This window comes from Xanthomonas sp. WHRI 7064 (genome assembly GCF_040202355.2).
GTDB lineage: Bacteria > Pseudomonadota > Gammaproteobacteria > Xanthomonadales > Xanthomonadaceae > Xanthomonas > Xanthomonas arboricola.
On the sequence record NZ_CP167821.1, the window covers coordinates 2,744,569 to 2,975,254 of the forward strand.

Annotated in this window: 178 protein-coding genes, 4 tRNA genes and 3 pseudogenes (2 of these 185 running past the window's edge); 57 read left to right on the forward strand and 128 right to left on the reverse strand. The window is 64.8% G+C overall.

The genetic code is table 11. From position 1 onward, the window contains the following. Together ABQY74_RS11855 and ABQY74_RS11860 are read right to left on the reverse strand one after the other, a co-directional pair. A protein-coding gene (locus ABQY74_RS11855; RefSeq protein WP_102584746.1) for a lytic transglycosylase domain-containing protein crosses the window boundary here: on the reverse strand, nt 1-480 show its start. The gene continues 507 nt to the left of window position 1, outside the view; only the first 480 of its 987 coding nucleotides appear in the window; it begins with the start codon at nt 478-480; the stop codon falls past the left edge of the window. Nucleotides 481-529: 49 nt separating this feature from the next. After that, nucleotides 530-1,498 (reverse strand): WYL domain-containing protein, encoded by a 969-nt coding sequence (locus ABQY74_RS11860; RefSeq protein ID WP_349791543.1) that lies wholly within the window; start codon nt 1,496-1,498, stop codon nt 530-532. Between the two features lie 156 nt (nt 1,499-1,654). Here ABQY74_RS11860 and ABQY74_RS11865 point away from each other — a divergent pair. The 9 genes and pseudogenes from ABQY74_RS11865 to ABQY74_RS11905 all read left to right on the forward strand — a co-directional run bounded on the left by ABQY74_RS11865 (nt 1,655) and on the right by ABQY74_RS11905 (nt 10,322). After that, nucleotides 1,655-2,243 (forward strand): annotated as a pseudogene (locus ABQY74_RS11865) (glutathione S-transferase family protein). Between the two features lie 38 nt (nt 2,244-2,281). Beyond that, nucleotides 2,282-3,736: a tRNA (N6-isopentenyl adenosine(37)-C2)-methylthiotransferase MiaB gene (gene miaB, locus ABQY74_RS11870; RefSeq protein WP_349791545.1), complete on the forward strand. Its 1,455-nt coding sequence runs from the start codon at nt 2,282-2,284 to the stop codon at nt 3,734-3,736. Nucleotides 3,737-4,492: 756 nt separating this feature from the next. Next, the gene (locus ABQY74_RS11875; RefSeq protein WP_039529871.1) at nt 4,493-5,482 is read left to right on the forward strand and encodes a PhoH family protein; all 990 of its coding nucleotides are present in this window, start codon (nt 4,493-4,495) and stop codon (nt 5,480-5,482) included. Beyond that, nucleotides 5,479-6,033: a hypothetical protein gene (locus ABQY74_RS11880; protein ID WP_104622792.1), complete on the forward strand. Its 555-nt coding sequence runs from the start codon at nt 5,479-5,481 to the stop codon at nt 6,031-6,033. Before ABQY74_RS11875 ends, ABQY74_RS11880 begins: the two co-directional genes overlap by 4 nt. A gap of 24 nt (nt 6,034-6,057) precedes the next feature. After that, nucleotides 6,058-6,543 (forward strand): rRNA maturation RNase YbeY, encoded by a 486-nt coding sequence (gene ybeY, locus ABQY74_RS11885; protein ID WP_039512024.1) that lies wholly within the window; start codon nt 6,058-6,060, stop codon nt 6,541-6,543. Then, nucleotides 6,543-7,061: a hypothetical protein gene (locus ABQY74_RS11890; protein ID WP_104622793.1), complete on the forward strand. Its 519-nt coding sequence runs from the start codon at nt 6,543-6,545 to the stop codon at nt 7,059-7,061. Before ybeY ends, ABQY74_RS11890 begins: the two co-directional genes overlap by 1 nt. Nucleotides 7,062-7,159: 98 nt before the next feature. Then, the gene (locus tag ABQY74_RS11895; RefSeq protein WP_016901625.1) at nt 7,160-8,038 is read left to right on the forward strand and encodes an HlyC/CorC family transporter; all 879 of its coding nucleotides are present in this window, start codon (nt 7,160-7,162) and stop codon (nt 8,036-8,038) included. Next, on the forward strand, nt 8,035-9,306 hold the full coding sequence (locus ABQY74_RS11900; RefSeq protein ID WP_349791549.1) for a DUF4105 domain-containing protein: 1,272 nt from the start codon (nt 8,035-8,037) through the stop codon (nt 9,304-9,306). Before ABQY74_RS11895 ends, ABQY74_RS11900 begins: the two co-directional genes overlap by 4 nt. A gap of 14 nt (nt 9,307-9,320) precedes the next feature. Further along, complete coding sequence (locus tag ABQY74_RS11905) at nt 9,321-10,322, forward strand: magnesium and cobalt transport protein CorA (protein ID WP_016901627.1); 1,002 nt, start codon at nt 9,321-9,323, stop codon at nt 10,320-10,322. 177 nt (nt 10,323-10,499) lie between these two features. On the opposite strand, the gene ABQY74_RS11910 is transcribed toward ABQY74_RS11905, so the two are convergent. Then, complete coding sequence (locus ABQY74_RS11910; protein WP_349791551.1) at nt 10,500-11,864, reverse strand: NAD-dependent succinate-semialdehyde dehydrogenase; 1,365 nt, start codon at nt 11,862-11,864, stop codon at nt 10,500-10,502. Between the two features lie 270 nt (nt 11,865-12,134). On the opposite strand from ABQY74_RS11910, the gene ABQY74_RS11915 reads away from it, so the two are divergent. Further along, nucleotides 12,135-12,557: a hypothetical protein gene (locus tag ABQY74_RS11915; protein WP_349791553.1), complete on the forward strand. Its 423-nt coding sequence runs from the start codon at nt 12,135-12,137 to the stop codon at nt 12,555-12,557. Nucleotides 12,558-12,710: 153 nt separating this feature from the next. Here the strand turns inward: ABQY74_RS11915 and ABQY74_RS11920 are convergent, their stop codons facing one another. The 10 genes from ABQY74_RS11920 to ABQY74_RS11965 form a co-directional block, all read right to left on the reverse strand. After that, nucleotides 12,711-13,559 (reverse strand): ABC transporter permease subunit, encoded by an 849-nt coding sequence (locus tag ABQY74_RS11920; protein ID WP_349791555.1) that lies wholly within the window; start codon nt 13,557-13,559, stop codon nt 12,711-12,713. Then, nucleotides 13,556-14,464 carry an ABC transporter permease subunit gene (locus ABQY74_RS11925; protein ID WP_349791557.1) on the reverse strand — a complete coding sequence of 303 codons (909 nt, stop codon included), beginning with the start codon at nt 14,462-14,464 and terminating at the stop codon, nt 13,556-13,558. Before ABQY74_RS11925 ends, ABQY74_RS11920 begins: the two co-directional genes overlap by 4 nt. Next, complete coding sequence (locus ABQY74_RS11930) at nt 14,461-15,591, reverse strand: ABC transporter ATP-binding protein (RefSeq protein WP_184229362.1); 1,131 nt, start codon at nt 15,589-15,591, stop codon at nt 14,461-14,463. Before ABQY74_RS11930 ends, ABQY74_RS11925 begins: the two co-directional genes overlap by 4 nt. Before the next feature lie 242 nt (nt 15,592-15,833). Continuing rightward, complete coding sequence (locus ABQY74_RS11935) at nt 15,834-17,324, reverse strand: efflux transporter outer membrane subunit (protein WP_349791559.1); 1,491 nt, start codon at nt 17,322-17,324, stop codon at nt 15,834-15,836. A gap of 4 nt (nt 17,325-17,328) precedes the next feature. Then, nucleotides 17,329-18,915, reverse strand: a complete 1,587-nt coding sequence (locus tag ABQY74_RS11940; RefSeq protein WP_016901633.1) for an MDR family MFS transporter — start codon at nt 18,913-18,915, stop codon at nt 17,329-17,331. Continuing rightward, the gene (locus tag ABQY74_RS11945) at nt 18,912-20,114 is read right to left on the reverse strand and encodes an HlyD family secretion protein (protein ID WP_349791561.1); all 1,203 of its coding nucleotides are present in this window, start codon (nt 20,112-20,114) and stop codon (nt 18,912-18,914) included. The genes ABQY74_RS11940 and ABQY74_RS11945 overlap by 4 nt, the downstream gene beginning before the upstream one ends. Before the next feature lie 195 nt (nt 20,115-20,309). After that, nucleotides 20,310-21,425: a polyamine ABC transporter substrate-binding protein gene (locus tag ABQY74_RS11950; RefSeq protein ID WP_104645878.1), complete on the reverse strand. Its 1,116-nt coding sequence runs from the start codon at nt 21,423-21,425 to the stop codon at nt 20,310-20,312. A gap of 209 nt (nt 21,426-21,634) precedes the next feature. Next, complete coding sequence (locus ABQY74_RS11955; protein WP_104573776.1) at nt 21,635-23,011, reverse strand: aspartate aminotransferase family protein; 1,377 nt, start codon at nt 23,009-23,011, stop codon at nt 21,635-21,637. Nucleotides 23,012-23,212: 201 nt separating this feature from the next. Further along, the gene (locus tag ABQY74_RS11960) at nt 23,213-24,598 is read right to left on the reverse strand and encodes a glutamine synthetase family protein (RefSeq protein ID WP_065031616.1); all 1,386 of its coding nucleotides are present in this window, start codon (nt 24,596-24,598) and stop codon (nt 23,213-23,215) included. A 6-nt stretch (nt 24,599-24,604) separates the two neighbouring features. Continuing rightward, on the reverse strand, nt 24,605-25,360 hold the full coding sequence (locus ABQY74_RS11965; protein ID WP_349791564.1) for a gamma-glutamyl-gamma-aminobutyrate hydrolase family protein: 756 nt from the start codon (nt 25,358-25,360) through the stop codon (nt 24,605-24,607). A gap of 288 nt (nt 25,361-25,648) precedes the next feature. Between ABQY74_RS11965 and ABQY74_RS11970 the strand changes: the two genes are divergently transcribed. The 4 genes from ABQY74_RS11970 to ABQY74_RS11985 all read left to right on the forward strand — a co-directional run bounded on the left by ABQY74_RS11970 (nt 25,649) and on the right by ABQY74_RS11985 (nt 30,381). After that, nucleotides 25,649-27,028: a glutamine synthetase family protein gene (locus ABQY74_RS11970; RefSeq protein WP_349791566.1), complete on the forward strand. Its 1,380-nt coding sequence runs from the start codon at nt 25,649-25,651 to the stop codon at nt 27,026-27,028. Further along, nucleotides 27,028-28,344 carry an FAD-binding oxidoreductase gene (locus ABQY74_RS11975; RefSeq protein ID WP_349791568.1) on the forward strand — a complete coding sequence of 439 codons (1,317 nt, stop codon included), beginning with the start codon at nt 27,028-27,030 and terminating at the stop codon, nt 28,342-28,344. The genes ABQY74_RS11970 and ABQY74_RS11975 overlap by 1 nt, the downstream gene beginning before the upstream one ends. A gap of 95 nt (nt 28,345-28,439) precedes the next feature. Beyond that, nucleotides 28,440-29,738 carry a diguanylate cyclase gene (locus tag ABQY74_RS11980; RefSeq protein ID WP_039512053.1) on the forward strand — a complete coding sequence of 433 codons (1,299 nt, stop codon included), beginning with the start codon at nt 28,440-28,442 and terminating at the stop codon, nt 29,736-29,738. A gap of 181 nt (nt 29,739-29,919) precedes the next feature. Beyond that, a complete protein-coding gene (locus tag ABQY74_RS11985) occupies nt 29,920-30,381 on the forward strand; it encodes a bacteriohemerythrin (RefSeq protein WP_102584758.1) in 462 nt (153 codons plus the stop codon). 58 nt (nt 30,382-30,439) lie between these two features. On the opposite strand, the gene ABQY74_RS11990 is transcribed toward ABQY74_RS11985, so the two are convergent. From ABQY74_RS11990 to ABQY74_RS12010, 5 genes are all read right to left on the reverse strand, one after another. Next, nucleotides 30,440-31,732: an MFS transporter gene (locus ABQY74_RS11990; protein WP_349791570.1), complete on the reverse strand. Its 1,293-nt coding sequence runs from the start codon at nt 31,730-31,732 to the stop codon at nt 30,440-30,442. A 1,005-nt stretch (nt 31,733-32,737) separates the two neighbouring features. Then, entirely contained in the window at nt 32,738-33,016 is a 279-nt protein-coding gene (locus ABQY74_RS11995; protein WP_349791572.1) for a hypothetical protein, read from the reverse strand. Further along, on the reverse strand, nt 33,006-35,354 hold the full coding sequence (locus ABQY74_RS12000) for an FdhF/YdeP family oxidoreductase (protein ID WP_349791574.1): 2,349 nt from the start codon (nt 35,352-35,354) through the stop codon (nt 33,006-33,008). The genes ABQY74_RS11995 and ABQY74_RS12000 overlap by 11 nt, the downstream gene beginning before the upstream one ends. Continuing rightward, nucleotides 35,351-36,196: a formate dehydrogenase accessory sulfurtransferase FdhD gene (gene fdhD / locus ABQY74_RS12005; protein WP_104554174.1), complete on the reverse strand. Its 846-nt coding sequence runs from the start codon at nt 36,194-36,196 to the stop codon at nt 35,351-35,353. Before fdhD ends, ABQY74_RS12000 begins: the two co-directional genes overlap by 4 nt. A gap of 6 nt (nt 36,197-36,202) precedes the next feature. Beyond that, a complete protein-coding gene (locus tag ABQY74_RS12010; protein WP_047128862.1) occupies nt 36,203-37,882 on the reverse strand; it encodes an OFA family MFS transporter in 1,680 nt (559 codons plus the stop codon). A 409-nt stretch (nt 37,883-38,291) separates the two neighbouring features. Between ABQY74_RS12010 and ABQY74_RS12015 the strand changes: the two genes are divergently transcribed. The 6 genes from ABQY74_RS12015 (at nt 38,292) to ABQY74_RS12040 (ending at nt 49,160) form a co-directional block, all read left to right on the forward strand. Further along, complete coding sequence (locus ABQY74_RS12015; protein ID WP_039512077.1) at nt 38,292-39,644, forward strand: aspartate aminotransferase family protein; 1,353 nt, start codon at nt 38,292-38,294, stop codon at nt 39,642-39,644. 111 nt (nt 39,645-39,755) lie between these two features. Next, on the forward strand, nt 39,756-40,613 hold the full coding sequence (locus ABQY74_RS12020) for a plasmid replication/partition related protein (protein ID WP_104569912.1): 858 nt from the start codon (nt 39,756-39,758) through the stop codon (nt 40,611-40,613). Nucleotides 40,614-40,863: 250 nt separating this feature from the next. Then, nucleotides 40,864-42,168, forward strand: a complete 1,305-nt coding sequence (locus ABQY74_RS12025) for a DUF445 domain-containing protein (RefSeq protein ID WP_047128865.1) — start codon at nt 40,864-40,866, stop codon at nt 42,166-42,168. A 152-nt stretch (nt 42,169-42,320) separates the two neighbouring features. Then, on the forward strand, nt 42,321-46,415 hold the full coding sequence (locus ABQY74_RS12030) for a response regulator (protein WP_349791578.1): 4,095 nt from the start codon (nt 42,321-42,323) through the stop codon (nt 46,413-46,415). Nucleotides 46,416-46,446: 31 nt separating this feature from the next. Then, entirely contained in the window at nt 46,447-47,439 is a 993-nt protein-coding gene (locus ABQY74_RS12035) for an HD domain-containing phosphohydrolase (protein ID WP_349791580.1), read from the forward strand. Between the two features lie 284 nt (nt 47,440-47,723). After that, the gene (locus ABQY74_RS12040) at nt 47,724-49,160 is read left to right on the forward strand and encodes a DHA2 family efflux MFS transporter permease subunit (protein ID WP_349791582.1); all 1,437 of its coding nucleotides are present in this window, start codon (nt 47,724-47,726) and stop codon (nt 49,158-49,160) included. Nucleotides 49,161-49,343: 183 nt separating this feature from the next. Here ABQY74_RS12040 and ABQY74_RS12045 read toward each other — a convergent pair whose 3' ends face one another. From ABQY74_RS12045 to ABQY74_RS12060, 4 genes are all read right to left on the reverse strand, one after another. Next, nucleotides 49,344-49,766: a hypothetical protein gene (locus tag ABQY74_RS12045; protein WP_024940193.1), complete on the reverse strand. Its 423-nt coding sequence runs from the start codon at nt 49,764-49,766 to the stop codon at nt 49,344-49,346. Next, nucleotides 49,763-50,113 (reverse strand): alcohol dehydrogenase catalytic domain-containing protein, encoded by a 351-nt coding sequence (locus ABQY74_RS12050; protein WP_349779313.1) that lies wholly within the window; start codon nt 50,111-50,113, stop codon nt 49,763-49,765. Before ABQY74_RS12050 ends, ABQY74_RS12045 begins: the two co-directional genes overlap by 4 nt. 180 nt (nt 50,114-50,293) lie before the next feature. Further along, nucleotides 50,294-51,148: an oxidoreductase gene (locus ABQY74_RS12055; RefSeq protein WP_047125183.1), complete on the reverse strand. Its 855-nt coding sequence runs from the start codon at nt 51,146-51,148 to the stop codon at nt 50,294-50,296. Nucleotides 51,149-51,288: 140 nt separating this feature from the next. Then, complete coding sequence (locus ABQY74_RS12060) at nt 51,289-51,864, reverse strand: TetR/AcrR family transcriptional regulator (RefSeq protein WP_016904436.1); 576 nt, start codon at nt 51,862-51,864, stop codon at nt 51,289-51,291. Nucleotides 51,865-51,995: 131 nt separating this feature from the next. On the opposite strand from ABQY74_RS12060, the gene ABQY74_RS12065 reads away from it, so the two are divergent. The 3 genes from ABQY74_RS12065 to ABQY74_RS12075 all read left to right on the forward strand — a co-directional run bounded on the left by ABQY74_RS12065 (nt 51,996) and on the right by ABQY74_RS12075 (nt 55,141). Next, a complete protein-coding gene (locus tag ABQY74_RS12065; RefSeq protein WP_349791585.1) occupies nt 51,996-53,078 on the forward strand; it encodes an alkene reductase in 1,083 nt (360 codons plus the stop codon). Nucleotides 53,079-53,126: 48 nt separating this feature from the next. Then, nucleotides 53,127-53,915, forward strand: a complete 789-nt coding sequence (locus ABQY74_RS12070) for an SDR family oxidoreductase (RefSeq protein WP_039522015.1) — start codon at nt 53,127-53,129, stop codon at nt 53,913-53,915. An 86-nt stretch (nt 53,916-54,001) separates the two neighbouring features. Continuing rightward, nucleotides 54,002-55,141 (forward strand): NADP-dependent oxidoreductase, encoded by a 1,140-nt coding sequence (locus ABQY74_RS12075; protein WP_349791587.1) that lies wholly within the window; start codon nt 54,002-54,004, stop codon nt 55,139-55,141. A 583-nt stretch (nt 55,142-55,724) separates the two neighbouring features. Here the strand turns inward: ABQY74_RS12075 and ABQY74_RS12080 are convergent. After that, the gene (locus ABQY74_RS12080) at nt 55,725-60,734 is read right to left on the reverse strand and encodes an NAD-glutamate dehydrogenase domain-containing protein (RefSeq protein ID WP_349791588.1); all 5,010 of its coding nucleotides are present in this window, start codon (nt 60,732-60,734) and stop codon (nt 55,725-55,727) included. 289 nt (nt 60,735-61,023) lie between these two features. On the opposite strand from ABQY74_RS12080, the gene ABQY74_RS12085 reads away from it, so the two are divergent. The 3 genes from ABQY74_RS12085 to ABQY74_RS12095 are packed head-to-tail and all read left to right on the forward strand — an operon-like array spanning nt 61,024 to nt 66,188. Continuing rightward, a complete protein-coding gene (locus tag ABQY74_RS12085) occupies nt 61,024-61,683 on the forward strand; it encodes a TetR/AcrR family transcriptional regulator (RefSeq protein WP_184229402.1) in 660 nt (219 codons plus the stop codon). A 14-nt stretch (nt 61,684-61,697) separates the two neighbouring features. Beyond that, nucleotides 61,698-63,005: an efflux RND transporter periplasmic adaptor subunit gene (locus ABQY74_RS12090; protein ID WP_039522021.1), complete on the forward strand. Its 1,308-nt coding sequence runs from the start codon at nt 61,698-61,700 to the stop codon at nt 63,003-63,005. Between the two features lie 12 nt (nt 63,006-63,017). After that, a complete protein-coding gene (locus tag ABQY74_RS12095) occupies nt 63,018-66,188 on the forward strand; it encodes a multidrug efflux RND transporter permease subunit (protein ID WP_016904419.1) in 3,171 nt (1,056 codons plus the stop codon). Nucleotides 66,189-66,627: 439 nt separating this feature from the next. Here ABQY74_RS12095 and ABQY74_RS12100 read toward each other — a convergent pair whose 3' ends face one another. Further along, nucleotides 66,628-67,617 (reverse strand): LacI family DNA-binding transcriptional regulator, encoded by a 990-nt coding sequence (locus tag ABQY74_RS12100; RefSeq protein WP_184518744.1) that lies wholly within the window; start codon nt 67,615-67,617, stop codon nt 66,628-66,630. Nucleotides 67,618-67,778: 161 nt separating this feature from the next. Between ABQY74_RS12100 and ptsP the strand changes: the two genes are divergently transcribed. From ptsP to ABQY74_RS12120, 4 genes are all read left to right on the forward strand, one after another. Further along, complete coding sequence (gene ptsP, locus ABQY74_RS12105) at nt 67,779-70,298, forward strand: phosphoenolpyruvate--protein phosphotransferase (protein ID WP_349791591.1); 2,520 nt, start codon at nt 67,779-67,781, stop codon at nt 70,296-70,298. After that, nucleotides 70,295-71,251, forward strand: coding sequence for a 1-phosphofructokinase (gene pfkB, locus ABQY74_RS12110; protein ID WP_039526757.1), 957 nt, complete (start codon nt 70,295-70,297; stop codon nt 71,249-71,251). The genes ptsP and pfkB overlap by 4 nt, the downstream gene beginning before the upstream one ends. Nucleotides 71,252-71,359: 108 nt before the next feature. Further along, nucleotides 71,360-73,090 (forward strand): fructose-specific PTS transporter subunit EIIC, encoded by a 1,731-nt coding sequence (locus ABQY74_RS12115; RefSeq protein ID WP_349791593.1) that lies wholly within the window; start codon nt 71,360-71,362, stop codon nt 73,088-73,090. Between the two features lie 185 nt (nt 73,091-73,275). Continuing rightward, a complete protein-coding gene (locus tag ABQY74_RS12120) occupies nt 73,276-74,553 on the forward strand; it encodes a carbohydrate porin (protein WP_164736947.1) in 1,278 nt (425 codons plus the stop codon). Between the two features lie 476 nt (nt 74,554-75,029). Here ABQY74_RS12120 and secF read toward each other — a convergent pair whose 3' ends face one another. The 6 genes from secF to ABQY74_RS12150 all read right to left on the reverse strand — a co-directional run bounded on the left by secF (nt 75,030) and on the right by ABQY74_RS12150 (nt 81,546). Next, on the reverse strand, nt 75,030-75,998 hold the full coding sequence (secF, locus tag ABQY74_RS12125) for a protein translocase subunit SecF (RefSeq protein WP_016903296.1): 969 nt from the start codon (nt 75,996-75,998) through the stop codon (nt 75,030-75,032). A gap of 112 nt (nt 75,999-76,110) precedes the next feature. Further along, a complete protein-coding gene (gene secD / locus ABQY74_RS12130) occupies nt 76,111-77,955 on the reverse strand; it encodes a protein translocase subunit SecD (protein WP_039526749.1) in 1,845 nt (614 codons plus the stop codon). A gap of 168 nt (nt 77,956-78,123) precedes the next feature. Continuing rightward, nucleotides 78,124-78,477: a preprotein translocase subunit YajC gene (gene yajC / locus ABQY74_RS12135; protein ID WP_016903294.1), complete on the reverse strand. Its 354-nt coding sequence runs from the start codon at nt 78,475-78,477 to the stop codon at nt 78,124-78,126. 131 nt (nt 78,478-78,608) lie between these two features. Beyond that, the gene (tgt, locus tag ABQY74_RS12140) at nt 78,609-79,754 is read right to left on the reverse strand and encodes a tRNA guanosine(34) transglycosylase Tgt (protein ID WP_102254349.1); all 1,146 of its coding nucleotides are present in this window, start codon (nt 79,752-79,754) and stop codon (nt 78,609-78,611) included. Nucleotides 79,755-79,835: 81 nt separating this feature from the next. Continuing rightward, the gene (queA, locus tag ABQY74_RS12145; protein WP_349791596.1) at nt 79,836-80,906 is read right to left on the reverse strand and encodes a tRNA preQ1(34) S-adenosylmethionine ribosyltransferase-isomerase QueA; all 1,071 of its coding nucleotides are present in this window, start codon (nt 80,904-80,906) and stop codon (nt 79,836-79,838) included. Between the two features lie 208 nt (nt 80,907-81,114). Beyond that, nucleotides 81,115-81,546: an Lrp/AsnC family transcriptional regulator gene (locus ABQY74_RS12150; RefSeq protein ID WP_016903291.1), complete on the reverse strand. Its 432-nt coding sequence runs from the start codon at nt 81,544-81,546 to the stop codon at nt 81,115-81,117. Between the two features lie 121 nt (nt 81,547-81,667). Between ABQY74_RS12150 and ABQY74_RS12155 the strand changes: the two genes are divergently transcribed. Then, a complete protein-coding gene (locus tag ABQY74_RS12155; protein WP_039526740.1) occupies nt 81,668-83,164 on the forward strand; it encodes an aminotransferase class III-fold pyridoxal phosphate-dependent enzyme in 1,497 nt (498 codons plus the stop codon). Between the two features lie 239 nt (nt 83,165-83,403). On the opposite strand, the gene ABQY74_RS12160 is transcribed toward ABQY74_RS12155, so the two are convergent. The 4 genes from ABQY74_RS12160 to ABQY74_RS12175 all read right to left on the reverse strand — a co-directional run bounded on the left by ABQY74_RS12160 (nt 83,404) and on the right by ABQY74_RS12175 (nt 89,423). Continuing rightward, the gene (locus ABQY74_RS12160; RefSeq protein ID WP_039522043.1) at nt 83,404-84,111 is read right to left on the reverse strand and encodes a glycosyltransferase family 32 protein; all 708 of its coding nucleotides are present in this window, start codon (nt 84,109-84,111) and stop codon (nt 83,404-83,406) included. Between the two features lie 235 nt (nt 84,112-84,346). Then, the gene (locus tag ABQY74_RS12165; RefSeq protein WP_349791599.1) at nt 84,347-85,732 is read right to left on the reverse strand and encodes a metallophosphoesterase family protein; all 1,386 of its coding nucleotides are present in this window, start codon (nt 85,730-85,732) and stop codon (nt 84,347-84,349) included. Further along, nucleotides 85,729-86,865, reverse strand: coding sequence for a phytase (locus tag ABQY74_RS12170; protein WP_349791601.1), 1,137 nt, complete (start codon nt 86,863-86,865; stop codon nt 85,729-85,731). Before ABQY74_RS12170 ends, ABQY74_RS12165 begins: the two co-directional genes overlap by 4 nt. Beyond that, on the reverse strand, nt 86,862-89,423 hold the full coding sequence (locus tag ABQY74_RS12175; protein ID WP_349791603.1) for a TonB-dependent receptor: 2,562 nt from the start codon (nt 89,421-89,423) through the stop codon (nt 86,862-86,864). The genes ABQY74_RS12170 and ABQY74_RS12175 overlap by 4 nt, the downstream gene beginning before the upstream one ends. Before the next feature lie 151 nt (nt 89,424-89,574). Here ABQY74_RS12175 and upp point away from each other — a divergent pair, with 151 nt between their 5' ends. Next, complete coding sequence (gene upp, locus ABQY74_RS12180; RefSeq protein WP_024940024.1) at nt 89,575-90,207, forward strand: uracil phosphoribosyltransferase; 633 nt, start codon at nt 89,575-89,577, stop codon at nt 90,205-90,207. A gap of 305 nt (nt 90,208-90,512) precedes the next feature. Here upp and ABQY74_RS12185 read toward each other — a convergent pair whose 3' ends face one another. The 7 genes from ABQY74_RS12185 to rsmD form a co-directional block, all read right to left on the reverse strand. Further along, nucleotides 90,513-92,270 (reverse strand): glycoside hydrolase family 9 protein, encoded by a 1,758-nt coding sequence (locus ABQY74_RS12185; RefSeq protein ID WP_349791604.1) that lies wholly within the window; start codon nt 92,268-92,270, stop codon nt 90,513-90,515. A 235-nt stretch (nt 92,271-92,505) separates the two neighbouring features. Continuing rightward, nucleotides 92,506-94,284 (reverse strand): gamma-glutamyltransferase, encoded by a 1,779-nt coding sequence (ggt, locus tag ABQY74_RS12190; protein ID WP_349791606.1) that lies wholly within the window; start codon nt 94,282-94,284, stop codon nt 92,506-92,508. Continuing rightward, nucleotides 94,281-94,565: a YfhL family 4Fe-4S dicluster ferredoxin gene (locus ABQY74_RS12195; protein ID WP_003489796.1), complete on the reverse strand. Its 285-nt coding sequence runs from the start codon at nt 94,563-94,565 to the stop codon at nt 94,281-94,283. Before ABQY74_RS12195 ends, ggt begins: the two co-directional genes overlap by 4 nt. Then, nucleotides 94,556-94,738: a hypothetical protein gene (locus tag ABQY74_RS12200; RefSeq protein ID WP_053052131.1), complete on the reverse strand. Its 183-nt coding sequence runs from the start codon at nt 94,736-94,738 to the stop codon at nt 94,556-94,558. The genes ABQY74_RS12195 and ABQY74_RS12200 overlap by 10 nt, the downstream gene beginning before the upstream one ends. A gap of 58 nt (nt 94,739-94,796) precedes the next feature. Next, complete coding sequence (locus ABQY74_RS12205; RefSeq protein ID WP_039516474.1) at nt 94,797-95,294, reverse strand: hypothetical protein; 498 nt, start codon at nt 95,292-95,294, stop codon at nt 94,797-94,799. Between the two features lie 47 nt (nt 95,295-95,341). Next, entirely contained in the window at nt 95,342-95,848 is a 507-nt protein-coding gene (gene coaD, locus ABQY74_RS12210; protein WP_016903280.1) for a pantetheine-phosphate adenylyltransferase, read from the reverse strand. Beyond that, nucleotides 95,845-96,534 carry a 16S rRNA (guanine(966)-N(2))-methyltransferase RsmD gene (rsmD, locus tag ABQY74_RS12215; RefSeq protein ID WP_208415162.1) on the reverse strand — a complete coding sequence of 230 codons (690 nt, stop codon included), beginning with the start codon at nt 96,532-96,534 and terminating at the stop codon, nt 95,845-95,847. Before rsmD ends, coaD begins: the two co-directional genes overlap by 4 nt. A 171-nt stretch (nt 96,535-96,705) precedes the next feature. On the opposite strand from rsmD, the gene htpG reads away from it, so the two are divergent. Next, the gene (htpG, locus tag ABQY74_RS12220) at nt 96,706-98,610 is read left to right on the forward strand and encodes a molecular chaperone HtpG (protein WP_349791608.1); all 1,905 of its coding nucleotides are present in this window, start codon (nt 96,706-96,708) and stop codon (nt 98,608-98,610) included. Nucleotides 98,611-98,705: 95 nt separating this feature from the next. Here htpG and ABQY74_RS12225 read toward each other — a convergent pair whose 3' ends face one another. From ABQY74_RS12225 to ABQY74_RS12250, 6 genes and pseudogenes are all read right to left on the reverse strand, one after another. Further along, nucleotides 98,706-100,034, reverse strand: a complete 1,329-nt coding sequence (locus ABQY74_RS12225; protein ID WP_349791609.1) for a hypothetical protein — start codon at nt 100,032-100,034, stop codon at nt 98,706-98,708. 291 nt (nt 100,035-100,325) lie between these two features. Beyond that, a pseudogene (locus tag ABQY74_RS12230) lies at nt 100,326-100,624 on the reverse strand (integrase core domain-containing protein); the annotation flags it as partial. A 263-nt stretch (nt 100,625-100,887) separates the two neighbouring features. Further along, nucleotides 100,888-103,263, reverse strand: a complete 2,376-nt coding sequence (locus tag ABQY74_RS12235; RefSeq protein WP_349791611.1) for a beta-L-arabinofuranosidase domain-containing protein — start codon at nt 103,261-103,263, stop codon at nt 100,888-100,890. Between the two features lie 147 nt (nt 103,264-103,410). Next, nucleotides 103,411-106,308 carry a TonB-dependent receptor domain-containing protein gene (locus ABQY74_RS12240; protein WP_102584887.1) on the reverse strand — a complete coding sequence of 966 codons (2,898 nt, stop codon included), beginning with the start codon at nt 106,306-106,308 and terminating at the stop codon, nt 103,411-103,413. A gap of 585 nt (nt 106,309-106,893) precedes the next feature. Continuing rightward, the gene (locus tag ABQY74_RS12245) at nt 106,894-109,263 is read right to left on the reverse strand and encodes a DPP IV N-terminal domain-containing protein (RefSeq protein ID WP_349791614.1); all 2,370 of its coding nucleotides are present in this window, start codon (nt 109,261-109,263) and stop codon (nt 106,894-106,896) included. 59 nt (nt 109,264-109,322) lie between these two features. Then, nucleotides 109,323-111,680, reverse strand: coding sequence for a Tat pathway signal protein (locus ABQY74_RS12250; RefSeq protein WP_349791616.1), 2,358 nt, complete (start codon nt 111,678-111,680; stop codon nt 109,323-109,325). Between the two features lie 279 nt (nt 111,681-111,959). Between ABQY74_RS12250 and ABQY74_RS12255 the strand changes: the two genes are divergently transcribed. Next, entirely contained in the window at nt 111,960-113,123 is a 1,164-nt protein-coding gene (locus ABQY74_RS12255) for a DUF5694 domain-containing protein (RefSeq protein WP_258077074.1), read from the forward strand. A 93-nt stretch (nt 113,124-113,216) separates the two neighbouring features. Then, nucleotides 113,217-113,477 (forward strand): hypothetical protein, encoded by a 261-nt coding sequence (locus ABQY74_RS12260; protein WP_349791618.1) that lies wholly within the window; start codon nt 113,217-113,219, stop codon nt 113,475-113,477. 293 nt (nt 113,478-113,770) lie between these two features. On the opposite strand, the gene ABQY74_RS12265 is transcribed toward ABQY74_RS12260, so the two are convergent. The 13 genes from ABQY74_RS12265 to ABQY74_RS12325 all read right to left on the reverse strand — a co-directional run bounded on the left by ABQY74_RS12265 (nt 113,771) and on the right by ABQY74_RS12325 (nt 131,305). Next, nucleotides 113,771-114,067, reverse strand: a complete 297-nt coding sequence (locus ABQY74_RS12265; protein ID WP_349791620.1) for a hypothetical protein — start codon at nt 114,065-114,067, stop codon at nt 113,771-113,773. A 229-nt stretch (nt 114,068-114,296) separates the two neighbouring features. Then, the gene (locus tag ABQY74_RS12270; protein ID WP_349791622.1) at nt 114,297-115,937 is read right to left on the reverse strand and encodes a DUF5597 domain-containing protein; all 1,641 of its coding nucleotides are present in this window, start codon (nt 115,935-115,937) and stop codon (nt 114,297-114,299) included. Next, nucleotides 115,934-118,282 (reverse strand): DPP IV N-terminal domain-containing protein, encoded by a 2,349-nt coding sequence (locus tag ABQY74_RS12275; protein ID WP_349791624.1) that lies wholly within the window; start codon nt 118,280-118,282, stop codon nt 115,934-115,936. Before ABQY74_RS12275 ends, ABQY74_RS12270 begins: the two co-directional genes overlap by 4 nt. Beyond that, nucleotides 118,272-119,858, reverse strand: coding sequence for an APC family permease (locus tag ABQY74_RS12280; RefSeq protein WP_047128891.1), 1,587 nt, complete (start codon nt 119,856-119,858; stop codon nt 118,272-118,274). The genes ABQY74_RS12275 and ABQY74_RS12280 overlap by 11 nt, the downstream gene beginning before the upstream one ends. A gap of 65 nt (nt 119,859-119,923) precedes the next feature. Beyond that, complete coding sequence (locus tag ABQY74_RS12285) at nt 119,924-121,795, reverse strand: DUF885 family protein (protein WP_349791626.1); 1,872 nt, start codon at nt 121,793-121,795, stop codon at nt 119,924-119,926. Beyond that, a complete protein-coding gene (locus tag ABQY74_RS12290) occupies nt 121,792-123,609 on the reverse strand; it encodes a DUF885 family protein (protein ID WP_104594286.1) in 1,818 nt (605 codons plus the stop codon). The genes ABQY74_RS12285 and ABQY74_RS12290 overlap by 4 nt, the downstream gene beginning before the upstream one ends. 115 nt (nt 123,610-123,724) lie before the next feature. Beyond that, nucleotides 123,725-124,924, reverse strand: coding sequence for a Xaa-Pro peptidase family protein (locus ABQY74_RS12295; RefSeq protein ID WP_102584882.1), 1,200 nt, complete (start codon nt 124,922-124,924; stop codon nt 123,725-123,727). Further along, nucleotides 124,921-126,537 (reverse strand): aldehyde dehydrogenase family protein, encoded by a 1,617-nt coding sequence (locus ABQY74_RS12300; RefSeq protein ID WP_349791627.1) that lies wholly within the window; start codon nt 126,535-126,537, stop codon nt 124,921-124,923. The genes ABQY74_RS12295 and ABQY74_RS12300 overlap by 4 nt, the downstream gene beginning before the upstream one ends. 186 nt (nt 126,538-126,723) lie before the next feature. After that, nucleotides 126,724-127,632, reverse strand: coding sequence for a dihydrodipicolinate synthase family protein (locus tag ABQY74_RS12305; protein ID WP_349791629.1), 909 nt, complete (start codon nt 127,630-127,632; stop codon nt 126,724-126,726). After that, a complete protein-coding gene (locus ABQY74_RS12310) occupies nt 127,629-128,942 on the reverse strand; it encodes an FAD/NAD(P)-binding oxidoreductase (RefSeq protein ID WP_184229438.1) in 1,314 nt (437 codons plus the stop codon). The genes ABQY74_RS12305 and ABQY74_RS12310 overlap by 4 nt, the downstream gene beginning before the upstream one ends. Next, nucleotides 128,935-129,180: a 2Fe-2S iron-sulfur cluster-binding protein gene (locus tag ABQY74_RS12315; protein WP_054592583.1), complete on the reverse strand. Its 246-nt coding sequence runs from the start codon at nt 129,178-129,180 to the stop codon at nt 128,935-128,937. Before ABQY74_RS12315 ends, ABQY74_RS12310 begins: the two co-directional genes overlap by 8 nt. Then, nucleotides 129,177-130,367 (reverse strand): FAD-binding oxidoreductase, encoded by a 1,191-nt coding sequence (locus tag ABQY74_RS12320; protein ID WP_260400592.1) that lies wholly within the window; start codon nt 130,365-130,367, stop codon nt 129,177-129,179. Before ABQY74_RS12320 ends, ABQY74_RS12315 begins: the two co-directional genes overlap by 4 nt. After that, on the reverse strand, nt 130,367-131,305 hold the full coding sequence (locus tag ABQY74_RS12325; protein WP_126966012.1) for a proline racemase family protein: 939 nt from the start codon (nt 131,303-131,305) through the stop codon (nt 130,367-130,369). Before ABQY74_RS12325 ends, ABQY74_RS12320 begins: the two co-directional genes overlap by 1 nt. A gap of 160 nt (nt 131,306-131,465) precedes the next feature. On the opposite strand from ABQY74_RS12325, the gene ABQY74_RS12330 reads away from it, so the two are divergent. The 5 genes from ABQY74_RS12330 (at nt 131,466) to ABQY74_RS12350 (ending at nt 135,753) form a co-directional block, all read left to right on the forward strand. Continuing rightward, nucleotides 131,466-132,182, forward strand: coding sequence for an AraC family transcriptional regulator (locus ABQY74_RS12330; RefSeq protein WP_349792239.1), 717 nt, complete (start codon nt 131,466-131,468; stop codon nt 132,180-132,182). Nucleotides 132,183-132,387: 205 nt separating this feature from the next. Further along, nucleotides 132,388-134,040: a signal recognition particle-docking protein FtsY gene (gene ftsY, locus ABQY74_RS12335; RefSeq protein WP_349791633.1), complete on the forward strand. Its 1,653-nt coding sequence runs from the start codon at nt 132,388-132,390 to the stop codon at nt 134,038-134,040. A 72-nt stretch (nt 134,041-134,112) separates the two neighbouring features. After that, on the forward strand, nt 134,113-134,304 hold the full coding sequence (locus tag ABQY74_RS12340; RefSeq protein WP_372469861.1) for a hypothetical protein: 192 nt from the start codon (nt 134,113-134,115) through the stop codon (nt 134,302-134,304). A gap of 74 nt (nt 134,305-134,378) precedes the next feature. Beyond that, the gene (gene mutY, locus ABQY74_RS12345) at nt 134,379-135,452 is read left to right on the forward strand and encodes an A/G-specific adenine glycosylase (RefSeq protein ID WP_349791637.1); all 1,074 of its coding nucleotides are present in this window, start codon (nt 134,379-134,381) and stop codon (nt 135,450-135,452) included. Nucleotides 135,453-135,474: 22 nt separating this feature from the next. Next, complete coding sequence (locus ABQY74_RS12350) at nt 135,475-135,753, forward strand: oxidative damage protection protein (RefSeq protein ID WP_104622843.1); 279 nt, start codon at nt 135,475-135,477, stop codon at nt 135,751-135,753. Nucleotides 135,754-136,031: 278 nt separating this feature from the next. On the opposite strand, the gene ABQY74_RS12355 is transcribed toward ABQY74_RS12350, so the two are convergent. Continuing rightward, on the reverse strand, nt 136,032-137,657 hold the full coding sequence (locus tag ABQY74_RS12355) for a hybrid sensor histidine kinase/response regulator (protein ID WP_039512109.1): 1,626 nt from the start codon (nt 137,655-137,657) through the stop codon (nt 136,032-136,034). Between the two features lie 133 nt (nt 137,658-137,790). Further along, nucleotides 137,791-138,123, reverse strand: coding sequence for an SMR family transporter (locus ABQY74_RS12360; RefSeq protein ID WP_349792240.1), 333 nt, complete (start codon nt 138,121-138,123; stop codon nt 137,791-137,793). A 269-nt stretch (nt 138,124-138,392) separates the two neighbouring features. On the opposite strand from ABQY74_RS12360, the gene ABQY74_RS12365 reads away from it, so the two are divergent. After that, nucleotides 138,393-139,067 (forward strand): methyltransferase, encoded by a 675-nt coding sequence (locus ABQY74_RS12365; protein WP_016902011.1) that lies wholly within the window; start codon nt 138,393-138,395, stop codon nt 139,065-139,067. A gap of 13 nt (nt 139,068-139,080) precedes the next feature. On the opposite strand, the gene ABQY74_RS12370 is transcribed toward ABQY74_RS12365, so the two are convergent. The 4 genes from ABQY74_RS12370 to ABQY74_RS12385 all read right to left on the reverse strand — a co-directional run bounded on the left by ABQY74_RS12370 (nt 139,081) and on the right by ABQY74_RS12385 (nt 140,839). Further along, entirely contained in the window at nt 139,081-139,653 is a 573-nt protein-coding gene (locus tag ABQY74_RS12370) for a hypothetical protein (protein WP_349792242.1), read from the reverse strand. A gap of 155 nt (nt 139,654-139,808) precedes the next feature. Continuing rightward, nucleotides 139,809-140,024 carry a hypothetical protein gene (locus ABQY74_RS12375; RefSeq protein ID WP_146092507.1) on the reverse strand — a complete coding sequence of 72 codons (216 nt, stop codon included), beginning with the start codon at nt 140,022-140,024 and terminating at the stop codon, nt 139,809-139,811. Between the two features lie 80 nt (nt 140,025-140,104). Beyond that, nucleotides 140,105-140,362: a hypothetical protein gene (locus ABQY74_RS12380; protein ID WP_024937906.1), complete on the reverse strand. Its 258-nt coding sequence runs from the start codon at nt 140,360-140,362 to the stop codon at nt 140,105-140,107. Nucleotides 140,363-140,763: 401 nt separating this feature from the next. Next, nucleotides 140,764-140,839, reverse strand: a tRNA-Phe gene (locus ABQY74_RS12385). A gap of 180 nt (nt 140,840-141,019) precedes the next feature. Between ABQY74_RS12385 and ABQY74_RS12390 the strand changes: the two genes are divergently transcribed. The 5 genes from ABQY74_RS12390 (at nt 141,020) to dxs (ending at nt 147,503) form a co-directional block, all read left to right on the forward strand. Further along, nucleotides 141,020-141,556 (forward strand): lipocalin family protein, encoded by a 537-nt coding sequence (locus ABQY74_RS12390; protein ID WP_349791640.1) that lies wholly within the window; start codon nt 141,020-141,022, stop codon nt 141,554-141,556. A gap of 137 nt (nt 141,557-141,693) precedes the next feature. Continuing rightward, a complete protein-coding gene (locus ABQY74_RS12395; protein WP_039522095.1) occupies nt 141,694-142,170 on the forward strand; it encodes an LEA type 2 family protein in 477 nt (158 codons plus the stop codon). Between the two features lie 37 nt (nt 142,171-142,207). Next, nucleotides 142,208-144,001 carry an acyl-CoA dehydrogenase C-terminal domain-containing protein gene (locus ABQY74_RS12400; RefSeq protein ID WP_349791642.1) on the forward strand — a complete coding sequence of 598 codons (1,794 nt, stop codon included), beginning with the start codon at nt 142,208-142,210 and terminating at the stop codon, nt 143,999-144,001. Nucleotides 144,002-144,553: 552 nt separating this feature from the next. Beyond that, on the forward strand, nt 144,554-145,210 hold the full coding sequence (locus ABQY74_RS12405) for an HNH endonuclease (protein WP_039522097.1): 657 nt from the start codon (nt 144,554-144,556) through the stop codon (nt 145,208-145,210). A gap of 376 nt (nt 145,211-145,586) precedes the next feature. Then, nucleotides 145,587-147,503, forward strand: a complete 1,917-nt coding sequence (gene dxs / locus ABQY74_RS12410) for a 1-deoxy-D-xylulose-5-phosphate synthase (RefSeq protein WP_054592600.1) — start codon at nt 145,587-145,589, stop codon at nt 147,501-147,503. Nucleotides 147,504-147,639: 136 nt separating this feature from the next. Here dxs and ABQY74_RS12415 read toward each other — a convergent pair whose 3' ends face one another. The 29 genes from ABQY74_RS12415 to thrS form a co-directional block, all read right to left on the reverse strand. Further along, nucleotides 147,640-148,896 (reverse strand): glycosyltransferase, encoded by a 1,257-nt coding sequence (locus tag ABQY74_RS12415; RefSeq protein WP_349791644.1) that lies wholly within the window; start codon nt 148,894-148,896, stop codon nt 147,640-147,642. Beyond that, nucleotides 148,886-149,497 carry a hypothetical protein gene (locus tag ABQY74_RS12420; RefSeq protein ID WP_349791646.1) on the reverse strand — a complete coding sequence of 204 codons (612 nt, stop codon included), beginning with the start codon at nt 149,495-149,497 and terminating at the stop codon, nt 148,886-148,888. Before ABQY74_RS12420 ends, ABQY74_RS12415 begins: the two co-directional genes overlap by 11 nt. Next, on the reverse strand, nt 149,475-150,629 hold the full coding sequence (locus ABQY74_RS12425) for a glycosyltransferase (RefSeq protein ID WP_349791648.1): 1,155 nt from the start codon (nt 150,627-150,629) through the stop codon (nt 149,475-149,477). The genes ABQY74_RS12420 and ABQY74_RS12425 overlap by 23 nt, the downstream gene beginning before the upstream one ends. Beyond that, nucleotides 150,620-151,579 (reverse strand): NAD(P)-dependent oxidoreductase, encoded by a 960-nt coding sequence (locus ABQY74_RS12430; protein ID WP_349791650.1) that lies wholly within the window; start codon nt 151,577-151,579, stop codon nt 150,620-150,622. Before ABQY74_RS12430 ends, ABQY74_RS12425 begins: the two co-directional genes overlap by 10 nt. After that, nucleotides 151,576-152,424, reverse strand: a complete 849-nt coding sequence (locus ABQY74_RS12435; protein ID WP_349792244.1) for an MBL fold metallo-hydrolase — start codon at nt 152,422-152,424, stop codon at nt 151,576-151,578. The genes ABQY74_RS12430 and ABQY74_RS12435 overlap by 4 nt, the downstream gene beginning before the upstream one ends. Nucleotides 152,425-152,459: 35 nt before the next feature. Next, nucleotides 152,460-153,491 (reverse strand): 3-oxoacyl-[acyl-carrier-protein] synthase III C-terminal domain-containing protein, encoded by a 1,032-nt coding sequence (locus ABQY74_RS12440; protein ID WP_047125131.1) that lies wholly within the window; start codon nt 153,489-153,491, stop codon nt 152,460-152,462. Nucleotides 153,492-153,626: 135 nt separating this feature from the next. Then, complete coding sequence (locus tag ABQY74_RS12445; protein ID WP_047125130.1) at nt 153,627-154,646, reverse strand: TraB/GumN family protein; 1,020 nt, start codon at nt 154,644-154,646, stop codon at nt 153,627-153,629. An 89-nt stretch (nt 154,647-154,735) separates the two neighbouring features. Beyond that, complete coding sequence (locus ABQY74_RS12450; protein ID WP_349791653.1) at nt 154,736-155,197, reverse strand: cupin domain-containing protein; 462 nt, start codon at nt 155,195-155,197, stop codon at nt 154,736-154,738. Between the two features lie 35 nt (nt 155,198-155,232). Then, on the reverse strand, nt 155,233-156,027 hold the full coding sequence (locus ABQY74_RS12455) for a WecB/TagA/CpsF family glycosyltransferase (protein ID WP_016903299.1): 795 nt from the start codon (nt 156,025-156,027) through the stop codon (nt 155,233-155,235). A gap of 4 nt (nt 156,028-156,031) precedes the next feature. Then, a complete protein-coding gene (locus tag ABQY74_RS12460; RefSeq protein ID WP_039522111.1) occupies nt 156,032-156,826 on the reverse strand; it encodes a polysaccharide pyruvyl transferase family protein in 795 nt (264 codons plus the stop codon). Nucleotides 156,827-156,862: 36 nt separating this feature from the next. Then, a complete protein-coding gene (locus ABQY74_RS12465) occupies nt 156,863-158,062 on the reverse strand; it encodes a glycosyltransferase (protein WP_039522113.1) in 1,200 nt (399 codons plus the stop codon). Nucleotides 158,063-158,126: 64 nt separating this feature from the next. After that, nucleotides 158,127-159,611, reverse strand: a complete 1,485-nt coding sequence (locus tag ABQY74_RS12470) for a lipopolysaccharide biosynthesis protein (RefSeq protein ID WP_047128908.1) — start codon at nt 159,609-159,611, stop codon at nt 158,127-158,129. A gap of 17 nt (nt 159,612-159,628) precedes the next feature. After that, nucleotides 159,629-160,678 carry a glycosyltransferase gene (locus ABQY74_RS12475; protein ID WP_053054116.1) on the reverse strand — a complete coding sequence of 350 codons (1,050 nt, stop codon included), beginning with the start codon at nt 160,676-160,678 and terminating at the stop codon, nt 159,629-159,631. Continuing rightward, on the reverse strand, nt 160,675-161,817 hold the full coding sequence (locus ABQY74_RS12480) for a glycosyltransferase family 4 protein (protein ID WP_053054117.1): 1,143 nt from the start codon (nt 161,815-161,817) through the stop codon (nt 160,675-160,677). The genes ABQY74_RS12475 and ABQY74_RS12480 overlap by 4 nt, the downstream gene beginning before the upstream one ends. Nucleotides 161,818-161,884: 67 nt before the next feature. After that, complete coding sequence (locus ABQY74_RS12485; protein WP_104594348.1) at nt 161,885-162,973, reverse strand: acyltransferase family protein; 1,089 nt, start codon at nt 162,971-162,973, stop codon at nt 161,885-161,887. A gap of 13 nt (nt 162,974-162,986) precedes the next feature. After that, on the reverse strand, nt 162,987-164,078 hold the full coding sequence (locus ABQY74_RS12490) for an acyltransferase family protein (RefSeq protein WP_349791656.1): 1,092 nt from the start codon (nt 164,076-164,078) through the stop codon (nt 162,987-162,989). After that, entirely contained in the window at nt 164,075-165,361 is a 1,287-nt protein-coding gene (locus ABQY74_RS12495; protein WP_166768806.1) for a polysaccharide biosynthesis protein GumE, read from the reverse strand. Before ABQY74_RS12495 ends, ABQY74_RS12490 begins: the two co-directional genes overlap by 4 nt. Before the next feature lie 94 nt (nt 165,362-165,455). Continuing rightward, the gene (locus tag ABQY74_RS12500; RefSeq protein WP_039522126.1) at nt 165,456-166,910 is read right to left on the reverse strand and encodes an undecaprenyl-phosphate glucose phosphotransferase; all 1,455 of its coding nucleotides are present in this window, start codon (nt 166,908-166,910) and stop codon (nt 165,456-165,458) included. Between the two features lie 243 nt (nt 166,911-167,153). Next, entirely contained in the window at nt 167,154-168,593 is a 1,440-nt protein-coding gene (locus tag ABQY74_RS12505; protein ID WP_026064516.1) for a GumC family protein, read from the reverse strand. Further along, the gene (locus tag ABQY74_RS12510) at nt 168,575-169,273 is read right to left on the reverse strand and encodes a polysaccharide biosynthesis/export family protein (protein ID WP_016903310.1); all 699 of its coding nucleotides are present in this window, start codon (nt 169,271-169,273) and stop codon (nt 168,575-168,577) included. Before ABQY74_RS12510 ends, ABQY74_RS12505 begins: the two co-directional genes overlap by 19 nt. Before the next feature lie 472 nt (nt 169,274-169,745). Further along, a tRNA-Pro gene (locus tag ABQY74_RS12515) sits at nt 169,746-169,822 on the reverse strand. 60 nt (nt 169,823-169,882) lie between these two features. Further along, on the reverse strand, nt 169,883-170,239 hold the full coding sequence (locus ABQY74_RS12520) for a MerR family transcriptional regulator (protein ID WP_005995911.1): 357 nt from the start codon (nt 170,237-170,239) through the stop codon (nt 169,883-169,885). Continuing rightward, nucleotides 170,220-170,519, reverse strand: a complete 300-nt coding sequence (locus ABQY74_RS12525) for an integration host factor subunit alpha (RefSeq protein WP_002811076.1) — start codon at nt 170,517-170,519, stop codon at nt 170,220-170,222. Before ABQY74_RS12525 ends, ABQY74_RS12520 begins: the two co-directional genes overlap by 20 nt. 21 nt (nt 170,520-170,540) lie before the next feature. Beyond that, a complete protein-coding gene (pheT, locus tag ABQY74_RS12530; protein WP_349791658.1) occupies nt 170,541-172,919 on the reverse strand; it encodes a phenylalanine--tRNA ligase subunit beta in 2,379 nt (792 codons plus the stop codon). A 115-nt stretch (nt 172,920-173,034) separates the two neighbouring features. Then, the gene (gene pheS / locus ABQY74_RS12535; protein WP_349791660.1) at nt 173,035-174,030 is read right to left on the reverse strand and encodes a phenylalanine--tRNA ligase subunit alpha; all 996 of its coding nucleotides are present in this window, start codon (nt 174,028-174,030) and stop codon (nt 173,035-173,037) included. 262 nt (nt 174,031-174,292) lie between these two features. Continuing rightward, nucleotides 174,293-174,652 (reverse strand): 50S ribosomal protein L20, encoded by a 360-nt coding sequence (gene rplT / locus ABQY74_RS12540; RefSeq protein ID WP_016903313.1) that lies wholly within the window; start codon nt 174,650-174,652, stop codon nt 174,293-174,295. A gap of 10 nt (nt 174,653-174,662) precedes the next feature. After that, on the reverse strand, nt 174,663-174,860 hold the full coding sequence (rpmI, locus tag ABQY74_RS12545) for a 50S ribosomal protein L35 (protein ID WP_002811096.1): 198 nt from the start codon (nt 174,858-174,860) through the stop codon (nt 174,663-174,665). Between the two features lie 240 nt (nt 174,861-175,100). Next, nucleotides 175,101-175,643, reverse strand: a complete 543-nt coding sequence (infC, locus tag ABQY74_RS12550; protein WP_080639730.1) for a translation initiation factor IF-3 — start codon at nt 175,641-175,643, stop codon at nt 175,101-175,103. A gap of 48 nt (nt 175,644-175,691) precedes the next feature. Then, on the reverse strand, nt 175,692-177,596 hold the full coding sequence (gene thrS, locus ABQY74_RS12555; RefSeq protein ID WP_039815152.1) for a threonine--tRNA ligase: 1,905 nt from the start codon (nt 177,594-177,596) through the stop codon (nt 175,692-175,694). A 325-nt stretch (nt 177,597-177,921) separates the two neighbouring features. Between thrS and ABQY74_RS12560 the strand changes: the two genes are divergently transcribed. Further along, nucleotides 177,922-179,043: a LacI family DNA-binding transcriptional regulator gene (locus ABQY74_RS12560; RefSeq protein ID WP_349791662.1), complete on the forward strand. Its 1,122-nt coding sequence runs from the start codon at nt 177,922-177,924 to the stop codon at nt 179,041-179,043. A 407-nt stretch (nt 179,044-179,450) separates the two neighbouring features. On the opposite strand, the gene ABQY74_RS12565 is transcribed toward ABQY74_RS12560, so the two are convergent. Genes ABQY74_RS12565 through ABQY74_RS12575 form a run of 3 tightly spaced genes read right to left on the reverse strand, consistent with a single transcriptional unit; the run spans nt 179,451 to nt 184,785 of the window. Then, the gene (locus tag ABQY74_RS12565; protein WP_372469866.1) at nt 179,451-181,127 is read right to left on the reverse strand and encodes an alpha-amylase family glycosyl hydrolase; all 1,677 of its coding nucleotides are present in this window, start codon (nt 181,125-181,127) and stop codon (nt 179,451-179,453) included. Then, nucleotides 181,124-182,602 (reverse strand): MFS transporter, encoded by a 1,479-nt coding sequence (locus tag ABQY74_RS12570; protein ID WP_104554115.1) that lies wholly within the window; start codon nt 182,600-182,602, stop codon nt 181,124-181,126. Before ABQY74_RS12570 ends, ABQY74_RS12565 begins: the two co-directional genes overlap by 4 nt. Further along, a complete protein-coding gene (locus ABQY74_RS12575; RefSeq protein WP_349791664.1) occupies nt 182,599-184,785 on the reverse strand; it encodes a Six-hairpin glycosidase-like protein in 2,187 nt (728 codons plus the stop codon). The genes ABQY74_RS12570 and ABQY74_RS12575 overlap by 4 nt, the downstream gene beginning before the upstream one ends. A 242-nt stretch (nt 184,786-185,027) precedes the next feature. On the opposite strand from ABQY74_RS12575, the gene ABQY74_RS12580 reads away from it, so the two are divergent. Both ABQY74_RS12580 and ABQY74_RS12585 read left to right on the forward strand, forming a co-directional pair. Continuing rightward, on the forward strand, nt 185,028-187,106 hold the full coding sequence (locus tag ABQY74_RS12580) for a glycoside hydrolase family 97 protein (protein ID WP_349791666.1): 2,079 nt from the start codon (nt 185,028-185,030) through the stop codon (nt 187,104-187,106). 311 nt (nt 187,107-187,417) lie between these two features. Then, complete coding sequence (locus ABQY74_RS12585) at nt 187,418-190,177, forward strand: TonB-dependent receptor (protein ID WP_349791668.1); 2,760 nt, start codon at nt 187,418-187,420, stop codon at nt 190,175-190,177. An 877-nt stretch (nt 190,178-191,054) separates the two neighbouring features. Here ABQY74_RS12585 and ABQY74_RS12590 read toward each other — a convergent pair. From ABQY74_RS12590 to ABQY74_RS12645, 12 genes and pseudogenes are all read right to left on the reverse strand, one after another. Then, the gene (locus tag ABQY74_RS12590; RefSeq protein WP_349791670.1) at nt 191,055-192,671 is read right to left on the reverse strand and encodes an alpha-glucosidase; all 1,617 of its coding nucleotides are present in this window, start codon (nt 192,669-192,671) and stop codon (nt 191,055-191,057) included. A gap of 370 nt (nt 192,672-193,041) precedes the next feature. After that, a complete protein-coding gene (locus ABQY74_RS12595) occupies nt 193,042-195,498 on the reverse strand; it encodes a VirB4 family type IV secretion/conjugal transfer ATPase (RefSeq protein ID WP_104554110.1) in 2,457 nt (818 codons plus the stop codon). Nucleotides 195,499-195,601: 103 nt separating this feature from the next. After that, nucleotides 195,602-195,913 (reverse strand): type IV secretion system protein VirB3, encoded by a 312-nt coding sequence (locus tag ABQY74_RS12600; RefSeq protein WP_104554109.1) that lies wholly within the window; start codon nt 195,911-195,913, stop codon nt 195,602-195,604. Next, nucleotides 195,906-196,310 (reverse strand): TrbC/VirB2 family protein, encoded by a 405-nt coding sequence (locus ABQY74_RS12605; RefSeq protein WP_104554108.1) that lies wholly within the window; start codon nt 196,308-196,310, stop codon nt 195,906-195,908. Before ABQY74_RS12605 ends, ABQY74_RS12600 begins: the two co-directional genes overlap by 8 nt. Before the next feature lie 322 nt (nt 196,311-196,632). Next, a pseudogene (locus ABQY74_RS12610) lies at nt 196,633-197,194 on the reverse strand (lytic transglycosylase domain-containing protein); the annotation flags it as partial. 56 nt (nt 197,195-197,250) lie between these two features. Continuing rightward, nucleotides 197,251-198,291, reverse strand: coding sequence for a P-type DNA transfer ATPase VirB11 (gene virB11, locus ABQY74_RS12615; protein WP_024937943.1), 1,041 nt, complete (start codon nt 198,289-198,291; stop codon nt 197,251-197,253). A 14-nt stretch (nt 198,292-198,305) separates the two neighbouring features. Then, nucleotides 198,306-199,478, reverse strand: coding sequence for a TrbI/VirB10 family protein (locus tag ABQY74_RS12620; protein ID WP_104573539.1), 1,173 nt, complete (start codon nt 199,476-199,478; stop codon nt 198,306-198,308). Continuing rightward, nucleotides 199,475-200,242: a TrbG/VirB9 family P-type conjugative transfer protein gene (locus ABQY74_RS12625; protein WP_349791674.1), complete on the reverse strand. Its 768-nt coding sequence runs from the start codon at nt 200,240-200,242 to the stop codon at nt 199,475-199,477. The genes ABQY74_RS12620 and ABQY74_RS12625 overlap by 4 nt, the downstream gene beginning before the upstream one ends. Continuing rightward, on the reverse strand, nt 200,239-201,249 hold the full coding sequence (locus ABQY74_RS12630) for a virB8 family protein (RefSeq protein ID WP_181098264.1): 1,011 nt from the start codon (nt 201,247-201,249) through the stop codon (nt 200,239-200,241). The genes ABQY74_RS12625 and ABQY74_RS12630 overlap by 4 nt, the downstream gene beginning before the upstream one ends. Nucleotides 201,250-201,375: 126 nt before the next feature. Further along, entirely contained in the window at nt 201,376-201,786 is a 411-nt protein-coding gene (locus tag ABQY74_RS12635) for a TcpQ domain-containing protein (protein WP_349791676.1), read from the reverse strand. A 349-nt stretch (nt 201,787-202,135) separates the two neighbouring features. Further along, nucleotides 202,136-203,809 carry a type IV secretory system conjugative DNA transfer family protein gene (locus ABQY74_RS12640; RefSeq protein WP_349791678.1) on the reverse strand — a complete coding sequence of 558 codons (1,674 nt, stop codon included), beginning with the start codon at nt 203,807-203,809 and terminating at the stop codon, nt 202,136-202,138. Between the two features lie 35 nt (nt 203,810-203,844). Further along, nucleotides 203,845-204,087, reverse strand: coding sequence for a hypothetical protein (locus ABQY74_RS12645; RefSeq protein ID WP_349791680.1), 243 nt, complete (start codon nt 204,085-204,087; stop codon nt 203,845-203,847). Nucleotides 204,088-204,344: 257 nt separating this feature from the next. Here ABQY74_RS12645 and ABQY74_RS12650 point away from each other — a divergent pair, with 257 nt between their 5' ends. After that, nucleotides 204,345-204,644 carry a hypothetical protein gene (locus tag ABQY74_RS12650; RefSeq protein ID WP_349791682.1) on the forward strand — a complete coding sequence of 100 codons (300 nt, stop codon included), beginning with the start codon at nt 204,345-204,347 and terminating at the stop codon, nt 204,642-204,644. Here ABQY74_RS12650 and ABQY74_RS12655 read toward each other — a convergent pair. Beyond that, nucleotides 204,615-204,689, reverse strand: a tRNA-Val gene (locus ABQY74_RS12655). The genes ABQY74_RS12650 and ABQY74_RS12655 overlap by 30 nt on opposite strands. A gap of 104 nt (nt 204,690-204,793) precedes the next feature. After that, the gene (gene uvrB, locus ABQY74_RS12660; RefSeq protein ID WP_039526529.1) at nt 204,794-206,815 is read right to left on the reverse strand and encodes an excinuclease ABC subunit UvrB; all 2,022 of its coding nucleotides are present in this window, start codon (nt 206,813-206,815) and stop codon (nt 204,794-204,796) included. Between the two features lie 192 nt (nt 206,816-207,007). Between uvrB and ABQY74_RS12665 the strand changes: the two genes are divergently transcribed. Next, nucleotides 207,008-207,493 (forward strand): GspH/FimT family pseudopilin, encoded by a 486-nt coding sequence (locus tag ABQY74_RS12665; protein ID WP_241239631.1) that lies wholly within the window; start codon nt 207,008-207,010, stop codon nt 207,491-207,493. A 68-nt stretch (nt 207,494-207,561) separates the two neighbouring features. Continuing rightward, nucleotides 207,562-207,638, forward strand: a tRNA-Asn gene (locus ABQY74_RS12670). A gap of 274 nt (nt 207,639-207,912) precedes the next feature. Here the strand turns inward: ABQY74_RS12670 and ABQY74_RS12675 are convergent. The 6 genes from ABQY74_RS12675 to ABQY74_RS12700 form a co-directional block, all read right to left on the reverse strand. Beyond that, a complete protein-coding gene (locus ABQY74_RS12675) occupies nt 207,913-208,344 on the reverse strand; it encodes a type IV pilin protein (RefSeq protein WP_102584842.1) in 432 nt (143 codons plus the stop codon). 2 nt (nt 208,345-208,346) lie between these two features. After that, entirely contained in the window at nt 208,347-211,586 is a 3,240-nt protein-coding gene (locus ABQY74_RS12680) for a PilC/PilY family type IV pilus protein (RefSeq protein WP_349791685.1), read from the reverse strand. Between the two features lie 126 nt (nt 211,587-211,712). Beyond that, complete coding sequence (locus ABQY74_RS12685) at nt 211,713-212,267, reverse strand: PilX N-terminal domain-containing pilus assembly protein (protein ID WP_102581436.1); 555 nt, start codon at nt 212,265-212,267, stop codon at nt 211,713-211,715. After that, nucleotides 212,264-213,289, reverse strand: coding sequence for a PilW family protein (locus tag ABQY74_RS12690; protein WP_104573542.1), 1,026 nt, complete (start codon nt 213,287-213,289; stop codon nt 212,264-212,266). Before ABQY74_RS12690 ends, ABQY74_RS12685 begins: the two co-directional genes overlap by 4 nt. Continuing rightward, nucleotides 213,286-213,753, reverse strand: a complete 468-nt coding sequence (pilV, locus tag ABQY74_RS12695) for a type IV pilus modification protein PilV (RefSeq protein ID WP_102584839.1) — start codon at nt 213,751-213,753, stop codon at nt 213,286-213,288. Before pilV ends, ABQY74_RS12690 begins: the two co-directional genes overlap by 4 nt. An 11-nt stretch (nt 213,754-213,764) precedes the next feature. Beyond that, nucleotides 213,765-214,337, reverse strand: coding sequence for a GspH/FimT family pseudopilin (locus ABQY74_RS12700; protein WP_104554099.1), 573 nt, complete (start codon nt 214,335-214,337; stop codon nt 213,765-213,767). Nucleotides 214,338-214,505: 168 nt separating this feature from the next. Here ABQY74_RS12700 and ABQY74_RS12705 point away from each other — a divergent pair, with 168 nt between their 5' ends. Beyond that, the gene (locus ABQY74_RS12705) at nt 214,506-215,534 is read left to right on the forward strand and encodes a sensor histidine kinase (RefSeq protein WP_102584837.1); all 1,029 of its coding nucleotides are present in this window, start codon (nt 214,506-214,508) and stop codon (nt 215,532-215,534) included. 1 nt (nt 215,535) lies between these two features. Here the strand turns inward: ABQY74_RS12705 and ppnN are convergent, their stop codons facing one another. The 5 genes from ppnN to grxD all read right to left on the reverse strand — a co-directional run bounded on the left by ppnN (nt 215,536) and on the right by grxD (nt 222,356). Continuing rightward, a complete protein-coding gene (gene ppnN, locus ABQY74_RS12710; RefSeq protein ID WP_024937957.1) occupies nt 215,536-216,921 on the reverse strand; it encodes a nucleotide 5'-monophosphate nucleosidase PpnN in 1,386 nt (461 codons plus the stop codon). A gap of 105 nt (nt 216,922-217,026) precedes the next feature. Further along, on the reverse strand, nt 217,027-220,242 hold the full coding sequence (locus tag ABQY74_RS12715; RefSeq protein WP_102584836.1) for a TonB-dependent receptor: 3,216 nt from the start codon (nt 220,240-220,242) through the stop codon (nt 217,027-217,029). 457 nt (nt 220,243-220,699) lie between these two features. Further along, nucleotides 220,700-221,299 (reverse strand): YhgN family NAAT transporter, encoded by a 600-nt coding sequence (locus ABQY74_RS12720; protein ID WP_104573545.1) that lies wholly within the window; start codon nt 221,297-221,299, stop codon nt 220,700-220,702. After that, entirely contained in the window at nt 221,296-222,039 is a 744-nt protein-coding gene (locus ABQY74_RS12725; protein ID WP_104573546.1) for an SDR family NAD(P)-dependent oxidoreductase, read from the reverse strand. The genes ABQY74_RS12720 and ABQY74_RS12725 overlap by 4 nt, the downstream gene beginning before the upstream one ends. Beyond that, on the reverse strand, nt 222,036-222,356 hold the full coding sequence (gene grxD, locus ABQY74_RS12730) for a Grx4 family monothiol glutaredoxin (RefSeq protein WP_006450539.1): 321 nt from the start codon (nt 222,354-222,356) through the stop codon (nt 222,036-222,038). Before grxD ends, ABQY74_RS12725 begins: the two co-directional genes overlap by 4 nt. Nucleotides 222,357-222,477: 121 nt before the next feature. Between grxD and ABQY74_RS12735 the strand changes: the two genes are divergently transcribed. Then, the gene (locus ABQY74_RS12735; protein ID WP_349791691.1) at nt 222,478-223,056 is read left to right on the forward strand and encodes a Fe-Mn family superoxide dismutase; all 579 of its coding nucleotides are present in this window, start codon (nt 222,478-222,480) and stop codon (nt 223,054-223,056) included. Between the two features lie 139 nt (nt 223,057-223,195). Here the strand turns inward: ABQY74_RS12735 and ABQY74_RS12740 are convergent, their stop codons facing one another. Beyond that, nucleotides 223,196-224,341, reverse strand: coding sequence for a 5-(carboxyamino)imidazole ribonucleotide synthase (locus ABQY74_RS12740; protein ID WP_349791693.1), 1,146 nt, complete (start codon nt 224,339-224,341; stop codon nt 223,196-223,198). Next, nucleotides 224,338-224,841, reverse strand: a complete 504-nt coding sequence (gene purE, locus ABQY74_RS12745) for a 5-(carboxyamino)imidazole ribonucleotide mutase (RefSeq protein WP_039510673.1) — start codon at nt 224,839-224,841, stop codon at nt 224,338-224,340. Before purE ends, ABQY74_RS12740 begins: the two co-directional genes overlap by 4 nt. A 58-nt stretch (nt 224,842-224,899) precedes the next feature. Here purE and ABQY74_RS12750 point away from each other — a divergent pair, with 58 nt between their 5' ends. From ABQY74_RS12750 to ABQY74_RS12760, 3 genes are all read left to right on the forward strand, one after another. Then, nucleotides 224,900-225,169: a Trm112 family protein gene (locus tag ABQY74_RS12750; RefSeq protein WP_024937963.1), complete on the forward strand. Its 270-nt coding sequence runs from the start codon at nt 224,900-224,902 to the stop codon at nt 225,167-225,169. Then, nucleotides 225,166-226,050, forward strand: coding sequence for a carboxylating nicotinate-nucleotide diphosphorylase (gene nadC / locus ABQY74_RS12755; protein ID WP_349791695.1), 885 nt, complete (start codon nt 225,166-225,168; stop codon nt 226,048-226,050). The genes ABQY74_RS12750 and nadC overlap by 4 nt, the downstream gene beginning before the upstream one ends. A gap of 62 nt (nt 226,051-226,112) precedes the next feature. Further along, a complete protein-coding gene (locus ABQY74_RS12760) occupies nt 226,113-227,159 on the forward strand; it encodes a DUF2272 domain-containing protein (RefSeq protein ID WP_104569831.1) in 1,047 nt (348 codons plus the stop codon). 224 nt (nt 227,160-227,383) lie between these two features. On the opposite strand, the gene pnp is transcribed toward ABQY74_RS12760, so the two are convergent. The 3 genes from pnp to truB form a co-directional block, all read right to left on the reverse strand. Further along, nucleotides 227,384-229,498, reverse strand: a complete 2,115-nt coding sequence (pnp, locus tag ABQY74_RS12765; protein ID WP_046343325.1) for a polyribonucleotide nucleotidyltransferase — start codon at nt 229,496-229,498, stop codon at nt 227,384-227,386. A 169-nt stretch (nt 229,499-229,667) separates the two neighbouring features. Continuing rightward, nucleotides 229,668-229,928 carry a 30S ribosomal protein S15 gene (rpsO, locus tag ABQY74_RS12770; protein WP_003485583.1) on the reverse strand — a complete coding sequence of 87 codons (261 nt, stop codon included), beginning with the start codon at nt 229,926-229,928 and terminating at the stop codon, nt 229,668-229,670. A 157-nt stretch (nt 229,929-230,085) separates the two neighbouring features. Continuing rightward, a protein-coding gene (gene truB, locus ABQY74_RS12775; RefSeq protein WP_184352367.1) for a tRNA pseudouridine(55) synthase TruB crosses the window boundary here: on the reverse strand, nt 230,086-230,686 show its 3' portion. 326 nt of this gene lie beyond the right edge of the window; only the last 601 of its 927 coding nucleotides appear in the window; the start codon falls outside the window, past its right edge; the stop codon is at nt 230,086-230,088.

Here is a 230,686-nt window from a genome sequence, read left to right on the forward strand (position 1 = left end):
GACCTGACGCGGGCGCGCACTGGTGTAGTGACGCACGCCGTCCTTCATATACGAATAGACCTGCCCGCTGACCACCCGGCGCGGATTGACCGCGGCGGCGGGTGCCTGCACGACCGAGGTCTCCGCCACCGGCAGCGCGCGCGGCATCACCGCCGAGGCGACCTCGGCAGCGCGGCGTGGCGCCTGGCCAACCGGCTGACTGATGATGGTGGCCGGCGCGCCACTGTCGATCGAGGTACTGGCGCGCGCAGGGCCGGCGGCCATGCCCTGCGCCGGGCGAGCCATGGCAGGCGGCGCGCGGCGCGCGGATCGCTCCGGGGTATAGCTGCTGATGACGCTGCAGGTCGCGCCGCTCTGGCGCTTGCTCAGGTAGCTGGTGATTCCGTCGCCGCTGACGCACTTGTACAAGGTGCCAGCGCAGACCGGCGCTGCCGGCAACGTGACGAGTAACAGCCCCAGCAATCTTGACATCCCCTTCATGCGGCGGAGTGTCCCAGCTTGGCCCGGGCTTGCCAAGTGGCCCAAACGGTTATCCGGGCAGTGGCTCCAGCCGCGCCCGCAACGCGTTCAGCGCCTCGGCCAGCGGCACGCGCACGGCGTCCGGGCAGATCGCATCGAACGGCAGGTCGAGCAGCAGCAGGTTGGCCGCCAGCGCCGGCATGCTCGGCGCGCCCAGGCCCAGCCAGCAATGCGCCGGCCCGTCGGCTTCCAGCGCGCCCAGCCAGGGCGGGATGCGCGCGGCGAGTGCCTCCAACGTGCCGTACAGGCGTACCCGGGCCCGGCACGGGAACGGCGACTCGCCGATCGCCTTGCGCAGGAGTTGCAGTGGTTCTTCCGGCAGTGCGCGAGCGGCGAATTGCGCGCCGGTCGTCTCGGCCCGGTCGATGCGGTCGGCGCGCAAGGTGCGCCAGTCCTGGCGCTCGCAGTCCCAGGCCAGCAGATACCAGCGCCGCCCGTAATTCACCAATAAGGCCGGCTCGACACAGCGCGTGATCGGTAAACCGGAGTGGCGGCGATAGTCCAGCCGCAGCGTGACCCGGTCGCGGCAGGCGCTGGCCAGTTGCGCCAGCAGCGCCGCATCTACCAGGGCACCCGCCTCCCCGGTGACCGGCAGGCTGGCGGTGGCCGCGTGCGCCGCACTGGCACGCTGGCCGCTGCGCCGCGGCAACAGCGGATCGAGCTTGCGCAGCACCCGCGCCGCCGCCGCATCCATGCCGCGTATCGCCGGAGCCGCTGCGCGCAGCGCGATCGCCACCGTCAGCGCCTCGTCTTCTTCGAACAACAGCGGCAGGGCGGCCGCACCCTGCCCCAGCCGGTAACCGCCACCGGCGCCGGGCACGGCATGCACCGGGTAACCCAACTCGCGCAGGCGCTCGATCGCGCGCCGCACGCTGCGCGGATGCAGTTCCAGCCGCTCGGCCAGCGCCACGCCGGACCAGCTGCGGCCGCCCTGCAGCAGCGCAAGCAGACGCAACAAGCGGGCAGCGGTCGAGGCCATCGCATTACCGTATTGCGGACGGAAACTGTCCGCAATAGCTGCGTAGGATTGCCTGGCACCTCGTTCTTTACGCCTTCCGCATCCACCAAGGAAACCGCAATGTCCGACCAGCGCCACATCACCCTGTTCCACAATCCCCGTTCGCGTTCGCGCGGCGTGCTGGTGCTGCTGGAAGAGCTCGGCGCCAGTTACGACCTGCAGATCGTCAATCTGGAAAAGGGCGAGCAACTCGCGCCCGCGTACCTGGCGATCAACCCCATGGGCAAGATTCCGGCGATCCGGCATGGCGACAGCGTGGTCACCGAACAGGGCGCGATCTACCAGTATCTGGCCGAGCTGTATCCGGAAGCCGGGCTGTCGCCGGCGCCGGGCGATGCCGATCGCGGCGCCTACCTGCGCTGGCTGGCCTTCTACGGCTCGGCGTTCGAGCCGGCGATCATCGACCGCGCAATGAAGCGCGATGCGCCGCCGCGCTCGATTTCGCCTTACGCCGACTGCGCCACGGTGCTGCAGGTGATCGATACGCAGCTGGCCAAGGGCGACTATCTATTGGGCCAGCGCTGCAGCGCAGCCGATGTGCTGTGGGGCGGCGCGCTGGGCTGGATGGTCGATTTCGGGCTGATCGACCCACCTGCCAGCACCCGCGCCTACATCGCCCGCATGGCCGACCGGCCGGCGTTCGCGCGTGCCGAGGCCACCAACGCCAAGGCCTGACCAAGCGGACGGGCCCGGCGCAAGCGGGTAAACTGTGCGGCTATCTTCTACCCGCCTGGAATAAGCGCCATGCCCGGGACATCCGTTTCCGACCTGTCCGCGGCCACCGCCGTGGACGCACCCGCCCTGTTGCCGCTGCCGGTGGCCCGCCCGTCGGCGCCTGCCGTGGTGCGCGGCAAGCTCTACATCAAGACCCACGGGTGCCAGATGAACGAGTACGACTCGGCCAAGATGGCCGACGTGCTCGCCGCCTCCGAAGGCCTGGAGCTGACCGACAACCCCGAAGACGCCGACGTGGTGCTGGTCAACACCTGCTCCATCCGAGAGAAGGCGCAGGAAAAGGTGTTCAGCCAGCTGGGCCGCTGGAAGGCGCTGAAGGCCGGCGGCAAGCCGGTGATCATCGGCGTCGGCGGCTGCGTGGCCTCGCAGGAAGGCGAGGCCATCGTCAAGCGCGCGCCCTATGTGGATCTGGTGTTCGGCCCGCAGACCCTGCATCGCCTGCCGGAGCTGATCCGCGCGCGGCGCGAGTCGGGCAAGTCGCAGGTGGACATCAGCTTTCCGGAAATCGAGAAGTTCGATCGCCTGCCTGAGCCGCGCGCCGAGGGCCCGTCGGCGTTCGTGTCGATCATGGAAGGCTGCTCCAAGTACTGCTCGTTCTGCGTGGTTCCCTACACCCGTGGCGAAGAAGTCAGCCGGCCGTTCGAGGACGTGCTGGTGGAGGTGGCGCAGCTGGCGGCGCAAGGCGTGCGCGAGATCAATCTGCTCGGCCAGAACGTCAACGCGTATCGCGGTGCGTACGGCGCCGATGCCGGCGACGCGGCGCAATACGCGGATCTGGGCCTGTTGATCCGCACCATCGCGCAGATCGAGGGCATCGGCCGTATCCGTTTCACCACCTCGCACCCGCTGGAATTTTCCGACTCGCTGGTGGATGCGTACCGCGACGTGCCGCAGCTGGCCAATTACCTGCATCTGCCGGTGCAGGCCGGCAGCGACCGCATCCTGTCGGCGATGAAGCGTGGCTACACCGCGCTGGAATTCAAGTCCAAGATCCGCAAGCTGCGCGCGGTGCGTCCGGATATCTCGATCAGCTCGGACTTCATCGTCGGTTTTCCCGGCGAGACCGAAGCGGATTTCGAAAAGACCATGAAGCTGATCGAGGACGTGGGCTTCGACCAGAGTTTCTCGTTCGTGTATTCGCGGCGTCCCGGCACGCCGGCCTCGGACCTGCAGGACGACACCCCGGAAGCCGTCAAACAGGCACGGCTCGCGCGTTTGCAGGCGCAGATCAACGCGCACGCCACGCGCATTTCGCAGTCCATGGTCGGCAGCGTGCAACGGGTGCTGGTGGAAGGCCCGTCGCGGCGCGATCCGAACGAATTGACCGGCAAGAGCGAGAACATGCGTCCGGTGAATTTCCCCGGCAATCCGCGCCTGATCGGGCAGTTCGTCGATGTCCTGATCACCGAGGCGATGAGCAATTCGCTGCGTGGTCTTATCCAGGTGGCCGACAGCGAAAGCTGATGCCGCATAGGTGCCGGGGCGCGTGGCGCCACGGCATGCGTCGCGTCGTGCTGACTGGAAGGTGCGCGTTGGTTGGTCACTACTTCCGTAGTGCTGCGGCCGGCTACGCGATGCTGCGTCTGCCTGCCATCGTTGTTGCGTTGCTTTGCGCAGCTGCGTGCGTGCAGCACGCTGGCAATTGCGTTGAGGTCACGCGCGTCGTGCCTCGCACCTCGATCGTCGGCAAGCACGCAGCTGGTTGCTTGCCGCACTGCATTCGCCGACCGGCGCTCCGGCATCTGCGCGCTTCCGAGCCGTGGTCGGTCTAGGTCAACAACAGCGCGCATTGCTCGCATACGCCAGGCATGGTCGTGATCGCGCACAGCAACGACACCGACGTCCCTGGTCACACGGCACGCGAGGCAAGTGATCAAAATTTCACCACCTGCCTGAAACGCCTTGCGGCATAAGGCGTGCGAGCACTTACCCACAGGCTTTGCCGAATTCGATCCACACCGCTTGTGGACAACCGCCATCGCAGTGGTGATTTTTTCGCCATGTCCCTGCCGGACCTTGTGCGAGTAGGCGCCACCATTTTTATCCACAGGTTAGTGATGCGTGACTCCACAGCGATTGTGGAAAACCCGCGCGCACCGCCGGGGACCGGCCAGACCATGCGCTTGCGATGGCCTGGCGTGTTGGTGAGATCACACGCTGCGCGCTACCCTCGTCTGCCGCCCAACCGACCAGCGCATGCGTGCGCGGTCCGATCCGACCATGAACTCACCTGCACATCGCGACTTCACCCTGGAACCCGACGACACCGAGCGCCTGGCCAACCTGGCCGGCCCGTTCGACGCGCACCTGCGCCAGATCGAACTCAAGCTCGGCGTGGAGATCGCCAACCGCGGCAACATCTTCCGCGTCACCGGCCCGGAGCCGGCAATCACCGCTGCGCAGACGCTGCTGACCGCCCTGTACGAGGAAGCCGCCTCCACCACCTTCGACAACCACGCCATCCACCTGCGCTTGAACGATGCCAATGTCGAGCAGGTGGTCGATCGTTCCTACGTGGCCCAGGACGTGGCGATCAAGGTCAAACGCGGCACCGTGCGTGGCCGCGGCGCCAACCAGGCCAAGTACCTGCATGCGATCGCCACGCACGACATCAACTTCGGCATTGGCCCGGCCGGTACCGGCAAGACCTTCCTGGCGGTGGCCAGCGCGGTGGAAGCCTTGAACGAATCGCGCGTACAGCGCCTGATCCTGGTGCGCCCGGCGGTGGAAGCCGGCGAGAAGCTGGGCTTCCTGCCCGGCGATCTCAGCCAGAAGGTGGACCCGTACCTGCGCCCGCTCTACGACGCGCTCTACGAAATGCTGGGCGTGGAAAAAGTGGTCAAGCTGCTGGAAAAGAACGTCATCGAGATCGCGCCGCTGGCCTATATGCGCGGCCGCACGCTCAACGATGCCTACGTGATCCTGGACGAGGCACAGAACACCACCATCGAGCAGATGAAGATGTTCCTGACCCGGCTGGGCTTCGGCTCCACCGCGGTGGTCACCGGCGACCTGACCCAGATCGACCTGCCCAAGCACGTCAAGTCCGGCCTGCGCGACGCGATCGAGGTGCTGCGCGATGTGGACGGCGCCAGCTTCACCTTCTTCGAAGCGCGCGACGTGGTGCGCCACCCGCTGGTGCAGCGCATCGTCACGGCCTATGAAAAGCGCGATCAGCAGGACGCTGCGATCAAGAACAACGCTGAATGAGGCTATTCCTTGCCAGCCTGACGTTGGCAAGCGGATTGGTCGCGGCGGCATCGCTCGGGGCTACCGAAGCGCCGCTGCTTCCGGGAATCCCGATCGTGGATCGCGATGTGATCCCGGCGACACAGGTGGCGCCCCCCTGTGTGTCGCTGGCCGCCGAACAAACCAGCATCAGCATCCCAACCGCGCACTTGGAGAGGCTGGCGGAACAGGGGCGCGACGATATGCCGGCAGGGAACGATCGCGTACGACTCAGTGCTTGGCAGCAAGGTCGCAGCGCGCGCTGGCTGCTCGATCTACCGGGAACGGTCACGGATGCACGTGGCTGCGAAAGCTCACCGATCCAGCATGCGCATCGCTCAAGCCAGTCGCTGGTCGGCGGACTCCTGGAAAGCGGTATCGCTGCGGTCTGGCTGTATGACCAGCCAGGATTCGTTTCAAGCTTGCGGGTGCGGGATTACAATCGCGGCTGCGGGCGCGGCCCGATCGGCAGTTCGAGCTACCGCGTGGCCAACGGGCCTGCGGTGATACTGCTGATCACCTGCACGCGCTGACCCTCTGCCCAGGAAACTCTCGCCATGACCCGTGGACCTGTCCGCCTCGACGTCGCTGTCAGTTATGCGCTGCCGCGCGCCGGCCTGCCGTCGGCGGTGAGTTTTCGCAAGTGGGTGGCCGCTGCGCTGAAGGGACGCATCCGCGAGGCCGACCTGGCGGTGCGGATTGTCGACGAGAAGGAAGGCTGCTCGCTCAACCATCATTACCGCGGCAAGGATTACGCCACCAATGTGCTGAGCTTCCCGGCAGATTTACCCGAAGGACTGCCCAAGGGCATCAAGATGCCGCTGCTCGGCGATCTGGTGATCTGCGCGCCGGTGGTGGCGCGCGAGGCGGCCGAACAAGGCAAGTCGCTGGCCGCGCATTACGCCCATCTGACCGTGCACGGCACGCTGCATCTGCTCGGCTGGGACCACGAAGACGACAAGGAAGCCGATGCGATGGAGCAACTCGAACGCGAGATCCTGGCCGATCTCGGCATCGACGACCCGTACGCGGGAGAACGCTGATGCGGGCCTGCCTCGCCACCGCGTTGCTGTTGCTGGCCTGCTCCAGTGCCTGGGCGCAGGCCGCGCTGGCACGCCCCGACCTGCCGGCCCTGATCGAATGCCGCCAGCGCATCGGCGACTTCAACGCGCTGGCACCGGTGCTGGCCGACCCGCTCAAGGCGGTGGCGCTGGGCTGGACGCCGCTGGACCAGGCCAACCTGTTCATGACCGAATACACGCTCAACACGCCGATCAGCGTGTTCGGCCACAGCACCACCCACATCGCGTTCTCCGGCGCCAGCGTCATGGCGCTGCTGGACCTGCCCGACCCGCGCCCGCTGGCCAAACAGCTGAACCTGGAACTGGGCGTGGATAACGCCGACAAGGTCATGTACGGCCGCGAGCTGGTCAGCGAAGACACCACCAACCCCAAGACCGGCGAGGCGATGATCGAATCGATCGTGCTCAGCGTCTCCAACGTGAAGTCGCATCCGGGCAAGACCGTAGTCGGCTGCGGCTACAGCCTGGACCTGCCCTGAAGCGCAGCGCCCGCCACCGCCCCGTCCACAGCGCCTTAGCGGCTTCCTGTTAGACTGACGGCTATCGCCTGGTTTGCCGGGTGCCGTCCCACGTCACGATGTCCGAAGACGACAGTAGCCAATCCCAAGAAACACCCGAAAAACGCCGTAGCTGGCTCGAGCGCCTGAGCGCTGCCTTCTCTGGCGAACCCCATACCCGCGACGAACTGGTCGCGCTGCTGCGGACCGCCGAACAGGACGGTCTCATCGCTGCAGACACCTTGCGCATGATGGAAGGCGCAATCTCCGTGTCCGAGCTCACCGTGGGCGACGTGATGATCTCGCGCTCGCAGATGGTCTCGCTGCCGGTGGAGGCGCGCTTCATCGACCTGATGAAGCAGGTGGTGGAATCCGGCCATTCGCGCTTCCCGGTGCACGGCGAGAACAAGGACGAAGTACTCGGCATCCTGCTGGCCAAGGACTTGTTGCGCGGCGTGGTTGCCGACAACGGCCCCGGCAACGTGCGCGAACTGCTGCGCCCTGCGGTGCTGATCCCCGAGTCCAAGAAGCTCAACGTCCTGCTGAAGGAATTCCGGCTGTCGCGCAACCACATGGCGATCGTGGTGGACGAGTACGGCGGCGTCGCCGGGCTGGTCACCATCGAAGACGTGCTGGAGCAGATCGTCGGCCAGATCGACGACGAGCACGACGATGCCGAGGAAGAGAATTCGCTGATCGCGATCCAGGCCGACGGCCGCTATGTGGTCGATGCGCTGACGCCGATCGAAGACTTCAACGAGCGCTTTGGTGCCGACTTCCCCGACGACGAGTACGACACGGTCGGCGGCCTGGTCACCGATGCGATCGGCCACCTGCCGGAAACCGGCGAAGAGCTGACGCTGGGGCGCTTTGCCTTCCGTGTGGCCAAGGCCGATGCGCGACGCGTGCACGCCTTCCACGTGACCATTCTGCCGCCAGACCCGCAGGACGACGCTTGAACCGTTGGTACCGCGCGACTGCTGCAGCGCCAGGCCGCGGCAGCATCCGGCGCTGCGCGGCGGCGTGCCTGCTGCTGTTGCTGGCGTGGTTGGTGGCACCCGCCGCCATGGCCCAGGCCACCGGGCAGGCGCCTGCCCAGTCCAATGTACCGGCACCGCGGGTCGGCGTCGTCACCATGCAGCCGGGCGAGGTGTTCTTCGAGCGCTTCGGCCACGATGCCATCGTGGTGGTCGATCCCGTCACCGGGCAGGCCACCTCGTACAACTTCGGCTTCTTCGACCCCGGCGAGCCGGATTTCGTCCCCCGCTTTGCGCGCGGCGAGATGATGTATTACCTGGTCGCGTTGCCGCTGGAAGAAGACCTGCAGCAGTACCGGGCGGTCGGCCGCGGCGTCAGCATCCAGTGGCTGGACCTGCCACCGGACCAGGCGCGCGCGCTGGCTGACGGGCTGGCCATCCGCAGCCAGCCCGAGAATGCGCGCTACCACTACGATTACTTCGTGGCCAACTGCGCCACCATGGTCCGCGACACGCTGGACCGCGCCATGGGTGGCGCGTTGAAATCGCAACTGGCCGGGCGCTCGCGCGGCAACACCTTCCGCAGCGAAGCGGTGCGCCTGGCCTCCCCTGCCCCGTGGATGTGGCTGGGCTTCGACCTGGGCCTGGGGCCGTATGCGGACCGCCCGCTGTCGCGCTGGGAAGAAGCCTTCGTGCCGATGCGCCTGGCCGACAGCCTGACCCAGGTGCACAACGGCGCCGGCCGCCCGTTGGTGCAGTCCACCCAGGTCCTGCTGCCGCATCGCATCGCACCGGAGCCGGCGGAACAGCAGCGCCACTGGTGGCCATGGCTGCTGACCGGGCTGATCGTCGCTGCCGGCGTGCTGGCACTCGGTCGCCGGCAACGCGTGCTGGCCGCCCTGGCCCTGCCGTACTGGCTGCTGTGCGCGATCGGCGGCGGCTTGCTGGTGTATCTGTGGGGCTTCACCGCGCATCAGTCGGCCTGGGCCAATCGCAACCTGTTGCTGGTCAACCCGCTGTGCGTGCTGCTGTTGATCGGCGGCATCGCCGTGCTGCGCGGGCGCCGGCCCAGGCGCTGGTTCGATGTGCTGCGCTGGGTGGTGGCCGCCGCGGCACTGCTGGCGCTGCTGATCCACTGGCTGTCGTTCCAGGCGCAGGACAACCTGCAGTGGGTGCTGCTGCTGCTGCCGATCCATGCCGCGCTCGCCATCGCGTTGCGGCGGCGTGACTTGTCCGTCCGCACGCGCTGATCCAGGATGCGCCCATGAACCACCACGGCCGCCATCCGGACAACCCCTCCTGCGTCATCACCTGCGCCTATTACGACGGCCAGGGCGAGCGCCACGACATCAGCCTGGAGCAGATCAGCGACGTGCTGCAGCGCCCGGATGGCTTTGTCTGGGTCGGCCTGTACGAGCCGCAGGAATCGGTGCTGCACAAACTGCAGGATGAGTTCGGCCTGCACGATCTGGCCATCGAGGATGCGCTCAAGGCGCACCAACGTCCCAAGGCCGAAAGCTACGGCAACTCCTTGTTCGTGGTGGTCAACACCGCACAACTGGTCAACGAGCGCATCCGCTACGGCGAGACGCACGCGTTTCTGGGCGCGCGCTTTCTGTTGACGGTGCGCCATGGCGCATCGCTGTCGTACACGCCGGTGCGGCACCGGGTCGAACGCGAACCGGCGATGCTGCGCATGGGCGCCTCGTTCTGCCTGTATGGCGTGCTCGACTTCGTGGTCGACAACTACCTGCCGATCATGGACGAGTTCCGCGACACGCTGGAAGGCCTGGAAAAGGACATCTTCGCCGACAACTACAAGCGCGAAACCGTGGTGCGCCTGTACGAGCTCAAGCGCGAACTCAACAAGATGCGGTTGGTGGTGGCGCCATTGCAGGACGTGCTCTCGCACCTCAAGCGCAACCCCGGCTCGCTGATCCATGACGAGGTCGGCATCTACCTGCGCGACGTGCTCGACCATGCCGTGCGTATCAACGACGCCATCGACACCTTGCGCGAAATGCTGGGTACCGCGCTGAGCGTCAACCTGTCGATGGTGACCCTGGCCCAGGGCGAAACCGTCAAACGCCTGGGCGCCTGGGCCGCGCTGCTGGCCGCGCCCACCCTGATCACCAGCTGGTACGGCATGAATTTCACCCACATGCCCGAACTCGACAAACCTTATGCCTACCCGCTGCTGGTAGCCGGCGTGGTCGCCTCGTGCCTGGTGCTGTATCGCCTGTTCAAGCGAGCGCGGTGGCTTTAGGCCGCTTTGCGGCCGGGATTTGGGAGTGGGGATTCGGGATTGGTTGGAGCTGGACGCGTGACTGTGGCGCGCGTGCTGCACGTACCCTCATCCGCCCTTCGGGCACCTTCTCCCAGAGGGAGAAGGAAGGCTGCCTGCTTTTACGAATCCCCAATCCCGAATCCCCAATCCCCGCACTCAAGCCACATAGATCGTCTTGATGTTCATGAACTCGTGGATGCCGTGCTCGGCCAGCTCGCGGCCGAAGCCCGAGCGTTTGATGCCGCCGAACGGTAGCCGCACGTCGCTCTTGACCACCGAATTGACGAACGCCGCACCGCACTGCAATTGCTGCGCCACGCGCTCGCCGCGCTTGGCATCGGAGGTCCACACGCTGCCGCCGAGGCCGAAGCTGGTGTCGTTGGCTACGCGTACTGCCTCGGCTTCATCCCGCACGCGAATGACCGACGCGACCGGGCCAAAGAACTCCTCCTCGTAGGCCGGCATGCCCGGGGCGACATGATCAAGGATGGTGGCCGGGTAGCCTGCATGCGAACCGGGTACCGGTTCGCCGCCCAGCAGCACCTTGGCGCCCTTTTCCACGCTGTGTTGCACCTGCTTGTGCAGCTCGTCGCGCAGATCCGCGCGGGCCATGGGCGCCAGCGTGGTGCCCTCCTGCTGCGGGTCGCCGAGCACGCGCTGGGAGGCGGCGGCAATGAAGCGTTCAATGAATTGATCAGCGATGGCGTCCACCACGATGAAGCGCTTGGCGGCGATGCAGGTCTGCCCGCTGTTGTCGAACCGCGACTGCACGGCGGAGGCGACGGTGTGCTCCAGGTCGGCGTCTTCCAGCACCACGAACGCGTCGCTGCCGCCAAGCTCCATCACGCACTTCTTCAACTGATCGCCCGCATTTGCAGCCAGCGAACGTCCGGCGCGCTCGCTGCCGGTCAGCGTTACTGCGGCGATGCGATCGTCACGCAACACATCTGCAGCCTGGTCGTTGTCGATATGCAGCACATCGAACACGCCGGGCGGAATACCGGCGGCATCCAGCACCTCCTTCATCGCATCGGCGCAGCGCGGCACATTGCTGGCGTGCTTGAGCAGCGCGACATTGCCGGCCATCAGACCCGGGGCGAGGAAACGGAACGCCTGCCACAAGGGAAAATTCCATGGCATCACCGCAAACACGCAGCCCAGTGGCTCGTAGCGCACATAGCTGGATTGCGCCTCGGTCGGGATATCGCGCGGTGCCAGGTAGTCGGCTGCATGTTCGGCGTAATAGGCGCAGCCCTGCGCGCACTTGTCCACCTCGGCCAGCGCCTCGTGGCGCAGCTTGCCCATCTCGGCGGTCATGATGCGTTGCAGGTCGTCGCGCCGCCGGGTCAGCTCTTCGCCGACCCGGCGCAGCAGCGCGCCGCGCTCGGCCAGCGGCAGTGCCGCCCACTGCGGAAACGCCTTGGCGGACGCAGCCAGACGCGCCTCGATGGCGGCGGCGTCCAGGGTGTGCTGGGTATGTTCGACCTGGCCAGTGGCCGGGTTGACGGTGTCGTAGGACATGACGGTCTCCTGTTACAAGCCGGCCATGCTAGTCGCCGGCAAGTTGCAGCCGCGTCACAACCGCAGCAAATCGCTGCAACGCTGTGTTTACCCACGCGGCGACGCAATGCCGCACCTCCATCGCACCGCTCGCGGATCACTGGCAGCCGGAATACCGCTCCCGGACACGCGAACGAAAGCAGCCCTGCCCTGTCCCGACCGTCCCACCGGACAAAAATGCTCTAGCATTCGGCACTTGGCAGCTTCATCCATTCACGGAAGACCACCACGATGCGCCGGGATCTGATTGTTCTAGTTGTACTTGGCATCAGCGCCTGCCTGCCGGGATGCGGCGTCCTGCAGGACATGCTGCACGGCCCGCGCCCCGGCCCGAACGGATTTGTCACCGTGAGCTGCACCAACACGCTGCCCAATCCCAGCCAACCCTGCGAGGAAGAGGCACTGCGTGCCTGCTCGGACACTGCCATCCGCCAATTCGTCACCGCACACTCGTCGCCGAACATGGTCACGATCTATCCGAGCAAGCAGAAATCCAAGGACGACGGCGACAAGAACGACAAGAACAGGGACAAGGATCACGCCGACGAACAACCCAGAGTCGAGCAACAGGGCTACGACATCAGCGCCGAGTATCAGTGCTACCTAACCAAGCCGCAGCCCTGGGACAGCGGGTACACGCCTCCGGCCAGGTAACAGCGGCCCAACCAACTGCCGTGCCCGGCGTCCGGTGGCCGCAGGCGTCCGCAATCGGCGTGCAGCCATCGTGGATGTCAGTGGCGTCGGCGTTCGCAGCCGTCTGGCCGCCGCTGGTGGCGATGCATTCGCCACACCCATATTGGTGCCTGCTCAGGAAGCAGCTTGCAGCGCCAGTTGCGCATCGCGCTGACGACGTCTTTCGCTGCGCGCAAGCAGCCACCAGCCGATCACTGCGGCAAGCGACACCGCCAGCACCATCAGCGTGGCCAGTGCGTTGATCTTGGGGCTGATGCCCAGCCGCACCGACGCAAACACCTTGATCGGCAAGGTGGTCGAACTGGGCCCGGCCAGGAAGCTGGCGATCACCACGTCGTCCAGCGACAGCGTGAATGCAAGCAGCCAGCCCGATGCCAATGCGGGAGCGATGATCGGCAAGGTGATCAGGAAGAACACCTTCAGCGGTGTCGCGCCCAGATCCATCGCCGCCTCTTCCAGCGAGCGATCCAGTTCCTGCAGGCGCGAGGAAATCACCACCGTGACGAACGAGACGGTGAAGGTGACATGCGCCGCCCAGATCGCCACCGCGCCACGCGGTGCGATCCCGAGTACACCGCCCATCGAAACCAGCAACAACAGGATCGACAGGCCGATGATCACTTCCGGCATCACCAGCGGTGCGGTGATCAATGCACCGAACAGGGTCTTGCCGGGAAAATGCCGCATGCGCACCATTGCCAGCGCCGCCATCGTCCCCAGCACCGTCGATGCACAGGCGGTCCAGAACGCGACTTGCAGACTGACCCAGGCCGCCTCCAGCAACTGCCGATCGCGCAGTAATTCGCCATACCAGCGCGTGGAAAAGCCGCCCCACACCATCGCCAGCCGCGAGGCGTTGAACGAGTAGACCATCAGCAACAGGATCGGCAGATACAGAAAGCCGAACCCCAGCGCGAGCACGCCAGCGCCCAGCAGGCGCGTGCCGGGAGAGGCGCGCATCATGTCAGCCGCCCTTCCAGCTCGCGCTGCTGATAACGGTGGAACAGCACGATCGGCACCAGCAACAGCAGCAACATCACCGTGGCCACCGCAGCGGCCACCGGCCAGTCGCGATTATTGAAGAACTCGCCCCATAGCACGCGGCCGATCATCAAGGTGTCCGGCCCGCCCAGCATTTCCGGAATCACGAATTCGCCCACCGCCGGAATCATCACCAGCATGCAGCCGGCCACGATGCCGTTGCGCGACAGCGGCAAGGTGATGTGCACGAAGGCCTGCCACGGCCGTGCGCCCAGGTCGTAGGCGGCTTCGAGCAATCGCTGGTCGTGCTTGACCAGATTGGCGTACAACGGCAGCACCATGAACGGCAGATAGCAGTACACGATGCCGATATAGGCGGCGAGCGGCGTGTACAGCAACTGCAAGGGCTGGCGGATCACCCCCAGCGCCAGCAGCGCCTGATTGAGCAAGCCGTTGCCGTCGAGGATGCCGATCCAGGCGTAGACGCGGATCAGGAACGAGGTCCATGACGGCAGCACCACCAGCATCATCGCCACATTGCGCGTGGCCAGCGGCAGACGCGCAATGACATAGGCCATCGGGTAGCCGATCAACAGCGCAAAGACGGTGGACAGCGCGGCGATCCTGATCGAACTCGCATACGCCGCTACGTATTGGCTGTCGCGCAGCATGACCAGGTAATTGCCCAGATGCAGCTTGACGCTCACCGCCCCATCGGCCGCAACGGCAAACAGCGGCGTGTACGGCGGCATCGCGGTGGCGCGCTCGGCGAAGGAGATCTTCAGCACGATCAGGAACGGGATCGCAAAGAACACCAGCAGCCACAGATACGGTGCGGCGATCACGCCCCAGCGCGCACCCGGCAATGCGCGGATCAGACGCCTCATGCGGTGAGCACCACGCCGTCGTCCTCGCCCCAGCTCAGCCAGACGGTGTCGCCCCAGGTCAGCGCTTCGCTGGCCCAGCGCTGACGGTTGGCGAAGTTGGCCATCAGCTTGAAACCGCCAGGCAGGCGCACGTGATAGACCGAATGGCTGCCGAAATAGGCGATGTCCTCGATCACGCCCTGCGCCTTGTTGCAGGCCTGGGCCGGTTCGTCCTTGCCGATGACGAGTTTTTCCGGGCGCAGCGCGAACGCCACCGCCTGCCCTTCGAAACCGGTGATGCCGTGACCGATCCGGATATTGGCGTCAAAGGCCGACGTCTTCAGGCCGACGTAATCCGGTTTGTCCTCGACGATCACCGCGTCGATCAGATTGACCGAGCCGATGAAGTCGGCAGCGAACCGGTTGGCCGGTTGTTCGTAGATTTCGTCCGGGGTGCCGACCTGCTGGATCCAGCCCTGGTCCATCAACGCGATGCGGGTAGCCATGCTCATGGCCTCTTCCTGATCATGGGTGACCATGACGCAGGTGACGCCAGAGGTCTCGATGATATTGACCAGCTCCAGCTGCATCTGCGCGCGCAGCTTCTTGTCCAGCGCGCCCATCGGTTCGTCCAGCAGCAGCAGCTTGGGCCGCTTGGCCAGCGAGCGCGCCAGCGCCACGCGTTGCTGCTGCCCGCCGGACAATTGATGCGGCTTGCGCCTGGCCAGGCTGCCAAGCTGCACCAGCTCCAGCATCTCGCCCACGCGCGCCGCGATCGCCGGCTTGGACAGCGCTTCCTGCTTCAGTCCAAAGGCGATGTTCTGTTCCACGCTCATGTGCGGGAACAGCGCATACGACTGGAACATCATGTTGATCGGGCGCTCGTACGGCGGCAACGGGTCGATCGGCTGGCCATCGAGCACGATGCGGCCTTTGGTCGGCCGCTCGAAGCCGGCCAGGCAGCGCAGCAGGGTGGACTTGCCGCTGCCCGAGCCGCCCAGCAGCGCGAAGATCTCGCCCTTGCGGATCTGCAGGCTGACCTCGTCAACCGCCACGACGCCATCGAACTCCTTGCGGACCTCGCGGATGCTCAGATAGGCGTTGTCGCCAGGGGAAAGCGGCGCCGCTGCGGCCTCGGTAACTGCCATGAACCCTCTCGATTGCGAAGCGTGGCCCGGCGACGACTGTGCACCTCAGGACGCCGGCGCCGCCAGTGCTTGGTGCGACATCACGTTTGCGCTTAAGCGTATCGTCTGCAGCGAGCCAACGACGACCTGCTACATCTGGTGACCGCCCGCCAGCGCGGGCGCTGCAGCAACACAGTGTCTGCGACGACAGAGCGACACCCTAGCGCGAACAAAGCGCCGACGCCCGCCGCGACGGCGATCGATCAGCGTGCCTCCGGCACCGGCGCGCTCCAGCCCAGACCCAGGCTCTTCTGCAGCGCGACGTAGTTCACCAGCAACTGCACCTGTGCCTGTGCGGCGGCGTCCTGCGCGGACAGCTGCTGGCGCTGCACGTCGAGCAGATCAATCGACGAGGTGGCACCGGCATCACGCCGTTGCTGCATCAAGCCGGCCGAGCGGGTGGCCGAGGCTTCGGCCTGCCGCGCCACCACCAGCTGCTTGCGCGCCGAGCCGAAGCGCGCCAATGCCGAATTGGCATCCTGCAACGCAGCCAGCACCGCGCCCTCGTACGCCGCCTCGCGGCCGGCGTTGCCGGCACGTGCCTGCTCCACCTGTGCCTTGGTGCGGCCGAAGTCGAAGATCGACCAGCGCAGCATCGGCACCGCAAGCGTGGTCAAGGCGTCGGAATTGAAATCGCTGGGCGAGCCAGCGACCCAGCTCAGGCCGCCCAGCAGGCTCACCTGCGGAAAATACCCGTTCAACGCCTCGCCGATCTGCGCGCTGGAGGCAGCCAGTTCGCGCTCGGCCTTGCGCACGTCGGGGCGGCGACGGATCAGGGCGCCGGCATCGTCCACGCGCACCTGCGTGGGCAGCATCGGCAACGGCTGCGGCGCGCTCAACTGCGCGTCCAGCGCGCCGGGCTCGCGCCCCACCATCAGCGCCAGCTGGTCCAGCGCTTCCTGCGACTGCATCTCCAGCGGCAGGCGCTGCGCCTGTTGCTGCTGCACCTGCGTGGCGATCTGTTCGACCTGCAGGTCCGACGCAGCGCCACGCTCGCGGCGCTGCTGGGTCAGGCGCAGGGTCTGCCCGATCTTGTCCAGGTTCGCATCGGCGATCGCCAGCCGCGCCTGCAAGCCGCGGTAGTTGAGGTACACCTGCCCCACTTCGGCTGCCAGCTGCACCTGCGCATCGGCCAGCTCGGCCTCCGAGGCCTGCGCCTGTGCCAGGGCGCCTTCGGCGGCGCGACGGCGGCGGCCGAAGAAATCCAGCTCCCAGCTGGCGTCGAAACCCGCGCTGTAGATCTGGGTCTTTTCCAGATCCAGCGCCTCCCTGCCCTGTGCCGGTGGCTGGCCGGTCTGGCCGTTCTGCAAGCCGCCCAGCGTATCGACGATGGTCTGCGGCGGCTCGGCATACGCATACACCGCGCTGGCGTTGAGCTTGGGCAAACGCTCGGCACGGCGCTGGCTGGCCAGTGCACGGTTGGCACGCAGCCGCGCCTGCGCCGCACGCAGGTTGGGACTGTCGGCCAGGGCCTGGGTGACCAGCTGGGTGAGGGTCGGGTCCTGCAGCTCCTCCCACCAATGATTCAATGGCGCGGCAGCGACCACCTCGGCGCCAGCGGCGCGATGCAGGGCCGGCGCCTGCACCGCCGTGTCGGCCACTGCCGGGGGCTTGGTGTAGTTGGGGCCGAGCATGCAGCCGCCGAGCAGGACCACGCTCAACGCCGCAGCCAGGGGCATGCGGATCAGGCGCATGGAATCAGTGCATTGCAAGGTGCGCCCCCTTGGGTAACGGCTTGAGCAAAAAGGCCAGCGGAATCGTGCAGACCACGATCACGCCGAAGATCCAGAACAGATCGCTATAGGTCATCACCAGGGCCTGCTGCTGCACCAGGCGCGCCAGCTGCGCGACCGAGCGAATGGCCGCCTCGCCGCCGGCGCTGCCCTGCATCTGCGCAGTCAGCCCGGAAAGAAAGTCCTGCGCGCGTGAGGAATTGGCGGTGATCGCGCTGCCGATGGTTTCGGTATGGAAGGTCATGCGGCGCTCCTGGAAGGTGGAGATCAGCGCAAGCCCCACCGAGCCGCCCAGGTTGCGGCCGGCGTTGAACAGGCCCGACGCATCGCCGGCCAGTTCGGGCGGCACAGACGAAATGGCCGCCTGGTTCAACGACATCATCGCCAGCGCCAGGCCGCAGCCCTGCAACAGCTGGCCGGCGACAAAATGCATGCCCACGGTGTCGGCGGTCAGCGACAGGTTGGCGAAGCAGGCTGCGGCAAAGCAGATCAGCCCGGCGATCACCAGAATGCGCACGTCCACCACCTCCAGCAGCTTGGGCATCATCGGCATCAACAGTACGGTCGGCAGGCCCGACAGCAGCAGCACGTAGCCGGCCTGCTCGGTGTTGTAGCCGGAGATCACCGCCAGGAACTGCGGAATCATGTACATGACGCCGAACAGGATCATGCCCACCGCCATGATCATGACGAACACCGCGCCGAAACTGCGATGCAGCAGCAGCGACAGGTGGATCACCGGCGGCCGCTTGCGGAACTGGCCCACGACCAGTGCAGCGAATCCGCTGAGCGCGATCACGCTCAGCGCATTGATCTCGCTGGACTCGAACCAGCGCTCGCGCTGGCCCTCCTCCAGCACCACGGTGAGCCCGCCCAGGCCGGCGGTCAGGCCGTAGATGCCCAGCCAGTCGGCATTGAGCAGGCCGGCCCAGTCGCCTTTCTCATGCTTGAGGCCAAGCAGCAGCAAGGCCACCAAGCCGACGCAGATCGGCACGTTGATGAAGAAGGCGTAGTGCCAGCTGACGTTCTCGGTGAGCCAGCCGCCGAGCAACGGGCCGATCACCGGGCCCATGATCACGGTCATGCCGAACAGCGCGGTGCCCATCGTTTGCTGGCTCGGCGGCAGCCGGGTGGCAACGATGGTCAGCGCGGTGGGAATCAGCGCACCACCGGCCAGGCCCTGCCCCACGCGGCCGATGATCATCATCGTCAACGAGGTCGACAGCCCGCACACCACCGAAAACGCGGTGAACATCACCGCGCAGATCAGCAGGAAGTTGCGCAGGCCCAGCGTGCGCACGAACCAGCCGGTCAGCGGGATCATGATGATCTCTGCAACCAGATACGCGGTGGAGATCCAGGTGCCTTCGGTGCCGCTGGCGCCGACCTCGCCCTGGATGGTGGGCAGCGCCGCGTTGACGATGGAGATGTCCAGCGTCGCCATGAACGAGCCGATGGTGCCGGCCAGCACCGCCAGCCAAGCGCCCGGCTCGGCCTTCTCGCGCTGCGCGCTGCCGCCGGCACGCGGGCCGGTGGCTGCCGTTGCATTCATCGCGCGCGCTCCTGCGCCTGCACGCGATCGGATTCCTCCTCGGCCCGTTGCTTGGCATCCTTGGCCGAGCGCGTGTCCACGGTGACCTCGACCGACATGCCCGGCACCAGCACCTTGCGCGCCTCGTCGCCGGCCAGCACGCGGATGCGCACAGGCACGCGCTGCACCACCTTGGTGAAGTTGCCAGTGGCATTTTCCGGCGGCAGCAACGCGAACTGCGAGCCGGTACCCGGCGACAGGCTCTCGACCTTGCCGTGCAGCTTGACGCCCGACAAGGCATCGACCTCGATCTCGGCCGGCTGGCCGGGACGCATCAGTCCGACCTGGGTTTCCTTGAAATTGGCGATCAGGTACAGCGATTCCTGCGGCACGATGGTCATGGTGCGGGTGCCGGCCCCGAGGAACTGGCCGACCTGCACGGTCTTGTCGCCGACGCGGCCGTGGATGCGGCTGGTCAGCAAGGTGTCTTCCACCGCCACGCGGGCCTGGTCGGCATCGGCGCTGGCCTGCTTGAGGCCGGCCTGGGCCTGCTCCAGCTGCGCGTTGCTGGCCAGGATCTGGCTCTGCGCGCCCTTGGCCTGCGCCTGCGCGGCCTGGTACTGGGCGCGTGCGCGTTGCAGTTCGTGCTGCAGGCTTTCCTGGTGTTCGTGGGTGTCGGCGCCGGAGGCGGCCAGCGGGGCGAAGCGCTTCACCTCGGCCTGGGCGAAGGTCAGGCTTGCCGCTGCCGAGGTCACCTGGCTACGCGCCTGCACCAGCGCCGACTCCTGCCCGGACACATTGGCGGTGGCCGCGGCGATATCGGCCTGACGCGCGGCGATCGCGGCTTCGGCCTGCTGCAGGGTCGCCTGATAGGTGCGGTCGTCGATCTGCAGCAGCGGCTGGCCGGCTTCCACGATCTGGTTGTCGCCCACCATCACCTTGGTCACGTAGCCGCTGACCCGCGGCGCCACGGCCACCGAGTCCGCCTGCAGGTAGGCATTGTTGGTGTCCTGCATGTAGCGGCCCTTGATCAGGTAATAGGCCAACCAGATCACCAGCAGCACCACCACCAGCACCCCGACCACGATCAGCGTCCATTTGACCTTGGGATTCTTCAACGGCGAGGGCTTTTGCGGCTCCTGCTCGTTGTGCGCGCCGGTGCCTTGCGCATCCGTGCCCGAGGGCTGGCCGTCGTTGGACTGCTGGTCGTGGTTGCTCAAGGTGAGGCGTCCTGTGTCGTGGGCGAGGCGCGCGCGACGACGTACCGCATCAGCGGTCCGGCGAAGGCGGCGCAACCATACAATTATTTGAACCGCCCGGTACAGATTGCGTGACGACCGCAGTCAGCGCGCGCTCGGACTTCCAAACGCGCGAATGGCAGGCGTTGTTACAGGAATGGAGGGATGCCTGCGTCGTCAGCGACCGGTCTTGATCTCGGTCCACAGCCGCGTGTACAGCCGGTCCACCTCCGGCGGATTGATCGCGTAGGTGAACATCTTGGCGGTCACCTCCGGCGGCGGATAGATGGTGGGGTCGTTGCGGATCGCTGCGTCCACCAGCGGCGTGGCGGTGCGCACCGGGTTGGCGTAGTGGATGAAGTTGCTGTTGGCCGCGGCCACGTCCGGCTTCAACAGATAGTTGATGAAGGCGTAGGCGTTGTCGGGGTGCTTGGCGTCCTTGGGAATGGCCAGCATGTCGAACCACTGCGGCGCGCCTTCCTTGGGGATCGCATAGGCCACCTTGATGCCGTTGCCGGCTTCCACCGCACGGTCGCGCGCCTGGATGATGTCGCCCGACCAGCCCACCGCCAGGCAGGTGTTGCCGTTGGCCAGCGAGGTCACGTACTGGCTGGAATGAAAGTTCTGCACGTACGGGCGGATCGTCTTGATCAGCGCGGCGGCCTGCTCGATCTCGGCCGGCACGCTGCTGTGCGGATCCAGGCCCAGGTAATTGAGCGCGATCGGAATCAGGTCCGAGGGCGTGTCCAGCAGGGTCACGCCGCAGTCCTTCAACCTGGACAGGTTTTCCGGCTTGAACACCAGGTCCCAGCTGTTGGCGACCTCGGTGTTGCCGAAGATCGCCTTGAGCTTGTCCACGTTGTAGCCGATGCCGGTGGTGCCGATCATGTACGGCACGCCATAGGCGTTGCCCGGGTCCTGCGCGGCAATGCGCCGCATGATGTCCGGATCCAGATTGGCCAGATTGGGGATCTTGGCTTTGTCCAGCGGCAGGAACACGCCGGCCTGGATCTGCCGGCCGAAGAAGTTCAGCGTGGGCACCACCACGTCGTAATCGCTGCCACCGGCAAGCAGCTTGGTTTCCACCATCTCGTCGCTGTCGAACACGTCGTAGGTGACCTTGATGCCGGTGCTCTTCTCGAACGCGGGAATGGTGTCTTCGGCGATGTAGTCCGAGTAGTTGTAGACGTTGAGCACCTTGGCCCGCGCCTCGGCACCGCCGGGTGCATTGCTGCCACCGCAGGCGGCCAGCAAGGTGGTGGACAGCGTCAGGGCGAGCAGTCGCAGCGTCATGCGGGTCTCCAGGGCAGCGCGATCAGGGCGGGCCGGGATGCGGCCGGTCGAAGGGCCAGCCTACCCATGGTGCTTGTGTTTGCACAGCGCGGCGTGGCGGAAACCAACCGTACGCACCCGCTGGCCGGCGCGGCCGGTGCCGCAATCGCCTCTGCCGGTCGCCCTGGCGGGTGTGCGCGACCGGCAAAGCTTGACGTGCGCCGGCAGGCTTAGGCGGCAACGATGCCCAGCGCCTGCGCAGTATCGTCCAGCGCCGCCCAGGCCTTGTCGAACAGCTCATCGACCTGTTCGCAGGTGATGATCAATGGCGGCGACAGCAGCATCGCGTCGTGGGTGGCACGCAGGATCAGCCCGCGCCGCAGCGCGAAATCGCGGCACAGCGCACCGACCCGGCCGCGTTCGGGGAAATAGACCCCGCGCCGGCGTTTGTCCGGCACCAGTTCCAGTGCTCCGACCAGGCCGGCGATACGCGCCTCGCCGACCAGCCGGTGCTCGCCCAGCTCGGCCCAGCGTTGCGCCAGGTACGGCGCGATCCGGGTACGCGCGGTGTCCACGATGCCTTCGTCCTGCAGCAGGCGCAGGTTCTCCAGCGCCACCGCCGCGCAGACCGGATGCCCCGCATAGGTGCCGCCGTGCGCCAGCTCACCCCCCTGCGCCTTGAGCACGCCGGCCACGCGATCGTTGAACATCGCCGCCGCCAACGGGATATAACCGGAGGTGATGCCCTTGGCCAGCGTCATCACGTCGGGCTGGAAGCCGAAATAATCCGCACCGAACCAGGCACCGGTACGCCCAAACCCGCAGATCACTTCGTCGGCCAGCAGCAGCACGTCGTAGCGCCGGCAGATGCGCTCGATTTCAGGCCAGTAACTTCGCGGCGGGATGTATACACCGATCGCACCCATGATCGGCTCGCCGATGAAGGCCGCCACGTTTTGCGGCCCGAGTTGCAGGATCCGGTCTTCCAGCCGACGCGCCGCTAGCAGTCCGTACTCCTCCGGGTCCATCTCCCCGCCGTCGCCGAAGTGATACGGCGGTGCGATGTGGTGGATATCCGGAATCGGCAGGCCACCCTGCCTGTGCATGCCGCGCATGCCGCCCAGGCTGGCACCGGCCATGGTGGTGCCGTGATAGCCGTCATGACGGCCGATGAAGATGCGTTTTTCCGGCTGCCCCTGCACCGCCCAGAAATGCCGCACCAGCCGCAGGATGGTGTCGTTGGCCTCCGACCCGGAGTTGGCGAAGAACGCATGGTTCAGATCGCCCGGCGTCAGCTCCGCCAGCTTGGCAGCCAGATGGATAGTGGGCTCGGTGGTGCACTGGAAGAAGCTGTTGTAGTACGCCAGCTGTTCCATCTGCCGCGCCGCCGCCTGTGCCAGCTCCTTGCGCCCGTAGCCGACATTCACGCACCACAAGCCGCCGAACGCATCCAGCAACTTGTTGCCCTGCGCGTCCCAGACATACACGCCCTCGCCGCGTGTCAGGATGCGCGTGCCCTTTTCGGCCAACGCCGCGTTGTCGTTGAACGGATGCAGGTGATGGGCGGCATCGAGCTGCTGCAAGGTTTCCAACACAGTGGGGTGCACGGCTTGCTCCGGAAGGTGGCTCACGCCAGTGGCGCGAATGCAGTGGCGTTACGAAAGGCAGCTGGGGCAAAACGCATCGGACGCCAGCAATGCACGTGGGTCTGGACCATGGCCAGACGACCTGCCCTCATCCGCCCTCCGAGCACCTTCTCCCGAGGGGAGAAGGGAACGGCGCGGCACGCTGTGCGAAACGCATATGCCTCACACATTCAACAACAGAAACTCCCGCTCCCACGAACTGATCACGCGGAAGAACGTCTCGTACTCCTTGCGCTTGACCGAGATGTAGGCGCGCACGAAGCGCCGCCCCAGCATCTCCTGCAAGGCCTCGCAGCCCTCCAGCCCATCCAGCGCCTCGCCCAGCGAGCGCGGCAGATCGTAGCCCTGCTCCTTGCCGTTGCTGCTGATCGGCGCGGTCGGCTCGAGCTTTTCGCGGATGCCGAGCAACCCGCAGGCCAGGGTCGCCGCCATCGCCAGGTACGGATTGGCGTCGGAGCCGGCAAAGCGGCTTTCCACCCGCATGTTCTGCGGCACATCGATCGGCACCCGCAGCCCGCAGGTGCGGTTGTCGAAGCCCCACAGCACATTGCTCGGCGACACCTCGCCGAACATCAGCCGCCGGTAGGAATTGACGTTGGGTGCCAGCAGCCCCATCGCCATCGGAATGTATTTCTGCAGGCCACCGAGATAGTGCGCAAAGGTGTCGCTGAAGCCGCCGTCGCGTTTGCCGCTGAACACGTTCTTGCCGGTGCCGGCATGCAGCAGGCTCTGATGGATATGCATCGCACTGCCCGGCTCGGTCTCCATCGGCTTGGCCAGAAACGTCGCATACACGCCATGCCGCAACGCCGCTTCGCGCATGGTGCGCTTGAACAGGAACACCTGATCGGCGCGCGAGAGCGCATCGGCGTGGGTGAAGTTGACCTCCAGCTGCGCGGCGCCGGATTCGTGGATCAGCGTATCCACGTCCAGTTCCATCGCATCGCAGTAGTCGTACATCAGGTCCAGGATCGGGTCGAACTCGTTGACCGCATCGATCGAATACGACTGCCGCGCAGTCTCCGGCCGACCCGAGCGCCCGGCCGGCGGCAACAACGGAAAGTCCGGGTCGGTGTTCTTCTGCACCAGGAAGAATTCCAGCTCCGGCGCCACCACCGGTTGCAGCTTGGCTTCGGCATAGGCGTCCAGCACGCGCCGCAGCACATTGCGCGGGGCAAGCTCATGCGGTTGGCCGTCCTTGGTGTAGCAATCGTGGATGACCTGCGCGGTGGGATCGGCCGCCCACGGCACCATGCGCACGGTGGACGCGTCCGGGCGCAGATGCATGTCCGAATCCGATGGCGAGGTCAGCTCGTAGTAATCGTCCGGGAAATCGCCGGTGACGGTGGTGGCGAAGATGCCTTCCGGCAGCCGGGTGCCGTAGTCGTGCGAAAACTTGTCCGCCGGAATGATCTTGCCGCGTGCGTTGCCGGTGATATCCGGCACCAGGCACTCGACCTCGGTGATGTGACGGTCCTTGAGCCAGCGACGCAGCGCGCTCTCGGGCTGCTTGGGCGTGGATGTGCGCGAACGGGTGCGGATCGACATGCAACCTCACTGACCGCGTCGAGCGGCGTATTGGCGACAGGCCTCGCCGAAGGCCTGGAAGATGGCACGGTAGAACGGATGCTGTGTGACACGCCACTCCGGATGCCACTGCACCGCGAGCAGAAAGCCCGGCCCGGGGCCGCGAAAGGCTTCGATCAGGCCATCCGGCGCGGTCGCCTCGATCAGCAGGCCGTCGGCCAGGCGTGCAATGCCCTGCCCGTGCAGCGAGTTCACCGCGACCTGCGCGCTGTCGCTCATGCCGGCCAGCAGGCCGCCGGGATGCAGCTGCACCGGATGCGCCGGGCCGTACTGCGTGTCCAGCGGCATGGCACGGTCTTCGCGGTGATCAAGCAGGCCGGGCACGTCATGCACGCGTTGGTGCAGGCGCCCGCCCAGCGCCACATTGACCTCCTGCAGCCCGCGGCAGATCGCCAGCACCGGCAGGCCACGCGCCAGTGCCTGCGGGATCAGTCCCAGGCTGGTGGCATCGCGCGCCGGGTCGTGCGGATTGCCCTCCCAGCTCGGCTCGTCGCTGTAGTGATGCGGCTCGACATTGCTCACCGCACCGGTCAGCAACAGGCCATCCAGGCGATCCAGCCACGCGCCCGCATCCAGCGTGGGCTGCAGGCTCGGCAACAGCACCGGCATCGCTCCGGCTGCGTCCACCACCGCGCGGATGTACTTCTCGCCGGTGGCCAGAAACGGATGTGGCCCTTGCTGGAGGCGATCGGTCGGCAACCCGACCAGTGGAACGACAGCCATGCGGATCTCCCGGTTGAACGCGGCTGCATCACGCGTGAGCTTGCCATCGCGCAGGCGCTGGCACTGTACAGGGCACATGTGGCGCGCAGCTGGCGGCTTGCGCATCACCCGCATCCCTCCGACCGCGACGACTTGTCAGCGAGTGCTCGCCACGGGTTGATGGGCTGCGTTGCCGATGCCTGCGAACTTACCGTGCGGCCACCTGCATTGCCAGGGTCCACACGCGCACAGTTGCGAAAGATCACATGTGCTTTGCTAGTCTGAGCGGCGACCTTGCAGGTGGTGCCCATGGTTTCCGAGAACTCCGTCGCGTGCTTGCCCGCCGCCGATGCCGCCACGCTGGCGCGGATCGATGGCTGCGAAGCGGTCGATCTGCTGTTGCCCGACACCAATGGCGTGCTGCGTGGCAAACGTGTGACAGCCGAGGTCCTGGACAAGGTCTATCGCGATGGCGTGTGCCTGCCGATGTCGCTGATCGCCACCGACATCACCGGCAATACCGTCGAGGAAACCGGGCTGGGCTACGCCATCGGCGATGCCGATCGCATCTGCCGGCCCATCGCCGGCTCGCTGCGCCCGGTGCCGTGGGCACCGCGGCCGATGGCGCAGCTGCTGCTGGCGATGCATCAGCCGGACGGCAGCGTGTTCGAGGTCGCACCGCGTGCGGTCTTGCAGCGCGTGCTGCACGGTTTTGCTGCGCTCGGCCTGACCCCGGTCATTGCGGTGGAACTGGAGTTCTACCTGTTCGACGCGGTGCCCGATGCGCAAGGACGCCCGCAGACGCCGCGCGACCCGCAGACCGGTGCACGCAGCGACAGCACCCAGGTGTATTCCTTGCAAGACCTGGACGACCAGCGCACCTTCACCGACGCGGTGACTGACGCCTGCCGCCAGCAAGGCATCCCGGCCGACACCGCCGTGGCCGAATACGCACCCGGCCAGTTCGAAATCAACCTGCAGCATCGCGCCGATGCAGTGGCCGCCTGCGACGAGGCGATCCTGCTCAAGCGCACCATCAAGGCGATTGCGCAACAGCAGGGCAAGCTCGCCAGCTTCATGGCCAAGCCGTTTCCCGGCCAGGCCGGCAGCGGCCTGCACCTGCATGTGAGCCTGCTCGATGCCGACGGGCACAACGTGTTTGCCGGCAACGTCGATGCGCCCGCCGACCGCCTGCGCCATGCCATCGCCGGCCTGCAGCGGCACGCCGATGCCTCGCTGCTGATGTTCGCGCCGCATGCCAATAGTTACCGCAGGTTCGTCAGCAATGCCTTCGTGCCGCTGGATGCGAGCTGGGGCTTCAACAACCGCACCGTGGCGCTGCGCATCCCGCATAGCGATGCACGCAACACCCGCATCGAACATCGCATCGCCGGCGCCGATGCCAACCCGTACCTGGCCGCCGCCGCCGTGCTGGCGGCCATGCTGGACGGCCTGCAACATCCCGGCGAACCCAGCGCGGCAGTCACCGGCAGTGCCTACGCGCAAGCGGTCTTTCGGCCGCGCACCTGGCAAGCCGCGGTGGATGCATTCGGCGCCAGCGACTTTGTCGGCGCGCAGTTCGGCAGCCAGTTCCAGCACGTGTTCGGCCAGCAGAAACAGCGCGAGCTGCTCGACTACCAGGCGCAGGTGCCGGATCTGGATTACGCCCGGTACCTGCGGATCGTCTGATGGACGGCCCGGCCACAACGCTGCCGCCAACCGATCCGCCGGGTAACGGCTATCCCGACAGCTGGTACGCCCGCAGCACGCCGGCCTTGCCGGAGCAGCCATGCCTGCAGGGCGTCCAACGTGCCGATGTCTGCATCCTCGGCGCCGGCTACACCGGCCTCACCGCCGCGCTCGCCCTGGCCGAGGCCGGCTACAAGGTCATCGTGCTGGAAGCCAGGCGCATCGGCTGGGGCGCCTCCGGGCGCAACGGCGGCCAGGCCATCGTCGGCTACGGCTGCGAGCAGGAAACCCTGGAAGCGCTGGTCGGCGATGCCGACGCGCGGCTGCTGTTCGACTTCTCGCGCGACGGCATGCGCCTGCTGCGCGCACGCATCGACCGCCACGCCATCGCCTGCGACTGGCGCGACGGCCACGCCCACGTGCCGCTGAAGCCGCGCCAGGTGCGGGCCTTGCAGCACGGCATCATGCGCATGGCCGAGCGCTACGACTACCCGCTGGAATGGTGGGACCGCGCGCGTATGCGGCAGGTGCTGGACAGCCCGCTCTACCTGGGCGCGATGTTCGACCCGGCCAGCGGCCATCTGCATCCGCTGGCCTATGCGCTGGGTCTGGCGCGCGCAGCGCTGGCGGCCGGCGTACGCATCCACGAGGCCTCGCCCGTCTCCCGGCTGGAGCACGGCACGCGCGTGACCATGCAGACCGACCAGGGCAGCGTCAGCGCCGAGTTCGGCGTGATCGCCGGCAATGCCCTGCTGCACGGCATTTCCACGGCGCTGGAGCGCCACATCATGCCGGTTGGCACCTATGTCGGTGCGACGCCGCCGCTGGGCCAGGCCCGTGCACGCGCGCTGATCGCCAACGACATGGCGGTCGCCGACACCAACTGGGCGCTGGACTACTACCGGCTCAGCGCCGACCACCGGCTGCTGTTCGGCGGACGCGCCAGCTACTCCTCGCGCCCGCCGCCCGGCCTGGATCGCTTGATGACCCGGCGCATGCACACGGTCTTCCCGCAGCTGCACGACGTGCCGCTGCAAACACTGTGGGGCGGCTACGTGGACATCTCGCGCAATCGCGCCCCGCAGTGGGGCCGGCTGGGGCCCAACGTGTATTTCGCCCAGGGATTCTCCGGGCATGGCGTCGCCGCCACCGGCCTGGCCGGCCAGGTCATCGCCGAGGCCATCGCCGGCCAGAGCCGACGGCTGGACGTGTTCGCACGCATTCCGCATCGGCCTTTCCCCGGTGGGCGCCTGCTGCGCACGCCGCTGCTGGTGGCGGCGATGAGTTGGTACCGGCTACGCGATGCGTTGTGGTGAATAGGCGCCGTCTTGGGCACTTTGAGACGCGGCGCTCAAGTTTTGGCGAGCAGGGCCGTTAGCTGGTATGACGGTTCGATCCGCACGGCCAGCCGATGTCCCCAGGTACCCTACATCGCAATAGTGAAAGCGCAGTCCTGCCGCAACGCGTGCTGCTGGTGGAGAACTCGCGTACTTTCACCAGCATGCTGCGCGAGGCCATCGAGCAACGCGTGGAGCTGCCGGTCACGGTCGTATCGACGCTGGCAGAAGCCGCCCGTGTACTGGACGAAGAAGACGGCTGGTTTCTGGTCCTGACCGGCCTGGTGTTGGTGGACGGCGACCGCGACAAGGTCGTGGAATTCTTCCTCTCGCGCAAGCTGCCCACAGTAGTGGTCAGCGGCGTCTATGACGAGGATCTGCGCCAGCGTGTGCTGCAGCAGCAGATCATCGATTACGTGCTCAAGAACGCGCCCGGCAGCATCGAATATCTGGCCTGGCTGGTGCAACGCCTGGAGCGCAATCGCCGCATCGCCGCGCTGGTGGTGGACGATTCCCTGTCCGCACGGACCTATGCGGCCGCGTTGCTGTCGATGTACGGCTACCGCGTGGTGCTGGCAGCCGACGGTGCGGCCGGCCTGCAGGCGATCGAGCGCGACCCCGGCATCCGCCTGACCATCGTCGACCAGGAAATGCCCGGCATGGAAGGGGTGGAATTCACCCGCAGGCTGCGTGCGATCCGTTCGCGCGACAAGGTCGCGGTGATCGGCATCTCCGGCAACAGCGACTCGTCGCTGATCCCGCGTTTCCTCAAGAACGGCGCCAACGATTTCCTGCGCAAGCCGTTCTCGCGCGAAGAGTTCTTCTGCCGTGTGTCGCAGAATGTGGACCAGCTGGAATTGATCGGCACGCTGCAGGACCTGGCCACCCGCGACTTCCTCACCGGCCTGCCCAACCGGCGCTATTTCCTGGAACAAAGCCAGCGGGTGATCCCCACCCTGTTGTCGCAGGAGCAGACGGTCACCGCGGCGATGCTGGACATCGACCACTTCAAGCACATCAACGACACCTGGGGCCACGAAGCCGGCGACCAGGCGCTACGCGCGGTGGCCGCGTCGGTCTCCAGTCATGCGCGGCCGCAGGATCTGGTGGCGCGTTTTGGCGGCGAAGAATTCTGCCTGCTGGTCCCGGGGCTGGATGCCGCCAACGCCACCAGCTACTTCGAAACCCTGCGCGAACGCATCAGCGCACTGCGCGTGCGGATCGGCGATGAAACCCTCAGCATGACGGTGAGCATCGGCGTATGCATCGCCACCGAAGACGGCCAGTCGCTGCACCATCTGCTGGGCGAGGCGGACAAGTATCTGTACCTGGCCAAGGCTGGCGGCCGCAACCAGGTGCGTCTGGCCAGCTGAGCGGCGCAGGTTCGTGCGCTGCACGGCCGGCGGCGCGCCCGACCCGGCGGTATCGCCGGCACACAGAATCGCCCCGCAGCACGCACGCCGCCCGCGCGCCGTGACTGGATTTGATCCAGATCAACGCGTTGGCGATCACGTGCGCCTATCGTGCCCTCACCGTATGGAACAAGGGCGAACGATGGCTTTGCTGGTCTGGCAGGACGACCTCAACACCGGGATCGAGGTCATCGATCACCAACACCGGCGCATCGTGGAAATGATCAATCAGTTGCATGCCGCGCACGCCAGCCTGCAACGCCTGGCAGTGGCCGAGGTGATCGACGAATTGATCGACTACACGCTATCGCACTTTGCCTTCGAGGAAGAACTGATGGAGGAAGCGGGCTACCCCTTCAGCCTGGCGCACAAGCGCGTGCACGAGGTCTTCGGCAAACGTGTCGGCGAGTACCGGCTGCGGTTCCAGGCCGGCGAAGACGTCTGCGACGAACTCCGCAGCATGCTCTCGCGCTGGTTGTTCAACCATATCCGCGGCGACGATCAGGCCTACGCGCCGCAGGTGATCGCACATCTGGACCAGTTCGCGCGCAGCCACCAGCACGGCAGCTGGTTGGGACGCACACTCAAGCGCCTGTTCCGCTAGCGACCGCTCTGCACCTGGGCGCAATCCGCCTCACCGATGACGCCGCCCGCTCTCACCTTCAAACGTCAACCCGCCGACGCGATCTGCGGGCCACGACCAACGCCAGCAGGCTCAACACCGCCGCCGCGCCCAGATATTGCCCCACCGCCTGCACGCCATAACGTGCGGCCAGTTGCGTGGCCACGTACGGCGCCGGTGCCGCCCCCAGGATGCTGGCCAGGTTGAACGATAGCGAGGCCCCGGTGTAGCGCACTTCGGTGGGATACAACTCGGCCAGCAGTGTGCCGCAGGGGCCGTAGGTCAGGCCCATGAAGAAGAACCCCAATGCCAGGAATGCGAGCACCTGCAACGGGTGATTGGCCTGGAACAGTGGCGCAAATGCCAACCCGAACGCAATGATCGCCACACTGGCCAGCATCATCGCCAGCGGCGCGCCATGCCGGTCACCGAACTTGGCCGACAGCGGGATGCCGATCGCGAAAAACACGATACCGGCCATCTGCAACAGCAGGAATTGCTCCTTGTCGTAGCCCAGGGTCTTGGTCCCGTGGCCCAGCGCGAACACCGTCATCAGATAGAACAGCACGAAGGTGGCGAATGCGCCCAGCGTGCCGATGATCAGCGCCGGCCAGTGCTGCGAAATCACCGTACCCAGGGGCAGGCGCACGCGCGTCTTGTGCTCCAGGGTCTTCTGGAAGTCGGGCGTCTCGGTGATGCTCAGGCGCACCCACAGGCCGGTCAGCACCAGCAACGCGCTGGCCAGAAACGGCACCCGCCAGCCCCATTGCATGAACTGCGCATCGTCGAGCACCGCTCCCATGCCGAGAAAGGTGCCGGTGGACAGCAGAAAGCCCAGCGGCGCACCCAGCTGCGGAAACATGCCGTACCACACGCGCTTGCCGGGCGGTGCGTTTTCGGTGGCAAGCAGCACGGCCCCGCCCCACTCGCCGCCCAGGCCCAGGCCCTGGCCAAAGCGACACAGCGCCAGCAGCGCGGGTGCGAACACGCCGATCTGGGCATAGCTGGGCAGCAAGCCGATCGCCACGGTGGACAGGCCCATCGTCAGCAGCGCCGCCACCAGGGTAGCCTTGCGACCGATCCGGTCGCCGAAATGGCCGAACACCGCCGAGCCCACCGGCCGCGCGATAAAGGCCACCGCAAACGTCGCCAGCGACTGCAGCATTGCCGCACTGCCATCGCCCGCCGGAAAAAACAGCGTCGGGAACACCAGCACCGCGGCGGTGGCGTAGATATAGAAATCGAAGAACTCGATGGTGGTGCCGATCAGACTGGCGAACAGCACGCGCGCAGGCGAATTGATGGGAGCGGCAAGCGGCGCAGCAGCAGTCATCGTTGATCGGCATCCAGACAAGACAAGTCAGCCGATTCTGGCAGATTGCAGCATCGGTTTGCGCAGACCAACCTGCGTGCAAAAAGTTACAGCCGTGACTGCCTGCCTTTCGGGCAGTGGCAGCCTGATGTCTTTCGGAATCTCGGTTGCGTTGGAGTCGCCGGGCAGTGTTGATAGATGCTTGTTAGAGCGACTGCTCTGTAGCCTTGTTGCAGGGCCCTTGCCCGCCCACCATCGCAGGACACGCCGCAAGTACGTCCCTGTAGGCTCTTACGCGGCATCCATGCCGCGTAAGGTCCCGCGACGGTGAGCGGACAAGGACCTGTCGAGGTGTTCGGTGTGCGCGGTAAGAGCAGTGCTTGATGCGCGTTGTTCGGATCGCGTTGCACCCGATCAGCTCCCGATGCAGGCCGAGCAACAGGCTTTCAACACGCGACTTACAAACGCCTCATCTTCCCACCGCAAGCCGAGAAATAAGCTTTGAGGAAAGCAGCCGACCAACTCTGTGGTGCGGTGTCCTTGCCGGTTGCGGGACCCTTGGCGGCATGGATGCCGCCAAGGAGCCTCCACGCACGGATTCACGGCGTGTCCCGCAAGCGGTGAGGACACCGCGCGCTCGATCAACCAGGCTTTTGACCCAAGTCTTCGACTGCATCCATAACGGCGCCACCCTTGAAGAGCTCGGTGGGTCTTGGAGTGGTCGGATAGTGTTGATAGATCGCTTGCAGAGCGTCGGGTCTGCGACTTTGCTGCAGGGCCCTTGCCCAGCCACCATCGCGGGACACGCCACAAGTACGTCCTTGTAGGCTCTTACGCGGCATCCATGCCGCGTAAGGTCCCGCGACGGTGAGCGGACAAGGACCAGTCAAGACGGTCGGTGTGTTTGGTTGCAAGCAAAGCATGGACTGCGTTGTTCGGATCAGGTTGCATCTGATCAAGCTTCCCGTGCAAGTGAAGAGGCTTCAGTCACCCGCTTTCCTCAGCCGGGAGGTACCAGCAAGTTGCTCAGTCGCCCTGCTGCGTTTGCGTCATTGCACGTTGCGCATGCGCTGCCAACCCGAGATCCGTCAGCACTGCGAACTGGCGCTCGCCGCGGTCTTCCAGCTGGATCCAGCCTGGACCGGGTTGACCATTCAGACTGGCGTTACCCAACCACGCCAGGGTGCGCAGCAGCACGCTCATGCGTACACCCAGTTGCTTGCACAGGCGCGCCAGCGACACGCCCTCGGGCGTGTCGGCCAACGCGGCAAGCAGCAGCGCGGTGAGCTGCGGATCAGCGGACAAGCACCGCTCCGATGTCGCGCGGCGCCGCATCGGCGGTTTCGGCGCGGTGCGACAGCACGATCACCGGAATCGACTTGGAGGTGGGCGTGCGCGCTTCGTCGGCGAAGCTGGACAGCGGCACCAGCGCGTTGGTTTCCGGGTAGTACGCCGCCAGGCAGCCGCGCGGAATGTTGTAGTCCACCAGCAGGAAGCGGCGCGCCTCGCGATGCACGCCGTCCTCGCACAGGCTCTCCAGGTCTACCCAGTCGCCGGCCTTCATGTTCAACGCGGCGATATCCGCGCCATTGATGAAGAGCACGCGGCGCTCGCCGAACACGCCGCGGTAGCGATCGTCCAGCCCGTAGATGGTGGTGTTGTATTGATCGTGCGAGCGCGTGGTGGCCAGCGTAAACACCATCTGCTCGGTGTGGCTACGGCGTGCGCGATGGATCGGGTTGTCGGTCGGCACCGCGTGCGGCTTGAACACCGCACGCTTCTCGGGTGTCACCCACTGGCGATCACGCGCGGTGTTGGACAGGCGGAAGCCGCCCGGCACCCGCACGCGCTGGTTGAAGTCGGCAAAATCGGGGAACACCTGGGCAATCAGGTCGCGAATGCGGTCGTAGTCGCCCACCAGCCAACGCCAGCGGATCGCGCTGCGCGCACCCAGCGTCGCCTCGGCCAGGCGCGCCACAATCGCAGGCTCGGACAATAGCTCCGGCGAGGCCGGCGGATTGATACCGGCCGACAGGTGCACCATGCTCATCGAATCCTCCACCGTCACGCCTTGCGAGCCGGCGTCCTGGATGTCGATTTCAGTACGGCCCAGGCATGGCAGGATCAGCGCATCGCGCCCATGCACCAGGTGGCTGCGATTGAGCTTGGTGGTGACATGCACGGTCAATTCGCAATTGCGCAGCGCGCGATGCGTGGCGTCGGTATCCGGCGTGGCAGCGGCAAAATTGCCGCCCATCGCGAAGAACACCTTGCCGCGCCCGTCCAGCATCGCCTCGATCGCACCGACGGTGTCGAAACCGTCTTCGCGCGGCGGCGCAAACCCGAACAGCGTCTGCAACTTGTCCAGGAACGCGGCCGGCGGTTTTTCGTAGATCATCATCGTGCGGTCGCCCTGCACGTTGCTGTGTCCGCGCACTGGGCACACGCCCGCGCCCGGCCGGCCCAGATGGCCGCGCAGCAACAGCAGGTTGGTGATCAAGTGGATGGTGGCCACCGAATGCTTGTGCTGGGTGATGCCCATGCCCCAGCAGGCGATCACACGCTCGGCATTGAGATAGAGTTCGCCGGCCTTGCGCAGCGCCGCCTCGTCCAGCCCGGACTCTTCGACGATGGTGTCCCAGGATTCGCCGTGCACCTCGGCAGCGAAAGCGTCGAAGTTGGCGGTGTGGGCCTCGATGAATTCCAGATCCAGCAGGCGTGGCGTGCCCTCGCGCTGGGCCTGTGCGTCGCGTTCGAGCACGTGCTTGATGATGCCCTTGACCGCGGCCAGATCGCCGCCGATCTTGAGCTGGAAATAGTCCGAGGCGATGCGGGTGGAGCCGTTGTGCAGCATCTCCAGCTTGTCCTGCGGGTCGGCGAACTTCTCCAGCCCGCGCTCGCGCAACGGATTGAATGCCGCAATGGCCGCGCCGCGCTTGGAGGCCTGACGCAACTCGCCAAGCATGCGCGGGTGATTGGTGCCCGGGTTTTGCCCGAAAATGAAGATCGCATCGGCCAGTTCGAAATCGTGCAGCGACACCGTGCCCTTGCCCACGCCGATCTGCGAACGCAGCGCGGTGCCGGACGGCTCGTGGCACATGTTGGAGCAGTCGGGGAAGTTGTTGGTGCCGAACTCGCGCACGAACAACTGATACAGGAAGGCCGCCTCGTTGCTGGTGCGCCCGGAGGTGTAGAAGATCGCCTCGTCCGGCGATGCCAGCCCGTTGAGGTGCCCGGCGATCTGCGCAAACGCCTCGTCCCAGCTCACCGGCACGTAATGATCGGTGGCCGCGTCGTAACGCATCGGCTGGGTCAGCCGGCCCTGCCCTTCCAGCCAGTAATCGCTGTACTGCGACAGCAGGCTGACGCTGTGCGAGGCGAACAGCTCCGGCCCGGCGCGGCGCGCCGTGGACTCGGCCGCGACAGCCTTGGCGCCGTTCTCGCAGAACTCGAAGGTGGAGGTGTGATCGCGGTCGGGCCAGGCGCAGCCGGGGCAGTCGAAACCGTCCGGCTGGTTGGCGTGCAGCAGCGTCTTGGCGCCCTGCACCGCGATGTCCTGTTCCATCAGATGCTTGGCAACCGAGCGCAATGCGCCCCAGCCGCCGGCGGGATTGTCGTATTGCTGGATGGTCTTCTTGCTCATGCGGGCTCTCCCACGCCAACGCCCAGATTCAGGCGCTGCGGATGGCTGTAAACGACACAATCGTGATCGCGGGCAAACCCGATCAGGGTCAGTCCCGCACTGTCGGCCAGGCTGATCGCCAGCGCGGTCGGCGCCGAAATCGCTGCGAGCAGCGGGATCCCGGCCTGCGCGGCTTTCATGGCCATTTCGTAACTGGCGCGGCTGGTCACCACCGCAAACCCTTGCGATGCATCGACGCGCTCCCGCGCCAGCGCACCGATCAACTTGTCGAGCGCGTTATGCCGGCCGACGTCTTCGCGCACGTAGCGCACCACACCGTGTGCATCGGCCCAACCGGCGGCATGCACCGCGCCGGTCTGTGCGGCGATCGGCTGCTGCGCATGCAACGCATCCAACGCACGCGCCAATGCATCCACATCGATCTGCAGCGACGATTGCAACACCGGCGGCACACGCAACACTGCTTCGATCGATTCGTTGCCGCACACCCCGCAACCGCTGCGGCCATCCAGATTGCGCCGTCGCCGGTCCAGCGCGGCGGCACGTTCGGGCGGGATCTCGATCTGCAGCGAGGCGCCTTCCAGAAACGTCTCCACCGCCACCACCCGCAGATCCTGCGGCTGATCGACGATGCCCTCGCTCAGCGAGAACCCGAATGCAAAATCCTCCAGGTCTTCCGGCGTGGCCATCATCACCGCGAACGGCACGCCGTTGTAGTGGAAGGCGACCGGCATTTCGGCCGCCACCATGTCCTGCACCGTGGCGTTGCGGCCACCGCGGTGGCGGACAACCGTGCGCACCACACTGCCGGCGCGCACGGAACGGGAAGACGGAAGTGTCATCTCATCTCAATGAAACAGCACGAAGGCTTTCTGCAGCGTGACCCAGATGCCCCAGGACATCGGCACGCCCACCGCCAGCCAGGCCAGCGCGACCAGGGCGGGGTTGCCGCCATGCCCGATGCGCGCCATCTGCTCCGGCGGCAGCACCGCCTTGCCGCTGCGGTCCACCTTCTCGTGCGCCAGCTGCTTCTCGCGCGCCAGTTCTTCCGGCGTCATGAAATGACGCGCGGCCACCGGGCGCACCAACAGGTTGCAGATCAGACCGAGCACCAACATGCCGGCGAGGATGTACATGGTGGTGTTGTAGACCTGTGACGGCGGGCTGCCGTGGGCCAGCTGGTACTCGCGCATGTAGCCGACCACCACCGGACCGAGGATGCCGGCGGTAGCCCAGGCGGTCAGCAGGCGGCCGTGGATGGCGCCCACCATCTGGGTGCCGAACAGGTCGGCCAGGTATGCCGGGATGGTGGCGAAGCCACCGCCGTACATCGACAGGATGATGCAGAAGATGCCCGCAAACAGCGCGATGCCGCCCACACCGCCGGCCGACGGCGCAGCCGCGTACAGGCAGATGCCCAGCACGAAGAACAGCGTGTAGGTGTTCTTGCGGCCGAGCTTGTCGGACATGCTGGCCCAGAAGAAGCGCCCGCCGATGTTGAACAGGCTGAGCAGGCCGGTGAAGCCGGCCGCGATGGCCGCAATGCTGGCCAGCTGCGCCGTATCCAGGCTGCCGAAGCCGACGTCCACCCCGATCAACCGGCCGCCGAACACTTCCTGCAGCATCGGCGAGGACATGCCGATCACGCCGATGCCGGCCGACACGTTCAGGCACAGCACGCCCCACAGCAGCCAGAACTGCGGGATGCCCCAGACCTTGCTCACATGCACGTGGTTGGCGGTGATCATGGCGTTGTTACTGGCCACCGGCGCGGTCCAGCCGGCGGGGGTCCAGCCGCTCGGCGGCACGCGGTAGCCGAACGCGCCAGCCATCATGAAGACGAAGTACAGCGCCGCCATCACCAGGAAGGTTTCCATCACGCCCACCGAAGTCGGCGTGGCGAAGTGGCGCATCAGCGCATCGGCCAGCGGGCTGCCGATCATCGCGCCGCCACCGAAGCCCATGATCGCCATGCCGGTCGCCATGCCGCGACGGTCGGGGAACCACTTGATCAGCGTCGACACCGGCGAGATGTAGCCCAGGCCCAGACCAATGCCGCCGATCACGCCCGAACCCAGCCACAGCATCCAGATCTGATGGAAGTGGATGCCGGCCGCCGAAATCACCAGCCCGCCGCACCAGCACAGCGCGGAGACCACACCGGCCTTGCGCGGGCCGGCACGTTCCAGCCAGCCGCCCCAGATCGCCGCCGAGCAGCCCAGCAGCACGAAGAACAGCGTGTACATCCACTGCAGCTCGCTGATCTTCCAGTCGCAGGTGGTGGCGACCATGCGCGCGAACAGGCCCATGTCGGCCGGACACGCGATCGCCTCGGTGATGCCCAGCGCCTTGGACAGCGGCAGCCAGAACACGCTGAAGCCATAGGCCATGCCGATACACAGGTGGATCGCCAGTGCCGCCGGCGGTACCAACCAACGATTGAAGCCCGGACGCGCAACGATGCGCTCCTTGGACAGCAGGCCGGCGTCTGCTCCGTTGGCGCTCGCCACGGTGGACCCTTGTGTCATTCCCGTTCCCCTAAAAAGTGCGATGAAGTGTGTCCGGAGCGCCCGACAGGACGGCTGCGCGCAGGCGGTGTCAGTGGTCCCGAAAACGATTGATGGCTGCGATCGATTGAGGTGTTGCGATAAGGGCAGCGGCGACTACCAGGCCCAACTGGCACTCGTCTGGCGCATCATCGGCGATCGTTGAATCTTTGCAATGCTTCGGCGCGCTCCGCAGCCAGTCAAAAACCCGTCATGGCCTGCGCCACAAGGCGTTCCCAGAGCTTAGCGGCCGACGTTGCGACTAATTGACTAGTCCATGCGGATCGGCGCATGCGGGTCCGCAAATCGTGCTCGCCGTCGCGCTCGGCCGGGGTGACGGCCGACACGCGGTGGCCGTACAGTCGGACGCTCCCCAGCGACGGAGTCCGCCATGCACGACCACCCTCCGCGCGATGGCGCGCACGCGCTGCAGGCACCGGCGCACCTGGACGCGTTCTGGATGCCGTTCACCGCCAACCGCCAGTTCAAGGCGCGCCCGCGCCTGCTGGCCTCCGCTGCCGGCATGTACTACCGCGATGTCGACGGCCGCCAGATCCTGGACGGCACCGCCGGGCTGTGGTGCTGCAATGCCGGCCACGCCCGCGAGCGCATCGTGGCGGCGATCCGTGAGCAGGCCGGCACGCTGGATTTCGCGCCGACCTTCCAGATGGGTTCACCGCTGCCGTTCGTGCTGGCGCAGCGGCTGGCCGCGATCGCACCGCCGGGCCTGGGCCATGTGTTCTTCACCAACTCCGGCTCAGAGGCGGTCGACAGCGCAATGAAGATCGTGCTGGCCTACCATCGCCTGCGCGGCGAGGGCCAGCGCACCCGCTTCATCGGGCGCGAAAAGGCCTATCACGGGGTCGGCTTCGGCGGCATGTCGATCGGCGGGCTGCCCAACAACCGCAAATGGTTCGGCCCCCTGCTGGCCGGCACCGACCATCTGCGGCATACGCTGGATCTGCAACGCAATGCCTACGCGCGCGGGCTGCCGGCGCACGGCGCCGAGCTGGCCGACGATCTGGAACGCCTGATCACCCTGCACGATGCCTCGACCATTGCGGCGGTCTTCGTCGAGCCGGTATCCGGCTCGGCCGGGGTGATCCTGCCGCCGGAAGGCTATCTGCAGCGGCTGCGCGCCATCTGCGACCGCCACGGCATCGTGCTGGTGTTCGACGAGGTCATCACCGGCTTCGGCCGGGTCGGCGAGGCATTCGCGGCGCAACGCTTCGGCGTCACGCCCGACCTGATCACCGCCGCCAAAGGGCTGACCAGCGGCAGCGTGCCGATGGGCGCGGTACTGGTGGCCGATGCGATCCATGCGGCCTTCATGCAGGGGCCGCAGAACGCGATCGAGCTCTTCCACGGCTACACCTATTCCGGCCATCCGCTGGCCTGCGCCGCGGCGATCGCCACGCTGGACACTTACGCCGAAGAACACCTGTTCGACCGCGCGATCACGCTGGGCCCGCAATGGGAAGACGCGCTGCACAGCCTGCGCGGGCTGCCGCACGTCATCGACATCCGCAACATCGGCCTGATCGGCGCGATCGAGCTGGCGCCACGCGACGGTGCGCCAGGCGCACGCGGCTACGAGGTATTCGAGCGTTGCTTCCACGACGGCGGCCTGCTGGTGCGCGTCACCGGCGATGTCATCGCGCTGTCACCACCGCTGATCGTCACCCCCGAACAGATCGGGCAGATGGTCGAAACGCTGGCGAAGATCCTGCGCAGCACCGCCTGACGACCAGGACACAGGCGCCCGCGCGTAACGCCGGCGCGCGGCGCGGTCAAGCGCGCAAAGCCGGGGCAGGCTCACTACAATGCCGGCCCCGCACTTCCCCGCAGTTGCCGCATGAACATCGTTGTCAAAGAAGAACTCAAGGCCTACATCGACCCGCTGACGCCCGACGAGCACGAGGCGCTGGAGCGCAGCCTGCTGGCCGAGGGCTGCCGCGATGCGCTGGTGCTGTGGGGCGATGTGCTGGTGGATGGCCACAACCGCTACGGCATCTGCCAGAAGCACGACCTGCCGTTCCAGACCGTGCAGAACCCGCGCTTCCAGTCGATGCAGGACGTGCAGCTGTGGATGATCGAGCAGCACCTGGGCCGGCGCAGCGTATCGGACTTCCAGCGTGGCGTGCTGGCGCTGCGCAAGCGCGAGATCCTGGCCGCGCGCCAGCGCAGCCAGCGCGACGCCGACGCCGCTGCCGAAGCGCCGGCGGTTGCCGACGCTGAGCAGCCGGCCACCGGCATCGACCACGACGCCACGCCGGCGGCTGCGGACAGCGACAGTCCGCCGTGGGAAGAGACCTCTACCCCGGTCAGCCGCGCCGAGCTGGCGCGCGAGGCCCGCCTGAGCAACAACCAGGTGGTGATGATCGAGCGCATCCACAAGCAGGCCGCCCCGGAAGTGGTGCAGGCGGTCAAGGCCGGCGAGATTTCGATCAGCGCCGCCGCTGCCGTGGCCACCTTGTCCGAGGACGAGCAACGCGCCGCCGCGCAGGCCGGCAAGGCCGAGCTCAAACAGGCTGCCAAGCGCGTACGCGACGCCAAGCGCAAACCCAAGCCCGACGAAGCCGAAGGCGGCGAAGCCGAACGCCGCGACATGAAAGCCCTGCAACGCCGCGTCACCGAACTGGAAAACGAAAACGCCGCGCTGCAGGCCAAGGTGACCGCGCTGCAATCGCAGCTGGAGCGCCTGCGCGGCTGAGTGCCAGACGGTGCATCACCGTAGGAGCGCACCCGGGCGCGACGCGGCTTTCCCGATAACGCCGTCGCGCTCAGGCGCGCTCCTACAAAACCGGTCAGCTGCTACCGCGATCGCTGCAACGACTCGTAGGAGCGCACCCGGGCGCGACGCGGCTTTCCCGATAACGCCGTCGCGCGCAAGCGCGCTCCTACCGGGCCTTCACGCCCGGCCGTGGACATGCCCTACTCCGTTGACTGGGTACACTGCGCAGATGGAACCAAGCGTTAGCACTCCCCGCCCCGTCGATCCCCGTCGTGCCCAGCTGCAGCGCATGAAGCTGTTGGCTGTAGCCCTGCTGCTGGCCATGTTCGCCGGCTTCGTCGTCAGCCACCTGATGGGCGAACAAGGCATCTGGGCCTGGGTCTCGGCCTTCTGCGAAGCGGCCACGGTCGGCGCACTGGCCGATTGGTTCGCGGTGGTGGCCTTGTTCCGCCGCCCGATGGGCCTGCCGATTCCACACACCGCCATCCTGCCGCGCGGCAAGGACCGTCTGGCCGACGGCCTGGCGGTGTTCGTGCGCGACCAGTTCCTCGCCCCCGAGGCGTTGATGGACAAACTGCGCGTGTTCGACCCGGCCAGCCGCCTCGGCGAATGGCTGGCCAAACCCGAACAGGCGCGCATGCTCGCGCAGATGGCGCGCAGCTGGATGCTGCAGGCGCTGGAACTGCTGGACGAGGCCGCGGTGCGCCGCGCGATCCAGCGCTTCGTGGTCGACCGTCTGCGCAAATGGAATGCCGCCGCCACCGTCGGCGATGTGATGGCGCTGCTGACCACCGACGGCCGGCATCAGAAATTGCTGGACGAGGTGCTGCTGCGCCTGGGCGAGTGGCTGGATCAGGAGCAGGTCAAGACGCGTGCCTCGGCCTTGATCGTGCGTTACGCGCGGCGCGAGTGGCCCAAGCTGGTCGGCACGGTGAACTGGGTCAAGCCGATCGAGGAGATCGGCGACAGCCTGGCCGACCGCATGGCGCGTGCGGCGATCGAGGAGTTGCAGGACATCCTCAAGACCCCCGAGCATCCAATCAGGCTCGACTATGAAGCCTGGCTGCAACGCTATATCGCGCGCCTGCGCGACGAGCCGGCAATGGCCGAGCGCGTGGAAGAACTCAAGCAGCGCGCGATCGAACATCCGGCCTTGCAGGACTACGTGCAAGGTCTGTGGGGCGAGATTCGCGATGCACTGCGCAACGACCTGGCGCGTGAGGAATCGTCGATGGCCGCGCACATGGAGCGCTCCATGCAATCGCTCGGCCAGGCCTTGTCGCAGGATCCCTCGCTGCGCGAAGCGCTCAACCAGCACATGTTGCAGGCTGCCGACAAACTCACCACACGCTTGCGCGCATCGGTGACCGACCATATCGCGTCGACGATGAAAAGTTGGGACGAACGTCACCTCGTCGAACAATTGGAATTGGGTGTCGGACGCGATCTGCAATACATTCGGTTCAATGGAACGTTGGTGGGCGGACTGATCGGCCTTGCCCTTCACGCATTATCGATCTGGCTGGCGTTCTGATGCATTGGCAATGACGTTGATCGCCCACCGGAAGCACGTGCGGACGCCGGGGGGACTGCACGTAGTCTGATGATCGTCAGGCGCCACCACGAGACCGACTTCGCTGTCGGCCAGCACACCGGGCACGCAACAGGCAAGGCAAGGGAACAGAAATGCCGAATGGCCGCTGGGATCTGCGCAGAAAATACGGGCGTCGTGCATCGATCGGGGCCCTGCTGATTCTCGCCGCAGGTCTGATCGCCGCCATTGCTGCCGGCCTGTCGCTACAGCGACATAACGAGCTCGAGCGCCAGCAGCGTTTCAACTATGTGGTGCGCACGCTGACACGCAACATCAGCGAGCGCATGTATACCTTCGAACACGGATTGCGCGGCGCGCGTGGCGCGGTGATCGGCGCCGGCAAGGATGTCATCGGTCGCGACCGCTTCACCCTGTACAGCCGCTCGCGCGATTACGCGCGCGAGTTTCCCGGCGTGCTGGGCTACGGCTACATCCATCGCGTCGCGCCTGCCGACGAAGAGGCCTTCCTGCAGGCCGCGCGCGCCGACGGCGCACCGGACATCAAGCGCCGGCCGCTGGAGCCCTGGGACGGCGAGCGTTACATCGTGCTGTATTTCGAACCGGAGTCCTCGGGCAACCGTCCGATCGGCCTGGACATCGCCTCCGAGCCGCGTCGCCGCGCAGCGGCACTGCAGGCCGCACGCAGCGGCGTGCCGATCATGACCTCGCCGATCTCGCTGTCCGGTTATCGCATTCCCAGCGAAAGCGGATTCCTGGTGCTGCTGGCGGTGTATCGCGAAGGCATGCCGCTGCAGACACCGCAACAGCGCATGGCCGCGACCAGTGGCTGGGTGTATGCGCCCTTCAGCGTCGAGCAGATGGTGCAAAGCACCCTGGGCGAGCGCGACGACGTGGCGCTGGATCTGTCCGACCGGAACGAGCCGACCCACAACTTCTTCCGCAGCGGCACGCCGTCCAGCGACAGCGCGCGTCGCCCGCCGGTGGTGCAGCAGCTGCAGATCTACGGCCGCACCTGGATCATCACCGCCCACCCCACCGCCAGCTTCCTGGCCTCGCTCAACCAGACCTCGCCGTGGCTGATCGGCGGCCTGGTGCTGGGGGTGTCGGTGCTGCTGGCGGCATTGCTGGTGCTGTATTTCAGCAACGGCCTGCGGCGCGAGGAAGTGCTGCGCAAACAGATGGAGCTGGCGGCACTGGTCAGCCATTCCAGCGAAGCCATCGTTGCCGAGACCCCGGACGGACACATCACCCACTGGAATCCCGCTGCCGAAGCGATGTTCGGCTACAGCGCGGACGAGGCGATCGGCCAGAACCTGACGATGCTGCTGTCGCCACAGCCGTATGCGATCCCCGACATCGAGCATGCCGACGAAGGCCATTCGGTCGATACATCGGCGGCGCTGAGCATGCGCCATCGTGATGGGCACCTGGTCCATGTGCTGGCCAGCAAGGCCCCGATCATCGAACGCGATGCCACCCTGAGCGGGCATTCGCATTTCTTCCGCGACATCTCCGAGCGGGTGCGTGCGCACCAGCGCATCGTCGCGCTGAATGCATCGCTCGAACATCAGGTCGCCGAACGCACCAGCGAGCTGATGAAGTTCTCCGCGCTGCATCGCGCGATCCTGGCGCACGCCGGCTTTGCCATCATCGCCACCGACTCCAGCGGCTTTGTCACGCTGTTCAATCGCGCCGCGGAAAAACTGCTGGGCTACAACGCCGACGAGGTGATCGGCCGCCGCAAGGCCGGCCAGTTCATCGAGCAGGAGGAACTGCAGGAGCGCGCGCACCTGCTCTCCGAGCAGACCGGCGCGCCGGTGGCGCATACGCTGGAGGCGATCGCGGCGCTGACCAGCCTGGGCCGCAGCGACACCAGCGAATGGACCTACGTCAGCCACGAAGGCCGCCGCCTGCCGGTGCTGCTGACCCTGAGCACCCTGCGCGACGATAACGATCAGGTGATCGGTTACCTGGGCATGGCGGTGGACCTGACCGAGCAGAAACTGCACGAGAAGCAGCTGCGCCTGGCGATGGACGCGGCCAAGAGCGCCAACCAGTCCAAGTCCGATTTCCTGGCCAACATGAGCCACGAGATCCGCACACCGATGAACGCGATCCTGGGCATGCTGTACCTGCTCCAGCGCAGCGAGCTTCCCGGTGCCGCGCAGGACATGGTGACCAAGATCGACCGCTCCGCACGCTCGCTGCTGGAAATCATCAACGACATCCTGGACTTCTCCAAGATCGAGGCCGGGCGCATCGATCTGGAACGCGCACCGTTTGACCTTAATCAACTGTTCGACAACATCGCCGACCTGATGCGTTCCTCGCTCAGCACCAAACCGGTGGAAATGATCGTCGAACCGCTGCCGCGCGATTGCCGCTGGTTGCTCGGCGATGCGCTGCGCATCAACCAGGTGCTGGTCAACCTGGTCGGCAACGCGATCAAGTTCACCGAGCAGGGCGAAGTGGTGCTGTCGGTGCGGCGCTTCCCCAGCGGCGATCCGAACAAGCTCAAGCTGCTGTTCTCGGTGCGCGACACCGGCATCGGCATTTCCAAGGAAAAGCAGAGCCTGATCTTCTCGCCGTTCCTGCAGGCCGATACCTCCACCAGCCGGCGCTACGGCGGCAGCGGCCTGGGCCTGACCATCAGCCGGCGCCTGATCGAATTGATGGGCGGCGAGCTGGAGGTGGAAAGCGTGCCCGGCCGCGGCAGCGAGTTCTATTTCGTGGTGACGCTGGAAAAATCCGCCCCGCCGCTGGCCCAGCGCGACCTGCCGGCGCTGCCGCCGGAAGCGATGCCGCGGGTATTGATCGCCGACGACCACGATGCGGCACTCAACAACCTGGTGCGCATCGCCACTGAACTCGGCTGGCGCGTGGATGCGGTCGCCAGCGGCCAGGCCGCCCTGCAGGCGATCGAACAGGCCAGCGAGCCCTATGACATCTTCCTGCTCGACTGGCGCATGCCCGACATCGACGGCGTGGCGATTGCGCGGCAGATCCGCGCACGCGCCGTGCCCGGCCCGCATCCGGTGATCGTCATGGTCACCGCGTACGAGCGTCGCCTGCTGGAACAGCATCCCGAGCAGCAGGACCTGGATGCGGTGATGACCAAGCCGGTCACCAGCGCGGCGCTGCACCGGCTGGTGGAGCAACTGGTCCACGAACGCCCCGGCGCGCGGCCGGTGGCGCCCACCTTCGTGGCGCGTCGGCTGGAAGGCGCGCATCTGCTGCTGGTGGACGACAGCGAAATCAACTGCGAAGTGGCGCAGCGCATTCTCGAAGGCGAAGGCGCCATGGTCACGGTCGCCCACGATGGCGAGCAGGCCATCAACACGCTCAGGCGCGCGCCGGAGCTGTTCCAGCTGGTGTTGATGGACGTGCAGATGCCGGTGGTCGATGGCTATGAAGCCACGCGGCGGCTGCGGCAGATCCCCGCGCTGGCCAGCCTGCCGGTGATCGCGCTGACTGCCGGCGCCTTTCGCCCGCAACAGGAGAAAGCGCTGGAAGCGGGCATGAACGGTTTCATCGCCAAGCCGTTCAATGTGGAGGAACTGGTCACCGCCATCCGCCACTTCCTGCAGCCGGGTGTACGGCGCATCCCGTCGCTACCGCACGAGACCGATGTGCAGGGCGGCCCCGAGTGGGAACACGCCGACCCGGAGGTGCTGGATGCGGCGCGTGCACGCAGCCTGTGGCGGGAGCGCGAACCGTACGAGCGCTATCTGCTCAAACTGCTGCGCGACAACCCCGACCCGGCCGAGACCGCAGCCGAGCATCTGCGCCGCAACGAGCTGCCGGCGATCGGCGCACTGGCGCACAAGCTGCGTGGCGCGGCCGGGTCGCTGGCGTTGCCGGCCCTGGCCGGCGCCGCCAGCGACCTGGAAACCCGCATCGAGCAGGGCCACGACATCACCTCGGCACTGCTCGCACTCAAGGACACCATGCAGCGCACCGCCGCGGCGATCCACGCCTTCCTGCAACACGGCGACAGCGACGCCGAAGCAGGCGATGACGATACCGCGCTGGACGCGGACAGCGTGCAGATCCTGGAAGCGGCCCTGGGCAGCGACGATGCCGACAAGATCGACCACGCGCTGCTGATCTGCGCGCCGCGCCTGCCGCGCAACCTGCAGGAAGCACTGCAGCGTGCAGTGGAAGATTTCGACTTCCGTCGCGCCGAGGCCACCTTGCGCGACTGGCAAGCCACTCACCTGCGCTGACCGCTCACCACGCCGGTGGCAAGGAGCCTCCATGCCGCATCGTCCCCTGCTGTGTGTCGACGACGAATCCAGCAACCTGGCCACCTTGCGCCAGCTGCTGCGCGACGATTTTCCGCTGGTGTTCGCCAAGTCCGGCGGCGAAGCACTGGAGGCGGTGCTCCGCCACACGCCGGCGTTGATCCTGCTGGATGTCGAGCTGCCCGACATGGACGGCTATGCGGTGGCGCGCACGCTCAAGCAGCAACCCGCCAGCACGGCCATCCCGATCCTGTTCGTGACCTCGCGCAGCAGCGAGCACGACGAACGTACCGGACTGGAAGCGGGCGCGGCCGATTACGTCAGCAAGCCCTACTCGCCCGCCCTGCTCAAGGCGCGCATCGCCACCCAGTTGAAGCTGGCCGAAAGCGCGCGCCTGGCGCAGCACTACCGCGATGCGATCCATCTGCTCGGGACCGCCGGGCAAGGCCAGGATGCCGACACCGGCGCGCATATCTGGCGCATGGCCGCCTATGCGCAGGTGCTGGCCGAGCAGGTCGGCTGGCCGGCGCAACGGGCGCAGCTGCTGCAGGATGCCGCGCCCCTGCACGACGCCGGCAAGATTGCGGTGCCCGGCAACATCCTGCACAAGCCCGATGCGCTGGACGAACACGAACGCTCGGTGGTGCGCCAGCACCCGCAGGTCGGCCACGACCTGCTGCGGCACGGGCGCGGGCCGGTGTTTCAGCTGGCTGCGGAAATCGCGCTGCATCACCACGAATGCTGGGACGGCAGCGGCTACCCCAACGGCCTGGCCGGCGAGGCCATTCCCGAATCGGCGCGCATCGTGGCGGTGGCCGACGTGTTCGACGCGCTGTGCGGGCGGCGCGCCTACAAGGCGCCGTGGACGGTGGACGATGCCATGCGCAAGCTCGACAGCATGGCAGGCAAGCAACTGGAACCGCGCCTGGTGCAGCAATTTCGCGAGGCGTTGCCGCAGGTCCTGCAGATCATGGATGCCTGGGATAGCGCGGCGCCGGGGCCATGAAGAGCCGGGAATCGGGAATCGGGATTGGGGAATCGGGACGGGCTGAGCAGTTTGCGGGCCGATCGGGCGAGCATTCGCGCCCGTCTTGCGAGCGTACGGCTCTCTCAGGTGGGCTGGTGGTGTTATCGGCCCTGTGATGCGTACGCAGTGTTGCCTGGCGTGTGCTTGAACACCGCTTCGCACGGGCGGACAATAGCCATGTTGCGCCGCACAACACCGTGCGACGCGGGCCGGTCCGATCGCCATTTGCGCGCCACCGATGCGGCCCCGCAACCGAGAGTCCGATGTCCTCCAGCGTGTCCGAGGCCGGCATCACGCCGCCGCGTTATCCCGATTACCGCATCATCTCGCTGATCCTGGCCTGCGCCATCTTCATGGAGCAGATGGATGCCACTGTGCTGGCGACCGCGCTGCCGACCCTGGCGCGCGATTTCGGCGTTGCCGCGCCGGCGATGAGCATCGCCATGACCAGCTACCTGCTGGCGCTGGCGGTGCTGATCCCGGCCAGCGGCGCGATCGCCGACCGCTTCGGCCTGCGCCGGGTGTTCGGCGCATCGATCTGGGTGTTCGTCGGCGGCTCGATCCTGTGTTCGCTGGCCGACAGCCTGCCCACCATGGTCGCCGCGCGCGTACTGCAAGGCGCCGGCGGCGCGATGATGGCCCCGCTCGGCCGGCTGATCCTGCTGCGCACGGTGGAGCGCCGTCACCTGGTGTCGGCCATGGCCTGGACGCTGGTGCCGGCCTTCATCGGCCCAATGCTCGGCCCGCCGCTGGGCGGATTTTTCGTCTCGTATCTGGACTGGCGCTGGATCTTCTACATCAACGTGCCGATCGGCATTGCCGGCTTTCTGCTGGTACGCCGTTTCATCCCGGAAATTCCCACCGAAACCACACCGGCACGTTTCGACCTGCGCGGTTTCGTGCTGTGCGGCACCGCGTTGGGCTGCCTGCTGTTCGGCCTGGAAATGGTCAGCCAGCAGGACGGCCTCGGCACCGCGAGCTGGCTGCTGGCCATCGGCGGCAGCGCTGCGTTGGGGTATCTGTGGCATGCACGCCACCACCCCGCTCCGCTGCTGGACCTGAGCCTGCTGCGGATCGATTCGTTCCGCTTGTCGGTGATCGGCGGCGCGCTGATGCGCATCACCCAGGGCGCGCATCCGTTCCTGCTGCCGCTGCTGTTCCAGATCGGCTTCGGCCTGAGCGCCGCGCACAGCGGGCGCCTGATCCTGGCCACCGCGCTCGGCGCACTGCTGATGCGCAGCATCACCCCGCAGTTGCTGCGCCGCTTCGGCTATCGCAACAGCCTGATCGGCAACGGTGTGCTCGCCAGCCTGGGCTACATGGTGTGTGCATTGTTCCGGCCCGACTGGCCGCCGGCGCTGATGTTCGGCCTGCTGCTGTGCTGCGGCGCGTTCATGTCGTTCCAGTTCGCCGCTTACAACACCATCGCCTACGAAAACGTGCCCGCATCGCGCATGAGCCGCGCCAGCAGCCTGTACACCACCTTGCAGCAACTGATGCTCTCGGTGGGCGTATGCGCCGGCGCGATGATCCTCAAGCTGGCGATGCTGGCCGGCGATCACACCCAACCGGCGCAACGCGATTTTTCGCTGGCGTTCTGCGTGGTCAGCCTGATTTCGCTCAGCGCCACCTGGTGGCATGTACGTTTCGACAAGGATGCCGGGCAGGAAATGAGCGGGCACCGGGCTTCGAGCGGCTGACGTAGCCGGCGCAGCTACACAGCCGTGACTGGAATCGGCGTGCACCGCCCCGGCAACTGCGTTTTCCATGCGACATCCACATCCAGTTGCCAACTGCTCGCAACGCTTGGTTGGCCAGTCTTGCAGCCTGTCATGTCCGCCAACTCGCATGACGGCACCCCACAGGCGCCGCCATGCTTACCATCATCGCGCCTTGTCGTTGTGCCGCGACGCGGCCTCGGCACGCGTCACCAGCAGGAACGCCAGCGGAAAGCCAATCTCGATCGCGACTGCCGCGAAGATGCCGGCGTTGACATGCCCGGCCACCCACTCCGCCACGCCCAGCACTGCCAGCAACAGGCACGCGGTGACGAAGCCCGCAACCACGGCACGGCGCCCTGGCGACGGTGGCGCCGTTCGCACCAGCAGCAGCATGACGCCGATGGCCGCATACAGCGGTGCGGCGCGTCGACCGAGCACGCCCAGCGCGTCACTGTCGAAGGCCACGCCCCAATTGGCCAGCATGGCCGCAGGTGCCAGCAGCCAGGCAGCGCCCAACGCGAAGAACGACAACGCCGACAGCGTGGCCAGGTAGCGAAATGCGCGCGATGCAGTCGGCGCGCTCATGCGTTCACCTCCACGACGGTGCGCCCCTGCACCTTCCGCGCGTCGCCACCAGAGTGGGGCTGATGCAACCCCCGGCCACTGGTCAGCACCCGGTCTGCAACCGCAATTCCGGCATCGCGGGACGCTTGGACCACACCGGCAAGATCGATGCCAGGAATCAGCGGAAGATGGCGAATGATCGGGCCACCTCCGCTCATCGCCACCATCATCGCGTGGTGGTCGTTGCCGGTCGAATACTCGACAGCAACCCTCACCTCGCCCGGCATCAACGCGTCTTCGTTGAACTGGGCCAGCCTGGTAACCACCGGCTCGCTGGTCTGTACGCTAAGCACTGCATTGAAGGTCATTGCCTTCTCCTGTTGGGGTCAAGGCCGCGCGCTACCGCGTCACCACCGACGCATCGGTAACGGCATGCACACTGCAGTCGCTGCGGCTCGTTTGTGCAGCGGTGCAACCCGGCGTGGCGCAGCTGAAACCTGTTGCGCTCACCGCCAGGGCCGGCACTTGCAGTGGTTTGTCGGCCGGGCTTATCCGGCATGGGATGGCGTCGTCGTCTCGGGTGGCGTCTTCGCATCGAGCTGCAGGTTCTTGCGAATCAACGACTGGAACACGCCTGCCGGCGCAAACCGCCGCAAGAACTGCAGCTGTCCGGCGATCTTGCCCGCGGTGTAGCGCACCTTGGGCTGCTGGGCGCGCGCCGCCTTCACCACCACGTCGGCCACGACGGAGGGCTCGTCTGCGCTTGCCATTGCCTGCGCCACCACCTGGCCGACCTGGGTACGCACCTGACGGTAATTTTCCAGCGGCGCATCCGGGGCGAGAGTGTTCGCCTCGAACTGGGTTTTGGTGTAGGCCGGCTCGATTACCGTGACCCGGATTCCGTAGCTGCGCAGCTCGTGGTCCACCGCTTCGGAGTAACCCTCCACCGCGTGCTTGCTGGCCGCGTACAGCGCCGCATACGGCGTGGGCACCAGCCCGATGATCGAGCCGATGTTGATGATGCGGCCACTGCCCTGGCGGCGCATGTGCGGCACCACTGCGCGCGTCATGCGCACGACACCAAGGAAGTTGGTGTCGAGGATGGCCTTGGCCTGCTCGATCGAGCTTTCCTCCGCAGCGGCAGGAGACACACCGAAACCGGCGTTATTGACCAGCAGGTCGATGCGCCCTTCCCGTCGCAGCAGCTCCTGGATCGCGGCGTCGACCGATTCGTCGCTGGTCACATCCAGCGCCAGCAGCGTGAAGGCGCGCTGCCCGGACTGCGCGCCGCGACGGCTGGTGCCGTACACCGTATAACCGGCGGCAGCCAACGCGTTGGCAGTTGCTTCGCCGATGCCGGAGGAGGCGCCGGTCACCAGCGCAACAGGGGGTTTGCTTGTCATTGGAATTCCTTGAGTGCAGTGAGTGACAGGGCGGCAGTCGGTTGACGATCACGCCGCGACTGGGATGCGATGGCTTGGCTAAAAACGCAGTTCTACCGGTGAAACCTCGGCCACGTGTGTGGCGGATGCACGCCTGTCGGTTAGTTGGATGCCTGCAACGACGACAGGATCTGGTCGCGACACACCGCGATGATTTCGTCGGCCAGTGGCGAATCGTTCGGGCACGACCGCGATAGCACGATGGCGCCGATGGCGTGCGCCATCATGTCCAGGTTGCTGGCGCGCTCCGCTGCTGCCTCGGCAGTGCCGGGCGCAGCGCCGCTGCGGTCGAGCGAGGCCAACAGGTTTTCGACCCCGGCGGCGAACGCCTCGCGCACTTCCTCCGGCTGGCGCGCGGCATCGGCGCCCAGCGCCGCCATCGTGCAGCCGGTGGCAAGGCTGTCGCGATGTCCGCGCGACAGATAGAAGTTCACGAAATCCGCCTTGTCCACGTGCTCGGTCTGCGCGGCGATGTTGGCCAGGCCGCAGGCCGCCGATTCGGCCATCAGATCCGCCTTGGAGCGGAACTGCTTGTAGAAGCCACCGTGGGTGAACCCTGCAGCGGCCATCAGATCGGCGATGCCGATCCCTTCGTAACCGCGCTCGCGAAACAGCACCGAGGCGGTCTCGACGACGTGCGCCCGGTTTGCCTGCGCCTGTGCCTTGGTCACTTTCATCGTTGGGACCCTCCGTGCTTGTGCGGGACTGGTGAGAGCGGCAGCTTACTTTGATGTCATTCGTCATCAAAGTGTTGACACTTTAGATTTTGATCGTAATCTTTGTCAACCACTGATTCCGAGCACCGCCAATGACCCACCCTTCGCTGTTCGAACCCTATGCACTGGGCGCGCTGACCCTGGCCAACCGCATCGTGATGGCCCCGCTGACCCGTAACCGTGCGGGCGCCGGCCTGGTGCCGAGCGCACTGGCGGCCACCTATTACGCCCAGCGCGCCTCGGCCGGCCTGCTGATCACCGAGGCCACCCAGATCTCGCCGCAGGCCCAGGGCTATCAGGACACCCCTGGCCTGTACACGCCCGAGCAGATCGCCGGCTGGCGTGCAGTCACCGACGCCGTGCATGCCAAGGGCGGGCGCATCTTCGTGCAGCTGTGGCATGTGGGCCGGGTGTCGCATGTCGACCTGCAGCCGGGCGGTGCCGCACCGGTCGCGCCATCGGCGATCCGCGCGGCGACCAAGGTGTTCGTCAACAACGGCTTTGCCGATGTCTCCGAACCACGCGCCCTTGAGTTGCGCGAACTGCCGGGCATCGTCGACGACTTCCGCCAGGCAGCGGCCAATGCGATTGCCGCCGGCTTCGATGGCGTCGAAATCCACGGCGCCAACGGCTACCTGCTGGAGCAGTTCATCAAGGACGGTGCCAACCAGCGCACCGATGCCTACGGCGGCTCGATCGAAAACCGCGCGCGCCTGTTGCTGGAGGTGGTCGCTGCAGTGAGCAAGCAGATCGGCGCCGATCGCACCGGCGTGCGCATCTCGCCGGTGTCGCCGGCAAGCGGCATTTCCGGCAGCGATCCGCAGCCGCAATACGACTACATCGCCGAACAGCTCGATGCGCTGGGCATCGTGTACCTGCACGTGGTCGAAGGTGCGACCGGCGGCCCGCGCGACGCGGCCCCGTTCGACTATGCCGCGCTGCGCAGCAAGTTCACCCGTACCTATCTGGCCAACAACGGCTACGACCTGGAACTGGCCAACGCCCAGTTGCGCGCAGGCAGCGTCGACCTGGTGGCCTTCGGCCGCCCGTTCATCAGCAACCCCGATCTTGTCGAACGTCTGCACACCGGCGCAGCGCTGGCGCCGTTGAATCCGGCCACGCTCTACGGCGGTGGCGCCGAAGGTTATATCGACTACCCGTCCCTCGCCGGCTGAGGCTGTCTCGCCTGGCGTCTTTCATCCACTGTCATCAAGGAATTCTGCATGTCCACACTTCCCGCTGTCCTCATCACTGGCGCCTCCACCGGTATCGGCGCCGTCTACGCCGAGCGCTTTGCGCAACGCGGCCACAACCTGGTGCTGGTGGCACGCGACAAGGCCCGCCTGGATGCGCTGGCGGCGCGTCTGCACGCTGCACATGGCGTCAGCGTCGACGTGCTGCAGGCCGACCTGACCCAGCCCGCCGACCTGACCGCAGTGGAAGCCCGCCTGCGCGACGACGCGCAGATCGGCATCCTGATCAACAACGCCGGCATGGCGCAGTCCGGCGGCATCCTGCAGCAGAACGCCGAGGCAATCGACCGCCTACTCGCGCTCAATGTCACCGCGTTGACGCGCCTGTCTGCCGCGGTTGCGCCGCGCTTTGCGCAGTCCGGCAGCGGCGCGATCGTCAACCTCGGCTCGGTGGTGGGCTTCGCTCCCGAATTCGGCATGAGCGTCTATGGCGCCACCAAGGCCTTTGTGCTGTTCCTGTCGCAGGGGCTGCACCTGGAGCTGGGGGCCAAGGGTGTGTATGTGCAGGCCGTGTTGCCGGCCGGTACGCGCACCGAGATCTGGGGGCGTGCCGGTATCGACGTCAACACGCTCAGCGATCTGATGGACGTGGGCGAGCTGGTCGATGCGGCACTGGTTGGTTTCGATCGCCGCGAACTGGTCACCATCCCGCCGCTACACGTAGCCGAACGTTGGGACGCACTGGATGGCGCGCGCCAGGGGCTGCTGTCTGACATCCGCCAGGCCACCGCCGCCGAGCGCTATCAGCCGGCGGCCTGACCGGCCCGGCGGCGCACCCGCCCGCAGCGCTTGCCACGGTGAGCGCTGCGGACCTGCGCTGAGGCGTCGCGCATTCGCCCTGCTGCATGGATGCGTCGATTCAAACCGCCAACATGGCGATCAGGCGGCAGGCACGCAGTTGCCAGCGCAAAGGTGAAGGCGGCCGGGGCCCACATCGCGCCCGGCCACGCATCCAGACAACGACAGCATTGGACCCGAACCAGATGAAAGCACTCACCTTCAAACGCTATGGCAAATCTCCCGATATCGGCTTCAGCGAGCGCGCCCGCCCGACGCTGCAGCCCAACGAACTGCTGGTCGAGGTGCACGCGGCAGGCGTAAACCCGATCGACAACATGATTCCCACCGGCATCTTCAAACCCATGGTGAAGTTCGAGCTGCCAGCCACGCTGGGCAGCGACGTGGCCGGGATCGTCATCGACGTCGGCAGCCGCGTCACCCGCTTCAAGCGGGGCGATGCGATTTTTGCCAGCGTGTTCGATCTTGGCCGCGGCACCATCGCCGAGTATGTCGCGGTACCGGAAAGCGCCGCAGCGCTGAAGCCGGCCAATCTGGATTTCGTGCAGGCAGCATCGCTGCCGATGGTCGCGCTCACGTCCTGGCAGGCCCTGACGGAACGTGCCGACCTGCAGCCCGGCCAGAAGGTGTTCATCCCTGCCGGTTCCGGCGGTATCGGCACCATCGCGATCCAGTTGGCAAAACACCTCGGCGCCACCGTCGGCACCACCACCAGCACCGGCAATGTCGCGCTGGTGAACAGCCTTGGCGCAGACGAGGTAGTCGACTACAAGCAACAGGACTTCGAGACCGTGCTGCGCGGCTACGACATCGCACTTGGCACGATGCGGGGCGATACGATCGAAAAATCGCTCGCCATCCTCAAGCCCGGCGGCAGGATCGTGTCGCTGGTCGGGCCGCTGGATGCGGCCTTTGCCCGCGCGCGCCGGTTGAATGTCGTGCTGCAATTCGTCTTCGCCATGATGAGCCGCAAGATCATCCGTCTAGCGAACAAGCACAACGTCGCCTACTCGTTCCTGTTCGTACGCCCCAATGGCACGCAGCTGGCCAAAATCGGCGAACTGCTCGAAGCCGAACGCATCCGCCCGGTCATCGACAAGGTGTTTGCGTTCGACCAGGCAAAGCAGGCGCTGGAGTATCTGGCGCAAGGCCGCGCCAAGGGCAAGGTGGTCGTCAAGATCAAGTAAGAAGCTGGATACAGATCCGTGGACTAGGCTGCGATACAAGAAGACCGCACAGCGCGAACCATGCCGTCGTACTGTTTCAACGATAGTGCGCAACACATGTACATGGTTGTAGATGCGAACTGGAAATGTGCAATCCGGTTGCAGGGCACCCAATCTGCGGCTTGTCTGGAGGCCCTTGCCCGCCCACCGTCGCGGGACACGCCGCAAGTACATTCCCGTTAGGCTCTTATGCGGCATCCATGTCGCGTAAGGTCCCGCGACGGTGGGCGGGCAAGGACGCGTCAGAATGGTCGGTTTGCGTAGTTTTAAACAAGGCAACAAATCAACCATCTGGTGCGATGTCATCGCCGATTGCGTGACCCGTGGCGGCATGGATGCCGCCACGGAGTGTCCACGGACGAATTCACGGCGTGTCCCACGTGCGGTGAGGGCACCGCACGCTCGACTCACCAGCAAGCGTCGTTTGAGGCGCACAGCATCAAGCCCAAAGACGGCTCTTTGATGCAAGCCAACGAGGCTGCCGTCTGACTACCGCGAGGATGATGACGAAGCACACGCTCCGCCATCACCTCGCTGCGCACGCTTACATCCCGTGCGCAGCCAACTGCCCAAGTCGCTGCACCGCGACCGACACGGTCGGGTAGTCCAGGGTCTTCTGCTCGGCCACATCGGCGAGCATGGCCAGGGTGAAGCGCAGGCTGGAATCGTCGCGTGCCAGCCAGTTGGCCACCTTGTCCTCGGCACTGCTGCCGGGCAGGGTCAGCACCTGCGCCACCAGTGCGCGCTGATGTGCGGCCAGCTCGTCGCGCAGCACGCCACGTGCCACCGCATGCCAGCGGCCGTTGACCTCCAGCGCGTCGATCTGCTCGAACAACCACGGCAGGCGCAGCGCTTCGCCCAGGCGGAAATGCACCTTGGACACGTCCACCGGCTTGAGCTTGCGGGTGCGCGCGGTTTCGATGATGTCGAAGGCCGGTTCCAGGTAACGCAGCTCGCACAGCTGCTGCGCCAGTTGCGGCGGCAGGCCCTTGTCCTGCCATTCCTGCACGCTGGCTTCGTACTGCGGGCGCTGCGCATCCGACAGCACGCCGGAGGCGACACGGATGTCGTTGAACGGGCCGTGGTAACGCTCCACCGCCGCGGTGATGCCCGGCATCTGGCCCGGACGTAGCAATAGCCAACGCACGAACGAACGCTGCAGCCGCCAGATCACTTCCAGCGCGTCGATCTGCACCGACTCGGGCACCTTGCCGTCCAATGCATCGATCTGCGTCCACAGCGCACGTGCATCCAGCGTTTCGCGGCTGATGGTGTAGGCCTTGGCGACCTCGGCGATGCTGCGGCCGGTGTCTTCCTGCATGCGCATCAGGAAGGTGGCGCCCATGCGGTTGATGGTGGTGTTGGTCACCGCGGTGGCGATGATCTCGCGCTTGAGGCGGTGACGCTCCATCGCATCGGCGTACTTTTTCTGCAGCGGCTGCGGGAAGTAGCGCTGCAATTCCTTGGACAGATACGGGTCTTCGGGAATATCCGATTCCAGCAGCTGCTGGAATGCCACCAGCTTGGAGTACGACAACAGCACCGACAGCTCCGGGCGCGACAAGCCCTGCCCGCGCGCCTTGCGTGCGGACAGTTCGGCATCGGAGGGCAGGAACTCGATCTGCCGATCGAGCAGGCCCTGCAATTCCAGCGTGCGGATGAAGTGCTGCTTGGAGCCGAGACGTTTGACGCTCATCCGCTCCATCAGGCTGATCGCCTGGTTCTGGCGGTAGTTGTCCCACAACACCAGGTCGGCCACTTCGTCGGTCATCGAGGCGAGCAATGTGTTGCGCGCGTCGTAGGTGAGCTTCTTGGCCTGCACCATGTCGTTGAGCAGGATCTTGATGTTCACCTCGTGATCGGAGGTGTCCACGCCGGCCGAGTTGTCGATGAAGTCGGTGTTGAGCAGCACCCCGGCCTGCGCGGCCTCGATGCGGCCAAGCTGGGTCAGGCCCAGGTTGCCGCCCTCGCCCACCACCTTGCAGCGCAGCTCGCCACCGTTGACGCGCAGACCGTTGTTGGCGCGGTCGCCCACATCGGCGTGCGACTCGCTGGACGCCTTGACGTAGGTGCCGATGCCGCCATTCCAGAACAGGTCCACCGGGGCCTTGAGGATGGCGTTCATCAGCTCGTTGGGCGAGAGCTGCTTGACGCTGGATTCCAGGCCCAGGACCTCGCGCACCGGCGCGCTGATGTCGATGGACTTGAGCGTGCGCGGATAGATGCCACCGCCGGCGCTGATCAGCTTGGCCTCGTAGTCGGCCCAGCTGGAACGCGGCAGCTTGAACAGGCGCTCGCGCTCGGCGAACGAGGCAGAGGCATCCGGATTGGGATCCAGGAAGATATGCCGGTGATCGAACGCGGCCAGCAGGCGGATATGCCGCGACAACAGCATGCCGTTGCCGAACACGTCGCCGGACATGTCACCGATGCCGACCACGCTGAAATCCTGGCTCTGGCAGTCACGCCCCATCGCACGGAAGTGGCGCTTGACCGACTCCCACGCACCGCGCGCGGTGATGCCCATGCCCTTGTGGTCGTAACCGACCGAACCGCCGGAAGCGAACGCATCGCCCAGCCAGAAGCCATGGTCCAGCGCCAGCCCGTTGGCGATGTCGGAGAACGTGGCGGTGCCCTTGTCGGCCGCGACCACCAGGTACGGATCATCCTGGTCGTGACGCACCACCTGCGGCGGCGGCACGATCTTGCCGCCGACGATGTTGTCGGTGATGTCGAGCAGGCTCTGGATGAACAGCTTGTAGCAGGCGATGCCTTCGGCCTGGATCGCATCGCGGTCGCCGCCGACCGGCGAGCGCTTGACGTAGAAACCGCCCTTGGCGCCGACCGGCACGATGACGGTGTTCTTGACCATCTGCGCCTTGACCAGGCCCAGCACCTCGGTGCGGAAATCCTCGCGCCGGTCCGACCAGCGCAGGCCGCCGCGCGCCACCGCGCCAAAGCGCAGGTGCACGCCCTCCACCCGTGGGCTGTAGACGAAGATCTCGCGGTACGGACGCGGCTTGGGCAGGTCCGGCACGATCGAAGAATCCAGCTTGAAACTGATGCAGTGGCCGTGCTTGCCGCTCTTGTCGGTCTGGTAATAGTTGGTGCGCAGCGTGGCGTCGATTACGCCGATGAAGCTGCGCAGGATACGGTCCTCGTCCAGGCTGGAGACGCGATCCATCAGCTTCAGCAGCGTCGCGCGCGTGGCTTCCTGCTGCGCATCGCGGTCGCTGCCGCGCGCCTGCAACACCGGCTCCAGCGCCTTGAGCGTGGCCTCGTCGTCACCGGCCAGCACCGACAGTTCCTCGCGCAGGCGTTCCTGCCCGGCAAAGATCTGCGCCTTGGTCTCGCTGCCGGTGGCCGGATCGAAGCGCGCTTCGAACAGTTCCACCAGCAGGCGCGCCAGCAGCGGGTAACGGGTGAACGTCGCCTCGACATACGCCTGCGAGAACGGCACCGCGGTCTGCAGCAGATACTTGCAATAGCCGCGCAGCAGCGCGACCTGGCGCCAATGCAGGCCGGCGGCCAGGATCAGGCGGTTGAAGCCGTCGTTCTCGGCATCGCCGCTCCAGATCCGCTCGAAGGCTTCGCCGAAACCGGCGTCGGCATTGGCTGCGTTGATCCTGCCGGAGGTCGATTCGACCTCGAAATCCTGGATGTAGACCGGCGTCTCGCCGACCTGCAGCCGGTACGGCCGCTCGGAGATCACCCGCAGCCCCATGTTCTCCATCATCGGCATCGCATCGGACAACGGGATGTCGTCGAGCTGGCGATACAGCTTCAGGCGCAGGCCCTCGCCGGCGTCCAGCCGCACGCCGTCGTCGCGACGGATCTCCTGCAGGCTTAGATGCAGATCATCCGGGCCGTCCAGTGCGGCCAGATGCTCGACGTCGGACACCGCCGATTCGATCGACGAGTCCTCGATATAGCCGGCCGGCAACGCACGCCCGAAGTTGGCGGCCATGCGCAAGCCATTGACCTCGCCATGCCGCGCCACCAGCGCCTCGCGCAGGGCATCGCGCCAGTTGCGCAGCAGATGCGCCAGCCGCGATTCGAGTTCGGTGGTGTTGAATTCCAGCGCCTCGCCACTCTTGGGCCGCACGATCAGGTGCAGCTGCGCCAGCGGCGACTCGCCCAGCACCACGCTGGAATCGATGTATTCGCCGTGCAGCGCATCCTTGAGCAGGGCTTCGATGCGCAGCCGCACATCGGTGTTGAAGCGCTCGCGCGGGATGTACACCAGCGCGGAGATGAAGCGGCTGTACTTGTCGCGGCGCAGGAACATGCGGCTGCGCACGCGCTCCTGCAGGCCGAGGATGCCGATCGCGGTGCGATACAGCTCTTCCTCGTTGGACTGGAACAGCTCCTCGCGCGGCAGCGTCTCGAGAATATGCCGCAACGCCTTGCCGCTGTGGCTGCTCGGGGTCAGCCCGGACTTGCTCATCACGTATTCGTGGCGCTGGCGCACCAGCGGGATTTCCCACGGGCGGCGGTTGTAGGCGCTGGAGGTGAACAGGCCCAGGAAACGCTGCTCGCCGACGATGCGGCCCTTGGCATCGAATTCCAGGATGCCGATGTAATCCATGTAGCCGACCCGATGCACGCGCGAGCGCGCATTGGTCTTGGTCAGGATCAACGCGTCCTTGAGCTTGGCCGAGGTGTTCAGGCCGTGCGCCGCCAGCGTGGTCACCGGGCGCGCCGGCGAGGTGTCGCGGCCGCGCATCAGGCCCAGGCCGGTTTCTTCCACCGGCGCCAGCACGTCCTGGCCGTCCTGCTTCTCCACCCGGTACTCGCGATAGCCGAAGAAGGTGAAGTGATCGGCCGCCGCCCAGCGCAGGAATTCCTGCGCCTCGTGGCGGCTGATGTCGTCCATCGGCAGGCGGCGGGTGGCCAGGTCGTCAGCCAGCATCACCATCTTTTCGCGCATCGACGCCCAGTCGTGCACGATCGCGCGCACCTCGCCCAGCACCTTGCGCACCGCCGCTTCCACCTTGGGCATGTCCTCGGCGGGCTGGCGGTCGATCTCCAGCACCATCAGCGACTCGCTCTTGCCCTCGCCCACCGCGCTCAGCTTGCCGGCCTTGTCGCGCGCAATGCGCAGCACCGGGTGGCCGAGCACGTGCACGCCGATGCCCAGGTCCGACAGCGTCATGCTCACCGAGTCCACCAGGAACGGCATGTCGTCGTTGACGATCTGCAGCAGCGTGTGCGGCGACTCGTAGCCGTGGCTCTTCAGGGTCGGGTTGAACACCCGCACGTTGACCGTGCCGGCCTTGCGCGTGCGCGCAAATTCCAGCATGTCCGCCGCCAGGGCCGCCCACTGCTCGGCCGGGTGGTTGGGGAACTCGTCCTCCTCCATGCGCCGGTAGAAGTCGGCGGCGAACAGCTGCACCTCGGACTGGCGGGCGGCCGGGTAGCGCTTGCGCAACGCGGCAAACACCGGCTCCAGGGTGACCGCCTGCGGCGCGGTGGCAAGCACGGGGACGGCATGGTCGGCGACCGGTTTGACCGACGTCGTGGACGATTTCGAAGCAGCTTTCTTGGCTGTCATGAGAGCGCTGGGATGCTCGGTGGAAAACCTGAATTGTACCGGCGCCGGATGAAGACGCCTTGCTGCATAGCGCAAAATCCTGGTCGGACGCCCACCCCCGGCGCGGCGCAAAAGCACTACCCGACTGTAATTCCTGCAGCGGCGCCGGATTGGCGCCTGCATGGTCACCCGCCAGACCGCCACAACCGGCAAAGTCCGGCCGGGCGCTTGGGCCACAAGGCGTTGCGCAGACAGAACTGCGACCGTCAAGCCTGTTTAAAAACTAAACTGGACGGTATAGTCTACCGCCATGACCCCCCGTTCCCACCGTGCTGCCCGGCGCTCGGACTGCGATCGCCGCATCCATGCGGCTGTGCATACGCTGCTTGCCGAGCGCGGCATGCGGCTGAGCATGGACGCGGTGGCCGAGCGTGCCGGCTGTTCCAAGCAGACGCTCTACAGTTATTACGGTTGTAAAGAAAACCTGCTGCGCGATGTGCTCCAGGACCATGTGCATCTGGCCACGGTGCCGCTGGGCACCGCCTCGGGCGAGTTGCGCGAGGATCTGCTGGCCTTCGCCCTGGCCCACCTTGACCGCCTGAACAGCCCGGATGTGTTACAGACCTGCCGGTTGGTGGAAGCCGAATCGCACCGGTTCCCCGATCAGTCGCAGCAGATCTTCCAGGACGGGGTCGTCGGCATGCAGCAGCGCCTGGCGCAGCGCTTTGAGCTGGCGATACAGGCCGGCCAGCTGCGCCATGACGATCCGCACTGTATGGCCGAACTGCTGTTGAGCATGATCGTCGGTCTGGATTTCGACCGGCAACGCTTTCAGGTTCCCCACCGCGCCGGCCTTCCCGCCAGGCAGCAGTGGGCGCAATTCGCTGTCGACACCTTCCTGCGCGCATTTGCCGCGGTCGCTGCCACGCCTTCGCTGTCCCCGCTTTCCTTTCTCACTTCAAGACCCTAACGGAGTTCCTCCTGATGATCGCCCCGCTCCGCACATTCGGCCTGGCCTGTGCCATCACCCTGGCGCTGGCTGCCTGCAGCAAGCCCGAACAACAGCAGGCGCCGCCGCCGCCGGAAGTGTCGGTGCTGGAAATGAAGCCGCAGACCCTGCCGCTGGAACGCGACCTGGTCGGCCGGCTGTCGGCGTTCCGCTCGGCCGACGTGCGCGCGCGCGTGGACGGCGTGCTGCTCAAGCGCCTGTACACCGAAGGCACCGACGTCAAGGAAGGCCAGCCGCTGTTCGAGATCGACCCGGCGCCGCTGAAGGCCACGCTGCTGCAGGCGCAAGGCCAGCTGGCCGCCGCCGAAGCGACCTATGCCAATGCCCAGGTCGCCGCCAAGCGCGCGCGCAGCCTGGCCCCGCAGCAATACGTGTCGCGTGCCGACATCGACAACGCCGAAGCCACCGAGCGCTCCTCCAGCGCCAACGTGCAGCAGGCACGCGGCCAGGTCCAGTCCGCCCGCATCCAGCTCGGCTTTGCCAGCGTCACCTCGCCGATCACCGGCCGCGCCGGCATCCAGCGCGTGACCGAGGGTGCGTTGGTGGGCTCGGGTGAAGCGACCCTGCTGACCACGGTCGACCAGATCGACCCGCTGTACGTGAACTTTGCGATGAGCAGCGAAGAGCTCGCCGCCCTGCGCCAGGCCCAGAGCAGCGGCAACGTGCAGCTCAGCGGCGACGGCAAGTCCACCATCAACGTGGAACTGGGCAACGGCACGCAGTACCCGCACCCGGGTACGCTGGATGTGTCGGCGGTGACGGTGGACCCGAGCACCGGCGCGGTGTCGCTGCGCGCGACCCTGCCCAATCCGGAACAGGCGCTGCTGCCGGGCGCGTTCGTGACCTTCAAGGCCAGCCTGGGCCAACGCAACAACGCCTATCTGCTGCCGCAGCAGGCCGTGCAGCGCGATGCCACCGGCGCCTATGCGCTGGTGCTGGGCAAGGACGGCAAGGTGGCGCGCAAGAACCTCACCGTCGATGGCCAGCAGAAGGGCCAGTGGATCGTCACCGCGGGCATGACCCCGGGCGACCAGGTCATCGTCGACGGCGTGCAGAAGGCGAAGGAAGGCCAGCCGGCCAAGGGCGTGCCGTGGGATCCGAACAAGCCAGCGCAGGGTGGCCAGCCGGGCGCACCGGGCGCGGCTCCGGCCGCCGCTCAGGGTGGCGGCGCGCAGGCCGCACCGGCAGCCGACAAGGCCGATGCGGCGGCACCGGCCGCGCAGGAACAGTCCAAGCCGGACGCTGCGGCGCAGCCGGCCGACTCCCAGTCCAAGCAGCAGTAACGGAACCCGGACATGCCTAAGTTTTTCATCGAACACCCGATCTTTGCCTGGGTGGTGGCGATCCTGATCTCGCTTGCGGGCGTGATCTCGATCCTGAATCTGGGTATCGAGTCGTACCCCACGATCGCCCCGCCGCAGGTCACCGTTACCGCCAACTTCCCCGGCGCCAGCGCCGATACCGCCGAAAAAGCGGTGACCCAGGTCATCGAGCAGCAGCTCACCGGTATCGACCACCTGCTGTACTTCAACTCATCCTCGGCCGCCAACGGCCGCGTGACCATTACGCTGACCTTCGAAACCGGCACCGACGCGGATATCGCGCAGGTGCAGGTGCAGAACAAGGTGTCGCTGGCCACGCCGCGCCTGCCCTCGGAAGTCACCCAGCAGGGTGTCGTGGTGGCCAAGGCCAACGCCGGCTTCCTGATGGTGGCCGCGTTGCGCTCGGACAACCCGTCGATCAACCGCGACGCGCTCAACGACATCGTCGGCTCGCGCGTGCTCGAGCAGATCTCGCGCGTGCCCGGCGTGGGCAGCACCAACCAGTTCGGCGCCGAGTACGCGATGAACATCTGGTTGAACCCGGAGAAGCTGCAGGGCTACAACCTGTCGGCGACCCAGGTGCTGACCGCGGTGCGCAACCAGAACGTGCAGTTCGCGGCCGGTTCGGTGGGCGCCGACCCGACCCCGGAAGGCATCAGCTTCACCGCCACGGTCTCGGCCGAGGGCCGCTTCAGCTCGCCGGACCAGTTCGAGAACATCATCCTGCGCACCGACAACAACGGTGCCACGGTGCGGTTGAAGGATGTCGCGCGGGTCACCGTGGGGCCGAGCAACTACGGCTTCGACACCCAGTACAACGGCAAGCCCACCGGCGCCTTCGGTATCCAGCTGTTGCCGGGTGCCAACGCCCTGAACGTCTCCGAGGCGGTCGGTGCCAAGCTCGACGAGCTGCAGCCGACCTTCCCGCAGGGCGTGACCTGGTTTGCGCCGTACGAATCGACCACCTTCGTGCGCATCTCCATCGAGGAAGTGATCCACACGCTGGTGGAAGCCATCGTGCTGGTGTTCCTGGTGATGCTGCTGTTCCTGCAGAACTTCCGCGCAACCGTGATCCCCACGCTGGTGATTCCGGTCGCGCTGCTGGGCACGTTCTTCGGCATGTACATGATCGGCTTCACCATCAACCAGCTGACGCTGTTTGCGATGGTGCTGGCGATCGGCATCGTGGTCGACGACGCGATCGTGGTGATCGAGAACGTCGAACGCATCATGAGCGAGGAACACCTGGAGCCGAAGGCGGCCACGCAGAAGGCGATGACCCAGATCACCGGCGCGGTGGTGGCCATCACCGTGGTGCTGGCGGCGGTGTTCATCCCCTCCTCGCTGCAACCGGGCGCTTCGGGCGCGATCTACAAGCAGTTCGCACTGACCATCGCCATGTCGATGGGGTTCTCCGCGTTCCTGGCGTTGAGCTTCACCCCGGCGCTGTGCGGCGCGTTCCTCAAGTCGACCCATTCGACCAAGAAGAACTGGGTCTACCGCACCTTCGACAAGTACTACGACAAGCTGGCGCATCGCTATGTCGGCGTGGTCGGCCACACCCTCAAGCGCTCGCCGCCGTGGATGATCGTGTTCGTGGTGCTGGTGGTGCTGTGCGGCTTCCTGTTCACCCGCATGCCGGGCAGCTTCCTGCCGGAAGAGGACCAGGGCTTTGCGGTGGCCATCGTGCAGCTGCCGCCGGGCGCGACCAAGATCCGCACCAACGAGGCCTTCGCGCAGATGCGTGCGGTGCTGGAGAAGCAGCCGGCCGTGGAAGGCATGCTGCAGATCGCCGGCTTCAGCTTCCTGGGCTCGGGCGAAAACGTCGGCATGGGCTTCATCCGGCTCAAGCCGTGGGAAGAGCGTGACGTTACTGCCGAGCAGTTGATCCAGCAGCTCAACGGTGCCTTCTACGGCATCAAGGGCGCGCAGATCTTCGTGGTCAACCTGCCCACCGTGCAGGGCCTGGGCCAGTTCGGCGGCTTCGACATGTGGCTGCAGGACCGCTCCGGCGCAGGCCAGCAAGCCCTGACCCAGGCGCGCAACATCGTGCTGGGCAAGGCGGCGGAAAAGCAGGACACCATGGTGGGCGTGCGCCCGAACGGCCTGGAAGACGCGCCGCAGCTGCAGTTGCACGTGGACCGTGTGCAGGCGCAGTCGATGGGCCTGGACGTCAGCGACATCTACAGCTCGATCCAGCTGATGCTGGCGCCTGTCTACGTCAACGACTACTTCTCCGAAGGCCGCATCAAGCGCGTCAACATCCGTGCCGACGACCAGTTCCGTACCGGCCCCGAGTCGCTGCGCAGCTTCTTCAGCCCCAGCGCCACGGCCACCGGTGCCGATGGTCAGCCGGGGATGATTCCGCTGAGCAATGTGGTAAAGGCCGACTGGACCTACGCCTCGCCGGCACTGAACCGCTACAACGGCTATTCGGCGGTGAATATCGTCGGCAACCCGGCGCCGGGCGGCAGCTCCGGCCAGGCGATGACCGCGATGGAGGAAATCGTCAACAACGATCTGCCGCCGGGCTTCGGCTTCGACTGGAGCGGCATGTCGTACCAGGAAATCATTGCCGGTAATGCGGCCACGCTGCTGCTGGCGTTGTCGGTGGTGGTGGTGTTCCTGTGCCTGGCCGCGCTCTACGAGAGCTGGTCGATTCCGGTGGCGGTGCTGATGGTGGTGCCGATCGGCGTGCTGGGTGCGATCACCTTCTCGATGCTGCGCGGCCTGCCGAACGATCTGTACTTCAAGATCGGCATGATCACGGTAATCGGCCTGGCGGCGAAGAACGCGATCCTGATCGTGGAGTTCGCGGTGGAGCAGCGTGCGGCGGGCAAGACGCTGCGCGAGGCGACGCTGGAGGCGGCGCATCTGCGCTTCCGCCCGATCCTGATGACCTCGTTCGCTTTCATCCTGGGCGTGCTGCCGCTGGCCATCTCCACCGGTGCCGGCGCCAACTCGCGTCACTCCATCGGTACCGGCGTGATCGGCGGCATGGTGTTCGCCACCGTGCTCGGCGTGATCTTCATCCCGCTGTTCTTCGTGGTGGTTCGCCGCATGCTGGGCGACAAGCTGGACGAGCAATCCAAGGAATACCTGCTCGCGCAGAACGACTCGGGCCCGCATCGTCCGGATCGCTGATTCCGGACATGGCGTAGAACGAAAAGCCCCGGCAGTGCCGGGGCTTTTTTTTTGGGCTGCGCTGCAGTCATGTCTCGTAGGAGCGCCTCCGGGCGCGACGGGCTGTACCGGTAACGCCCGTCGCGCCCGGGTGCGCTCCTACGGGGTAACGGGGATTGGTGACATGGCGTACTTCGACAGGACCCGCACGGCGCGATCCGCGACAACCGCCACGCCGTTGTAGGAGCGCACCTGGGCGCGACGGGCCTTACCGGTAACGCCCGTCGCGCCCGGGGGCGCTCCTACGGAGTAACGGGAATTGGTGGCATGGCGTGCTTGGACAAGACCCGCACCGCGCGATCCCCGGCAACCGCCCCGCCGTCGTAGGAGCGCACCCGGGCGCGATGGGCTGTACCGGTAACGCCCGTCGCGCCCGGGTGCGCTCCTACGACGAGGGCGGCTAGGTGCGCGGGCGCGCGCCGGTAGAGCCGCGGACCACGCAACGGCCGGTCATCACCATGCGGCGGATCGGCAGCTGCGGATTGCTCAGGCGTTCCAGCAGCAGCGACATCGCCGCGCGGCCCATGTCCTCGACCGGCTGCTCGACCACGGTGATCCCCGGCTCGACCAGGTCGGTCCAGCGCTCGTTGTCGAATCCGGCCAAGGCCAGGTCCTCGGGAATGCGCAGACCGGCGGTGCGGGCAGCCTTAAGCGCGCCCATCAACAGCAGGCTGTTACTGGTGACGATGGCGTCGGGGCGGTCAGCGCCGGCCAGCCATTGGCCGACTTCGGCGATCGCCGCTTCGGCGGTGGGCGCCACTTCGCGGTAGGCCGGCGTCAGCCCCGGCGCCGCCATCGCGGCCAGATAGCCGTTGCGGCGCTCGGTCGCGGTGGTACTGGTGCCGAACAGCCCGCCGATGCGCCTATAGCCCTGCGCCTGCAGATGCGCAACCAGCTCGCCCATGGCCGCGGCGTTGTCCAGCACCACGCTGTCGTAGCGGCTGCCAGGCCCGGCGCGGTCCACCAACACGGTCGGATAATCCAGCACCAGCTCGTGCATGCGCCCGACCGTGCTGCGGGTCGGCGCAAAGATCAGCCCGGTAATGCGTTCTTCCTGCATCAACTGCAGGTACAGCGCCTCGCGCTCGGGATCTTCGTCGGTATTGCACAGGGTCACGCGCATGCCGGCGCGGTAGGCCACCTCCTCCACCGCGCGGATCAGCGCTGTGAAGTACGGGTTGCGGATGTCGGCGACGATCACCCCCAGGATGCCGGACTGCTGGGATCGCAGGCGCCGCGCCATCAGGTTGGGCCGGTAGCCGGTCTGGCGCACCGCCGCCTCGACCTTGGCCCGCACCTCCTCGCTGACCGGGCCGGTGCCCAGCGCGCGCGAGACCGTCGATTTGGAAACCCCGGCCACCCGGGCCACGTCATTGATGCTGATACTCACTGGGACCGTTCCCGCTCCATTTGCGCACCTGGGGCCAGGCGCCGTCTCTGATTTGATGCTAACCCGAAAGCACTACAACGTTTTTGTGCAGCGCACATTGACCTGGAACGTGGGAACGTTCCCACTATACTGCCCAGCCCGTTCCTACCCCGGAGTCCGTCTTGTCCTCTCCGTCGCCAGTCGCCCCCGTCACCCCCGAACTTGTGCGCCTGCGTGCGCATGCCCGCGACAAGGATGACGCCATCGCGCAGGCCGCCCAGTTGCTGGTCGCCGCCGGCTGCGTGGCGCCGGGCTACGACGCCAGCATGCGGCGCCGCGAAGGCCTGGCGAACACCTTCCTCGGCCACGGCCTGGCGATCCCGCACGGCGTCGGCGAAGACCGCCACCTGGTGCGCCGCGACGGCATCGCGGTGCTGCAGTTGCCCGAGGGCGTGGAGTGGAACCCGGGCCAGACCACCCGGCTGGTGGTCGGCATCGCCGCCCAGTCCGACACCCACATCACCTTGCTGCGCCGGCTGACCCGCCTGATCCAGGACCCGGCCCAGTTGGAAGCGCTGTTCACCACCGACGACCCCGGCGTGATCGTGGCGGCCTTGACCGGCGACCGCGCACCCGACAGCAGCGCCGCGCCGGCCACCGATCTGGCCGAATCCTTCGAGTGGACCATTGCCTACCCCAGCGGCCTGCACGCCCGCCCGGCCACCCGTTGGGCCGAGACGGCGCGCGGTTTCTCGGCGCGCGCCCAGGTGCGCGCCGGCGACCAGGCCGCCGATGCCAAGAGCCTGGTCGGCCTGCTGCAGTTGGGCCTGCGTGCCGGCGACAGCATCACCGTTTCGGCCGAAGGCACTGATGCGGGTGCGCTGCTCAAGCGCCTGCGCGCAGTGATGGACAGCCTGACCGCGCAGGAAAAGGCCGATGCCGAGCGTGCCGCGCAACGCCGCGCCGCCCCAGTGGTCGGCTGGACGCCGCCGCAGGCGCAACCGGCCATCGTCGGCATCGGCGCCAGCCCGGGCGTGGCGATCGGCATCGTGCACCGGCTGCGCGCGGCACAGACCGAGGTGGCCGATCAACCGGTCGGCCTGGGCGATGGCGGCGCGCTGCTGCACGACGCGCTGACCCGCACCCGCCAGCAGCTGGCGGCGATCCAGGATGACACCCAGCGCCGGCTCGGCGCCTCGGACGCGGCGATCTTCAAGGCCCAGGCCGAGCTGCTCAACGACACCGACCTGATCACCCGCACCTGCCAGCTGATGGTCGAAGGCCACGGCGTGGCGTGGTCGTGGCACCAGGCGGTGGAACAAATCGCCTCGGGCCTGGCCGCGCTCGGCAACCCGGTGCTGGCCGGCCGCGCCGCCGACCTGCGCGATGTCGGCCGCCGCGTGCTGGCCCAGCTCGACCCGGCCGCCGCCGGCGCCGGCCTGACCGACCTGCCGGAGCAGCCCTGCATCCTGCTGGCCGGCGATCTGTCGCCGTCGGACACCGCCAACCTGGACACCGCGCGTGTGCTCGGCCTGGCCACCGCGCAAGGCGGGCCGACCTCGCATACCGCGATCCTGTCGCGCACGCTCGGCCTGCCGGCGCTGGTCGCGGCCGGCGGCCAACTCATGGATATCGAAGACGGCGTCACCGCCATCATCGACGGCAGCAGTGGGCGGCTGTACATCAACCCGTCCGAGCTGGACCTGGATGCGGCGCGCACGCATATCGCCGAGCAGCAGGCCATCCGCGAGCGCGAGGCCGCGCAGCGCGCATTGCCTGCCGAAACCAGCGACGGCCACCACATCGACATCGGCGCCAACGTCAACCTGCCCGACCAAGTCGCAATGGCGCTGACCCAGGGCGCCGAAGGCGTCGGCCTGATGCGGACCGAATTCCTGTTCCTGGAAAGCGGCAGCACGCCCAGCGAGGACGAGCAGCACGCAACTTACCTGGCGATGGCGCAGGCGCTGGATGGCCGCCCGCTGATCGTGCGCGCACTGGATATCGGCGGCGACAAGCAGGTGGCGCATCTGGAGCTGCCGCACGAGGAAAACCCGTTCCTGGGCGTCCGCGGCGCGCGCCTGCTGCTGCGTCGCCCCGACCTGCTCGAACCGCAGCTGCGTGCGCTGTACCGCGCCGCCAAGGACGGGGCGCGGCTGTCGATCATGTTCCCGATGATCACCTCGGTGCCGGAGCTGATCACCCTGCGCACCATCTGCGCGCGCATCCGCGCCGAACTCGACGCGCCCGAGGTGCCGATCGGCATCATGATCGAGGTGCCCGCCGCCGCCGCGCAGGCCGACGTGCTGGCGCGCCATGCGGACTTCTTCTCGATCGGCACCAACGACCTGACTCAATACGTGCTGGCGATCGACCGCCAGAACCCGGAGCTGGCCGCCGAAGCCGACAGCCTGCACCCGGCGGTGCTGCGCATGATCCGCAGCACGATTGAAGGTGCGCGCAAACACGACCGCTGGGTCGGCGTGTGCGGCGGCCTGGCCGGCGATCCGTTCGGCGCCAGCCTGCTGGCCGGCCTGGGCGTGCAGGAACTGTCGATGACGCCCAACGACATCCCGGCGGTCAAGGCACGCCTGCGCGGCACCGCGCTGAGCACGCTGCAGCAGCTGGCCGAGCAGGCGCTGAACTGCGAAACCGCAGAGCAGGTGCGCGCCCTGGAAGCGCAGCGCGAGGGCCAGGCATGAACCTGCACGCCATCACGGTGACGCTGAACCCGGCGATCGACCAGACCATCCAGCTCGACAGCCTGCAGCCGGGCGCGGTGCATCGCGCCAGCAGCGTGCGCAACGATGCCGGCGGCAAGGGCATCAACGTGGCCGCCTGTCTGGCCGACTGGGGCAGCCAGGTCGCCGCGCTCGGCGTGCTCGGGGTCGGCAATGCCGGCGTGTTCGAGGCGCTGTTCCGCGAGCGCGGCATTGCCGATCACTGCCAGCGCGTGGCCGGCGAGACCCGTACCAACCTCAAGCTGGTCGAAGCGCGCAGCAACGACACCACCGACATCAACCTGCCCGGCCTGCGCCTGGGCCAGCCGCACCTGCAGGGTGTGGCCGATCACCTCGCCCCGCTGCTGCGCCCCGGCCTGCCGGTGGTGCTGTCGGGCAGCCTGCCGGCCGGCCTGCCGGACGACAGCTGGGCGCAGCTGCAGGCCCAGGCCAGCGCCGCCGGTGCGCGCGTGCTGCTGGACACCAGTGGCGCGCCACTGGTGTCCGCACTCGGTGCCGCGCGCCAGGCGCTGCCGTACGCGGTCAAGCCGAACCGCCACGAGCTGGAAGCCTGGACCGGCCGCCCGCTGAGCGACCGCGCCGCCCTCAGCGCCGCCGCGCACGAACTGATCGCGCGCGGCATCCAGCTGGTGGTCATTTCGATGGGGACCGAGGGCGCGCTGTTCGTGCAGCGCGACCAGCGCCTGGTCGCGCGTCCGCCGCGCCTGGCGCAGGGCAGCAGCGTGGGCGCCGGTGACGCGATGGTGGCCGGCCTGGCCGCGGCGCTGCTCGGCGATTCCACCGATCTGGAAAGTTGCGCACGGCTGGCGACTGCGTTCTCGCTCAGCCGGCTGGAAAGCGGCGATGCGCGCCGGCTGAATCCGCAGCAGGTACGCAAGCTCGCCGGCGAGATCGTCATCGACCCGCTCTCGTAGCACCACCGCCGGCGCGAACGCTGGCAGTGCCAGCGCGCCGGTGTTTTGCGCAAGACACCACGTATCCCGCCGGCGCTTGCCGGCGACCGAACAACGCAGGAGATTTGCATGTCCTCTTCCATCGTGGTCATCGCCGCTGGCGACCGCAGCACCGAAGCCGTCCTGGCGGCCGAAGCGCTGCGCCGCGCGGCCACCGCCGCCGGGCGCAGCGTGACGATCGAAATCCGCAGCGACCAGGGCGTGCTCGGCGCATTGCCGGGCGAACTGGCCAGCGCCGCCAGCCAGGTGCTGGTGATCGGCGACGCCGATGCCGACACCGCCCGCTTCGGCGACGCGCAGCTGCTGCGGCTGAGCCTGGGCGCGGTACTGGACGACCCGGCCGCCGCAGTGAACCAGCTCGCCGCACCGGCCGCCGCCAATGCATCGGCTGCCGCAGGCAGCGCGGGCAACAAGCGCATCGTTGCGATCACCTCCTGCCCCACCGGCATCGCGCACACCTTCATGGCCGCCGAAGGCCTGCAGCAGGCCGCGAAGAAACTTGGCTACCAGATCCGCGTGGAAACCCAGGGCTCGGTCGGCGCGCAGGACGCCCTGACCGACGCGGAAATCCGCGATGCCGACCTGGTGCTGATCGCCGCCGATCGCGAGGTCGACCTGGCCCGCTTCGGCGGCAAGCGCCTGTTCAAGAGCGGCACCAAGCCGGCCATCAACGATGGCCCGGCCTTGATCCAGAAAGCGCTGGCCGAAGCCGGCGTGCACGGCGGCGCGGCGCCGGTCGCAGGCGCTGCCAAGGCCGAAAACACCGGCAACGGCCGCACCGGCGCCTACAAGCACCTGATGACCGGCGTGTCGTTCATGCTGCCCTTCGTCACCGCTGGCGGCCTGTTGATCGCGCTGGCATTCGCACTCGGCGGCATCTATGCCGGCGACGATGCCCACCAGGGCACGCTGGCCTGGTCGCTGTTCCAGATCGGCGCCAAGGCCGGCTTCACCCTGATGGTGCCCGCGCTGGCCGGTTATATCGCCTACTCCATCGCCGACCGCCCCGGCATCGCGCCCGGCATGATCGGTGGCCTGGTCGCGGCCAATCTCAATGCCGGTTTCCTCGGCGGCATTATTGCCGGCTTCATCGCCGGCTACGGCGTGGCCGCGCTCAACCGCTACATCCGCCTGCCGCGCAACCTGGAAGGACTCAAGCCGGTGCTGATCCTGCCGGTGCTGGGCACGCTGCTGGTCGGTCTGGCGATGATGTACGTGTTCGGGCAACCGGTGGCCGACCTGCTGGCCTGGCTCACCGCCTGGCTGCGCGGCATGCAGGGCAGCAGCGCGTTGCTGCTGGGCCTGTTGCTCGGCGGCATGATGGCCTTCGACATGGGCGGGCCGGTCAACAAGGCCGCCTATGCGTTCTCCACCGGCCTGATCGCCAGCCAGGTCTACACCCCGATGGCCGCCGCCATGGTCGCCGGCATGACCCCGCCGCTGGGCATCGCGCTGGCCACCTGGGTGTTCCGCAACCGTTTCACCGTGGAAGAGCGCGGCTCGGCCACGGCCGCCGGCGTGCTCGGGCTGGCCTTCGTCACCGAAGGCGCCATCCCGTATGCCGCGCGCGACCCGCTGCGCACCATCCCGGCGCTGGTGATCGGCTCGGCCGTGGCCGGTGCGATCTCGATGACCGCCGGTGCCGAGTTGAAGGCACCGCACGGCGGCATCTTCGTGCTGCTGATCCCCAACGCGGTGACCCACCTGCTGAATTACGTGCTGGCCCTGGTGGTCGGCGTGCTGGTCACCGCGGTGGCACTGCGCCTGCTCAAGAAGCCGGTGGCCGACGTGGTCGCCTGACCTTCGGCCACCTCGCCATTGCCGCTTGCCGCCCGCGCATGCGCCACGCCTGATCGCCGCCCCGCTCCACCCCTGACCGGTTTCACCGCTGCGCTGCGCACCTTCGTGCGCGGCCGGCGGCTTGCCCATCCCCTAGCTGTCGCGTTCGCCACCCGGCCACGCCTACCTTCGTTCGGAGTCCTGCCATGACCGTCCTCGCCCCCCGCCATGCCCGTCCCCGCCTGCTGTGCCTGTCGCTGGCACTGGCGCTGACCCCGCTCGCCCACGCGCAGGATGCCGCCGATGCCTTCAAGCTCAAGCTGGGTTACACCGGCGAAGCCGCCTCGATGATCGATGGCGGCCGCAAGAACGGCGATGCCTATGCCGGCCAACTGATGGTCGGTACCGATGTCGACATGGACCGTCTGTTCGGCTGGGGCGGCGCCACCGTCAAGCTGTACGTCACCAACCGCCACGGCACCAACCTGGCCAACAGCAGCATCGGCAACAGCACCTCGGTGCAGGAGATCTACGGCGGCCAGGGCACGCGGCTGGCCAACTTCACCCTGCTGCAGAAACTGTTCGACGACCGCCTGGAACTGGAGGCCGGCCGCAGCGTGGCCAACATCCACTTCCTCGGTTCGGACCTGTGCCAGTACTTCCAGGGCAACTCGGCCTGCGGCAACCCCACCTTCGTGTTCCGCACCAGCAACTTCACCTACTGGCCGGTGTCCAGCTGGGCCGCGCATGCCACCGCCTGGGTCACGCCCAAGGTCTATGTGCACGTGGGCGCCTACGAGGTGAATCCGGTGCAGGCTCAGGACGGCCAGCACGGCCTGAAGTGGAGCACCGACGACACCACCGGCGTGGTGGTGCCTTACGCGGTCGGCTACAAGAACAAGGGCGGCGACGGCAGCATGGCCGCGATGTACGAACTGGGCGGCTGGCAGGACAACTCCGACTACACCGACCCGCTGCGCGACCGCAACGGCAACCCGGCCGTGCTCAGCGGCCTCGGCTACGAAAACAAGCAGGGCCGCTCGGGCCTGTTCGGTCGCTTCGAACAGCAGGTCACCAACCCGGATCCGTCCGGCGCCCGCGGCCTGACCGTGTTCGGCGCCATCCTCAAGAGCACCGGCGGCCAGGCGATCGAGGACCACTTCGTGCAACTGGGCCTGGTGCAGAAAGGCACCTTCGCCAGCCGCCCGCAGGACAACATTGCGTTTGTGATCACCCAGCAGAAGTACAGCGACGAGGCGATCGAAAACCTGCGCCTGGCGCGCGCCTCGGCCGGCGGCACCGGCGCCCCGGCCGACAACCAGATCATGATGGAGCTGAGCTACGGCATCCAGGTCACCAAGCGCCTGCGCATCGCGCCGAACCTGCATTACGTGATCAACCCCGACCAGTTCAACGAACCCACCCGCAGCAACGATCTGAAGAACGCCCTAATTGCGGGGATGCGGATCGACTGGAATCTGTAAGTCCGCGAGGATCGGTGCGTGCCTTGCAGGACGTTGCAGCGCACTCACCTAGCTCGGTAGGAGCGCACCTGGGCGCGACGAGGCATTCCCGATAAAGCCCGATCGCGCGCAAGCGCGCTCCTACGACGCATTGCAGTGCACGACTGACCTGGGTTTGGCGAATTCGCCAGGGCGCTCGCCCGGCCCGGAAGGAGCACACCCGGGCGCGATGAAGCATTCCCGATAAAGCCTCATCGCGCTCTGGCGCGCTCCTACGACGCATCGCACTGCATGGGGCAACCTGGGTCCGGCGGATTTAGCCAGCGCGCTCCCCGGCCCGGTGGTAGGAGCGCACCTGGGCGCGATGAGGCGTTACCGATAAAGCCCGGTCGCGCTCAGGCGCGCTCCTACGACGCGTTGGGCTGACCTGCTCGATGCGCCAAAACGAAAAAACCGCGCAGCGCGCGGTTTTTTCGTGATCGAAGATCGATGACCAATCAAGGACGACGCGCCAGCGCCTCCACATCCTTGGCCTTGGGCAGCAGATCCTGCTTGGTGACGGCGAACGGCCCGATGCTCAGCATCGGCACTGCCACGATCACCGAGGAGATCACCACGATCACCGCGCCGATCATGTGTGTCTCGGCCAGGCCTTCCATCGACTCGCCGCCGTAGATGTACAACGCCAGCGCCGACAGGAAGAACATCACCGCGGTGATCACCGTGCGCGACAGCGTCTGGTTGATCGAGCGGTTCAGTACTTCCAGCGGCTCCACCCGCAACGCGCGGAAGTTTTCGCGCACGCGGTCGAACACCACGATGATGTCGTTGATCGCAAAGCCCATCACCGACAACAGGCCGGCCAGCACGGTCAGGTCGAACTCGCGGCCGGTCAGCGACACGAAGGCCACGGTGACCAGCAGGTCGAACAAGGCGGTCAGGCTGGCGACCACTGCGAACTTCCACTCGAAGCGGAAGGCGATGTAGATCAGAAAGCCCACCAGCATGAACACGGTGGCGTACACGCCGTTCAAGGCCAGATCCTTGCCGACCTGCGGGCCGACGAATTCGCCCGGCTGCACAGTGGCGGGGTTCTGCGCGGTGCTGACCGCCTTGCGCACTTCTTCGGCCACGGTGGTCGCGGCATCGTCGCGGTTGTTGTGCTGCTCGCGCGCCTGCAGGCGGATCATCACTTCGTTGCCGCCGCGCGCGTTCTGCACCTGGGCGTTCTCGAAGCCGGCCTTGGCCAGCTGCTCGCGCACCTGGTCCACGTCCACGGTCTTCTGGAACGAGGTCTGCACCAGCGTGCCGCCGGTGAATTCCAGTGCGTAGTTAAAGCCCTTGCCGACGATGACGCCGACCGAGGCCACCGCGATCACCAGCATCAGGATCAGCACCGGCTTGCGCAGGCGCATGAAGTCGATCTTGGTGTCGTTGGGAATGAGATGGAGCGGGAACAATTTCATGGAAAAGATCTTCCGTTTAGACGTTGCGCACCGTCAGGATGCGCAACGCTTGCGAAGGGATTCATCCCCCGCCCCTTGCAGCGCGCTGCAGGGGCAAGGCCGGACTCGCATCTCAGATGGCGACGGTCTTCAGCTTCTTGCGGCGGCCGTAGATCAGCACCGCCAGCGCACGCGACACGGTGATCGCAGTGAACATCGAGGCGAAGATACCGATCATCATGGTCAGCGCGAAGCCCTTCAACGGACCGGTGCCGAACGCGTACAAAGCCACCGCCACGATCAGGCCGGTGAGGTTGGCGTCCAGGATGGTGCCGCCGGCCTTTTCATAACCGGCGGCAATCGCCGATTTGGCCGGCACGCCCAGTCGCAGCTCCTCGCGGATACGCTCGTTGATCAGCACGTTGGCGTCCACCGACAGGCCCACCGACAACGCCAGACCGGCAAACCCGGGCAGCGTCATGGTGGCGCCGAACAGCGACATCACCGCCACCACGATCAGCAGGTTGAACAGCAGCGCCACCGAGGTGATCGCGCCGAACACGCGGTAGTAGACGGTGAAGAACACCAACGTGAACAGGAACGAGTAGACCACCGCAGTGACGCCGCGCTCCACGTTCTCCGCGCCCAGGCTCGGGCCGATCACGTATTCCTCGACGAAATCCATCGGTGCGGCCAGCGAACCGGATTTCAGCAGCTTGGCCAGGTTCTCGGCCTCCACCTTCTCCAGGCCGGTGGTCTGGAAGTTCTTGCCGAACACGCCGGCGATGCGGGTCGGCGACAACGCCTCTTCCTTGACCCGCACGCTGCGCACTTCCTTGCCGTCGACCATGCTGACGGTGGGAATGCGCTCGATGTAGACCACCGACATCAGCTTGCCGACGTTGGCGCTGGTGTAGTCGAGCATGCGCTGGCCGGCGACGTTGTTGAGCGTCACCGCCACCGCCGGCATGCCGTTCTGGTCGGTGCTGACGCTGGCGCTGACCATCTGGTCGCCGGTCACCAGCGCGCGCTTGTTGAGCAGCACCGGCGCGCCGGTATCGCGTACGCGGTAGACCTTGGCTTCGGGCGGGATGCTGCCGCTGCGCACGGCGTCTTCGGCATTGCCTTCGACCACCGCACGGAATTCCAGCGAGGCGGTGGCGCCGATCAGGCGCTTGGCCTCGGCGGTGTCCTGCAGGCCGGGCAGTTCGACCACGATGCGGTCCTCGCCCTGGCGCTGGATGGTCGGTTCGGACACGCCCAGCGCGTTGACGCGGTTACGCAAGGTGGTGAGGTTCTGCTCGATCGCGCCGCTGGCGATCTGCTTGAGTTCAGCCTCCGGCACCTTGACCGAGATGTTCTGGCCGCTGACGTCGTAGGTCAGGGTCGGCTGCGACTTGGCCAGCGCGGTACGCGCGGCGTCGACGCTGGCGCCCTCGCTCAGGCTGACCTGGATGCTGTTGTCGCCGCGGCGCTCGACCGAGCGGTAGGCGATACGGCCGTCACGCAGCGTGGTGCGGATGTCTTCGGCAAAGCCGTCCAGGCGCTTTTCCAGCGCGGCCTTCTGGTCCACCTGCATGGCGAAGTGCACGCCGCCGACCAGGTCCAGGCCCAGCACCATCGGCCGGCCGCCCAGCTTGGCCAGCCAGTCCGGCACGGTCGAGGCCAGATTCAGCGCCACCGTGTAGTTTTCGCCCAGTTGCTGGCGCAGCACGTCGTTGGCACGGGTCTGTGCCTGCAGGTTGGGCAGGCGCACCATCAGGCTGTCGCCTTCCCGGGTGACGGCCTTCGGTGTGATGCCGGCGGCCTTGAGGTCGGCGTCGATGCGGCTGCGCAAGGCGTCGTCGAGCTGGGCACCGCGGCTGGCGGTGATCTGCACGGACGGGTCCTTCTGGTAGATGTTGGGCAACGCGTACAACGCGCTGACCGCCAGCACCAGCAGGATCAGGAAATACTTCCAGCGAGGAAATTCGAGCATTGCGACAGTCCCGCGCGACACCATCCCGGCGGCGCGCCTAGCAGTGAGAACGACTTCCAGCGGCCAATACAACGTCGCCAGCGGTCGTCAGGTGGATGCGGCGGTCAACGCCGGTTCGCGGCACCGACTGCGCCCACCTGACAGTGGGCGCAGCGGGTTGGTTGCCGCTTAGTTGGCAGACTTCAGCGTGCCCTTGGGCAGCACATGGCCCACGGCACTCTTCTGCACGCGGATGCGCACGTTATCGGCCACTTCCACGGTGATGAAGTTGTCGCCGATATCGGTGATCACGCCCGCCACGCCGCCGGAGGTGATGACTTCGTCGCCACGCGCCAGCTTGTCCAGCAGCGACTTGTGCTCCTTCTGGCGCTTCATCTGCGGGCGGATCATCAGGAAGTACATGACCGCGATCAGGATGATCGGCAGCGCGAAGGTGGACAGGCCGCCCATCGGGCCGGGCGCCGGCGCGCCGCCAGTGGCCTGCGCCTGGGCGACGGGGATCAGGAAATCGAGCAGATTCATTCAGTGCATCCTAGTTTGGGTGCCAGCGCGCCAACCGGCCGCTCGCTATTCAGGTACCGCCGGAGCGGAACAGCCGGGAATTATGCCATGCAGGTTCCAAACCGTCCGCGCAAGGGCGCGGACGGCCGGTCTCAGCTGGTTTCCCCCGGCAACGGCGGCGTGATGGCGCCGCGTGCCGCATAGAAGGACCGCCGGAACTCGGCAAAGGTTCCCGAGGCGATCGCCGCGCGCAGGTCGGCCATCAACTTCTCGTAGTACCAGAGGTTGTGCAGGGTGCCCAGCATCGGCGCCAGCATCTCGTTGCAGCGGTCCAGATGGCGCAGGTAGGAGCGCGTGTAGCCGCTGCTGCAGGCATGGCAGCCGCAGCCCGGCTCGATGGTGTCCAGGTCGCGCTCGTACTTGGCGTTGCGGATGCGCACGGTGCCGAAGGAGGTGAAGTAATGCCCGTTGCGCGCATTGCGGGTGGGCATCACGCAGTCGAACATGTCCACACCACGCGCCACGCCCTCGACCAGGTCCTCCGGCCGGCCCACGCCCATCAGATAGCGCGGGCGCTCGGCCGGCAGGCGCGGGTGCAGGTGTTCCAGCATCGCGTTGCGCTCATGCTCCGGCTCGCCCACCGCCAGCCCTCCGATGGCGTAGCCATCGAACCCGATACCCTGCAGCCCGTCCAGCGAGCGGCTGCGCAGGTCCGGATGCACCCCGCCCTGCACGATGCCGAACAGCGCCGCGTCGTTGCCCAGCCCGTCATGCGCCTGCCGCGAGCGCTGCGCCCAGCGCAGGCTCAGCTCCATCGAGCGCCGCGCCACCTCTTCGGTGGCCGGGTACGGCGTGCATTCGTCGAAGATCATCACGATGTCCGAATCGAGCACCTTCTGGATCTGCATGCTCTCTTCCGGGCCCAGGAACACCCGCGCACCATCGGTGGGCGAGGCGAAGGTCACGCCCTGCTCGGTGATCTTGCGGCGATGCGCCAGCGAAAACACCTGGAACCCGCCCGAATCGGTGAGGATCGGCCCGTCCCAGCGCGCAAACCCGTGCAAGCCGCCGTGATCGCCGATCACATCCAGGCCCGGCCGCAGATACAGGTGGAAGGTATTGCCCAGGATGATCTCCGCCCCCAGCGCGCGGATCTGCTCGGGCAGGATGCCCTTGACCGAGCCATAGGTACCCACCGGCATGAACGCCGGCGTCTCGACGGTGCCACGCGGAAAAGTCAGACGCCCACGCCGGGCATGGCCGTCGGTGGCTTGGAGCTGGAACTGGAGTCGGGACATTGAGGGGCCGGGAATGGGGAATCGGGATTTGGGAATCGGAAAAGCGGTTTGCAGGCGGCTGATCGTTCGGCGGATGCCGCTCTACGATTCCCCATTCCCGATTCCCGATTCCCGGCCCCACAGCAGCATCGCATCGCCGTAGGAAAAGAAGCGATAGCGCTGTTCGATGGCGTGTTGATAGGCGGCGAAGATGCGCTCGCGGCCGGCGAAGGCCGAGACCATCATCAGCAGCGTGCTTTCGGGCAGATGGAAATTGGTGACCATCGCATCGACGCTGCGGATGCGGTAGCCGGGCAGGATGAAGATCTGGGTTTCGCCGGCGAACGGCAGCAGTTCGCCCTCGGGCGCGGCATCGGTGGTGCGCCAGGCGCTTTCCAGCGAGCGCACCACGGTGGTTCCCACCGCAATCACCCGGCTGCCGCGTGCCCGGGTACGGCGCACCTGCTCGACCAGCGCGGCGCCGACGTTGAGCCACTCGGTGTGCATCACGTGCTGGTCGAGCGCATCCACGCGCACCGGCTGGAAGGTGCCGGCGCCCACATGCAGGGTGACATGGCCGAACTCCACCCCGCGCTCGCGCAGGCGCGCCAGCAATGCCTCGTCGAAATGCAGGCCGGCGGTGGGGGCGGCCACCGCGCCGACTTCACGCGCGAACACGGTCTGGTAGCGCTCGCGGTCTTCCACCCCCGGCTCGCGGCGGATGTACGGCGGCAGCGGCAGGCGCCCGGCTTCCAGCAGCCAGTGCTCCAGCGGCGTGGGAATCTCGAAGCGCAGCAGATAGAACTCGCCGTCGCGGCCCAGCACCTCGGCTTGGCCGCCGGCATCCAGTGCGATCCAACTGCCGGCCTTGGGCGACTTGCTGGCGCCGATCTGCACCCGCGCCTCGCGCTCGCCGAGCAGGCGCTCGATCAGGATTTCCACCCGCCCGCCACTGGCCTTCTGCCCGAACAGGCGCGCCGGGATCACCCGGGTATCGTTGAAGATCAGCAGATCGCCCGGCTGCAGCAGCTCGGGCAGATCCCGCACCTGGCGGTCGACCAGCGCCTGCGGCGACGGCGGCACCACCAGCAAGCGGCTGGCCGCCCGCTCGGCCAACGGCGCCTGGGCAATCAGCTCGTCGGGCAGCGAATAGTTGAAATCGGACTTCTTCAAGGCCGCAGGATCGGATGGCTGAGGAGCCGCATATTGTAACTGCGGCCGGGAATGGAGATTCGGGAATCGGGAATCGTAAAAAGCGGGCCGGTCTGCGAAGTAAGAGTTCCGGTCACCGGATCAAGCTCTCCCGATTCCCGATTCCCTACTCCCGATTCCCGATTCCCTACTCCCGATTCCCGATTCCCTACTCCCGATTCCCGGTCCCTCACCGCTCAAACTTCGTTGACAAAATGATCGACGTCGTCGTGCGCTCGACACCGTCGATCGCGCCGATGGCGTCGGTGAGCACGTCCATCTCGTTGACGCCGCCGACCACGCCCAGGGCGATCAGGTCGTAGGCGCCGCTGACCGAGTGCAGCAGGCGCACCTGCGGGATGTCGCGCAGCGCCTTGACCACGGCCGGCATCTTCTTGGGCAGCACGGTGATCAGGATATGCGCGCGGATGCGGCCCTGTTCGTAGGCGTCGTGGGTGCGCACGGTGTAGCCGCTGATCACGCCGTCGCGTTCGAGTTTTTCGATCCGGCTCTGCACGGTGGTACGCGACAGCCCGAGCCGGCGCGCAATCTGCGCGGTGGAGGCGCGCGCGTCCTCGCGCAGCAGCGACAGCAGGCGTTCGTCGGAGGGAGTGATTTTCACTTTTGCCCAATTGGTTCGTCGATCCGACGAAAATACCCGACTTCCTGCCCGGATTCACGCTGCCAAACGCCGATCTTCTGCCGATAATAGGAAGGGAACGCCACCTTGCAGGAGATGCGCCATGTCCGTCCTCGCCCCGCTCGCCCCGCTGCGTGCCCACGCCGGCCGCCGCCTGACCGATGGCCTGGACGATGCCAGCATCGCGCGTCTGGCCGCCAACCACCCGGATCTGGCACGTGCCATCGACGCCGCCGCCGCCGAGTACGCGCAGGTGCGCGCCGAGGCCGCCGACCTGCTGGACCTGGACGAAGACGCCCAGATCAGTGCGGTGCAGGACGGCTTCATCAACTTCTATGCCGACGATGCGGTGACCCCGTACGTGGCACTGGCCGCGCGCGGGCCCTGGGTGATCACGCTCAAGGGCGCGGTGCTGTACGACGCCGGCGGCTACGGCATGCTTGGCTTCGGCCACACCCCCGCGCCGGTGCTCGAGGCGATGGCGCGTCCGCAGGTGATGGCCAACGTGATGACCCCCAGCCTGGCGCAGCGCCGGCTCGACCGCGCCCTGCGCGCCGAGATCGGCCATACCCGCGGCGGCTGTCCGTTCGCACGCTTCATGTGTCTCAATTCGGGCTCCGAAGCGGTCGGCCTGGCCGCGCGCATCGTCGACACCAACGCCAAGCTGCACACCGACCCGGGCGCGCGCCACGCCGGTGCCAGCATCAAGCGCGTGGTGGTCAAGGGCAGCTTCCATGGCCGTACCGACCGCCCCGGCCTGTATTCCGATTCCAGCCGCAAGACCTACACCAAGTACCTGGCCAGCTACCGCGACGAAGACTCGGTGATCGCGATCGCGCCGTACGACGTGGCGGCGCTGCAACGCGCCTTCGACGAGGCCGCGCGCAATCACTGGTTCATCGAGGCGGTGTTCCTGGAGCCGGTGATGGGCGAAGGCGACCCGGGCCGCGCATTGCCGGCCGCGTTCTATGCCGCGGCGCGCGAACTGACCCGCCTGCATGGCAGCCTGCTGCTGGTGGATTCGATCCAGGCCGGCCTGCGCGCGCACGGCGTGCTGTCGGTGGTGGATTACCCCGGCTTCGAGCAGCTCGACCCGCCGGACCTGGAGACCTATTCCAAGGCGCTCAACGCTGCGCAGTACCCGCTGTCGGTACTGGCAGTGACCGAACACGCCGCGCAGGTGTACCGCAAGGGCACCTACGGCAACACCATGACCACCAATCCGCGTGCGCTGGATGTCGCCTGCGCCACGCTGGCGTTGTTCACCCCGCAGGTGCGCGAGAACATCCGCAGCCGCGGCGCGCAGGCGATCGCCAAGCTGCAGGCACTGCAGTCCGAGCTGGGCGGTTTGATCACCAAGGTGCAGGGCACCGGCTTGCTGTTTTCCTGCGAGCTGGCGCCGCAGTTCAAGTGCTATGGCGCCGGTTCCACCGAAGAGTGGCTGCGCCATCGCGGCGTCAACGTCATCCATGGCGGCGAGAATTCGCTGCGCTTCACCCCGCACTTTGCGATGGACGAAGACGAGCTCGATCTGCTGGTCGGGTTGATCGCGCGTGCACTGAAGGAAGGTCCGCGCCAGGCCCAGGCCGAAGCGGCCTGAGAGCCACCCGCAGAAGATGGCGGGCAGTCCGCAGGTAGTGGACGGTGCGCAGTATCCGAGCGGTGCACGCCGATTCCGAGTACCGGCTGCGCTCGCTGATCGGTGAGCGCCGCGGTTTTGTGAGCCGCTTGAAGCCAAGGCGACGCAGGCAGTACTTGCGCGCCTCGGACAGGCGCGGCCGCCCCGAAGCTCACCGCGCGCTCTTGCCGTCGCACGCGGCGATGTGCTGCCCGGCCGGGTCAGATCGGCACGGCGCTCAGCTTGCGGCGTAGGTAATTGGTCACGGCCCGGCGTGGCGACTTGCCGCGCCAGGATGCCCAGCACAGATGCGAGCCCACCGCGACGGTGCCGCCACGGTGGCCGAGCCCGAACCAGGTGCGATCCGGATGGAACGCATCGCGCGCCGGGAACACGATGCCGGCAAACTCGCCGGCGTGCGCGTTGTAGAAACGCGTCAGCCCGCGCGGGCCGGAGATCATCGGAATCTGCCGGTGGTCTTCCAGCGTCTCAGGCGCATGCGCGGTGAAGATGTGCTCGATGAAGGCGCGCCAGAATGGATGCCCTGCCTCCGAGCCGAACACGGCATTGCCGATCTTGAACTGCTCGTTGCCGGGCGCTCCCTCTTCGATCGGCAGCACGCATTGCTGTGCCAGCACGTCCGCGCCAAGCGTGCGCAGCAGCTTGTAGTCGGTGTCGAAATAGAACCCGCCGTAGCTGTGCATATAGGCGCAGCGGGCGATGTCGGCCTTCATCACACCGAAGCGTATCGCCTCGTAGCGGTCGGCGAATTCCGGGAACGCGCGACGCATCAGTGCGGAGTTGTCGGCGTCGTCCCAGACATGGCAGGTCCAGCCCGGCAACAGCCGCTGCAGGCGGGCCCGGATCTTGCGCTCTTCCCAGAGCAGGTGCTTGGTCGGCGCAGTGAGATGGAACACGTGGGGAATCATGGGGGGCTCTCGGGGGCTGGGGGAACCAGACCTCCACCGAAGCACCGCACCGAAGCCGGCTACCCGGATGGAGCTCCGGTCAGCCGTAACAGTAGTCCCATTATTAGTGTGACGTAATTCACAATTTTAAATGGTTACGCCTACCGCCGATTCGCAGAATCAATCCAGAACCGAAGTTCGCTCACAGCCTCCTCATCCCGCACGGCTGGCCTCGCCACGCTGCTGTCGTCTCACTTCACTCCCAGCACCGGTCCGCGCGTCCCTTCAGGGTTGTGCTGCGCGGGCAATCGCGCGGTGCGATGCGCCCGGCTTCCTGCTCCACCAACCGCTTGCCGCCATCGCTGCCGCGCTCCAGCTCGAACGCATCGTAGAGACGTCCGGTGGCGGTGCGCGACTCGTAACGCAACTTCTGGTTGTCGATGCGAAGCACTTGATAGAGCTGGGTGTCTTCGCCGACCGGACGCATGGTCTTGCGCGCCATGTCCGAGAGCCGGTACTGCTTGGGCCCGGCCACCGAGACCACAAACACCGGCGTCGCCTGCCCTGCGTCATCGCCGCGCCGGCCGTAGGTGTGGTCGTGGCCCTGCAGCACCAGATCGACCTTGTGGCGGCGGATCACCGGCAGCACCTGCTCGACCAGCTTCTGGTTCTCGCGATCGGCGCGCGGGGAAAAGAACGGCTGGTGGATCAGCACGATCGACCACGGGTGCGGGTTGTCGGCCAGCACCTTGTCCAGCCACTGCGCCTGTGCCGGGCCGGTGCCCAGATCCAGCACCGAGGTGCCGTCCAGCACGGCGATGCGCACGCCCTGATAGTCGAACCAGTAGCTGGTGCGCGCCGTGGCCGACGGCCCGTTGCGCGGCAGGGCGAAGGTCACCGGCCAGTGGTTGCCGAGCGTGCGCGTGGCCTGCGGGGTGTCCTCGCCCTCCTCGTGATATTCGTGATTGCCCGGCGCCGGCGCCACTGCGGTGCCTTCCAGCAACCAGCGCCCGGCTTCGAACCATTCGGCCCACTCGTTGTCGTCCTGGCCGTCCTTGCCGCTGACCAGGTCGCCGGCGAACAGGGCCAGCCGCGCGTCCGGTGCCGAGCGCCAGGCCTGGCGGATCACCCGTGAGACCAGGCTGAGGTTCTTGTTCTGGGTGTCGCCGAAGTACAGCAGCGTCAGCGGTGTGTCGGGGCTGGCGGCGGTGCGGAAATGATTCCACGCGCCCCAGGTGCGGTTGCCCTGCACGCGGTAGGCGTACAGCGTGTCCGGCTTCAGCCCGTCGATATCGGCGCGGTGGTGGTGCGAGCTGCCGTTTTCGCTGGCCAGCGTGGCGGTGCTGGCGCGGATACGGCGCGGCGTACCCACGTCGGGCGAGTCGCCGGCAACCACCAGTTCCAGCCACGGCTGGTCGACGCTGGCATCGGTACGCCAGGCCACCGCGAAACCGGTCGCCGCCGCCTGCGCGGGCGTGGCGACGATGCGGTCCGGGAAGCCATCGGCAACATAGTGGGTGGAGCCCGCCGGCACCTGGGTGTTGGGTTCGGCGGTTTGGGCTTTCTCGGCGGCGAGCGATCGACCGCCCGCCATCGCCACCAGCAACAGCGCTGCAGACAGCGCCGCACGTGCCGCGCTCATGGCGCGCACTCTTTCAGGCGCAGCGTGCGCGCGATATCGCGCCAGTCGAATGCCGCCACCGCCTGGTCGTCGTGCAGTGCGTAGAACACCCCGCCCGGAAAGCGCGCATCGCCGCGTTGATCCAGCCACACGCCGTCGGTATTGGCGGTCACCCGGCCAGCGAAGGCACCGACATGCGCCAGGCTCTGGCGATCGAATACCTGGAACACGCTGCGGTCCTTGAACTGATCGGTGGCGATCCAGTAGCCGCTGCCGTCCTTGCACGCAAACAGCGTCATGCCTTCGGCCTGCGCCTTGAACAGGCCGCCGCCGACATTGCGGCCGCGGTAGCGTCCGTCCATGCCGTATTCGCGCAACTGCGTGCCCACGGCGACGTCTTCTTCGGCAATCATCAGGCGCGCATGCGCTTCATCGCCGAACACCGACTCGGCGATCCGGATCGCGCCCGCGTCGCTGGTATCGCCGAAGCTCTGGGTCAAGCGCGCCTGCCAGCCCTGCCCCGCAGCGCTCAATTGATAGCGCCGAAAGCGTTGCCCGAGTTCGGCCACCGGCGGCGGCAGATCCTTGTTGGCCGGCGACATGTAGTTGTCGCTGACCACCACCTCGTAGCCGCCGTCGTGCTTGCGCACCCACAGGCCGTAGGGCTCGCGCAGTTCGTCCTGGCCGAAGCTGGTCAGCGGCTTGAAGTCGGGCAACGAGAACACCTGCACGCGGCGGTTGTCGCGCTCGACCACGAACACCAGATCGTCGACGACCGAAATCCCGTTCGGGCGATCCAGCTTGCCCAGCGCCTTGCCCTTGCCGCCGACCACGCGCAGGCGCTTGCCGCTATCGCCATCGAACACCACCAGCGCATGCGTGGCCTTGGCGGTGGCGATCAACCAGCGGCTGCCATCGGGCGCACTCCAGCTGGCCGGCGAATCCAGATTGTCGGCCGGGGTCAGCGCGGTGATGAAGGCCTCCGGCACCACTTCATGCGCCACCTTGGCCTCGCTGAGCAAGGGGTCTTTCAGCAATGCCTCGTCGGCTTCGCGATCGACCGGTGCGCTGGCGCAGGCGGTCAGGGCCAGCGCGCTGGCGAGCAGCGTGGTGTGGAGTAACGTTGTGTAGAGACGCGTGCGTGTTGCGATCACAGTGCCACCTTCAGGCCGAGCGCATAGGTGCGGCCGTATTCTTCGTTCTGCAGCGTGCGCGAGGGCACGCCCTGGTACAGCTCCAGCGGTTCGTCCAGCAGGTTCTGCGCTTCCAGATACAGGCTGACGTGGCTGTTGAATTGGTAGTTCATGCTGAAATCCAGCTGGGTATGCGGGGCGACATAGATATCGTACGCGCGGCTTTCGCCGATGGTGTCCAGGTACTCGCTGCGGTACACCGCCGCAACCCGTGCACTGAAGCCATATTTTTCGTAGCCCAGGTGGCCGCTGTAGATGCGCTTGGACGAGCGCGGCAAGGTGAAGTCATCGCCGGCGCGATCGCTCAGACCGGGATCGAAATCGCTGTCCAGCACGGTGGCGCTGGCGCCGACCAGCAGGCCGTTCCAGCCTTCGGGCAGGAAGTCCAGCGCCTGCTGCCAGTTGAATTCGGCGCCGCGCACCTTGGCGGTGTCGCCGTTGATCGAGCGCGTGACCTGCAGGTCGGGGAACTCGGCATCGTTGGTGCTGATGGTCTGCACGATGTAGTCGTCGATCGACTTGTTGAACACGCCCAGCGAGATCAGGCCGGTGCTGCCGATGTATTTTTCGAACGACAGGTCCAGGTTGGTGGAGCGATACGGATCGAGATCGGGGTTGCCGACGTTCACCTCGTTGTCGCCGCGATTGATGCTCACGCGCGGGGAGACATCGCCGAACGCAGGCCGCGACAAGGTCTTGTTGGCGGCAAACCGCAGTACCCAGTCGTTGCCGGTGTCGTAGCGCAGATGCAGGCCAGGCAGCACGTTGGTGTAGCTGCTGGACGCTTCGCGCGGCGTCACCGTGGCGGTGCGGCCGTTCTCGGCCACGTCGACCTGATTGCCGGTGGCGTCGAACTGGGTGTTTTCCACGCGCACACCGGCAATCGCGCGCAGCGCGCCGATGTCCCAGGTGCCCATCACATAGGTGGCGAACACGTCTTCGGTGGCCTTGTAATCGTCCTGCAGCGAGGTCTGCAGATTGCCGCCGACATCCTGCGGGCGCGCACTGTACAGATTGCCGGAGGTGTTCCAGTAACGGCGCATGCCGTCCGAGCCGATGCTTTCGCCCAGGGTACCGCCGCGGTGTTCCGGCGCGGCGGTGGTCCAGTCGCTCAGATCGATCGCCGGCCCGCGACGCAGCTCGCTTTCGTCCACATTGACATCGCGCTCGCGCCAGCGGCCGAGCACACCCATCTTCAGGCTGGAATGCTCGCCGTCGAAGCGCACGTTGATCTGCGCGCTGCGCTCGCTGTCGTCCACCCGCTTGGGCGCAAGCACGAAGCGGTCAAACACGAAATCGTCGTTGCTCTGCCAGCCGTTGTCGGAAAAGCCCAGGCGCGGAATGCCACTGTTCTGGTCGACCGTGGCCGACAGATCGTCGCCGTCGTAGTTGAAGCGCGCTTCCATCTCGTCGTTCACGCGCTCGGTGGTCTTGGTGTAGCCCAGCTTGTAATCCACCGTGGCCGCGCTCAGACGGTTTTCACCGCCCACGCTCAAGGCCATGGTGTCCTCCTTCTTGGTGCGATAGCGCACGCGCTTGGAGATGGAATCGGCCGGCAGATCGGCCACCTCGTAGGTGCCATCGCCATTGGCGCTGACCTGCCCATCGGCCAGGCCGAAGATGGTGCGCTGGCGCGTTTCGGCATCGTCGAAGCGGCTGTACAGCGTGCGCAGGTAATAGCGGTTGTCCGCGTCCGGGCGCCAGTCCAGATTGAGGTTGGCGCCCATGCGGGTGCGCTCGATGAAGTACTTGCGGCGCTGCACCTCGCCGGCGAACAGATCGTCGGCCGCACCGCCGTCGAAACTGTCGTAGGCCACTTCGGTATTGTCGGATTCGAATTCGCGGTCCTGGTAGTTCACACCCACTGCGACGCCGAAGGTGCCGTCGAAGATATCGCTGTAGTTGAACGCGCCCTTCGGGCTGGTCTTGCCCGACAGCGACTGGTGGCTGCCTTCGATCGAGCCGCGCAGGGTGCGGCCATCGCGATCGAACGCGGAGGTGGACTCGACCTGGATCGCACCGCCGATGGAATCGCCCGGCATGTCCGGGGTCGGCGACTTGACCACCTTCAGGCGTTCGGTCGAGTCGGACGGAATCACGTCCAGCGGCGCCGAGCGGGTGCCGTCTTCCGGCGTGCCCATGGTCATGCCGTCGATGGTGACGCTGTTGAGCGCCGAATCCAGGCCGCGGATCACCACGAAGCGGCCTTCGCCCTGATCGCGGGTGACGCTGACGCCGGGCAGGCGCTGCAAGGATTCTGCAACATTCTTGTCGGGGTAACGGCCCATCGCATCTGAGGCCACCGCATCCTGGATGGCATCGGAGCCACGCTTGAGATCGACTGCGCGCACCTGCGATTCCACCTGCGGGCGCACTTCCAGGCGCTCCAGATCGATGGCCGCCGCGCCGGACGCACCGGTGGCAGCTGCCGCACCCTCGGCCGCCTGCGCAATCGGGCTCCACGCGGCCGCCGCCAACGTCAGCGTGATCGCCAGGCACAGCGGAGTCTTGTTCAACACGGGTGCTTCCCCAATCGGTTAAGAATGGGTGGGCACACTATGTCTACGACGTTTCACTGACATGACATATGCAAGCACGATCACGCGCAATGTGTGGCGACGCTGCCGCTGGCTGCGGCACACTGTGGGTCTCTCCCGCCTGTCGCTGCCCATGAAAATCGTCGAAGTGCGTCACCCCCTCGTCCAGCACAAGATCGGTCTGCTGCGCGATGCCGCCTTGAGCACCAAGGGCTTCCGCGAACTGGTCACCGAGCTGGGCACCCTGCTGGCCTACGAGGCCACCGCCAATCTGGACACCGAATCGCACGTGCAACCCGGCTGGGCCGGCCCGGTGACCGTGCAGCGGATTGCCGGCGCGAAAATCACCCTGGTGCCGATCCTGCGCGCAGGGTTGGGCATGCTGCCCGGCGTACTGGCGCTGATCCCGGCCGCGCGCGTGAGCGTGGTCGGCCTGCAGCGCGACGAAGAAACCCTGCAGCCGGTGCCCTACTTCGAACGCCTCACCGGCCGCCTGGAAGAGCGCGATGCACTGATCCTTGACCCGATGCTGGCCACCGGCGGCACGCTGATCGCCACCATCGACATGCTCAAGCGCGCCGGCGCGCGGCGGATCAAGGGCATCTTCCTGGTCGCCGCACCGGAAGGCCTCAAGGCACTGGAAGCCGTGCATCCGGATGTAGAGGTCTACACCGCCGCGATCGACGACCACCTCAACGACAAGGGCTACATCCTGCCCGGCCTGGGCGATGCAGGCGACCGGATCTTCGGGACGCGGGTGGAGTGAGCTGCGGTGGCTTGAAGCCCCTCTGCCTGCGGGGCGAGAAGACACCGCTTGCGCGCCATTGGCGCGCGTGTCTTGAAGCGCCCGCGCCGCAAGCGCGGGCCGTGGCGCGCAGTGGGGGTTGGGGTGAAGGTCCGTCGAGCGAAGCAGTCGGGGAGTCACTTCTGACGGCGCGTGGCGACGCGTTTGTCATTGCCGGCATTGGTCGCTCCCCGGAGGCGCACCCTCATCCGGCACTGCGCGCCACCTTCTCCCGGTGGGAGAAGGAACGGCGGCGGCATCGGGCATTACGTTGAAAAACGCCCACCTCAGCGCGTCGACGCTTCGATCGCCGCACTCACGTACACCAGCGGCGCATTCCAGTTGATCGCCACCTCGTTGCTGGCATAACTGCAGGTGTTGTCCAGATACGACAGCGCCGGCAGCCTGGAGGGATACGCCACCTTGCAGTCCTTGGCGTCCTGCTGGCCCGGTTGCGGACCACCGGCCAGCCAGCCCGGCACCGGGGCGTCGATGCCGTCGGCCTCGGAGGGGCGATGGTGGATATGCATCGGGCTGCGCAGCCCCACACCCGTGACGAACGACAGGCCCAGCGGATTGCGCCCCAGGATGTAATCCAGCTGCGACTGCGCGGCATCCAGATACGGCCGCTGCCGGGTCAGCCGATAGCCCTGCATCAGCATCATCGCGCGGTTGAGCACCACCGCATTGCTGCCCCACACGAAGTCGGTGTCGGTCATCGCCAGACGCCAGGGCGAGGCCTGCCACTCATCGGCAAGACGCTGCGCCAGGCCGGTGATCTCACCCGCGATGCGTGCGCGATCGGCATGCGGGGTGAGCCGGTCGCGATGTTCGGCCAGCGACATCCAGGCCAGGCCGCCGACGTTGCTCCAGCCCGGCACGCTGGCCGGTACGTTGCGCGCAATCATTGCGTCGTAGAAGCCGTCCTCGCGCGTACTCACGTACAGCTCGGCCGCGGCCCAGGCGAATTCGTCGTCCACCTGCGCATCGTCGTAGCCGCCGGTGCGCACGTCGTCGGGCTGGCGATAGATCACATCCGGGTGTTGCTGCGCCCACGCCCAGGCATTGCGCGCGGCGTTCAACATGCGCGCCGATGCGCCCGGATACTGCTTGTCGAACGGCGCATAGACGCGGCTGGCTGCCGCCATCACTGCGGCGAAATCCAGCGTGGCCGCAGTGGCCTTCATCACCACATAGCGTTGTTGCGTGGCCTGCGCGGGCATCACCAGTCCATCGAACTGCTTGTCGGTGAGCTTGTGGTACACGCCGCCATCGGCCGGGTCCTGCATGGCCAGCATCCATTCCAGATTCCACCAGGTCTCCTGCAGAATGCCGGGCACGCCGGGCGCATCGTCGGGAATGGTCAGGGCCTGCGCCTTGAACAGCGCCGGGTACTGCTCATAGGAGGCCAGCAAGGTGTAGGTGCTGATGCCGGAATTGACGATGTACTTGTTGTAGTCACCGGCGTCGTACCAGCCCTTGGGCGCACTGATCACGCTGTCGGCCGGGCGCGTGGCCGAAGCCGCCGAAGGATGGATGCGCACCTGCGTATCCGGATGCCCGGCCGCGCGCGCATAGCGCCCGGCGAACTGCGCCGGCAACGCGGTGCTGGCGCGATTGAAGTAGAACGCCCTCAGCGATGCATCGAGCACCGGACGGTACGCGCTGGCCGCAATCGGGAACGGATCGGACGCCGGCTGCCCGTCGATCTTCAACCGGTAGGTACCCGGCGCGCGCAGGCTGGAAAAATCCGCCACCCGCGCCTGCTGCCCGGCCGGCGTCCACAGCGCGGCGGCCTGCAGCTTGCCCTCCAGCACCTGGCGGCCCTGCGCATCCTCGACCGTGAAACGGTCCGCGGTGGGCGCCGCGCCTTGCGGCAATCCGAGCACCGCAAGCTTGGCCGAACCCGGCAGATAGCCGAGCTGATTGACGTGGATGGCAGCGCCCGTTGCCGCTACGGTCTGGTCGCCGGTGGTATCGGCCGCGCAGGCGGCGATGGGCGATGCGATCACCATGCCGGTGAGCAGAGTCTGGAAAATGTTCATGCCGCGATGGTCGCTGCATTGGCGCAGGGCGACAAGTCCAATCCGGGCATAGGCAACCGCGTGGAAATGCATCGCTGCGGTCGCGTGCCTGCATCGATGGAGGCGAGCACCTGCGGCCAACCGGTCATCGCGCAGGCCATGCCATAGCGCGGCAGATGCAATAGGCAACACCCGCTGCCATCCGGCCACGCCTGCCCTCGCCTACGAGGACAGGCATATCTCGATCAATCAGCGATCAGCGCGCCACCGCATCCAGCTGCACCTGCGCCTTGCCCACCGGGTTGCGCGGATCGCTCCCGCCGGTGAGCACGTTGCTGCGCTTGTCCCATTCCACCGTCTGCAGGTTGCCCCAGACGTGGCTGGAACCGCGGCCGCCCTCGGCGGTATCGCCCGGCAGCTTGAGCGCGTGACCCATCGCCTGCAGCGCCTTGGCGGTCTGCGGCGAGAACGCGTTGCTCTCGGCCTCGATCACGTCCGGCAGCCACTGGTGGTGATAGCGCGGCAAGGCGCTGACCTGCTGCGCGTCCAGGCCGGCGTCATAGCCCAGGATGCCGAGCAGCACCATGGTGATGATGCGGCTGCCTCCCGGGGTGCCGATCACCGCGACCTTGTCGGCCGATTCCATGAAGGTCGGCGTCATCGAGCTGAGCATGCGCTTGCCCGGCTTGGGCGCGTTGGCCGCGTAGCCCATCACGCCGAAGGCATTGGGCGTGCCCGGCTTGAGCGCGAAGTCGTCCATCTCGTCGTTGAGCAGCACGCCGGTGCCCTTGGGGATCAAACCCGAGCCGTACAGCAGGTTGACGGTCTGGGTGGCGCCGACGCGGTTGCCTTCGCCGTCGATGATGGAAAAGTGCGTGGTCTCGTCGTCTTCCAGCGGGGTCGGGTTGCCCGACAGCAGATCGCTGGGGGTGGCCTTGTCCGGGTTGATCGTGGCGCGCAGGCCTTGCGCGTAATCCTTGCTGGTCAGCACGCGCTGCGGCACGGCGACAAAGTCCGGGTCGCCCAGGAAGAAGGTGCGGTCGCGGTAGGCGCGGCGCATCGCTTCCACCACCAGATGGGTACGGTGCGCATCGTCGAGCGTGTCCAGCTCCCAGCCTTCCAGGATCTGCAGCATGGCGGCAAGTGCGATCCCGCCGGAGGATGGTGGCGGTGCGGTGGTGATCTTCCAGCCGCGGTAATCGAACTGGATCGGCGTGCGCTGCTTGACCCGGTACCCGGACAGCTCGGCGGCCTTCCACTGCCCGCCGGCCTGCTTGACGCCGGCCAGCAGTTTCCTGGCGGTTTCGCCCTTGTAGAAGCCATCGAAGCCCTTGTCGCCGAGCAGCTGCAGGGTATGCGCCAGCTCGGGCTGCTTGAAGATGTCGCCTTCGGCAATCGGCTTGCCGCCGCGCAGATACACCTCACGCGTGCCGGGGTAACGCTCCATCACCTCGCGCCGCGAGGCATAGCCCTTGGCCATGCGCGCGTACACCGGGAAGCCTTCGCTGGCGATGCGGATCGACGGCGCCAGCGACTGCTTCAGCGGCAGCCGGCCGTGCTTGGTGGCAAGTTCCACCAGCGCTGCCGGCAGCCCGGGAATACCGGCCGACCAGGGGCCGTTGACCGAGCGGTCGCGATCCAGCGCGCCCTGCTTGTCGAGGAACTGCGCCTCGCTGGCCGACTCGGGCGCAGTTTCGCGCGCGTCCAGCATCACGTCCTTGCCGGTCTTGGCATCGTGCAGCAGGAAGAAGCCGCCGCCACCCAGCCCCGAGCTGATCGGCTCGACCACCGCCAGCGTGGACGACACCGCGATCGCCGCATCGAACGCATTGCCGCCCTCGCGCAGGATCTGCAGGCCGGCGTCGGTGGCCAGCGCATGACCGCTGGCAATCGCCGCACCGGGCGGGTGCCCCGCCACCGGCGAGGTCGTGGCTGCTGCAGGCTTGGCGCCATCGGCAGCCCAGGCCGGCGGTGCCAGCACCAGGGCCAGCAGCAACAGGCCGCGCGAAGAGAAACGTCGGGAAAAGATGCTCACGGGGCGGGAGGCTCCTGTTCGTACAGTTCGGGGTGGTCGCGCTGCAGCTGCATGAGCTTGGCGAGCAGTTGATCGTGGGTTTCCGGTATCGCCGGATCCGGGTCGATGCATTCGACCGGGCACACCACCACGCATTGCGCCTCGTCGAAATGGCCCACGCACTCGGTGCAACGTGCCGGATCGATCACGTAGATGGTTTCGCCCATCGAGATGGCCTGGTTCGGGCACGCCGGCTCGCAGACATCGCAGTTGACGCAGAGCTCGTTGATCTTCAGCGACATATCGGCACCACCATGCGGTGCGGCGCAGCGCGATGCAACGCCAGGCGCTGGAACGCAACGTACTGCCGGAAGCGGACGCACGGGGCGTAGCGCGATGCACGGACAACGCCATGCGCGTGGCCGGCAACCGGTCCGAGCGGACCGGCGCCGACGGCGCGCGGGATCAGCAGCATGCTGCGGTCCCGCACGGCGGCCGGACGCGCCCTCCCGCGCCTCCGGCCTGGTACGGCATTACTTGGCTTCAACGAAGGTGTATTCCACGCCCTTGGGCTGGACGATGCCCTGCACCCGCGCATTCTCGGCCGCATTGCCGATGAACAGCACGCGCACGCCCTTCATCGAATCGGCCGGCACGTCCTTGAACGCGGCGTCGATCAGGTCGGCCATCTTGGTCGAGGCGGACGAACCGAAGGCCAGCATGTTGCCCGGCTGCACGCCACGCGCGAGTGCGGTCTTGACGCTTTCCAGCTGACGCTCGTAGCTGCCGGCGAACTCGGCATCGGACTCCGGCGGCAAGTAATACAGGAACGGGCTGTTGGTGGTGGTGCCCAGGTTCTGGCCGACCACTTCCTGCAGGTACTTCTTCCAGCCGGCGTTGTCGTCCTTGGCCGGCGCAGTCAGCGCAGCCGGGGCGGCGGCGGCGGTCGGTGCCGGCTCTTCCTTCTTGCAGGCGGTGACGGCCAGAGCAGCGACCGAAGCGAGCACCAGCGCGCGCATTGTGTGTTTCATGAAACTCCTCCCTTTGAAAAGCATGTGGTGATGTGACTGCTAGAGAATCAGGCCTGCGCGCGGGACTCGCGCACCTGCCGCAAGGCTTCGACGACCGAAGCCGGAACGAAACCGGACACGTCCCCGCCCAGCCGCGCGATTTCGCGCACCAGCGAGGACGAGATGAAGCTGTATTGCTCGGCCGGGGTGAGGAACAGCGTCTCCACCTCCGGGATCAGATGGCGGTTCATGCTGGCCATCTGGAATTCGTATTCGAAGTCGGACACCGCGCGCAGGCCGCGCAACAGTACGCCAGCGCCCATGTCGCGCACGAAGTGGGCCAGCAGCGTGTCGAAGCCTCGCACTTCCACATTGGCGTGCGCGGCCAGTGCTTCCTGGGCCAGCTCCACGCGGCGCTCCAGCGGCAGGGCCGGGCCCTTTGAGGGGCTGTAGGCCACGCCGACCACCACACGCTCGAACAACGGCGCGGCGCGGTTCACCAGATCGATATGCCCGTTGGTGATCGGGTCGAAGGTACCGGGATAGACGGCGGTGCGGCTATTGGCCACGCTCATACGGAAACTACCGGGGTCGGATCGCCGTTCAGTGTAGCAGCGGCCCGGCGGTACAGCGCATAGCGCACCTGCTGGGTGACGCCTTCGCGGTGCAGATGCCAGCCGGCCGGCACCTGCGGCGGGACCTCGGCCGGGCCTTCCAGGTACAGCCAGGCGTCGGCGCTCAGGTGCGCGGGCAGGCGTTCCAGCACGCTGGGCCACAGCCCGGCGGCAAACGGCGGGTCGACGAACGCGATGCTGGCCTGCGCCACCGGCGCACGCTCCAGCCAGCGCAGCGCATCCTCCTGCAGCACCTGCACCTGATCGGCCGCATCCAGCCTGGTCACGTGCTGGCGCAAGCGCTGCACCAGGCCAGGGTCGCGCTCGATCAGGGTCGCGTGCGCGGCGCCGCGCGACACCGCCTCCAGGCCCAGCGCACCCGACCCGGCAAACAGGTCCAGCACGCGCGCGCCGGGCAGGCGCGGCATCAGCCAGTTGAACACCGTCTCGCGGACGCGGTCACTGCTCGGGCGCAGGCCCGGCAGGTCCGGCACCGCCAGCTTGGTATTGCGCCAGCGCCCGCCGACGATGCGCACCTGCCCTTCCGCGCCGCGTGGCGCCGGCCGTGCGGGGCGGCTCATCGCCACGCGCCGGGTGCGGGCGAACGGGTGCAGGACGGCGGCAGCGCAAATGGCGACATGGCTCAAGGCAGGACGGTTGGCCGGCCATGATACCGCCGCGATCGCCGCAACCACCCTCCTCGATCGCCATGGACGCAGGCCATCTGGCGCACGCCCGCCTTGAAAAATCCCCACACGGCCTCATCCCCCAGGCCATCGGCCGCGTTGCGGCCTGGGCCACCATGGAGCACGACCCCAATGACCGTTGATACCGACAAGCAGACGCTTGGCTTCCAGACCGAGGTCAAGCAGCTGCTGCAGCTGATGATCCACTCGTTGTACTCGAACAAGGAAATCTTCCTGCGCGAGCTGGTCTCCAATGCCGCCGACGCCGCCGACAAGCTGCGTTTCGAGGCACTGGTGAAGCCGGAGCTGCTGGAAGGCGGCGGCGAGCTGCGCATCCGCGTGGACTACGACAAGGACGCGCGCACCGTCACCATCGACGACAACGGCATCGGCATGAGCCGCGAGGATGCGGTCTCGCATCTGGGCACCATCGCCAAGTCCGGCACCGCCGACTTCCTCAAGCACCTCAGCGGCGACCAGAAGAAGGACGCCAACCTGATCGGCCAGTTCGGCGTGGGCTTCTATAGTGCCTTCATCGTCGCCGACCAGGTCGACGTGTACTCGCGTCGCGCCGGCCTGCCTGCCAACGAGGGCGTGCACTGGTCCTCGCGTGGCGAAGGCGAGTTCGAGGTCGCCAGCGTCGACAAGCCCGAGCGCGGCACCCGCATCGTGCTGCACCTGAAGGACAGCGAAGACAGCTTTGCCGACGGCTGGACGCTGCGCGGCATCCTCAAGAAATACTCCGACCATATCGGCCTGCCGATCGAGATGCGCAAGGAGCACCACGGGGAAGAGGCCGACGCGCCCACCGAGCCGGAGTGGGAAGCGGTCAACCGCGCCAGCGCGCTGTGGACGCGGCCCAAGTCCGAGATCAAGGACGAGGAATATCAGGAGTTCTACAAGCACGTCGCGCATGATGCCGGCAACCCGCTGGCGTGGAGCCACAACAAGGTCGAAGGCAAGCTGGAATACACCTCGCTGCTGTTCGTGCCCGGCCGCGCCCCGTTCGACCTGTATCACCGCGATTCGGCCAAGGGCCTGAAGCTGTACGTGCAGCGCGTTTTCATCATGGACCAGGCCGAGCAGTTCCTGCCGCTGTACCTGCGTTTCATCAAGGGCGTGGTGGATTCGTCCGACCTGTCGCTCAATGTGTCGCGCGAGATCCTGCAGTCCGGCCCAGTGGTCGACTCGATGAAGTCGGCGCTGACCAAGCGCTCGCTGGACATGCTGGAGAAGCTGGCCAAGGACAAGCCGGACGACTATGCAACGTTCTGGCGCAACTTCGGCCAGGCGCTGAAGGAAGGCCCGGCCGAGGATTATGCAAACCGCGAAAAGATCGCCGGCCTGCTGCGCTTCTCCTCCACGCATGACACCACCGGCGCGCAGAGCGTGGGCCTGGCCGATTACGTGAGTCGCCTGGCCGAGGGCCAGGACAAGCTGTACTACCTCACCGGCGAGAGCTACGCGCAGATCAAGGACAGCCCGCACCTGGAAGTCTTCCGCAAGAAAGGCATCGAAGTGCTGCTGCTCACCGACCGCATCGACGAATGGCTGATGAGCTACCTCACCGAGTTCGACGGCAAGTCGTTCGTGGACGTGGCACGCGGCGACCTGGATCTGGGCAAGCTGGATTCGGAGGAAGACAAGAAGGCGCAGGAAGAAGTGGCCAAATCCAAGGAAGGCCTGGCCTCGCGCATCAAGGCCGCCCTGGGCGACGACGTGGCCGAAGTGCGCGTCTCGCACCGCCTGACCGATTCCCCGGCAATCCTGGCCATCGGCCAGGGCGACCTGGGCCTGCAGATGCGTCAGCTGCTGGAAGCCAGCGGCCAGGCCGTGCCGGAGTCCAAGCCGGTGTTCGAATTCAACCCGGCCCACCCGCTGATCGAAAAGCTGGATGCGGAAGCCGACATGGACCGCTTCGGCGATCTGAGCCGGGTGCTGTTCGACCAGGCCGCGCTGGCGGCGGGCGACAGCCTCAAGGATCCGGCCGGGTATGTGAAGCGGTTGAACAAGTTGTTGTTGGAGTTGTCTGTTTAGGACTTTTTAATCCAAAGGAAGAAATATAAAAACCGGCTCAATGCCGGTTTTTTATATAGAGGAATTTAATCAATCACGAATTCTCAACACAGCTACTACTCAGGAAGGGAAGACGCCGCAGAATCGACAGACGTCCCCCCTGAGGTCTTAGCCTCGCGCCGGAAAATGGCATCAAGCCGTCTGCGCAGACCAGGCACAGCGTCCATTGCTGCAGAAAATTCAACAGACTTTATAAGCTCATGAAGAGGACTACCAGCAACATGATTGTCAACTAAACGCAAAGGAAGCTCATCGAGTCTAGTCAAAGCTATGGAAAAAAGCTGTCCTTCCATTAAAGGATCCAATCGGGCAGCTTCACTACGATAGCCCTCATACGCTGCGGCAAGAGCAGCTTTGTAAGCGTAATCTTCAGCCAACCTGAAACGCTGTCCGATCTGAGTGGTTGCCACCCAAGCCAGCCAAACTGGCGCCCCTAGCGACAAGGCCGCTAAAATAACCTGCACTAACACCGCACTTATATTTATAGACTGACCCGATTGATTAACCGAAGCGGCCAATATCGATGGAAACCTTGTCGCACCAATGCATATAGCACCAACAAGCCCAACCAATAATGCAAAAATCCACAGATATATCGACTTATTTAGATTTTCAGCTTTTTTTGAAAAAGCTTTCGCAAGCCCTTCAGAAGTCGACGCACGGTAAGCTGCTGCGACACGTGCCATCGTTTTCTCAGCCTCTGCAAGATGCTCCTTCAACTCGACCGATGCTGCATCTGCATGTTCCGCAGCAGCCTTAGCCGCCTGCTCATGCCGGAGCGAGCTAGTCTTAGCAGATTCCACCTCTTTCAGAGCAGCTTCCAGATCTTCTTGAGTAGCCCCGAGATTTTCAGCAAGCTCCTTAGCGGCTGCAATTTTAGCCAAAACCGCCTCAATACCCTCAATTTTACCAGAAGCATTTGACAGACGATCCGCAGCACGCGATGCATCTCGCTGGATTTTTTGGGGTAATTTCAGCATCTCATCTACGACCGATAATTCGACCAGAGAATCAACATGAATTTTTATAGTTGTCAGTAGAGCCTGCATTCCCTCAGCAACATGCGCAGAACTAAAAAGATTTGGAAGAACAGTCTTTGCCAAATCAACCTTGGCCGCTAGATCGTTAAACCACTCTGCCGCATGCTCGTGATTACAGGCCGTCCAGTTATAAGATTCATAACGCTCTGCAAGTGCAGTCGCACTGATCTTTAAGTCAACCGGCTGTATGACGGAGCCATTGTAGTTGAAACCAGCATAAAAGGACTGGGTGCCACTAGGATGGCGGGCGCCCAATTCTTCTGCAAACTCGCGTAGCGAATTGCATAGCTTCGCCGCCATCACAGAAACGTCTTCGTTATCGCTGACAGCTACGGTTTCCGCCATTTTTTTCTCCCCGTTCGAAATGATTATCCTAGTTTGATCGCGCGTTCACAGCAACAAGCACGCTCACGGATGTGATCGCTTTCCTAGGGAGGTCCGGAACAATGCGCCAGATGCCTCAATCCCAACCTGCGGTACGTCGCTGGCGCGTAACTTGACGACACACGAACTAATTTCTCAGATTTCCTCGAGGATTTTGGTGCCGCCCATCAGTGTTATCCCTTAGTCGGCAACAACTGCCGACGCATCACCCACAGATTGCGACGCCCACGCCTCTTTGATTAGTTGTCGAGTTTAGGCTCTTGGGTTGCTGATATCGCTGTTGGTCAACCGTTGGGCACAAGCAGCCGGTGTTATGGCCCCGATCGTTTTCTTGAGCTGGCGCTCGTTGTAGTCGCATCGCCGGCAATCGATTTCGGCGCGCGGGAACCAGTGCTCGTTGAGGCATTCGTCGTGCTGCCTGCCACTGAAGGAGTTAGACGTAAGAGTTCTGGTTCGGCTCGCTAGGTTGGATCAGACGTCGCTGCACACCACGCGCATGCGCCCATAGCCTCGCCACAGAATTCTTTTCCGTTGTCCGTGCGAACCAGTTCTTCGGTCAACACCTCTTCACGTCAACTCTGGTGCGGGATTCAATTCGGTGAAGCGAGGGGTCTGTGCCATTGAAAATAGGCTGCGGCTTCACCGCAGTACCCTCACCCCAACCCCTCTCCTGAGCGGAGAAGGGTTTGATGTTGCATGTCTGAGTTCTTTCGAGTGGCTGCGGGCGTGGCCTCTTTGCTCTCCGGTGCCATGCTCTCTTCAAAGTTAGGGTGGGTTCCCCCGTCATCCCTTCGATATGCGCTTGATACAGCACTCAAACCGACTCCAACACCCAACAACCAAACGCGGGCCCAGCGGAGTAGCCAGTCTCCGGCTCGATGCGGATCTGCAAGGTGGTACGGCCGGCCACTGCTGCAGGCAAGGCATAATCCACGTCGACGAAGTCCAGGCCGCGGTTGCCGTCCAGGCGTTCGTTGGCGATGAGCTCGCCGTCGGCGAGGATGCGGAAGCGGCGGCGGGTTTCGTCGCTCCAGTAGCGTAGGCGCAGGATGCGGGCCTTCGCGGTGTTGCGCAGGGTGAAGGCAATGAAGCCGCCGGTGCGGGCATCGCGGCCGGCGCGGCGGCGGTAGCTCAGTGCGTAGGAGCTTTCGCTTTGCAGGCCGTGGGCTTTTTCAGAGGCTTCATCGCCCAGGGCAATGCGGTCCAGTGCGCGCGTGTCCAGCGCCTGCTGTTTCGCGTCTGCTGCGGCCTGCTCGGCTTGATGCTGCTGCCATGCGGCGGCATCGCGATGCTCCAGGTAGGGCGCGCTGCGGCGATCGAACTGGGCGTAGAACGGGGAGAACCGCCAGTGCTGTGCGCCGTCGCTGTAGTCGAACGCTGTTTTGCCTGGCACCGGCTGCAGGCGCTGCAGGATGTCATCGCCTCCGATCAATGCCGGGGTCTTGCCCGACCAGGGTCTTGCCGCATCGCCCAGGTCGGCCGCCAGCACCAGCGGCCCGCGCAGCACCGAGACCCAGGCCGGGTCGTCCGGCGTGGCTTCCAGGCGCAGCGGCATCTCGAACGACAGCGTGAGCGTGTCGCCCGCGCGCCAGACGCGGGCGATGCGCAGGTAGCCCTCGTTGACGGTGGCATCGACCGGCTGGCCGTTGAGCTGCAGCTTCGGCGACTGCGCCCAACCGGGCACGCGCAGTGCGAGCGTGCGTTGCTCGGCCGGCGCGGCGTCGATGCGTAGCGAGGCGCTGCCCTGCTCCGGCATCGTGCTGCGCAGGGTCATGTCCAGCCCGGCGGCATCACGCACGCTGGAGGGCACATACAGATTGACGTAAACGCCCTGCCCGTCCTGCCAGTAGATCGAATCGCCGAACTGGGCGTGCGCTTCCATGCCGCTGCCGACGCAACACCAGAAATCGTCGAACGGCGACGACCAAGCGCGCGCTTCGCCGGCCAGCATCGGTGTCATGTAGGTGAACATGCCGGTGCGCGGATGCTGCTGCGCCAACACGTGGTTGAGCAGCGTGCGCTCGTAGTAATCGAAGAACTCGGCCTGCGGGCCCCACTGGTACAGATGTCGGGTGAGCTTGAGCATGTTGTAGCTGGCGCAGTGCTCGCAGGTCTGCTCGGTGACAAACTTCGAAATGCTGTCCGGCTGCTGGAAGTACTCGCGGTCGCCATTGCCGCCGATCACGTAGGTATGGTGGTCGGTGACGGTGTGCCAGAAGAAGCGCGCCGCCGCGCCCGAGGCGGCATCGCCGGTGACTTCGTACTCGCGTGCCAGGCCGATCAGCTTGGGGATGTTGGTATTGGAGTGCTGATGCACCAGCTCGTCGCGTTGGGTGACCAAGGGATCGAGCACGGCGTGGTGGTGCAGGCGCTGCGCCAGTGCCAGCCATTGCGCATCGCCGGTCCGCACATGCAGCTCGACGAAGGATTCGTTAAGGCCACCGAATTCGCACGACAGCACCTTCTGCAGCTGCGCGTCGTCGAGTGCGGCGAAGATGCCTTGCAGATAGCCGGCCAGGCTTACCGCCACCTGCAGCGCCTGCGCGTTGTCGCAATGCGCATGCACGTCGAGCAGGCCGGCAAACAACTTGTGCCAGGTGTAGAGCGGTGCCCAGCTGCCGTTGAGGTAGAACGGCGCCGGGTCGATCTTGCCGCGCCTGAGTTCATCGAACACCGCACGCCCGCTTTCGATCTTGCCTGCTGCATTCTTTCGGGTGAAGCCAGCCACATAACCATCGCCTGCATGCACCTGGCAGCGTGCCAGCTCTGCGACCAGATACCCGGCGCGCGTGCGGCATTGCGCATCGCCGGTCTGCGCATGCGTCAGTGCCAATGCGCTGAGATAGTGACCGAGCGTATGCCCGGCGATGGTGTCCGCCTCCCAGCCGCCGTATGCAGGCGCCTTGGGATCGAGGCCGGCGTACAGCACGAAGTTGTGCAACAGCCGGTCCGGCTCCAGCCGCATCAGGTAACGTCGATTGGTGTGCAGCGCGTCCAGGAACAACGACGGCGTGAGCCGCACCTGCGCCAGCGGCACGGCGCGCACGCTGCCGGGTTGTGCGGCGCTGGCCTGGGCCGGAAAGCGCAGGAAACCCGCCGCAACCGCCAGGCTGCTCCAGGCCAGAAAACGGCGCCGCGACAGGCTCGGCGCATGGTCGTTGGGCAACTCGCTCGGGTACGTCTCGGTCATGGGCTCAGCTTAGCTCCTGTCGGCGCGTGCAGAACGCGCGCGCCGTTACAACAACAACTGCGCAGTCGCGGTAACACGCGCGTGCACATACATGACGCCCGCGACCGATGGCATCTGAGCGCACGCCACCGCGATACACCGGCCCGATCAGAACTTCACCGTGGCACGCGCCCAGTAGAACCGACCGAGCAGATCGTAGGTGGCCACATCGGTATTGGCGTTGCCGACATTGTTGGAGTAATACAACGGCGGCTGCTTGTTGGCGATATTGTCCACGCCCACTTCAAAGCGCGTGTGCCACGGTTCGACGTTGTAGCCGAGCTGCAGGTTGTTGTAGACGTAGGCGCCGATCTTGCGCACCACCATCGGCTCGCTGGAATCGGCCGACAGGCTCTGGTCCGGATCCGAATTGCCGATGGCGGTGTGCCCCACATAGCGGATGCGCCAGGTGGCGCTCCAGTCGTCCAACGCCCAGTTCACCGTGCCTAGCGCACGCCAGCGCGGGAAATTGCCGTAGGCCTGGGTGTAGCGGCCGACGTTGTGGATGGTGACCGAGCTGGGGTCGGTGGTATCGGGCAGCACGTCGTAACGGGTGAGATAGGTGCCGTTGAGCCCGGCGCTGAGATTGCCCCATGCGGTGGGCGGCGCGCGGTAGGTCAGGTTGAAGTCCATGCCCTTGGCCCACAGCTTGCCCAGGTTGACGGTGGGTTCGGCGATGTAATTGATGGTGCCGTTGCCGTTGCGATGGATCAACGCGCAGAAGGAGCTGGCCGGGTTGGCGAAGCATTGATTGAGCACGGTCTGCGCCGACACCGTGGTGATGGTGTCTTCCAGATCGATGCGCCACCAGTCCGCGCTCAGCGACAGCCCATCGATCCACTGCGGGTCGTACACCAGCCCCACGTCGTAGGACTTGCCGGTTTCCGGCTTGAGCTGGTACCCGGCCACTGCTGCGCCAGACACCTTGCCCGACACCTGGCCATCGGATTGCTGGTAGCTGCCATCGGTGGGCACATTGGCGCAGGCCACGCTATTGCCACCGGTGTAGCCATTGCATGGGTCGTTGACGGTGGCCGCATCGCCGGCCACGCCGGCGTACAGCTCGTTGATGTTGGGCGCGCGAAACACCTCCGACACCGTGCCGCGGATCAGCAGGTTCTCGATCGGGCGATATTCCAGCGACACCTTGCTGTTGGTCTTGCTGCCGACCGAGCTGAAGTCGGAAAAGCGCGTGCCCAGCGTGATGTTCAAGGCGTTGATGCCGGGCAGGTCCTTCAGCAGCGGAAACAGCGCTTCGGCATAGGCCTCCTTGACGTCGAAACTGCCGGCCAGGGTGGACGAACAGAACTCGATCACCCCGCACAGGCCGTCTTCATCGCCGGTCCATAGCGGGTCGGAGGCGGTGGTCGAACGCTCCTTGCGATAGGAGACGCCGGTCGCCAGGCTGACCGTGCCGGCCGGCAGTTCGAACAGCGAGCCGTTGGCATTGGCTTCGAATTGCTTGACCGTGTAGACGCTGGTCACGATGGGGTTGACCACCATGCCCTGCAGGGTGGACAGGTTGGCGCTGTCGTTGAGGTTGAAGAAGTTCAGCGGTGTGCAGCCGGCGATCGCCGCGCCCGCGCTGCCGCACTTGACCACGCCATCGCTGTCCAGGAACGAGGGACCAATGGCCTGATTGAACGCGGCATAGTCCAGAAAGCCGTTGTTGATCGACTTCTGTTTGACCTTGCCGTAGTTGAAGGTGGCGTCCCACTGCCAGGAACTGTCGCCGAAGCGGCCGCGCAAGCCGGGGCTGATCTGGAAGTTGTAGGTGTTGTATTGATAGCTGCGATTGCCCAGCACGGTGGCGCGCGTGTTGAGGTCGTTGTAGGAGGTGCCGGTGCTGCGATCGGTGCCGAAGTTCACGCCGAACGGGTTGTAGTAACTCTGCGACGACACCAGGATGTTGTCGCCGTTGGCGAAGATCGGAATCGGCGCAATGATCGATGCGGATTCGGTTTTACTGAACCAGGTGTTGACGTAGCCCTCGACGTTGTCAGTGAAGCGATAGCTGCCAAGCAAAAACGCGTTAGTGCGCTTTTGCGGGGTCTGCAACAGGTTGAACGGCTGGTAGTTGTAGGAGTCGGCGCTGGCGTTGTAACAGTGGAAATCGCCCGGGCCGGCGCGGCCGCTCACGCCGCTGTTGAGGGTGACACGCCCGCAGCCGTTGGCTTGCGCAAGCTGCGTGGACTGATCCGAGCCATCGTTGAAATTCACGGTACCGGTGGGCGTTGCGGACGAGCCCTGCTTCACCGGTTGCCCGTTGGTCAACGCAAGCGCGTCCCTGGAATAGTCGCGCGCCGCTGCCGAGACCGGATCGATGTTGTGGTACGACAGGCCGCCGATCAGGCTGCCACGCTCCCAGGTCTTGCCGGTGGTCAGGGTGAAGTTGCGTCGGTTGCCGTCGCCTTCGCTGCTGGTGCCGAAGTCGCTGCTGAACTGCACGCCATCGAACTGGCTGCGCAGGATGAAATTGACCACGCCGCCGATGGCGTCGGAGCCATACACCGCGGAGGCACCGTCGCTGAGCACTTCGATGCGCTCGATCATGCTGGACGGAATCGCGTTGACGTCGTTGTAGGCCAGACGAATACCGTTGACCAGCACCAAGGTGCGCTTGTCGCCTAGACCGCGCAGCGAAATGGCCGACGCACCGGTGCCGCCGCCGTTGTTGGTGTACGGATTGGTGGCGTTGCCGGCGATCGATGGCAGCTCCTGCAGCAGATCGCCGACCGTGGCCTTGCCGGTCGCGGCGATCTGTTCCTGGCTGACGGTGACCACCGGGTTGGCGGTTTCGGTATCCACGCGGCGCAGACGCGAGCCGGTGACGACCACGCTGTCCAGCGTTTGCGGCGCATCACCGCTGCTGCCGGTCTGCTGTGCAGACACCGGTGCGCTGACGCCTGCAGACAGCGCCAGCAGCAACGCGGCGCTGAGCATGCTCGGCACCGGGCGCGTGGGCGTGCCGGAGGTCTGGGAGAAAGGCAACAGCGGCATCGGCATGCAAGGCTCCTGATTCGTATGGCAGACAAACGATGGGCAACACACACCCGTGCCGGCGGACGCCAGCGCAGGGCAAGATGGATGGCAGACGCGCACGCAGCGAAACTTCTCGCCAGCGCTGTGCTGCAGACATGCAGACAACCTGCGACGCGCACGACCACGCAGGGTCACGCAGCAGCGCGTGTTGTCAAAAAGGGTGTTGGTTCCGCACCGGAGGCGCCCATGCGCTCCAGTTTCATCAGCTAGTCACAATGTGCCTGTGCGCACGCGCTACGTCTTGTCGCATTTGGCGACAGCGCATGCGGAAAACTGCATGGTTCGCAAATGAATGAGCCCGCGCTGATGTTGCGCTCTGCAGCGGTGTTCCCAGCTGGACACGATGCGCAAGACGATGGGCGAAACGCCCGAGGCGATGTATCGCTTGCAACCATGTGCGATGACAGTCGATCTAGAAATCGAGCACTGCGCATGCATGCAGCAGCGAGATGACGGCAATCAGCATGCACTGCCCTGCCCGCCCTGTTTCAGCGGCCGTGGTCTAGGCACTGCAGTCAAATGGTCGGCCGGCAGACCCGGCCTTACGGATCACGGCGCCTGCGTCGTCGCAGGCTGGTCGTGGTTCCAGTCCGGCGTTGGAGCCTGCTGCATCCAGCGCAGGAAGAAATCCAGCAGGCGGCGCTTGCCGTAGTCGCCACCGGCGCCGTGATCGCCGCCGGGCACCACCAGCAGATCGAAATCCTTGCCTGCCTTGATCAGCCGATCGGCCACCTGGAAGGTGCTGGCCGGATCGACATTCATGTCCATGTCGCCGGTGACCAGCAGCAGATGCCCTTGCAGGCGCGCGGCGTTTTCCACGTTCGACGATTCGGCATACCACGGCCCGACCGGCCAGCCCATCCATTGCTCGTTCCACCAGATCTTGTCCATGCGGTTGTCGTGGCAACCGGAATTGGCCACGCCTGCCACATAGAATTCCGGATGGAACAGCAGCGCACCCAATGCGTTCTGGCCACCGGCCGAGGTGCCGTACACACCGACGCCGCCGTCGATGACGTACCACGGGTACCGTGCGGCAGCGGCCTTGTGCCAGGCGATGCGATCCGGCAGGCCCGCATCCTTGAGGTTGCGCCAGGCCACATCGTGGAAGGCGCGCGAGCGATTGTTGGTGCCCATGCCATCGATCTGCGCGACCGCAAATCCCAGTGCGGTCAGCGCTGACATGCGGGTGGTGAACGTCTTGGGCACGAAGGACCCCTGCGGGCCGGCGTAGATGTATTCGATCACGCGGTAACGCTGCTGTGGCTGCATCTGCATGGGGCGCTGGATCACGCCCCAGATCTCGGTCTTGCCATCGCGGCCGGTGGTGTGGAACGGCAACGGTGGCTGCCAGCCGGCGGCCTGCAGACGGCTCAGGTCGGTGCGCTCCACCGTGCGTGCCAGGCTGCCGTCGGCGCTGCGCCGCAGCTCCAGCACCGGGCCCAGGTCCACGCGCGAGTACAGATCCAGATACCATTTGCCGTCCGGCGAATAACTCACCTGGTGATCGGCGGCCACCGGCGTCAATGCAGTGAGCCCGGTGCCGTCCAGACCGATGCGATAGGCATGGCGGTAATACGGGTCCTCGCCGGGCTGCATGCCGGAGGCGGTGAAATACAGCTGGCCTGCGGCCTCGTCGAGGTAGTCGAGCTTGCGCACCACCCAGTCGCCCTGCGTGACCTGGCGGATCACCGCACCGCTGTGGCCGTCGTACAGATACACGTGCTCACAGCCATCGCGTTCGGAGGCCCACAGGATCTGCGCGCCGTCGGCTAGATCGCGCCGCGCATGCTTTCCGCCGTCCTCGTGCGTTCCGCTGAGTTCGGAGTATTCGATGAAGGTGGGCGAGGTCTCTTCGATCAGGGTGCGCGCGTCAGCCGTGCGTGCGTCCACTTCAATGACCCGATACAGCTGGTGCCCGCGCGCGTTGTATTCGAAGGTGAGCGCGCGGCTGTCCTTCCACCAGACCATCTCGCTCAGGCTGAAGGCATTGGGCAGCAGCGTCATCGCCACTGGATGCGCGGCGCGCGTGGCGATGTCGAACAGCACCGGCTGCATCACCGGCAAGGCATCGCCGGGCTTGGGATAGACCTGCTGGTGCAACTTCGGCTGCAGCTGATCGGCCGGCGCCGACTCGATGTAATAGACCATGCGTGGCGGCGGTGCCTTGACCCGATACGCAGCCAGATGCTGCGAGTCCGGCGACCACACCACGCTGTCGAGTGCGTAGTAGTCATCCGCACTGCCATCGCGGCTGAGCACGCTGCGCTCGCCACCACCGACCGGCGCGATCACCAGATTGGCCTGCTCCACCCAGGCGCGCCAGCGGCCATCCGGCGATAGCTTGGCCTGCCGCTCGCCCTGCTTGAGCGGCAGGCGCATGTCCATCGACTCGGCCTGCACGTCGCGTTCGGGCACATGCGCGCAGCGATAGCGGGCCAGATCGCACTGCCAGCCCAGCTTCGCCAGCTGAAAGCCCAGGCGCTGCTGCTCCAGGGTGGGTTCCTCCAGCTGTAGTTGCGTGGCGTCGATGGCTTGCGCACCGGCCTGCGTCAGGGCCGCCGCCAGCCGCGCATGATCGAAGGCCAGCGTGTTGCGGCCGCTGGCCGCATCCACCAGGCGGTACTCGATGGCCGGCGCCTGATCGGCACGTGCCACGCCACGCCGATACAGGAAATGCCCCGCATCGATCCATACCGGCGCCGTCGGTTGCCTGTCGACCAACGACGCATAGTGATCGGCCAGACCGATCGCCTGCACATACTGCGCCGGTGTGGGCGTGGGCACAGGCGTGGTTGCTACGGGTGCAACGGATGCAGCCGCTGCGCTTGCCGAGAGCGTCCAGAGTGCGATGCTCAGGCACCATGCTGCGACGCTACGCCGCCTGGAGGTGTGGGTGTAATGCAGCAGTGGCTTCATGCGTTTATCCGCGGAGATGGTGTGGTCGTGATCGGCACGGTCATCGCGCCAATGGGCGATCACCCGTACCAGGCCTGCACCTTCACCGCAGTGGCGCTGCCGGGCACCGCCACGCGATCGGCATGCGGGCCCTGCGCACGTGCCGGTTTGCCGTCGACGAGCACGCGGGTGAGCATGCTGCCCTTGGGCACACGCAGGCTCAGCCAGGTGTGCCTGGGTGACCGTTCCGGCAGTTGCACCTCGGCATCGATGCGGCGTGCCTCCACATCGGTGCGCAGTGTCAGCGTGAGCTTGCCCCAGCGTGTGGGCGCTGCGGTGATGCCGATCGCGGCGCCACTGCCCAGCCATGCGCGCGGCAGCGCACGCGCAAGGAACAACTGCTCACCTGCGCTGTCGTCACTGACCAGCATCCAGCGCAGCAGCAACGGGATGGTCATCTGGGCGGGGATGCAGAACAGCGGCATGCCACCGGTGATGCCGCTGACCTCGCCGGCGGTCCAGCTGCCGCGCGTATGCACCTGGTAGCGGTGCGCATAGACGAACAACAGATACTCTTCGATGCGATCCAGCCGCAGCAGCTGTTGCGCATAGCCGTAGGAGATGAAGCCGAGCAGATCGCGGCTGCCCGGCTCCGGCGGCGCGATGTTGGCCACCACGCCGATGCTGGTGCCGCCATGGCCGCGCAGGCAATCGATCACCAGGTTGGCCAGGTCGTCGGGCAGCACATCGGCCTGCAGCAATTCCGCATACGCGCGGTGCGGCCATTGCTGCTCGCTGGGCTTTTCCTGCAGCAGCGATTGGCGAAACGTCAGGGTGCTGCCCGGCAACGGGCCGATATACGGCGGCGACAGATCGCGGCGCACGTTGGCACGCAGGCTGGCCTCCAGCCGTGTGCGCAACTGCCTGGCGCGACGCTGCCATTGCGTGGCCAGACCGGCATTGCCACCGAGCGTGCTCCAGACCTGGGCGATGTCTTCCCAGCCGCGTATCGTCAGCGCGCTGTTGGCGTAATACGGTTTCCACCACAGCGACGGATCCGGAAACAGGCAGGCATCGGACTCGTTCCAGCCGTGCAGCAGGCCATGGCCATGCGCATTGCGCGGTAATGCCAGCGCCTGGTCGTGCAGCTCGCACAGCAGCTGCGCGGTGGCGGCGATCTTGGGCAACAGGCGGCGCAGCCGGGCCGCATCGCCGGTATAGCGCAGATAGCGCGCCAGCAGCGCCAGGGTCAGCCCGAACTGCCCGACTTCCGGCCCGCGCATGTTCGGCAGGCCATCGTCCTGTACGAAGTCGTCGAAGTAGTTGTCCAGTACCGCAGCGGCCTGCGCAAAGCGGCCCCATTCCAGGTTGGCGTAGAACGAGCTGGTAAAGGTGTCCTGGAAACCGTCGTACTCGTTGCCGTAGTAGTCGCGCTCCACCGCGCCGTACTTCGGATAATCGCCACCGGGGCGCACCACCAGCTCGCGTGCGAACGCGAACTGAGCCATGTCGTTCCAGCTGGCATCGGGCAGCTGCGCCTGCACCGTGCCGTCCAGGGCCTGTTGCCAATACGCGGCAAAGTCGATCAACCCCGCGTAGAACTGCTCAGCCGTGGCCGGCTTGCGCGACGGTGCAAACGCGGGATAGCTGTGGGTGTAGTGCACACCGACGATCTCGCCGCCGCGCACCTGCATCGTGCGATGCCAGGTCTGTACGACGAAGCGATCGCTGGCACGTACATCGGCAAACACCAGCACGTCGTACCAGCTATCGACCTCGCCTTCGCGCCGCATCACCTTGCGCACCGCCGGCATCCAGCCACCCAGCAGGCCTTCCTCGCGCCGTTTGATCAGCGCCTCTTCGCCCAACTCGGCGAAGGCGTGTTCCGGCCGCGAGGTGCGGCTGCGGCCGTTGGGCAGGATCGGCATGGTGTCCAGGCTTTCGCGCGTGCCGACGAAGGTGGTCCAGGGCCAGCGCCCGCCATTGTCCTTGGGGTCGAGCAGCGAGGCCGGCGGCGGCGCGACATCGCGCACCTGCGCCTCGTCCGGGTCGCCATCACGCAGCAGGCGGTCGGCGAGCAGATCTGCCTCGGCCATCGCCACCTCGGCCAGCGACATCCCGAAATACGGCTTGCCCTCGGCCGGGTAGGCCGGCTCGGTGCGTTTGTCCAGGCGCAGCATGCCGCTGTCGGTCCATAGCGTCAGCTGGCCCTGCGGGTTGTCGAGATGCTCGTAGACGGTCCACTGCTGCTGCAGGTGTTCAAAACTGCACAGCTTGCTGCCCACATGCGCGGCCGACGGCAGCGCCTCAAGACGTGGCAGCGCCGGTGGCGGCAACGTCGCCGGCGTGTGCGGCGTGCCCGGCATCGCGAGCGCGGCACCCGCGCCCACCGCCGCGGTTGCCGCCATGCCCTGACGCAAAAAGCTTCTGCGGTCCATCGTCGCGCCCTCGGTTGATCTCATCCACATCCTGCGCGACGGCGCCACTTGCGTCTTGTGGCAGCTGTCTGGCACGTATGCGGAAATCCGCACACAAGCAGCCGTTGCTGCGCTGCCATCGCAGCAACGGCGCAGCGCCCAGTTGCCACCCCCTGCCATTTAGCCACGTGACTTTCTGGCCACGCCGGTACCTGCGGTGGCAGCCACACTGGCTGCACAGACGCAGGCGACATCGTCGCCAGACCGCCACGCAACCCAAGCCCCCCCACAAGGACCGTCATGCAGCCATCCCTACCGCGCATCGCGCACAGTGCCCGCGTCGCAGCGCGATTTTTCGATGTCGGCAGCGCGTCTGCCAGGCGGTTGCAACGTCCGGCGCATCGTTGGCTGTGGCTGGCCTTGATCGCGCCCTGCATCGCGCAGGCGCAGGTGGACCTGTCGCAACTGGATGCCGAGATGGCCGCGCCACGCACCCAGGTGCTGGTGCTTGGCAGCGTGCACCTGTCGCAGTTGCCCGACGGCAGCGACATAAGTGCAGCACGGCTGCAACCGTTGCTGGACCGATTGGCGGCCTACAAGCCAACCATCATCACGACGGAGGATCTGTCGGGCGAAACCTGCGACCTGATGCGGCGCCATCCGGCGGTGTATCTGCCCGAGGACACCACGACCTATTGCCCCGACACCAGCGAGGCGGCGCGTACCACCGGGCTGGACGTTCCCACCGCTCTCAGCCAGGTCCGTGTAGCGCTCCGCAGCTTGCCCAGTACGCCCACACCGGCACAGCGTCGGCACCTGGCTGCGCTGTTTCTGGCCTCGGGCGAGCCACCATCTGCTCTGGTGCAATGGCTGCAGCTTGCGCCGGCAGAACAGCGCAGCGGCGATGGCCTGGATGCGGCGCTGGTCGCGCGACTGCGCAGCATGGAACAGCGCCCCAACGAGAGTTACCAGATCGCCGCACGGTTGGCGGCACGCCTTGGCCTGCAGCGCGTCCATCCGGCCGACGACCACACCGGCGACAACGTTGACCTGGCCGACCCGGCGGCGTACGGCAAGGCGATCCAGGCCGCCTGGGACAAGGCCGCACCGCGGGCAAGCGCCATGCGTGAGCGCGAGGACCAGCTGGCAAGTCAAGGCAAGTTGCTGGAGCTCTATCGCGCGATCAACCTGCCGGCCAGCCAGCAGCTGGCCATCGCGGTGGATTTTCGCGCCGCACTGAGCGAGGGCTCGCCGCAGCGCTACGGCTATCGCTACGTATCCGGCTGGGAGATTCGCAACCTGCGCATGGTGTCCAACGTGCGTGCCAGCTTTGCCGACCAACCCGGTGCACGTGTGCTGGCGGTGGTGGGCGCGATGCACAAGCCCTGGTTCGACAACTGGCTGGGACAGCTGCAGGGCGTGGATATCGTGGATGCGGCGCAGGTGCTGGGTGACGGAAAGTGAGCGACAGTGAGTACAACGGCTTCAGCGTGACGTTCTAAGTCAAAAGCCTGATTGGCCGAGGGCGCGGTGCCCTCGCCGCTCGCCGGACACGCCGTGAACCCGCCCGTGGGGCTCGGTGGCGGCATTGATGTCGCCGCACGGTCCCGCAACCGGCGAGGACAACGCATCAGAGAGTTGATCGGTGATTTGGCAAAAATCTGCTTGTTGCTCGGGGTGCATTGGAAGGCTGATCGGAGGCGACGCTATCCAAACAACACACATCATGTTCTGCTCGCGACCTTGCGCGCCGACCATCTCGACTGGTCCTTGCCCGCCTACCGTCGCGGGACCTTACGCGGCATGGATGCCGCGTAAGAGCCTCCATGGACGGATTCACGGCGTGTCCCGCGATGGTGGGCGGGCAAGGGCCCGGCAGCCAGGTAACAGATCAGCCGCTCTACGCTTGCGAGCTGCCCGCACGGCCCTGACACCCGCAGACAAGACAACTGCAGTTATCGATACCGGCATAAGCAGCAGCCATCAATTCGCTGACTCCACAAAATGCAGAACGTAAATCCGGTTTCAGGTGCAGCCAGATGCGGCATCAAAGCGAAGGCCGCGCACCTAATGCACCAGATCGACAACCGGCCTTCGTCCACTCCAGGCTCTCAGGTCAGCACATCCAACAAGCTGCCCAGCATCTCGTCGGAGCGCCGCAGCGCGGTGGCGTTGGCCTGGAAGTCTTTGCGTGCCGAGAGGCCTTCGACCAGATCGCTGGCCGGTGCCGATGGATCGGCGTTGGCGTCGACCACGCTGGCTGCCACTCCACCATTGACCTGCGTGCTGGCCGCAACGGCCTGACGTGGACTGCCGTCCACCGGCTGACGCGCCACATTGCTGGCGGCCACCTGCTGGCGCAGTGCGGCGACCTGCATTCCGGAACTGGCGATACTGCTGATGCTCATGGTGGCTCCGGTACAGAACTGAGAAATAACCAATGACGTTTGTTTACCAACCAATCAACACAATCGTTTCCGGCAATCGCGCCGCACTGCTGTTGTTCTTACGCCCACCGAGGCGCGTGGCGAGCGTGTCTCACGAGGTGGAACCAGCTAACAGGAACCGCAATGACGTGTCCCACCCACCGATTCCGATCACGCCCACCTCACGGCTGCCCAGCCGCCTCACGCAGGCTCAATAGGTGCCTACCCGTACACGCAAGACCACAGGCACCTCGCCCGCCGCATCCACCCGTCCGAAGTTGAGCCCGTAGTCGGTCTGGTCGCCGTTGAGCTGTCTTTCGACCTGCCAGCGCCCGTCCACATACCGCCCCTGCTCCACCCGCAACAGTTGTCCATGACGGGTATCGGCCGCCTCGCGGAAAAATTCAATCCGCGCGGCCATGCCGGTGACCAGGAACTCCTCCGGCCCCAGCTGCGCCACCAGCAGCCGGCCGGCGTGGTCGTCGTTGCCGGGCAGGACCGCCGGCGCATCGCCCCACATCGGCGCACCGAACGACACCTTGGCCTGCCAGTCGCCGAAGCGCAGCGTGCGTTGCGGCGCGCCGGGCTGTTCGGCCACCGCCTGCAGCCGGCCGTCGAAGGCGGCCTGGGCGATCACGCGCTGCAGCGGCGCCAGCAGCTTGAAGTTGGCGGCGTGCGCAGCGATCGCGTCGCGGTTGGCCTGACTGTCCTGGTTGCCATCCATGCCGAACACCGAAAAGCCGATCCCGCCCTGCCCCAGCACATGGAACAGATACGGCGCGGTGGCCGCTTCGAAGCCGGTTTCCGAGACCCAGGCCGGGTTGTCCGGCCGCGCGTACTGGCCGATGACCTTGGTGTACTCGTTGTAGTCGTTGGTGTAGATATCGGTACCGATGAAGTCGATCGACGGCGTGGCCGCGCGCCATAGCGCGAACACATTCACCGTCGCACCACCGGACGGGTAATCCATGCCCGGGTAACGCTTGCCCTTGTAGCGCAGCCAGGTGTTGACGTAGAGCGGCAGCGGATAGGCGTGCTTGCCGGCCGCGGCCACCTGTTCGATATACGCCGCCGTCGCATGCGCATTGAAGGCTTCGGCGGCTTCGGCACCGAACAGCTGCTGCCAGCTGCCCTGTGGCTTGCCCAGCGCCTGCGCGATCGCAGCGGGCACCGGTTGCGCGAACGCCGCCTCGCCGGCCGGGCCATGGTCGCGCACCGTGCCGATCGCGCCGGGCTCGTTTTCCACCTGTACCAGGATCACCGTGTGGCGGTCGCCATCGACCTTGCGCAGGTGCTGCATCAATGCGGTGAACGCACGCACATCGGCCTGCACGTTGGCGGCCACATGCGGCGACAGCACATCCACCGGCTCGCCATTGGCATCGCGCATGCGCGGGTAGGTGGCGTCGTCGCGCTTGATCCACTCCGGCACGTAATGCATCTGGCCGTTCTTCCAGCTGCCAAACCACAGCAGGGCCACGCGCAGGCCACGCTTGCGCGCGCCGGCAATCAAGGCATCCACGTTGGTGGTATCGAAGCGCCCGGGCGCCGGCTCGAACTGCTCCCAGTACACCGGCGCCTCCACCGTATTGGCGTGCAGCGCGACCACCTCGTCCAGCGCCTTGGGCAGCACCGCCGGCCAGGCGCTGGAGTTGTGCAGCTGTGCGGCCAGCACGGTGTACGGCGCGCCATCGACGAACAGCGCATGGCGGCCATTCTGGGTAACGAAGCGCGGCAGTTCTTCCGCGCTGGCCAGCAACGGCACACAACCAGTCAGCACAGCCAGCGACCACAGCAGGGCTGCGATGCGACCGCGCGGCCGCGGCATCTTCAGGGCAAGCAAACGCATCATCGCGCCTCCGACGGTAGTGAATTCCAATGCGGCGTGGGTTCGTCGCGCAGATGGCGGACGAAGAAGTCGTACTGGCGACGCTGCACATAGTCGATCGGCCCGCTGGAACGGCCTACCGAATGCTCGCCACCAGGCACGTTGAGCAGCTCGAAGTCCTTGCCGGCCTTGATCAGCGCATCGACCACCTGCGCGGTGGAGGCCGGGTCCACATTGCTGTCCTGCTCGCCGACGATCAGCAGCAGGTCGCCCCGTAACTTGGCCGCATTGACCACGCCCGAGGCCTGCGCATAACCGGCATCCACCGGCCAGCCCATCCACTGCTCGTTCCAGCTGATCTTGTCCATGCGGTTGTCGTAGCAACCGGCGAACGCCACGCCCACCTTGTAGAAGTCCGGATGGCGTTCGAGCGCGCCCAGCGTGCTCTGCCCGCCGGCCGAGGCGCCATAGATGCCGACCCGGCCGATATCGTAGGAAGGGTCCCTGGCCGCCAACGCACGGTGCCAGGCGATGCGATCGGCAAAGCCGGAATCGCCCAGGTTCTTCCACGCCACATCATGGAAGGCCTTGGAGCGGTTGGCGGTGCCCATGCCGTCGATCATCACCACGATAAAGCCCAGATCCGCCTGCGCCTGCATGCCGATCTGCTTGTCGCCACCGGAGTGATAGCCAAACGGCCAGAACGTCTTCGGCACGAAGGAGTCGTGCGGGCCGGCGTAGATGTTCTCGATCACCGGATACTTCTTGTGCGGGTCGTAATCACGCGGGCGCACCACCATGCCCCAGATGTCGGTGCGGCCATCGCGGCCCTTGGCCACGAAGGTCTCCGGCGCGCGCCAGCCGGCGGCCAGCAATTTGTCGATCTTGCCCTGTTCCACCTGCTGCAGCAGCCGGCCATCGATGGCGTGCAGCTCCATCACCGGCGGCAGGTCCGGTCGCGAATAGACATCGACGTAATGCCGGCCGTCGTCCGCGATCGCCACATCGTGATCGGCATCGCTGTGGGTCAGCCGGGTCAACCGGCGGCCGTCGAAATCCACGCTGTACAGCTGCCGGTAGTACGGGTCCTTGCCCGCATCCATGCCGCTGGCGGTGAACCAGATGCGCCGCTGCGCGTCGTCCACGCGCAGCACATCGCGCACAATCCACGGCCCACGCGTGAGCTGCCGCTTGAACCTGCCGCTGCGGCCATCGACCAGGTACAGGTGCCGCCAGCCGTCGCGCTCGGAGATCCACAGCAACGCGTCGCCGCGCCCATCCACGTCATGGCGAAAGCTGCGGTCGGCGTAGACGAAGGTGCGCGCATTTTCGCCAACCGCCACGTGCGCACGACCGCTCTGCGCATCCACCGCGATCACCCGCATGCGCTGAAAGCCGCGTTGCACGTAATCGAAGCTCACGCTGCGGCCATCGCTGCGCCACTGCAGCGGCGACAGCGCATACGGATTGGCGAACAAGGCGGTGTCCACCTCGCGGCGTGTGCCGTCCACGGCAAACAACACCGGCCGCTCCACATCCACCGCATCGCCGGGCTTGGGATATAACTGGGCATGCACGCGCGGCTGGCCGCCGCCTGCAGGCGCCGCTTCCACGCGGGTGACGCGGCGGGCCAACCCCGGACGCACGCGATACACCGCCAGCCGCTGCGAATCCGGCGACCAGGCGATGCTCTCCGGGTCGAAATAATCGTCTGCGCGGCCATCGTCGCTGAGCCGGGTCAGCTGGCCATCGGCAACGCGACGCAGCAGCAGGTTCCAGCCATCGGCGAGCGCTTCCCAGCGGCCATCGGGCGAACGGCGCGGCGTGGTGTCGGCTGACACCGCAGGGTCGCGCACCACACCGAAGCCGCGTGGACGCTGCTGCGCAGCGGCGTCATCGCGGGCGCAGCGGTAGTCCGTCAGGCTGCAACGCCAGGGCGCTTCGCCAAGCGCGAAGCGAATCGCCCCGTCGCTGCGCTCGCCGTCCGGCGCATAGGCAAAGCGCTCGAACGGCAACTGCAACGCGGTATAGGGCGTGCCGGTCGCTGCACTCAATGCCTGCGCCACGCGCAGCTGGTCGAACGCCGGCGTTTTCTGCAGCGTGGCGACATCCATACGAACGAAGGCGAATCCGCCCGGCACCGTCTTGCGGTAATAGAACGTGCCGTTGTCCTGCCATTGCGCCGGCCAGGCCACGTTCTCGGTCAGCGTGCTCCAGTGCGCGCGCAAGCCCAGCGCGCGTTGGTAGTCGGCCACACTGGGCGCGGCCTGTGCCGCCGTCGACAGCAACACGATGCACGCAGCCACCCCGTTCAAGCAGCCACGCAACCAGCGCGATGCACCCGCGCTGCGGCGCAGCTCACTCGCCATCGTCCTCCTCCAACGCCAGCTCATCGCTGCGCAAGCCGCTACGCGCGCCCCAGTGATAGATGAAGAATGCAATTACCGCCACGCTCAAGGTGTCGAACGGATGCGCGATCCAGCCGTGACCGCCGAACGTGCCGGCCCAGGACACCGCCATCACCAGCACGAAGAACACGATCAACCACAGCGATGCGCGCACCTGGCGCAGCAGGCGTGCCCTGCCCTGGCGCGATGGCAGGCGATACAGCACATACAGCACGAACGCGACCACCTGCAGGCCGAGCAACCACGACAAGGTAGGCCAGGTCGACCAGTAGACGATCAAGGCGGCGACGATGAACGACAGCGGCCCCAGCACGGCAAGGCCACGGACGCGAAACGGCCGCGGCAAGTCCGGCGCACTGCGGCGCAACGCCGCCACCGTCACCGGTGCCACTGCGTAACTCAGCACCAGGGCGGCCGACACCACGCCGATCAAGGTCTCCCACGAGGGGAACGGCAGCGTCCAGAAGATCGACAAGCCCAGGCTCAACCACAATGCCGGACGCGGGATGCCCGATTGCGGATCCACCCGCGTCAGCACCGGCAAAAACCCGCCACTACGCGCCCAGCCGTACACCACGCGCGGGGTGGCATTCATGTAGATATTGCCGGTACCGCTGGGCGAGACCATCGCATCGCAGATCACCAGTGCAGCCAGCCACGCCATCCCCAACGCCAGCGCGATGTCGTGGTACGGCAGCGCAAACACCTTGTCGATGCCGCTCCAGCCCGGCGCCAGTTGCGCGGCCGGAATGCTGCCAAGGAATGCCAGCTGCAGCAGCACGTAGATCACCGTGGACAACGCCACCGACAGGATCAGGGCGATCGGGATATTGCGCTGCGGGTCGCGCACCTCGCTGGCCACCGATACGATCGGGGTCAGGCCCAGATAGGCAAAGATGATGCCGCCGGCAGAGATCGCCGCTTCCACCCCGGCCATGCCCGAGGGCGCAAACCCGTGCACGCTCAGGTTGCCGGGATTGAAGTGCTTCATCAGCAGCACGATCACCAGGATCGGCACCAGAAACTTGAAGATGCTGACGATGTTGTTGGCCAACGCAAAGGTCTTGACGCTGAAATAGTTGAGCAGGAAGAACAGCACCAGCAGGGCCAGTTGTACCAACCAACCCCACACGCTGGGATGGCTGCCGCCGGGTTGGTTGAGCAGCGGAAACCACGCCGCCGCATACTGGCGCGCAGCCTCCACCTCGATCGCGATCAGGCTGGAAAACGCGATCAGGGTGATGAAGCCGGTCAACGAACCGAGCAAGGCGCCATGCGAATACTCCGGGTAGCGCACCACGCCACCGGCGCGTGGCAGCGCGGCGCCGAGTTCGCAATACACCAGGCCGAGCAGCAACACCGCGATGCCGCCGAGGATCCACGACAGGATGCCGGCCGGTCCGGCAATGGAAGAGACATGGCTGGCCGAGAACAACCAGCCCGAGCCGAAGATCGAACCCAGCCCGATAAAGGTCAGGTCGGTCAGGCTGAGTCGCTTGTGGAACTTGCCTTGCGTGGTCGCACCGTGTGTGGTCATTGGTCGCCCCGAAGCGTGGATACGCGGTTGGTGTAGCGAAGAACGTCGGCTGGTGATGTTCCGGATCAGTCGCTGGCAGCGGCCTTGGCCGCTGCTGCCGCCGACCCGGCAACATCTTCGGCGGCATACGGCGAGACACCACCGTCGGCGATGAAGCGGTCGATGCGCGCCTCCAGCACCGGCAATGGCACCGAGCCGGTCTGCAGCACCGCATCGTGGAAATGGCGCAGGTCGAATTTTTCGCCCAGGGCGGCTTCGGCCTTGCGCCGCAGCTCCAGGATCTTCAGCTCGCCCAGGTAATACGACAACGCCTGCCCCGGCCAGGCGATGTAGCGGTCCACCTCGGTGGTGACTTCGTGCTCGCTCAAGGCGGTGTTGTCGCGCAGATAGGCCTGCGCCTGCGCGCGCGTCCAGCCCTTGTGGTGGATGCCGGTATCGATCACCAGGCGGCAGGCGCGCCACATCTGGTAGGTGAGATAGCCGAAGCGGTCATAGGGCGTGTCGTACATGCCCATTTCCTGGCCCAGGTACTCCGAATACAGGGCCCAGCCTTCGCCATAGGCAGAAATGTAGGCGTAGCGGCGAAACTCCGGCAGCCCCTGCGCTTCTGCCGCCAGCGGCATCTGCAGCGCGTGGCCGGGCGAGGACTCGTGCAACGTCAGTGCGGTCAGGTTGTACAGCGGCCGCGACGGCAGGTTGTAGGTGTTGACCAGATAGATGCCCGGGCCACCGCGCCCGCCGGTGTAGAACGGCGCCAGCTCCGGCGGTACCGGCTCGATCGCGAAGCGTCGGCGCGGCAGCCGGCCGATGTAATCGCCCACCTTGGCGTCCACGCGCTTGGCGATCCAGGCGGCCTGCTTGAGCAACTGTTCCGGCGTCTTGGCATAGAACTGCGGGTCTGTTCGCAGGAACTGCAGGAAGGCCGGAAACACTGCCTGCCCGGCCGGCGCCTTGAAGCCGCTGGCAGCGATGGTCTGATCCATCTGCGTGCGCAGCCTGACCACTTCCTGCAAACCGATCTGGTGGATCTGCTCCGGACTCAACTCCAGCGTGGTGAACTCGCGGATCTGCGCGCGGTAATACGCCTGCCCGTCCGGCAAGGCCTCGCCGGCCAGCGTGGTGCGCGCGCGCGGCTGGTACTCGTTGCGGATGAAGTCCAGCAGCTTCGCGTAGGCCGGCAGCACCTGCGTATCGATGGTCTGCACTGCCTGCTGGCGCAATTGCGCCTGCACATCGGCAGGCAGCGTGGCCGGCATCTGCTTGAACGGTGCGTAGAACGGATTGGCCTCGCCCTTGGCCTGCACCACGTCGGCGATGGACTGGTCGCGCCCGGTCAGGGTCACCCGGGGCTGGCTGAAACCGCGCGCCAGGCCGGCACGCATATTGTCGGTGTGCTCGGCGAAATAGCGCGGGATATCGGCGAGCATTTTCAGATAGCGCTGGTAGTCCTCGCGCGTGCGCAGCTTGGCTTCGGCGCTGAAGCCCAAGTCGCTCCAGAACGCCGAGTCGCTGTTGAACGGCATTTCCCAGGCGCGGAAGTGCTGCTGATCCAGCAGCACCAGCAGCTGCTGCCGGTACACCTGGTAGCTCACCTGATCTTCGGCCGGCAACTGCGCTGCCGGAATCGCATCCAGCTCCTTCAACGTCTGTTGCCAGTACGCGGTGCGCAGATTTTGCGTGGCCACATCGACCTTGGGCAGATGGTCGGACTGCCTGTCCTGCGTGGCCTGGTTGTCTTCATCCACCGCGCCAGACAGCTGCGCCTGGCGCCAGCGCCATTCGCGCGTGTACAGCGCCTTGAAGCGTGCCGCTGCACTGTCTTGCGTGCTTGCTGCGGGTGCAGGTGCTGCGGCCTGTGCTTGCGACACGGTACCGCCCAGGCTGGCAGCAATCAGCACGCTCAATGCGCTCGCGCGCCAGACGCTGTGGGTGCTCATCCACGTGCCTCCGGCGCCGCCTTGGCCTGCGCGATCCACTGGCGCACGCGCTGCTGCAGCATCGCCAGCGGCATTGCGCCGCCGCCGAGCACCGCATCGTGGAAGGCGCGCACATCGAAGCGATCGCCGAGTTCTTTTTCCGCCTCCGCACGCAGCGCAAGAATCTGCAGCTGCCCCAACTTGTAGCCCAACGCCTGGCCCGGCCAGACGATGTAGCGATCGGTTTCGGACTGGATGCTGGGCTCGTCATCGGACGGATGCGCGTGGAAGAAATCCACCATCTGCTGGCGGTTCCAGCGCTTGTAATGCACGCCGGTGTCGAGCACCAGGCGATTGGCGCGCAACAGCTCGCCGGACAGCCGGCCGTAGTCGTTGTACGGGTCCTTGAAGAAACCGATCTCCTTGCCCAGGCGCTCGGCGTACAGCGCCCAGCCTTCGATATAGGCGTTGTAGCCGGCCTGCTGGCGGAACGGCGGCAATGGCAACGTCTGGGCGAGCGAGATCTGCAGGTGATGGCCCGGCACGCCCTCGTGATAGGCGGTGGTTTCGATATTGACCAGCGTGCGGCTGGCGAAGTCGCTGGTGTTGACCTTGACGATGGCCGGCTTGGTGCCTTCCGGATTGCTCTGCCAGTATTCGGCGCCGGGCGCGCTGCGCCGGAATGCGGGCATCGCCTGCACTTCCAGCGGCGTCTTCGGCAAATGGCCGAACAGCTTGGGCAACTCGGGTTCCATCGCGGCGATGTAATCGCGGTACTGCTGCAGGATCTGCTCGCCGGAGCTGGCGAAGTGGCGCTTGTCGGTGTCCACCGCCTTGCGGAAGCTGGCCAGGTCGGCAAAGCCCTGCGCCTTGGCGATCACCGTCATCTCGCCTTCGATGCGCGCCACTTCCTTCAGGCCGATCTGATGGATCTCCTCCGGCGCCATGTCGGTGGTGGTCTGGGTATGGATGGCATAGCGATAGCGGCGTTCGCCATCGGGCAGCGACCACAGGCCTTCCTGCGCGCGCCCTTGCGCGGCGTATTCGTCGCGCACGAACGCGGCCAATTTGGCGTAGGCCGGGCGCACCTGTTGCTCGATTGCGGCCAGCAACTGCGCGCGCAGCGCAGCGCGCTGGTCGGCCGGCACCGCGGCATCGAGTTTTTTCAGCGGCGAGGCGAACGGGCTCTGCTCGCCGGTCAGCGCTGCGATCTTGTCGATCTGCTCGGGCAGGCGCTCCAGCAGATAACGTGGCTGCACCAGCCCCTCCTTGGCGCCCTGCCGCGACACCGCGATCACCTGGTCGATCACCGTCGGAATCGTCTGCAGGCGCTTGATGTAGTCCTGATAATCCTTGGCGTTCTCGAACGGAAACGCATCGCCGTAACCGGCCAGCCCCAGCTGGATGCCGCCGATCGGCTCCAGCGGCATTGCATAGGTTTTCAGGTCGATGCCTTCCAGCTTGTCGCGCAACTGGCCGAGCATCATCTGCAGGCTGAGCTGGCGCTGTTCGTCCAGCGTCTTGCTGTCGATCGCTTCGAATTGCGTGAGCAGTTCGGCAGTGGCGGTGCGCTCGGCCTGCACGGCTTGAAGCGAATAATCGCTCCAACGATCGTTGTACCGCTTGTCGCCGATGATGCTGGCGAACTCGGGGTTGTGCTGCAACTGGTACTGCCATTGCTTGTCCAGCAGCGCATCGAAGGCCTTGGCGGCTTGCTCGCCGGTTGGCGCAGCGGTGGCTGCAGCAGCCGTTTCCGCTGCCGGCGGCGCCGGCTTGCAAGCTGTGAACAAGGCGGCGGCCAGCAGGCCAATGGCGACGGGACGCAGGTGGTTCATGCAGTTACTCCAAGATGCAATGGCGGCTGTATGAGCGCGCCCGAGCGCGACGGCTTCATCGGGACTGTCCGTCGCGCCCGGGTGCGCTCCTACGCGTGCGTGAGCCTGTAACGGCTCATGCAAACGGTTGGTCGATCGCCGGCGACGGCGGCGTAAACCACTGCGCGCCGGTATCGGTGACGTAAAAGTGGTCTTCCAGGCGCACCCCGAACGCACCGGGCACCACGATCATCGGCTCGTTGCTGGCGCACATGCCCGGCTGCAGCGGCTGCGCATTGCCGCGCACCAGATACGGCGCTTCGTGGATCGCCAGGCCGCAGCCATGGCCGGTGCGGTGCGGCAATCCCGGCAAGCGGTAGTCCGGCCCCAGCCCTGCCGCCTCCAGCACGCTGCGCGCGGCCTGGTCCACCGCTTCGCAGGCGAGCCCGGGGCGGATCGCCGCAAATGCCGCTGCCTGCGCCGCCTGTTCCAGGTCCCAGATGCGCCGTTGCGCGTCATCGGGCGTGCCGTAGATCCAGGTGCGGGTGATATCGGAGTGGTAGCCCTGCACGGTGCAGCCGGTGTCGATCAGCACCAGCTCGCCTGCGCGCAGGTGCTGCACGCCGGGAATGCCGTGCGGAAACGCGGTGGCATGGCCGAACTGCACGATGCAGAAGGTCGAACCGTTATCCGCGCCCAGCGCGCGATGCGCCTCGTCGATGAAGCGCACCAGCTGGTCGGTGCCGATGCCTTCCTGCGCGATGCCGGCAGCAAGCCGCTGCACCAGCAAGGTCATGTCGCAGGCCTGCTGCATCAGCGCCAGCTCGGCCGGTGACTTGCACATGCGGCAGCCGTCGATGATGGCCGCGGCATCGCGGATCGCCGTGCCCAGGTGCGCGCGCAGGCCGGTGTGCACGGCAAAGGCGATGCCCGGATCCAGCGCCAGTGCATGCGCGTGGCGGTCGTCCATCACCTGCACCACCAGCGCGTACGGGTCCTCGTGTTCTTCCCACAGATATTTGGCAACCGCGATCTTCAGCACCGCATCCAGCGAGCCTTCTTCGAACGCGGGGCAGATCAGCACCGGGTCGCCGTCCAGCGTGAGCAGCAGCGCGACCAGGCGCTCGCTCGCGCCCCAGGGCACGCCGGTGAAGTAACGCAGCGACGTGCCGGCGCCGATCAACAACGCATCCACGCCGTGCGCGCGCATCAGGCGGCGTGCGCGTTCGATACGCTGTGCGTATTCCTGCGCGGCGATCGGCGCGGCGCGCTGCGTCCACGGCGTCAATTGCGCGCGTGCCTGTTCCAGCGACAGCCCGCCGATCTGGCTGCTCATGCGCCGGCTCCGAGGTCGGCGGTGCTCCATTGCCCATCGACCAGGCGCGCCACGCCACCGGGATTGCGCTGGCGCAGGTCGGCCGGCAGCAAGGCGTCCGGCACCGCATCGTAGCTGTGCAGGGCGGCGAAGCGGCGGATTGAACCGGGCATGCCCACCGCGGTGAAGCCCGGGTGCCCGGTGCTGGGGAAGGGCCCGCCATGATTTTGCGCCGCGCTCACCGCCACGCCGGTCGGCATCTTGCTGTTGATCAAGCGCCCCACCCGCGCCCGCAGCACCGGAGCGATGGCCTGCCAGGCCGCATCGTCGCTGCCATCGGTTGCGCGGTACAAGGTGCCGGTGAGGTTGCCTTCGAATGCAGCGGCGATCTGCGTCATCTGCGCCACGTCGCGGGCGCGCACCAGCAGGCTCACCGGGCCGAAGGCCTCGGTCTGCAACGCATGCGGGCTGGTGAGGAAGGCCTGCGCATCCACACTCAACAAAGTCGGCGCGTAGCGATAGCCGTCTTCGCCGGTGTGCCCGCCGGCAAGCAGCGCGGCGCCGGCAGCGCGCAGGGCTGCCACACCGTGTTGCACGCCTTCCACGCCTGCGCTGGAAAACAGCACCATCGGCATGGCGGCTTCGAAGTGCGCCGTGGTCGCGGCCACGAACGCATCGCCGGCCTCGCCCTGTGGCACCACCACCACCCCGGGATTGGTGCAGAACTGGCCGCTGCCCAGCGTGCACGAGGAGAAGAATTCCTGCGCCAGCGCCGCACCGCGTTCGGCCAGTGCGCCCGGCAGCAGGAACACCGGGTTGACGCTGGACAGCTCGGCATAGAACGGCACGCTGGCCGCATCGGCTGCGGCCTTCAGCGCCAGCCCGCCCGCACGGCTGCCGGTGAAGCCGATCGCCCCCAGCCGCGCATCCCCGGCCAACCGCAGGCCGGTGGCGTTGTCGACGTGATACAGCAACTGCACCGCCGCAGCCGGCAGGCCCGCCGCAAGCAAGGCTGTGTGCGCAAGCTGCGCCATGCGCTGGCTGGTGGCCGGATGCAGCGGATGCGCCTTGGCGATCACCGGGTTGCGCGCGGCAATGGCCGAGGCGAAATCGCTGCCAGCAATCGCATTGAAGGCGAACGGGAAATTGTTCGGGCCAAACACCACCACCGGCTTGCCGAGTGGCGCCAGATGCGAACGCAGGTCGGCAGCGGTGTCGATGATGGGTTGGGTCCAGCTATAGCTGCGCACCGCCTGGGCGGCCTGACGCAACTGCCCGCTGGTGCGCGGCAGCTCGTTGCCACGCAAGCGCGTAGGCGCCGGCAATGCGGTTTCTGCGTGGGCAAGCGCCACCAGGGTGTCGGCATCGGCATCCAGCGCGTCGGCATAGGCGTCCAGGAATGCGGCAATCCGTTCGACCGGTGCCGCGGCAAGTTCCGCTGCAACCGCTTGCGCTGCCGCAACCGCGGTTTCGACATCCTCCGCACCGCTGACCGGAAACTGCGGCCCGATCGCCTCGCCCGTGCTCGGGTCGGCGGCACGGAAACTGGTGCTCGCCGCGCGGCTGGGTTGCCACCGGCCGGCCAGCAACACCTCGGCCTGCTGTGCGGGAGGGGATTGGAGCGTCTCGTTCATTGCGGCACCTTCGGTTGCATGAGGACAGACCCTGCGCACTGTGCGGCAGCGGCCGACCAAAAAACGACGAGGATGCCGCGCTGATGCGACATCCTCATCCACCCACCTCGCGCTCCGCCGGCCACCGCGTCCGCGCGTGCATCCGTGCGCGGCGCTCATCCGGTGGCGTGCAGCGCGAGCTCATCGTCAGGACAGTTTGGGCGCAGTGGCGATGGCGTGGTCGATGACCTTGAGCGCGGCCTCGCGCTCGGCACCGTCGACCACCAGACGCGGCGCGCGCACGCGCTCACTGCCCACGCCGACCTTTTCCTGCACCAGTTTGATCAACTGCACGAACTTGGGCACGGTATCCAGGCGCAACAGCGGCAGGAACCAGTCGTAGAGTCCCTTCGCCGCCGGGTAGCCACCGTCACGCGCGAGTTCGAACAGGCGCACCGATTCCTTCGGGTAGGCGTTGACCAGGCCGGCGATCCAGCCCTTGGCGCCCATGCTCAGGCCTTCGACGATGGCATCGTCCATGCCCACCAGCAGCGCCAGACGATCGCCCAGCAGCTCCTGCAGCGCGGCGAAGCGGCGCACGTCGCCGGAGGACTCCTTCACTGCCTGCAGGTTGGGGAATTCGGCGGCCAGCTCGGCGATCTGCGCCGGGCCGAAATCGGTCTTGTAGGCCACCGGGTTGTTGTACAGGATCACTGGCAGGTCGGTGGCGGCGATCACCGCGCGCACATGCGCTCCCATCTCGCGCCAGTCGGTGGAGTAGACGTAGGGCGGCAACACCATCAGCCCGCCGCAACCGAGGTCCTTGGCCGCCTTGGCCAGCGCCACCGCCTCACCGGTCGCCAGGCTGGCGATGCCCGGCACCACCGGCACGCGGCCGTTCAATGCGCCGACCAGCGTCTTGAGCACGGCCAGCTTGTCGTCCACGCTCAAGGTGGCCGCTTCGCCCAGCGAGCCTAGCGGCACGATCGCGGTGCAGCCGGCGTCGACCAGTTGATTGGCGTGCTTGGCGAGGAAGTCGTGATCGATCTCGCCGGAGGCGGTGAACGGGGTGGTGATGGCCGGCAGCACGCCATGCCAGAACGCAGCAATACTCATGGATGATTCCCTTGCGAGTCGGAAGTGAACGGGTCGGCCAGCGCCGCGAGGCGGACCGGGAACAACGGCGGCCGGCGGCCGGCGTCGGTGGAAAGCGCGGGCGGGCAGCGCCCAAGCTCGGCGAGCGCGGTGCCGCAGATGCGGCCCTGGCAGGCGCCCATGCCGCAGCGCGAAGCGAGCTTGGCATCGCGTGCATCGTTGAAGTTGTCCAGCGCGCCCAGCGGCACGTCTTCGCAGCGGCACACCAGCGTGTCGGGCTGTGCCAGCGCGCGGATGCGTGGATCAAGCGCGAACTGCTGTTGCAGCACCTCGGCGAACGCACGCGCGGCACGTCGCCGCGGCTGCAGGCGCAGCGCAGCGTCCGGCGCGTCGGCAGCCATGTGCCCGGCCATCGCGCCTTCGATCAGCGCGCAATCGCGTCCGCCGATGCCGCAGGCCTCGCCGGCTGCAAAGACCTGCCGCACGCTGGTGCGCAGCAGTGCGTCCACATGCACCTGTTGATGCGCGCCGTACGCGTCCAGCCGGCAACCGAGCAGCTGTGCGAGCTCGGTGTTCGGCACCAGGCCATAGCCCACCGCCAACTGGTCGCAGGCAACACGCGTGCGGCCGCTGGGCCCTTCGATCTCGATTTCGCGCAGTTGCGTGTCGCCATGTGCGGCAACGACAAAGCTGCCGGCGCGATACGCCATCGCGCGCAATTGCAGGCGCAGCGCCACCGCCTGCGCCGCCTTGCCCGGCCAGCGCCACAGCTGCAATGCGAACTGCCGCAACGCAGCTGCAGAGGTCTGTTCGTGGATGCCAAGCACCTGCGCGCCATGCCGTTGCAAGGTGGCCGCACTGGCCAGCAGCAGCGGGCCGCTGCCGGCGACCACCACACGCTTGCCGGCCAGCGGCCAGCCCTGTTTGGCCAGCGCCTGCGCCGCGCCGGCGCCGGTGACGCCGGGCAAGGTCCAGCCCGGAAACGGCAGCAGCAATTCGCGCGCGCCGGTGGCCAGCACCAGGGCGGCGTAATGCAGTTGCAGGGAACCGTGCGGGCCATCGGCCAGCAGCCAGCCCGGCTGCGCCAGCAGGATCTGCGTCTGCGTCAGCAGCGTGATCGACGCCGCGCCCTGCACCTGCCGCAACAGCGCGCGCGCATCGGCCGGCGCGCCGTGCCGCACATCGTTGCGCCACACCTGCCCGCCGGCACGCGGCTGCAGGTCGACCACGCCCACCCGCACGCCATGACTGGCCGCTGCCTGCGCCGCCGCCAGGCCGGCCGGGCCGGCGCCAATCACCAGCACATCAAAATGCTGCACGCGCTCAGCCATCGGTGCGTACCTGCATGCCGTCGCGCGCATCCACCAGGCAGGCGCGTTGCTGGCCAACGCCATCGATGCGCACCCGGCATTCGAAACACACGCCCATGCCGCACAACGGCGCGCGCGGCTGGCCGCTGCACGACTGCCGGAACTGCAGCGTCGCCAGCGCCACCGCAGCGGCCACGCTGGCGCCGGCCGGCACCTCGACTGCTTGCGCATCCACGTGCAGGCGCACCGTCGCGCTCATGCGGCTGCACCGTGCACGGCACGCGCCGGAGCGTACGGGCTGGGGTCGATGGCCGGCGTGCGCCCGAGCAGGCTGTCCACGATCACCCGGGCGCTCCCCAGCGCTGTGGTGACGCCCAGCCCCTCATGACCGGCGGCCACCCACACATCGCGCCGACCGGGCACCGCCCCGAGATACGGGCGTCCGTCCGGCGTGGCCGGGCGCAGCCCGGTCCACACCCGGATCGCCTGCAACTCGCGCAGCACCGGCAGATAGGCGAATGCGCGCTGCAGCATCTGCTGCAACACCGGCAGCGACAGCGCACGGTCGTGCTCGCCGAACTGGCGCGAGGAGCCGATCAATATCTGCCCGGTCGGCCGCGGCTGCACATTGAAGGCCACGCTGGTGGCGTCGGCGCCATGCGCCGAATCGGCATAGCCCAGTTCCAGTAGCTGATGCCGGATCAAGCCAGGATGCCGGTCGGTGATGACCAGATGGCCCTTGCGCGGGCGTAGCGCCAGCTCGGGCAACAACTGCGGCAAGGCCACCCCGCTGGCCACCAGCACCGGGCCGGCCAACAGCTGGCCATCGTCCAGACGCACGCCCTGCGCCTGCAACTGCTCCACCTTGCGGCCGGCAAACAGCTGCGCGCCCGCCTTGCAGGCCAGGCTCACCAGATGCCGCGCCACCCGCGGCGGATAAACCACGGCCTCATCGGGCACGCGCATGCCGCCGGCCAGGCCCGCCACCAGTTGCGGCTCCAGTGCATACAACTGGCCGGCATCGACGGCGTCGGCATGCAGGCCGGCCGCCGCCAGCCGCGCGATCTTGGCCGGCACCGCCGCCAGTTCGCGCGCATCGCGGGCCACCCACAGCGTGCCGCAGCGGCTGAATTCGGCCTCGCTCAGTTGTGCGAAGCGCTCCCACAGCCGCAGCGAATACGCCGACAACGCCAGCTCGGCCGGGTCGTCGTCCATCGCCACCAGGTGCCCCATCGCCGCCGCGGTGGAACCGCCACCGATCGGCCCCGGCTCGACGATCGCCACCCGCAGCCCTTCGCACGCGGCCGCCTCGGCGCAGGCCGCGCCGACGATGCCCGCGCCCACCACGATCAGGTCGTAGCTGCGTCGCGTGGACGCTGCCGACGGCGCCGCATCGGCGGCCGGCGCGCTGCCAACTCCCTCCGATGCGGGCCGCACTTCGTCCATCAGGCCACGATGCCCCAGGCGAACGGGTCGGCCGGGTCGATCAGCAGCTGCGCGCGCGCGGTGATGTAGGCATGCCCGCGGATACGTGGCGCAATGCCGCGCCCGCTCAGGCGATAGCTCCCTTCGAAGGCGCTGCCCAGAATGCCCTGCTGTACCCAGCGCTCGCCTTCGGCCAGCTTGCCGTCGGCGGCCAGGCAGGCCAGCTTGGCGCTGGTGCCGGTGCCGCACGGCGAACGGTCGTAGGCCAGCCCCGGGCACAGCACGAAGTTACGCGCCACGCCACTGCCGTCCGGTGCGCTGCCGTTGATTTCGATATGGTCGATCTCGCCACCGGCCTCGCCGGTGATGCCGGCCGCTTCCAGCGCCAGCCGGATCGCCTCGGTATAGGCGGTCAGCTCGCGCTGATGCGCCAGGTCCAGCGCACACGGCGCCTGCCCGGTGATGAAGAACCAGTTGCCGCCCCAGGCCACATCGCCACGCACCGGCCCGTAACCGGGCACGTCCACATCGACGTCGGTCGCGACGCGATAGCTGTCGACATTGTCGACCGATACCGTGCCGTCTTCGGCCAGTTCCACGCCGACCGTGCCGACCGGCGTCTCGATGCGGTGCTGGCCCGGCGCAATGCGCCCCAGCTCGGCCAACGTGCGCACCACGCCGATGGTGCCGTGCCCGCACATGCCCAGGTAGCCGACGTTGTTGAAGAAGATCACCCCGGTGCAGGCGCTGGGGTCGCGGGCCGGCAGCAGCAAGGCGCCGACCATGGTGTCCGAGCCGCGCGGTTCGCAGGCAATCGCGCTGCGCCACTGGTCGAAATCGCGACCAAACCGCTCGCGGCATTGCGCCAGATCGCCATCGCCCAGATCGGGGAAGCCGGAGAGGACCACGCGGGTAGGTTCGCCGGCCGTATGGGAGTCGATGACGTCGATGGTGTGCATGGCTCATGCTCCCACTGCCGGCTGGCGGACGACTAGCGTCCAATGCGAGTTGCAAATGCGGAAATCCGCACAATCGACAACCCGGTTCACAGCCCCGCGTTTGCGCTAGGATCAATACAGGGCCGCGCCTTTCGTGCAGCCGTCAATCGTGACCGCCACCATGACGCCGATGGACCTCAACCTTCCCGCGCTGGAAATGCAGACGCTGTTCGATGCGCTGCCGGACGTGGTGTTCTTCATCAAGGACAGCGAGGGCCGCTACACCCATTGCAACCTGACGCTGGTGCGCCGGCTCGGACGCAAACTGCGCAGCGAAATCATCGGCCGCTCGCCACTGGAGGTGTTCCCGCTGCCACTGGGCGGCAGCTACATTATGCAGGACCGCCGCGTGCTGTGTGGCGAGCTCATCGACAACCAGCTGGAGGTGCATCTGTATCCCAACCGCCTGCCCGGTTGGTGCCTGACCTTCAAGCGCCCGCTGTGCGAGGCCAATGAAGTGATTGGCGTGGTCGGCATTTCGCGCGATCTGGGCCAGCCCGACAGCCGGCACTCGGCGTACGAGCGCCTGAGCCAAGTGATGGATCACATGCAGGCCAACTTCGGCGACAACCTGCGCGTGCAGAGCCTGGCCGACCTGGCCGGCCTGTCGGTGGCGCAGCTGGAACGGCACTTCCGCCGCGTGTTCCAGGTGACCCCGCAGCAACTGCTGACCAAGCTGCGGATCGAATCGGCGATGCGGTTGCTGTACGGCGACGACAGCATCGCCAGCATCGGGCAACGCTGCGGCTTTGCCGACCAGAGCGCATTCGCGCGTCAGTTCAAGGCAACCGTCGGCATGACCCCGCGCGATTACCGTGCGCTCAAGGGTCAGTTGTAGGCGCGCAAACACACGCTGACACACCGCTGGCACAAATGCCGAATTCGGCAGCATTGGCGATACCGCGGCGATGCGGTTTGCGCGGGTTGTTGCACCGCTGTCGCGGCGTGCAGGAGGCGGCGCAGGCAGGCTCGCGCTGAAGGTCGCGTCAAGGCGACCCCGGGCCCGGATGGTAGAATTTCGGGTTTCCCCTACCGCGTTGCCAATGGCCAGCTTTTTCCGCCGTAACAAGCCCACCACGCCCGACAGCGCGCGTACCTCGCGCTATAGCCTGGAAGAACTGGCAGCCGCATTCCCCACCGCGCCGTCTGCCGCCACCCCGGCATCGCCGGTCGAGGCAATGCCGACTGCCGAACCTGGCACATCGGCCACACCAGCATCACCCGCGCCTGCCGCACCGGCGCGCGGCGATGCGGTAACGCCGACGCCCGCCGCAACGCCGCCTGCCGCGGCACCGGCCGACCAGCTTGCCCAGGACATCGCCACGCGCACTGGCCAGGCGCAGAGCGTTGCTGCAGTCCCCAATGCACCCACGCCGTCGGCCACGCCGGCGCCTGAGGCCTTGCAGGCGCTGCCCGATCCGCTTCCGTCTGCCGCGCAGCACGCTCCCACGGTAGTGGTGCCGCCACCGGTAGTCGTACAGCCGCACAGCGCACCCGCGCAGCCGGCAGGCACGCCGGCACCGACGCCTGCGCAAGGCGCCGCGCCCGCAGTCGTACCGTCGACCGCAACACCTGCTGCCACGCCTACTGTAGTTACACCCGCTGTCGTGACACCTGCCGCCGCAACAGCCGCGCCCGCAGTGACACCGGCCGTTGCCCCGTTGCCCACCGCCGCGCCCGGCGTCGTTGCCCCGGCCGTGATCAGCGCCCCAGTGCCGGCCAGTTCCGACAACGACAGCATCGTCGGCCAGCGCGATGCGCTACCGGCCGCTCCGGCCGGCAAGCCGGGCTGGCGCGACCGTCTGCGCAACAGCAGCTTCGCGCGCAGCTTCGGCGGTCTGTTCTCGCGCAACCCCAAGCTCGACGACGATCTGCTCGACGAGATCGAAACCGCGCTGATCACCGCCGACGTCGGCATCGGCGCGACCACCGCCCTGGTCGAAGGGCTGCGCAAGCGCATGAAGTCGCGCGAGTTCGCCGATGCGCAGGCGATGTTCAAGGCCTTGCGCGCCGATCTGATCGCGCTGCTGCAGCCTGTTTCCAAACCGCTGGTCATCGACCGCTCGGCCAAGCCCTTCGTGGTGCTCACCGTCGGCGTCAACGGCGTCGGCAAGACCACCACCATCGGCAAGCTGGCCAAGCGCTTCAAGGACGACGGCAACAGCCTGATGCTGGCCGCCGGCGACACCTTCCGCGCCGCTGCGGTGGCACAGCTGCAGGCCTGGGGCGATCGCAACGGCGTGGCCGTGATTGCGCAGGGGCAGAATGCCGATGCTGCCTCGGTGGCGTTCGACGCGCTGCAGGCCGCCAAGGCGCGCGGCACCGAGGTGTTGATCGCCGACACCGCCGGCCGCCTGCACACCCAGACCGGGCTGATGAACGAGCTGGGCAAGATCCGCCGCGTGCTCGGCAAGATCGATGCTGCCGCACCGCACGAGGTGCTGATGGTCATCGACGGCACCACCGGCCAGAACGCCATCTCGCAGCTGCGCCAGTTCCATGCCGCGGTCGGCGTCACCGGCTTGGTCGTGACCAAGCTCGATGGCACCGCCAAGGGCGGCGTGGTGTTCGCACTGGCGCGCGAGTTCAATATCCCGATCCGCTTCGCCGGCATCGGCGAACGCCCGGAAGACCTGCGCGTGTTCGACCCGGTCGCCTTCGTCGATGCCCTGCTGCCGGAAGCCCTGGGCAGCTGAGTGGCAAAGGCCTGCCCGCATCTGCAAGCGCTGTGCGCGCAGGCGCTGCAGGCAGGCTGCACGGTTCGGGACGTGTCCGGCGACTGGTCGCGCGCCAGGCGTGTCCTGGAGTTCGCCCAGCCGTTGCCGGCCGCGTTGCGCAAGCAGGCGCGGCGCAACGCGGAGCTGGTCCATTACCATGCACCGGCCGCACCGCACTGGCCTGGCGATGAAGGCTTCTTCTGCGACCAATGCCGGGTTGGACTTGCGTTTCCGCTGCACTGATCGGCCCACCGCCATACGCGCACAGCCGGGCGTCATCCGCCCGCCGTCATCGCCTTCCTTCGCCAGCAGACCCCATGCCAGCCGATCACGCCACTGCCACCGCTGACGCCTTCGTCGACCGCCTGCTGCACTGGTTCGACGGACACGGCCGCCACGACCTGCCCTGGCAACATCCGCGCGCGCCCTACCGGGTGTGGTTGTCGGAAATCATGCTGCAGCAGACCCAGGTTGCGGTGGTCATTCCGTATTTCCACAAGTTCGTCGCCAGCTTTCCGACCCTGGCCGACCTGGCCGCAGCCGACAACGACACCGTGATGGCGCATTGGGCCGGGCTGGGCTACTACGCACGCGCACGCAACCTGCATGCCGCAGCCCGGCAGTGCGTCGCCCTGCACGATGGCGAGCTGCCACGCGATGTCGATGCGTTGCTGGCGTTGCCCGGCATCGGCCGCAGCACCGCCGGCGCGATCCTCAGCCAGGCCTGGAACGACCGCTTCGCGATCATGGACGGCAACGTCAAACGCGTGCTGACGCGCTTCCACGGCATTGCCGGCTACCCCGGCCTGCCTGCGATCGAAAAGCAGTTATGGCAACTGGCGACAACGCACGTGGCACAGGTGCCGGCCGGCCGCCTGGCCGACTACACCCAGGCGCAGATGGATTTCGGCGCTACGCTATGTACGCGCGCCAAACCGGCCTGCGTGTTGTGCCCGCTGCAGGACGATTGCGTGGCGCGCCGCGATGGCCTGGTGGACGCACTGCCCACGCCCAAGCCCGGCAAGGCGTTGCCCGAGCGCGAAGCCACCGCCTTGCTGCTGGAAAACGCAGACAGGCAGATCCTGCTGCAGCGCCGCCCGCCGACCGGCATCTGGGCCTCGCTGTGGACGCTGCCGCAGGCCGAGACCGACAGCGGCATGCGCGCATGGTTCGACAAACACATCGATGGCAACTACGACCGCGCCGACGAACTGCCGCTGATCGTGCACACCTTCAGTCATTACCGCCTGCATCTGCAGCCCTTGCGCCTCGGCAAGGTCGCACTAAGCCCGGCGGTACGCGACAATGACGACCTGCGCTGGGTCGCCCGCGCCGATCTCGCATCGCTGGGCTTGCCGGCGCCGATCCGCAAACTGCTCGACGCCCTCTAGGCGCGCACTCAAAGGAATCCGCATGTCCCGCACCGTGTTCTGCCAGTACCAGCAATGTGACACCGAAGGCCTGGATTTTGTGCCGTATCCCGGCGAGCTCGGCCAGCGCGTGTTCGCGCAGATCGGCAAGAGCGCATGGCAGGCCTGGCTGGCGCATCAGACCATGCTGATCAACGAAAACCGGCTGTCGCCGCGCGACCCCAAGCATCGCGCGTTTCTCGAAGCCGAGTTGCAGAAGTTCCTGTTCGAACGCAATGCCGACAAGCCGGATGGCTATGTCGCGCCGATGGGCGAAGAGTAAGCACGTCGGGATTCAGCGCGGCCAACAGACCACTGCGCTCACTGCCGGACAGGCGCGGCCGGTGACCGGGATCGGCGTGCATCACGCATGCCCTCCAGATCCTGCGCAACGTCTCCTTCGGGCCCGGGCACTGCTGGCCGCAGCTTTAGCCGTTCTCAGACAGAACAGAACGAAACGGGCGTAGCGCAGGATAATCCTGAAGCGCAGCAGCCGCTACACGATCGCAGCGACCATCTGCAGGCGACTTCCGGGCATCGCATCGCCCGGATGCGTGCGCCTCAACCGACGCCGGTCGGCCCGTCCAGCAGCATACGGATCCGCTTGAGCAGCTCCTTCTGCGTATACGGTTTGTTGACCACGTCGAACTCCGCGCCGCCCACGTCGGTGCGCTGGATGCTGGCATCGGCATAACCGGTGGTCAGCAGGACCTTGATCCTGGGCAGCATGCGCCGCGCCTCGCGGGCCAGCACCACGCCATTCATGCCGCCGGGCATGATCAGGTCGGTGAACAGCGCATCCACTTCCGCATGCTGCTCGAGTAACTCGATCGCCTCGCGCCCGCTGGCTGCGGAGAGAATGCGGTAACCGGCGTTTTCCAGGAACATCCTGGCCACCACCGCCACGTCCTGCTTGTCTTCCACCACCAGGATGGTTTCGCTGCCGCCCTTGTCAATGGCACGGCTCTTGACGGCCTGCAGGTCGTTCTCGAACTCGTTGGATGCGGGGAAATACAACCGCACCGTGGTGCCTTCGCCCACTTCGCTGTAGATGCGCACGGTGCCGCCGGACTGCTTGACGAAGCCGTACACCATCGATAGACCCAGGCCCGTACCCTGCCCCTCGTCCTTGGTGGTAAAGAACGGCTCCATGACGCGGCTGGCCACCTCCGGCGGCATGCCCAAGCCGGTGTCGCTGACGGCAATGCTCACATAGCGACCCGGCGCCAACTGGTGGTGCATGGCCAGATCGTGGCTGGTGATTTCCACGTTCTGGGTCTGCACGGTCACTTCCTTGCGCTCGGACTGCGCCATCGCATCGCGCGCATTGATCAGCACGTTCAACAGCGCCACTTCGGCCTGGGTGGTGTCGATCTGGCAGTTCCACAGCCCCTCTTCCAGCGACTGCCGCAGGCTGATGCCGCCCCCCAGCGTGCGCTCGGCCATGTTGTTCATGCCCGACACCAGGCCATTGAGATTGACCACCCGCCCCCGCAATTTCTGCTTGCGCGAAAACGCCAGCAATTGCTGGGTCAGGGTGGCCGCCTTGGCCGCGGCCGTTGCGGCATGTTCGGCGCTGAAGGCGATGCGTTCGGCGTTCCTAGCGGCATCGCCGGAGACCATCATCTGGATCACTTCCAGATGCCCGGACATCACCTGCAGCAGATTGTTGAAATCGTGCGCGATGCCGCCGGTCAACTGCCCCAGCGCTTCCATCTTCTGCGCCTGGCGCAAGGCGTCCTCGGCATCGCGGCGACGACTCACGTCCAGCTGCGAACCGAAGAAGTAGACCAGGTTGCCTTGCTCGTCGAACACCGGCGAGACGAACAGCGCGTTCCAGAACGAGGAACCATCCTTGCGGTAATTCAGCACCTCGGTGGCGAATTCGCGGCGTTGCTCGATGGACTCGCGCACGTCCTGCACGCTGGCCGGATCGGTTTCCGGGCCCTGCAGGAAACGGCAGTTGTTGCCGATGATCTCCTCGGACGAATACCCGGTCATTTCCAGGAACGCCCGGTTGGCGAACACGATCGGATTGTCGGGCAGGTGCGGGTCGGTGACCGTCATCGGCATCCGCGTGGTTTCCACCGCGGCAAAAAAGATATCCGAGCGATGCTTCTCCACAGGCAGGCTGCGAGATTCGCTGATATGAGGCGCCCGCAGCTCTCCGTGACGGGTATCGTTCAAGTGATGTTCTCCGCGGGGCCATTCCCGTGGCGATAGTCTAGTTGGGGCCGGTGAGTTGATCCCTCACATCCATGAGCCTTTCCCGTACGGCTGCGCCCGCCGATGCAACCCGGCGCGCGGGAGGCAGCACGCGCTAATGCGGCGCCACCTTCGAAAACACGTTGATGACCACCGCACCGGCCACGATCAGCCCCATGCCCAGCAGCGCAGGCGGATCCAGTCGTTGTCCGTGCACGGCCCAGGCCACCAGCGAAATCAACACGATGCCCGCGCCCGACCACATGGCATAAGCGATGCCGACCGGGATCACCCGCAGCGTCAGTGCCAGGAAATAGAACGAAATGCCGTAGCCCAGCACGGTGAGCAGAGATGGCCATATGCGCGTAAAGCCTTCGCTCGATTTGAGCGCCGCCGTGGCGGTGACCTCTGCGCAGATTGCGATTGTCAGGAATATCCAGTTCTTCATGCCGCACCTTGCCCGTGGAATGCGGCGACCATAGCGGCAGGCACCGGCTTGCATGCAAGCGCGCCGCTGTGCGCCATTGCCCGCGCCGTCGCTTGCTGAAAGCAGGCTAATGAAGGCACGGCGGGCGAGCATTGGCAGGCAGGTGCATCGGTCGTTTTGCCGTAGCATGCGCGGGCAGCAAGCAGCTCTTGCGCTTCATTCGGCCGTTCTGGCGCCGTTGCGCGCGTCTTTCCAGCCAGCGCAGGCTCTGGCAATCATGCGATGCCACCATGCCGGGCTACCAGACCCAGATTCACGAGTTGACCTTCGGGCAACTGACCTACGTCATCCGCGCGCTTGCCGATAAACAGCAATACGCCGATCCGGACGAAAGTGCGGCCGATGCCGGCATCTCCTCGGCGCAGTGGAGCCTGTTCGGGCAGGTCTGGCCTGCCGGCCAGCTACTGGCCGAAGCCATGGCCACGCGCCCGATCGAAGGCCGGCGCATTCTCGAACTCGGCTGCGGCCTGGGACTGGCCAGCCTGGTGTTGCGCCGGCGCGGCGCCGACGTGGTCGCCAGCGATCATCACCCGCTGGCAGAGGTGTTCCTGGCGTATAACGCCGCACTCAACTCCCTGGACTCGGTGCCGTATCGCCGGCTCGACTGGGACGCCGGCGCGCTGAACATGGGCCAGTTCGACATGATCATCGCCAGCGACGTGCTGTACGAAACCCGCCACGCCACCATGCTGGCCAGCCTCATTCCCGCGCTGGCCAGGCCCTCGTGCGAGATCGTCATCAGCGATCCGGGCCGCGGCAACGCCAACGCGCTCTCGCGCATGCTGGCGGACATCGGATTTTCGTTGGTCGCCGGCGACCGCCAGGCCGCAGCTCAGGTGGCCAAGGCGCCGCGCCTGTTCGTCTACCGGCGCAACATGGACAACTGGTGGCCGGCAGGCGGTTGATCACCCTGCCGCGTCACTCGGGTGTAAGCGTGTAGGCAGACAGTGCAATCGGCTTGCGCGGATCGGCCTTGATCTCCTTGTGCTCGCTCATGCGCATTGCATCGGCATCGGGCGCGTTGTCGGTATTCATCTCCCAGCTTTCCAGCACGCGCTTGTGGAACAAGAACTCGCCGCGCGCACGGTCGTAGCGGAAGGTGATGTAGTCGGTCCAGTGCTGGCCGCAGGCCACGCCATTTTGCACGGTGAAGTAGGCGCCCTTCGCCACCAGGCCTTGTTCGCCGTCCAGAAACGGATCGCACTGCCCGCCTTCGTCGGCCTTGAAGATCACCCGCGTATTGCGCCCGGCAATCACAAAGCTGCCGTCGGCAGTGGCCACCAACACCAGCAGGGTCCGCGCCGGCGCCGGGTCGCTGTTTGTCTTGCGCGCATCTTCTGCCTTGGCGCGCAGGGCCACCACATAATCCGGCCGCCCATCGGCGGTCAGATCCGCCTCGGCAAGGCCGATGACCGTCTGCCCGACAGGCAGCAGCCTGGACGCAGCGGCCGGCAGTGTCGTCGCTGCGGTGCACGGCGCGACTGCGGCCATTGTCAGTGCCAGTGCCAGGGCCAACCACAAGCATCGCGTCGTCATCGCCGTTCCTTCATCTGCATGGGACGCCAGCATACGCGGCTATCCAGGTCGGCCGGCTGGTGGGGCACCATGCGAGCATCGCGCCTGCGTAGTCGATGCTGCGCGTTGCATCAGTTGGGCCGCAGATCGCTCGGCCGCGGGTTCGAAAATACGAGCGTGTCTGCCAGTGCAATGGCACACGGATAAGAACGGCAGTTCATCATCAGCGGCATCACCGGCGGCACGTTGTAAGCGAGCCCGCGCTGCCAGGCCTGCGGGGCGCTGATCGCCAGCAGCGCCGGTGTCCATGCGCGGCAATCGCTGCTTCTTCGTTTCCAGCGATGCACCAGTGCACGACGCGGTGGCACGTTTTAACAGTACAGACACGGTCCAACAAAGCCTGACGCCACAGTGCCGGCACCAGGCCTCAGGGCCGGTATTCCTTCGGATCCAGAAACTCGGCGAGACAGGAGCCCACACGCAGCGCCTGCTCGCGCGCATCGCCGCGGTATTCGCCCTGCCCCGCGCCTTCGATCGTGGCGATCGGCGAGGGATGGTCGCGGTGATACACGAACGCCGTCGACGACCACTGCGTCTGTCCAGGAGCCTGACTTTCCATGGTTTCCACGCGGAACTCCCCGCAGTAGCCGTGGATCAACGTGCGTCGAAGTGTCTTGTGCGTCATGTGCGGAAGTATCGCCACGCGCAGTTGAAGACCACGTAGAAAAACCACCGCGATCCGGCAGCGCGCGATCCGGCTCCAACCCCTTGGGTCATTCACCGGACGCAATCTGCCAAGCCCATTCAAGGGCGGGCCGTACCCGCATCCGCCCGTCGGGCACCTTCTCCCTAGGGGAGAAGGAACAATCGGGCGCTGCTCAGCAGCTGGAGCGCACGCGCCGCCCAGGGGCTGGCGTCACAGTACGGAGCAACACAGCAGTTCGCCCAGCCGCAGGCGACAGGTCTGCCGGCAAACGCAAGCAATCCATCCGCAGCAATCGCTGCAACTTGGCGTCAACAAAAACAGGGAAGAGAGTTTGCACATCCGGCGATTGCCGGGAAGCCTTGCGAACGAAGGCTTGGAAATGGTGGCCGAGGACGGAATCGAACCGCCGACACGGGGATTTTCAATCCCCTGCTCTACCAACTGAGCTACTCGGCCACTACCTGCAACACGATGCCTGCGTTGCGAGGACGCGCATCATAGCGAGCAGGCGCAGTTTGAGCAAGCATTGTGATGAACTTTGTTGCGGGCCGGCGCGGCGACCGTGCTTTCCCGCACCGGTTCACGCCGCGTGGCGTGCGACATGGCCTAGCCTGCGCAGGTCCCGAGGAGATTGTCATGCACCTGCCCCGCCTGCTGTTGTCGTTCGCCATGCTGCTGCCGTTGATGGCCGCGGCCCAACAGCCAGTACGCGCAGTGCCGCAACTGGACATCTCCCGCTACGCCGGGCAGTGGCACGAGATCGCGCATTTTCCAGTGTCGTTCCAGAAGAAGTGCCGTAGCGACATCACTGCCAGCTACACCTTGCGCGACGACGGCTTGATCGGCGTGCGCAATGGCTGCCGAAGTGCCGATGGCGAGCTGACCCAGGCCGAGGGAGTGGCACGGCCGGTCGAGGGCCGGCCCGGGCAGCTGCAGGTGCGCTTTGCGCCGGAGTGGCTGAGCTGGTTGCCGATGGTGTGGGCCGACTACTGGGTGATCGCACTCGATCCGGACTACCAATGGGCGGTGGTCGGCGAACCGGATCGCAAATATCTGTGGATCCTGTCGCGCTCGCCACAGATGCAGCGCGCGCAGTTCGAACAACTCAAGCGTCAGGCCACGCAGATGGGCTACGACCTGTCGCCGCTGATCGTGGCTGCGCCCTTGCGTTGACGCCAGCGGCCTGAACGCAGGCCGCGCCGCGTGATGTGCCGCGACGCCTGCACCCGGACACGCCCCGAGGCAGCAAGGCAGCAACCGTACTGCGTAGTATTCTTGGCGCCGCCTCATCCCGCCAAGGACTTCCGTACATGCGTCGTGCCTACCGTCTCCTGATCGTGTCGCTGGCCTGCGGCCTTCTGCTGAGCGCCTGCGGCGGTGCGGTCCGCCGCGTGTCCGAGCCGGCCGCCAGCATCCAGCAACTGACCGTGCGTGCCGATGGCTCCTGGTCGGTCGATCTGCGGCTGCAGAACTACAGCAGCATCCCGATGCAGTTCGAGCGCGTGGCGCTGGAGATTTCCGCCGGCGATCAGCTGGCCGGCAAGCTCGACCAGAGCGTCGGTATCTCGATCGGCCCTGAAACCGCCGACGTGGTGACCGTCAGCGTGCAGCCGACCTCGCTGGGCCGCCTCACCGTGGCCGATGTGCTCGCCGGCGGCCGCTCGCTGCCTTACTCGCTCAAGGGCACGGTGTGGGCGACCCCGCAGGACAAGAAGCAGCGCGATTTCAGCGTCGAGTCGCGCAACACGCTCAGCCCGGCCCCCGGCCTCAACGGCGTGCTGCGCTGACGCGCACGCCTTCCCGCACTCGTTTGAAGGATCCCGCATGAGCAGCTACACCGCCCCGCTGACCGATTTCCGCTTTGCCCTGCACGACGTGCTCGGCGCGCAGGCCCTGTTCGCCCGGCTCGGCTATGCCGACGCCAGCACCGACATCATCGACGCCGTGCTCGAAGAAGCCGGCCGCTTCACCGCGCAGGTGCTGGCGCCGCTCAACAGCATCGGCGACGAAATCGGCTGTGCCTTCGACAAGAGCACCCATGCGGTGACCACCCCGCCCGGCTTCCGTGCGGCCTACGACCAGTTCGTGGCAGGCGGCTGGAACGGCCTGACCGCCGAGCCGGAGTTCGGCGGCCAGGGCATGCCGCACACCCTGGGCGTGCCGCTGAGCGAAATGATCAACTCGGCCAACCTGGCCTGGGGCAACTTCCCGCTGCTGTCGCACGGCGCGATGGAAGCGCTGCGCCAGCACGGCGAAACCTGGCAGCAGGATGTCTTCCTCAAGCCGCTGATCGACGGCCGCTGGACCGGCACCATGTGCCTGACCGAGCCGCATTGCGGCACCGACCTGGGCCTGCTCAAGACCCGCGCTGAGCCCAACGCCGACGGCAGCCATGCCATCACCGGCACCAAGATCTTCATCACCGCCGGCGAGCACGACCTCACCGACAACATCGTGCATCTGGTGCTGGCCAAACTGCCGGACGCACCGGCCGGCGCCAAGGGCATCTCGCTGTTCGTCACCCCCAAGTTCAAGGTGGACCGCGACCGCAACGTGGGCGAACGCAACGCGCTGCACTGCGGCTCGATCGAGCACAAGATGGGCATCAAGGGTTCGGTGACCTGCGTGATGAACTTCGAAGGCGCGCAAGGCTATCTGGTCGGCCAGCCACACAAGGGTCTGCAGGCCATGTTTACGATGATGAATACCGCACGCCTGAGCGTGGGCCTGCAGGGCATCGGCCTGTCCGAACGCGCGTATCAGAACGCGCTGCGCTACACCCGCGAGCGCCTGCAGTCGCGCGCGCTCAGCGGTGCCAAATTCCCCGACAAGCCGGCCGACCCGATCATCGTGCACCCGGACGTGCGCCGCATGCTGTTGACCATCAAGTCGCTGACCGAAGGCAGCCGCCTGCTCGCGCTGCACGCGGCCAGCCTGGTCGACGTGGCCCACCGAGGCACCACCGAGCAGGAACGCGCCGACGCCGAGACCCTGGTGAGCTTCCTCACCCCGATCTCCAAGGCCTGCCAGACCGAGTGGTCGATCGAGAACACCTACCACGCGCTGCAGTGCTTCGGCGGCCACGGCTACATCCGCGAATACGGCATGGAGCAGTTGGCCCGCGACGCGCGGATCACCACCATCTACGAAGGCACCACCGGCATCCAGGCGCTGGATCTGATCGGCCGCAAGACCGCTGCCAGCCAGGCGGCGGGACTGAAGCTGTTCCTGGCCGATGTGGAAACCTTCGCCAATGCGCAGGAAGGCAATGCCGCACTGGCCGAGTTCATCAAGCCACTGCGCGACAAGTGCAGCGAGTGGGCGATGCTGACCCGCGACGTGCTCGATCGCGCCGCCCGCAACCCGGACGAACTCGGTGCCGCCAGCTACGACTACCTGTTCTACTCCGGCTATGTGGTGCTGGCGTACTGGTGGGCGCGCAGCGTGGCCGCTGCCGATGCCTCCGCGCACAGCGAGGCGTTCAAGCGCGCCAAGCGCGAAACCGCCCGCTTCTACTTCGCACGCGTGTTGCCGCGCACGCTGACCCATGCCGCCACCATCCGCAGCGGCGCAGCGCCGTTGATGACGCTGGAAGCGGAGTTGTTCGGCGAAGCCTGAGCAAGCGCCATCATCGCGGCGGGCTGCCGTTGTCGTAGCGGCCCTGGCCGCGACGAGGCATTACCGATCGGCAAGACGTCGCGCCCGGATGCGCTCTCACGGCAACATCCCAGGATTGCGCCGCTGTCGTAGGAGCGGACCTGGCCGCGATGAGGCGGTACCGATCGGCGAGACGTCGCGCCCGGGCGCGCTCCTACGGCAACATCCCAGGATTGCGCCGCTGTCGTAGGAGCGGACCTGGCCGCGATGAAGGCGGTATCGATCGGCGAGACGTCGCGCCCGGGTGCGCGTCTGCGGCAACAGCGCAGGATTCCGCCGCTGTCGTAGGAGCGGCCCTGGCCGCGACGAGGCAGTACCGATCGGCGAGACGTCGCGCCCGGGTGCGCTCCTACACGGCTTAGCAAGGCCTGCAAGGCGTCAGAACATGGTTGCGCAGCGCGGCGGCCGGGGCGGCTGGGCGGAGACGTGCTGACCCCTGATTGCAAGACGCGCGCCAAAGCCATTCGCTGCGATACACAAACTGTCAACGATCGGGTATAAGCTGTTTTCCCGATGGAGACAGACACGCACGCAGGTGATGTGATCTTCCCCGGAGGCTCTTCTGCTCCGGTCGCGGGCAGCGCTGTCGCTGCGATCCAGCAACTTCCCACTCTGCGCCTGCTGTCGCTCGATGCGCATGGCCGCGTGCTGGACTGGATCAACTGGCAGGATGCCGCCTGTCTGTACGCACGCGATGCGGTGTCCTGGACGCTGGGCGAGCCCTGCATGCAGATCCATGGCGGCATCTCGCGCCTGACCGGCGAGCGCAGCGTGCTGGAATTGCATCCCATCATCGCCGCGCGCGGGCACGCGCGTTCGCGTGCGCTGGACCCGACGCCGACGCTCAGCAACACCGCCCTGTTCGCGCGCGACTCGCAGCTGTGCATGTATTGCGGCCAGCACTTCAGTCGCCCACAGCTGACCCGCGATCACGTCATGCCGGTCTCCAAGGGCGGCCGCGACAGCTGGGAGAACGTGGTCACCGCCTGCTTCCAGTGCAACTCGCGAAAGGCCAACCGGACGCCACAGCAGGCGCATATGCCGTTGCTGGCCGTGCCGTACCGGCCGAGCTGGATCGAACATCTGATCCTGTCCAACCGCAACATCCTCTCCGACCAGATGGCGTTCCTGCGCGCGCAGTTGCCCAAGCGCTCGAAACTTTCGCTGTAGTCCGCCATGCCGGCTCGGCGCGGTGTTCCGGCTTGAGCGCCAAGTACCAGCGTTGGCAATAGCCGACAGAGAGAAGGTGTCGTCGACGGTGTCGAACGCGTCTTTTCACAACGACGCATAGCCTTACATGGCCTCGCACCCGTTCTCCCCATGCGCCGGCTCCACCCGAGAGTCATACGACAGCCGGGCAACATCCCCGACCCGTGCCCCAGGCCGCTGACCCAGGTGCGGCAGATTGCCGCAGCCCTGGGAACCCGGCACGCGCGCCTGCGCTGCCAGCAGGCTCGGCCATCACTTCCCGCTGACAGCTGAACCGGTTTGCTTGCCGGGCCTTCGCATGGGGAGGACAATACGGCTTCAGAACATTGACACGATGATGATCGACTCCACCCGCTATCCGCGCCTGTCCCGCATCCAGACCCCCGACGATCTGCGCACTTTCGACGAGGCCGATCTGACCGCGATCGCCGAAGAGCTGCGCGCCTACCTCATCGAATCGGTGGGCAAGAGCGGCGGGCATTTTGCGGCCGGCCTGGGCGTGATCGAACTCACCGTCGCCCTGCACTACCTGTATCAGACCCCGGTCGATCAGCTGGTGTGGGATGTGGGCCATCAGACCTATCCGCACAAGATCCTTACCGGCCGCCGCGACCAGATCCACACGGTCAAGCAGAAGGACGGCGTGGCGCCGTTCCCCAAGCGCGAAGAGAGCGTCTACGACACCTTCGGTGTCGGGCACTCCTCGACTTCGATCTCGGCCGCGCTGGGCATGGCGATCGCCGCGCAGCGCAGTGGCGACGAGCGCAAGGTGGTGGCGGTGATCGGCGACGGCGCGATGACCGCCGGCATGGTCTACGAGGCGCTCAACCATGCCGGCGGCATGGACCCGGAGCCGAACCTGCTGGTGATCCTCAACGACAACCGCATGTCGATTTCCGAAGCGGTCGGCGGGCTGACCAAGATGCTGGGGCGTGCCAGCGGCAGCCGCACCCTCAACGCCATCCGCGAGGGCGGCAAGAAGATCCTCGGTGACAAGAAGAACAATCCCACCGCGCGCTTCGTGCGGCGTTGGGAAGAACACTGGAAGGGCATGTTCGTGCCGTCCACGCTGTTCGAGGAAATGGGCTTCCACTACACCGGCCCGATCGACGGCCACGACCTGCCCGGCCTGGTCGGCGCGCTGAAGACCCTGAAGACGCTCAAGGGCCCGCAGCTGCTGCACGTGATCACCACCAAGGGCAAGGGTTACGAGCTGGCCGAAGGCGACCAGATCGGTTACCACGCCGTGGGCCCGTTCGATCCGAGCAAGGGCCTGGTCGCCAAGGCCGGCGCCAAGAAGCCGACCTATACCGATGTCTTCAGCGACTGGGTCTGCGACATGGCTGCGGCCGAGCCCAAGCTGCTGGTGATCACCCCGGCGATGCGCGAGGGTTCGGGCCTGGTGCGTTTCAGCAAGGAATATCCGCAGCGCTATTTCGACGTGGCGATCGCCGAGCAACACGCGGTGACGCTGGCCGCCGGCATGGCGACCCAGGGCGCCAAACCGGTGGTGGCGATCTACTCCACCTTCCTGCAGCGCGGCTACGACCAGCTGGTGCACGACGTGGCGGTGCAGAAGCTCGACGTGCTGTTCGCGATCGACCGCGGCGGCGTGGTCGGCCCGGACGGCGCCACCCATGCCGGCAACCTGGACCTGAGCTTCCTGCGCTGCGTCCCGCACATGGTGGTGATGGCGCCGGCCGACGAGGCCGAATGCCGTCAGATGCTCACCACCGGCGTGCGTTACGAAGGCCCGGCGGCAGTGCGTTACCCGCGCGGCACCGGCCCGGGCAGCGCACTCGATGCATCGCTCACCAGCCTGCCGATCGGCAAGGCGCAGCTGCGTCACAGCGGCACACGCATCGCCCTGCTGGGTTTCGGCGCCAGCGTGGATGCGGCAGAAGCGGTCGGCCGCGAGCTTGGCCTGACCGTGGTCAACATGCGCTTCGTCAAACCGCTCGATAAAGCCATGCTGCTGGAACTGGCCAAGAGCCACGAAGGCTTCGTCACCATCGAAGACAACGTCGTTGCCGGCGGCGCCGGCTCCGGCGTGGCCGAGTTGCTCAACGCCGAAGCGGTCACCATGCCGATGCTGCACCTGGGCCTGCCGGACAGCTTCCAGCACCACGCCAGCCGCGAAGACCTGCTGGCCGAGGCCGGCATCGACCAGGCCGGCATCCGCGCTGCGGTGCTCAAGCGCTGGCCGCAGCTGATGGCAGGCAAGCCGCCCGCGTTGAATGCCGCTGCAGGCTGAAGCCTGCGCGGGTCACACGCGGCGGCAGTTGCGGCAGGCGGTTGCAGAATCGCCTGCCTGTGCCGGTAATGCCGTATGCCGCGTGCTGACGCTGATGCGTTGACCCGCAACACGACCGATCCCGCGCGATAACGCATCAGACCTGCGGCACCGCCCCAGTGCGTGCAAACGCCTCCACCAGCCGCAGGATGCGCGCCTGCGCATCGATGTCATGCAGCTCTGTCTGCAATCTGCGCACGCCCGCTGGCAGCTCGGTGGCGGCAAGTGCCTCGCGCAACAGCACAGGCAGGCCGTCCAGCTCGCGCAACCACCACGACGCACCTGCGCGCTGCAGGCGCGCGGCATGGTCGAACTGATCGTAATCCAGCGGGTAGACGATCGACGGCAAGCCCGCGGCCAGGCAGGCATACAGGATGCCGGCACCGCCATGGTGGACGACCAGGTCGTAGCGATGCAGCTGCTGCGCGTAATCCACGTACGGCAGGCGCTGGTAGTTGCCGTGCGTCTGCGCTGGCGCCGCGGCGGTATCGCCATCGCTGAAGTGGAAGATCACCTGCGGAAACTGCAGCGCCACCGCACGCAGCACCTGGTCCATCCGCTGCTTGACCCATTGCAGATGGGTGCCCAGCGTCACCAGCACATGCCGACGATCGGGGACAAACAGCGGCGACGCAACCGCTGCGGGCGGCGTGCACAGCTGCGGGCCGACGAAGCGCACCGCCGCCGGCCAGCGCCGTGCCAACTCGAACGACGGCAGCCCCAGGGCCAGGATGCAGTGCGGCGAATACACCGCCTCGCTGCGATCGCTGCGATAGATGGCCGGCAATCCGGATGCGCGCATCTGACGGCGGTAACACAGGTGCAGGCTCCGTTTGAAGCCACGCGTCAGCCGCCGCGCCATCGCCTGCCAGATCCGCTGCGCTGCCGTGGATGGCGGAAGCAGGCCGCCGAAATACGCCGGAGGCCCGTCGCCGGTTTCGATCACGCATGGCGACGGCATGCTGGTCCACCAGGCGATCCCCATCGCCTGCGCTGCCAGCCCCGCGCTGGGCAGGGTGAAATCGGCGATCACCAGATCCGGCCTCCGCTCGCGCCAGCGCTGCCGTACCGCATCGCCCACCCGCGCCATCATGCCAAGCGCGCTGTGCAACTGTCGGCGCAGCCGCAAGGGATTGTGGCCTACCGCATGCGGTGGATTGGCGATATCGAGCAACTGCTGGTCGGCTTGTGCATCCAGCACGCCGACCGCGCTCAGTCCGCATGCATGGATGTGCGCCAGTGCCGCCGGCGTGCTGATGACCTGGACATCGTGATGTGGCGCCAGCTGCCGGGCGATCGCCAGGATCGGATGCAGATGGCCGCTATACGGTGGCGCGATCAGATCAATGCGCATGTTCCCTCCCCTGCACTGCCTGCTCGACCTGCGCGATGAAGGCCTGGCATTCGGCCAGCACTGCCGCATCGCACAGATAATGCAGATGCCCGCAGGCAGGCGTCAGATCGGGCGCACCGGCGAACAGCGCGCGCGAGATCCAGTCGCCGCTGCCCTGGACGACGCGCAACTGCCCGAACGCGCCAGGCGCATCGCATACCGGGCCATAGGTGAACACCGCGAGACGCGTGCGCAGCGCCTGCGGCAGCTGCAACGCTGTCAGCAACTGCAGGCCACAACTGCCGGCCAGCAGTACCGTCGTCGGCGCCTGCTCCAGCAGCGCCACTACGCGCATGCGATCTGCATCGGCAACGCGTGCGGCGCGCGCGGCCAGATACTGGCGCGCGTTGGACACGCTGGCACGCCACAGCGGCATGTGCCGGTAAGTTGGACTAGCGGAGCGATACGGATAATTGCAGTCGATCAGCCGCCGGCCCGGGCCTTGCAGCTGCAGCAGAAAATGCTGTTGTTGCATGCTCAATGCGCAACTCTCCGGATCGCTTTGCCCGGTGAGGAAGGCGATCTGCAGGCTGGCACCGTCAGTCCGCACGAAAACGCCCATCCGGCAACACGCGATAACGCCGGGTGCGCCAGCGGATCGTGCGCACCAGCGCAGCATGCAGCAGATGCAGCGGCTGCAGGCACTCCGCAACGACCGACAGCAGCGGACGGTGGCGAACCGCACCGCTCACCCGCCATTGCACCAGGCACAGCAGCAGCGCACGCAGCAGCACGGTGCCCAGCACCCAGGCCAGCGCCGGCCAGCTCGCCTGCACGCAGGCACAGGCCAGCAAGGCCAGCAGCAGCAACGGCGGCAGCCCCTGCAGCACGCCGATCGCCGAACGCACGCCCACGCTCTGCCGACGCAGCAGGATCAACGCGAACAGCATCCATCGATGCATCTGGCGTGCGTAGCTGGCCAGATCCGGCATCGCGGTGCGCATCGCCACCGGCGCGACGGATTGGCGGAGTCGACCGCCGCGCTCACGCACCAAGGTGGCAATGGCCAGATCGTCGGTGAGCTGTTGCAGTAACGCGGCAAACCCGCCCCAGGCACGCAGTTGCTCGGTACGCGCGGCATAGCACATGCCGTTGATGGTCAGCGGCGCGGCGAACGGCAGCCAGCCCAGGTAGGTCAGTGCCGCATTGTTGTTGACGAACTGCGACAACAGCCGGCCTGGCAGCGTGGCGCTGTCCTGGTAGTACGGCAACGCGGTGACCATATCGGCGTCGGCCAGATCCTGCAGTAGGCGTGTGAGCGCGCTGGCGCTCAGCTGCGCATCGTCGTCGAGGACCAGGCTGATCGGCGCGCGCACATGCGCCAGCGCGTGCTCGAGCTTCCAGGCCTTGGGGTTGATGCCGGCTGGCGCGGCCGGCACCCGCATGCGCTGGATGCGTGCATGCGGATGCAGCGCGACCAAGGCATCGGCAACGCTATTTCCCGGGATATCGTCTGCATCCAGCAACCAGACAAACTGCGCGTCCGGCAGCGCTTGCAGGTTGGCCGCAAGCATCTGCTGCAAATGCGCATCGCCCCCCAGCACCGGCTGCAGGATCGCCACCTCGGCCTGGGTTGCGCTGGCGCCCCCCGCTGGCAGCGCGCGTGCACCACGCAGCACCCACAGCACTGCAGCCGTCTTGACCATCAGCACCGCCAGATAGGCAGCTGCCACTATCGGAACGACTACGCCCACTGCGCCGCCTGCCAACGCACGAATGCCTCGATGCCTTGTTCCAGACTGACGCTGGGCGGCCCGAGATCGGCGAGCGTGCGGCGTGGGTCGAAGGTCTTGGAATAGGCGAACGCACCCACGCCGAAGCGCGTGATCGGCGGCTCGCCGCGCAGGCGCAGCACGCGATACGCCGCCTCCACCACGCTGGCCGTGCGCAGTGCGGTGGCGATGCGCACCTCGCGTCGCGGCAGCGGCAGCTGCAGGCGCGTGAGCAGGTCCAACAGCAACTGCTGCAGATCCACCGGCTGCGCATTGGTGAGGTTGTAGGCCGGCTGCAACTGCGGCGCGGTCGCAGCGCGATAGAGGTAATCGCACAGCGTATCGATGTAGATCAGGTCGCCGATCACCGGCTGCGTCTGGCCGACGAAGCGTGGCAGCGCACCCTTGCGCGCAGCGGCGATCACACGCGGGAACAACACCGTGTCTCCCGGCCCGAACACCGCACGCGGGCGCAGCACCGATTTGTCGCCCGGATACTGCTCCAGCAGCGTTTCGCCAAGGTATTTGGTCTGCGCGTAGGTGTTGACGAACGTCGGCCCGATCGGGCTGTCCTCGCTGAGGTCGTATTGATGCTCCTCGCGATAGAACACCGAACTGGACGACACATACAGCAGACGCGGGCAGCCATGGCGCTTGCAGAAGTCGATGACGTTGGCGGTGGCCTGGACGTTGTGCAACTGGAACTGCGCGCGCGTGCCCCACGGCGAGGCCAATGCCGCAGCGTGGATCACCACATCCGGTTGCCACTGCAACGAGAACGGCCGGCTCAGATCGATACGATGGTAGTTGGGCAGATCGCTGGCGCGGCGCCCGATGCCGTGGATCTCCACACCCGGCTGCCCCTGGAAACGTCGCAGGAAGGAACCACCGACAAAGCCGGATGCACCGGTCACGAGAATACGCAGGCTCATCGCCACTCCGGTTGATAACGGTCAAGGCTGGGTTGGCAATGCGACGGCAGGATGGCCAACTCCGGGTGTGCATGCGACAGCGCGTGCAGCTGCTGCACGGTGCGCCGGAACGCGCGCCAATCGTGCAGCAACAAACGTGTGGGCCAGGCAGGCCACTGCAGCGCAGACCAGGTCGCCGATGACCACACCGCGTCGGCGCACAGCAACACCTCGCGGTCGTGTTGATCGCGCAACCACAGCCCCATCTGCCCGGGCACGTGCCCGGGCAACGGCACGGCCAGCACGCTGCCGTCTGCGAACAGATCGTAGGCCGCGCCCAGACCTTGCCAGGCGCCGGTCAGCGCACGCAACGGTGCTTGCTCGGCAAACTGCAGGCGTCGATCGAAATCCTCGGGGAGCAGCTGCGGCAACAACGCACGCCGCAGGCCGCCGAGGCGCGAACAACTGCGCAATTGTTGATAGTCGGCGCGCAGGCACAGAAAGCGCGCGTTAGGCAGATCGCGCAGACCGCCGACATGGTCGGCATGGAAGTGCGAAATCAGGCACCAGGCGATCTCCTCCAGCTGCACGCCACGGCGTGCCAGCTGTGCGCCCAGCGTTTCGTGCGCGGGCAGGCGCACCGGCGTGGTCCAGCGATACAGGCGCTCGGGCCAGGGATCGGTCGCGCGGAAAAAATGCTCGGCATACCCGGTGTCGTATAACAGCGCGCCGCGCTGCGGATGCCGGATCAGCACGCTCAACGCGGGAAATTCCACGGCATGCCAGTGGCCGTCCGCACGCACCATGCGCTCGCAGTGGCGGCAATGGCCGATGCGCAGCAACTCGAGCGACACGCGCGGCGGCATCAGGGCGCGACCTGGTCGGAACATGCGCACATGCCCTAGTACCGCAACACCATGCCGCCGATCGCCAGCCCGGCACCGGTGCCGAGCAGCGCAACCAGATCGCCACGCTGCACGCGCTGTTCGATCCGGGCGTGGTGCAAGGCATGCGGCAGCGAGGCGGCGACCTGGTTGCCAGTGGCCTGCAGGATGCGAATCACCTGATCGGGGCGCAGCCCCAGCGCCTGCACCACATGATCCAGGCCTCCACCGGAGGCCTGGTGCGGAACCAGGCAGCGCAACGCTGCCGTGGTGGTGCCGGCCTCGCCCAGCAACCGTTCCCAGAACGCAGGCAGATGGCGCGCCGCGAACCGGTAGGCGCCACGCCCATCCATGCTGAAGCTGCGCAAGGCCTCGGGCGACTGTTCTTCGCCGCGCGGATAGCGGGTGCCGCCGCCGCGAATGCGGCACAGTTCCGCGCCGTCGCCGTAACTGGACAGGCGGCTGGACAGCAGTGCCGAGCCATCATCGGCGGCGCTGCGCCCCACGACCACCGCGGCAGCCCCATCGCCAAACAGGCCGGCGGTGGCCGGCGTCGATGCCTCCAGCCCGCCCGATGCCACCTCGCTGGAAACGATCAACACGCACCGGTAGCGCCCGAGCGCCAACGCATTCGCGGCCATGTCCAGCGCCACCAGAAAGCTCAGGCAGGTCGCATTGACGTCGAAGGCCGGAATGCCCGAATCGCCCAGCCCGAGTGCGCGCTGGATCAGCACCGCCTGGCAGGGAATCGGCTGCTCCATGACGCTGCAGGCCGAGATCAGGCAATCGATCTGACCGGGGTCGATGCCCGCGCTTGCCAGCGCCTGGGCCGCCGCCGCCGCACCCATCGACGAAGCCGTCTCGCCCTCGCCCACGTAATGGCGCGTGGCCACTCCCGAGCGCGCGAAGGTGGTGCCTGCCGGCAGCTGCCAGCGTTGATCCAGCTGTTGCGAGGTCACCTCCGTGGCGGGGACATGGCGCCCGGTGCCCAGAATGCGCAGCGGCAATGCGTTCAACACGGAGGTCTCGTTGGACAAGGCGCGCAGCATACCGTGGCTGGCGTGGGCCGAGCCGATCGATCGCCGGAGCGCGCATCGCGCATGGACTGCCTGCGAGGACGGCGATCGGTCAGTCGATCGCCACCTCGTTCCAGACCACAACCGCCGGGCAGTCGTGCCGACGTGTCAAGGCGCTTCCACCGCGTATCCCAGCGCCTGCAACCGCGCCAGATAACCATCGGCTGCGGTCAGCCGGCTGATCGGCAGCACCGCGAAGGTGCTGCGATTGCGTTGCAGCGCGGTGGTGGCGATGCTCAGCCAGTGCTCGCGCATGCGCCGCTCCAGATCGTCGATGCCACGCTTCCTGGCGGCGCCGGAACTGGCCATGGCGCTCATGCAGGCGGCCTGCGGATCTTCGCGTGGCAACTGGCGCAGTGCCTCGATATCGCCCACCGACCAGGCGTTGGCGCGCTCGACCATCGTGGGAAGGTCGCGCTCGACGGTGACCAGGATGCTGCGAAAGCACGCGGTGTCGTCCATGCCACCGGCGCGGAACTCCTTGATGGCCTGGCGCGGGTCGGCGATCTTGTAATCCAGCGCGGTGGGGGTCGGCTTGATCCCGGCGCGCTTGGCGGCACGCTCCACCACCGACCAGATCACCGGCGAGCGCGCCAGGCCGGAGCGTTTGATCGCCGCCTGATACAACTCGCCGGCGGCAAGCATCGGGCGCTTGCGCTCCACCCCACGGTCGCTGCCGAGATAGCGTGCCTTGGCAACCGACCAGCGCGCATACAGATCGGCCGGCAGCAGCTCGCGCAGTTCGCGGCCGTCCTCGTTCTTCATCGCCTTCATTGCCGAGGGCAGCAGGGTCAGTTTGCCGAAGAACCCCATGTCCGCATCGATCTGGACGGTCGGAGCCATCAGCACCTGCTGCGACTGGCCGATGATCGTTTCCACCTCGGCCGACTGCCACTGCAGCCGCTTCGGCAGCGGCGACACGGTGCCCAGGATCCACAGCACATGATCGCCCTTGCTGACCTTCCACAGGCCCGGGCCGGGCTGCACGCCGCGCACCACCATCGCTTCCAGATCGACCACGGCCGGCGGCGATGGCGCGGCTGGCTGCGGCGTCGTGCCATCGCTGGCCGACGCCAGCAACGCCACCAGCATCATTCCCACGCCCCACCCCGCCCGCTGGCCTCGCATCACGTCTCGCCCCCTGTGTGAGAACGCGGACACTACGCCAAGCCGGCCATGGCCGCGTTAGGGAAATGTTCGCCGCAGCCGCCGATGGCTCAGCGTGGATCCAGGCTGGCCAGGTGCGCGGCCAGCGGCGAGGCGCCGTCGAGCAGCGCGAATCCTTCCCAGACGAATCCCGGCGAGACCGTGCAGCCCACCAGGGTGAAATCGCCAAGCGACCGCGCCGCCTGCCAGCACCCTGCCGGCACCACGTGCATCGGCTCACCGCGCTCGGCAGCATCCAGGATCAGGCGTTGCAGCTGCCCGCTGGTCTCGTCGTAGATCGACAGTTCCAACGCATCGCCCTGCTGCCAATGCCAGCTTTCTTCCGCATCGACGCGATGCCAGGCGCTGGATTCGCCGGCAGCGAGCAGGAAGCGGATGGCGGTCAGCGCCGGGCGCGGCTGACCGCCCTCTGTCACCTGGCGCGCCGACGCATACACGCGACGGAAATGCCCGCCCTCGGGATGCGGGGCGAGTTCGAGCGAACGGATCAGGTTGGCGGCGGTCGGATGCATGCCTACATGCTAAGCCAGCCGACCCCGCGCGTGCATCACGGCAGGTGCTTGCCCGCACGCAGGCAGGTACGGAAGAACACCAGCAGATCCCAGCTATAGCGCTTGAGCAAGCGACGCGGCTCGTTGAGCAGCCGGTACATCCATTCCATATGCAGGCGCCGTACCCAATCCGGCGCGCGCTTGGCGGTGCCGGACAGGAAATCCAGCAACGCGCCGACACCGAACACCAGGGGCACGTTCAGGGCATGGCTGTGATCCAGGATCCAGCGCTCCTGCAGCGGGTTGCCGAAGGCCACCAGCAGCACATCGGCGCCCGAGCGATTGATGCGCTCGGCCAGGCCCTCGCCGGCGGCGGCAAATTCGCCATAGCCGTCGCACATGCCCACCACCTGCTGGCCCAGGGTTCCAGTCAAGGTCGCGGCAGCGGTCTTGCCCACGCCCGGACGACCACCGAGCAGGAAGAACTTGAGCGGCTGCGCGGCCTCGCGACACAGATACGGAATCAGGTCGGTGCCATTGAGGTTGCCGGCAAAGCGGCGGCCATGGATCAGGCGCGCTGCCAGATCCATGCCGATGCCGTCATTGACGATGCGCACGCTGGGCTCGCGCATCCGTAGCCGCAGTGCCTGGCATTGCACAATGAAATTGGTGTTGGCAAAAAATACCCGGCGTGGTTGCCGGGCGGCCAATGCGTGAAACAATTCCAGTGCAAATGCTTCCTGCGTGGTGGAGAGCACCGGAAATCCGCCAAGCGGAATCACCACGCCCTGCGGCATCGCCGCGTTGGCGGTTGCTGTCGTCTCCGTATCCACGTGCCGGCCCTGCATCATCGAATCACCAAAGGTCGTAAGGAAACGCGGCCAGCAGCCCGGCCTGCAGTTTTTCCAGATCGAAATCGCCGTTACCGCCAAGCTTCAGGCACTCTTCAACGCTGTTGCCCGAGTGCCACTGCATGCGTCCGGTGCCGTTGTAGTAGTCGTCGTACTTGAAGCGATCCTCGCCGTTGCCCCAATCCAGGTACACCGCCGGAATCCCGTACGCTTCGGCAAGAATCAGCCCGTGCAGCGAACTGCTGATCACCAGCTCGGCGCCCAGCAACGCACTCATGAAGGTTGCAGGCTTGACGTTGGGAAACACCAGATGATCTGCGTACGCGCTGTACTTCTCGACCGGCTCGTTGAAATGCGGAACGATGGCGAAGGGACGCTTGTTCGCCGTTCCCAGTGCATCGGCCGGGAAAAACATCGGTGTCAGCAGACCGGGGTCGCCATAGACTTCCGGCACCGCGATCCCGCGATCGAGCAGGAATTGACGCGTCTTCGGACCACGCACTGCACGCACATCGAGCGTGCTGAAGGTATTGCGCTCGGCGGGAATCTTGCCATTGATGCCGCTGCCCCAGACGGTGTCGCCGTCCTTGGCAAAATGCAGCACCGACCCGATGGCGATCAGTTTCTTGCTGAGATCACGCTTCTCGATCAGCGTCTTGTCCTGCAAGGAGAGCACACAGGACACAATCACCTTGGACAGATGATCGCCCATGTTGACGCCAGCGTTCTTCGGCTGCCACCAGAACAAGGCACGGCGTTCCGCATGTTCGATCCATTTCTGCAGCAAAGCATTGGCCATAACGAGCAGTCTCCTTCTAAAGTTGGGTGCGCCGCATCAATGCGAGAGCGCGGCCTCCGAAGAAGCACGCACAGCTGCGCCATCTTGCTGCGGGTACAAACGGGTTTCCGGATACGCACCGGGATTCAGTACGCGATCGGTGGTGTCGGACCAATTCAGGCATTGGCGGTAACGCACGCGCGGTGCTTCCAGCGCGCGACTGATGGCCGCAATGACCGACTCACCGTTGCCGGGAGTGTAGCCGAAACGCGATTGATACGGCCCCACGACGGCATTCGGACACACCGCAGGCAGGCCGAAGAAATCGTATTGCAGCAACTTCATCGAACTATCGGCCAGATACACCGGCACCTGCTCGGATGCATAAGGTGCGATCCCGAAACGGGCGTGCTTGATGTAGCCGATGGTCTCGGCGTGCTTCATCTCGCCATAGACGATCACGTTGTCGCCATAGCCGGGATGCCGCCCCATGCCCGAGCCGATCACATGGAACGTGACCTGCGGGAACGCCTTGCTGGCAACCACGAAGAAGTCCGGATCGAACAACATCGAGCCCACCGCAACCGCATGGATGCCCTCGCCATACGGCGATGGGTCACCCAGCTGATCCAGGTTGTGATCCACACCGTGGCCGACGTGATAGACGTTGTCGCGGCTTGCCACTTCTTCCGCCATTGCCGGCGACACCAATGCGATCACATCCAGCGTCGGTGCGACCCGATCGAACTCGCGCTCGATATAGGACGCGACATTGATCGTGCTCAGGCCATCGGAAGCACGATAGACCAGTTTCGCTGCCGGATTGACGCGCTTGGCCAGCTCGATGAAGGCCACCGCGATACCGCTTTCGAACACGATCACGTCCGCCTCGCGCATCCAGTCCAGCAACTGGCGTGGCGGATGTGCGGCATACCAGCGGAACATCGCATCTTCGACAGAACGCAGCCAGGCGCGGCGCGTGTTGAACGGATGCACCGTCGTGCGCCACAGGTAACACTCCACGCCCTTGTGCGACACCACGGTGTTTGCGGTGTCGTCCAGCGGCAGCCGCATGTCGCCCTTCATGCGCGATAGCCGGCTATAGCGCAGCGAGAAAAACCGCGTGGTGCCGCGCAGCGCGAGTTGATCGGTGATGAAGTGAATGTTGGCGCGCCGTGGCGTGCGGTAGTCGTGGGCGGACAAGACCAGATAGCAAGGCCGGCGAATGCCGGAAGCGGCGGCGGGTGTATCGCTCATGGGCCGTGTCCTATGAATGAGTGGGAGTAAGCATGCAAGAACGCAGGCGAAGACGATGTCGATCTCATTGGCGTGCCTTGGCCTGCTTCAGCAACTTGCGGATGTTGAGGATGGCAACGACATCGCGACGGAACGCCGGCCAGATCGCCAACGCCAGCAAGCAGACCGCCGCCATCGCGGCCGCACCGACAGCCAGCTGCTGCCACAGCGGGCCACCGACGGTGATGGATGCGTAATACGCGCACACCCCCGCCACGCCATACGCGGTCATCGCACGCACCGCATTGGTGAACAGTGCAACCACCGGTGCGTCGGAGATCTTGCCGACCCAGACCAGCGACAACGGCCAGGTCACCAGCAGGCCGAACGAGTAGCCGATCGCCACGCCCATCGCGCCCCAGCGCGAGCCGACAAAGATGCAGCCGATCAGCACGATGCGGCTGACCAGCGAGAACAGCAACTGCGCGCGCATCAGGCCCCTGGCAAGGAACACCCAGTAAGTTGCATAGGACGCAGTCTGGAAAATACCGCCCAGCGTCAGCACCTGGAACAGGGGCACCGCCTCGCGCCACTGCTCGCCGAGCACCAGCACGATCAGCGGCATGGCCAGCGCGCAGGCGAAGGCAAACAGCGCAACGATCAGATGCACCATCACCGTCTGCCCGCGCAGCAGGAAGGCGCTGAAACGTTCGCGGTCGTCCTGCAGCTGCGACAACACCGGCAACGCCACGCTGGTGGCGGGCGCGTTGATCTGATTCAACGGCATCATCAACAGCTGAAACGCACGGTTGTACAGGCCCAGTGCGTCCGGACCGGTGCGCCAACCGATGATGACCTGGCCGACGTTACGGCTGGCATAGCCCAGCAACTGCGCAGCCATCAGGTTCCAGCCGAAGCTCATGAAGTCGCGCATCGGCGCCGAGCGTTGGTACCCACCCGGCAACCAGCGTGCACAGCTCGCCGCGATGATGAAATTGACTACCGCCTGCACCACCTGCTGCACCACCAGCGCCCAATAGCCCCAGCCCAGCAAGGCGGCAGCGACGGCCGCGCCCAGGCCCAGCACCTGCGATCCCACATCGCTGAGCGCAACCTGGCCAAACCGCAGCCCGCGGCTCAGATGCGCACGGTACTGCGTGGTCATGCCGTTGATCAGGAAGGTCACCGCCAGCGCCTGGGAGATTGTCACCAGCGCCGGTTCTTTATAGAAATTTGCGATCACATGGGCAGAGGCGTACACCACCACCGACAACGACAAGCCGATGCCGCTGTTGATCCAGAACAGGTTGTCGCGTTGCTCGCGGCTGACATGTTTGGCCTGCACGGCAGCGGCAGACAGACCGAAATCGCGCAGGATCTCGGCCGCACCGACAATCGCGGTGACCATCGCCATCAAGCCGTAGTCGTAAGGCGTCAGCAGGCGCGCCAGCAGGATGATGCCGCCGAACTGCACGACCATCTTGGCCGACTGGCCGATCATGGTCACCGCTGCGCCACCGGCGGCGCGCGAACCGAGGCTGCGCTGTGGCGGCGGCGTGGGGGAATTCATCGTTGGGATCTCTGCGGTCACAGCGCGGCGTCTCCATCCTTGCCGAGCGCTTCCAGGTAGGTGCGGTAATGCAGCTGTCCGATCCGTGGCCAGTCACGTTGCGAGAGATCCGGCGCCGGGCCGCGCGGCGCGGCACGCACCTGGTCCAGCATGCCGGTCAGCAGCGCCGCATCGAATTCGCCTTCATAGAGAAACACCCAGCCCGGCCCCACTTCTTCGGCAATTGCCGCATTGGATTCGCTCCACGGTGCCAGCACCGGGCGCGCCAGCGACAACGCCAGCAGCAAGGTGCCGGAGTTGTGCATCTGCCGGTACGGCAGCACCACCAGTTCGGCCTCGCTGACTTCACGTGCAAGCACCGGTTCCTCAACATAGGCCAGCAAGGCGCTCACACGCGGATCCTGCGCGCAGGCCTCCTCCACCAGGCTGCGCATCTGCGGCGTGGCCGGGTTGCCGACGATACGCAGCTTCAGGCGCGGATCGTCGACCTGACGCATCACCTCCAGCAGCGTTTCCACGCCCTTGTATGGGCGGATCAGGCCGAAATGCAGCAGCCGCCCCGGAACCGGCGTGCCTTGCGGCATCTTTGCAAACCACTCGCGATAATGGCCGTGCAGGATGGTGTCGGTGAATGGCGGTCGCGGCGGCGTGGTCGCGTTGATGCGGATCCAGCGACGCGTCAGCCGGTCGATCCAGCGCAACAGGCCGCGCTCGCGCCAGCCGCGATCCTCGTGCGGTGCCAGGTTGTGCAAGGTGCGCACCACCGGCGTGCCGGTCAGCTGCAGCTTGAGCAGCAACAGCGCCGCACACATCTGCTTGGCCAAAGTGCCGACCGCACTGGGATGGCGCAACAGATATTCCGGCCAATGCAGATGCAGCACGTCGTAGCGCGACAACAACGCATCGCGCATCGAAAAGAAGCGCGGCTGCACTGCAGCGGGCAGCGATGCGTAGAGCTGGGTCAGATACGGATTGGTGCTGGCATTTGGCTTTTCGGTGGAGAACAGCACGGTGACCTGCGGCTGCGCGGACGCACGCGCACTCGCTGCCGATGCAGGCGCGCTCATCGCACTGCCTCCCGGGTACGGCGGGTGCCCAACGCGGTGTGGTATTCGTCGACGTAACGCCCGACCACATGCTTCCAGTCGTAGCGGCTCACGTACGCCATCGACGCTGCACGACGCGTATCAAAATCCACATCCGCCTGCAGCGCCAGCGCCTGCACCTGGTCTGCGGCCGCGTCGATCCGGTCGCGGTTGACGATCACGCCCTGCCCCGATTCGCTGGCAAGCCGCACGAACGGCGGGATGTCGCTGAGGATCGGAATCAGGCCGGCACTCATCGCCTCGACCGCAGCGATGCCGAAGCCTTCATGGCGCGACAGGCAGACGAAGAACTGCGCCTGCCGCATCAGGCTGCGCAACTGCTCCTGCGACGGCGACATGCTGAGCTGCACCTTGTCCTGCAGGCCCCGCTCGGCGATCGCCTTACGCAGGTCGGCCTCGTTCAAATCGTATTCGCGCCCGGCGATGATCAAGCGCCACTGCGGGTCGCGCTGCAGTACCGCCTGCAGCAGCTCCAGGGTTTCGATCAGGCCCTTGTTCACCGACCAGCGGCCGAAATACATCATGGTCCGTCCCGGCGTGGCTGCGCCCTGCCCTGCGTATTTTTCCACGTCCACGCCGTTTTCGATCACCCGCAAACGCGCCGGCGACACCACCTTGGCGAACAGCTCGCCGTCGTTCTCGCTGGTTGCGATCACCCGCGCATACGCCAATGCCGAAGTGCGGGTGAGCGTTTGAAACCATAGCTGCTTCATCCGCGAGGCATACGCAGTGTGGAAGAAGCCGCCGTGCGTGGACACCACCATCGGCTTGCCATGCAGCGGTTTGGTCAGCGCCAGATAGTCGTAGAAAAAATCGATGCCATGCAGATGCACCAGATCGGCCGAGCGGATCGCGCTCAGCACGGACGGCGCCAACGGATAACGCGATGAGCCGCGATAACCGATGCGTCGGATCGGCAAGCCCTGATACGTCTCCTGCTGCGCAAGCTGCGCACCCGGATCGGTAAACACCCGATCCAGGGTCACGACCTCCACCGTATCGGCACTGGTGGCCTGGTGTTGCCGGGCCACATTGAGAACGACTTCCTCCATGCCTCCGATCGAAGGATGGAATTGGCGGACGACATGCACCACTTTCATTACGCCAATCTCCTGTGCCAGCGACGCAGACACATCTGCATGCTCGGCTGATCATTCTGGAAGCTCGTCATTTACGTTTCAATCCCAACATCCACGGCGCAACGCGCACCAGCACCGCGCGCATCGGCACACTGACAGCGACAGCGAACGCGCTCAGGCCCATCGCCCAGGCCGGTGTGCCGATCAGGCTGCGAGCGATCACACCCGTTCGTGCCACCACACTGGTGAGCACCAGGAACACCAATGTGTGCGTGCACAGGATCAGCAAGGTATTGCCACCGATCCACTGCAGCCAACGCCACTGTCGAACGAAATACGCCACGCACAAGGTCATTGCGGTGCCCAGCAGGCTGACCAGCAGGAACACCGCAGCGGAATGCCCGAACTGCAGATTGTTCACATCCACTTGCCCGTTCCATCCGGCCAGCCACCACCATGCTGCCGCCAGCACCGGCAGTGCCAACGCCCACACCGAGGCGCCAAGCGCGCGCAGTGCATCGGCATAGCGCGACAGCCACCCGCCCACGGCGATGAAGAACAGCGCGACAGGCAATACATCCAGCGCCAACGGAAGCCGCAGGTGCAACGACGGAAACCAGCCTGCCCATGCCAAGGCGAGCAACAGACTGACTGCTGCCAGAGCCGCCGTCGTCAGGCGCGTACGCAAGGCGATATAGGCCAGCGTGGTGACGAACAAGGCCGGCAGGAACCACAACGCCGGAAGCACGTACAGACGCGTGCCGTTGGCCCAGAACAGGCCGACAAACGGATTCCACCACGGCAGCACATGCGATGGATGCGCCGCGCGGCTGGTCACTCCCATCAGCAACCAGCAGGCGTAAGCCACCAGGAAAAACGCGACATAGGGAACCAGCAACGTGCGCGCCAACTTCGCGATCGTCGCCACCGTCATTGCGCGGCGGCCGAAGCGCTCGCCCACCCAGCCGGACAGCACGAAAAATAGCGGCACATGAAAACTGTAGGCAAACAACTTGTAGGCGGCCGGCATGCCGTTGGCATGCCCCAGCACCACCAGGACAATGGCCAGCGCCTTTGCTGCATCGATCTGCCAATCGCGGGTCAATGCAGGCGCTGGCGCGGCCTTGGCACCCAGGCCGTCGTGCCTGGACGCGTTAGAATACGGTGCAGTGGTCATGGCGCAGCGCCGCTCATGCCGCCACCGGGCGGGCACCCAGGGTCCACGGCGCAAAACGCATCAGCAACCAGCGCAGCGGCACGCACGCGAGCAGCGCAAACACCGTCACGAACACTGCCCAGCCCAGGCCCGGACGCGAGGCAGCGAATCCGCCGGCCAGCGCCGCCACACCGGAGAGCACGAAGAACACCAGCATATGGGTGCACAGGATCAGCAAGGTATTGCGGCCGATCCACTGTATCCAGGCCCAGCCCTGCACCAACCGTGCGGCACAGATCACCATCAGTGAGCCGAGAACTGCGCTGACCACAAACCCGGCGTGGTTGCGGCCGAACTCCAGCATGTTGACGTCGATGCGGCCGTTACGATCGGCCAGCCAGGCCACCGGCAACGCCAGCAGCACCGTCGCCAGCGCGCTGACCGGCAAGGAGCTCGGCAGACGTGCGGAAACGTGGATCAGCAAGGCGCCCAGCGCGTAGAAGCACAGCGACACCGGTAGAACGTCCAGGCCGAAAAAAAGTCGTACCTGCTGGCCAGGAAACCAGCGCATCCAGCACCAGGCCAGGATCAACGACGCCACCGCGATCACCACCGGCGACAGCCAGCGCCGCAGTACTACATAGCTCAGCACCGTCACCAGCATCACCGGCAGGAACCACAGCGGGGGCTGCACATACAGATCGGGGCCGATCCCGGTGAACATCGCCACGATCGGCTCCCACCACGGATGGCTGCCCCAGCGCGCCGCCTTCTCGCCGATATTGCGCGTCAGCAACCAGTACGCGTAACCGAGCAGATAAAACGTCACATACGGCAGCAACAGGCTGCGTGCCTGCTTGCTGATGGTCTGCGGCAAGCCGGTGGTCCGCGACGCATAGCCCGCCGCCAGCCAGCCGGACACCATGAAAAACAGCGGCACATGAAAGCTGTAGGCAAACAACGTCATCGCATGCGGCACGCCCTTGGCGTGGCAGAGCACCACCAACAGAATCGCCAGGGCCTTGGTGGCATCGATACGCGGGTCGCGGCTGCGCCCGCCGGTGGCAACGTACGCGCCGACGACCGGTGCAACCGGCTGCGGTGCTTGCGTTGCCGCCACACTCATCGCGTGCCTCCCGCGGGCAGTGGCAATCGCGCCTCGTCGTCGGCCGAATTCTGGCTGGGCAGCTGCGTAGCGCTGGCAGCAGACCAGGTCGGCCGCATGTGCCACAGGCAGCCGCACACGAACCACCACAATGCCGACGTCTTGATCGAGAAGTAGCCGTTGGACACCAGCAAGCTCAGCGCGAATGCAAAGATTGCCAGGTTCTTGAACAACTGCCCTTCCTTGCTCGGCATCAACAACAGGAACGAATACGACAGCAGGAAGGCGAGCACGCCGACGATCGACTGCGATGCGATGAAGTAGGCAATGCCGCTGTCGAAGTAACGGTACGCCTGCGCAAAATCCAGGCCCATCCACGAGTTGAAGGACAGGTTGTTCATCGAATTGACGGTGAAGAAGATCCGGCCCATCGTGTTGTCCTGATAGGCCGTGATCCCGGTGATCCACACCAACAGCCACGCCGTCATGATCACGAGTAGGAAGACCAGGAACGCCAGCCGTTGATCCAGGCGTTTCAATAGCGGCGACAGCAGCACCATCAGCACGCAGGTACCCGCCGCAAGTCGGCCGTCGGAGGCCACAACCATGAAACCGATCAAACCGACCGACAGGATCAGCATCGAGGGCCGCATCCAGCGCCAGAACACCAGCACGATCGCGGTAAAGAAGCAGATGTAATTACCCATCGTCACCGGCTCGATGAACATCGAGGAGGCGCGGGGAAGATTGGAGCCCGGCAGGAAGTTACGCTCGCCCGGTCGCGTGGCGCTGACGAACAGGTTGCTGTCTTCGTTCCAGAACCCCTCCGCGCTCATGCCGCGCGCGTTGACGAAGAAGCTCTTCGGGTTGACCAGATCGCCATAGGCGCTGGGCATCGCCAGTTCGAACGCCGCAACCAACGACACGATGATGGTCATGCGCACGAACAGCTTGGGCACCGACCCGGTATAAGCCGAACCAAGCACCACGAACGCAAACACCACCAGCGCGTCGCGAAAGAATTTCGGATCGATCTGCCAGTTCACCAGAAAGCGCACGAACATCAAGGTGACGATCAGCCCCAGGCCGCTGATGATCAAGGCAATGCGCTTGCGGCTCATCGAGCCCAGGCCGAGCAGGAAACACGCGGCGTAGACCATGAACTCGACTGCGTAAGTGATCACCGGACGTACGGTGAACACGTTCGCGTTGATCAGCGCCAGCACCAGGTTGTAACCGACGCCGACCAGCAGCGTCAGCTCGATCAGCAGGTTGTGCCAGCGAACGCGGGCCTCGTCGCTCATTCGGATCAGCATGCAGACGCCTGCTTGAGAGGGGCGGCTGCGATGCAGCCGCCCGCGGCGCTCGGCGCGCCAGGTCGCACACTCCCCGCCATCATCAGTACGCGGTCTTCTGTCCGAGCACACGCACTGCGGTCAGCACGATGATGCGGATATCCAGCCACAGCGACCAGCGACGGATGTAGTCCAGGTCGTACTGGATGCGCTTCTTCATCGTGCGCAGCTCCGGGGTTTCGCCACGGAATCCATTGACCTGCGCCCAACCGGTGATGCCCGGCTTGACGTAATGGCGCTGCATGTAGTGATTGATCAGCTTTTCATAATGGGTGTTGTGCTGCGCAGCGTGCGGGCGCGGACCTACGATCGACATGCTGCCACCGAGCACGTTGAAGATCTGCGGCAACTCGTCCAGGCTGCTGCGGCGCAGGAACGCACCGAAACGGGTGATACGGGTGTCGTTCTTGGTCGCCTGCTGGATGGTGGTGCCATGGTCGTCATGCACACGCATCGAGCGGAACTTGAACATGTAGAACTCGCGACCGCCCAGGCCATGGCGACGCTGGCGGAAGAACACCGGACCCGGCGAACTCATCTTCACACCAACCGCAATCGCAGCCATTAGCGGCCACAGGCCCATCAGCGCGATCACCGCCAGGATCTTGTCCTGTAGCGCCTTGGCGACCACGAAGTAGTTGTCGCGGTCCACACCGCCCTGGCGCAGGTTGATCACCGGCACGTTGCCGATCTGCTCGCCGGACTGGTTCAACAGACCGAAGTCGAACAGGTCCGGCACCAGCTTCACGTTGATCGGATAGCGATCCAGGCGCTGCAGCAACTGCTTGATGTGGTCACGTTCGCCCAGCGGCAGCGAGATCCACACCTGCTCGACCTGGTTGTCCTTCAGGTACTCGATCAGCGCGTCCGGATCGCCCAGGCACGGCAGCGACTGACGCTGCTCGGTCACGGCAATGTCGTACGGCGTGCGGAAGTAGCCGACCAGGTTCATGCCGACCCAGGGATTACGGCTGAGGTAGTGATTGATCTTCATCACCGGGTGACGCAGACCCACCACCACTACCCGCTGCACATCCACACCCTGGGTGCGCAGGTGATTCAGGAAGCCGCGCAACACCGTGCGGGCTGCCACCAGCGAGGCCAGGCCACCGACAAACCACAGGCCGATCCAGCCGCGCGAGACCTGCTCGCCAACCTGCACGATCAACGCGTGCACCGCGAACAGCGCAAACACGCCGCCGAATGCACCGCCCAGCACCATCAGCTCGCTCAACAGCCCGCGACCGCGCCAGCTGCGATACAGCGGGAACAGCGCAAAGCAGATCACCGAGTACAACAGCGTGGTGGCAATGGCGACCCGGTACGGTGCCGCAGGCACCCAGGAGCCGAAGACGATGCGATAGGCGATCAGCCCGGAGACCACAACCATGGTGAGGTCGAAGACGCGCAGGACCAGATCGGCTGCAGCCGAATACTTGGACAACAATCGCGGCGAGGATGTGGTGTAAGTCGCGCTACTCAAGTCTGCCAAAAGCATGGGGATGTCCTCCAAACTCGATACGGCGCATGCGGGGGAACATACGAAACGCACGCGAGCTTTCAATCATCTCCGTCGAACGATCACCGCGGTAATACCTACCGACCCCAGATCGCACGACAGCCCTTTGTTTCAACAGAGACAAACTTTCAAACGAAGGAGCCCGAAACATACGGGATCCAACCTTTTCCACGCTGAATCAGTTGTCACTTCAATTAACCATCGTTGTGCAACACGACGATGTCAGTCCAACCGCGTCTGCGCTGCCGTGCCACGCAGGAAGTAGCGCACAAGTGCCACAGCCACGCCCAGGAATACGCCAAAGATGAAGCCCAAAGCGAGGTTCAATTTGAGTTTCGGCGAAGTCTTAGACGTAGGCACGTCTGCGGTATCGATGATGGTCACGTTGTTGGCGCCGACGTTGCTCGCCACACCGATCTCCTTGTAGCGCTGCAGGAGCGCATCGTAGAGCTGGCGATTGGTATCGACGTCGCGCTTGAGCATGTTGTAGCGGATGCTGCGGCTCTGCAGATCGAGCTCATCGTTACGCAATCCAGCGATGCGCTGGTTGAGCAACTGCTCCTGATGCACCGACGCGTCGTAGGTCGCCTTCAGCGACTGGCGGATATTGAGGACCTCGCCATTGATCTGGCGACGCGACTCTTCGATCTGCGCCTTCAGGCGCTGCATTTCCGGATAGTCCGGCTTGAAGGTCGACAGCTTCTGCTGATATTCGGTGTTCAAGCGGATCTGCTCGCCGCGCAGGCTCTGGATCAGCGGGTTACTCAGCACCTGCGGCAGCGACATCGCGTCACCGCTGCTGACCTGACGCCAGGCTGCCTCGGCCTTGATGCGGGTGTCCTGCGCCGATGCCAGCATCGCATTGAGGTCGCTGAGGTTCTGCGCCGGAAGCGATGGCTTGTCGTCGCCCACCGATACAATCTGCTCGTCGGTGGAATAGGAGACCAGATTCTTCTCCGAGTCCTCCACCTTGTCACGCAACTGCTCCAGGCGCTCGGCCAGGAACTTGGTCGCGAACGAGGACGCCTTGATGCGGCGTTCCTGCGTGCTGACGATGAAGACCTTGGTGTAGGTGTTGGCGATCTTGGCAGCCAGCACCGGGTCCGGCGAATCGTAGTTGACGTAGACCAGGCGCGAATTGAGGATCGGCTCGACCACCAGCCCGGCCAGCAGCGTATCGGTCAGGCTGCGCTCGATGATGGCCTGGCGCGAGTCGACCGACTTGCCGGCTTCCGGATTCTTGGCAGCAGCCTTCTCCAGTGCTTCGTCGACCTGCTGCTTGAACGCCGGTTCCTGATCGAGCTTGGCTTCGCGGATCACCGCACGGGCCAGCGAGCGGCTCTGCAGCAGCTGGTACTGAGTCTGGTAGAAATCGCGATCCTGCGGCGATTCCACCGGCATCAGGTTGTCGACATTCACCACATTGAGCGAGTCGCGCTCGATCTGCAGCGTGCTGGTGGCGCGGTACTTTTCCGGCATCAACAGGGTGACGCCAAACGCCAGTGCTACTGCCGCGACGGTGATCAGAATGATCAACCAGCGCTGCGACACCAGTGCGCGCCAGTAGTCGAGCAAGCCAACGTCGGCCAGCTCGAGATGCCCATGACGATGAGACGGGGAAGAACGATTGTCTGAATTCATACTCATCGGTAAGCGCGCCACACCATCACAAGGGGGGTCAGTTCCAGCATGGTGCGCAGCCAGACGCGTGCGTCCGAGCGGTACACCACAACGATGTCGCCGCCGTAGATCTCAGGGTCCGGGTTGGCCCCCTTCTCGATCTGGGTCAGATCGAATCTGGCGATCATCTTTTGCCCATTGACGGTGCGAAACACGATGACGTTGCCGCGGCTGGCCACCGTGCTGACGCCCTTGGCCTGCGCGATGGCCTGCTGCAGGGTCAAGTTGGCGCCGATCACCGGATAGATGCCCGGCTCGTCGACCGCACCGGTCACCGTGACCCGGCGACCATTGGATTCCTGCACGAACACCGACACCTGCGGCTGCTGCAGATAACCGGCGGCGTAGCGTTCTGCCACCAGCTTTTCCAGCTCGCCGACACCCAGGCCGGCTGCCTTGACGTCGCCGATCAACGGCAGCGAGATATGGCCGTTCTGATCGATGCGGACCTGCCGCTCCAGATCGTCGACCTGGAACACCTTGAACAACAGCAAGTCGCCTGGGGCGAGTCGATACTCCGGTTGCACTGCAGACATCGCGAGCGGATCCGGAAGCGGCAGGGAATCCGCCATCTTCGGACCGGTGCTGCATGCGCCCAGTGCCATCGAGCAGATCAACGCCAGGCTGAGGCCTTGGCAAAATCGTCCGATCAGTTTTTTCATGCGTGTGGCTGGCTGCCTCGGTTGGGTGGGACAGGACCTCGCGCAGCATTCAACCGGCCAACACGCCAGCAAGAACGTACGACAGAGAAATTCATCCCAAGACGCTTGGGATCACGACAGGTGTGACGTGTTGCAGTGCACTATGGCATAGAACCAACGCATCGCAAGACGCTGCTCGCCATTTTTTTGACGGCGTTGGACTATTGATTCAAGTTCGTCGTTGCGGCGTTAAAAAAACGTGATCCAGTTACTAATCCAGCGCTAATGATCTGGAGCATTTTCGGATACTTAGCAGCGTTCCGTGACCCAGGTCCATAGCGAGCGGAACCGCAAAAAACCGGGCTCGGCCGGTCGTTTCATGCTGCTCTGCAATATGCCGATGGACATATCGTGTCACCCACATGACAGGCCTGGAATTGCATGTTGCGTCGCAACAAAAAAGCCCATGTCCGTGAAGACATGGGCTCCGTGTTGGTCGGGGTAGCCGGATTCGAACCGACGACCACTAGTCCCCCAGACTAGTGCGCTACCAGGCTGCGCTATACCCCGAAGATGTTGCATCCGCCATGAGGGCGGCCTGCGATTATAGCGGCTTTGTGAAGCGTTTTCCTAGCGGCGCAGCAGTTGCAGAACCTCTTCCAGTTCCATACGCACCTGCTTGATGATCTGGTTGCTCAGCGCCGACTCGCTCTTGGCGCCATCGCCCTCCAGGCGCAGGCGTGCGCCGCCGATGGTATAGCCCTGCTCGTAGAGCAGGCCGCGGATCTGGCGCACCATCAGCACGTCGTGGCGCTGGTAGTAGCGCCGGTTGCCGCGCCGCTTGACCGGTTCCAGGCTCGGAAACTCGGTTTCCCAATAGCGCAGCACATGCGGTTTGACGTCGCACAGCTCGCTGACTTCGCCGATGGTGAAGTAGCGCTTGGCCGGGATTGGCGGTAGTTCGCGATTACTGCCCGGATCCAGCATAAGCCTCCACCCGCTCCTTGAGCTTCTGGCCCGGACGGAAGGTCACCACCGTGCGCGCCGAGATCGGAATTTCCTCACCGGTCTTGGGATTGCGACCGGGCCGTTGATTCTTGCGCCGCAGATCGAAGTTGCCGAAACCGGACAGCTTCACCTGACGGCCCTGCTCCAGCGCATCGCGCAGCACATCGAAGAACGCGTCGACAAATTCCTTTGCCTCGCGCTTGTTCAGACCGACCTCGTCGAACAGACGTTCGGCCATCTCCGCTTTCGTCAATGCCATGCCAATCCCCTGGTTACCGCGTCAACTCCGGATCCGGGCGCGGTGCTCGCGCTCGATCACGGCCACCACATCGGCAACGACTGCGTCGACGTCCCGGTCGGTGAGAGTGCGCGAGTTATCCTGCAAAATCAAGCCCATAGCCAGACTCTTGAAACCTGGCTCGACCCCCTGCCCGACATAGCGGTCGAACAGCTGCACCTCGCGCAACAACGGCCCGACGGTGGTGCGCACGCTGCTCGACAGCGCCGCCCAGCTCACCTCTTCCGGCACCAGGAAGGCCAGATCGCGACGCACCGAGGGGAACCGCGACAGCTCGCCGACACGCGGCAGCGCACGCTTGACCAATGCCGTCAGTTGCAGCTCGAACGCGATCACGTCCACGTCGATGTCCAACGCCTTGGCCAGGCGCGGATGCACCTGCCCGATCCAGCCGATGCACACGCCATCGCGATGGATGTCGGCCGAGCGCCCCGGATGCCCGAAGGGCTGGGCAGAGGGCTGGAATTCCAGCACCGCGCCACTGGCCGCCGCCAGCGTCATCAGATCGCCCTTCAGATCGTGGAAGTCCACCTTGCGCGCGGGCTCGCCCCATTGCAGCGCCAGGGCATCGCCACACACGGCCGCGGCGACATGCTGCGACTCCTGCGGGGCAGCGCCGGCGTCGGACGCGGCAGCGAACACCTTGCCCAGCTCGAACAGGCGCACACGCCCGGCCTGGCGGGCGGCATTGCGGCCCAGCGTCGCCACCAGGCCCGGCAACAGGCGCGGACGCATGATCGCCAGCTCGGCGCTGAGCGGATTGGCCAACGGCACCAGGCCGTCGGTCAGCTGCCAGCGCTCCAGCAAGGTGGCGTCGACGAAGGCGTAATTGATGGTTTCCTGCAGCTCGCGCGCCACCAGCTGGCGCCGCACGCTGAGCTCATCGAGCTGGGTTTCGCTCGGCATCGCAATCCGGCTTGCCCCGCCCGGCAGCGTGGTCGGCACGCGATCGTACCCGTGGATACGCGCCAGTTCCTCGATCAGATCCTCTTCGATGGCGATATCGAAGCGACGGCTCGGTGCCATCACCTGCCAGCCTTCGGCAACCGCCTCGAGCTGCATGCCAAGCGCACTCAAAATGCGCACGACCTCGCCATCGTCAATCTGGATACCGAGCACGCGCGCAATCCGCGCGCGCCGCAGCAGGATGCGCGCCGGCTGCGGCAGATGCTCCGGCAATTGCGCATGTACCACCGGGCCCGGCGTACCACCGGCTAGTTCCAGCACCAGCCGCGTCGCCACTTCGATCGCCTGTGGCGGCAATGCCGGATCCACACCACGCTCGAAGCGATGACCGGCATCGGTATGCAGACCGAACTTGCGGCCACGCCCCATGATTGCGGCCGGATCGAAGTACGCCGACTCCAGGAACACGTTGCGCGTGGTCTCGGTGACACGGGTATCCAGGCCGCCCATCAGGCCGGCCAATGCGACCGGGCGGTCGGCATCGGTAATGGTCAGGAAGCTGTCGTCCAGCGTGACCTGACGCCCGTCCAGCAATACCAGCTGCTCGCCGCTACGCGAATGGCGCACGCCGATCGGGCCTTGCAGGGTGTCCAGATCGAACGCATGCATCGGCTGGCCAAGTTCCAGCATCACGTACTGGGTGATATCCACCAGCAGCGAGACCGGACGCACACCGCTGCGGCGCAGCCGCTCGGCCAGCCATACCGGTGTTTTTGCGGCCGGGTCGATGCCTTCGATTACCCGTCCGCAATAGCGCGGTGCGGCGTTGCCGGCATGCAATTCCACCGCCAGCGTGCGCGTGGACACCGGCGCCACTGCACCTGCTTCAAAAGCCACCACTTCGCTGGCGCAGGCGGCCGCCACATCGAAGGCGATACCGCGCACGCTGAAGCAGTCGGCGCGATTGGGCGTCAGCTTGATCTCGATGCTGGCATCGGGCAGGCCCAGGTACTCGGCCAGCGCCTGACCCACCGGCGCATCGTCGGGCAGCTCGAACAGGCCGGACGCGTCGCTGTCCAGCCCCAGCTCCTTGGCCGAGCACAGCATGCCGTTGGACGCCACCCCGCGCAGCTTGGCCGCGGTGATGGTCAGCTCGCCGATCTGCGCACCGACCAGCGCCAGCGGTGCCACCAGACCGGCACGCGCATTGGGCGCGCCACACACGATCTGCAGCAACTCGCCCTGCCCTGCGTCGACGCTGCAGACCTGCAGACGATCGGCTTCCGGATGACGCACCGCCTCGACGATACGCGCCACCACCACCTGCCCCAGCGCCTCGCCCAGTGGCGTGACCTCTTCGACCTCCAGACCGATCGCCGTCAGCGTCGCGGCAAGCTCGTCGCGGCTCGCCTGGATGGGAACGTGGCTGCGCAGCCAATTTTCAGAGAATTTCATGAGGAGCCGGGATTGGGGATTCGGGATTGGGGATTAGCTAAAACGCGTCGACGGGGTCTGGGGCGGACCGGGGCGCCGTTGCGAATCCCCAATCCCGAATCCCCAATTCCCGCCGTCAGGCGAACTGCCTGAGAAAACGCACATCGTTTTCGAAGAATGCGCGCAGGTCGTTGACGCCGTAGCGCAGCATCGCAAAGCGCTCCACGCCCAGGCCGAACGCAAAGCCGGTGTAGCGCTCCGGGTCGATGCCGACGCTGCGCAGCACGTTCGGGTGCACCATGCCGCAGCCGAGCACTTCCAGCCAACGCGTGCTGCCGTCCGGCTGCTGCCAGGCGATATCCACTTCCGCGCCCGGTTCCACGAACGGGAAATAGCTGGGGCGGAAGCGCATCTCGAAATCGCGCTCGAAGAACGCCCGTACGAACTCGGATAAAGTGCCCTTGAGATCGGCGAAGTTGGAGTGCTCGTCGACCAGCAGGCCTTCGACCTGATGGAACATCGGCGAATGGGTCTGGTCCGAATCGGAGCGGTACACCTTGCCGGCCGCGATCATGCGCAGCGGCGGTTTGTGCGCATCCATGTAGCGCACCTGCACGCCGGAGGTGTGGGTGCGCAACAGGCGGCCATCGCCGAAATAGAACGTGTCGTGCATCGCGCGCGCCGGATGGTGCGGCGGAAAGTTCAGGGCTTCGAAGTTGTGCCAGTCGTCCTCGATCTCCGGACCATCGGACAACTCATAGCCCAGGCGCGCAAAGATCTCGACGATGCGCTCGAGCGTGCGCGTGACCGGGTGCAATCCACCACGTTCGCTGCGGCGGCCCGGCAAGGTGACATCGATCCGCTCCCCGGCCAGCCGTGCGTCCAGCGCGGCGTTTTCCAGCATGTGCTTGCGCTCGGACAACGCCGCGGTCAGCGCATCGCGCGACAGGTTGATCGCTTCGCCAGCGGCTTTTCGCTGATCGGCCGGCAGCGTGCCGAGCTGCTTGAGCTGGGCGGTGATGCTGCCGCTCTTGCCCAGCAATGCGACGCGCAAGGCTTCCAGTTGGTCCGGCGTCTGCGCAGCGGCGACATCGGCCAGCGCACGCTCGGTCAGGGATTGAATCTCACTCATTGCACTCGCGCCTCAACTGCGTCAACCGAACGGTGTTTCCGGATGCACCGGAACGCATTGCCACTCAAATCTGGTCTTGCCCGGCATCCAGTCAGCAATGCCGGCCATCTAAAAACGCAAAAGGGGAAGGACTCGCGCCCTTCCCCCTGCATATCTGCTTGCCCTCGCCGAAAGCCTGCACACGAATGTGCAAGCTCCTTCGAGACGCTACCCTTTCAAAAGTCCGCACATGGATGTGCGGGCTCTTGCGAGGGACTCGCACCTATGCCGCCAGCGCGCCCTTGGCCTTCTCAGCCAGCGCGGCAAAGCCGGCGGCATCGTGCACGGCGATATCGGCCAGCACCTTGCGGTCCAGGGTGATACCCGCCTTCAGCAGGCCGTTCATGAAACGGCTGTAGCTCAGGCCATTGATGCGGGCAGCCGCGTTGATGCGGGTGATCCACAACGAACGGAAGACGCGCTTCTTCTGCTTGCGGCCGATGTAGGCGTACTGCTGCGCCTTGATGACCGCCTGCTTGGCGACGCGGAAAACCTTGCGACGGGCATTGTAGTAGCCCTTCGCCAGGGTCAGAATTTTCTTGTGGCGGCGGCGCGCCTGCACACCACGCTTTACTCGTGCCATGGTTCAGTCCTCAGAGATAGGGAAGCATACGATCGAGACGGCCTGCATCCTCGGCGCGGACGTGGTTCGTCTGCCGCAGGTTGCGCTTCCGCTTGGTCGCTTTCTTCGTGAGGATATGGCTACGGTTTGCGTGGCCGCACTTGTACTTGCCGGAGGCGGTCTTGCGGAAACGCTTGGCCGCCGCCCGGTTGGTCTTGATCTTGGGCATTGCAATGTCCTTGATAGTGTTTTGTCACTGACCCGGGCGGCAGTCTTGCGACCACGCTTTCCATCCATGCCCTTGCCTGCTTGTAAGTCCTTGATCGAACACGATCCGGACAGGTCCTGTACCGCTTGCGCGGCGTCCCGGCAAAACCGGGCCGCGCAGTATGCCCGTTGCCGGGAATTCTTGCAAATGAATGCTGTCGCCGGCCGGACGGACCCCGGCAGGGCCCGCCTCAGCGCGGGATCAGATCTTCTTCTTCGGCGCGATCATCATGACCATCTGGCGCCCTTCCAGGCGCGGGCGCGACTCGATGACGATGTCTTCGCCCAGGTCGGCCTCGATCCGGGACGCCATTTCGCGCCCCAGCTCCTGATGGCTCATTTCACGGCCACGGAAGCGGATGTTGACCTTGACCTTGTCGCCCTCTTCCAGGAAGCGGCGCATGTTGCGCAGCTTGATCTGGTAGTCGCCCTCGTCGGTAACCGGACGGAACTTGAGTTCCTTGATCTCGACCTGCTTGGTCTTCTTCTTGGCCTCGTTGGCCTTTTTCTGCTGCTCGAACTTGAACTTGCCGAAATCCATGATCTTGCAGACCGGCGGATCGGCCTGCGGCTGGATTTCGACCAGATCCAGGCCTTCTTCCTCGGCCTTGGCGAGCGCTTCGTCGCGCGACAACACGCCAACCATCTCACCGTCACTGCCGATCACGCGGACGCGCGGCACACGGATTTCTTGGTTCTTGCGGTTCTGTTTGTTGTCAGGGGTACTGATATTGCAATCTCCCAGGGGAATCGAACCGGCGCATCCGGATCATCCAGACCGGCCGGGGTTGGCTCACGCTGCCTGCTCTGCCTGCAGACGTTCGATGAAGGCCGAGACCGTCATGGTCCCGAGGTCCTCTCCCGAACGTGTCCGCACGGCAACGGCGCCGTTTTCCTTCTCGCGGTCACCGACGACGAGCAGATAAGGCACGCGTTGCAGCGTATGCTCGCGAATCTTATATCCGATCTTCTCGTTACGCAAATCGGCGTTCACACGGAAGCCTTGATTTGCAAGGGTTTTCCGAACTGAGTCGACATAGTCTGCCTGGGCATCGGTGATATTTGCGACAACGACCTGGACCGGGGCGAGCCAGGCGGGGAAGGCGCCGGCGTGGTGTTCGATCAAAATGCCGATGAAACGCTCCATCGAGCCGACGATCGCCCGGTGCAGCATGACGGGATGCTTCTTCTGGCTGTGCTCGTCCACGTACTCGGCGCCGAGGCGGCCCGGCATCATGAAATCGACCTGCATGGTGCCCAGCTGCCAGGTACGGCCGATCGCGTCCTTGAGGTGGTACTCGATCTTGGGGCCGTAGAAGGCGCCCTCGCCCGGCAGCTCCTGCCACTCCACCCCGCATACGCCCAGCGCGCTGCGCAGCGCGGCTTCGGCCTTGTCCCAGGTGACGTCGTCGCCCAGGCGCTTTTCCGGACGCAGCGCGATCTTGATCTCGATGTCGTCGAAGCCGAACGCGGTGTAGACCGCCAGTGCCTGCTGATGGAAGGCGGTGACTTCGGCTTCGATCTGCGATTCCAGGCAGAACACGTGCCCGTCGTCCTGGGTGAAGCCGCGCACGCGCAGGATGCCGTGCAGCGCGCCGGAGGGCTCGTTGCGGTGGCAGGCGCCGAACTCGCCGTAGCGGATCGGCAGGTCGCGGTAGCTGTGCAGGCCCTGGTTGAACACCTGCACGTGACCCGGGCAGTTCATCGGCTTGACTGCGTAGGTGCGCTTCTCCGACTCGGTGAAGAACATCGCGTCCTGGTAGTTGTCCCAGTGGCCGGATTTCTGCCACAGCGACACGTCCAGGATCTGCGGGCAGCGCACTTCGCCGTAGCCGCTGTCGCGATAGACCTTGCGCATGTACTGCTCGACCACCTGCCACAGCGACCAGCCCTTGGGATGCCAGAACACCAGGCCCGGCGCCTCTTCCTGCAGATGGAACAGGTCCTGCTGCTTGCCGATGCGGCGATGGTCGCGCTTGTCGGCTTCTTCCATACGCAGGATGTAGGCGTCCAGCTGCTTCTTGTCGGCCCAGGCGGTGCCGTAGATGCGCTGCAGCTGCTCGTTCTTGGCGTCGCCGCGCCAGTAGGCGCCGGAAATACGGGTCAGCTTGAACGCCTTGAGGAAGCGCGTGTTGGGCACGTGCGGGCCGCGGCACATGTCCACGTATTCCTGGTGGTAGTACAGGCCCATCGCGGTGATGTCGTCGGACATGTCCTCGATCAGGCGCAGCTTGTACTCCTCGCCGCGCTGGGCGAACACCTCGATCACCTCGGCGCGCGGGGTGACCTTCTTGATCACGTCATAGTCCTGCGCGATCAATTCCTGCATTCGCTGCTCGATCGCGGCCATGTCGTCCGGCGTGAACGGGCGTTCGCTGTAGATGTCGTAGTAGAAGCCTTCGGCGATGACCGGGCCGATCACCATCTTGACCTCCGGGTACAGCTGCTTGACCGCATGCCCGACCAGATGCGCGCAGGAGTGGCGGATGATCTCCACGCCTTCGGCGTCCTTGGCGGTGATGATGCGCAGGCTGGCATCGTGGTCGATGACGTCGCTGGCATCGACCAGCTGGCCGTCGACCTGGCCGGCGATGGTGGCCTTGGCCAGGCCGGCGCCGATCGACTGGGCGACCTGCATCACCGAGACGGGGGATTCGAATTCGCGGCGGCTGCCGTCGGGGAGCGTGATGTTGATCATGGGCAAGGATGAGGTCTGTGCTGGCTGCAGCGCGGCGGCTGCAAGGGAGGTCTGCCCGTTGCGGGACAGGCTCGGATAAGGGTATGGCGAGAGGTGGGGCAGAACGAACGCCGTGCAGGCGCCCTGCGGAGTGGCGCGGCCGGAATCAGCGGTGGGCGGTGGTAGTGCTCATGTCGCACGCTGGGCCGGCGCGGGGCGCGGGCCACCTTCTCGCAAGGGGTCTTGGAGGCGAATGGTAAACCAATCAGCCCGCTGTTGCGCATGCCGGCACGGGGCCGGCGGGCGCGTGGCATGATGCCGGCCACCTGTGCTGCCAGTGCCGACCATGACCATCAAGGGTAAAGCCACCTCGCTGGATATCGCCTACCTGGCCGGCGTGTCGCAGCCGACCGTGTCGCGCGCACTGCGCGGCAGCCCGATGGTCAACGAAGAAACCCGCAAGCGCATCCTGCGCATCGCCAAGGAATTGAACTACAAGGTCGACAAGAACGCCTCGTCGCTGCGGCTGCGCAATGCCGGCACGCTGGCACTGCTGTTCTTCGAAGACCCCACCGCCGACGATTCGCTGATCAACCCGTTCTTTCATTCGATGCTGGGCTCGATCACCCGCGCCTGCGCGCTGCAGGGTTACGACCTGCTGGTGTCCTTCCAGCAGCTGTCCAAGGACTGGCAGGCCGATTACGAAGACAGCAACAAGGCCGACGGCATCATCCTGCTCGGCTATGGCGATTATCAGCAGTCACGCCAGCGGCTGCAGTTGCTGGTCGAACAAGGTACCCACTTCGTGCGCTGGGGCGCGGCGCTGCCGGGGCAGCCGGGCATTTCGATCGGCAGCGACAATTACCAGGGCGGGCTGGATATCACCGAACATCTGCTGGCGCAGGGCTGTCGCCGCATCGCCTTTCTCGGCCACGCGTCCAACCACTATCCCGAATTCGAAGAGCGCTACCGCGGCTACGTGGCTGCGCTGAAGCAGCAGGGTTTGGTGGCCGATCGCGCGCTGCAGTTCGATGCGATCACCACCGAGTCGTCCGGCCATGCCGCGTGCCTGGCGCTACTCGACAGCGGCAAGGCATTCGATGCGGTGTGTGCGGCCAGCGACCTGATTGCGATCGGCGCCATGCGCGCCTTGCGCGAGCGCGGCCTGCGGGTGCCGCAGGATGTGGCGGTGAGCGGCTTCGACGATATCGCATTGGCGGCGTCGGTGGCGCCGGCGCTGTCGACGGTGCAGCAGGACACCAAGCAGGCCGGCACGCTCCTAGTGGAAAGCCTGGTGGCGCTGATCCGCGGCGAAGCGGCGCAGAGCCGCACGATTCCGGTGAGGCTGGCGCTGCGTGATTCCTCGCGCAGCAGTGGGCTGCAGCCACCGCTGGGCTGGAGACCGTCCGGCGCGGAGAACGGCGAGGCGGTGCTTGGCCGGGCCGCTGATGGGGCTGTCAGGCGTTGAATCGGGAATCGGGAATCGGGAATCGGGAATCGGGAATCGTTGGAGCATACGTGGCGAGCTGCGCGGGATCGGCTGCAGCCATCGATGCTTCGTAGGAGTGCACCCGGGCGCGACGGGGCGTTCCCGGTAATGCCCGTCGCGCCCGGGTGCGCTCCTACCTGTTGCGGGCGGCCCCGTCCAGCCGCGGCCCGCAGCGTGACCAGGATCGAAATCAGCGTCGGCCGGGAAAGCTCTCAAGCTGACATCCGGTCAGGTGGCCAGCGGAATCGCTGGGCGCCGAGGCTTGGGATTCGGGATTGGGGATTCGTTGGAGCGTGCGCGACAGCCCGCAACTTGACGCCTCGTAGGAGCGCACCCGGGCGCGACGTGGCGTTCCCGGCAATGCCCCGTCGCGCCCGGGTGCGCTCCTACCTGTTACGGGCGTCGCGCGCGGCTTGCTCGGCCATCTGCGCGTCGAGCTGCCTGCGCAAGGCCGGGTCGGTGATCGGCGCGTCCGACAGCAGCACCCGCACCCCATGCGCGGGCACCGGCGCCAGCAGCCGACGCTGCACCAGCACCTGCTCGCCACTCATCGCATCGCGCCAGGTGCCGGGCTGCAGAAAACGCGTCACCTCGATGTTCGCCGCCGCATCGCCCTTGTTGAGCAGCACCAACGCCGTCTGGCTGGCGCCCGCATGCTGATAGACCCGCAAAAACGCCGCATGATCTCCGCGTAGCAGCACATCCACCTGCACGCCGCGCTGCAATGCCGGGGTATCGCGACGCAGCCGCGCGATCTGCTGCAACGGGCCGAAAATCGGGCTGTGCGGTGCCGTGCGGATGCGCTCGGCACCGAAGTAATTGCGGTTGCCTGCATGTTCGGCACGCCCGCGCATGAAGCCGGTCTCCGAGCCGTAATAGATCACCGGGATGCCGCGCGCGGTAAACAGCCAGTTGTGCGCGTCGATGAAGCCGGTGTCGCTGGCATCCAGGCGCGCCATGTCGTGATTGTCGTAGAAACTCATCAGCTCGTACGGATTGGCATAAGGCCCCCGACGCAGAAACAGCGGCGCGGCAAGCTTCTCGAACCCGGCCTGCTCATGGCCGAAGACAGCGGACAGCTGCTGCTTCAACGGGAAATCCAGCACGCTGACGCCGGCATTGCGCGCCCAGGTATGCCCGGCAATCTTGTTGGCGTCGTAATCGAAGGCTTCGCCGAACATGAAGAACCCCGGACGTTTTTCGCGGATGCGCGCAACGAAGGCATGCCAGAAGCGGTCGGGCATCCAGCCGATGGTGTCGATACGGAATGCGTCGGCGCCCTGCTCCATCCATTGCAGATACGCGCCGGCCAGATAATCGAGCACCGCGGGATTGTTCTCGTTGAGATCGGACAGCTCGGCCAGGCCGCCGCCGGTGTTGTAGAACGCGTGCAGCGGAATGTGCTGCGGATCCAGCTGCGCCGGCGGCAGATTCTGATGATCGGCGACCAGGCGGCCCTCGGCGTCGTACAACTTGCCGAAGCCTGGCTGCGCCACCGGCATGCTGTAGGCCGGCGAGCCGTGATTGCCCACGATATCCAGTACCACCTTCAAGCGGTTGGCATGCATGGCGCGGGTGAAGGCGGCAAAGTCCAGGCCCGGGCTGGGCAAATGCTCGTCGAGCTTGTAGAAATTCACGCCCCAATAGCCGTGATAGCCGGTCTTGCCATGGTCGCTGAGCGTACTGCCGCAGCTGATCGGCTTGCCGCCGGTGAAGGCCTCATCCGGATTGTCGACAATCGGCGTGATCCATACCGCGCCAAAGCCCATGTCGCGGATGTAGTCGGCATGTTCGACGATGCCCTTGAAGTCGCCCCCCAGGTAACCGATGTTGTCGCCGATTCCATCTGCGCAAGGCGTCGGCACATCGAACGTGCGATGCGCACCGCCCTGGTCGCGCTGGTCGTTGCCGGGGTCGCCATTGACGAAACGGTCGGTCACCACGAAATACACCGCGTCGGCAGCGAACGGTTCCAGCGTGCCGTAGTAATCGCCGGGTGCAGCCGCCGCGCTCGCCGCCCCTGCAAGTACGATCAATCCAGCCATCATCACCTGACGCATCATTGCCCTCCAGAGGCCATTGGAACCCGCACCACGCACACACCGGCAATGAGCAAACTGGCGCCACCGATGGCCAGCGCATGGATCGGCTGACCACCCAGCCAGACGCGCAGCACGAAGCCCAGGGCGCTGGCCGCGACCAGCTGCGGAATCACGATGAAAAAATTGAAGATGCCCATGTACACGCCCATCTTGGCGGCGGGCACGCTATCGGACAGCAAGGCATAGGGCAGCGACAGGATCGAGGCCCAGGCAAAGCCGACACCCAGCATCGACAGCAGCAGCCACTGCGGGTCGCGGATCACCAGCATCGACAACAGCCCGGCCGCGCCCAGCCACAGGTTGCACAGATGACTCCAGCGCAGGCCGATCGCACGCACCAGCAATGGAATGACCAATGCTGCCAACGCCGCAAAGCCGTTGTAGGCACCGAACAACACACCCACCCAGTTCGCGCCTTCGTTGTAGGCCGCCGATGCGGTGTCCTTGGCACCAAAGTGCACCTGGGTGACCGCGGCGGTGGTGTAGATCCACATCGCAAACAGCGCGAACCAGGAGAAGAACTGCACCCAGGCCAGGCGCCGCATCGTCAGCGGCATGCTGCGCACGTCCTGCACGATCGCCACCAGCATGCCGGTCGATGGCAGCACGCGCGCCAACGCAAGCAGCGCACCGTAGGCGATGCACAGGCCGGCCAGCACGTAGAGCATGCGGTCGCCGTGCTGCCAGGCGATCGCTGCGGCGAGCAGCACACCGATGCCGCACCAGAGCACGCTCGCACGCTGCGGTGGCAAGGTGCCGGCGATCGCTGCAGCCGCTACAGGCGGATGCGCATCGTCGAAACCGGCCAGCTGCTGCGGGCTGTATTCGCGCGTACGCAGCACCGTCCAGCTGATCGACAGGAACAGCACCGCTGCACCGAGGTAGAAGGCGTAGCGCACGCTGTCGGGCAACTGCCCTGGCGGCGCGGTATTGGCCACGCCCCAATGCGTGAGCAACCACGGCAGGAAACTCGCCACAATCGCCCCGACCCCGATGAAGAAGCTCTGCATCGCATAGCCGGTGGGCCGCTGCGCCGGTGGCAGTTGATCGCCGACCAGGGCGCGGAATGGCTCCATCGAGATGTTGATCGATGCATCCAGCACCCACAACGTGCCGGCGGCAATCCACAGCATCGGTGCGTTGGGCATCACCAGCAAGGCCAGTGTGGTGAATACCGCGCCGACCATGAAATACGGGCGCCGGCGCCCCCATCGGGTCCAGGTGCGGTCGGACAGGTAGCCGATGATGGGCTGCACGATCAGACCGGTGAGCGGTGCGGCAATCCACAGACCGGGCACATCGTCGACCTGCGCCCCCAGGGTCTGGAAGATGCGGCTGGCGTTGGCGTTCTGCAGCGCGAAGCCGAACTGAATACCGAGAAAGCCGAAACACATGTTCCAGATCTGCCAGAAACTCAGGCGTGGCTTGGCAGTCATTGCGCAGCCTCCGTGCTCGCTGCGGGGCCGACCAGCAGCGCGCTCACCTGCGCGGTGTTGACCACGCCATCGCGACCGCCGCGGCCGCCGTTGTACTGCGCAAAATGCGCGAGCGCGCTCATGTTGAAGCCATTTTCCAGCCGGAATCTGCACTGCTGCCCGGCCACCGCAGTGAAGCTGACCTGCGTGGACAGCTGCTCGCCTACGCTATGCGGCATCACCACGACCTGCGACTGCGTGGCCTGCCCCGGGCATTCCAGCAGCAGCCGCTTGACCGCCGCAGTGACGCCGGTATTGATGGGGCCGTTGGGGTTGCGATAACGCAGCGATACGCGATGCTGACCCGCGCGCGTGACAGTCCAAACCCAGGCCTCGCTGCCCGTGACCTCCTGCAACGGGCCGAGCGTCAGCGAGGGACCGTGCAGCGACTCCAGGCCATCGGAGCGACGGGTCAGGCTGAGCACGTGCAGCAGGCCGTCCTCGCGCAGGTACCAGTGCTGCGTGGCGTCCAACGCATGCCCATCCATGTACAGCGTCGCCCCAGCCGGAATCACAATGCGATAGCCATCGCCCTGCCGTTGCGCGACGGGCGCCTCCGGCGTGCTGGGTGCGAACACCTGGCCTGGCTGAGGCGGGGCGGTGGTATCGGCCTTGCGGCCGATCAGATGCACCAACGTGGTCTGGCCTTGTTGCTCGACCTTCCCCGCCACCAGCAACTCACCTGCACTCGCCGTCGGCCGCTGCAGCACATAGCGTCGGGCGCCCTGTTCAAGCACGATCTGCTGACGATCGCCAAACAACAACGGCACCAACGTATGCGGCAGTTTCGGCGTCACGCTGCCATCGGCGCCAATGCCGAACACGCCTTCCAGCACCGCGGAGAGATACCCAGCAACCGACCACAACTGGCGTGGCGAATTCACTACCGGGCCGCTACGTGTGCCCTCCTCCACATGCACCGCCAGGCTCTGCATCTCGTAGTTTTCCATGTTGGAGCCGGCCAGCGCGCTGCCGCGCATCAACGACTGCAGCTCCAGCGCAATGCGCGGCGCGTCGTCCAGCTGGCGTGCGGCGCGTAGCGCATACGCACTCACGAAAGGCCAAACGGCACGATTGTGATAAATCGGCTGCTCGGCGTCCTGCGGCCACACCACCGGGCTGCCGCCGGCAACCAGCGGATACCTGCGCAGCGCGGCACGCGCACGCTCCTTCGGAAACACCTCGGCCAGCACGCCAAGCGACACGCCGAGCAGATCGACCTTGGCATAGCGCACCGGATGCGCCGCATTGCCCAGATAGCTCACATACTGATTGCTGCGCGCATCCCAGAAGCGCGTGGCGATGGCCTGACGCAGGGCATCGGCCCACTGGGCGTACCTGGACGCGCGCGCATCGCCATGCTGGCGCGCCAGTTGCTCGGCCAGGCGCAGGGCCTGGTAGTGCAACACGTTGGTGGACAGGGCGAAGGACTCGGCGATGAAGCGCACATCCTGGCGCGTCCACTCCGGGTAGGTCTGCTCGCGCCAATCCAGAAACGAGGTTTCGCCGCGGTAGAGGCCGATCTGCGCATCGAAGACCGCGTCACGATCCTGCGCGAGGGTGGCCTGCAACGCCTCCCAGACCTCTTCAGCGAACGCCTTGTCATCCAGCAGGCCGCGCGCGGCAAGAAACCACACCACCCGGTCGCTGCTGATCGGCCAGCTGCCACCGGAGCCGGTGTCCTGCGCAACAAACACCCCTGGCGTCTGCCCGTCGCGCGCCGCCGACAGCTTGAAGCGCAGCGCGTTGCGCGTGCGCTCCGGCTCCAGCCGCGCCAATGCCAGATCGGCGGCGAAGCTGACATCGCGCGTCCACACGTAAGGCCAGCGCTCACCGGTTTCGAAACACACGCACGGCACCGGCTTGCCGTCGTTGAAGGCCGGATCGCGGATCGCCTCGACACGGTCGTCGGCCATTTCCTGCTGCGCCATGGCGAACAGGGCGTCGAACAACGGACTGGCGGTATGGGTGCGCATCGGCTGCGGCCCGATGCTGCGCTCGCCCTGCGGCCAGCGCAGCACGAAACCGCCGTCTTCTAGCGCCTGCGCTTGCGCACGGCGGCCCTGGAATTCCAGCTCATCGGCCAACACCGGCGAGCTTGCCGCAACGCCGAGCGTTGCAGCCATGCAGATCATCTTCAGCATCGAAGCGGCCAGGCGGCTTGCACCGTCGGCCTCCCTCCCTCGTTGCACGCGTTGTAGTGCGCGGCACTGGCGTGCCACGGGCGCGGACCCTCCCAGGTGCCGTGACGCCATGGTAGACGCGCGCTCCGGGGTTCCGCATCAATGCATACGTATTCATGGCAATGGCTGCAGTGCAGCATGGCCCATCCACGCCACAGCGCTGCATAGTCGCCGCTGACGCAACGGCCGCCTTGGGAGGGGATATGCCGCTGGTTTCACATCGCGTGCGTTCGATAGCGCGCGCCGCACGCAGTGCGCGACTGCTTGTCCTGTTGCTTGGCAGTCTTGCGGGCATCGCGCAGGCCGAGCGCATCGCCATCAGTGCCGATTCGCCCGGCAACGTCCTGCAGGTCACGCTGGAAGTGGACGGCGGCACGCCCTACTACCGCGTGCAACGCCTGGGTCAGCCGGTACTGGAACGCTCGCGCCTGGGTTTCCAGTTGCGCGACGGGCGGCTGGACCGCGGCCTGGTCGTCCTCTCGCAAGCACGCCAAGCCCATGACGATACCTGGGAACAACCCTGGGGCGAGACGCGCCTGGTGCGCAACCACTACAACGAACTAAGCGTCAGCCTGGGCGAACGCGGCGGCGCGCAACGCCGCTTCGATGTGATCTTCCGCGTGTACGACGATGGCATCGGCCTGCGCTATCACTTTCCCGAGCAAGCGGGATTGCGCGAAGCCATCATCAACGAGGAAGTCACCGAATTCGCCATCGCGCAACCGTCCGAGGCATGGTGGATTCCGGCAGGCGAGCCGATCCACTACGAATACCTGTATCAGCGCACGCCTTTGAGCCAGGTCGCGCTGGCACATACGCCGCTCACCTTGCGCACCGACAGCGGGCTGCATGTCGCGCTGCATGAGGCGGCGCTGGTCGACTACGCCGGCATGTGGCTGCGCCGTACCGAAGGCCAGCGCCTGCGCGCGCAGCTGTCGCCCGCTGCCGAAGGCTGGAAGGTGCGGCGTAAGCTGCCGTTCGATACGCCGTGGCGCACGCTGCAGATCGCCGACCAGGCTACCGGCTTGGTGGAATCCAACCTGATCCTCAACCTCAACGCGCCGAATGCCTTGGGCGATGTGAGCTGGGTCAAGCCGTCCAAATATGTCGGGGTGTGGTGGTCCATGCATCTCAACCAGCAGACCTGGGCGACCGGGCCGACACACGGCGCCACCACTACCAACACCAAGCGCTATATCGACTTCGCTGCGGCACACGGCTTTCGTGGCGTGCTGGTGGAAGGCTGGAATCCGGGCTGGGACGGCGAATGGTTCGGCAATGGCGGCAGTTTCGATTTCACCAGGCCGACACCCGATTTCGACCTGCCCGCGCTGAGCAAATACGCCGCCGGCAAGGGCGTGCATCTGATCGGCCATCATGAAACGGGGTGCGCAGTGGATCATTACGAAGACCAGATCGCCGAAGCCATGGACCTGTACGCCCGGTTCGGCGTGGACTCGGTCAAGACCGGCTATGTCTGCGACGACGGCCAGGTGGAACGTCGTAACCCGGCAGGCGGCACACCGCTGCGCGAATGGCACGACGGCCAATGGATGGCGCGCCATCATCTGCGCGTGGTGCGGGAAGCTGCCGCGCGCCATCTCGCGGTCAATGCGCACGAACCGATCAAGGACACCGGCCTGCGCCGCACCTATCCCAACTGGATCTCGCGCGAAGGCGCGCGCGGCATGGAATACAACGCCTGGGGCCAGCCACCGAATCCGCCCGAGCACGAGGTCAACCTGGTGTTCACCCGCCTGCTCGCCGGGCCGATGGATTACACGCCCGGCATCGTCAGCCTGAAAGGCCGCAACGGCCAGGCGATTCCCAGCACGCTTGCGCGCCAGCTGGCGCTGTACGTGACGCTTTACAGTCCGATCCAGATGGCCGCCGATCTGCCCGAGCATTATCTGCAGCACCGCGATGCCTTCCGCTTCATCGAAGACGTGGCGGTGGATTGGGATCAGACCCGCGCCTTGAATGGCGAAGTCGGCGACTACGTCACCATCGCGCGCAAGGACCGGCATAGCCGCGACTGGTTCCTGGGCAGCATCACCGACGAGCATGGCCGGCTGCTGCAGGTGCCGCTCGGATTCCTTGAACCCGGCGTGCGCTACACCGCTCAGATCTATCGCGATGGCGACGGTGCGGACTATGTCAACAACCCGTTCGCCTTTGTCAGCGAACAACGCCAGGTCAGTAGCGCCGACACGCTGGAACTGCGTCTTGCGCCAGGTGGTGGGCAGGCGATTCGCTTCGTGCCGGTGGATGGCAGGCGCTGACCTGGTCACAACGGGCTGAAGAGATCTTCAACGCGATCGAGTGCATCGTGCAGCGGCACGGCAGCCGCTGCGTGATGCGGTGCTGCCGTCTCACTACAAGCCAGATGGCTTAGCGCGCCGCAGCAAAGCCGGCGTGGAATCGATTCCAGCGCCATCAGCCGGGTTGAATACGTATGCATTGCCCGTTTGCACCCAGATGCCGTGTCTACCATACGTCGCAGTCGTGATGTCCGTCGTGGCGCGCGATGCAATGCATCCAGGCGTCTGCCGGATCGAAAATTCAAAGAACAACATGTACCTGGGAGGGGAAAATGTTGAAGCACAAGCGCTCTGCGCTGAGTATCGCCCTGGCCGTCGCCATGGCACCGACGTTGGCCGCCGCGCAATCGGCAACGCCGGCATCAACAACCGACACCGAACAAGCCGCCGGCGCGGTGACCGAATTGGACAAGGTCCAGGTCACCGGCCTGCGCCGCGCGATCGAAGGTGCCATCTCGGTCAAGCGGGATTCGACCTCGATCGTGGAAGCCATTTCGGCCGAAGATATCGGCCGGCTGCCGGACGTCAGCATCGCCGAGTCGCTCGCGCGCCTGCCTGGCCTGGCAGCGCAACGTGTGGCCGGTCGCGCACAGGTCATCAGCGTGCGCGGGCTGTCGCCGGACTTCTCCACCACCCTGCTCAACGGCCGCGAAGTGGTCAGCACCGGCGATAACCGCAGCGTGGAATTCGACCAGTACCCGTCCGAACTGGTCAGCGGCGTCACCGTCTACAAGACGCCCGACGCCGGCCTGGTCGGCCAGGGCCTGTCCGGCACCGTCGACATGCAGACCGCACGCCCGCTCAGCTACAACGAGCGGGTGATCGCCATCGGTGGCCGTTACCAACGCAATTCGTTGGGCAAGGCTGCCAACGTCGATCCGTACGGCAACCGCTTCAATGTCAGCTACATCGACCAGTTCGCCGACCGCACCATCGGCCTGACCATCGGCTACGCACACACCGACATGCCGATCCAGGAAAACCAGGTCGGCCTGTACGAGCCGTGGCAGCCAGTCAACGCACAGCGCCCGCGCCCCGGCGTGGCCGACGGCGTGTATTTTTCCGACGGCATCAAGGCATTGCGCCGCACCGGCAACCAGAAGCGCGACGGCGTCATGGCCACCTTGCAATACCGCCCGTCCAATGCCTGGACCAGCACGCTCGACGCCTTCCACACCAAGGCCGAGCAGATCGACACCGCTAACCAGTTCGAGCTCAACCTGAGCAACTACAACGGTGGCTACACGCCGGGCCTGAACATCAGCAACGTGCGCGTCAACGACAGCAACAGCTTCACCGGCGGCGACGCCAGTGGCGTCTATCCGTTGGTCCGCGGCATGTACAACAAGCGCGAAGACACCATCGATGCGTTCGGCTGGAACAACGAGATCACTGCCGGTGCGGTCAAGATCACTGCTGATCTCAATTACTCCAAGGCCACGCGCGACGAACTGAACCTGGAGAACAATCTTCAACGTGCGCCCATGCCGCAGCTGGATACCGTCGGCGTATCGGTTGTCGGCAACGGTTTCTCCCAGCTTGCGCCGGGAATGGATTACTCCAATCCCGATCAGCTGTTTCTCACCAACACCATCTACGGCTCCGGCTACGGCAAGGTGCCGAGCGTGGAAGATGTGCTCAAGGGCGCACGCCTGCAGGCCAGCTTCCCGATGCCCGAAGCGCTGAGCTGGTTCTCGGATCTGGATGTGGGCGTCAACTACGCCAATCGCGAAAAACAGAAGACCCAGCCGGAAGGCAACATCACCCTTGGCGCGCAGGGCGAATCCACCATCGCACCGGACCTGCAATACGCGCCGGTCAACCTGGGCTTTGCCGGCATCGGCACCCTGCCCGCCTGGAACGTCCCGGCGGTGGTCTCGCGTTACATGCTGTTCAATCCCAGCGACGATGCCTCGTTCCTGGTGTCCAAGGCCTGGACCGTCGAAGAGAAGATCACCACCGCCTGGCTGCGCGCCAATCTCGATACCGAATGGGGCGATGTGGGCGTGCGCGGCAATATCGGCGTGCAGCTGCAGAGCGCCGACCAATCCTCGCGCGCAAACTACTGGGATGCCTCGCAGCCGGTGGGCAGCGAAGTGCGCCCGATCGACGACGGCAAGACCTATCGCGACTGGCTGCCCAGCCTGAATCTGGCCTTCCAGTTCCCGCACGAACAGACACTGCGCTTTGCGATGGCAAAGCAGGTCGCGCGCCCACGCGTGGATCAGCTGCGCGCCTCGCTGGAATTCGGCGTCGACACCTCCACCGGCCGCCCCGGTGCCAGCGGCGGCAACCCGATGCTCGACCCCTGGCGCGCGAACGCCATCGATCTTTCCTATGAAAAGTATTTCGCCGAGCGCGCCTACGTGGCAGCCGCATTCTTCTACAAGGACCTGAAGAGCTACATCTACACCCAGAGCCGCGACAACTACGATTTCTCCGCGTTGGTGGCCGGCTACGTGCCGCCGCCAGGCTCTGCGCCGGTGCTGACCACCGGCACCTTCAGCGCCCCGTTCAACGGCAAGGGCGGCACCCTGCGCGGCGTCGAACTCACCGCTTCGCTGCCGCTGGATCTGGTCTTCGCTCCCTTGGAAGGTTTCGGCATCCAGGCCAGCGCCACCTTCAACGATAGCGACGTCAAGATCCGCGACCCGGAAAGTGCTTCCAGTGTCGGTGACGGCGAAATCAGCCTGCCCGGCCTGTCCGAACGCGTCTACAACCTCACCGCCTACTACGAGCACAAGGGCTTCGAGGCACGCGTCAGCCAGCGCCGCCGCTCGGACTTCATCGGCGAGATCGGAAACTTCAACGGCAACCGCACGCTGCGCTACGTGGTCGGCGAAAACATTACCGACGCGCAGATCAGCTACAGCTTCAACGACAACAGCGATCTTGCCGGCCTGACCTTACTGCTGCAGGCCAGCAACCTCAGCAACTCGCCCTACCGCACCTATGCCGAAACCAAGGACCGTCCGCTGGAATACATCGAATGGGGCCGCACCTTCGTGCTGGGCGTCAACTACAAGTTCTGACGCGAGGTGACCTGCAGGCGAGGCGCTGATGGCTACATCGTTATCTGTGGCTGGATCGTTATCTGTGGCTACGACGTTACTTGTAGCTACGTTGTTACCTGTGGCCACATCGCTAACTGTGGCTACGCTACCTAAGTGATAACCGGCGTATCACCAGGCTGCCCGGCCCCGGCGCCAGACCTCTCCATCGGGACAACGAAGCCCCTTTCCCACCGGGAGAGGGGTTGGGGTGAGGGTACGGCACAAGCACGGCGTGCATCCACCAAGCACAATCCCCCCGCTCTTCTACTGCCTGCGCCGTCACCTTGGATACGGCTCTGCTGCCCACAAGGCATCGAACGTTTCTCTGAGCAGGGAAGCAACAACATCGAACAGAGAAAACCCGCCGACGTCATGCCGGCGGGTTTTCTTTGATCCAAAATTTTAAGAATCCAAGCTTGCATCGCTCTCTGCAAAGCACATAGGGTCGGCCGCAATCACGCAACCCTTGCGCATCAGCACTTCCCTGCGCATAGCAGTCGCTTGTAGCACCAGAACGGAACCAATCCAGGCACCATCAGCGCCTACCTGCACCAACACGAATCCAAGCCACTGCTACAAGGCCGCCGGTAAACGCCGACGTCCTCACAGTCAATCGCAATCCCTGTGCGGCCTTCTGGTCAAAACACCCGACTGGCGTGGAGAACAGCACACCCTGCCTCATCCATAGAGCAAGGACCTGATCGACAGGGAATAGCCGCACAGCTGGCGTAACGCTATAAATTCTTGGCAAACCAAGCAATCGTCAACTACAAAAAAAGCGAGGCATTCCCCCAAAGGAATGCCTCGCTGCGTTCCAGACGATCACCCATCGACAGTTAGCTGGCGCGACACATCGTCAACCACCCTCGATCGCGCAAACCACCGCATGCCCGGCCAGACGCAGGCGGTCATGGCCGATGGCTCCGCGCTCTACGCCGGGTACATTGACCTGCTTCCACGTGCCAGCCGGCATCCCAAGCTCGGCTGCATCGGCCGACAGATTGAATGCCAGCAACATCACCCGGCCGGCGTGCTCGCGCCGGAACATCAGCACAGGTTCGGCGGTGTCGTAGAACGTGATCGTACCCTCGCGCAACGCAGGCTCGCCCTTGCGCCAAGCCAGGAACTGTCGCACCGCACTGAGCACGGACAACGGATCGTCCTGCTGCACGCTCACCGCAGCCGCACGATGCTCTTCAGCCAGCGGCAACCACGGCTTGCCGCTGCTGAAGCCTGCCGACGGCGCATCCGTCCATGGCATGGGCGTGCGGCAGCCATCGCGACCCTTGAAGGTTGGCCAGAAGGTAATGCCATAGGGATCGCGCAGATCCTCGAACGCCACATCCGCCTCGCCCAGGCCCAGCTCCTCGCCCTGATACAGGCAGATCGAGCCGCGCAGCGAGCACAGCATCGCCACCACCATCCGCGCGAACGCCGGCGACGCATCGGCCCCGCCCCAGCGTGTCACCGCGCGCACCACGTCGTGGTTGGAAATGGCCCAGCATGGCCAACCTTCCAGCATCGTGGCTTCGAGCCGGCTCACCGTCTCGCGGATATAAGCAGCACTGTAGTCCTGCACCAGCAGCTCGAAGCTGTAGCCCATATGCAGGCGGCCATGAGCGGTGTACTCGGCAGTGGTCGCCAGCGAGTCTTCCGACGAGATCTCGCCAAGGCTCACTGCATTCGGATAAAGATCCAGCAGCCCGCGCAGGCGCTCGAGGAACGCTAGATTTTCCGGCTGCGTGTTGTTGAAGTAGTGGTACTGATACGCGTAAGGGTTGTCGGCACTGAACCCACGCCCCACACGCTTGTCGGCCGGCTTGGCCGGATTGTCACGCAGCTGCGCATCGTGGAAGCAGAAGTTGATCGCGTCCAGGCGGAACCCATCCACCCCGCGATCCAGCCAGAAGCGCACGTTATCCAACGTCGCCTGCTGCACCTCGGCGTTGTGAAAATTCAGGTCCGGCTGATCCACCAGGAAGTTGTGCAGGTAATACTGCTCACGCCGCGGCTCCCATTGCCACGCCACCCCACCAAACAGCGACAACCAGTTGTTCGGTGGCGTCCCGTCGTCACGCGGATCGGCCCATACGTACCAATCCGCCTTCGCGTTGGTCCGGTCCTGCCGGCTCTCCTGGAACCATGCATGCGCGATCGAGGTGTGGCTCAACACCTGGTCGATCATCACCTTCAAGCCAAGGCCATGCGCCTTGTCGAGCAGCCGATCGAAGTCATCCAGCGTCCCGAACAGCGGATCCACCGCACGGTAGTCCGCGATGTCGTAGCCGAAATCTGCCATCGGCGACTTGAAGAAAGGCGAGATCCATATCGCATCCGCCCCCAACCCGGCGATGTAGTCGAGCTTGGCGATGATGCCGGGCAGATCGCCCACCCCATCGCCGTTGGAATCGAGAAAACTACGCGGATAAATCTGATAGATGACGGCCCCGCGCCACCATGGTGTCTGCGACATGTACGCCCCTCCCGGGCCAATGCGGGCGCCAGATAGGCGCTCAGCGAAGGCCGTTAGCGTAGCCGTGCCCACAGCATGCGGGGCATTTGTGCATACGTATTCATAGCGGTATGCAGCAACGCCTAAATATCCCGGGAACTTACATTATGGCTTGCACCACCTCACTCGCCATCAAGAGAGCTGGCATGGAAGAAACTTGAACTCAAAAAATCGAATTGTCGCATATGAAAAAAATGCTATTCGACGACTGAAATAGATTTAAAGCGAACAACACTAAATACGCGTTATTAAAAAAATTTCATCAATCAGAACATAGCCCGTCCGTTAATCTGCGACGGGCTTTAAAAACATTGCGCATACTAACTCAAGCTTATGCGTGATCCTGAAGATCGGCGTCTTTGGCACGCTTACGTGCACCTGAGCCCTTTCGGTTCGCATAGAAGTCTTCCAGCCACTGCTCTGGCGTCAGCTGATCTACGCTTACGCCTAGCTTATCGGCTTTACGCGACAAAATTTGATGCATGATTTCGATATTGTCGGTCGAGGACGAAATCACCGAAAGGGCATCATCCATCCCACGCAGGTTGAGCTGGCACACTGCCGAGGCGTGGCCCTGCTTGACCAGAAAGCAACGCGAGCGCTCATCCAGCGACACCACCACCTGATATTCGGCGTCGGTGAGCTTGAGACCTTCCATATAATCGTCACGACTGGCGCTTGGATTTGGCAACAAAATCATAGTTGCGGTTTGTTCGATAAGTGCGGCAGCGATATCGCTGGCCAATGCGTCTTCCGGGCTCTGGGTGGCGAAAATACCCAGGCCATTCTGCTTACGGATGGTCTTCTGCTTGTTCTTGGCGAATTCTTTCAGCCCTCCCTTACCATCGAGGATCTTCCAGAACTCGTCCATTACGTAGATCAACGGACGTCCGTCGATCAACGCCTCCAACCTGTGAAGTAGATAGTTGATCACCGGCACGCGAACTTCTGCATTATCGATCACATCGGTGTAGTCAAAGCCGATGATCGAGGCGCGCGTCAGGTCGATGGTATCAACTGGGTTATCGAACACCCAGCCCAGCGAATTGCCGGCGGTCCAGCGACGCAGGCGCGCATACAGCCCATCGTCACCCATGTTCGGCAGGCTCTTGCGGAAGTTGCTCATGCTGCGAAGATGCATCGGCGTGTCCAGCATGCCCTCCACCGCACGATAAATGTCTTCTTCCTCGCGCGAACTGTACTCCGACTTGCCACCCAGCACCTTGATCAGCTCGGCCAGAAATTGCGTGTTGGCCTCATTGCGTTCGCACTGGAACGGATTGAAGCCCGTTGGCGCACCATTCTCTAGCGCCAGATAGTTGCCCCCGCAGGCACGCACAAAGATTTCAGCGCCGCGATCCTTGTCAAAGAAGAAGATCGTCGGAACCGGATCGAGCTTCTGCACCTGGCTCAACAGGAAATTAATCAGCGCGGTCTTACCCGTACCCGACTTACCAATCACCATCGTGTTCGCGATCGCCTTCTCTCCCAGCGAGTTTTCGGCCGGATGGGTAGCGTGGAAGTTGAAGTAATACGGCTGACCGTTGGTGGTCTGCAGCGTGGTTACGCAGTCCCCCCAAGGATTATTATGTTGCTTACCCTGCGCAAAGTTATGCAGCGGGGAAAGACCGAGAAAGTTAAGAGAGCTGAGATTGGCAATTCGAGTACGGAAACGCCAATTGCCTGGTAGTTGCGCGTAAAATGACGACGCTACTGCGAGATCTTCCTTGGATGAGACAAAGCCGGCATTGGACAGCTCAGCACGGGTAGTTGCGATCTGCTTGGCCAACTTCTCTTGGCTGTCGGCATAAACAGCAATCGTAAAATGGTACTCACCAAGCACAAAATTGCCTGAAGCTACGTCATCCATCGCAACATCCAGATCCCTGATCTGACTGGACGACTTGTCTCCCGACGAGATCATCATACCCTTTGTACGCTCAAGCACTTTGAGCGCGTCATGGCGACCGACAGGACTAAACGAATGCGTCACGACATACTCAAAATCCAGGTATTTCAGACCATTGAGAATGCCTGGATACGTTCCATCAGCATATTCTTTAACGTTAAGAATTGCACCGAAGTGATTAAGGCCATCGGGCGTGCGAATGACGAAGTCACCCGTCTTATTGGCAAACATGTGCTTACTGACTGGAAGATATGCCTGCACCGGTGCTTGCAGCACAGGAACAGGCTCATCGATCCGGTTAAGCAAATAGCCAAGAAACTCCAGCGTTTCTGAAAAAACAATACCATTCTTGGCTTCATACATGCCCAACCGGTAAGGCGAATAGTCCTTAAGCACCGCCTCCACGTTTGTGGCGAGCTCAATCATCTTCGCTATCGCCTGCTCTTCTTCCGAGCGAATTCGCTCCGGGTCGCCAGACTTTTCGACCAAGCGGCGACCAGTGACCACCGGCCTGTAGATCATGCTGAAATACAGCTCATTCTGCATGATCTTTTGCGACGATAAAGCAGCGTAATACTCGTCGGACAATCCTTGATTGAAAGACTGCTTGAAGCGACTGGCATTGCCAATCCTGCGACGGCGGCGGACGTCGTGCACCCAGAATGCCACGTTCGCGAAATCTGGCGCACGCAATGTCTGAAGCAGGCGATTGAAAGTATTGTGACGCTGTTCCAACTCGAACTCGTCGCGCCCAACGAAAGGAAGGCCACCTAGATGCCAAATCAACAGATAGTCGCCACCAGTCGTCTTTAGAACCGACGGTGCCACGTGCGTCGAAATGGAGACGAATTCGCTGATTGGACTATCTGGACTTAACATGGAATTACCAGTTTAAAGAAGGAAACGTCAAAAAAAGCAATCGACATAAGCACCAGCCCCATGCAGCTTGCGCGCATGGGGCTGATAGAGCAGATCCAGGTGATTACTGACGCTTTCCAGCAAGCACCTTGCGATATTCGTTAGGGCTAAACACCCACATTCCGGAATAGCGCTGCAGATTACGGACACGCATCCGAAATAGCCATCGCAATCCTAGCAACCTGAAAATCATTTCATCCCTTTTGGCCATTTGCTGCATGATGAAGATGAAAACAGGAATAGTAAGGAGGAACCACAAATCGAAGTACATACCCATCATCAGGCCACCACCGGCACCGACGAAGAATGGGATATAGGGAACCCCCAAAAACATCGCCGGGCGAGTGCACCCACGAAAAAGTACATCTTTATGCATAGTGATGGATGGCTTGCAGTAGCGCCATGGCCGCTTCGCCCGTGCACTGGTTGTCACGCTTGCCGATCACCATATTGGCAATCTGGCCGGCAGCACCAATCAATACGCCGCCAATCAGAATCGGCGACACTTCAGAGATGCGTTTGTGGGCAAAGGCAATCTGATAACCAGCGACAATCACCGCAATCGTCACAACAGCTACAGAACCCATCGTAAGCAACGTATTGACATTATCCAGAAAACCACACACTTTTTCATCGGTCTTTGCCAAGTCACCGACCTGAGCGCCAGCACCACCGGCTACCAGCAAGGCTGAGGTGAAAACCAACGCCTTCAGAGCCTGAATACCGACCATCTTGGCGTCGGCGATCAACTGTTTGTTATTTACTGATTTCATGATCTATCTCCTTGGAACGGGGGGACTCGTAACCATCCGATGGCAATTTTTCATCCTTGCTAAAACACAAACGCACTATCTACTTGAGACTGTCGAGGCGGCGTGGGATCAGGAGCTGGCGCGGCTTGACTAGCTGCAGCCGAAGCAGCGGGCTGTCCTCCTGCAGCAGGAACAGCGACGCCACGCCCCTGTCCGGTTGCCCGAATGACGTAAAGGTCGCTTTCCGCTTGAATCGGCGAGGAGGCCACCGCGCGCTGAGCAGGGACGGGCGCGGTTGCACTTTCGGGCAGCGTTTGGAGCTGCACTTGATTTTGCGCAGGTGCAGCCATCTCTTGAATCCGACGTGAAATGATGGCATCTGCAAGTCCAGCGGCAATTTGACGCGCAGGATTCTCGTTACGTATCTTGATCGGCCGATTAGGAATGACTCCGATCGGCTCAGCGCCACCTGCAGAAGCCACTGACTGCCGGATGGATGCGTAAATCTTCTGCACGTAGCCGTGCTTGAAGCCAGTCTCAAAATTACCGGAATAGTAACAGCTGAACGATTTACCCCAATTTGCACCTGAGCGAGAATGGCACTCAGCCAGAATCTTTGAGGCTGCAACCAAATTAGGGCATTTGGCAAACGCCATTTCGTAACTCGTCAGTCCGTACTTCAGCAGATTATAGCGATTGACCTGACCCAGGCCGAGAGAGAAATTGTATCCCTTTTGCTCCAACATCCTCGCAGTAGCGACCGCTTCTTCAAGACCCCGCGGCTCACGCACCAGCCTGCCACCAACCACACCGATTGCGTAAGGATTACGTGATGATTCAACGCGCACAACGTGCTGCATCACCTCGCCAGGGACGGCTAGTCCGGTGCATCCCATGAGTTCCATGCCAGGCAGCATAGCAGCCTCCTCAAATTCGATCGACGTCAGTTGCTTGCGGCTAGTTAGCCGCCCCGCAGTGTTCTTACCGGATCAAAATCGATCCCTGTGATGAAGCGACGTCCGGCATGCGCCTTGATATGCACCACAATATCGATGGTCATGCGCAGCAATCGCTTGATCACCTCGAATTCTAAACCAGAACCCTCACTAGAGGCCTTCACCATAAGCGCAAGCTGATCCCACGTCTGCTCCACGCTTCCTGCGTGACAACTAGTGATAGAGCCAGGATGGCCGGAAGCGCAGTTCCGGATGAAATAGAACGATTCATCGCCGCGTAATTCCGCAAGGATAATCCTGTCGGGCTTCATCCGGAGACAGGCCTCCATGCAGCTTTTTGCGGTTACATTGCTGGCGCTCTGCCCTCCTTTTGAATAAAGAAGATGCACCGAGTTCGGCTGGCTGATGAAAAGTTCTCGAGCATCCTCGATAGTGACCAGGCGCTCTTCGTTAGGGATATGATTGACCAGTGCTTTCATGAACGTAGTTTTACCACTACCGGTTGCACCGGCCACGACCACGTTCTTCTTGTAAAGTACAGACTTCTTAAAAAACTCCGAATAATCTTTATTGCGGCGTAATTCAAGCAGCTCACGATCATGATCACTAACATCCGCAGCCTGTTCCAACACCTGGTCAAAGAACCCGTCATGCTTATACTGCTCGAGGGTCTTGGTATGTTTGGAAGGCAAACGAATTGTGATCGAAACCTTGCCGGCATCGCATGCAGGAGGGATCACAAACTGCGCGCGCTGACCGGTTGGAAACGTCAAAGAAACAACTGGATCGGCGTCAGTAATACGCTGACCCGTATTACTTTCATTAACAACTGCAGTGCAAAACTGCCTTGCTCGATCGAATGTTAGAGATGGCACGTCCATGCGCTGCCAGCCATTGATGGTTTCGAGATAGATTTCGCCAGGACGATTGATGCAGATTTCAGTAACTTCAGGGGAATTCAGATAATCAAGAATACCCAGCACCGAGTACTGATAATCCAGAAAATCGTTAGAAATCCGCGCAAGCGGAGAATCGTCAATCGTCATGACGGCACCTTCACTCACCTTGGCAACACCGCTGTGAAATCAACGTCCTTGGCTACATAAACGTTCAGCACTGTTCCCTGATTGATCGTCACAGTTGCAGGGCGGCGGCCGGATTTTGCGACTGCTTGCTCTGCGATATCCTGAATGCTACGAGCGGTATTGCTTTCAAACGGCTGCTGGGTGATGACACCACTACCGACACCAACGGTGGTTGTCTCAGGGCCATATTCTGCTGCGGCGTACTTAAATGCGTCACTCAGCATACTGATGAATAGCGCAGACGCAATTTTATTGCCCCAGTGAGCGTTATACTGGCCTGGATGACCCGCACTACCGAGATTGTCAATGCCTGGCCCTTCCAGCATTACATCGATGCCAGTCGGGGTCGTGATGCGGTCCCAGACCACCTGCATGCGAGGAGAAGTCGGCTCCTTTGCTGCGTATTGCCCAAGCATCTTTGAACCCTTCGGCAACAGCAAATTATGCCCATTAATCGAATATACGGGCTCGGTCACGATGCATGATGTAAAGCCATCGAAATCACTGATGATTCGGGTCTCTAAAATGCAGCGAATATACGTTCCGCGAACTAGCAGCCCATCTGGATTACTAATTGGCTTGGCCAAGGTAACTTGCTTGTCTTCCTGATCAGCTGGCAGCTGTGCCCCCAGCAGACCACTGCTAGCTTGTGGGCCCTGTCCGGCAGACTGTTCAGCGAGAATACGGCGCTCCAGCAACGTAGGACCACGCTCGCGCTCAGGAGCGATGACACGCTCCTCGTTATACTCAGGTGGCGCAGTTGGCAAAGGCAGCGGATCTTGCTGCTGCACAAGCGGCACCGGGCTGGGGTCGACAGACGATGTGATATTTTGCGGCAACGCTGGCGCGACGACCGTTTCAACGCGAGGCTTCACCGTCTCCTGTTTGCCTGAGCTACGTGAAACTAGCCAGAAAATCGCAAGAATCAACAATGCTGCTATACCGGCCAAGAACACCAAGGCTTTGCGATTGAGCCGCTTGATGTCGTTGGAGTGCAACACGGGCTCGTTGGCATCAAGATCCGGAGCTTCGGCTGCCCTCTGGCGCGCAAAGTAAGGGTTGCTTTCGCGTTCGTCGTATTCTGCACGGGACTGCTCATCGCGTCCGGGGATGCGCTCGTCGGAGTTGTTTGGCGTATTTGAGTTCACTTTTGCTTATTCCTTCGCAGACCTACGACATTGCTGCCATGGCGAACTACCAGAAATGGATAGGTGCCATGCACGATCAATGTATTTCCTTCAACCGTGGTATTGACCAAAAAGTCTTCAGAGTGCTCTTTTTCACGACCGAAGACAGCAGGAAAATTACCTGTCGGGAAGCGGGTCAAATCCATATTTACGTAAGTGAACTTGCCGTCGTCATATACGCGACTCGGAATCAACCAGGATTTTTTAGTTCGCGTCGAATAGTCATAATCATAATAATAACGGCGATCCTTCAATATCTTGGCATTCAGTTGCGGGCCATCCTTAACCGCCACCGCCTCCTCGGGACCGTTAAAACTGGCATCCTTTGGGTAAGTGAATACTATCTTATACTGCACACCAGCCTGTTTGGCCTGTTCCAAACGCTGCCAATCAGTCGCCACCACCTTAAGTTCAAGAATGTATGAATGCGTCGCAGTACGAATCATCATATTCGTATCGACATCGACATTCTTTGGCTTGAGGTAGAAAACATTTTCGCGGCGGGTCAACTCCCAGCCACCGGTAAAACCAGTACTGTAGTCCAGGATTTTTTCGTTCGGACTAAGCTCCACCTGAGTTGTGATTCCCAGTCCCGTACGCACCTGATAAATGCGGTCTGGCGCATACTCATACTCCTGCACCACCTGTGCAGTCGCGGAGGGCACGCATAACGCAAGCGGTAGCAGCGCAAGTAGCGACGTCCTGTATCGACTAAAGAGATTCATCTACCGCTCGCTCCATTGACATTATTCGGTGTCCCCTGGGGTTGGATCGCAGGCTGGGCCTGATTTGGATATGTCGCTGGCGCCATCTGTTGCTGAGCCGGCACACCAGCAGGCGCCTGGAGAATCTGCTGGGCAGGCATCGTACCCGCCGGCACTGCGTTAGGCGCACCTGGAGCAGCAGCTCCAGGCATTCCGGGCTGCACTACCGGAACTCCTTGAGAAGCTGCAGCTGTTGATGGAAGCATCTGCGTGCCGGAAGCAGGAGTCGCGGGCAGAGCCGAATAGTCATTATCTACGCGATAATCAGTGACTCTGAAGCCTAGCGGATTTTCCACCCTCAGCTCATCGGTCATCTGGAGATTATCTTGGTAAACAAACTCCATTGTCGCGATCTTGTTATCTAACAAAGTGCTGACCGTAGAGCTTTTATCGTAGATATTTCGCTGGAAACGTACCGTCGCCCCTGAAAAAGGCTTACCCTTCCCACCAATAAGAGTGATGCTTAGGATCGTGATACGAATTGCGCGATTCCTTCCATAGACGATGAAAGGCCTGGCCGGATTATTGGCGGCATGCAGCGCACGATACTCAGCAAGTACGCTCGTGGCGGCCATTGATCCGACCGTATTCCAGTCACGATCGCTGATCGTCGATGCGTCATACGACTCGCGGGCTATGATAAAGCGTGCAATATTGCTACGCGCTAGCGCCTCGCTCGTACTAACTGCACGTCCACCAAAATTCGCCTCGAGTTTTGCAATCGTGCTGGTTCCCGAGTAGGCGTCCGCCATTACCAGGTACGGTACCTTCTCTTTCAGCGGCAGCATGTAATAGTAGCCGCCGGCCGTCATGACGGTAATGATCATGGAAACGGTCGCTACCATCCATGCACGCTTTTCGCTGCGGCGTGCGAGATCGGCGATGCTGACCTCGTAGTTCACCGCTTTCTGGACGGCCGCACCCACTTGGGCAGATCCGTCCTTTTCACTGACCTTCTTACGCAACATGTCTAGATCCGTCACCGTAGGGCCCTGTCAGGCCCGAAACTATTGCCGCGACGTGCGCGGACACATGGGAGGCTTGAGCTGGCTCACCGACCGAATGCTGGGAGCATCGGATCAGCAGTTCAGCTCTTAGAGCTTTGCTCCAGACGACACCGGCACCGGCTGTACCAGCAACTTGTTGGCGGAGACCGAAACCGACACACCTTGCGCTGCGTACACCGCGCTCAGCTCGGTGGCGGCTTGCTGCACGCTGGTGGTGCTGATACTGGAAACCGGGGCGATCAGGGTGTAGTCCGAAGGCAGGTTGTAGGACAGCTGCATGTTGGAATCCGTGGCCCATCGTTCCAGCATCGTCTTCAACGTGCCGTCCATCGGCGTGGCCTGATACGTATAAGAGGTGTAAAGCGGAATTTCGGTAGGTGCTTCGTCAAAGTGATTGACGTGCTTCCAACGTCCACCAAAATCGGGAGCAGGCTTGGTCGCGCAGGCCCCGATCAACGCAGCGACCACCAAGACCAGCGACAGCTTGGACACAGACATCGGATTCACTCTGACTTCTCCAACTCATGAGATTTCGGGCTTAAGACGGACAGCACAACAGCTCCGCTCACCTTCGGGTGACGGAGGGGATCTGCCTCTGATGACTCGATCGAGTGTGCGTGGCCGCCCGAACCAGCCCGAACAGGCCAGTCAGCGCCATGCATGCGCACACCCGGTGAAAATGAATACGCCGAAGAACCATCCATAGCCTTACTCCTGTACGACCCCGTCCGGCGCCGCCCCTCTTAACAAAAAATCAACACTGCGCGAATTCTGGGTAACTTTGCCCTTAACGAACACATGAGTCAAGAATTACCGGCGCCCCTTCGCAGCCGTTGTGCGACAACCGTCACAACCTGATGGAAAGCGTTTTCACATCTGTCTTGGGCAGCAGGCGTGCGGTGAAATAGCGGTCTTCGTAGTAGCGGATCTTGTCGCATTTCACCGGATGCGGAATGCCCTCGTACAGGAAGACCTCCTTCTCATTACCCATCGCCTTCAGCTCCTGCGGCAACATGAGCGCACGCCGCTCCTCGGAAATACTCCGGGTGGTTTCCCTGCCTCGAGTGACGTTCTTCTTCTTGATGGTGGTGTAGCCCAACATCTCGGAGTAGTCGTTCGCATCCTGCTGCTCGCGCGGCGCGTACAGGATCTGCAGCGCATGGTTGGTGATGATGGTGCGCGACAGATCCTTGCCGTAGGTGGCGTCCAGCTGCGCCATGCTCTGAATGATCGGCAGCAGGCGAAGGTTGTAACCCGCCATATAGGCTACCGCGGTGGCGATGATGTCCACTTTGCCGATCGAGGTGAATTCGTCCATCAACAGCAGGCATTGGTACTTCAGCTCCGGATTGGACTTCGGAAGCTCGCGGGTGTTGAGGTTGATGATCTGACTGAAGAGCAAGTTGATGATAAGCCGGCTTTCGGCCAGCTTGTTGGGCTGGATGCCGATGTAGATCGTCATCTTCTTCTTGCGCAAGTCGGTGAGCAGGAAGTCGTCCGCGCTAGTTGCCGCGTCCAGGACCGGGTTGATCCATGCGTTGAGCGGCTCTTTCAGGGTGCCCATGATGGACGCAAAGGTCTCATCGGCCTGTGACAGCATGTTGGAAAATGCCGAGCGCGCATTGCTGCTGAGGAACCTGCGCTCGGACAGCGACTTGAGGTACTTCTTGAGGTCTGTACCATCCCCGGACGAGAGGCGATAGATGCCGCCAAGCGTGGGAGCCCCTGCCCCGCCCGGGAAGCCGAGCGACAACTCTTCGTCCTGGTTTTCGAACAGATACAGGGCGAACGCCATGAAGGCATTACGCGCCTGGCTGACCCAGAACTTCTGGTCATCCGACCCGTCCGGATACAGCATCGCAGCAATGCTCATCAGATCCGACACACGAAAGGCAGGATCGCTGGACACATAGGTCAGCGGATTCCAGCGATGGGTGCGACGGTCCTCGGCGAAGGGATTGAAGAGAAACACCTCATGCCCCTGACTGGCGCGCCAGCCGCTGGTGAGGTCGAAGTTCTCCTGCTTGATATCCAGGACCACTACCGATTCCTGGTACTCCAGCAGGTTGGGAATGACCACGCCGACGCCCTTGCCGGAGCGCGTTGGCGCGGCGAGGATCACGAACTGTTGCCCGCTCAGCCGTACAAGCTTGCCGTTGAACTTGCCCACCACGATGCCGTTGCCGCTCGGCTTGAACAAACCGTGCTTGGAAAGGTCTGCCGCTCCGGCAAAGCGCGCGTCGCCATGCAGCGCCCGCGCCTTCGGCTTGACCAGGAGCACGACCGTGATGGCCCAGATGATCCCGGGCAGGCCAAAGCCGAGAATGCCGGACATCTTGATCTTGGTTGCGTAAGGCACCACTTCCGGCAGGCCCAGCGCCTTGACGTAGCGGTAGTAGGTATCCCACGCATACAGCCCGGTATCGAGCCGCAACAACAGAAGCGTCAGATATCCGGACAGGAAATATCCAACAAGCAATGTCACCACGGTGGCGATTGCAATTATTTTGGCTTTGGACACGCGCCCCTACTCCTTGGCTTACTTCTCAACGGCACTCAGCGACGGACGACGTTTTTGTGATCGAGCAGATCCGACTTGCGTCCACCACTCTCACTCTCAACGAGCGAGTCGATCCAGACTCTGGCTTGATCCAGGGAAAGATCCGGCGTGATCCGGGTTCCGGCATCCGTCACCACGGCATAGGCCACCACGGCGTCGGGCGCGTAGGTGTCTTCCCGGGTGATTGCCACGACACGGTACCCGCCCCTGGTCAGCACCGTGTGCTGATACTCGTCCATCGCCAGCCTTCCTTTTCGTCAGCGCGGAGGCGATGCTAAAGCAAGACGTGTGATGGAGAAAGCGGTTTCGGTGAAGCCGACACAGCCGCGCGCGCATTCGACGCCACACGAGGATCGGGATGGGTCAGCGCCGGCGGAATTCCGTCAGCAGTTGATGTGCTTTCTTAGCCACACACGTGCCTGGCACCAAAAAACCTGCTCGCCGCTTCATGGATGGGTGACCAGCGCCGCGACGAAATGACACGCGGAGCGGAAGCTTGGCCTGGCGCCAGAACCTATTGCTCAGGAGCGAAAGAGCGCCCGGCTTGCTAGACCACCGCTCCGCCGCCGGCAATGCCCGGCCGCTGCACGAAATTCGTCCAACACGCCTGGGCGATGCACATAAGAAAATGAAAGCGATCGCCGAAGACCAAATACAGGGCACGCGGAAGATGCAGGAGCTGCTGCGTAAATCACTTCGGGATCCGCGGCAGCAGTCGCTGCCGATGTTGAAACCACTCAAGTCGCCGTGCCGTCTGGACTTGGAGTGGTGGGCGGTACAGGGTTCGAACCTGTGACCCCTACCATGTCAAGGTAGTGCTCTACCGCTGAGCTAACCGCCCGTTTCCTGCATCAGCATTGCGCTGTGCAGGGCGCGCATTCTAGCGCAGGGTTTGGATCACCACAAGCCCTCCCTGCGCTCGAACTTTCGCGCTGTCGCCCTGCCCTACGCCAGGCTGGCAGCTTTGAGTTTTTGGATCTGGTCGCGAATCTGCGCGGCCGCCTCGAACTCCAGGTCCTTGGCGTGCTGGTACATCTGCTGCTCCAGGCTCTTGAGCTTGCCGGCGATCTGGGCAGGCCCCATTGCGCGGTAATCGGGCATCTCCTCCGCCACCTGACGCGACTTTGAGCGCCCCTTGCCTGCCTTCTTCTCGGCGGCATCCTCGCGCGCACCTTCCATGATGTCGGAGATCGGACGCGCCACCGACTTGGGCGTGATGCCATGCTCCAGGTTGTACTCGACCTGCTTCTCGCGGCGGCGGTCAGTCTCGTCGATCGCGGCCTGCATCGAACGCGTGATCTTGTCGGCATACAGAATGGCCTTGCCGCGCAGGTTGCGCGCTGCGCGGCCGATGGTTTGAATCAGCGAGCCGGTCGAACGCAGGAAGCCCTCCTTGTCCGCATCCAGGATCGCCACCAGCGACACTTCCGGCATATCCAGGCCTTCGCGCAACAGATTGATGCCGACCAGCACGTCGAACTTGCCCAGACGCAGGTCGCGGATGATCTCCACGCGCTCCACCGTGTCGATATCCGAATGCAGATAGCGCACCCGAATGCCGTGCTCGCCGAGGTACTCGGTGAGGTTCTCGGACATGCGCTTGGTCAGCGTCGTCACCAACACGCGGTCGCCGAGCTTGATGCGCTCGTGGATCTCGGACATCAGGTCGTCCACCTGCGTTCCGACCGGACGAATCTCGACCACCGGATCGATCAGGCCGGTCGGGCGCACCACCAGCTCGGTGATCTCGCCCGCGGACTCGCGCAGTTCGTAGGGGCCCGGCGTGGCCGACACATAGATGCTGCGCGGCGAGCGCGCCTCCCATTCCTCGAAACGCAGCGGCCGGTTGTCCAGTGCCGACGGCAGACGGAAACCGAACTCCACCAGCGTCTCCTTGCGCGAGCGGTCGCCCTTGTACATCGCGCCGATCTGCGGAATGGTCACATGCGACTCGTCGATGACCAGCAGCGCGTCCGGCGGCAGGTAGTCGAACAACGTCGGCGGCGGCTCGCCGGGTGCCTTGCCGGTGAGATGCCGCGAATAGTTTTCGATACCGTTGCAGAAGCCGACCTCGGCCATCATTTCCAGATCGAACTGGGTGCGCTGCGCCAGGCGCTGCGCTTCGACCAGCTTGTTCTGCGAATACAGCTGCTCCAACCGTTCCTTCAGTTCGTCCTTGATCGTGTCCACCGCGCTCAACGTGCGCTCGCGCGTGGTCGCGTAATGCGTCTTGGGGTACACGGTGTAGCGCTGCAGCTTGCGCAGAGTTTCGCCGGTCAACGGATCGAACAGGGTCAGCCGCTCGATGTCGCCATCGAACAACTCGATCCGTAACGCCTCGGTGTCGGATTCAGCTGGAAATACGTCCAGCACTTCGCCGCGCACACGGAACGCGCCGCGGGTCAGCTCAAATTCGTTGCGGGTGTACTGTAGATCGGTGAGATGGCGGATCAACTGACGCTGATCGATGTGCTCGCCCACCGAAAGGATCAAGCGCAGTGACAGATAGTCTTCCGGCGCCCCCAGGCCGTAGATCGCCGACACCGTGGCCACTACAAGCGAATCACGACGCGACAGCAAGGTCTTGGTCGCCGACAGACGCATCTGCTCGATGTGCTCGTTGATCGAACTGTCCTTCTCGATGAAGGTGTCCGACGACGGCACATAGGCCTCAGGCTGGTAGTAGTCGTAGTAGCTGACGAAGTACTCCACCGCGTTGTGCGGAAAGAACGACTTGAATTCACCGTACAGCTGCGCCGCCAGCGTCTTGTTCGGCGCCATCACCAAGGTCGGTTTCTGCACCTGCTGGATCACGTTGGCGATGGTGTAGGTCTTGCCGGAGCCGGTCACGCCCAGCAAGGTCTGTTTGGCCAAACCGGCCTCGAAGCTGGCCACCAGCTTCTCGATGGCGGCAGGCTGATCGCCGGCTGGGGAGTACGGGGATACAAGCTGAAAACGGTCGGTCATGGAGCGGCACCCTCAATCGACCCCCAAGTATACCGACGGCAGATGATGGCAATGTTTGTTGTTTTCCTACCCCAAAGTCAGCCTTGACCTGATCGTCAGGCCAAGGCTCATTCCCGAAGCTTGAGCTCCTCAGCGTAGGGCTCCACGATGGATAAGATCCGACGCCAGGCAGGATTCAACCTGATGGAAGCAATGATTGCAGGAGCGGTCCTTGCAATCGCCGTCTCGATCGCGCTGCCATCCCTCAGCAGACTCCACCGGTCACACCAAGTCACTGCCACCGTGCTCGAACTCGTCGCACACCTGACCTTAGCAAGGTCAACGTCCATTGCGCGGGGAAGTGCCGTTGCGATATGTCCGAGCAACTCGTTAAGCGAATGCATGACTGGCCATGACTGGACCAGCGGTTGGCTTATATACGCGGATCCCGACGGCAATCGCAGGCCGGACGATGCCAGCGACATCATCGCGTCGGCAAAACCGACGCACAGCTCAAAGCTCAGCATCCTTACCACCACGGGCCGCACGCAGGTGCGGTACGGCTCATTGGGAACCACCCTAGGGAGCAATGTGACCTTCCACATCTGCCAGGGTGGGAGCCTTGAGGCCCAAGTAATCGTCAGCATTGCCGGGCGGACCCGCTCTGTACGGCCGCAGCCGCAACCATGCCCCTCATGAGAACCTGACGCGCGGACGTAACTGGGGGCTTGCACAGCCGGCCGGCCATCCCTATAATTTGCCTCCCCGCCCGAATAGCTCAGCCGGTTAGAGCACTTGACTGTTAATCAGGGGGTCGTTGGTTCGAGTCCAACTTCGGGCGCCAAATTAAAAACCCACGCTACGGCGTGGGTTTTTTTGTTTCTGAGCTGTATCCAAACGTTCTACCAGACGCAACTGCGCGGCAACGCAACTCACGCTCAGAACCAACGGCTGCTGTCTGCGAAGGCACACTCTGAAATGACAACAGCAGGCGGCGCAGCAATGCACCGCCTGCTGTTTGATCCACAAGCCGCTCAGTCAGCCGAAAGACGGGCCAGCTCAGCGATTACGCACCCTTCACGCCCGGCATTGATGATGCGACGAAGATGCGTAAAAAATCACCAACAATCGCTGACAGACGTTGCCGTACCACTCTCCCGGCGCTCACCTGATTGCAGAATCGACAGAGTGGCGCATTTCGTATCTGCTCTAGCTTGCTGGTTGATCGGCGTTGCTGTGATCGTGTAGGTCCTTCCATCTGCTGAAGGTGCAAGCGCTAACGTATAGCTAGTGGCAACACCGGAATCGCACTGAGGAAGTGCTGGTGGAGCACTGGTGTTGTTGTAGGACATATACGTCGTGTAGTAGCGCTCCATGTACTGCGCACCACTCTGCAGGCAGCTCGTTGCAGCTGAACGCTTCGCGCGCACCACCGCCGCCTGGTAGTTATACATCGCAATGCCTGCCAGGACCGCAATCACAGCAACCACGATCATCAGCTCGATCAGTGTAAAGCCCGCAGCAGCATGCTTTTTGCCAACGGCTCTCATGCTCACATCTCCTTCAACAGTTCGCGCCAAGAGACACGAGAAGTCCGGCGCGCCTCACGGATACGCTGACACTCCACGGTTGCATTGGAAAGATTCGTACAGATAAGTCCCGGACCGCCACCGCCACCGCCACCGCCAGTCAGGATATTGCCTGTCGTGCCCATTCCTCCAAGCCCAACAGATCCAGTTGCCGCCGGTGTTCCTGGCGACCCCGTGCTACCGCCTACCGACACCGTCTCGTCTGCGAATGACCCGTTACCATTTAGGTCGAAGAACGACTCGGATAAGCTCGCTCCGGTGAAAGCGTTCAACGCGTTCTGAAAGCCAGTGCCTCCTGGCAGACACGGATCGCTGCTGGGAATGATGCTCGAAAAGTTCAACACGTCATTAACCACCTGAGGGTCACTGATGACACGCTCGCCAATCGGTGTGCCGGGAGGTGTTGGCGGATTAACCAAATCGATGTACCAACCATTACGCCCGGCGGGAAGCACTGAAGGCAGCTCGAAGGCACGTACTGTACGTCCCGTATCGTCGTCTGTAGCCACTGCTGCGATAGTTCTCTGTTGCAAGGTGCTCTTTGCAATCGAGGCTGCCCCATCCTTCAACCCGTAAACGGTCTGAACACTTCGATCCGCCGTATCGCCAGTCTCCATAAAACGACCGGTGCCGAAGAAGACCCAAAGTTGGAAAGTAGAAGGATCACGAGCGACGACCGGCGACGAGGTGATCGGCTGCGCTTGCCCGGCTGGACTGGTCGCGGTAAACATGCGAACCCGGCTGCTTGCATTACTCCAAGCCGTTCTGGTCGCCGAACTGATATCGAACTTCCACATATTCCCCAGAATGTCGCCGGCGTAAACGAAGTCGGCCGTCCCGTTCCCATCAACGTCACGGATGGTAGGCGCCGACATTCCGTTGGGAGACGTCGCAGAGCCCACACCTGTGTCCATTTCAGCAAGGAGCGCACCATCACTAAGTCGGTAGATTAGCAAAGCTGCGCGATTGTTGGTGCTATTTACACCGTTAGGCACGATCAAACCCATATCACCATTGTTGAGCTTCGCAATGATCGGCTGCCCAAGAATCAAGCCCATGTTATTGAGCGGTGTTTCGGTACGCTCCCACTTGACGCGCGTGGCAGCGAAGCTTCCAGGACTGGTGACGTCAAGCGAATACAATCCCTTGCCACCACGACCAAGCGTGCCAACAAGAATACTCGCGTCAGGCGTCTGATCGCGGCGCGATAGAATGACCGGGCCGTCTACAAAATACCGATGCTCGTAGTCAGGCCGACTCAATGTGCTGAGATCAGCGAAATCTAGCGCTGCGGGGATGTAAGCAAACTCTTCGGTCCCATCGCTTGCATCAAAGGCATGTAGCATGCCGTCATTGGCACCTACATAAACAGTGTTCGTTTGAGCATCGTAAACGGGCGAGGAACCGACAATATCGCCGAGCACCGTTGTGCGGTTGCGTAACGTACCGCCATTGGCAAGTTCCTGATTTCGAGAACCGGCGATGTACGCAGCATTGTCAGCACCACTCACTGCAGGAGCAGCACTTCGTGTCAATGGCGACAGCTGAGCTGTGGTTGGAAACGCAGCTCCGGTCAAGCCATTGAAAGTGAAAATCTTGCGACCAGTCGTCGGAATTCCAGCCGAGGCGTTCCAGGCCGGAGTCGCAGATGTACCAGACGATGTGACTGGAAATGCACGCAACTGCCCAGACCAGATACCGGACACAAAGCTCGCCTGAAACGCAAGCGTCGCGCTATCTACACGCGTGGAATTTGCCGATAGATTAGAGAATGCGCCTGCCCGCTCGATAATGGACGCCAGCGACGCTTTCAGAGCTTGGGTAAATTCGTCAGGATTACTCGCAACAATGAAATCTCCTCGCCCGTTGACAGACGCATGCCATAGATCATCCACGTTGACGATCGTGTTATTTCTCGGGGTGGGCCAGTTCAGGGTTCCCGCTGTTAATGCAGGAAGGTCGGTCTCCGGGTTCAAAGTGCCTGACGCACCGATAGAAATCGCGTATGTCACCATGTGCTGCCAAAAACCAGGATCGCGACTGGAGGTAGGCACATTATTTGCGAGATCAGTACGGAGGTCATTTTTCCAAAACCGCATCGCCACGTCGGCAAGCGTATCGGAATCCGAGCTGGCATACGGACGCACTGGCCGGTACGTGTACGTGTCGCGCGTGGTACTGGTAATCGTCTGACCCGCGACATTGTCTTGCTCGTTTGCAATGTCCGCGTAGTTATCTTTTCCGTTCCAATAACCGTCGGTGGTTAAAATAGTAAAATTTTGACGACAAGAAAACTGCGCGCTTCCTGCCTGAGGGCCATATGGCCCACCAGCAGCCGCACTACTATAATAGAGTCCAGCATCCGTCAGCGCACCATGAAGAGGCGTCGCACCTGACCCTGATGCACCGTAGAGCCGGTCATACCAAAGCGTCTTGTTATTATTCGCTCCCGAACCACCATTGGGGTCGTCGAACAGCCCGTCATTCCGACCAATCGGAATCGGATTATCCTGAGTAATTAGATTTCCGGTTTTATTTCTACGCCAAATTGTCCGGAAGCCAACTCGCGCCGGCGTATTAAGGTCAGCAAAAGCCTGGCCAGCACTAGCTTTCGCGACTTTCATTCTAGTGCGGTAGTAGGAATACCAAATCGCAAAATTGGTTCGCTCCGAACTTTCATCGCCACGGAGAGCTGGATTCGGCAAGGCAAATGTACAATTTTTCCATTGCCAACCAGAATTGCTGGAATCGCAATTTCGACCTGCAAGCCCTTGTTGACCAGATACATTTTGCAGATATTCGCTTCTTACAATACGTCCGTCCGTGTGAATCTGATAACGCCAATAGCTACTGACATTAGCCAACTGAGCTGCAGAGGCACCAGCATTCTTTGGAACAAAGAAAGTACGTACGCCAGACTGGAGATTTCCGGACCCAGTAAGGAACGAATCGTCAGTATATACATTCGAATAGCTGACGCCGCCAGTCATCTGACTGCCGTCAGGATTAAGCCACGGCTTGTAGTCAAATGCAGGATTATAGTAAATTGTATTCCTGCTATACGCCTGCTCCGCTATGTTGATCGGCGTCGTTCCAGGCAAAACATCCGGCATAGAGTCCTCGCTCATCGAGCCAGAATCATCCAGAATAAATAAAATATTTGGGGAGACACGACCACTGGATTGCAGGGGCTCATCCGGCAAGTTAACTGCCCCTGCAGGAGCTGCAGCCAATGTCGCTGCCAGTGCCATGCAAGCGCAGCGCAGTTGCTCAGCCAGAGCGGATCGTTTGAATGGGAGAGATGTAGAAGGATTCATTGCAGCAACTCCCTATGGAACGATAAAGTTGGATTGAACAATCACGCTGGCTCGACCTGCCGCTTCGCTTCGCGCAGTGACGCGATACACTGGCCGCAAACAAATATCGCTACCCGTATAGCGAGGATCTAGATTGCACTCCAGCCACGTTTCCGAAGTACCCATGTATTCGATAAAGAATTGTGGAGCCGACGCGATCGACCCGACACTCGTTGTCGCTGCTCGCCATCCCCCGAAGCCTGAGGCCTTCCATCGCTCGACCGCGGTCGCATCCGGCCTCGGGCAGACACCATTGCTACAGGCGCCCCCCGCCGCCGCCGCCGCGATCGCGGCGTGCTCGGCATTGGTGCGACTGGCGGCAAGTGCCTCGCCTTCACGCAATGCCGCTTCAGCCGCCTGAAAACTGAGGTTGCGATCCACCAAATTCGCACTCATGCGCTCCTCAAGAACCGTGCTTCGCAAGACAGCCAGTCCGAGCAACGTCATGATGAGCAGCAGGATGAGCACCACAACCAGCGAAACGCCTTGCTGACGCAATGGATAGGAGACTGACCAAGATCCGCTCATGGGGCTCTATTCCGAAGAGCGATGACCTGACTCACAGTGCGTGCTAACGCCGCATTGTCCACGCCGTCACGATCAGTTCCCGCCAACGTCAAGGTGATCCTGATTGCAGTCACCTGGCTCCAACGACCGGCAACACTCGCTGCATTGCCATAACTTGTGGTTCCGTCAACCAAATAAGTCAATGCCATGTTTTGCACCCCTTCTGCAACCTCTTGCGCTTGAACACTGGCAACCCCTCCGGTATTGATCAGGGTGGATTGATAAAGCCCCCTAGTACGCCCGTTGGTGCCGATATACCAAGCTGACGCATTCAGACGGGTAATCGTGGCATTGGGACCGAAGGTGAACAGAGAGCCGCCCAATCCCAGGCGATTGGTTGCATTTCCAGGCGAACCACCCGTGCCATGTGCAATGGAAACAGTACCTGCCGCACCTGTCATCTGGAAGATGGCTCCCAAGCGCATCACACCGCCCGTTTCGGCATTGGGGCCACATACCATCAACAAGTCGCCGGGTATCAAGCCGTGTGACGCAGTGTTGACGGTAAACGTCGCAGTAGCCGGAGCATGCGCCGTCACTACCGCTGTTGCATCCCCGGACGACAGCAGCGACAACGCGTCTGTGCCAGCAATCCGTTGCCCGGCGGTTGTTGTGCCAAAACCGATCCCCGGAATCGCCGTAGACCCGTCATAGCCTTGCAGGGTTCCATTCGCAGTACCGACATTCCAGTTGGTCCACCAGCGCGTTGCCGGAGCGCCTAGCACGTTCACCATCGCCATGTTGTTGCTGCTGTTGCACGGGTTTCCGCCAGCTTCTCTGATATCCCGCGCCATCAACTCGAAAGCAACACGCGCGTTTTCCTGGACACGACTTAGGCTATCGGTAGCAGCCGCAGTTCGACGGCTGGTCAGGAACAGACCGATCGCAGCCAATGTCACCAGCAATCCCAGCACCAGTGAAATCAATAGTTCAATCAGGGTGAAACCGAGTACCGACTTGCGCGGAGTAAATATCTTGCTCATAACCGGGTGACCACGCTGAATTCGCGCTGCGCCGAGTTATCGCTGGACCCCATCGCAGTCGCGCGACTGTCGTCCCAGCGCACTGAGACAGTACAACGCACGCCATTTGCCTCGCACTGGATGGAACCACAAGCGGTCGATCCCATACTGGACTTCAGAGCAGTGATCCAATCCCGTCGATCATTGGCCGCAAGGTTGCCACCGGCGGGAACGTTGCATGTCATCGCAGCGTTATAGGCCCCCGCACGCGCAGCAGTCAGATTGGCTCGCATCGCGTCCAGAATTGCATACGACTGAACCACCATCTGGCTACGCTCAAGGGAACTACTGTTGTTCTGTAGCGCACGTGCCTGCATTGCGGCAATGCCAAGCATGCCGATGCCCAGGATCACAACGGAAATTAAAACCTCGATCAGGCTGACACCGACCTGACTTCGACGACTGCCTGCCGCTGGCGTTCTCATCTGTCTTTTCCTCAGATCAAGGCTGGTGCATCGGACGGTGCCTGACACTGCGGGTCGGTTCCGCGGGTGATTGCTACCCGACTCCCACCCGCAATTGCCACGATGCGTTGATTTTCGGGCGGCTGGGTAGTCGCCATGCAGATTGACACGGCTCCTGCCAACAACCTCGCACCAGTGGAATCACGCGCGAGTCCATCGGGTCGGAAAACAATCCGCGCGCTGGAGGAAGAAATCGCCGGGCTTACGCTTACCTGTAGCTGCGACCTGACTTCACTCACACGCAGGACTTCGGCACCACGCAATACAATCCAGCGCGCCCAGGTGCCGCCATTGGCGCATGTTGCGCCGTCATTGGATCTACACAAGGTCACACTGGCGTTGCTGCGCACGGCTTCAGAACGGGCGAGCTGGAGCGATGCCGATAACTCGTTTGCCGCAGCCGACAGCCGATTACTATTGATGAGCGCTGTGAAACTTGGGAAGGCGATAGCCATGACGATTGCCAAGACGATGACCGTCACCATCATTTCAATCAGCGAAAAACCTTGCTGTGCCCAGGGGGCCAGGCGCCGGATATAGGACATAGGGCAGCCTCCCCAGGCAACCAGATACATGAGCGTACAATACCCAAGCATTCACCCGGCTGCGAAAGGTGGGCGACGAACGGGCTCTGCGGGCGCACGAAAGGCGTCCCACCTATCAGATCGCGACAAGGGCATGATGTACAGCAGTCTTTCGGGGTACGCATCCTAATGCCAACCGCAATCGGCGAATCCTTCCTGCAAACCCTGTGGGACTCTCGTACCCTGGCGTGCGTTTTGCTCGTGGCAGAAGCGATCGCCGTGCTTTTGAGCCTGGCACCCGGCCTGCAGACCGGCTGGATCGGTTTTGGAATCACATCATTTGCAATGCAGTGGACGGCCTTGCTGACCCTGGCGGGCCTTTACCTACTTCGCCGCCGACTTAAGCGTGCCCGTCCGATCACAGTCGCCAATGTCACCCTTGCACTCCTTCTCCTAGCAGCAGCACTAGTGCTGTTTATCGCAATGGGCGTAGTTGGAAATGCATGGTCGATGGGCACACGCCAGTGGTTGAAGCTGTTGTTGCAAACCGAAGGCATCGCACTGACGGTTGGCTTGCTGGGAATATGGGCCTTTCACACTCATTGGCGCGCCAGACAATATGCAATTCGCGCGAAACAATTCGAACTCGAAGCGCTCAAGGCGAGAATTCAACCGCACTTCCTGTTCAATACGCTCAATACAGCAACAGCACTTGTGCGCCTCAATCCTGCCAATGCCGAGCGCTTACTGATGGATCTGGCAGAACTGTTTCGAGCGACTCTGACAGGGCCGGAACTTGTGACCCTATCCAAGGAGCTCGATATCGCAAAGCACTATCTAGATATCGAGCAACTCCGCTTCGGAAAGCGTTTGAGCATCGTCTGGAAGATTCCCGATGCCATTCCCCATCTCATGGTTCCGTCCCTCTCCATCCAGCCCTTGGTTGAGAATGCAATTCGTCATGGCGTGGAACTTCGTTCCGAGGCATCTCAGATAATTGTGGAACTCCGCCAAACATCGGACGCGATTGTGATCGAAATCAGCAATCCCCTCCCGCCCGATGGCAAGATAGTTCATACCGGATATCAGGTGGGACTGGCCGCCGTCCGCGCCCGCTTTCACGATCTCGACAGCAGAATTGAACTACACACCACAAAGAGGGGCAACCATTTCTTGGCTGCCCTTCATGCCCCGCTTGCAGCGATCCCCACTCGCTAAATCAGGTCACCACCCGATAACAAGGCCGGTAGTCCCCCGAAATCTTCATCCGGCGCTGTTCGACGAAGCCGCGCAACAGTTCATCCAGGGCCTGCATGATGTCCGGGTCGCCGTGGATTTCGAAGGGGCCGAATTCCTCGATGCGGCGCATGCCGTCTTCCTTGACGTTGCCGGCGACGATGCCGGAGAAGGCACGGCGCAGGTCGGCGGCCAGTGCGGGCGCTGGGCGGCCGTGGTGCAGGTCGAGGGCGGCCATAGCCTCGTGGCTGGGTTCGAACGGCTGCTGGTACTCGAGCGGGATGTGGACGGACCAGTTGAAGTAGTACGAATCCTTCTGTTCCTTGCGGTGCGCACGCACTTCGTGGATGCCTTCGGCCATGCGACGCGCCACGGCAACCGGGTCGCCGACGATGATCTCGTAGCGGGAAGCGACAGCTTCGCCCAGGGTGAGCCGGATGAAGCGGTCGATCTGCTCGAAATACGGCGCGGCAATGGTCGGGCCGGTCAGAATCAGCGGGAACGGCAGGTCGGCGTTCTCTTCGCGCAGCAGGATGCCGAGCAGGTAGAGGATTTCCTCTGCCGTGCCGACGCCGCCCGGAAACACCAGGATGCCGTGGCCGATGCGGACGAAGGCTTCCAGGCGCTTCTCGATGTCCGGCATGATCACCAGGTGGTTGACGATCGGGTTCGGCGACTCGGCGGCGATGATGCCCGGCTCGGTCACGCCGATGTAGCGCGTGTGATGCTTGCGCTGCTTGGCGTGCGCGATGGTGGCGCCCTTCATCGGGCCCTTCATGGCGCCTGGGCCGCAGCCGGTGCAGATGTCCAGCCCCCGTAGGCCAAGCTCGTAGCCCACCTGTTTGGTGTAGAGGTACTCGTCGCGCGAGATGGAATGGCCACCCCAGCACACGACCAGGTTCGGGTCCGACGGCTGCAGGATGCGCGCATTGCGCAGCTGCCCGAACACCGCGTTGGTGATGCCTTCGCTGGTATCCAGATCCCCGCGCTGGGCTTCCAGCTCGATCGCCATGTAGGCCAGGTCGCGCACCACGGCGAACAGCAGCTCGGCAACACCCCGGATGATCTCGCCATCGACAAAGGCCATCGCCGGTGCGTTGCTCAGATCGATGCGGATGCCGCGGTCCTGCTGGTTCACCTGGATATCGAAATCCGGATACAGATCGCGCGCGGCGCGCGGGTCGTCCGACGCGCTGCCGCTGGTGAGCACGGCCAACGCGCAGCGGCGCAACAGCTCATGCATGCCACCGCTGGAGGCATCGCGCAGACGCGCAACTTCCGCCTTGGACAACACGTCCAGGCCACCGCGCGGGTAGATCCGCGCATCCACCACCGGCAGCGCCCGTGCTGCCGTACTGCTGAGTTCCATAGTTTGCTCCTGTCGTATCTCAGAACTTTAGCGTACTCACCCGCACAAAAGAAAACGGCCGGGAGAACCCGGCCGTTTTTGCAAGCTTCGACACGCTAGCCAGCTTTAGAACTGGTAGCGGAAGCCCAGCTGCAGCGCCCAGCGGGAGATGCCCTTGTCGTCATAGATGGTTGACGGATCGGGCGTATTGAAGCGGTAAACGTATTTACCGGTAGCCGCATCGATACCGCCGTACTCAACCACGCCGCGCATACCCGGGAACGCGTACTCGTCCACACGGCCCCACTTCTTATTGAGCAGGTTTCCGACGTTCATCACGTCAAGCCAGATCTGCGCCTTGTTGCCTTCTAAGAAGCCAGGCAGCTCCTGCTCGATGTGCAGGTCGAACTGGTTTACCCACGAGTTGCGCACTGCATTGCGCTGCGCAACCTGTCCCTTATGGGACGACAAATATTCATCATTGTTGACGAAGTTCCAAAACGCAGCCTCTTCCGCTGCCGAGCCAAAGCGAACATCACCCGGACCTGCGGGGATGTACAGCAGGTCGTTCAAGCGGCTGTCGCCGTTTGCATCATTGTCAAACGTATAGCTGTAGGGACGGCCACTACGGCCCTGATAGATCAGGCCGACCTTGGTGGCAAAGTCGCCGAAGAAGTTGTGCTTCCACTGCAACGTTCCCAGGAAGCTGTTGCGGATCTCATAAGCAGACGTCGCATTGACCTCTTCGTTAGCCTGGAACACCGCCGTATTGCCCAGCTGCGAACCGGAGGTGGAGCTTGTCAGGCCACTCACTTCGTCGGCATTAGCGAAGGTATAAGCCAGGCTCCAGGACCAATCGCTATCGTTGAACGGCTTATTCAATCCAACGGTCAGACTCTGGCTGCCACCCTTGCTGGTAGAGCGCGCAATAATCGCATCGTTGTAGCTGCGATAGCGATTGCCACGCGGATCGACCGAAATGCCAGTCGGCTGGGTTCCGTTGACATTCCAGTTGGCGGGATTTAAGCCCGCCTGATTCCAATATATCTGACGACCATCCTGACCGACCGCAGTCGGTCCGGTCTGGCTGAGATTCAGCTGTTGGTAGTAAATAGCTTCTTTGACCTTCGTAACGACGCCCTCAACCGACGCCACTACACCGTACCACGGCAACTCGGCATCGAACGCCAGGTTCGCCTTCCAGACAGCAGGTTGACCCAGATCCTTGTCAACGAAGTCGACGGACTGAGTGGCGCCGTTCAATGTCCCGTTACCACGCGGCTGGTTGTTGATGTCCGGCGTAAACGCGATGCCGTTGCTGTTGACCAGATTTACGCTTGAGAAGTTGTAATCGGTGTAAGCCAGACCGGTATTCGAGTAAGGATTGGACAGCCATACCGACGCCGCTGCGCCTTGGAACAGGCCAACACCGCCACGCAACTGTGTAGGACGGTCTGCATCGAAGGTGTAATTGAACCCAAAGCGCGGCTGCAGAAGGCCGTTGCCATCTATGGTTTCATCATTACGCACATCAAACGTGGTCGAGGCAGCTGCATTATATTGCGGCTTGTTCTTCACCATCGGCTCGTCGTAACGCACACCGAAGGTCAAGGTCAGGTTGCTGTTGACAGCCCATGTATCCTGCAAGAACAGGCCGACGTTCTTCATGCCCCACTGCGCGGCGATATCGTCGATATTTCCGCTGGTGGACTGAGAGTAACGGTAGCTAGCCGGACGATTGTTGCGATAGTCGGCAATCGAGTTGAAGTTGTACGAACCAAAGACACGCTGAGCAAACAAGTTGAAGATGTCGTTGTCTTCGTAGTCGCCACCAAACTTCAGGGTGTGATCATCCAGATACAGATTGGCAGCAAAGAACGCATTCCACGTTTCAGTACGCAGCGCATTGGCCTGTGTACTCTGCTCGGTACCGAAGTTGACGAAGTTGTTGCCGATCCGGACACCGACAGCCGGCAATTGCGAGGCAGCGTCACGCACTGCGGAATAATCGCGGTAGGAAACCTTGGCTTCGGTAGAGAACTTCTCGGTCCAGTCACTGAACAATTGAGCGGTGTAGGTTTCAAGCTCGAAATTGCGGGTGTAATGGTACGAGTTCAGTGACAAGGCTGTAGCGCTGAAGCCATTGAGGTTGGCGGTCTCTTGTTCGGACTTGCCGTAACGAAACGAGGCGCGGTGCTTGTCGCTGATGTTCCAGTCGATCTTAATGCCCTTCTCTTCCGACTCAGAATCAAGTGCTGGCAGAGCCAGTGTTCCCGGGTCGAAGCCATAGACATTGCGCGAAATGTCGACGATCTCGTCAACCTGTGCCTGGCTCACGCCAACGATATTGCTGGCGCCCGAGCCGGTCGGACCGTAGCCGGATGCTCCGGTGAACACGCCTTTGCCCTTGTACTTTTCGTAGTTAGCGAAGAAAAACAGCTTGTCCTTGACAACCGGCCCGCCCAGGGTCAGGCCATAAGTGGCTTCATTGTCGAACAGCTGCGGGCGGATACCGTTTTGGTTTTTTCCGGACCAGTCGTTCTCACGATAGGTTCCATAAACTGAACCGTGAAATTCGTTGGTACCAGACTTGGTCACGGCATTAATGACGCCGCCGGTGCCACCGGTGATGGCCACATCGTAATTGGCCACGTCTACCGAGATTTCGTCGATGACGTCCATCGAGAACGGCTGGCGCGGAGTCGGCAGGCTGTTGGATTCCAGTCCGAAAGCATCGTTGGTGCTGATGCCGTCGACGCGGATCGCGTTGTAGCGCGGGTTCTGGCCGGCGATGGAGATTTCGTTGCGCGCCTTATCGGTCTGCGCGACGCGCGGATCCAGACGCACATAGTCCTGCAGGTTGCGGTTGATCGACGGCAGCGACTCGATTTCTTCGCGGGTCACGTTGGTGCCGGTGCCCATTTTGTTGGCGCTGAAGATCGCCGAGCCGTAGTTGCCTGCGATCGCCTGCACGGTACCGAGCGTGGCCAAATCGCCGCCCAGGGCTGCATCAACCTGATTGACCTTATCCAGGTTCAAGTACACGCCTTCACGCGTGGTGTTGCCCGCGCCGGAAGCGGTAATGGTGATCGTGTACGGCCCACCCACGCGCAGGCCGCGCGCGTTGTAGCGTCCGCTGGCATCGGTGGTGGCGCGGCTGACCGTGCCCGATTCGATGTGGGTGATCGTCACTTCGGCATTCGGCACCGGTTGACCGGCGCTGCTGGTCACCAGGCCAGCGACGCCGGCAGAGGTGCTCTGGGCGAACACGGGGGCGGCGGCGAGTGCGGCAACAAGGCCAAGCGTCAGCTTGGACATGCGGAGACAGCGGGGGTGGGTCATTTCGGTAGCCTCGATACAGGTTGGGCAGTGACAAAAAGGCGCAGTCAGCCCAACCGTTCCCGGGGGTGGGCTGCCGATGATCTGGGGTCCCTTGCCGCGCGGCTGGTTGCTGCCGCAACGGTTAACAACAGATTAACACGCTAAGGCCTGATTGTGACGGCGACGTGACAAAGTTCGCGCAGTGCAACATGAACTTCGCATGTGAAGGCCTAAACGCCAGCTTGCGCAAAGTCGCGTGGCGTTTGCGACCGGCGTCGCGCAATCGAGCTGGCTTGTCGGGTACCGGGCGTCGTTTGGTCTAAAAGCGTAGCGATGGCAGTTGGAAGTCATCTCCTACTGAAGCCGTCTGGCGCCGCCGACCGCTTGTGCCGTCACGGGTCAGCAACGCGGCTTCAAATTCCCGCCCGGCATTCACAGATCGTCCCCACGCACCCTGCCCGTCTATCACCGACTGGACTCAGATTGATACCGGCAGCTTGAAATAAGTGCCAAGGCCGTCCAGAAACATCTGCACCGAAATGGCCACCAGCAACATGCCCATCAGGCGCTCGATCGCGGTCAGTGCGCGATGACCGAGCAGTTTGTACAACAGCGGTGCCGAGGCCAGGATGGTGGATGCACCGATCCAGGCGATCATCAGCGCCAGGCTCCAATCCCATAGCCGGGTGGGTTCGTTGCTGCCCATCAGCATCACTGCGGCCATGCCGGACGGGCCGGCCACCAGCGGGATCGCCAGCGGCACGATGAAGGGCTCACCGTCGGGAATTTCGCCCATTAGGCCTTCCGGGCGCGGGAAGATCATGCGGATGCCGATCAAGAACAGCACGATGCCGCCGGCGATCGCCACCGATTCCTGGCGCAGATGCATCAGCTCCAGCGCGTACTTGCCGCCCCACAGGAACGCCATCAGCACGAACAGGGCGATCAGCAACTCGCGCGCGAGCACGAAGCGCTGGCGCTTGGACGGCAGCGGCTTGAGCACGCTGAGAAACACCGGAATGTTGCCCAGCGGGTCGAGGATCAGGAACAGCAGCAGTGCCGCCGAAAGAATGGTCATGCGGAAGGACTCCAGATCGCGCCGCGGTGCGCGCCACCGGCCGTGGACAACAAGGTGACGCAGGAAGCGGCATAGCGCGTGGGGTCCAGCGCTTCGCTGTCTTCCTGATGGGTGAAGGCGCGCGCGCGCAAGGCGGTGCGCATCGGGCCGGGCTGCAGTCCGCTGATGCGCACCGGGCCGGCGGCGGTTTCGTGATGCAGGCTGGCGAGCAGGCCACGCTGTGCATGCTGGGCAGCGCCATAGGCACCCCAATACGCCTGGCCAACGCGTGCGGGGTCATCGACAACGAAGACTACCGCCGCATCGCCTTGCTGCCGCAATAGCGGCAGGCAGGCCTGAGTCAACCAGGCGCGCGCGGTGAGGTTGATATGGAGGTTGCGTGCGAAGTCGGCAGGCGCCGCGAGTTCGGCCGGGGTCAAGCCGACGAAATCGGCGGCGCAATGCAGCAGGCCGTGCAGGCCACCGAGCTCGGACTGCAGCCGCTGCGCCAGTGCGGCGTAATCGTCCGGCGTGGCGCCGGCCAGATCCAGCGGATACAGCAACGGCTCCGGACCCAGCCTGGCAACCGCGTCATAGACGCGCTCCAGCGGGCGCAGCTTGCGGCCAAGCAACACCACGGTCGCACCGGCGGATGCACACGCCTGCGCCGCAGCGCTCCCTAGGCCGCCGGCTGCACCGGTGATCAGCACCACGCGGCCGGCAAGTGCCGCCGCGTCGGGCCGGGCCTGCGCCAGACTCACGGTTGGTAAGCCTCGCTGACAATGCGCTTGAGCTCGCCGGCTTCGAACAATTCCAGCGTGATGTCGCAACCGCCGATCAGCTCGCCGTGGATGAACAGTTGCGGGAAGGTCGGCCAGTTGGAATAGCGCGGCAGATTGGCGCGCACTTCGGGCTCTTCCAGCACGTTGACCGTGCGCAACTGATCGGCGCCGGCAGCCACCAGGGCCTGCACGGCGCGGCTGGAAAAACCGCACATCGGAAATTGCGGGGTGCCTTTCATGAACAGCACGATCGGGTGTTGTTCGACTTCGGCCTGGATCCGTTCCATCACCGGCATTGGACTCTCCTGACTGGGAGCGGCAGGCCCGACCGCCGGGTCGGATAGACTTCCGCAAAGGCGCGCATTGTAAGCCTTCAGCGCGACCTGTCGCCGCACTCCCTTCGCTGCCATTGCCATCATGCCGATCGAACACCTTGCACTGCCCTACTCCCGCGTCGCCCTGGAGCCGTATCTGTCCGCCGCCACATTGGAGGCGCACCACGGCGTCTGTCACCGCAGCGAGGTCGATCGGCTCAATGCGCGCATCGAAGGCAGCGAGTTCGCCGAGCTGACGCTGGAAGACATCATCGCGCAGGCGCAAGGCACGCTGTTCCATCTGGCTGCGCAGGTGTGGAACCACAATTTCTATTGGCAGTGCCTGCGCCCGCGCGGCGGCGGTGAGCCGCTGGGCCGGCTGGCCGACCGCATCGCCAAATCGTTCGGCGACTTCGTGCATTTCAAGCAGGAATTCAACCGCGTCGCCCTGGGCAGCTTCGGCTCGGGCTGGGTGTGGCTGGTGCAGCGCCCGGATGGCGCACTGGCGGTCGTTGCCACGCCGAATGCGTCCACGCCACTCACCGGGCCGGACACCCCGCTGCTCGCCTGCGACCTCTGGGAGCACGCCTATTACCTGGATTACCGGCAGGACCGCGCGCAGTACCTGGACGCGTTCTGGAAGCTGATCAACTGGGAGTTCGTGGCCAGCCGGTTGGGTTAGCCGCTTGCGCCGTTACAACAGGTCAACGATCAGGTGACCTGTTGCAACAGCGTCCGGCGGCACCGCGCACTGCCGTGCATCTTCGCCACGGACCTGCGCATCGGCGAGGCCGCAGCAGCGCCAGCGATGGCTCTGCGAATTACCCTTCGCTCAAACGCGCGAGCACCGGTCCGACCTGCGCATCACGCTGCAGCGCGGCGCCTGCTTCGCTCAGTGCCTGCGCAAGCGCCTGCGGCGTCTCTGCGCGCAGTGTGGCATGGCCGACCTTGCGGCCCTCGCGCGATTGTTTGCCATAGTCGTGCCAATGCCCACCAGGCACCGCCAAAAATGCAGCCGCGTCCGGCATCGCGCTCAGCCAGTTGAGCATGCAGGCATGTCCGCGCATCGCGGTGCTGCCGAGCGGCAGACCGAGCACGGCGCGCACATGATTTTCGAACTGTGAGGTCTCGGCACCTTCGATGGTCCAATGCCCGGAGTTGTGCACGCGCGGGGCCATCTCGTTGGCGAGCAACTGGCCATCGCGCACGAACAGTTCCAGCGCGAAGACGCCGACGTAGTCCAGCCGCTCGGCGACCGCACGCGCGTGCGCCTCTGCCGCAGCCTGCACGCCAGCATCCACACGCGCCGGCGCAAGACTGGCCGAGAGTACGCCGTCCACATGCCAGTTCTCGGTCAGCGGCCAGGCGCGGAATTCGCCATCGCGCCCACGCACTGCCACCACACTGACCTCGCGCTCAAACGGCACGAAGGCCTCCACGATCAGCCCGACCTTCGCCGCCTGCGCGCCGAGCGCGTCCCATGCGGCATCGGCATCGGCCAGCGTCTTGATGCGGAACTGGCCCTTGCCGTCGTAGCCGAAGCGACGTGTCTTGAGCACGCACGGCGTGCCGATACGGGCCAATGCAGCGTCGAGCCCTGCACGGTCGTCGATAGCGGCGAACTCGGGCACCGGAATGCCGAGCTCGCGGAACAGGGTTTTTTCGCTGAGCCGGTCCTGCGCCACCGCCAACGCGGCAGCGCTGGGAAACACCGGCACCTGCGCAGCCAACTGCTGCGCGCCGGCGGCCGGCACGTTTTCGAAATCGAAGGTGATCACATCCACGTGCGCGGCGAATGCGGCAAGCGCGGCGGTGTCGTCAAAGGCGCCTGCCTGCAGCGGCGCCACCTGCCCTGCGCAGGCATCGGTGGCCGGGTCGAACACCGCAAACCGCAAGCCCAGCGGCGCACCGGCCAACACCAGCATGCGGGCCAACTGGCCGCCACCCAGAATGCCGACCGTGGTCATTGGCGCGGGTCGTCGCTGGCCATGACATCGTCGGTCTGCCTGGCGCGGAACTGCGCCAGTGCCTGACCGATCTGCGCCTGCTCCGGCGCCAGCATCGCGGCGGCGAACAAGGCCGCATTGGCCGCGCCGGCGTTGCCGATCGCAAACGTCGCCACCGGAATCCCGGCCGGCATCTGCACGATCGACAGCAGTGAATCCATGCCGTTGAGCGCCTTGGACTGTACCGGCACACCGAGCACCGGCACCGCCGTCTTGGCCGCCAGCATGCCCGGCAGATGCGCCGCACCGCCGGCACCGGCAATGATCGCGCGCAGACCGCGTGCGCCAGCCTGCTCGGCATAGCTGAACAACACGTCCGGTGTGCGGTGCGCCGAGACCACCTTGACCTCGTAAGGCACGCCCAGCGCATCGAGCTTCTGAGCTGCGTGTTGCATGGTTTCCCAATCGGAACGGGAACCCATCACGATGCCGACCAGCGGCGCGGAGTGGTTGGAGGTCATGGCCCTGCCCTGCGGTAAAGACGTATTCTAGCCATCTTCCACGCAAGACAAGACTTCGATGGATCGCAAACTGCTCGACCTGCTGTGCTCGCCCGACACCCGCCAGCCGCTCTCGCTGCTCGACGGCAAGGGCCTGGAGGCACTCAACACCGCCATCGCCGGCGGGACCCTGCAGCGTGCCGACGGCACCGCGCAGACACAGCCACTGCGCGAGGCGCTGATCACGCGCGACCGCAAGCAGATCTTCCGCGTCGACGACGGCATTCCGGTGCTGTTGGCCGAAGAAGCCATCGGCACTGCGCAGATCGCCGACTTCCCCGAAAAGTGAATCCTTCCGTACGCACCACCGTGCCGGAGGCACCACCGGCCGCGCTGGTGGACGCCGATGTGGCGCGCGCGTTGGCCGAGGACATCGGCAGCGGCGATGTGACCGCGGCGCTATTGCCCGATCAGCCAGACAGCGCGTACCTGCTGTGCAAGCAGGACGCCGTGATCGCCGGGCGGCCATGGTTCGACGCCACGCACCGCGCGCTCGATCCGCAGGTGCGGATCGACTGGCAGGTGCACGAAGGCCAGCACGTCGCCGCCGGCACGGTGCTGGCGCTGCTGCATGGCCGCAGCCGCAGCCTGGTCAGCGCCGAGCGCACCTCGCTCAACTTCATGCAGACGCTGTCGGCCACCGCGACCGCCACCGCTGCATACGTGGCTGCCGTGGCCGGCACCGGCACGCGCATCCTGGACACGCGCAAGACGCTGCCGGGCCTGCGCGTCGCGCAGAAATACGCGGTGCGCTGCGGCGGTGGCGACAATCACCGCATCGGCCTGTTCGACACGGTGATGCTCAAGGAAAACCATATCCGCGCCGCCGGCTCGCTGAGCGCCGCCGTGCATGCCGCACGTGCGCAGCAACCGCAGTTGCCGCTGGTGGTCGAAGTGGAAACATTGGAGCAGTTGCGCGAGGCCTTGCAGGTCGGCTGCACGCGCATCCTGATCGACGATTTCGACCCGGCGATGCGTCGCGACGCGGTGCGCATCGTTGCCGCGCTGCCGCGCGAACAACGCATTCCGCTGGAGGTTTCCGGCAGCGTGGATCTGGCCGGCATTGCCGCCATTGCGGCCGATGGGGTGGATTGCATCTCCATCGGCGGGCTCACCAAGCATGTGCACGCGGTCGATCTATCGCTCAAACTCGGCCCACCGCCGCGCTGATTTCACGCGTGCCCGCAGCCGGCTCTGTCAGCCTGCTGCGATTGTTCTGTGCAGGATCTGCGATGACTGTAAAACCTTGGCCGTGGCTCTGTCTGGTGTTGGCCGCATGGGGCGGCACCGCGGCTGCCGCGGAAGTCTGCGATGTACCGCCGCGCTTCGGCACCAGCCCTGCAGCAATCGCCATCGTGCGGAGTGCCTGCAACGAGCATCGCCTGTGGCAGCACCCGTTTATCGATGCCAAGGGCCGCCTGGCCAGCCTGGGCGTGACCGAAGCCGAATCGGGCTATCTGGCCGACCACGGCGTGGTCGCGTGGCAACGCGTGGCCGGCTACTGGCGCGACAGCGGCACGCTGGCATCGATGGGCGGCCGTCCCGGCGCATCGAGTTGCGCGGCACTGGATGGCACGCGCTACACCGCCAGCGATTGCCGCGCGTTCCTGATCGACAACCCATGGTCGGCCGCCTTCATCTCCTGGGTGATGACGCAGGCCGGCCTGAGCGGTTTCCATCGCTCTGCACGCCATCTGGATTACATCCGCAGCGCCTACAACGATGGCGCCAGCGGCCCGTACCAGTTCACCGACCCGGCGGTGGAAAAACCCGCCCCCGGCGATCTGCTGTGCCTGCTGCGCGGGCGCAGCGCTGCGCTCGGCTACGCCGGCCTCAAGGCCGGGCTTGGCGGCAGCGCGCCGATGCCGTGGCAATCGCATTGCGACGTGGTGATCGCCGCCAACGTCGGTGGCGATCGCACCCTGTACCTGATCGGCGGCAATGTGTTCAACACGGTGATGATGCGCAAGATGCCGCTGGACCGCGCCGGCCGCGTGGTGTTGCCGACGCCCCAATCCGACGGCAGCCAGGACCAGAGCGAGGACGGCCTGGGCATCGCCAGCGAGTGCACGCCGGCACACGAAGAACTCTGCGATTTCAATCGACGCGACTGGGCGGCCCTGTTGAAGCTGCGCCCGGATGCGGTGATGACGGCGCCACCACCGGTCGAACCGCTGCCTTCGCCAACCACCTTACCCACCACTATGCCGCCGGGTTTCCCGCGCGTCGTGCCGCCGCGTCCGGAGACACAGCCCGCGCCGACACAGCAGCCCGGGTAAGCAAGGCTCAAAGCCCCGCTCCCATCCGGAGAGGGGTTGGGGTGAGGGTACGGCGGCGAAGCCTTGGCCAAGGCTCAGCCACGCGAGGCTGAGCCCGTACCCTCATCCGCCCCTGCGGGGCACCTTCTCCCGCAGGAGGAGGATCAAGTCACGCGCTATTGCCGAACAGCCAATAAAAAAGCGGGCCGAAGCCCGCTTTTTCGTGACGCATCAACCAGCGGCGATTACTCGGCCGACGGCGGAACGCCCTCGCCTTCTTCCACTGCCTTGATCGACAGACGGATACGGCCCTGCTTGTCCACTTCCAGCACCTTGACGCGGACCAGATCACCTTCCTTCAGCTTGTCGCCGACCTTTTCCACGCGCTCGCTGGAGATCTGCGAGACGTGCACCAAGCCGTCCTTGCCCGGCAGGATGGTGACGAACGCACCGAAGTCCATGATCTTGGCGACCTTGCCTTCGTAGATGCGGCCCGGCTCCACGTCCGAGGTGATCTGCTCGATGCGCGACTTCGCAGCTTGCGCGGCAATCGCATTGACCGAGGCGATGATGATCGTGCCGTCGTCCTGGATGTCGATCTGCGTACCGGTTTCCTTGGTGATGGCCTGGATGGTCGAGCCACCCTTGCCGATCACTTCGCGGATCTTGTCCGGGTGGATCTTGATGGTCAGCAAGCGCGGCGCGTAGTCGCTCAGTTCCTGACGCGGAGTGGTCAGCGCATGCGCCATCTCGCCGAGGATGTGCAGACGGCCGGCCTTGGCCTGCTGCAACGCCTGCTTCATGATTTCTTCGGTGATGCCTTCGATCTTGATGTCCATCTGCAACGCGGACACGCCTTCGGAAGTGCCGGCCACCTTGAAGTCCATGTCGCCGAGGTGATCTTCGTCACCCAGGATGTCCGACAGCACGACGAAGTCGTTGCCTTCCTTGACCAGACCCATCGCGATACCGGCGACCGGCGCCTTGATCGGCACACCGGCGTCCATCAGCGCCAGCGAGCTGCCGCAGACCGATGCCATCGAGGACGAACCATTGGACTCGGTGATTTCCGAGACCACGCGGATGGTGTACGGGAATTCTTCCAGGCTCGGCATCACTGCCAGCACGCCGCGCTTGGCCAGACGGCCGTGGCCGATCTCGCGACGCTTCGGCGCACCGAAACGACCGCACTCGCCCACCGAGTACGGAGGGAAGTTGTAATGGAACAGGAAGTTCTCTTTGTACTCACCCGAGACGGCGTCGATGACCTGACCGTCGCGTGCGGTGCCGAGCGTGGTGATCACGATCGCCTGAGTCTCGCCGCGGGTGAACAGCGCCGAGCCATGGGTACGCGGCAACACGCCGGCCTTGGCGCTGATCGGACGCACGGTATCCAGTGCACGGCCGTCGATGCGCACCTTGGTGCTCAGCACCGAGCCGCGCATGGTCTGGTATTCCAGCTCGCCGAATTCCTTGGACAGGTCACCGGCAGCCCAGCCTTCAATCGTGGCGCGCGGTGCCAGCGCACCCAGCACGTCCTTCTTGATCGCCGAAATTGCGTCGCGGCGCTGCAGCTTGTCACGCACCTGGAAGGCCGACGCGAGCTGTTCGCCCACCGCCTCCTTCAGCGCGGCGATCATGCCGTCATTCTTGGCCGGAGCCACCCAGTCGGACGGCTTGGTGCCGGCTTCGACGGTCAGCTCGTTGATGATGTTGATGACCTTCTGCATCTCGCGATGGCCGAACGTCACCGCGCCCAGCATCACTTCTTCCGACAGCAGCTCGGCTTCGGACTCGACCATCAGCACCGCATTGGCGGTACCGGCCACGACCAGCTCCAGCTGCGAATCCTTCAGCTCGGTCACGGTCGGGTTGAGGATGTATTCGCCATTCTTGTAACCGACCTTCGCCGCAGCGATCGGGCCGTTGAACGGGGTGCCGGCCAGCGACAGCGCGGCCGATGCGCCGATCAGCGCGGCGATATCGCCGTCGATGTCCGGGTTCATCGACATCACGGTGGCGATGATCTGCACTTCGTTCTTGTAGTCCTCCGGGAACAGCGGACGGATCGGGCGATCGATCAGGCGCGAGATCAACGTTTCCTTCTCGGTCGCACGTCCTTCGCGCTTGAAGAAGCCGCCCGGGATGCGGCCGCCGGCGTAGAACTTCTCCTGATAATCAACCGTCAGAGGAAAGAAGTCCTGCCCTTCGCGCGCGCTCTTGGCGGCGACGGCGGTGACCAGCAGTACGGTGTCGTCGAACTTGACGATGACGGCGCCGCCTGCCTGGCGAGCGATTTCGCCCGTCTCCAGGGTGACGGTGTGCTTGCCGTACTGGAAGGTTTTGGTGATTTTTGCCACGGAGGTTTTTTCCCTTAGGTGTTGCTGTCTTCGTTGGACCGTCGTCGACCCATGCCGAGAACGGGCGGCCGGGAGGCTCCGGCCCATGAACTACATGCTGCAGATAACGTGATGCGAATGACCAAAACAAAGCCGCGGCGCATCGCTGCGCCGCGGCGGTATGACTCGATTAGCGGCGCAGGCCGAGCTTCTCGATCAAGGACTTGTAACGCTCGTTGTCCTTCTTCTTCAGGTAGTCGAGCAGGCTGCGGCGACGGTTGACCATCTGCAGCAGGCCACGACGGCTGTGGTGATCCTTCTTGTGGGTCTTGAAGTGACCGGTCAGCAGCTCGATGCGCGCGGTCAGCAGGGCAACCTGCACTTCCGGCGAACCGGTGTCCTGGGCGCTGCGCTTGTTGTCTTCAATAACTTTCTGGGTGTCGACGGACATGATGTTTACTCGATAGATGCGTGGTCGGCAGGAACGTGCATGACGCACCGCCGGACTCGCCGTTTGCTAGGGATGAGCGCGCTTGGCGCTGGAGGTGCCCCGATCGGGGCCGCAAAATTGTAACGTCGTGCGGGCCCGGGAACAAGTTGACTAAACCTTAACAAGCCACTGCTTCGTTCAGTCCATTGAACAATCGCTGCGGCGACAAACGCCCCTCCGCGTCCACCAGGCCTAGCCCTGAGGGGATTCCGTCGGGTCCGAACACGGCCACCTGACCGGTCGGAAATGTGGGATCACGCAGGCGCTGGCCCATACGAAAACGCGCCGCATGCGCCGCATCGAGCACGATCCGCGCAAAATCGGCCAGTCCGGCCTCGATCGGCAGCAACAGCTCTTGCGCGTCGCTGCCCGCTTCCAGGGCTGCCGACAGCGCTTCCAGCGTGATCATCTGCGGCGCACGAAACGGCTCCACCCAGAGCCGGCGCAGCGAGGCGATATGCGCACCGCAGCCAAGCACCTCGCCCAGATCGCGCGCCAGGCTGCGGATATAGGTGCCCGAGCCGCAGGTCACACGCAACTGCAGCCGCGGCGCGGCGTAACCGAGCACATCGATCGCATGCACATCGACCTCGCGCACCGGCGCCTCGATCACCTCGCCACGGCGAGCCTTGGCGTACAGCGGCTCGCCACCCTGCTTGAGCGCGGAATAGATCGGCGCCTGTTGGCGGATGCGCCCGATGAAGGGCGTCAGCGCCGCA

Bases quoted from the DNA above. Each gene is read 5' to 3' on its own strand.
- ABQY74_RS12400 (WP_349791642.1), top strand. From the start codon at position 142,208: ATGAGCAGCTACACCGCCCCGCTGACCGATTTCCGCTTTGCCCTGCAC.
- ABQY74_RS12520 (WP_005995911.1), bottom strand. From the start codon at position 170,239: ATGCTGGATCCGGGCAGTAATCGCGAACTACCGCCAATCCCGGCCAAG.
- rpsO (WP_003485583.1), bottom strand. From the start codon at position 229,928: ATGTCCGTCGACACCCAGAAAGTTATTGAAGACAACAAGCGCAGCGCC.
- ABQY74_RS12600 (WP_104554109.1), bottom strand. From the start codon at position 195,913: ATGCATAAAGATGTACTTTTTCGTGGGTGCACTCGCCCGGCGATGTTT.
- virB11 (WP_024937943.1), bottom strand. From the start codon at position 198,291: ATGACGATTGACGATTCTCCGCTTGCGCGGATTTCTAACGATTTTCTG.
- ABQY74_RS12740 (WP_349791693.1), bottom strand. From the start codon at position 224,341: ATGACCACGGTCGGCATTCTGGGTGGCGGCCAGTTGGCCCGCATGCTG.
- ABQY74_RS11905 (WP_016901627.1), top strand. From the start codon at position 9,321: ATGAACCACCACGGCCGCCATCCGGACAACCCCTCCTGCGTCATCACC.
- ABQY74_RS12370 (WP_349792242.1), bottom strand. From the start codon at position 139,653: ATGGCCGCAGTCGCGCCGTGCACCGCAGCGACGACACTGCCGGCCGCT.
- ABQY74_RS11990 (WP_349791570.1), bottom strand. From the start codon at position 31,732: ATGACTGCTGCTGCGCCGCTTGCCGCTCCCATCAATTCGCCTGCGCGC.
- ABQY74_RS12240 (WP_102584887.1), bottom strand. From the start codon at position 106,308: ATGCCGATGCCGCTGTTGCCTTTCTCCCAGACCTCCGGCACGCCCACG.
- ABQY74_RS11890 (WP_104622793.1), top strand. From the start codon at position 6,543: ATGCGGGCCTGCCTCGCCACCGCGTTGCTGTTGCTGGCCTGCTCCAGT.
- ABQY74_RS11985 (WP_102584758.1), top strand. From the start codon at position 29,920: ATGGCTTTGCTGGTCTGGCAGGACGACCTCAACACCGGGATCGAGGTC.
- ABQY74_RS12325 (WP_126966012.1), bottom strand. From the start codon at position 131,305: ATGCACACCATCGACGTCATCGACTCCCATACGGCCGGCGAACCTACC.
- ABQY74_RS11920 (WP_349791555.1), bottom strand. From the start codon at position 13,559: ATGATGCGCGCCTCTCCCGGCACGCGCCTGCTGGGCGCTGGCGTGCTC.
- ABQY74_RS12320 (WP_260400592.1), bottom strand. From the start codon at position 130,367: ATGGACGAAGTGCGGCCCGCATCGGAGGGAGTTGGCAGCGCGCCGGCC.
- yajC (WP_016903294.1), bottom strand. From the start codon at position 78,477: ATGAATCTGCTCGATTTCCTGATCCCCGTCGCCCAGGCGCAGGCCACT.
- ABQY74_RS12075 (WP_349791587.1), top strand. From the start codon at position 54,002: ATGGATGCGTCGATTCAAACCGCCAACATGGCGATCAGGCGGCAGGCA.
- secF (WP_016903296.1), bottom strand. From the start codon at position 75,998: ATGAAATTGTTCCCGCTCCATCTCATTCCCAACGACACCAAGATCGAC.
- ABQY74_RS12460 (WP_039522111.1), bottom strand. From the start codon at position 156,826: ATGGCCAATGCTTTGCTGCAGAAATGGATCGAACATGCGGAACGCCGT.
- ABQY74_RS12265 (WP_349791620.1), bottom strand. From the start codon at position 114,067: ATGAGCATCAGCAGTATCGCCAGTTCCGGAATGCAGGTCGCCGCACTG.
- ABQY74_RS12270 (WP_349791622.1), bottom strand. From the start codon at position 115,937: ATGATGCGTTTGCTTGCCCTGAAGATGCCGCGGCCGCGCGGTCGCATC.
- ABQY74_RS12760 (WP_104569831.1), top strand. From the start codon at position 226,113: ATGACTGTAAAACCTTGGCCGTGGCTCTGTCTGGTGTTGGCCGCATGG.
- ABQY74_RS11970 (WP_349791566.1), top strand. From the start codon at position 25,649: ATGGTTTCCGAGAACTCCGTCGCGTGCTTGCCCGCCGCCGATGCCGCC.
- ABQY74_RS12200 (WP_053052131.1), bottom strand. From the start codon at position 94,738: ATGCTGCTGATCCCGCGCGCCGTCGGCGCCGGTCCGCTCGGACCGGTT.
- ABQY74_RS12495 (WP_166768806.1), bottom strand. From the start codon at position 165,361: ATGAGCGACGAGGCCCGCGTTCGCTGGCACAACCTGCTGATCGAGCTG.
- ABQY74_RS12420 (WP_349791646.1), bottom strand. From the start codon at position 149,497: ATGGGCGTTTTCGTGCGGACTGACGGTGCCAGCCTGCAGATCGCCTTC.
- ABQY74_RS12285 (WP_349791626.1), bottom strand. From the start codon at position 121,795: ATGAGCACCCACAGCGTCTGGCGCGCGAGCGCATTGAGCGTGCTGATT.
- ABQY74_RS12415 (WP_349791644.1), bottom strand. From the start codon at position 148,896: ATGCGCATTGATCTGATCGCGCCACCGTATAGCGGCCATCTGCATCCG.
- ABQY74_RS12010 (WP_047128862.1), bottom strand. From the start codon at position 37,882: ATGACACAAGGGTCCACCGTGGCGAGCGCCAACGGAGCAGACGCCGGC.
- htpG (WP_349791608.1), top strand. From the start codon at position 96,706: ATGACCGTTGATACCGACAAGCAGACGCTTGGCTTCCAGACCGAGGTC.
- ABQY74_RS12080 (WP_349791588.1), bottom strand. From the start codon at position 60,734: ATGACAGCCAAGAAAGCTGCTTCGAAATCGTCCACGACGTCGGTCAAA.
- ABQY74_RS12050 (WP_349779313.1), bottom strand. From the start codon at position 50,113: ATGACCTTCAATGCAGTGCTTAGCGTACAGACCAGCGAGCCGGTGGTT.
- ABQY74_RS12280 (WP_047128891.1), bottom strand. From the start codon at position 119,858: ATGACCACACACGGTGCGACCACGCAAGGCAAGTTCCACAAGCGACTC.
- ABQY74_RS11860 (WP_349791543.1), bottom strand. From the start codon at position 1,498: ATGGCCTCGACCGCTGCCCGCTTGTTGCGTCTGCTTGCGCTGCTGCAG.
- ABQY74_RS12090 (WP_039522021.1), top strand. From the start codon at position 61,698: ATGATCGCCCCGCTCCGCACATTCGGCCTGGCCTGTGCCATCACCCTG.
- ABQY74_RS12390 (WP_349791640.1), top strand. From the start codon at position 141,020: ATGCACCTGCCCCGCCTGCTGTTGTCGTTCGCCATGCTGCTGCCGTTG.
- ABQY74_RS11915 (WP_349791553.1), top strand. From the start codon at position 12,135: ATGCGCCGGGATCTGATTGTTCTAGTTGTACTTGGCATCAGCGCCTGC.
- ABQY74_RS12275 (WP_349791624.1), bottom strand. From the start codon at position 118,282: ATGGCGAGTGAGCTGCGCCGCAGCGCGGGTGCATCGCGCTGGTTGCGT.
- ABQY74_RS12205 (WP_039516474.1), bottom strand. From the start codon at position 95,294: ATGAAACACACAATGCGCGCGCTGGTGCTCGCTTCGGTCGCTGCTCTG.
- ABQY74_RS12430 (WP_349791650.1), bottom strand. From the start codon at position 151,579: ATGAGCCTGCGTATTCTCGTGACCGGTGCATCCGGCTTTGTCGGTGGT.
- ABQY74_RS12715 (WP_102584836.1), bottom strand. From the start codon at position 220,242: ATGACCCACCCCCGCTGTCTCCGCATGTCCAAGCTGACGCTTGGCCTT.
- ABQY74_RS11925 (WP_349791557.1), bottom strand. From the start codon at position 14,464: ATGAGGCGTCTGATCCGCGCATTGCCGGGTGCGCGCTGGGGCGTGATC.
- ABQY74_RS12700 (WP_104554099.1), bottom strand. From the start codon at position 214,337: ATGTCCTATATCCGGCGCCTGGCCCCCTGGGCACAGCAAGGTTTTTCG.
- ABQY74_RS12685 (WP_102581436.1), bottom strand. From the start codon at position 212,267: ATGAGCGGATCTTGGTCAGTCTCCTATCCATTGCGTCAGCAAGGCGTT.
- coaD (WP_016903280.1), bottom strand. From the start codon at position 95,848: ATGAGCGTGGCCAATAGCCGCACCGCCGTCTATCCCGGTACCTTCGAC.
- ABQY74_RS12575 (WP_349791664.1), bottom strand. From the start codon at position 184,785: ATGCTGAAGATGATCTGCATGGCTGCAACGCTCGGCGTTGCGGCAAGC.
- ABQY74_RS11975 (WP_349791568.1), top strand. From the start codon at position 27,028: ATGGACGGCCCGGCCACAACGCTGCCGCCAACCGATCCGCCGGGTAAC.
- ABQY74_RS12690 (WP_104573542.1), bottom strand. From the start codon at position 213,289: ATGAGCAAGATATTTACTCCGCGCAAGTCGGTACTCGGTTTCACCCTG.
- ABQY74_RS12395 (WP_039522095.1), top strand. From the start codon at position 141,694: ATGCGTCGTGCCTACCGTCTCCTGATCGTGTCGCTGGCCTGCGGCCTT.
- ABQY74_RS12040 (WP_349791582.1), top strand. From the start codon at position 47,724: ATGTCCTCCAGCGTGTCCGAGGCCGGCATCACGCCGCCGCGTTATCCC.
- ABQY74_RS12735 (WP_349791691.1), top strand. From the start codon at position 222,478: ATGCCGATCGAACACCTTGCACTGCCCTACTCCCGCGTCGCCCTGGAG.
- ABQY74_RS12020 (WP_104569912.1), top strand. From the start codon at position 39,756: ATGAACATCGTTGTCAAAGAAGAACTCAAGGCCTACATCGACCCGCTG.
- ABQY74_RS12570 (WP_104554115.1), bottom strand. From the start codon at position 182,602: ATGACTGCCAAGCCACGCCTGAGTTTCTGGCAGATCTGGAACATGTGT.
- ABQY74_RS12015 (WP_039512077.1), top strand. From the start codon at position 38,292: ATGCACGACCACCCTCCGCGCGATGGCGCGCACGCGCTGCAGGCACCG.
- ABQY74_RS12330 (WP_349792239.1), top strand. From the start codon at position 131,466: ATGACGCCGATGGACCTCAACCTTCCCGCGCTGGAAATGCAGACGCTG.
- ABQY74_RS12295 (WP_102584882.1), bottom strand. From the start codon at position 124,924: ATGAGCAGCCAGATCGGCGGGCTGTCGCTGGAACAGGCACGCGCGCAA.
- miaB (WP_349791545.1), top strand. From the start codon at position 2,282: ATGCCCGGGACATCCGTTTCCGACCTGTCCGCGGCCACCGCCGTGGAC.
- ABQY74_RS12675 (WP_102584842.1), bottom strand. From the start codon at position 208,344: ATGAGAGCCGTTGGCAAAAAGCATGCTGCTGCGGGCTTTACACTGATC.
- ABQY74_RS12315 (WP_054592583.1), bottom strand. From the start codon at position 129,180: ATGAGCGCGACGGTGCGCCTGCACGTGGATGCGCAAGCAGTCGAGGTG.
- ABQY74_RS12055 (WP_047125183.1), bottom strand. From the start codon at position 51,148: ATGACAAGCAAACCCCCTGTTGCGCTGGTGACCGGCGCCTCCTCCGGC.
- ABQY74_RS12195 (WP_003489796.1), bottom strand. From the start codon at position 94,565: ATGTCGCTGAAGATCAACGAGCTCTGCGTCAACTGCGATGTCTGCGAG.
- ABQY74_RS12120 (WP_164736947.1), top strand. From the start codon at position 73,276: ATGACCGTCCTCGCCCCCCGCCATGCCCGTCCCCGCCTGCTGTGCCTG.
- ABQY74_RS12070 (WP_039522015.1), top strand. From the start codon at position 53,127: ATGTCCACACTTCCCGCTGTCCTCATCACTGGCGCCTCCACCGGTATC.
- ABQY74_RS12000 (WP_349791574.1), bottom strand. From the start codon at position 35,354: ATGAGCAAGAAGACCATCCAGCAATACGACAATCCCGCCGGCGGCTGG.
- pfkB (WP_039526757.1), top strand. From the start codon at position 70,295: ATGAACCTGCACGCCATCACGGTGACGCTGAACCCGGCGATCGACCAG.
- ABQY74_RS12235 (WP_349791611.1), bottom strand. From the start codon at position 103,263: ATGACCGAGACGTACCCGAGCGAGTTGCCCAACGACCATGCGCCGAGC.
- ABQY74_RS12030 (WP_349791578.1), top strand. From the start codon at position 42,321: ATGCCGAATGGCCGCTGGGATCTGCGCAGAAAATACGGGCGTCGTGCA.
- ABQY74_RS12585 (WP_349791668.1), top strand. From the start codon at position 187,418: ATGTTGAAGCACAAGCGCTCTGCGCTGAGTATCGCCCTGGCCGTCGCC.
- ABQY74_RS12475 (WP_053054116.1), bottom strand. From the start codon at position 160,678: ATGAGCGCGCCTGCATCGGCAGCGAGTGCGCGTGCGTCCGCGCAGCCG.
- tgt (WP_102254349.1), bottom strand. From the start codon at position 79,754: ATGTCCCGACTCCAGTTCCAGCTCCAAGCCACCGACGGCCATGCCCGG.
- upp (WP_024940024.1), top strand. From the start codon at position 89,575: ATGAAAATCGTCGAAGTGCGTCACCCCCTCGTCCAGCACAAGATCGGT.
- ABQY74_RS12310 (WP_184229438.1), bottom strand. From the start codon at position 128,942: ATGGCTGAGCGCGTGCAGCATTTTGATGTGCTGGTGATTGGCGCCGGC.
- ABQY74_RS11950 (WP_104645878.1), bottom strand. From the start codon at position 21,425: ATGACGCTGCGACTGCTCGCCCTGACGCTGTCCACCACCTTGCTGGCC.
- ABQY74_RS12035 (WP_349791580.1), top strand. From the start codon at position 46,447: ATGCCGCATCGTCCCCTGCTGTGTGTCGACGACGAATCCAGCAACCTG.
- ppnN (WP_024937957.1), bottom strand. From the start codon at position 216,921: ATGGAACTCAGCAGTACGGCAGCACGGGCGCTGCCGGTGGTGGATGCG.
- ABQY74_RS12115 (WP_349791593.1), top strand. From the start codon at position 71,360: ATGTCCTCTTCCATCGTGGTCATCGCCGCTGGCGACCGCAGCACCGAA.
- ABQY74_RS12490 (WP_349791656.1), bottom strand. From the start codon at position 164,078: ATGAGTGTGGCGGCAACGCAAGCACCGCAGCCGGTTGCACCGGTCGTC.
- ABQY74_RS12365 (WP_016902011.1), top strand. From the start codon at position 138,393: ATGCCGGGCTACCAGACCCAGATTCACGAGTTGACCTTCGGGCAACTG.
- ABQY74_RS12380 (WP_024937906.1), bottom strand. From the start codon at position 140,362: ATGACGCACAAGACACTTCGACGCACGTTGATCCACGGCTACTGCGGG.
- rplT (WP_016903313.1), bottom strand. From the start codon at position 174,652: ATGGCACGAGTAAAGCGTGGTGTGCAGGCGCGCCGCCGCCACAAGAAA.
- ABQY74_RS12630 (WP_181098264.1), bottom strand. From the start codon at position 201,249: ATGTTGCGTAAGAAGGTCAGTGAAAAGGACGGATCTGCCCAAGTGGGT.
- ABQY74_RS12635 (WP_349791676.1), bottom strand. From the start codon at position 201,786: ATGTCTGTGTCCAAGCTGTCGCTGGTCTTGGTGGTCGCTGCGTTGATC.
- ABQY74_RS12705 (WP_102584837.1), top strand. From the start codon at position 214,506: ATGCCAACCGCAATCGGCGAATCCTTCCTGCAAACCCTGTGGGACTCT.
- rpmI (WP_002811096.1), bottom strand. From the start codon at position 174,860: ATGCCCAAGATCAAGACCAACCGGGCGGCGGCCAAGCGTTTCCGCAAG.
- ABQY74_RS12590 (WP_349791670.1), bottom strand. From the start codon at position 192,671: ATGTCGCAGACACCATGGTGGCGCGGGGCCGTCATCTATCAGATTTAT.
- ABQY74_RS12225 (WP_349791609.1), bottom strand. From the start codon at position 100,034: ATGGCGGAAACCGTAGCTGTCAGCGATAACGAAGACGTTTCTGTGATG.
- ABQY74_RS12255 (WP_258077074.1), top strand. From the start codon at position 111,960: ATGCAGCCATCCCTACCGCGCATCGCGCACAGTGCCCGCGTCGCAGCG.
- ABQY74_RS12025 (WP_047128865.1), top strand. From the start codon at position 40,864: ATGGAACCAAGCGTTAGCACTCCCCGCCCCGTCGATCCCCGTCGTGCC.
- ABQY74_RS12480 (WP_053054117.1), bottom strand. From the start codon at position 161,817: ATGAAAGTGGTGCATGTCGTCCGCCAATTCCATCCTTCGATCGGAGGC.
- ABQY74_RS11980 (WP_039512053.1), top strand. From the start codon at position 28,440: ATGTCCCCAGGTACCCTACATCGCAATAGTGAAAGCGCAGTCCTGCCG.
- purE (WP_039510673.1), bottom strand. From the start codon at position 224,841: ATGACCTCCAACCACTCCGCGCCGCTGGTCGGCATCGTGATGGGTTCC.
- ABQY74_RS12060 (WP_016904436.1), bottom strand. From the start codon at position 51,864: ATGAAAGTGACCAAGGCACAGGCGCAGGCAAACCGGGCGCACGTCGTC.
- ABQY74_RS11935 (WP_349791559.1), bottom strand. From the start codon at position 17,324: ATGCGCCTGATCCGCATGCCCCTGGCTGCGGCGTTGAGCGTGGTCCTG.
- fdhD (WP_104554174.1), bottom strand. From the start codon at position 36,196: ATGACACTTCCGTCTTCCCGTTCCGTGCGCGCCGGCAGTGTGGTGCGC.
- pheS (WP_349791660.1), bottom strand. From the start codon at position 174,030: ATGAGTGAGATTCAATCCCTGACCGAGCGTGCGCTGGCCGATGTCGCC.
- ABQY74_RS12525 (WP_002811076.1), bottom strand. From the start codon at position 170,519: ATGGCATTGACGAAAGCGGAGATGGCCGAACGTCTGTTCGACGAGGTC.
- ABQY74_RS12565 (WP_372469866.1), bottom strand. From the start codon at position 181,127: ATGATGCGTCAGGTGATGATGGCTGGATTGATCGTACTTGCAGGGGCG.
- ABQY74_RS12450 (WP_349791653.1), bottom strand. From the start codon at position 155,197: ATGCATCCGACCGCCGCCAACCTGATCCGTTCGCTCGAACTCGCCCCG.
- pilV (WP_102584839.1), bottom strand. From the start codon at position 213,753: ATGAGAACGCCAGCGGCAGGCAGTCGTCGAAGTCAGGTCGGTGTCAGC.
- ABQY74_RS12290 (WP_104594286.1), bottom strand. From the start codon at position 123,609: ATGAACCACCTGCGTCCCGTCGCCATTGGCCTGCTGGCCGCCGCCTTG.
- ABQY74_RS12165 (WP_349791599.1), bottom strand. From the start codon at position 85,732: ATGAGCGCGGCACGTGCGGCGCTGTCTGCAGCGCTGTTGCTGGTGGCG.
- ABQY74_RS11875 (WP_039529871.1), top strand. From the start codon at position 4,493: ATGAACTCACCTGCACATCGCGACTTCACCCTGGAACCCGACGACACC.
- ABQY74_RS12595 (WP_104554110.1), bottom strand. From the start codon at position 195,498: ATGTTAAGTCCAGATAGTCCAATCAGCGAATTCGTCTCCATTTCGACG.
- ABQY74_RS11880 (WP_104622792.1), top strand. From the start codon at position 5,479: ATGAGGCTATTCCTTGCCAGCCTGACGTTGGCAAGCGGATTGGTCGCG.
- ABQY74_RS12485 (WP_104594348.1), bottom strand. From the start codon at position 162,973: ATGACCACTGCACCGTATTCTAACGCGTCCAGGCACGACGGCCTGGGT.
- ABQY74_RS12625 (WP_349791674.1), bottom strand. From the start codon at position 200,242: ATGAATCTCTTTAGTCGATACAGGACGTCGCTACTTGCGCTGCTACCG.
- ABQY74_RS12405 (WP_039522097.1), top strand. From the start codon at position 144,554: ATGGAGACAGACACGCACGCAGGTGATGTGATCTTCCCCGGAGGCTCT.
- ABQY74_RS12720 (WP_104573545.1), bottom strand. From the start codon at position 221,299: ATGACCATTCTTTCGGCGGCACTGCTGCTGTTCCTGATCCTCGACCCG.
- ABQY74_RS12445 (WP_047125130.1), bottom strand. From the start codon at position 154,646: ATGCGAGGCCAGCGGGCGGGGTGGGGCGTGGGAATGATGCTGGTGGCG.
- grxD (WP_006450539.1), bottom strand. From the start codon at position 222,356: ATGCCGGTGATGGAACGGATCCAGGCCGAAGTCGAACAACACCCGATC.
- ABQY74_RS12245 (WP_349791614.1), bottom strand. From the start codon at position 109,263: ATGAAGCCACTGCTGCATTACACCCACACCTCCAGGCGGCGTAGCGTC.
- ABQY74_RS12605 (WP_104554108.1), bottom strand. From the start codon at position 196,310: ATGAAATCAGTAAATAACAAACAGTTGATCGCCGACGCCAAGATGGTC.
- ABQY74_RS11965 (WP_349791564.1), bottom strand. From the start codon at position 25,360: ATGGCTGTCGTTCCACTGGTCGGGTTGCCGACCGATCGCCTCCAGCAA.
- ABQY74_RS12085 (WP_184229402.1), top strand. From the start codon at position 61,024: ATGACCCCCCGTTCCCACCGTGCTGCCCGGCGCTCGGACTGCGATCGC.
- ybeY (WP_039512024.1), top strand. From the start codon at position 6,058: ATGACCCGTGGACCTGTCCGCCTCGACGTCGCTGTCAGTTATGCGCTG.
- ABQY74_RS12095 (WP_016904419.1), top strand. From the start codon at position 63,018: ATGCCTAAGTTTTTCATCGAACACCCGATCTTTGCCTGGGTGGTGGCG.
- ABQY74_RS12750 (WP_024937963.1), top strand. From the start codon at position 224,900: ATGGATCGCAAACTGCTCGACCTGCTGTGCTCGCCCGACACCCGCCAG.
- ABQY74_RS12185 (WP_349791604.1), bottom strand. From the start codon at position 92,270: ATGAACATTTTCCAGACTCTGCTCACCGGCATGGTGATCGCATCGCCC.
- ABQY74_RS12500 (WP_039522126.1), bottom strand. From the start codon at position 166,910: ATGCTTTTGGCAGACTTGAGTAGCGCGACTTACACCACATCCTCGCCG.
- ABQY74_RS12645 (WP_349791680.1), bottom strand. From the start codon at position 204,087: ATGGACGAGTATCAGCACACGGTGCTGACCAGGGGCGGGTACCGTGTC.
- dxs (WP_054592600.1), top strand. From the start codon at position 145,587: ATGATCGACTCCACCCGCTATCCGCGCCTGTCCCGCATCCAGACCCCC.
- ABQY74_RS12045 (WP_024940193.1), bottom strand. From the start codon at position 49,766: ATGAGCGCGCCGACTGCATCGCGCGCATTTCGCTACCTGGCCACGCTG.
- ABQY74_RS12065 (WP_349791585.1), top strand. From the start codon at position 51,996: ATGACCCACCCTTCGCTGTTCGAACCCTATGCACTGGGCGCGCTGACC.
- ABQY74_RS11930 (WP_184229362.1), bottom strand. From the start codon at position 15,591: ATGGCAGTTACCGAGGCCGCAGCGGCGCCGCTTTCCCCTGGCGACAAC.
- ABQY74_RS12580 (WP_349791666.1), top strand. From the start codon at position 185,028: ATGCCGCTGGTTTCACATCGCGTGCGTTCGATAGCGCGCGCCGCACGC.
- ABQY74_RS11960 (WP_065031616.1), bottom strand. From the start codon at position 24,598: ATGTCGATCCGCACCCGTTCGCGCACATCCACGCCCAAGCAGCCCGAG.
- thrS (WP_039815152.1), bottom strand. From the start codon at position 177,596: ATGATCAACATCACGCTCCCCGACGGCAGCCGCCGCGAATTCGAATCC.
- ABQY74_RS12465 (WP_039522113.1), bottom strand. From the start codon at position 158,062: ATGAGCGATACACCCGCCGCCGCTTCCGGCATTCGCCGGCCTTGCTAT.
- ABQY74_RS12250 (WP_349791616.1), bottom strand. From the start codon at position 111,680: ATGGACCGCAGAAGCTTTTTGCGTCAGGGCATGGCGGCAACCGCGGCG.
- ABQY74_RS12560 (WP_349791662.1), top strand. From the start codon at position 177,922: ATGACCATCAAGGGTAAAGCCACCTCGCTGGATATCGCCTACCTGGCC.
- pheT (WP_349791658.1), bottom strand. From the start codon at position 172,919: ATGAAATTCTCTGAAAATTGGCTGCGCAGCCACGTTCCCATCCAGGCG.
- ABQY74_RS12155 (WP_039526740.1), top strand. From the start codon at position 81,668: ATGTCCGTCCTCGCCCCGCTCGCCCCGCTGCGTGCCCACGCCGGCCGC.
- ABQY74_RS12440 (WP_047125131.1), bottom strand. From the start codon at position 153,491: ATGCTGCGCGCCTTGTCCAACGAGACCTCCGTGTTGAACGCATTGCCG.
- ABQY74_RS12300 (WP_349791627.1), bottom strand. From the start codon at position 126,537: ATGAACGAGACGCTCCAATCCCCTCCCGCACAGCAGGCCGAGGTGTTG.
- ABQY74_RS12305 (WP_349791629.1), bottom strand. From the start codon at position 127,632: ATGAGTATTGCTGCGTTCTGGCATGGCGTGCTGCCGGCCATCACCACC.
- ftsY (WP_349791633.1), top strand. From the start codon at position 132,388: ATGGCCAGCTTTTTCCGCCGTAACAAGCCCACCACGCCCGACAGCGCG.
- ABQY74_RS12470 (WP_047128908.1), bottom strand. From the start codon at position 159,611: ATGAATTCCCCCACGCCGCCGCCACAGCGCAGCCTCGGTTCGCGCGCC.
- secD (WP_039526749.1), bottom strand. From the start codon at position 77,955: ATGCTCGAATTTCCTCGCTGGAAGTATTTCCTGATCCTGCTGGTGCTG.
- ABQY74_RS12435 (WP_349792244.1), bottom strand. From the start codon at position 152,424: ATGCCGCCGCGCGTGTCGCTCGAGTTGCTGCGCATCGGCCATTGCCGC.
- mutY (WP_349791637.1), top strand. From the start codon at position 134,379: ATGCCAGCCGATCACGCCACTGCCACCGCTGACGCCTTCGTCGACCGC.
- ABQY74_RS11895 (WP_016901625.1), top strand. From the start codon at position 7,160: ATGTCCGAAGACGACAGTAGCCAATCCCAAGAAACACCCGAAAAACGC.
- ABQY74_RS12510 (WP_016903310.1), bottom strand. From the start codon at position 169,273: ATGAAAAAACTGATCGGACGATTTTGCCAAGGCCTCAGCCTGGCGTTG.
- ABQY74_RS11940 (WP_016901633.1), bottom strand. From the start codon at position 18,915: ATGAATGCAACGGCAGCCACCGGCCCGCGTGCCGGCGGCAGCGCGCAG.
- ABQY74_RS12350 (WP_104622843.1), top strand. From the start codon at position 135,475: ATGTCCCGCACCGTGTTCTGCCAGTACCAGCAATGTGACACCGAAGGC.
- ABQY74_RS12160 (WP_039522043.1), bottom strand. From the start codon at position 84,111: ATGATTCCCCACGTGTTCCATCTCACTGCGCCGACCAAGCACCTGCTC.
- ABQY74_RS12665 (WP_241239631.1), top strand. From the start codon at position 207,008: ATGATTGCAGGAGCGGTCCTTGCAATCGCCGTCTCGATCGCGCTGCCA.
- ABQY74_RS11910 (WP_349791551.1), bottom strand. From the start codon at position 11,864: ATGTCCTACGACACCGTCAACCCGGCCACTGGCCAGGTCGAACATACC.
- uvrB (WP_039526529.1), bottom strand. From the start codon at position 206,815: ATGACCGACCGTTTTCAGCTTGTATCCCCGTACTCCCCAGCCGGCGAT.
- ABQY74_RS12455 (WP_016903299.1), bottom strand. From the start codon at position 156,027: ATGATGCAGGGCCGGCACGTGGATACGGAGACGACAGCAACCGCCAAC.
- ABQY74_RS12360 (WP_349792240.1), bottom strand. From the start codon at position 138,123: ATGAAGAACTGGATATTCCTGACAATCGCAATCTGCGCAGAGGTCACC.